Origin of the sequence: Streptomyces sp. NPDC048331 (genome assembly GCF_043201215.1) — a bacterium.
Classification (GTDB): domain Bacteria; phylum Actinomycetota; class Actinomycetes; order Streptomycetales; family Streptomycetaceae; genus Streptomyces.
Genome location: NZ_JBICYT010000007.1, coordinates 20702 through 249470, shown reverse-complemented (window position 1 = coordinate 249470; position 228769 = coordinate 20702). Strand labels below are relative to the sequence as shown.

The 228769-nt window shown below is 71.9% G+C and carries 197 protein-coding genes, 14 tRNA genes, 1 other RNA gene, 4 pseudogenes and 1 riboswitch (1 of these 217 only partly in view); of the genes and pseudogenes, 100 read left to right on the top strand and 116 right to left on the bottom strand.

Translation table 11 applies throughout. The features are described from left to right. The 3 genes from ACGFYY_RS14120 to ACGFYY_RS14110 all read right to left on the bottom strand — a co-directional run. Positions 1-228 carry the 5' portion of a DUF4193 domain-containing protein gene (locus ACGFYY_RS14120; protein WP_030008769.1) on the bottom strand. The gene continues 69 nt to the left of window position 1, outside the view, so the window shows 228 of its 297 coding nt (coding positions 1-228); its start codon is at positions 226-228; its stop codon lies off the left edge, out of view. A 381-nt stretch (positions 229-609) separates the two neighbouring features. Next, on the bottom strand, positions 610-1857 hold the full coding sequence (locus ACGFYY_RS14115) for a sensor histidine kinase (RefSeq protein ID WP_393709279.1): 1248 nt from the start codon (positions 1855-1857) through the stop codon (positions 610-612). A 5-nt stretch (positions 1858-1862) separates the two neighbouring features. Next, a complete protein-coding gene (locus tag ACGFYY_RS14110) occupies positions 1863-2516 on the bottom strand; it encodes a response regulator transcription factor (RefSeq protein ID WP_030008767.1) in 654 nt (217 codons plus the stop codon). A gap of 243 nt (positions 2517-2759) precedes the next feature. On the opposite strand from ACGFYY_RS14110, the gene ACGFYY_RS14105 reads away from it, so the two are divergent. Beyond that, positions 2760-2939: a hypothetical protein gene (locus ACGFYY_RS14105; protein ID WP_030765877.1), complete on the top strand. Its 180-nt coding sequence runs from the start codon at positions 2760-2762 to the stop codon at positions 2937-2939. A 150-nt stretch (positions 2940-3089) separates the two neighbouring features. Here ACGFYY_RS14105 and ACGFYY_RS14100 read toward each other — a convergent pair whose 3' ends face one another. Together ACGFYY_RS14100 and ACGFYY_RS14095 are read right to left on the bottom strand one after the other, a co-directional pair. Then, entirely contained in the window at positions 3090-3893 is an 804-nt protein-coding gene (locus ACGFYY_RS14100) for an inositol monophosphatase family protein (RefSeq protein ID WP_393709250.1), read from the bottom strand. A gap of 11 nt (positions 3894-3904) precedes the next feature. Further along, positions 3905-5059, bottom strand: a complete 1155-nt coding sequence (locus ACGFYY_RS14095) for a ferrochelatase (RefSeq protein WP_393709248.1) — start codon at positions 5057-5059, stop codon at positions 3905-3907. A 174-nt stretch (positions 5060-5233) separates the two neighbouring features. Between ACGFYY_RS14095 and ACGFYY_RS14090 the strand changes: the two genes are divergently transcribed. After that, entirely contained in the window at positions 5234-6490 is a 1257-nt protein-coding gene (locus ACGFYY_RS14090) for an MFS transporter (protein ID WP_365264244.1), read from the top strand. Beyond that, positions 6438-7769 (top strand): D-arabinono-1,4-lactone oxidase, encoded by a 1332-nt coding sequence (locus ACGFYY_RS14085; RefSeq protein WP_365264241.1) that lies wholly within the window; start codon positions 6438-6440, stop codon positions 7767-7769. Before ACGFYY_RS14090 ends, ACGFYY_RS14085 begins: the two co-directional genes overlap by 53 nt. Before the next feature lie 12 nt (positions 7770-7781). Here the strand turns inward: ACGFYY_RS14085 and ACGFYY_RS14080 are convergent, their stop codons facing one another. Continuing rightward, the gene (locus tag ACGFYY_RS14080) at positions 7782-8600 is read right to left on the bottom strand and encodes a hypothetical protein (RefSeq protein ID WP_393709246.1); all 819 of its coding nucleotides are present in this window, start codon (positions 8598-8600) and stop codon (positions 7782-7784) included. A gap of 522 nt (positions 8601-9122) precedes the next feature. Here ACGFYY_RS14080 and sepH point away from each other — a divergent pair. Beyond that, the gene (gene sepH / locus ACGFYY_RS14075) at positions 9123-10151 is read left to right on the top strand and encodes a septation protein SepH (RefSeq protein ID WP_365264237.1); all 1029 of its coding nucleotides are present in this window, start codon (positions 9123-9125) and stop codon (positions 10149-10151) included. A 59-nt stretch (positions 10152-10210) separates the two neighbouring features. On the opposite strand, the gene ACGFYY_RS14070 is transcribed toward sepH, so the two are convergent. Continuing rightward, positions 10211-11056, bottom strand: a complete 846-nt coding sequence (locus ACGFYY_RS14070; RefSeq protein WP_393709243.1) for a sulfurtransferase — start codon at positions 11054-11056, stop codon at positions 10211-10213. A 176-nt stretch (positions 11057-11232) separates the two neighbouring features. Between ACGFYY_RS14070 and ACGFYY_RS14065 the strand changes: the two genes are divergently transcribed. Further along, positions 11233-12018, top strand: coding sequence for a VOC family protein (locus ACGFYY_RS14065; RefSeq protein ID WP_393709241.1), 786 nt, complete (start codon positions 11233-11235; stop codon positions 12016-12018). A gap of 2 nt (positions 12019-12020) precedes the next feature. Here ACGFYY_RS14065 and ACGFYY_RS14060 read toward each other — a convergent pair whose 3' ends face one another. Further along, positions 12021-13280: an MFS transporter gene (locus ACGFYY_RS14060; RefSeq protein WP_393709239.1), complete on the bottom strand. Its 1260-nt coding sequence runs from the start codon at positions 13278-13280 to the stop codon at positions 12021-12023. 160 nt (positions 13281-13440) lie between these two features. Between ACGFYY_RS14060 and ACGFYY_RS14055 the strand changes: the two genes are divergently transcribed. From ACGFYY_RS14055 to ACGFYY_RS14030, 6 genes are read left to right on the top strand one after another with little or no spacing between them, the layout of a single operon-like run. Next, positions 13441-14475 carry an ABC transporter substrate-binding protein gene (locus ACGFYY_RS14055; protein ID WP_393709237.1) on the top strand — a complete coding sequence of 345 codons (1035 nt, stop codon included), beginning with the start codon at positions 13441-13443 and terminating at the stop codon, positions 14473-14475. Further along, positions 14465-15592, top strand: a complete 1128-nt coding sequence (locus ACGFYY_RS14050; RefSeq protein WP_393709235.1) for a FecCD family ABC transporter permease — start codon at positions 14465-14467, stop codon at positions 15590-15592. Before ACGFYY_RS14055 ends, ACGFYY_RS14050 begins: the two co-directional genes overlap by 11 nt. After that, positions 15589-16425 carry an ABC transporter ATP-binding protein gene (locus ACGFYY_RS14045; RefSeq protein ID WP_393709232.1) on the top strand — a complete coding sequence of 279 codons (837 nt, stop codon included), beginning with the start codon at positions 15589-15591 and terminating at the stop codon, positions 16423-16425. Before ACGFYY_RS14050 ends, ACGFYY_RS14045 begins: the two co-directional genes overlap by 4 nt. After that, complete coding sequence (locus ACGFYY_RS14040; RefSeq protein WP_393709230.1) at positions 16422-17255, top strand: Rossmann-like domain-containing protein; 834 nt, start codon at positions 16422-16424, stop codon at positions 17253-17255. The genes ACGFYY_RS14045 and ACGFYY_RS14040 overlap by 4 nt, the downstream gene beginning before the upstream one ends. After that, complete coding sequence (locus ACGFYY_RS14035; RefSeq protein ID WP_393709228.1) at positions 17252-18274, top strand: GHMP kinase; 1023 nt, start codon at positions 17252-17254, stop codon at positions 18272-18274. The genes ACGFYY_RS14040 and ACGFYY_RS14035 overlap by 4 nt, the downstream gene beginning before the upstream one ends. Further along, positions 18195-19265 (top strand): pyridoxal-phosphate dependent enzyme, encoded by a 1071-nt coding sequence (locus ACGFYY_RS14030; protein WP_393709226.1) that lies wholly within the window; start codon positions 18195-18197, stop codon positions 19263-19265. The genes ACGFYY_RS14035 and ACGFYY_RS14030 overlap by 80 nt, the downstream gene beginning before the upstream one ends. Here ACGFYY_RS14030 and ACGFYY_RS14025 read toward each other — a convergent pair. Beyond that, positions 19220-20197 carry a GlxA family transcriptional regulator gene (locus ACGFYY_RS14025; RefSeq protein WP_393709223.1) on the bottom strand — a complete coding sequence of 326 codons (978 nt, stop codon included), beginning with the start codon at positions 20195-20197 and terminating at the stop codon, positions 19220-19222. The genes ACGFYY_RS14030 and ACGFYY_RS14025 overlap by 46 nt on opposite strands. A 235-nt stretch (positions 20198-20432) precedes the next feature. Between ACGFYY_RS14025 and ACGFYY_RS14020 the strand changes: the two genes are divergently transcribed. Together ACGFYY_RS14020 and ACGFYY_RS14015 are read left to right on the top strand one after the other, a co-directional pair. Continuing rightward, the gene (locus ACGFYY_RS14020; RefSeq protein WP_393709221.1) at positions 20433-20912 is read left to right on the top strand and encodes a hypothetical protein; all 480 of its coding nucleotides are present in this window, start codon (positions 20433-20435) and stop codon (positions 20910-20912) included. 1 nt (position 20913) lies between these two features. Beyond that, positions 20914-21258, top strand: a complete 345-nt coding sequence (locus ACGFYY_RS14015; protein ID WP_393709219.1) for a DUF3817 domain-containing protein — start codon at positions 20914-20916, stop codon at positions 21256-21258. Here ACGFYY_RS14015 and ACGFYY_RS14010 read toward each other — a convergent pair. The 5 genes from ACGFYY_RS14010 to ACGFYY_RS13990 form a co-directional block, all read right to left on the bottom strand. Continuing rightward, positions 21215-22324 (bottom strand): M20 family metallopeptidase, encoded by a 1110-nt coding sequence (locus ACGFYY_RS14010; RefSeq protein ID WP_393709217.1) that lies wholly within the window; start codon positions 22322-22324, stop codon positions 21215-21217. The genes ACGFYY_RS14015 and ACGFYY_RS14010 overlap by 44 nt on opposite strands. 74 nt (positions 22325-22398) lie before the next feature. Then, positions 22399-23049, bottom strand: coding sequence for a thymidine kinase (locus tag ACGFYY_RS14005; protein WP_365264202.1), 651 nt, complete (start codon positions 23047-23049; stop codon positions 22399-22401). An 81-nt stretch (positions 23050-23130) separates the two neighbouring features. Beyond that, on the bottom strand, positions 23131-24333 hold the full coding sequence (locus tag ACGFYY_RS14000) for an alkaline phosphatase family protein (RefSeq protein WP_393709215.1): 1203 nt from the start codon (positions 24331-24333) through the stop codon (positions 23131-23133). Continuing rightward, on the bottom strand, positions 24333-24932 hold the full coding sequence (locus tag ACGFYY_RS13995) for a DUF5998 family protein (protein WP_030009684.1): 600 nt from the start codon (positions 24930-24932) through the stop codon (positions 24333-24335). The genes ACGFYY_RS14000 and ACGFYY_RS13995 overlap by 1 nt, the downstream gene beginning before the upstream one ends. A 50-nt stretch (positions 24933-24982) precedes the next feature. Beyond that, the gene (locus ACGFYY_RS13990) at positions 24983-27766 is read right to left on the bottom strand and encodes a GNAT family N-acetyltransferase (protein ID WP_393709212.1); all 2784 of its coding nucleotides are present in this window, start codon (positions 27764-27766) and stop codon (positions 24983-24985) included. Between the two features lie 183 nt (positions 27767-27949). Between ACGFYY_RS13990 and ACGFYY_RS13985 the strand changes: the two genes are divergently transcribed. Next, on the top strand, positions 27950-28231 hold the full coding sequence (locus ACGFYY_RS13985) for an HPr family phosphocarrier protein (RefSeq protein WP_030012489.1): 282 nt from the start codon (positions 27950-27952) through the stop codon (positions 28229-28231). 315 nt (positions 28232-28546) lie between these two features. On the opposite strand, the gene ACGFYY_RS13980 is transcribed toward ACGFYY_RS13985, so the two are convergent. From ACGFYY_RS13980 to ACGFYY_RS13965, 4 genes are all read right to left on the bottom strand, one after another. Next, entirely contained in the window at positions 28547-29224 is a 678-nt protein-coding gene (locus ACGFYY_RS13980) for a GntR family transcriptional regulator (RefSeq protein ID WP_393709209.1), read from the bottom strand. A gap of 193 nt (positions 29225-29417) precedes the next feature. Further along, positions 29418-30221, bottom strand: coding sequence for a M23 family metallopeptidase (locus tag ACGFYY_RS13975; RefSeq protein WP_393709207.1), 804 nt, complete (start codon positions 30219-30221; stop codon positions 29418-29420). A gap of 12 nt (positions 30222-30233) precedes the next feature. Then, positions 30234-30393, bottom strand: a riboswitch (cyclic di-AMP (ydaO/yuaA leader). Between the two features lie 216 nt (positions 30394-30609). Further along, the gene (locus tag ACGFYY_RS13970) at positions 30610-31977 is read right to left on the bottom strand and encodes a pitrilysin family protein (RefSeq protein WP_365264392.1); all 1368 of its coding nucleotides are present in this window, start codon (positions 31975-31977) and stop codon (positions 30610-30612) included. A 20-nt stretch (positions 31978-31997) separates the two neighbouring features. Further along, a complete protein-coding gene (locus ACGFYY_RS13965) occupies positions 31998-33359 on the bottom strand; it encodes a M16 family metallopeptidase (protein ID WP_393709205.1) in 1362 nt (453 codons plus the stop codon). A 305-nt stretch (positions 33360-33664) separates the two neighbouring features. Here ACGFYY_RS13965 and ACGFYY_RS13960 point away from each other — a divergent pair, with 305 nt between their 5' ends. Next, positions 33665-36121, top strand: coding sequence for a DNA topoisomerase (ATP-hydrolyzing) subunit A (locus tag ACGFYY_RS13960; RefSeq protein ID WP_393709203.1), 2457 nt, complete (start codon positions 33665-33667; stop codon positions 36119-36121). A gap of 99 nt (positions 36122-36220) precedes the next feature. Further along, a complete protein-coding gene (locus ACGFYY_RS13955; RefSeq protein WP_393709201.1) occupies positions 36221-38290 on the top strand; it encodes a restriction endonuclease in 2070 nt (689 codons plus the stop codon). A 108-nt stretch (positions 38291-38398) separates the two neighbouring features. Here the strand turns inward: ACGFYY_RS13955 and ACGFYY_RS13950 are convergent, their stop codons facing one another. After that, positions 38399-39502 (bottom strand): CobW family GTP-binding protein, encoded by a 1104-nt coding sequence (locus ACGFYY_RS13950; protein WP_393709199.1) that lies wholly within the window; start codon positions 39500-39502, stop codon positions 38399-38401. A 24-nt stretch (positions 39503-39526) separates the two neighbouring features. Then, positions 39527-40693, bottom strand: coding sequence for a citrate synthase (locus ACGFYY_RS13945; protein ID WP_393709197.1), 1167 nt, complete (start codon positions 40691-40693; stop codon positions 39527-39529). 64 nt (positions 40694-40757) lie between these two features. Between ACGFYY_RS13945 and ACGFYY_RS13940 the strand changes: the two genes are divergently transcribed. The 4 genes and pseudogenes from ACGFYY_RS13940 to ACGFYY_RS13925 all read left to right on the top strand — a co-directional run bounded on the left by ACGFYY_RS13940 (position 40758) and on the right by ACGFYY_RS13925 (position 44569). Next, positions 40758-42017 (top strand): citrate synthase, encoded by a 1260-nt coding sequence (locus ACGFYY_RS13940; RefSeq protein WP_365264179.1) that lies wholly within the window; start codon positions 40758-40760, stop codon positions 42015-42017. Positions 42018-42074: 57 nt separating this feature from the next. Next, a pseudogene (locus ACGFYY_RS13935) lies at positions 42075-42182 on the top strand (cupin); the annotation flags it as partial. 72 nt (positions 42183-42254) lie between these two features. Further along, a complete protein-coding gene (locus ACGFYY_RS13930) occupies positions 42255-43871 on the top strand; it encodes an ATP-binding protein (RefSeq protein ID WP_393709194.1) in 1617 nt (538 codons plus the stop codon). Continuing rightward, positions 43868-44569, top strand: a complete 702-nt coding sequence (locus tag ACGFYY_RS13925) for a response regulator (RefSeq protein ID WP_393709192.1) — start codon at positions 43868-43870, stop codon at positions 44567-44569. Before ACGFYY_RS13930 ends, ACGFYY_RS13925 begins: the two co-directional genes overlap by 4 nt. A gap of 35 nt (positions 44570-44604) precedes the next feature. Here the strand turns inward: ACGFYY_RS13925 and ACGFYY_RS13920 are convergent, their stop codons facing one another. The 3 genes from ACGFYY_RS13920 to ACGFYY_RS13910 all read right to left on the bottom strand — a co-directional run bounded on the left by ACGFYY_RS13920 (position 44605) and on the right by ACGFYY_RS13910 (position 48978). After that, positions 44605-46197 carry a cation acetate symporter gene (locus ACGFYY_RS13920; protein WP_393709190.1) on the bottom strand — a complete coding sequence of 531 codons (1593 nt, stop codon included), beginning with the start codon at positions 46195-46197 and terminating at the stop codon, positions 44605-44607. Beyond that, positions 46194-46682 (bottom strand): DUF485 domain-containing protein, encoded by a 489-nt coding sequence (locus tag ACGFYY_RS13915; RefSeq protein ID WP_393709188.1) that lies wholly within the window; start codon positions 46680-46682, stop codon positions 46194-46196. The genes ACGFYY_RS13920 and ACGFYY_RS13915 overlap by 4 nt, the downstream gene beginning before the upstream one ends. 175 nt (positions 46683-46857) lie before the next feature. Continuing rightward, entirely contained in the window at positions 46858-48978 is a 2121-nt protein-coding gene (locus tag ACGFYY_RS13910) for a DNA topoisomerase IV subunit B (RefSeq protein WP_365264165.1), read from the bottom strand. A 448-nt stretch (positions 48979-49426) separates the two neighbouring features. Here ACGFYY_RS13910 and ACGFYY_RS13905 point away from each other — a divergent pair, with 448 nt between their 5' ends. Next, a complete protein-coding gene (locus ACGFYY_RS13905) occupies positions 49427-49660 on the top strand; it encodes a hypothetical protein (RefSeq protein ID WP_030028922.1) in 234 nt (77 codons plus the stop codon). A gap of 110 nt (positions 49661-49770) precedes the next feature. On the opposite strand, the gene ACGFYY_RS13900 is transcribed toward ACGFYY_RS13905, so the two are convergent. The 7 genes from ACGFYY_RS13900 to ACGFYY_RS13870 form a co-directional block, all read right to left on the bottom strand. Beyond that, positions 49771-50697 (bottom strand): serine protease, encoded by a 927-nt coding sequence (locus tag ACGFYY_RS13900; RefSeq protein WP_365264161.1) that lies wholly within the window; start codon positions 50695-50697, stop codon positions 49771-49773. Positions 50698-50851: 154 nt separating this feature from the next. Further along, positions 50852-52435, bottom strand: coding sequence for an RNA polymerase sigma factor (locus ACGFYY_RS13895; RefSeq protein ID WP_393709185.1), 1584 nt, complete (start codon positions 52433-52435; stop codon positions 50852-50854). 379 nt (positions 52436-52814) lie between these two features. Next, positions 52815-53702, bottom strand: a complete 888-nt coding sequence (locus tag ACGFYY_RS13890) for a FadR/GntR family transcriptional regulator (RefSeq protein WP_314248682.1) — start codon at positions 53700-53702, stop codon at positions 52815-52817. A 191-nt stretch (positions 53703-53893) separates the two neighbouring features. Next, complete coding sequence (locus ACGFYY_RS13885; protein ID WP_393709183.1) at positions 53894-55708, bottom strand: ATP-binding cassette domain-containing protein; 1815 nt, start codon at positions 55706-55708, stop codon at positions 53894-53896. 181 nt (positions 55709-55889) lie between these two features. Further along, positions 55890-56636, bottom strand: coding sequence for an NUDIX domain-containing protein (locus tag ACGFYY_RS13880; protein WP_365264152.1), 747 nt, complete (start codon positions 56634-56636; stop codon positions 55890-55892). Positions 56637-56753: 117 nt separating this feature from the next. Further along, positions 56754-58742 (bottom strand): glycogen debranching N-terminal domain-containing protein, encoded by a 1989-nt coding sequence (locus tag ACGFYY_RS13875; protein WP_393709180.1) that lies wholly within the window; start codon positions 58740-58742, stop codon positions 56754-56756. 212 nt (positions 58743-58954) lie between these two features. Beyond that, positions 58955-60217 (bottom strand): DUF4192 domain-containing protein, encoded by a 1263-nt coding sequence (locus ACGFYY_RS13870; protein ID WP_365272297.1) that lies wholly within the window; start codon positions 60215-60217, stop codon positions 58955-58957. Between the two features lie 130 nt (positions 60218-60347). Between ACGFYY_RS13870 and ACGFYY_RS13865 the strand changes: the two genes are divergently transcribed. Beyond that, positions 60348-62507 (top strand): RecQ family ATP-dependent DNA helicase, encoded by a 2160-nt coding sequence (locus ACGFYY_RS13865; RefSeq protein WP_365272300.1) that lies wholly within the window; start codon positions 60348-60350, stop codon positions 62505-62507. A gap of 214 nt (positions 62508-62721) precedes the next feature. Then, complete coding sequence (locus tag ACGFYY_RS13860) at positions 62722-63351, top strand: hypothetical protein (RefSeq protein ID WP_365272303.1); 630 nt, start codon at positions 62722-62724, stop codon at positions 63349-63351. Between the two features lie 245 nt (positions 63352-63596). Here ACGFYY_RS13860 and ACGFYY_RS13855 read toward each other — a convergent pair whose 3' ends face one another. The 3 genes from ACGFYY_RS13855 to ACGFYY_RS13845 form a co-directional block, all read right to left on the bottom strand. After that, positions 63597-64229 carry a hypothetical protein gene (locus ACGFYY_RS13855; RefSeq protein ID WP_393709177.1) on the bottom strand — a complete coding sequence of 211 codons (633 nt, stop codon included), beginning with the start codon at positions 64227-64229 and terminating at the stop codon, positions 63597-63599. Between the two features lie 59 nt (positions 64230-64288). After that, entirely contained in the window at positions 64289-64999 is a 711-nt protein-coding gene (locus ACGFYY_RS13850) for a ribonuclease HII (RefSeq protein WP_393709175.1), read from the bottom strand. A gap of 115 nt (positions 65000-65114) precedes the next feature. Beyond that, entirely contained in the window at positions 65115-65717 is a 603-nt protein-coding gene (locus tag ACGFYY_RS13845; protein ID WP_393709173.1) for a TetR/AcrR family transcriptional regulator, read from the bottom strand. Positions 65718-65858: 141 nt separating this feature from the next. On the opposite strand from ACGFYY_RS13845, the gene ACGFYY_RS13840 reads away from it, so the two are divergent. After that, positions 65859-67412: an MFS transporter gene (locus tag ACGFYY_RS13840; RefSeq protein WP_393709171.1), complete on the top strand. Its 1554-nt coding sequence runs from the start codon at positions 65859-65861 to the stop codon at positions 67410-67412. 93 nt (positions 67413-67505) lie between these two features. Here the strand turns inward: ACGFYY_RS13840 and ACGFYY_RS13835 are convergent, their stop codons facing one another. From ACGFYY_RS13835 to ACGFYY_RS13815, 5 genes are all read right to left on the bottom strand, one after another. Beyond that, positions 67506-69215, bottom strand: coding sequence for a DUF4153 domain-containing protein (locus tag ACGFYY_RS13835; protein WP_393709169.1), 1710 nt, complete (start codon positions 69213-69215; stop codon positions 67506-67508). Between the two features lie 255 nt (positions 69216-69470). Continuing rightward, entirely contained in the window at positions 69471-70388 is a 918-nt protein-coding gene (locus ACGFYY_RS13830) for an ADP-ribosylglycohydrolase family protein (RefSeq protein WP_365272317.1), read from the bottom strand. 11 nt (positions 70389-70399) lie between these two features. Continuing rightward, positions 70400-71059: a histidine phosphatase family protein gene (locus ACGFYY_RS13825; protein ID WP_365272320.1), complete on the bottom strand. Its 660-nt coding sequence runs from the start codon at positions 71057-71059 to the stop codon at positions 70400-70402. Between the two features lie 74 nt (positions 71060-71133). Next, positions 71134-71739 carry a YdbC family protein gene (locus tag ACGFYY_RS13820; protein WP_030713338.1) on the bottom strand — a complete coding sequence of 202 codons (606 nt, stop codon included), beginning with the start codon at positions 71737-71739 and terminating at the stop codon, positions 71134-71136. A 32-nt stretch (positions 71740-71771) separates the two neighbouring features. Beyond that, the gene (locus ACGFYY_RS13815) at positions 71772-72611 is read right to left on the bottom strand and encodes an arylamine N-acetyltransferase (protein WP_393709165.1); all 840 of its coding nucleotides are present in this window, start codon (positions 72609-72611) and stop codon (positions 71772-71774) included. Positions 72612-72705: 94 nt separating this feature from the next. Here ACGFYY_RS13815 and ACGFYY_RS13810 point away from each other — a divergent pair. Then, positions 72706-73666 (top strand): annotated as a pseudogene (locus ACGFYY_RS13810) (DUF1152 domain-containing protein). Positions 73667-73920: 254 nt separating this feature from the next. Here ACGFYY_RS13810 and ACGFYY_RS13805 read toward each other — a convergent pair. Both ACGFYY_RS13805 and nrdR read right to left on the bottom strand, forming a co-directional pair. Continuing rightward, positions 73921-76809 carry a vitamin B12-dependent ribonucleotide reductase gene (locus ACGFYY_RS13805; protein WP_393709163.1) on the bottom strand — a complete coding sequence of 963 codons (2889 nt, stop codon included), beginning with the start codon at positions 76807-76809 and terminating at the stop codon, positions 73921-73923. 145 nt (positions 76810-76954) lie between these two features. Continuing rightward, positions 76955-77467: a transcriptional regulator NrdR gene (nrdR, locus tag ACGFYY_RS13800; protein WP_365272338.1), complete on the bottom strand. Its 513-nt coding sequence runs from the start codon at positions 77465-77467 to the stop codon at positions 76955-76957. A 469-nt stretch (positions 77468-77936) separates the two neighbouring features. Between nrdR and lexA the strand changes: the two genes are divergently transcribed. Then, complete coding sequence (gene lexA / locus ACGFYY_RS13795) at positions 77937-78731, top strand: transcriptional repressor LexA (protein WP_052871803.1); 795 nt, start codon at positions 77937-77939, stop codon at positions 78729-78731. A gap of 81 nt (positions 78732-78812) precedes the next feature. Here the strand turns inward: lexA and ACGFYY_RS13790 are convergent, their stop codons facing one another. From ACGFYY_RS13790 to ACGFYY_RS13770, 5 genes are all read right to left on the bottom strand, one after another. Then, entirely contained in the window at positions 78813-80783 is a 1971-nt protein-coding gene (locus tag ACGFYY_RS13790; RefSeq protein WP_033217429.1) for an ATP-dependent DNA helicase, read from the bottom strand. 52 nt (positions 80784-80835) lie between these two features. Further along, positions 80836-82728: an IucA/IucC family protein gene (locus ACGFYY_RS13785; RefSeq protein ID WP_393709159.1), complete on the bottom strand. Its 1893-nt coding sequence runs from the start codon at positions 82726-82728 to the stop codon at positions 80836-80838. Between the two features lie 99 nt (positions 82729-82827). Beyond that, complete coding sequence (locus tag ACGFYY_RS13780) at positions 82828-83541, bottom strand: GNAT family N-acetyltransferase (RefSeq protein WP_393709157.1); 714 nt, start codon at positions 83539-83541, stop codon at positions 82828-82830. A gap of 32 nt (positions 83542-83573) precedes the next feature. Further along, positions 83574-85538, bottom strand: coding sequence for an IucA/IucC family protein (locus ACGFYY_RS13775; protein WP_393709277.1), 1965 nt, complete (start codon positions 85536-85538; stop codon positions 83574-83576). Positions 85539-85868: 330 nt separating this feature from the next. Then, complete coding sequence (locus ACGFYY_RS13770) at positions 85869-87344, bottom strand: diaminobutyrate--2-oxoglutarate transaminase family protein (protein WP_393709155.1); 1476 nt, start codon at positions 87342-87344, stop codon at positions 85869-85871. A gap of 190 nt (positions 87345-87534) precedes the next feature. Between ACGFYY_RS13770 and ACGFYY_RS13765 the strand changes: the two genes are divergently transcribed. Further along, the gene (locus ACGFYY_RS13765; protein WP_365272349.1) at positions 87535-88704 is read left to right on the top strand and encodes a hypothetical protein; all 1170 of its coding nucleotides are present in this window, start codon (positions 87535-87537) and stop codon (positions 88702-88704) included. 142 nt (positions 88705-88846) lie between these two features. Here the strand turns inward: ACGFYY_RS13765 and hflX are convergent, their stop codons facing one another. From hflX to miaA, 6 genes are all read right to left on the bottom strand, one after another. After that, the gene (gene hflX, locus ACGFYY_RS13760) at positions 88847-90352 is read right to left on the bottom strand and encodes a GTPase HflX (RefSeq protein ID WP_393709152.1); all 1506 of its coding nucleotides are present in this window, start codon (positions 90350-90352) and stop codon (positions 88847-88849) included. Positions 90353-90542: 190 nt separating this feature from the next. Further along, complete coding sequence (locus ACGFYY_RS13755) at positions 90543-92003, bottom strand: M1 family metallopeptidase (RefSeq protein WP_393709150.1); 1461 nt, start codon at positions 92001-92003, stop codon at positions 90543-90545. Positions 92004-92254: 251 nt separating this feature from the next. Beyond that, positions 92255-94339, bottom strand: a complete 2085-nt coding sequence (locus ACGFYY_RS13750; protein ID WP_365272357.1) for an HD domain-containing protein — start codon at positions 94337-94339, stop codon at positions 92255-92257. A gap of 140 nt (positions 94340-94479) precedes the next feature. Further along, complete coding sequence (gene dapF / locus ACGFYY_RS13745) at positions 94480-95355, bottom strand: diaminopimelate epimerase (protein WP_393709147.1); 876 nt, start codon at positions 95353-95355, stop codon at positions 94480-94482. A gap of 85 nt (positions 95356-95440) precedes the next feature. After that, a complete protein-coding gene (locus tag ACGFYY_RS13740) occupies positions 95441-95968 on the bottom strand; it encodes a hypothetical protein (RefSeq protein ID WP_393709145.1) in 528 nt (175 codons plus the stop codon). Positions 95969-96094: 126 nt separating this feature from the next. Further along, on the bottom strand, positions 96095-97033 hold the full coding sequence (gene miaA / locus ACGFYY_RS13735; protein ID WP_365272362.1) for a tRNA (adenosine(37)-N6)-dimethylallyltransferase MiaA: 939 nt from the start codon (positions 97031-97033) through the stop codon (positions 96095-96097). A gap of 217 nt (positions 97034-97250) precedes the next feature. Here miaA and ACGFYY_RS13730 point away from each other — a divergent pair, with 217 nt between their 5' ends. Next, positions 97251-97418 carry a gliding motility protein gene (locus ACGFYY_RS13730; RefSeq protein ID WP_393709143.1) on the top strand — a complete coding sequence of 56 codons (168 nt, stop codon included), beginning with the start codon at positions 97251-97253 and terminating at the stop codon, positions 97416-97418. A gap of 23 nt (positions 97419-97441) precedes the next feature. Continuing rightward, positions 97442-97687: an antitoxin gene (locus ACGFYY_RS13725; protein WP_365272367.1), complete on the top strand. Its 246-nt coding sequence runs from the start codon at positions 97442-97444 to the stop codon at positions 97685-97687. Between the two features lie 221 nt (positions 97688-97908). On the opposite strand, the gene ACGFYY_RS13720 is transcribed toward ACGFYY_RS13725, so the two are convergent. The 3 genes from ACGFYY_RS13720 to ACGFYY_RS13710 all read right to left on the bottom strand — a co-directional run bounded on the left by ACGFYY_RS13720 (position 97909) and on the right by ACGFYY_RS13710 (position 103497). Next, the gene (locus tag ACGFYY_RS13720) at positions 97909-100926 is read right to left on the bottom strand and encodes a tetratricopeptide repeat protein (protein WP_393709140.1); all 3018 of its coding nucleotides are present in this window, start codon (positions 100924-100926) and stop codon (positions 97909-97911) included. Beyond that, positions 100923-102824 (bottom strand): HSP90 family protein, encoded by a 1902-nt coding sequence (locus ACGFYY_RS13715; RefSeq protein WP_393709138.1) that lies wholly within the window; start codon positions 102822-102824, stop codon positions 100923-100925. The genes ACGFYY_RS13720 and ACGFYY_RS13715 overlap by 4 nt, the downstream gene beginning before the upstream one ends. Positions 102825-102957: 133 nt before the next feature. After that, positions 102958-103497: an RNA 2'-phosphotransferase gene (locus tag ACGFYY_RS13710; protein WP_393709136.1), complete on the bottom strand. Its 540-nt coding sequence runs from the start codon at positions 103495-103497 to the stop codon at positions 102958-102960. A gap of 143 nt (positions 103498-103640) precedes the next feature. Here ACGFYY_RS13710 and ACGFYY_RS13705 point away from each other — a divergent pair, with 143 nt between their 5' ends. After that, positions 103641-104456, top strand: a complete 816-nt coding sequence (locus ACGFYY_RS13705) for an aquaporin (RefSeq protein ID WP_393709134.1) — start codon at positions 103641-103643, stop codon at positions 104454-104456. A gap of 197 nt (positions 104457-104653) precedes the next feature. On the opposite strand, the gene ACGFYY_RS13700 is transcribed toward ACGFYY_RS13705, so the two are convergent. From ACGFYY_RS13700 to ACGFYY_RS13685, 4 genes and pseudogenes are all read right to left on the bottom strand, one after another. After that, the gene (locus ACGFYY_RS13700; protein ID WP_393709132.1) at positions 104654-105568 is read right to left on the bottom strand and encodes a MerR family transcriptional regulator; all 915 of its coding nucleotides are present in this window, start codon (positions 105566-105568) and stop codon (positions 104654-104656) included. A gap of 10 nt (positions 105569-105578) precedes the next feature. Further along, positions 105579-105791: pseudogene (locus tag ACGFYY_RS13695) on the bottom strand (metal-dependent hydrolase); the annotation flags it as partial. 83 nt (positions 105792-105874) lie between these two features. Then, on the bottom strand, positions 105875-107665 hold the full coding sequence (locus ACGFYY_RS13690) for an SDR family oxidoreductase (RefSeq protein ID WP_393709130.1): 1791 nt from the start codon (positions 107663-107665) through the stop codon (positions 105875-105877). Continuing rightward, entirely contained in the window at positions 107662-108555 is an 894-nt protein-coding gene (locus ACGFYY_RS13685) for a M24 family metallopeptidase (protein ID WP_393709128.1), read from the bottom strand. Before ACGFYY_RS13685 ends, ACGFYY_RS13690 begins: the two co-directional genes overlap by 4 nt. A gap of 217 nt (positions 108556-108772) precedes the next feature. Between ACGFYY_RS13685 and ACGFYY_RS13680 the strand changes: the two genes are divergently transcribed. From ACGFYY_RS13680 to ACGFYY_RS13660, 5 genes are all read left to right on the top strand, one after another. Then, complete coding sequence (locus ACGFYY_RS13680; protein ID WP_365264872.1) at positions 108773-109762, top strand: ABC transporter ATP-binding protein; 990 nt, start codon at positions 108773-108775, stop codon at positions 109760-109762. Next, a complete protein-coding gene (locus ACGFYY_RS13675; RefSeq protein WP_030755524.1) occupies positions 109752-110639 on the top strand; it encodes an ABC transporter permease in 888 nt (295 codons plus the stop codon). Before ACGFYY_RS13680 ends, ACGFYY_RS13675 begins: the two co-directional genes overlap by 11 nt. Continuing rightward, positions 110636-111547: an ABC transporter ATP-binding protein gene (locus tag ACGFYY_RS13670; protein WP_365264875.1), complete on the top strand. Its 912-nt coding sequence runs from the start codon at positions 110636-110638 to the stop codon at positions 111545-111547. The genes ACGFYY_RS13675 and ACGFYY_RS13670 overlap by 4 nt, the downstream gene beginning before the upstream one ends. A gap of 15 nt (positions 111548-111562) precedes the next feature. Continuing rightward, a complete protein-coding gene (locus tag ACGFYY_RS13665; protein WP_365264877.1) occupies positions 111563-112282 on the top strand; it encodes an ABC transporter permease in 720 nt (239 codons plus the stop codon). An 83-nt stretch (positions 112283-112365) separates the two neighbouring features. Beyond that, positions 112366-113001 carry a rhomboid-like protein gene (locus tag ACGFYY_RS13660; protein WP_393709123.1) on the top strand — a complete coding sequence of 212 codons (636 nt, stop codon included), beginning with the start codon at positions 112366-112368 and terminating at the stop codon, positions 112999-113001. A gap of 19 nt (positions 113002-113020) precedes the next feature. Here ACGFYY_RS13660 and ACGFYY_RS13655 read toward each other — a convergent pair whose 3' ends face one another. Both ACGFYY_RS13655 and ACGFYY_RS13650 read right to left on the bottom strand, forming a co-directional pair. Next, positions 113021-113686: a response regulator gene (locus ACGFYY_RS13655; protein ID WP_393709121.1), complete on the bottom strand. Its 666-nt coding sequence runs from the start codon at positions 113684-113686 to the stop codon at positions 113021-113023. A gap of 10 nt (positions 113687-113696) precedes the next feature. Further along, entirely contained in the window at positions 113697-114689 is a 993-nt protein-coding gene (locus tag ACGFYY_RS13650) for a sensor histidine kinase (protein ID WP_393709119.1), read from the bottom strand. A gap of 161 nt (positions 114690-114850) precedes the next feature. Here ACGFYY_RS13650 and ACGFYY_RS13645 point away from each other — a divergent pair, with 161 nt between their 5' ends. Further along, positions 114851-115408 carry a hypothetical protein gene (locus tag ACGFYY_RS13645; protein WP_393709117.1) on the top strand — a complete coding sequence of 186 codons (558 nt, stop codon included), beginning with the start codon at positions 114851-114853 and terminating at the stop codon, positions 115406-115408. Between the two features lie 139 nt (positions 115409-115547). On the opposite strand, the gene ACGFYY_RS13640 is transcribed toward ACGFYY_RS13645, so the two are convergent. The 9 genes from ACGFYY_RS13640 to ACGFYY_RS13600 all read right to left on the bottom strand — a co-directional run bounded on the left by ACGFYY_RS13640 (position 115548) and on the right by ACGFYY_RS13600 (position 125394). Then, entirely contained in the window at positions 115548-116363 is an 816-nt protein-coding gene (locus ACGFYY_RS13640) for an HAD family hydrolase (RefSeq protein WP_393709115.1), read from the bottom strand. Continuing rightward, positions 116360-117637: a serine--tRNA ligase gene (serS, locus tag ACGFYY_RS13635; protein ID WP_365264888.1), complete on the bottom strand. Its 1278-nt coding sequence runs from the start codon at positions 117635-117637 to the stop codon at positions 116360-116362. The genes ACGFYY_RS13640 and serS overlap by 4 nt, the downstream gene beginning before the upstream one ends. A gap of 527 nt (positions 117638-118164) precedes the next feature. Beyond that, a complete protein-coding gene (gene pheA, locus ACGFYY_RS13630; protein WP_109779336.1) occupies positions 118165-119100 on the bottom strand; it encodes a prephenate dehydratase in 936 nt (311 codons plus the stop codon). Between the two features lie 42 nt (positions 119101-119142). Beyond that, entirely contained in the window at positions 119143-120420 is a 1278-nt protein-coding gene (gene efeB / locus ACGFYY_RS13625) for an iron uptake transporter deferrochelatase/peroxidase subunit (RefSeq protein WP_393709112.1), read from the bottom strand. 5 nt (positions 120421-120425) lie between these two features. Beyond that, positions 120426-122498 carry a copper resistance protein CopC gene (locus ACGFYY_RS13620; RefSeq protein WP_393709110.1) on the bottom strand — a complete coding sequence of 691 codons (2073 nt, stop codon included), beginning with the start codon at positions 122496-122498 and terminating at the stop codon, positions 120426-120428. 20 nt (positions 122499-122518) lie between these two features. After that, on the bottom strand, positions 122519-122998 hold the full coding sequence (locus ACGFYY_RS13615) for a copper chaperone PCu(A)C (protein WP_365264896.1): 480 nt from the start codon (positions 122996-122998) through the stop codon (positions 122519-122521). Further along, positions 122995-123648 carry an SCO family protein gene (locus tag ACGFYY_RS13610; RefSeq protein WP_393709107.1) on the bottom strand — a complete coding sequence of 218 codons (654 nt, stop codon included), beginning with the start codon at positions 123646-123648 and terminating at the stop codon, positions 122995-122997. Before ACGFYY_RS13610 ends, ACGFYY_RS13615 begins: the two co-directional genes overlap by 4 nt. A 69-nt stretch (positions 123649-123717) precedes the next feature. Continuing rightward, entirely contained in the window at positions 123718-124443 is a 726-nt protein-coding gene (locus ACGFYY_RS13605) for a YcnI family protein (protein ID WP_393709105.1), read from the bottom strand. 108 nt (positions 124444-124551) lie between these two features. Beyond that, positions 124552-125394, bottom strand: a complete 843-nt coding sequence (locus tag ACGFYY_RS13600) for a hypothetical protein (RefSeq protein ID WP_393709103.1) — start codon at positions 125392-125394, stop codon at positions 124552-124554. 210 nt (positions 125395-125604) lie between these two features. On the opposite strand from ACGFYY_RS13600, the gene ACGFYY_RS13595 reads away from it, so the two are divergent. After that, the gene (locus tag ACGFYY_RS13595) at positions 125605-126048 is read left to right on the top strand and encodes an ATP-binding protein (protein ID WP_365264904.1); all 444 of its coding nucleotides are present in this window, start codon (positions 125605-125607) and stop codon (positions 126046-126048) included. A 96-nt stretch (positions 126049-126144) separates the two neighbouring features. On the opposite strand, the gene ACGFYY_RS13590 is transcribed toward ACGFYY_RS13595, so the two are convergent. Continuing rightward, the gene (locus tag ACGFYY_RS13590) at positions 126145-127611 is read right to left on the bottom strand and encodes an aminopeptidase P family protein (RefSeq protein ID WP_393709101.1); all 1467 of its coding nucleotides are present in this window, start codon (positions 127609-127611) and stop codon (positions 126145-126147) included. A gap of 119 nt (positions 127612-127730) precedes the next feature. Then, positions 127731-129287 (bottom strand): PP2C family protein-serine/threonine phosphatase, encoded by a 1557-nt coding sequence (locus ACGFYY_RS13585; RefSeq protein ID WP_393709099.1) that lies wholly within the window; start codon positions 129285-129287, stop codon positions 127731-127733. A gap of 396 nt (positions 129288-129683) precedes the next feature. Here ACGFYY_RS13585 and ACGFYY_RS13580 point away from each other — a divergent pair, with 396 nt between their 5' ends. Together ACGFYY_RS13580 and ACGFYY_RS13575 are read left to right on the top strand one after the other, a co-directional pair. After that, positions 129684-130481, top strand: a complete 798-nt coding sequence (locus tag ACGFYY_RS13580; RefSeq protein WP_393709097.1) for a bifunctional DNA primase/polymerase — start codon at positions 129684-129686, stop codon at positions 130479-130481. 109 nt (positions 130482-130590) lie between these two features. Next, positions 130591-131163: a hypothetical protein gene (locus ACGFYY_RS13575; RefSeq protein ID WP_393709095.1), complete on the top strand. Its 573-nt coding sequence runs from the start codon at positions 130591-130593 to the stop codon at positions 131161-131163. Positions 131164-131343: 180 nt separating this feature from the next. Here ACGFYY_RS13575 and ACGFYY_RS13570 read toward each other — a convergent pair whose 3' ends face one another. The 3 genes and pseudogenes from ACGFYY_RS13570 to ACGFYY_RS13560 form a co-directional block, all read right to left on the bottom strand. Further along, the gene (locus ACGFYY_RS13570; RefSeq protein ID WP_266483653.1) at positions 131344-132318 is read right to left on the bottom strand and encodes a DUF5926 family protein; all 975 of its coding nucleotides are present in this window, start codon (positions 132316-132318) and stop codon (positions 131344-131346) included. Between the two features lie 201 nt (positions 132319-132519). Beyond that, positions 132520-133106: pseudogene (locus ACGFYY_RS13565) on the bottom strand (ATP-binding protein). A 110-nt stretch (positions 133107-133216) separates the two neighbouring features. Next, positions 133217-134005: a glycerophosphodiester phosphodiesterase gene (locus ACGFYY_RS13560; RefSeq protein ID WP_393709275.1), complete on the bottom strand. Its 789-nt coding sequence runs from the start codon at positions 134003-134005 to the stop codon at positions 133217-133219. A gap of 240 nt (positions 134006-134245) precedes the next feature. Between ACGFYY_RS13560 and ACGFYY_RS13555 the strand changes: the two genes are divergently transcribed. The 15 genes from ACGFYY_RS13555 to ACGFYY_RS13485 all read left to right on the top strand — a co-directional run bounded on the left by ACGFYY_RS13555 (position 134246) and on the right by ACGFYY_RS13485 (position 149190). Then, positions 134246-135718: a trypsin-like peptidase domain-containing protein gene (locus tag ACGFYY_RS13555; protein WP_393709093.1), complete on the top strand. Its 1473-nt coding sequence runs from the start codon at positions 134246-134248 to the stop codon at positions 135716-135718. A gap of 100 nt (positions 135719-135818) precedes the next feature. Next, positions 135819-136724: a LysR family transcriptional regulator gene (locus tag ACGFYY_RS13550; protein WP_030755598.1), complete on the top strand. Its 906-nt coding sequence runs from the start codon at positions 135819-135821 to the stop codon at positions 136722-136724. Positions 136725-136803: 79 nt separating this feature from the next. Continuing rightward, on the top strand, positions 136804-137352 hold the full coding sequence (locus tag ACGFYY_RS13545) for a cysteine dioxygenase family protein (protein ID WP_365264917.1): 549 nt from the start codon (positions 136804-136806) through the stop codon (positions 137350-137352). Continuing rightward, on the top strand, positions 137352-138398 hold the full coding sequence (locus ACGFYY_RS13540; protein ID WP_393709090.1) for a YeiH family protein: 1047 nt from the start codon (positions 137352-137354) through the stop codon (positions 138396-138398). Before ACGFYY_RS13545 ends, ACGFYY_RS13540 begins: the two co-directional genes overlap by 1 nt. A 267-nt stretch (positions 138399-138665) precedes the next feature. Next, positions 138666-139613 carry a trypsin-like serine peptidase gene (locus ACGFYY_RS13535; RefSeq protein ID WP_393709088.1) on the top strand — a complete coding sequence of 316 codons (948 nt, stop codon included), beginning with the start codon at positions 138666-138668 and terminating at the stop codon, positions 139611-139613. A gap of 49 nt (positions 139614-139662) precedes the next feature. After that, positions 139663-139747, top strand: a tRNA-Ser gene (locus tag ACGFYY_RS13530). Between the two features lie 565 nt (positions 139748-140312). After that, positions 140313-140750, top strand: a complete 438-nt coding sequence (locus ACGFYY_RS13525; RefSeq protein ID WP_393709086.1) for a DUF6344 domain-containing protein — start codon at positions 140313-140315, stop codon at positions 140748-140750. A 654-nt stretch (positions 140751-141404) separates the two neighbouring features. Further along, complete coding sequence (locus tag ACGFYY_RS13520; protein WP_393709083.1) at positions 141405-141716, top strand: hypothetical protein; 312 nt, start codon at positions 141405-141407, stop codon at positions 141714-141716. A 165-nt stretch (positions 141717-141881) separates the two neighbouring features. Further along, positions 141882-143033, top strand: a complete 1152-nt coding sequence (locus ACGFYY_RS13515; RefSeq protein ID WP_393709081.1) for an acyl-CoA dehydrogenase family protein — start codon at positions 141882-141884, stop codon at positions 143031-143033. Further along, the gene (locus tag ACGFYY_RS13510; RefSeq protein ID WP_393709079.1) at positions 143030-144034 is read left to right on the top strand and encodes a bifunctional MaoC family dehydratase N-terminal/OB-fold nucleic acid binding domain-containing protein; all 1005 of its coding nucleotides are present in this window, start codon (positions 143030-143032) and stop codon (positions 144032-144034) included. Before ACGFYY_RS13515 ends, ACGFYY_RS13510 begins: the two co-directional genes overlap by 4 nt. Further along, the gene (locus ACGFYY_RS13505) at positions 144034-145128 is read left to right on the top strand and encodes an acyl-CoA dehydrogenase family protein (RefSeq protein ID WP_393709077.1); all 1095 of its coding nucleotides are present in this window, start codon (positions 144034-144036) and stop codon (positions 145126-145128) included. The genes ACGFYY_RS13510 and ACGFYY_RS13505 overlap by 1 nt, the downstream gene beginning before the upstream one ends. Continuing rightward, positions 145125-145547 (top strand): MaoC/PaaZ C-terminal domain-containing protein, encoded by a 423-nt coding sequence (locus tag ACGFYY_RS13500; RefSeq protein WP_393709075.1) that lies wholly within the window; start codon positions 145125-145127, stop codon positions 145545-145547. Before ACGFYY_RS13505 ends, ACGFYY_RS13500 begins: the two co-directional genes overlap by 4 nt. Next, positions 145544-146710 carry a lipid-transfer protein gene (locus ACGFYY_RS13495; RefSeq protein ID WP_393709073.1) on the top strand — a complete coding sequence of 389 codons (1167 nt, stop codon included), beginning with the start codon at positions 145544-145546 and terminating at the stop codon, positions 146708-146710. The genes ACGFYY_RS13500 and ACGFYY_RS13495 overlap by 4 nt, the downstream gene beginning before the upstream one ends. Before the next feature lie 134 nt (positions 146711-146844). Then, entirely contained in the window at positions 146845-147378 is a 534-nt protein-coding gene (locus ACGFYY_RS13490; protein WP_365264939.1) for a SigE family RNA polymerase sigma factor, read from the top strand. A 162-nt stretch (positions 147379-147540) separates the two neighbouring features. Beyond that, positions 147541-149190 carry a long-chain fatty acid--CoA ligase gene (locus tag ACGFYY_RS13485; protein ID WP_393709071.1) on the top strand — a complete coding sequence of 550 codons (1650 nt, stop codon included), beginning with the start codon at positions 147541-147543 and terminating at the stop codon, positions 149188-149190. A 10-nt stretch (positions 149191-149200) separates the two neighbouring features. Here ACGFYY_RS13485 and ACGFYY_RS13480 read toward each other — a convergent pair whose 3' ends face one another. The 3 genes from ACGFYY_RS13480 to ACGFYY_RS13470 all read right to left on the bottom strand — a co-directional run bounded on the left by ACGFYY_RS13480 (position 149201) and on the right by ACGFYY_RS13470 (position 153668). After that, positions 149201-149776 carry an antibiotic biosynthesis monooxygenase gene (locus ACGFYY_RS13480; protein ID WP_365264943.1) on the bottom strand — a complete coding sequence of 192 codons (576 nt, stop codon included), beginning with the start codon at positions 149774-149776 and terminating at the stop codon, positions 149201-149203. A gap of 13 nt (positions 149777-149789) precedes the next feature. Next, entirely contained in the window at positions 149790-153122 is a 3333-nt protein-coding gene (locus tag ACGFYY_RS13475; protein WP_393709068.1) for a PAS domain-containing protein, read from the bottom strand. Positions 153123-153242: 120 nt separating this feature from the next. Beyond that, complete coding sequence (locus ACGFYY_RS13470) at positions 153243-153668, bottom strand: SSI family serine proteinase inhibitor (protein ID WP_365273448.1); 426 nt, start codon at positions 153666-153668, stop codon at positions 153243-153245. A 185-nt stretch (positions 153669-153853) separates the two neighbouring features. Here ACGFYY_RS13470 and ACGFYY_RS13465 point away from each other — a divergent pair. The 3 genes from ACGFYY_RS13465 to ACGFYY_RS13455 all read left to right on the top strand — a co-directional run bounded on the left by ACGFYY_RS13465 (position 153854) and on the right by ACGFYY_RS13455 (position 154810). Further along, positions 153854-153944 (top strand) — tRNA-Ser (locus ACGFYY_RS13465). Positions 153945-154163: 219 nt separating this feature from the next. Continuing rightward, positions 154164-154236 (top strand) — tRNA-Arg (locus ACGFYY_RS13460). A gap of 208 nt (positions 154237-154444) precedes the next feature. Further along, positions 154445-154810 (top strand): PH domain-containing protein, encoded by a 366-nt coding sequence (locus ACGFYY_RS13455; protein WP_030762749.1) that lies wholly within the window; start codon positions 154445-154447, stop codon positions 154808-154810. Between the two features lie 12 nt (positions 154811-154822). On the opposite strand, the gene ACGFYY_RS13450 is transcribed toward ACGFYY_RS13455, so the two are convergent. Further along, positions 154823-155734: an SMP-30/gluconolactonase/LRE family protein gene (locus ACGFYY_RS13450; RefSeq protein ID WP_393709065.1), complete on the bottom strand. Its 912-nt coding sequence runs from the start codon at positions 155732-155734 to the stop codon at positions 154823-154825. Between the two features lie 107 nt (positions 155735-155841). Here ACGFYY_RS13450 and ACGFYY_RS13445 point away from each other — a divergent pair, with 107 nt between their 5' ends. The 8 genes from ACGFYY_RS13445 (at position 155842) to ACGFYY_RS13410 (ending at position 164551) form a co-directional block, all read left to right on the top strand. Then, positions 155842-156276 (top strand): Lrp/AsnC family transcriptional regulator, encoded by a 435-nt coding sequence (locus tag ACGFYY_RS13445; RefSeq protein WP_393709062.1) that lies wholly within the window; start codon positions 155842-155844, stop codon positions 156274-156276. Beyond that, positions 156273-157166, top strand: a complete 894-nt coding sequence (locus ACGFYY_RS13440) for a DUF2797 domain-containing protein (protein ID WP_393709060.1) — start codon at positions 156273-156275, stop codon at positions 157164-157166. Before ACGFYY_RS13445 ends, ACGFYY_RS13440 begins: the two co-directional genes overlap by 4 nt. Before the next feature lie 138 nt (positions 157167-157304). Beyond that, on the top strand, positions 157305-157643 hold the full coding sequence (locus ACGFYY_RS13435; RefSeq protein ID WP_365273458.1) for an antibiotic biosynthesis monooxygenase: 339 nt from the start codon (positions 157305-157307) through the stop codon (positions 157641-157643). Continuing rightward, the gene (locus ACGFYY_RS13430; protein WP_393709057.1) at positions 157621-158508 is read left to right on the top strand and encodes an amidohydrolase family protein; all 888 of its coding nucleotides are present in this window, start codon (positions 157621-157623) and stop codon (positions 158506-158508) included. Before ACGFYY_RS13435 ends, ACGFYY_RS13430 begins: the two co-directional genes overlap by 23 nt. A gap of 155 nt (positions 158509-158663) precedes the next feature. After that, on the top strand, positions 158664-159458 hold the full coding sequence (locus ACGFYY_RS13425; protein ID WP_393709055.1) for a response regulator transcription factor: 795 nt from the start codon (positions 158664-158666) through the stop codon (positions 159456-159458). After that, positions 159458-161005, top strand: coding sequence for a sensor histidine kinase (locus ACGFYY_RS13420; protein ID WP_393709052.1), 1548 nt, complete (start codon positions 159458-159460; stop codon positions 161003-161005). Before ACGFYY_RS13425 ends, ACGFYY_RS13420 begins: the two co-directional genes overlap by 1 nt. A gap of 25 nt (positions 161006-161030) precedes the next feature. Next, on the top strand, positions 161031-162305 hold the full coding sequence (locus tag ACGFYY_RS13415; RefSeq protein WP_393709050.1) for a glycosyltransferase: 1275 nt from the start codon (positions 161031-161033) through the stop codon (positions 162303-162305). Then, positions 162302-164551: an ArnT family glycosyltransferase gene (locus ACGFYY_RS13410; RefSeq protein ID WP_393709048.1), complete on the top strand. Its 2250-nt coding sequence runs from the start codon at positions 162302-162304 to the stop codon at positions 164549-164551. Before ACGFYY_RS13415 ends, ACGFYY_RS13410 begins: the two co-directional genes overlap by 4 nt. 198 nt (positions 164552-164749) lie before the next feature. Here ACGFYY_RS13410 and ACGFYY_RS13405 read toward each other — a convergent pair whose 3' ends face one another. From ACGFYY_RS13405 to ACGFYY_RS13395, 3 genes are all read right to left on the bottom strand, one after another. Further along, complete coding sequence (locus ACGFYY_RS13405; RefSeq protein ID WP_393709046.1) at positions 164750-164896, bottom strand: hypothetical protein; 147 nt, start codon at positions 164894-164896, stop codon at positions 164750-164752. A gap of 110 nt (positions 164897-165006) precedes the next feature. Beyond that, complete coding sequence (locus ACGFYY_RS13400) at positions 165007-166617, bottom strand: MDR family MFS transporter (RefSeq protein ID WP_393709044.1); 1611 nt, start codon at positions 166615-166617, stop codon at positions 165007-165009. 103 nt (positions 166618-166720) lie between these two features. Then, the gene (locus tag ACGFYY_RS13395) at positions 166721-167113 is read right to left on the bottom strand and encodes a MarR family winged helix-turn-helix transcriptional regulator (protein WP_393709273.1); all 393 of its coding nucleotides are present in this window, start codon (positions 167111-167113) and stop codon (positions 166721-166723) included. Positions 167114-167331: 218 nt separating this feature from the next. Here ACGFYY_RS13395 and ACGFYY_RS13390 point away from each other — a divergent pair, with 218 nt between their 5' ends. Next, positions 167332-167571 (top strand): hypothetical protein, encoded by a 240-nt coding sequence (locus ACGFYY_RS13390; protein ID WP_393709042.1) that lies wholly within the window; start codon positions 167332-167334, stop codon positions 167569-167571. Positions 167572-167599: 28 nt separating this feature from the next. Here ACGFYY_RS13390 and ACGFYY_RS13385 read toward each other — a convergent pair whose 3' ends face one another. From ACGFYY_RS13385 to ACGFYY_RS13340, 10 genes are all read right to left on the bottom strand, one after another. Further along, complete coding sequence (locus tag ACGFYY_RS13385) at positions 167600-168406, bottom strand: hypothetical protein (protein WP_393709040.1); 807 nt, start codon at positions 168404-168406, stop codon at positions 167600-167602. A gap of 50 nt (positions 168407-168456) precedes the next feature. Next, entirely contained in the window at positions 168457-169308 is an 852-nt protein-coding gene (locus ACGFYY_RS13380; RefSeq protein ID WP_030768885.1) for an RNA polymerase sigma factor SigF, read from the bottom strand. 230 nt (positions 169309-169538) lie between these two features. Continuing rightward, positions 169539-170501 (bottom strand): RNA polymerase sigma factor SigF, encoded by a 963-nt coding sequence (locus ACGFYY_RS13375; RefSeq protein WP_393709038.1) that lies wholly within the window; start codon positions 170499-170501, stop codon positions 169539-169541. 231 nt (positions 170502-170732) lie between these two features. Then, positions 170733-170894 (bottom strand): hypothetical protein, encoded by a 162-nt coding sequence (locus ACGFYY_RS13370; protein WP_167745563.1) that lies wholly within the window; start codon positions 170892-170894, stop codon positions 170733-170735. Positions 170895-171429: 535 nt separating this feature from the next. After that, positions 171430-171753, bottom strand: coding sequence for a hypothetical protein (locus tag ACGFYY_RS13365; RefSeq protein WP_365273481.1), 324 nt, complete (start codon positions 171751-171753; stop codon positions 171430-171432). A 162-nt stretch (positions 171754-171915) separates the two neighbouring features. Then, positions 171916-172000: transfer RNA gene (locus tag ACGFYY_RS13360), tRNA-Ser, on the bottom strand. 131 nt (positions 172001-172131) lie between these two features. After that, complete coding sequence (tadA, locus tag ACGFYY_RS13355; RefSeq protein WP_365273522.1) at positions 172132-172560, bottom strand: tRNA adenosine(34) deaminase TadA; 429 nt, start codon at positions 172558-172560, stop codon at positions 172132-172134. 50 nt (positions 172561-172610) lie between these two features. Beyond that, complete coding sequence (locus tag ACGFYY_RS13350) at positions 172611-173159, bottom strand: hypothetical protein (protein WP_365273483.1); 549 nt, start codon at positions 173157-173159, stop codon at positions 172611-172613. A gap of 364 nt (positions 173160-173523) precedes the next feature. After that, a complete protein-coding gene (locus ACGFYY_RS13345; RefSeq protein ID WP_030010606.1) occupies positions 173524-173703 on the bottom strand; it encodes a hypothetical protein in 180 nt (59 codons plus the stop codon). An 82-nt stretch (positions 173704-173785) separates the two neighbouring features. Next, a complete protein-coding gene (locus tag ACGFYY_RS13340) occupies positions 173786-174763 on the bottom strand; it encodes a universal stress protein (RefSeq protein ID WP_393709035.1) in 978 nt (325 codons plus the stop codon). A 163-nt stretch (positions 174764-174926) separates the two neighbouring features. Between ACGFYY_RS13340 and upp the strand changes: the two genes are divergently transcribed. After that, positions 174927-175562 (top strand): uracil phosphoribosyltransferase, encoded by a 636-nt coding sequence (upp, locus tag ACGFYY_RS13335; protein WP_150258134.1) that lies wholly within the window; start codon positions 174927-174929, stop codon positions 175560-175562. An 85-nt stretch (positions 175563-175647) separates the two neighbouring features. On the opposite strand, the gene ACGFYY_RS13330 is transcribed toward upp, so the two are convergent. Beyond that, entirely contained in the window at positions 175648-176319 is a 672-nt protein-coding gene (locus tag ACGFYY_RS13330; protein ID WP_365273489.1) for a LytR C-terminal domain-containing protein, read from the bottom strand. Positions 176320-176412: 93 nt separating this feature from the next. Next, complete coding sequence (locus tag ACGFYY_RS13325; RefSeq protein WP_030768867.1) at positions 176413-176709, bottom strand: type II toxin-antitoxin system VapB family antitoxin; 297 nt, start codon at positions 176707-176709, stop codon at positions 176413-176415. Between the two features lie 88 nt (positions 176710-176797). Between ACGFYY_RS13325 and ACGFYY_RS13320 the strand changes: the two genes are divergently transcribed. Both ACGFYY_RS13320 and opcA read left to right on the top strand, forming a co-directional pair. Next, positions 176798-178504: a helicase HerA-like domain-containing protein gene (locus ACGFYY_RS13320; protein ID WP_393709031.1), complete on the top strand. Its 1707-nt coding sequence runs from the start codon at positions 176798-176800 to the stop codon at positions 178502-178504. Between the two features lie 21 nt (positions 178505-178525). After that, positions 178526-179458: a glucose-6-phosphate dehydrogenase assembly protein OpcA gene (gene opcA / locus ACGFYY_RS13315; RefSeq protein ID WP_365273495.1), complete on the top strand. Its 933-nt coding sequence runs from the start codon at positions 178526-178528 to the stop codon at positions 179456-179458. On the opposite strand, the gene ACGFYY_RS13310 is transcribed toward opcA, so the two are convergent. Beyond that, the gene (locus ACGFYY_RS13310; RefSeq protein WP_365273497.1) at positions 179407-179880 is read right to left on the bottom strand and encodes a cupin domain-containing protein; all 474 of its coding nucleotides are present in this window, start codon (positions 179878-179880) and stop codon (positions 179407-179409) included. The genes opcA and ACGFYY_RS13310 overlap by 52 nt on opposite strands. A 132-nt stretch (positions 179881-180012) precedes the next feature. Then, positions 180013-180615: an HhH-GPD-type base excision DNA repair protein gene (locus tag ACGFYY_RS13305; protein WP_393709028.1), complete on the bottom strand. Its 603-nt coding sequence runs from the start codon at positions 180613-180615 to the stop codon at positions 180013-180015. Between the two features lie 123 nt (positions 180616-180738). On the opposite strand from ACGFYY_RS13305, the gene ACGFYY_RS13300 reads away from it, so the two are divergent. The 3 genes from ACGFYY_RS13300 (at position 180739) to ACGFYY_RS13290 (ending at position 182981) form a co-directional block, all read left to right on the top strand. Next, a complete protein-coding gene (locus ACGFYY_RS13300; protein WP_365273502.1) occupies positions 180739-181551 on the top strand; it encodes a VOC family protein in 813 nt (270 codons plus the stop codon). A gap of 359 nt (positions 181552-181910) precedes the next feature. Then, entirely contained in the window at positions 181911-182510 is a 600-nt protein-coding gene (locus ACGFYY_RS13295) for a hypothetical protein (RefSeq protein ID WP_393709026.1), read from the top strand. A 123-nt stretch (positions 182511-182633) separates the two neighbouring features. Continuing rightward, positions 182634-182981 (top strand): DoxX family protein, encoded by a 348-nt coding sequence (locus ACGFYY_RS13290; RefSeq protein WP_375938325.1) that lies wholly within the window; start codon positions 182634-182636, stop codon positions 182979-182981. A gap of 52 nt (positions 182982-183033) precedes the next feature. Here the strand turns inward: ACGFYY_RS13290 and ACGFYY_RS13285 are convergent, their stop codons facing one another. Both ACGFYY_RS13285 and ACGFYY_RS13280 read right to left on the bottom strand, forming a co-directional pair. Next, positions 183034-183813, bottom strand: a complete 780-nt coding sequence (locus tag ACGFYY_RS13285) for an ATP-grasp domain-containing protein (protein ID WP_393709023.1) — start codon at positions 183811-183813, stop codon at positions 183034-183036. Positions 183814-183911: 98 nt separating this feature from the next. Further along, positions 183912-183999: transfer RNA gene (locus ACGFYY_RS13280), tRNA-Ser, on the bottom strand. Positions 184000-184106: 107 nt separating this feature from the next. Here ACGFYY_RS13280 and ffs point away from each other — a divergent pair. The 6 genes from ffs to ACGFYY_RS13250 all read left to right on the top strand — a co-directional run bounded on the left by ffs (position 184107) and on the right by ACGFYY_RS13250 (position 192745). Then, positions 184107-184205: signal recognition particle sRNA small type (gene ffs, locus ACGFYY_RS13275), an RNA gene on the top strand. Between the two features lie 77 nt (positions 184206-184282). After that, a complete protein-coding gene (locus ACGFYY_RS13270; protein WP_393709021.1) occupies positions 184283-186487 on the top strand; it encodes a DNA polymerase III subunit gamma and tau in 2205 nt (734 codons plus the stop codon). A gap of 60 nt (positions 186488-186547) precedes the next feature. Then, positions 186548-187801 (top strand): phosphoribosylamine--glycine ligase, encoded by a 1254-nt coding sequence (gene purD / locus ACGFYY_RS13265; RefSeq protein ID WP_365265927.1) that lies wholly within the window; start codon positions 186548-186550, stop codon positions 187799-187801. 309 nt (positions 187802-188110) lie between these two features. Continuing rightward, positions 188111-189928: a hypothetical protein gene (locus ACGFYY_RS13260; protein WP_393709270.1), complete on the top strand. Its 1818-nt coding sequence runs from the start codon at positions 188111-188113 to the stop codon at positions 189926-189928. Positions 189929-190164: 236 nt separating this feature from the next. Beyond that, on the top strand, positions 190165-191652 hold the full coding sequence (locus ACGFYY_RS13255; RefSeq protein ID WP_365265929.1) for a N,N-dimethylformamidase beta subunit family domain-containing protein: 1488 nt from the start codon (positions 190165-190167) through the stop codon (positions 191650-191652). Positions 191653-191839: 187 nt separating this feature from the next. Beyond that, entirely contained in the window at positions 191840-192745 is a 906-nt protein-coding gene (locus ACGFYY_RS13250) for a phosphoribosylaminoimidazolesuccinocarboxamide synthase (protein ID WP_365265931.1), read from the top strand. A 49-nt stretch (positions 192746-192794) separates the two neighbouring features. On the opposite strand, the gene ACGFYY_RS13245 is transcribed toward ACGFYY_RS13250, so the two are convergent. From ACGFYY_RS13245 to ACGFYY_RS13210, 8 genes are all read right to left on the bottom strand, one after another. Then, positions 192795-192867 (bottom strand) — tRNA-Gly (locus ACGFYY_RS13245). 24 nt (positions 192868-192891) lie between these two features. Then, entirely contained in the window at positions 192892-193503 is a 612-nt protein-coding gene (locus tag ACGFYY_RS13240) for a response regulator transcription factor (protein ID WP_365265933.1), read from the bottom strand. Next, a complete protein-coding gene (locus ACGFYY_RS13235) occupies positions 193500-194741 on the bottom strand; it encodes a sensor histidine kinase (RefSeq protein ID WP_393709268.1) in 1242 nt (413 codons plus the stop codon). The genes ACGFYY_RS13240 and ACGFYY_RS13235 overlap by 4 nt, the downstream gene beginning before the upstream one ends. A 31-nt stretch (positions 194742-194772) precedes the next feature. Continuing rightward, positions 194773-195537 (bottom strand): ABC transporter permease, encoded by a 765-nt coding sequence (locus ACGFYY_RS13230; RefSeq protein WP_393709017.1) that lies wholly within the window; start codon positions 195535-195537, stop codon positions 194773-194775. After that, positions 195534-196487 carry an ABC transporter ATP-binding protein gene (locus ACGFYY_RS13225; protein WP_393709015.1) on the bottom strand — a complete coding sequence of 318 codons (954 nt, stop codon included), beginning with the start codon at positions 196485-196487 and terminating at the stop codon, positions 195534-195536. Before ACGFYY_RS13225 ends, ACGFYY_RS13230 begins: the two co-directional genes overlap by 4 nt. 195 nt (positions 196488-196682) lie before the next feature. Then, positions 196683-196755 (bottom strand) — tRNA-Gly (locus ACGFYY_RS13220). A gap of 74 nt (positions 196756-196829) precedes the next feature. Next, positions 196830-196901: transfer RNA gene (locus tag ACGFYY_RS13215), tRNA-Gly, on the bottom strand. Between the two features lie 88 nt (positions 196902-196989). Then, positions 196990-197307 (bottom strand): Lsr2 family protein, encoded by a 318-nt coding sequence (locus ACGFYY_RS13210; RefSeq protein WP_033223404.1) that lies wholly within the window; start codon positions 197305-197307, stop codon positions 196990-196992. Positions 197308-197633: 326 nt separating this feature from the next. Here ACGFYY_RS13210 and purS point away from each other — a divergent pair, with 326 nt between their 5' ends. From purS to ACGFYY_RS13185, 5 genes are all read left to right on the top strand, one after another. Then, entirely contained in the window at positions 197634-197879 is a 246-nt protein-coding gene (gene purS, locus ACGFYY_RS13205; protein WP_030009438.1) for a phosphoribosylformylglycinamidine synthase subunit PurS, read from the top strand. A gap of 2 nt (positions 197880-197881) precedes the next feature. Next, entirely contained in the window at positions 197882-198562 is a 681-nt protein-coding gene (purQ, locus tag ACGFYY_RS13200; RefSeq protein WP_030768819.1) for a phosphoribosylformylglycinamidine synthase subunit PurQ, read from the top strand. Next, entirely contained in the window at positions 198559-200808 is a 2250-nt protein-coding gene (gene purL / locus ACGFYY_RS13195; RefSeq protein WP_365265940.1) for a phosphoribosylformylglycinamidine synthase subunit PurL, read from the top strand. Before purQ ends, purL begins: the two co-directional genes overlap by 4 nt. 168 nt (positions 200809-200976) lie before the next feature. Further along, positions 200977-201768 (top strand): sterol carrier family protein, encoded by a 792-nt coding sequence (locus ACGFYY_RS13190; protein ID WP_393709011.1) that lies wholly within the window; start codon positions 200977-200979, stop codon positions 201766-201768. A gap of 50 nt (positions 201769-201818) precedes the next feature. Further along, complete coding sequence (locus ACGFYY_RS13185; protein WP_393709009.1) at positions 201819-202625, top strand: META domain-containing protein; 807 nt, start codon at positions 201819-201821, stop codon at positions 202623-202625. A 12-nt stretch (positions 202626-202637) separates the two neighbouring features. On the opposite strand, the gene ACGFYY_RS13180 is transcribed toward ACGFYY_RS13185, so the two are convergent. Both ACGFYY_RS13180 and ACGFYY_RS13175 read right to left on the bottom strand, forming a co-directional pair. Beyond that, entirely contained in the window at positions 202638-204071 is a 1434-nt protein-coding gene (locus tag ACGFYY_RS13180; RefSeq protein ID WP_393709007.1) for a sulfatase-like hydrolase/transferase, read from the bottom strand. 116 nt (positions 204072-204187) lie between these two features. Next, a complete protein-coding gene (locus tag ACGFYY_RS13175) occupies positions 204188-204283 on the bottom strand; it encodes a putative leader peptide (protein ID WP_324617183.1) in 96 nt (31 codons plus the stop codon). A 149-nt stretch (positions 204284-204432) separates the two neighbouring features. On the opposite strand from ACGFYY_RS13175, the gene purF reads away from it, so the two are divergent. Both purF and purM read left to right on the top strand, forming a co-directional pair. Beyond that, on the top strand, positions 204433-205950 hold the full coding sequence (gene purF, locus ACGFYY_RS13170) for an amidophosphoribosyltransferase (protein ID WP_030726287.1): 1518 nt from the start codon (positions 204433-204435) through the stop codon (positions 205948-205950). Positions 205951-206041: 91 nt separating this feature from the next. Beyond that, the gene (purM, locus tag ACGFYY_RS13165) at positions 206042-207112 is read left to right on the top strand and encodes a phosphoribosylformylglycinamidine cyclo-ligase (RefSeq protein WP_033223414.1); all 1071 of its coding nucleotides are present in this window, start codon (positions 206042-206044) and stop codon (positions 207110-207112) included. A gap of 78 nt (positions 207113-207190) precedes the next feature. On the opposite strand, the gene ACGFYY_RS13160 is transcribed toward purM, so the two are convergent. Together ACGFYY_RS13160 and ACGFYY_RS13155 are read right to left on the bottom strand one after the other, a co-directional pair. After that, positions 207191-207454, bottom strand: a complete 264-nt coding sequence (locus ACGFYY_RS13160; protein ID WP_030009392.1) for a DUF3073 domain-containing protein — start codon at positions 207452-207454, stop codon at positions 207191-207193. Between the two features lie 289 nt (positions 207455-207743). Next, positions 207744-208838, bottom strand: coding sequence for a Glu/Leu/Phe/Val dehydrogenase dimerization domain-containing protein (locus ACGFYY_RS13155; RefSeq protein ID WP_365265949.1), 1095 nt, complete (start codon positions 208836-208838; stop codon positions 207744-207746). Between the two features lie 193 nt (positions 208839-209031). On the opposite strand from ACGFYY_RS13155, the gene ACGFYY_RS13150 reads away from it, so the two are divergent. Next, on the top strand, positions 209032-209886 hold the full coding sequence (locus ACGFYY_RS13150) for a hypothetical protein (RefSeq protein WP_365265951.1): 855 nt from the start codon (positions 209032-209034) through the stop codon (positions 209884-209886). Between the two features lie 567 nt (positions 209887-210453). Continuing rightward, positions 210454-210660 carry a developmental transcriptional regulator BldC gene (gene bldC / locus ACGFYY_RS13145; protein WP_003949541.1) on the top strand — a complete coding sequence of 69 codons (207 nt, stop codon included), beginning with the start codon at positions 210454-210456 and terminating at the stop codon, positions 210658-210660. Between the two features lie 600 nt (positions 210661-211260). Here bldC and ACGFYY_RS13140 read toward each other — a convergent pair. Together ACGFYY_RS13140 and hrpA are read right to left on the bottom strand one after the other, a co-directional pair. After that, positions 211261-211334, bottom strand: a tRNA-Asp gene (locus ACGFYY_RS13140). Positions 211335-211415: 81 nt separating this feature from the next. Then, positions 211416-215339 carry an ATP-dependent RNA helicase HrpA gene (hrpA, locus tag ACGFYY_RS13135; RefSeq protein WP_393709002.1) on the bottom strand — a complete coding sequence of 1308 codons (3924 nt, stop codon included), beginning with the start codon at positions 215337-215339 and terminating at the stop codon, positions 211416-211418. A gap of 111 nt (positions 215340-215450) precedes the next feature. On the opposite strand from hrpA, the gene ACGFYY_RS13130 reads away from it, so the two are divergent. Genes ACGFYY_RS13130 through ACGFYY_RS13120 form a run of 3 tightly spaced genes read left to right on the top strand, consistent with a single transcriptional unit; the run spans position 215451 to position 217497 of the window. Continuing rightward, the gene (locus tag ACGFYY_RS13130; protein WP_393709000.1) at positions 215451-215834 is read left to right on the top strand and encodes a hypothetical protein; all 384 of its coding nucleotides are present in this window, start codon (positions 215451-215453) and stop codon (positions 215832-215834) included. Positions 215835-215887: 53 nt separating this feature from the next. Continuing rightward, complete coding sequence (locus tag ACGFYY_RS13125; protein WP_393708998.1) at positions 215888-216637, top strand: DsbA family protein; 750 nt, start codon at positions 215888-215890, stop codon at positions 216635-216637. Beyond that, positions 216634-217497, top strand: a complete 864-nt coding sequence (locus tag ACGFYY_RS13120) for a cytochrome c biogenesis CcdA family protein (protein ID WP_393708996.1) — start codon at positions 216634-216636, stop codon at positions 217495-217497. The genes ACGFYY_RS13125 and ACGFYY_RS13120 overlap by 4 nt, the downstream gene beginning before the upstream one ends. 38 nt (positions 217498-217535) lie before the next feature. On the opposite strand, the gene ACGFYY_RS13115 is transcribed toward ACGFYY_RS13120, so the two are convergent. From ACGFYY_RS13115 to ACGFYY_RS13105, 3 genes are all read right to left on the bottom strand, one after another. Beyond that, a tRNA-Phe gene (locus tag ACGFYY_RS13115) sits at positions 217536-217612 on the bottom strand. Positions 217613-217634: 22 nt separating this feature from the next. After that, positions 217635-217708: transfer RNA gene (locus ACGFYY_RS13110), tRNA-Asp, on the bottom strand. Between the two features lie 39 nt (positions 217709-217747). Then, a tRNA-Glu gene (locus tag ACGFYY_RS13105) sits at positions 217748-217820 on the bottom strand. A 103-nt stretch (positions 217821-217923) separates the two neighbouring features. Here ACGFYY_RS13105 and ACGFYY_RS13100 point away from each other — a divergent pair. From ACGFYY_RS13100 to ACGFYY_RS13055, 10 genes are all read left to right on the top strand, one after another. Continuing rightward, a complete protein-coding gene (locus ACGFYY_RS13100) occupies positions 217924-218274 on the top strand; it encodes a metallopeptidase family protein (RefSeq protein ID WP_393708994.1) in 351 nt (116 codons plus the stop codon). An 89-nt stretch (positions 218275-218363) separates the two neighbouring features. After that, entirely contained in the window at positions 218364-218828 is a 465-nt protein-coding gene (locus ACGFYY_RS13095) for a CrcB family protein (RefSeq protein WP_393708992.1), read from the top strand. Further along, positions 218825-219217, top strand: a complete 393-nt coding sequence (locus ACGFYY_RS13090; protein WP_393708990.1) for a fluoride efflux transporter FluC — start codon at positions 218825-218827, stop codon at positions 219215-219217. Before ACGFYY_RS13095 ends, ACGFYY_RS13090 begins: the two co-directional genes overlap by 4 nt. A 123-nt stretch (positions 219218-219340) precedes the next feature. Further along, the gene (locus ACGFYY_RS13085) at positions 219341-219871 is read left to right on the top strand and encodes a hypothetical protein (RefSeq protein WP_365265965.1); all 531 of its coding nucleotides are present in this window, start codon (positions 219341-219343) and stop codon (positions 219869-219871) included. 278 nt (positions 219872-220149) lie between these two features. Further along, on the top strand, positions 220150-222465 hold the full coding sequence (locus ACGFYY_RS13080) for a DEAD/DEAH box helicase (protein WP_393708988.1): 2316 nt from the start codon (positions 220150-220152) through the stop codon (positions 222463-222465). Positions 222466-222683: 218 nt separating this feature from the next. After that, positions 222684-222756 (top strand) — tRNA-Lys (locus ACGFYY_RS13075). Positions 222757-222988: 232 nt separating this feature from the next. Next, positions 222989-223510: a GNAT family N-acetyltransferase gene (locus tag ACGFYY_RS13070; protein WP_393708986.1), complete on the top strand. Its 522-nt coding sequence runs from the start codon at positions 222989-222991 to the stop codon at positions 223508-223510. 141 nt (positions 223511-223651) lie between these two features. Beyond that, positions 223652-223725, top strand: a tRNA-Met gene (locus ACGFYY_RS13065). 205 nt (positions 223726-223930) lie between these two features. Then, positions 223931-225115 carry a PP2C family protein-serine/threonine phosphatase gene (locus ACGFYY_RS13060; protein ID WP_393708983.1) on the top strand — a complete coding sequence of 395 codons (1185 nt, stop codon included), beginning with the start codon at positions 223931-223933 and terminating at the stop codon, positions 225113-225115. A 302-nt stretch (positions 225116-225417) separates the two neighbouring features. Next, a complete protein-coding gene (locus ACGFYY_RS13055; RefSeq protein ID WP_393708981.1) occupies positions 225418-226455 on the top strand; it encodes a M23 family metallopeptidase in 1038 nt (345 codons plus the stop codon). On the opposite strand, the gene ACGFYY_RS13050 is transcribed toward ACGFYY_RS13055, so the two are convergent. Continuing rightward, complete coding sequence (locus tag ACGFYY_RS13050) at positions 226374-227786, bottom strand: PrsW family intramembrane metalloprotease (RefSeq protein WP_393708978.1); 1413 nt, start codon at positions 227784-227786, stop codon at positions 226374-226376. The genes ACGFYY_RS13055 and ACGFYY_RS13050 overlap by 82 nt on opposite strands. Before the next feature lie 43 nt (positions 227787-227829). Continuing rightward, the gene (gene trmB / locus ACGFYY_RS13045; protein ID WP_365266045.1) at positions 227830-228576 is read right to left on the bottom strand and encodes a tRNA (guanosine(46)-N7)-methyltransferase TrmB; all 747 of its coding nucleotides are present in this window, start codon (positions 228574-228576) and stop codon (positions 227830-227832) included. Between the last annotated feature and the right edge of the window lie 193 nt (positions 228577-228769).

The window sequence follows — 228769 nt, the reverse complement described above, 5'->3', positions numbered from 1 at the left end:
GAAGCAGCTCATGCAGGTGAACTCGTCGGCCTGCTTGGGCAGGACCCGGACGGCCAGCTCCTCGTTGGAGAGGTCCGCGCCGGGAAGCTCCATGCTCTCGACAGAGTCGAATTCGTCCATGTCCGCGGACGAGGTCGACTTCTCGTTGCGCCGAGCCTTCAGCTCTTCGATGCTGTCGTTGTCGACGTCATCGTCGGTCTTGCGCGGGGTGTCGTAGTCCGTTGCCATTGTTCGCTCTCCCCCTCTGGGTGTTAGCGGTGTCTCAGCGCACGTAACGCACGAGAGGCCGGACTTGTGCCCGACCTGAGGCGGAGATTTTGCCTCACATCAAGGTCTGTTACTCAATCGACACCCAGCCGCCCGCCCGAAGGACGATTGGCTGGGATGACGAGCGGGACCGTACACGGTCCGAGGGCCGTCATGCACAAACGCCACCCCGTGTATTTCCCGCCATCCAAGGGGCCGGAAACCCGGACTTCCCGGGCTTTCCGGCCGCACCGGGGTCACTGAACGCACATGGCCCGACACCGACCACTGTGATCGATCACACAGGATCAGTTGTTTTCACAAGGCAAGTATTCAGCCAAAAGCGAACACGGGGCTGGGGTCTCACAAAGGAAGAGTGACACGCATCACGAGGCCACCGCCTTCCCGAGGCATCGCCTGGATCCTGCCGCCGTGTGCGCGCGCCACGGAGCGCGCGATCGACAGACCCAGTCCGACACCCTTGTCGCTGCCCGTGCGCTCCGTACGCAGCCGCCTGAAGGGCTCGAAGAGGTTGTCCACCTCGTACGCGGGAACAACGGGACCCGTGTTCGATACCAGGAGGACCGCCTGATCGTGCTGGGCCTCGGTCACGACCTCCACCCAGCCGTCCTCCGGCATGTTGTACCGGACGGCGTTCTGCACAAGGTTGAGGGCGATCCGCTCCAGCAGCACCCCGTTGCCCTGTACGACGGCCGGCGCGCGCTCGCCGCGGATCTCCACGCCCTTCGCCTCGGCCTCGCCCCGCACCTGGTCGACGGCGCGCGAGGCGACCTCCGCCAGGTCCACGGGTTTGCGCTCGACGATCTGGTTCTCGCTGCGGGCCAGCAGCAGCAGACCCTCGACCAGCTGCTCGCTGCGCTCGTTGGTGGCGAGCAGGGTCTTCCCGAGCTGCTGGAGCTCGATCGGCGCCCCCGGATCGGAGAGGTGCACCTCCAGCAGGGTCCGGTTGATCGCGAGCGGGGTCCGTAGCTCGTGCGAGGCGTTCGCGACGAACCGCTGCTGGGCCGTGAAGGCCCGTTCCAGCCGGTCGAGCATGTCGTCGAAGGTGTCGGCAAGCTCCTTGAGCTCGTCGTCCGGCCCGTCCAGCTCGATCCGCCGGGTCAGGTCGGAGCCCACGACCCGCCGCGCGGTGCGGGTGATCTTGCCGAGCGGTGAGAGCACCCGACCGGCCATCGCGTAGCCGAAGGCGAACGCGATGATGCTCAGGCCCAGAAGGGCCATCAGCGACCGGCTCAGCAGGTCGTCCAGGGCGTGCCGGCGCTGTTCCAGGACGCACTGGTTGATCGCCGCGGTGAACTGGTCGAACGGCTGGTTCGTACCGCTCACGCCGGAGCAGGTGGTGCTGGTGACCTCGATGTTCTGACCGCGCACGATCGTGAACGGGATCGCGTTGCCCTGGCGCAGGGCCTGCGCCGCCAGCAGGTAGATGATCGACAACAGCAGGATCCCGGCGATCAGGAACATGCCGCCGTACAGCAGCGTGAGGCGTATCCGGATGGTCGGCCGCAGCCACGGGAAGGGACCCTCGGGCTGGCCGGGGTCCCATGTCGGTTTCGGTGGCGCGGCCGGTGGCGCCGGGGTGGTTGCCACGCGCATCAGATCCGGTATCCGGAACCAGGCACGGTCACGATGACGGGCGGCTCACCCAGCTTGCGGCGCAGGGTCATCACGGTCACCCGCACGACGTTGGTGAAGGGGTCGGTGTTCTCGTCCCAGGCCTTCTCCAGCAACTGCTCGGCCGAGACGACGGTCCCCTCGCTGCGCATGAGCACCTCCAGCACCGCGAACTCCTTGGGCGCCAGCTGAACCTCCTTGCCCTCCCGGAACACCTCCCGCCGGTTCGGGTCCAGCTTGATGCCGGCCCGCTCCAGCACGGGCGGCAGCGCCACCGTGGTGCGCCGCCCGAGCGCCCGCACGCGGGCGGTCAGCTCGGTGAAGGCGAAGGGCTTGGGCAGGTAGTCGTCCGCGCCGAGCTCCAGGCCCTCCACCCGGTCGCTGACGTCGCCGGAGGCGGTCAGCATCAGCACGCGGGTGGGCATGCCGAGCTCCACGATCTTCCGGCACACGTCGTCACCGTGCACGAGCGGGAGGTCCCGGTCGAGCACGACCACGTCGTAGTCGTTCACGCCGACCCGCTCCAGGGCGGCGGCGCCGTCGTACACGACGTCCACGGCCATGGCCTCCCGGCGTAGTCCGGTGGCCACCGCATCGGCGAGCAGCTGCTCGTCCTCGACGACGAGTACGCGCACGTCGTTTCCTTCCTCCGAGCCCAGAAGGGCACACGTGTATTGCGTCGCCCATCCTGCACGTTTCGGCCGTAAACCGGCTGTAAGGCGGCTCGTGGAGGGGCTGACGGGGCGGAAGTGAGGATTCACCGGCCTGACGAGGTTTCTGTGCCCGGAGCGCAGGGGAGGACGAGATCACACCCCATCCACTCCCTGACGGCGGACAGCCACGCCGCCGCCGACCCACGAAGAGGGGGCGAACCCACCATGGACGCATTCACCGCGGGTCTCCTGCAGCGCATCAGGAACACGCAGTCGGACCTCAGGCACGCCCGCGAGACGGGCGACGACTTCCTCGCGGAAGTGGAACTGGCGGAGCTGGAGGATCTCCAGCGCCTGGCCGCCGAGCACGGCGTTCCTGTCACGGCCGCCGTACCGGCCTGCTGATCCCCCGATCGGCCGGCCCGTCGTACCCGCACGACCCCCGCACGACCCTGCACGACTCTGCACGAACTCAGCTTCTGCACGACCTCTGCACGGCCTCTGCACGACGTGGACCCCGGACGCCCCAGTGGGCGGCCGGGGTCCACGTGCTTGTCAGTCGTGCCAGGCGCCGTACTCCTCCAGCAGCGGCTGCAGCGAGGCGAACACGGCCGGGGTGGAGGCCAAGGTCAACTCGCCCGAGGCCGGCTCGCCGGGACGGCCCCCGGTCATGGCTCCGGCCTCGCGGGCGATCAGGTCACCGGCGGCCAGGTCCCACGGGTTCAGTCCGCGCTCGTAGTACCCGTCCAACCGGCCGGCGGCCACGTCGCACAGGTCGAGCGCAGCCGACCCGCCCCGCCGGATGTCCCGCACCAGCGGGATGATCCGCGCCACGACCTCGGCCTGGTGGGCCCGCCGGGTCTGCACGTACGCGAAGCCGGTCCCGAGCAGCGCCTGGTCCAGCGGCGCCGCCGGCCGGCAGGCGAGGGGCGTCGTACCCAGCCACGCGCCGCCGCCGAGGACCGCGTGGTAGGTCTCCCCGCGCATCGGGGCCTCCACGACGCCCACCACGGTCTCACCGCCGTACTCGGCCGCGATGGACACACCCCAGCTCGGGAGTCCGTAGAGGTAGTTCACGGTGCCGTCCAGGGGGTCGACGATCCAGCGCACCCCGCTGGTCCCCGGGGTGTCCGCGCCTTCCTCGCCCAGCAGGCCGTCCTCGGGCCGCCGCTCGGCGAGGATGCCGGTGATCAGCTTCTCCGCCGCGATGTCCATCTCGGTCACCACGTCGATGGGACTGGTCTTCGTCGCCGCCACCGCCAGGTCCGCCGGGCGGCCGTCGCGCAGCAGAGCTCCGGCCTGCCGGGCGGCCTCCAGGCCCACGTCCAGCAGTTCGGCCTTCAGCTCGTCAGAGATCACGGTCCCACTTCCTACGCGTACGGACTGTCCACGCCCGCGGCCGCCGGCCGGGGGCCCCGCGCCGGGCAGCAGCCCACCGCGCACAGATCATGACTCTGCCCCAGCGTGCCGACCCAGCACTCCGCGGCCGGCTCCCCGCGCTCCTTGGCGGCCCGCTCCAGCACCAGCTCCCGCACCGCCCCGGCGAAGCGCGGATCGGCGCCGACCGTCGCGGACCGGCGCACGGGCAGGCCCAGCTCGGCCGCCTTCGCGGTGGCCTCGGTGTCCAGGTCGTACAGGACTTCCATGTGGTCGGAGACGAAGCCGATGGGCACCATGACGACGGCGGGCGCACCGGCGGTGTGCAGGGCCTCCAGGTGGTCGCAGATGTCCGGCTCCAGCCACGGGATGTGCGGGGCGCCGCTGCGGGACTGGTAGACGAGCTCCCAGGTGTGAGCGACGCCGGTGCGCGCGGCGACCGCGTCCGCGATCACCTGGGCGACGTCGAGGTGCTGCTTGACGTACGCCCCGCCCTCGCCGCCCTCGGTGTGGTCCTCCACGGGTCCGGAGGTGTCCGCCGCGGCGGTCGGGATGGAGTGGGTGGTGAAGGCGAGGTGCGCGCCGGAGCGCACCTCCTCGGGCAGCTCTGCGAGCGAGGCCAGCACCCCGTCGATCATGGGCTCCACGAAGCCGGGGTGGTTGAAGTAGTGCCGCAGCTTGTCGACCCGCGGCAGCTCCACGCCCTCCTCGGCGAGCGTGGCGAGCGCGTCGGCGAGGTTCTCGCGGTACTGGCGGCAGCCCGAGTACGAGGCGTACGCGCTGGTCGCGAGCACGGCGATGCGGCGGCGCCCGTCGGCGGCCATCTCCCGCACGACGTCGGTCAGGTACGGGGCCCAGTTCCGGTTCCCCCAGTAGACCGGCAGGTCCAGCCCGTGCCCGGCGAAGTCCTTGCGCAGCGCGTCCAGCAACTCGCGGTTCTGCCCGTTGATCGGGCTGACCCCGCCGAACCCGAAGTAGTGCTGTCCGACCTCCTTGAGCCGCTCGCGCGGGATACCGCGCCCGCGCGTGACGTTCTCCAGGAAGGGCACGACGTCGTCGGGTCCCTCGGGGCCGCCGAAGGACAGCAGCAGGAGGGCGTCGTAAGGGGCGGCGGAGCCGCCGTCGGGGGCACGGAGCTGGTCTGACATGCCTCGAATCCTGCCACCCGGCGCCCGCGCCCGGGCAACGGACCCGGCCCGTCCCACACCTCGGACAACAGGTAAGGTCACCCTAACTTCCTGTCGGTATTTTCCCCATGCGGGCGCCTTGTCGGCAGACGTAATCTGTGTGAGCCGACCACGTCCCTTACGGAGGGCACCACCTTGCCCAGTCCCTACCGCGCGATATTCGCGACCCCCGGCACCAAGGGGTTCACAGCAGCCGGCCTGCTGGGCCGGATGCCGCTGTCCATGGTGGGCATCGGTGTCCTCACGATGATCACCGAGTTGGGCGGCAGCTACGCCCTCGCGGGCGGCATCACCGCCACCATCGCCCTGTCCGCCGCGGCCATCGGTCCCCAGGTGTCCCGGCTGGTCGACCAGCACGGACAGCGGCGGGTGCTGCGCCCGGCCACCCTCGTCGCGGCCGCCGCGGTGACCGGACTGCTGATCGCCGCGGCGAACGGCTGGCCGAGTTGGACCCTCTTCCCCTTCGCCGTCGTCGCCGGATGCGTGCCCAGCGTCGGATCGATGGTCCGGGCCCGCTGGACGGCCCTGTTCCGCGACACCCCCCAACTGCACACGGCCTACTCGTTCGAGTCCATCGTCGACGAGCTCTGCTTCATCGTCGGCCCGCCGCTGGCCGCGACGCTCTCGGCCGGCTGGTTCCCCGAGGCCGGCCCGGTGGTGGCCCTCGTCTGCCTGCTGACGGGCGTGTGGTGGCTGACGGCGCTGACCGCCACGGAGCCGAAACCGCATCCGCACGAGGAGCACACCGACCGGTCCTCAGCACTGAACTCCCCCGGCCTCCAGGTCCTGGTGGCGACCTTCGTCGCGACCGGCGCGATCTTCGGCTCCGTGGACGTGGCCACCCTGGCCTTCGCCGCGGAGCACGGCAACAAGTCCCTCGGTGGGGTGTTCCTGGCGGTCTGGGCGTTCGGATCGTGCCTCGCGGGCATCGTGTTCGGACTGCTGCACTTCAAAGGCAAGGCCGAACCTCGCTGGGTGCTGGGCATCAGTGCGATGGCCGTGAGTATGATCCCCCTCCTACTGGCCGGGAACTTGCCGTTTCTGGCCGTGGCGCTCTTCGTCTCGGGCCTCGCCATCGCTCCCACGATGATCACCACGATGGCCCTGATCGAGGCGCACGTGCCACACGCGAAGCTGACCGAGGGCATGACCTGGATCAGCACCGGCCTCGCGGTCGGAATCGCGCTCGGGTCCTCCGTGACCGGCTGGGTCGTCGACGCGGCCGGCGCGCGGACCGGGTACGTCGTCTCCGTCTCGGCGGGGGTGGCCGCGGCGGCGGTGGCGTTCGCGGGATACCGCCGGCTGACGAGGCCGGCGCAAGGGGAGGTGCCAGCAATCGATGGGGACGGCGACAGCAGGGCAGGGCAGCAGGGAACGGACCGCGTGGCATAACTGGGCGGGCAACGTCACCGCCACACCGGCCCGCACGGTGACCCCGGCCTCGGTCGGGGAGCTGCAGGAGACGGTCCGCCGGGCCGCCGAGGACGGGCTACGGGTGAAGGCGGTCGGCACCGGCCACTCCTTCACCGCGGCCGCGGCGACCGACGGGGTGCTCGTCCGCCCACAGGCCCTGGCCGGGATCCGGTCGATCGACCGGGCCGCCGGGACCGTCACGGTGGCGGCGGGCACGGTCCTCAAGGACCTCAACACGGCCCTCGCCCGGGAGGGCCTGTCGCTCACCAACATGGGCGACATCATGGAACAGACGGTCTCGGGCGCCACCAGCACCGGCACCCACGGCACCGGCCGCGACTCGGCCTCCATCGCCGCCCAGATCCGCGGCCTGGAACTGGTCACCGCCGACGGCCGACTGCTGACCTGCTCCGAGAAGGAGAACCCCGAGGTCTTCGCCGCGGCCCGGCTGGGCATCGGCGCGCTCGGCATCGTCACCGCGATCACCTTCGCGGTGGAGCCGATCTTCTTCCTGACCGCCCGGGAGGAGCCGATGGGCTTCGAGCGGGTGACGGCGGAGTTCGAGGAACACTTCGCGGAGAACGAGCACTTCGAGTTCTACTGGTTCCCGCACACCGGCAACTGCAACACCAAGCGGAACAACCGTAGCCAGGGCCCCGCCGCCCCGCCCGGGCCGGTGAGCGCCTGGATCGAGGACGAGTTGCTGTCCAACGGCCTCTTCCAGGCCGTCAACTCGCTCGGCCGCGCGGTCCCGGCGACCATCCCCTCCATCGCCCGCGTGGCGAGCCGCGCCCTGTCGGCGCGCACCTACACGGACATCCCGTACAAGGTGTTCACCAGTCCGCGCCGGGTGCGCTTCGTGGAGATGGAGTACGCCCTCCCGCGGGGGCAGGTGGTCGAGGCGCTGCGGGAGCTGCGGGCGATGGTCGACCGCTCGGGTCTGCGGATCAGCTTCCCCGTGGAGGTGCGGACGGCCCCGGCGGACGACATCACGCTGTCGACGGCCTCCGGGCGCGAAACGGCGTACATCGCGGTGCACATGTACAAGAGCACCCCGTACCACGCCTACTTCACGGCGGCCGAGGCCATCTTCACCGCGCACGGCGGGCGTCCGCACTGGGGCAAGGTGCACACGCGGGACGCCGGGTACTTCGCGGAGGCCTACCCGCGCTTCGGCGAGTTCCTCGCCTTGCGCGACCGCCTCGACCCCGACCGGGTCTTCGGCAACGACTATCTGCGGCGCGTCCTGGGGGACTGAGCCGGTCCGGTGTCAGGGCGCGCTCCGCCGCGCGGCCGGACCCGACGCGTCCGAGCCGGGCGTCGGGGCCGGCGGCGTGGGGGTCGGGGACGAACTCGGGGCCTGCTTCGACGGGGTGGCGGCGGGCGTCGGGCCCGTGGAGGCAGTGGGGCTGCCGGAGTCGGAGGGGTGCGGTCCCGGGCTCGGGCTCCGGCCGCCGGACGAGGGTGAGGGGCTCGGGGAGGTTCCCGGCCCGGGTGTGCGCCCGTCCTTCCGGCCGCCGCCCTTCTCCTCGCCGCCCTTCTCCTCGCCGCCCGACTCCTGAGGGGGCGGCGTCGGCCGGTCCTGGCTCGCCTTGCGGGTGCCGCCGGAGAAGAGCGTGCCGCCGCCGTCGCTGACGGAGGTGCCGGCCATGGCCTCGTAGGTGCCGAGTCCGCCGATGGCGATGGCGAAGGCCGCGCCGGAGGCGACCGCGGTCCGCTTCCAGCCCCGCACCCGCGTCCCGTGCACGGTGGCCTCGCCGAACTCCTCGCCGACGGCCCCGGTGGTCGGGGTGTCCGCCGCCTTCGACTCCTCGCGGGGCGGGGGTACCCGACGGTCCCCGGGCCGGGCGCCTGCGCGGAGCCGGTCGCCGGTGCGTCGGAAGAGGTGCTGGATGACCGGTCCGCCTGCGGTGGCGACGACGCTGACCACGCCGGCCCCGAGGATGGTCCCGTAGACCCCCAGCTTCGAGGCGAGCAGGGCCGCCGCGACGGTGGCGAGGGAGGAACCGGCGACCTGGGCCGCGCTCAGATCGAGCTTCTTCTCCAGCTCGTCCTCGGCGTCCCGCGTCGCTTCCTGACCCATCGCCATACCCGGTGTGTCCTGCCTCTCGCGCTTCTCCTCTTTCAGGAGTTACCGACCGCTGAGCGAAGCAGATAGTTCCGTTTCTGGTGATGATGTGAAGCAAGACACCAGAAAACGGACCACGGGTGCAGGTCGGACTTGATCGAGGGCAGGCCAACTCCCGCCGTCCGAGGAAAGTTCGGCGGCGCGGCGGTCCACCCAGGTGGCCCGAATGGAGTACTGTGGCGAGCCCTGGGGCCGTCCTTCCTTTCGGATGTCCGGACTCGGGAGAGGGGGCCGACGGATGGAACACGGCACTCAAAGACCGGTGATGCCGCGGTATTGCACGGGCGCCTGCTGCGCACAGTAACCGTTCGGTCACTGTGCGTGCCCAACAGGTAACCGTGCCATAACGGCGATCAAGGGCGCATGCCCGACACGCCGGTTTAACTCGGCAAGGTTGTGGCAGGCTGCACCCGGGCAGGCCACACTCGACTAGCGGAAGCAGCGACGCACGTGACGTCGGCAGGCACCACCCGGGAGGTCCCCATGCCCGAACTGCGTGTCGTGGCCGTCTCCAATGACGGCACACGACTGGTGCTCAAGGCTGCGGACAGCACGGAGTACACGCTTCCGATCGACGAGCGGCTCCGAGCCGCCGTCCGCAACGATCGCGCGCGTCTGAACCAGATCGAGATCGAGGTGGAGAGCCACCTCCGCCCCCGCGACATCCAGGCCCGCATACGGGCCGGTGCCTCCGCGGAGGAGGTCGCTCAACTCGCCGGCATCCCCGTCGACCGCGTACGCCGCTTCGAGGGCCCCGTGCTCGCCGAGCGCGCGTTCATGGCCGAGCGGGCCCGCAAGACCCCCGTGCGCCGTCCCGGAGAGAACACCGGCCCGCAGCTCGGCGAGGCCGTGCAGGAACGTCTGAGCCTGCGCGGGGCCGAGAAGGAATCCGTCCAGTGGGACTCGTGGCGCCGCGACGACGGCACCTGGGAGGTCCTGCTCGTCTACCGCGTCGCGAGCGAGCCGCACTCGGCGAGCTGGACCTACGACCCGCCGCGTCGGCTGGTCGTGGCCGTGGACGACGAGGCCCGCTCCCTGATCGGCGAGTCGGAGGACCTGCCGGCGGCGCCGGAACCGAGCTTCCCGTTCGTGCCGAGGATCGCGCGACTGCCGCGCGACCGGCCGCTGGACCGCGCCCTGGACCGACAGCTGGAGCGGATCGAGCCCCGACCCGCGCCCGTACCGGAACCGGAGGAGGAGCGGGACACCCTCACCAGCCTGCTGGAGGCGGTCCCGAGCTTCCGCGGCGACATGGTGGTCCCGGACCGCACCGAGACCCCGGACGACACCGAACCGGAGGCGGAGGAGCCGCCGGCCCCCGCCGCCTCGGCGGGCGCGGGCGCCGCGTACGCCGACGTCCTGATGCCGCGCACGGTGGCGGGCCACCGGGACCGTCTGACGGGTACCACCGACCGGCAGGCCGAGGCCGACGGGGTCCGCCCCGGACGCCGGGCGGCGGTACCGAGCTGGGACGAGATCGTCTTCGGCACCCGCCGCAAGAAGCAGGAGTAGGGCAACAGCAGGAGCAGGGACGAACGCCGCCGCCGGGTCGGACCCTGCGGCGGCTCGGCCTATTGCGGGTCCGGGCCCGTGGCCACCGGCCGGGCCGGGTCACCGGACCACTCGGACCAACTGCCGGCGTAGAGGTCGGACTCGATGCCGGCCACCTCCAGGGCCAGCACCTCGTGCGCTCCGGAGACCCCCGAGCCGCAGTACACGCCCACCTCGGCCCCCTCGGCCACGCCGAGCGCCGCGAACCGGGCGCGCAGCACGTCCGCCGGCAGGAAGCGCCCGTCCGGACCGACATTTTCCGTGGTCGGGGCCGACAGCGCGCCCGGGATGTGCCCGCCGACCGGGTCGATCGGTTCGACCTCGCCCCGGTAGCGCTCCCCCGCGCGGGCGTCCAGGAGTACGCCCGCACGCGCGCGCAGGGCCGCCGCGTCGGCGTCCAGCAGTCCGACCGCTCCCGGAGTTGGCTTGAAATCACCCTCGGCGGGAGTCACCCGATCGGCCGTCACCGCACCTCCGGCCGCCGTCCAGGCGGCCAAGCCGCCATCGAGGACCCGCACGTTCGGGTGACCCGTCCAGCGCAGCAGCCACCACGCGCGGGCCGCCGCCCAACCCAGTCCGCCGTCGTATACGACGACGGGCCCGTCCGCCGGAACCCCCGCCCGGCGCATCGCCTCCCCGAACGCCTCCGGGTCCGGCAGCGGGTGACGACCGCCCGCCCCGGGCGGACCTGCCAGTTCACGGTCGAGGTCGACGTACACCGCTCCGGGCAGGTGTCCTGCCTCGTAGGCGGGCCGCTGGTCGGGGCCGCCGAGCTGCCAGCGGACGTCCAACAGCACCGGCGGGCGGGGGCCCGCCAGCTCGTTCCTCAGTTCGGCGGCGGTGAGGATCACAGATGTCGCAGTCATGCCGGCCATCTTCCTCCCCGCCCGCCGGCGGCGTCACACGGCCGTCATCGGCGGGCCGCACCGATCCGGTCAACTCCGCGCCGGCCCGCATTTATGCGGCCCGGTCGGGGCGCGCCGAGCCGCCGGGAGTGGAAGCATCAGCACCGGTAAGCGCCACGACGGAGGAGACGGCTGACATGACCGAGGCAGCGGAACCAACCCGGCGCACGCCCGGTACCCCGTGCTGGGTGAGCCTCATGGTGCACGGCCTCGGGACCACCGAGGACTTCTACGCCGACCTGTTCGGCTGGGAGTACGAGCCCGGACCCGAGCAGCTCGGCCCGTACGTCCGCGCGGTGCTGGACGGCCACGAGGTGGCGGGGATCGGCGAGATGCCGCCGGACCGGCATCTTCCGGTGGCCTGGACGACGTACCTCGCCACGGACGACGCCGACGCGACCGCCGAGTCGGTCCGCGCCTGCGGCGGCACGGTCGCGGTGGGTCCGCTGGACGCCGGTATCGCGGGGCGGGTGGCGATCTGTTCCGACCCGTTGGGGGCGATCTTCGGACTGTGGCAGGCGCAGAGCCGCATGGGCACCCGGCCGTACCACGGGCCGGGCACCCCCGTGTGGAACGAGTTGGTCACCCAGGACACCTCGACGGTCGGGAAGTTCTACGAGCACGTCTTCGGCCACGAAGCGCAGACGCACGCCACGGCCTCCGACGACTTCGACTACCAGACCCTGCAGCTGGAGGGGCGCCCGGTGGCCGCCGTGCACGGTGTCGGTCGCTCGCTGCCGCACGACCGGGGGCCGCACTGGATGGCGTACTTCGAGGTGGAGGACACCGACGCGGCGGCCGACCGGGTCGTCGAGCTCGGTGGACGCGTCGTCGACCCGCCCCACGAGGGCCCGCGCGGGCGGCAGGCCACGGTCGCGGACCCGGAGGGCGCGGTCTTCGCCCTGGTGCGCTCGCGGCGCTGAACTCAGCGCGCCCTCGGCTCCGGGCTCCGCCCGAAGTGTCGGGCGGTGGGTGCGAGGGCGGCCGCGGCGGGTACGAGGAAGCAGACCGCGGCGCACGCGGCGAGGACCGGGGTGACGCCGAAGGCGCCGATGGCCGGGGCGATGAGGGCGAGGCCCACCGGGGCGAGGCCGTAGGACAGGAGGAAGTCCAGCGAGGAGACGCGGGCGAGCTTGTCCGGGGCGACCTCGCGCTGGACGGCCGTGAACCAGGGCACGTTGAACAGCTCGATCCCGATGCCCGCCACGACGTAGGCGGCGATCACCACGGCCGGATGGACGGGCAGCATCAGGCTCAGCGGCGCGAAGCCGTAGAGGGCCAGGCCGGCGAAGGCGCTCCAGCCCTGGGAGCGGGGCCGCCGGCGGGCGGTGACCAGGGCCCCGGCGAGCGCGCCCACGGTGTAGGCGGTCATGGCCGCGGCCATGACCCACCCGGTGCCGTAGCGGTCGCGGCTGATGAGGGGCAGGGCGACGCCGGTGGCGGAGTAGCCGAGCGCGATCACGGTGGTCAGGGCGCCGAGTCCGGCGAGGAACCAGGGGTGGCGGCGGGCCTCGCGTATGCCGTCGACGAACTCGGCGCGGAGGGAGGCGCGCGGTGCGGGGGCCGCCGACCCTGCGACCGGGGCGCCGCGGCCCGGCAGGAGGGCGGCGACCAGCCAGAGCAGGCCGATCCCGAGCAGCAGCGTCCCCACGTCGACGAACGCCGCGAGCAGCGCCGTCAGGCTGGGGGCCGCCAGGGTGGAGGTCCGGACCGCCATGGTCATGGCGGCATTGGCCTGCTGCCTGCGGTCGGCGACGACGACCTCGGCGGTGAGCGCCTGGAAGGCGGGGCGGCAGGCCCCCTGACCCGCGCCCGCGAGGGCGGCGGCCAGGGTCATCAGCAGGAGCGAGCGGCCGAGTCCGAAAGCCAGGAGCGGGGCGGCGGCCGCGGCCGCGAGGGCGGACCAGAGCACGACGGCCCGGCGCGAGTGACGGTCGGCCAGCACCCCGCCGACGGCGACGGCGGCGAGGAAGCCGGCGGTGCGGGCCGCGAGGAGCAGACCCAGGCCGGCCGCGCCGAGTTCCCGGTGCAGGACGGCGAGGCCGAGGACGAAGGGCAGGGCCCAGGTCGCGAGTCCGGAGGCGGTGGTGCCCGCCCACAGGCGCACGAAGGCACTGTCGCGCAGGACGGAACGGGCGGGCGGCGGGCCGGTCTTGGGTGTCGCGGGCACGGGTGTGGTCGCCACGGTGGAGTGCTCCTCACGCATCGGCAGGTGGCGGGTCGCGGTTCGGTGAACCTCGACCCGGGGGTGTTAATGAAAACGATAACCATTACAGTACCCTTCGAAGGCGGCGCCTCCGCCCGCTGCCCGACCACACCCACGCCCCTCCCAGACCGGAGAACCCATGCGCCACCGCGCCCGGATCGGCCTCCCCCTCGCCCTCGCCCTCACCCTGGCTCTCGCCACCACGGGCTGCTCGACCCCCATCGGCGACCGCGCGCCGAAGCGTGAACCCACCGCCCGGACAGCGGCCTTCGACAGTTGCGGGCGGCAACTCGCCTTCGACCGGCCCCCGCGACGCGCCGTCACCCTGGACCAGACCTCGACCGAGACCCTGCTGGAACTGGGGCTCCAGGACCGGATGGCCGGGACCGCCAACCTCAAGACGAAGATCCCCGCGCGGTACCAGGAGGCCTACGCCAAGGTCCCGGTCATCGCCCCCAAGATCGCCACTGGAGAGCAACTACGTGCGGCCACACCCGACTTCGTGGTGGCGGGCTCCACCGACCTCTACACGAAGGATCGCGCCGGCAGCCGTGAGGAGCTGGCCGCCCTGGGGGTTCCCACCTTCGTCAGCGCGGTGGACTGCCCGCAGCACAGCGAGCCCGGAAAGAGCCCCTTCGAACTGCTTTTCTCCGACTACGAGCAGCTCGGCAAGGTCTTCGGTGGCGAGGAGCGGGCCGGCCTGCTCGCCCAGGAGCAGCGGGCCGCCGTCGCCGAGGCGGCCGAGAAGGCCCGTGGGGCCACCACCCGGGACGGAAGGCAGCCCACCGTCGTCTACCTCTACTCGGTCTTCAACGGCCTGCCTTACGTGGCGGGCGGGACCGGTCTGCCCGGTGAGATGAGCCGGATCGTCGGCGCGAAGAACGCCTTCGACGACGTGGCCGAGGACTGGCCGGAGGTCTCCTGGGAGGAAGTCGCCAGGCGGAACCCGGACTTCATCGTGATCGGCGATCTGAGCGAGCGCGGCAGGCCCGGCGACAGCGCCGCCGAGAAGCACGCGGCGATGGCCGGGGACCCGGTGGTCTCGAAGCTGGCGGCGGTCCGCGAGAACAGGATCATCGAGGTGCCGGGGATCGAACTCGACCCCTCCGTACGCTCCGTGCACGCCCTGGGGCTGCTGGCGGCGGGGATGAAGGACCTCGGGTATGTCCGCTGACCCGGGGACCGTGGACCTGCTGCTTCCCGCCGCCCGCGAGCACCGGGTGAGCATGCCGTCTCCTGGGTCCGGGCAGTCCGAGCGGTCCCGGCGCTCCGGCGGGGCGGCCCGGGCGGGTCTGTTCCTCGCCGGGGTGCTCGTCCTGGTCGCCTCGGTGGCGGCGGGCACCCGTATCGGCAGCGCGGAGGTGGGATGGTCCGACCTCGGCCGGGTGCTCGGGGCCCGACTGGGCCTGGCCGTCGAACCGCTGCCGCCGCTGCTGGACTCGCTCGTCTGGGACCTGCGCCTGCCACGGGTGCTGATGGCGGCCCTGGTCGGCGCCTCGCTCGCGGTGTGCGGCACCGTGCTGCAGGCCGTCACCCGCAACGCGCTGGCCGACCCGTACCTGCTCGGCGTCTCCTCGGGCGCCTCGACCGGGGCCGTCACCGTGGCCGTCCTGCCGCTGTCCGGACCGGCCGCCGGAGCCCTCGGGATCACCGGCGGCGCCCTCGTCGGGGCTCTGCTCTCCTTCGGCCTGCTGGTGGCACTGCTGCACCGGACGGGCCTGGACTCGGGCCGCATCGTCCTGACCGGTGTGGTCGTCGGACAGCTCTTCACCGCCCTGACCTCGCTCGTGCTGATGGCCTCGGCCGACGCCGACACCACGCGGGCCCTCACCCACTGGCTGCTGGGCTCGATGGCCCCGGCCCGTTGGGACGCCGTCATGGTCTGCGCGATCGTCACGCCGCTGGGGCTCGTCGCCGCCCGGCTGTGCGCGAACTCCCTCGACGGCCTCGCGTTCGGCGCGGACACCGCCGCCTCGCTGGGGATCGGCGTACGGCGCACCCGGATGCTGCTGCTGGTGGTGACGGCCGTGCTGACCTCGGTGGCGGTGGCCACCGTGGGCGCCATCGGGTTCGTCGGGCTGATCGTCCCGCACGGGGTACGCCTGCTCGTCGGTCCGCTGCACCGGGTGCTCCTCCCCCACGCGGCGCTCGCGGGCGCGGTGTTCCTGGTGTGGACCGACGCCCTGGCACGGGCCGCCTTCGCGCCGCGCGAGATACCGGTCGGCGTGATCACCGCGCTGCTCGGCGTCCCGCTGTTCCTCCTCGTCCTGCGCAGGAGGGGTGAGTTGTGAGGATCACCGCCGAAGGACTGAACTGGTCGGTCTCGGGCAGGCCCGTCGTCCGCGGGGTCGACCTGGACATCGAGCCGGGCGAGACGGTCGGACTGCTCGGCCCCAACGGCTCGGGCAAGTCCTCGCTGCTGCGCTGCCTGGCCGGCCTGCGCGTGCCCGACGCGGGCACGGTGCGCTACGACGGCCGGTCGATCCGGGACTGGGGCGCACGCCGGATCGCCCGCCGGGTCGCCTTCGTGGAGCAGGACTCCGGGTTCGACTCCGACCTGAGCGTCGCCGACGTCGTGGGGCTGGGGCGGACCCCGTTCCGCGACCGGTGGCACGGCCCGGACTGCACCGACCGGGCGGTCGGCGCCGCCGCGCTGGACCGCGTAGGCCTCACCGCGCTCGCCGGGCGCTCCTGGAAGGGCCTGTCGGGCGGCGAACGCCGACGTGCCCACATCGCCCGCGCGTTCGCCCAGCAACCGTACGGCCTGCTCCTCGACGAACCCACCAACCACCTGGACGTCAAGCACCAGTGGGAGCTCATGGACCTGCTCGCCGGCACCGGGCAGACGGTCCTGGTCGCCCTGCACGACCTCACCCTGGCCGTCCGCCACTGCGACCGGCTGCTGCTCATGCACCGGGGCCGGCTGATCGCCTCCGGCGCGCCCGCCACCGTCCTCACGGCCGAGCACCTGGCCCGGATCTTCGAGGTCGACGCCGAGCTGGCCACCGACGCCCAGGGGCGGCTCTCGGTGTCCTACCGCGGACCTCTCCACGCCACCTCGCCCTCGCCCTCACCCTCACTCTTGCCCGCACCCGCACCCGCACTCCGACAAGGAACCTCATGACGAGCCTCCCGACCGCCGTGCCCGCACCGACCGTCGACGCCCTGATCACGGCCGTACTGGCCGGTGAACACGGCCCCTCGCCCAGCGACCTCGTGGCGACCAGCGTGTTCTGGATCCACCACGGCACCCGACTGGCCGGCGGCGCCACCACCTACCTCAACCAGTACGTCCTGGTGCGCCTCGGTGGCGCCTTCGGCGGCTGCGCCTTCGAGGCCGGTGAGATCGACCCCGCGATCTGCCGCGACGCCTCGGGCTCCCGACTCGACGTCCTGCTGCGCGAGGCTCCACGCCCGCTGCGGATCGCCGCCCTCGACGCCTACCTGGCCGGGCAGCTCCCGCACCGCGACGCCGGGGCCGAGCCGATCACCCTCCCCGCCGGCACCCCCGAGGTACGCGCCCTGGCCCGCGACGCGGCCGTCGCCGGGCTGCTGGACATCGACGCGGGCGCCCGGGTCGGGCTCATCGGCGTGGTGAACCCGCTGGTCGCCGCGATCCGCGAGCGGGGCGGCGTACCGCTGCCCTGCGACTTCAACCTCGAAGCCACCCAGTGGGGCGATCCCGTCACGACCGACATGCACGAGGTGCTGGAACGCTCGGATGCCGTGGTCGCCACCGGGATGACCCTCGGCAACGGCTCCTTCGACACCGTCCTCGACCGCTGCCGCGCCCGGGGCGTACCGCTGATCGTCTACGCGCAGAGCGGCAGCGCGGTGGCCCGGGCCTTTCTCGGCTCCGGGGTGACCGCGCTGTCCGCCGAGCCCTTCCCCTTCTCCCAGTTCAGCGCCGACCCGACGACCCTGTACCGCTACCGGACGGCGGGGCGGGCGTGAGCGGCGGCGGCGTTCACCGCGGTACCGGCCGGGCCCCCTGCCACCACGGCGAGCTCCTCCAAGGCGTCTTCCGCGACGCCACCGGGCGCCGGTGCGCCGGCCTGGTCACCCTGCCGATGACCGGGATGGGCAGCCGGGCGGCGTTCACCCGACGTCCCGGCACCCCGCCGGAGCAGCTCACCGTCCGACCGGGCGACCGTACGAAGGCCGCCCGCGCGGCGGCCCTCGCCGTCGAGGAATGCGCGTCGAGGCGCCGGGAGCCGCCCTGCGGAGGGGAGTTGCGGATCACCGGCGACATCCCGGTGGGCCTCGGCATGGGCAGCTCCACCAGCGATGTCATCGCCGTCGTCCGCGCGGTCGCGGACTCCTACGGGGTGCGCTTGGCCCCCGACACCGTCGCCCGGCTGGCGGTGCGCGCCGAACTGGCCTGCGACCCGCTGATGCTCGACGCCCGCCCGGTGCTCTTCGCCCAGCGCGAGGGGCGGGTGCTGGAGGTCCTCGGCCCCCGCCTGCCGCCGCTGGTCGTCGTGGGCTGCGTCCTGGGCGGGGGCGCGCCCGTGGAGACCCTCGCGCTGCCGGTCCCCGCGTACGACGAGAGTGACGTGCGCGCCTTCGAGCGGTTGCGCACCTTGCTGCGGCGGGCCGTGGCCACGGGTGACGCGGCCCTGCTGGGTCAGGTCGCGAGCGCCGGCGCCCGCCGGGGTCAACAGCTGCTGTGCCACCCGGAGTTCGACACGCTCACCGACATCGGACGGCGGCTCGGGGCCCTGGGCGTCCAGATCGCACACAGCGGTGCGGTGGCCGGTCTGCTCCTCGATCCGACGGCCCCGGGCCTGCGCGACCGGATCCGCGGCTGCGTACGGGCCCTGGACAGCAGCGGCATCCCCGCGACCCGCGTCTTCACGACCTTCCCTTCCGTCCCCACCAAGGAGTTCCCGAGTGGACCAGCACATCGCGGAGGCCATCGGCCGGCCCGACCTGATACGCCTCGACGACCGGCTCGTCTGCCTGCGCTTTGAGACCATGAAGGTCGTCTCGGCCCTCGCCGCGGTCCGCCACCTGCTCGACACGGGGGTGGTCCGGCCCGGGGACACCTTGCTGGACAGCTCCAGCGGGATCTACGCCTACGCCCTCGCGCTGGCCTGCCACCGCCACGGCATGCGCTGTCACATCGTCGGTTCGACGACCGTCGACGGCACGCTGTGCGCCCAACTGGCCGTGCTCGGGGCGACGCTGGAGCGGATGGAGCCCTGCGACGACCTGAAGCTGGACCAGAAGCGGCGGGTCGAGCGCATCCACGAGATCCTCGCGGAGCACCCGGAGTACCACTGGATGCGGCAGTACCACGACGACATCCACTACCTGGGCTACCGGGCGGTGGCGGAGCGGATCCGGCGGTCGTTGGGCCGGGGCGACGGCGGGGGTGGCGGTGGCGGCCTGACCCTGGTCGGCGGGGTCGGCTCGGGCGCCTCCACCGGGGCCCTGGCCCGCTATCTGCGGGAGGACCTCCCCGATGTCGAACTCGTCGGCGTGCAGCCCTTCGGCAGTGTCACCTTCGGGGCCGAGCACGTCGCCGATCCCGAGATCATCATCGCCGGCATCGGCAGTTCCATCCCGTTCGGGAACGTCGGCCACGCGTCGTACGACACGCTCCACTGGATCTCCTTCGACGCCGCGCTGGCCGGCAGCGTCGACCTGCTGCGGCGCCACGCGGTGTTCGCCGGCCTGTCCACCGGGGCCGGCTACCTCGCCGCCCGCTGGGAACGGTCCCGGGCCCCGGAACGTACGGTCCTCTTCATCGCCGCCGACACCGGCCACCGGTACGTGGACAGCGTGTACGCCCGCCACCGCGAGGCGGCCGCCCTCGCGTCCCTGACCCCGCGCCAGGTCACGGACCGGGCCGAACTGGCGCTTCCCTGGTCCCGGATGCGCTGGAACCGGACTCCGGGCGTACGGCCGGCCGATCATCCGTTCCGCGCCGGACGGGAGGAATCGACGGCCTGTGCCTGAAAGGTGCGCCGGTATGCGTGCGGGCTGGTGCCGGTGAGACGCTTGAAGCGCTCCCGGAACGCGGTGGGGGAACCGAACCCGACCTGTGCCGCGATCCGTTCGACGGGATGCGCGGTGGTCTCCAGCAGGTACTGCGCCTGTCGGACCCGGGCCCGGTGCAGCCACTGCAACGGCGAACTGCCGGTCTGTTCGCGAAAGCGCCGGTTGAGGGTACGTACGCTCATGCCGCCCTGGGCGGCGACCTCGTCGAGGGTGAGGTCGCGGCGGGCGTTGTCCTCCATCCATCGCAGGAGCGGCTCCAGCACCGATCCCCGCGGGGCGGGCGGCCGGTCGTGGACGATGAACTGGGCCTGCCCACCGTCGCGTTCCAGCGGCATGACGGAGAGGCGGGCGGCGTCCGCGGCCACCGCCGAGCCGAGGTCGCGCCGGATCATGTGTAGGCACAGGTCCAGCCCTGCGGCGGCGCCGGCCGAGGTGAGCAGCTGTCCGTTGTCGACGTAGAGCACTCCCGGATCCACCTCGAGGGCGGGGTGGAGTGCGGCGAGCAGTTCGGCGGCCGACCAGTGGGTGGTGGCGCGCAGACCGTCGAGGAGTCCGGTGGCGGCCAGTACGAAGGCGCCCACGCAGATGGAGGCGAGCCTGGTCCCCCGGGCTGCGGCCTGCCGCAGCGCGTCGAGGACCTCCTCGGGTACGGGCGCCGCGGGGTCGGCCACTCCCGGCACGATGATCGTGTCCGCCGCTGCCAGCTCCGTCAGCGGCCACGGCGCGCGCAGCACGAACGCCCCGGCATCGACCTCCTCGGCGGGCGCGCAGACGCGCACCTGGTAGGCCGGACGACCGTCGGGCAGCCGGGTCCGCGCGAACACCTCGATCGGGGTGGACAGGTCGAACGGAATCACACCGTCCAGGGCGAGCACGACCACGGTATGCATGGCCCGACCCTAACCGGACGCGGCACCGGCCCCACACCCGAGCATCGGCGCAGGCATCGGTTCCCGCAGGTCAGAGCTACCGGACTGCCGCAGATCGCAGTTGGCCACAATCCGTTGGGGGCCGGCATTCCAGCCACTTCCGCCGACCGCGCGCCACGCCTAGCGTCGGTGTCCTCGGCGCCGCCTCCGGTCGGCACTCCGAAGCCCGCCCGCTCCTGACCATCTGGATCATCCCGTGACGAAATTCCTGCTCGCCGTGCACGTCCTGGCGGCGGTCATCACCATCGGCCCGGTCACCGTCGCCGCCAGTATGTTCCCCCCGACGGCCCGCCGCGCCCTGGCCGAACCCGGCGACGCGGCGACCCTCGCCGAGGCCCGTACGCTGCACCGCATCTGCCGGGTCTACGCCGTGATCGCTGTCGCGGTACCGGTGTTCGGTCTGGCGACCGCCGACAGCCTCCACGTGCTGAGCAGCCCCTGGCTGATCACCTCGATCGTGCTGACCGCGGCGGCCGCGGCCGTGCTCGGCATCCTGATACTCCCCCGGCAGTCCGCGACGCTGACCGTCCTCGGCGGCGCCGTCGACCCGGGAGGGGTCGCGACCGCCCGGCAAGCGGTGGGTCGACTGGGCATGCACACCGGACTGTTCAACCTGCTGTGGGCGACGGTCACCGTTCTGATGATCGTCCGTCCCGGATCCACCACGGGAGCCTGAGATGCACCGCCCCAGCCGCCTCCTGCGGACCGCCGCCGTCCTGGAACTCGGCACCGTGGCCGTCCTGTTGAGCAACCTCGTCACGCTTCACCTGGAAGCCGTCGCCTCGGCCGTCGGCCCGCTGCACGGCTGCGCCTACCTGATCGTCCTCATCGCCACCGCCCGCGAGCCGCACGCGGACCGCACGACCCGCGCGCTGTCGGCCGTCCCGGGCGTCGGAGGTCTCCTCGCCCGACGCCGTTTGACCGCGGCCCACCGGTCGGCGGAAAGCGACGGACCGGATCACCGGCCGGCGTCCGTGTTCAGGAGGTTCGGCCGTCGCGGATCGCGTTCACCAGTCCGGTGACGAGATCCGCCCGCTCCGCCATCGCGTCGACCACCAGGTACTCGTGGTCGGCGTGCGCACCGCCGCCGACCGCTCCCAGGCCGTCGAGCGTCGGCACCCCCAACGCGGCGGTGAAATTGCCGTCGCTGCCGCCGCCGACCGCCTTGCCCTCGATGCCCGGCATCAGTCGCCGCGCCATCTCGAACAACTCCGCCGACGCCGACTCGGGCATCGGGGGCCGGGCCACGCCGCCTCGGACCACGATCTCCGCCTCGTCCAGGTGCGGAGCCAGTGCCGCCATCGCCGACTCGACGCGCTGCGTCTCCCGGGCGGACTCGACCCGGACGTCGACCAGCACCGTCGCCCGCGCCGGCACGACGTTGTCCGAGGTTCCCGCCGAGGCCACGGTCGGCGTCACCGTCGTCCCGATCTCCGGCCGGCCCAGCGCCACGATGTCCAGCACCTGGTACGCCGCCTCGACCAACGCGTTCACCCCGGCCTCGGGCTCCAGCCCCGCGTGCGACGCCCGCCCCTTGATGAGCACCTCGAACGTGCCGCACCCCTTGCGCCCCGTCTTCAGGCCGCCACCGTCGGCCGCGCCCTCGAACACGAGGACCGCGCCGCAGGCGATGGCCCGCTCCTCGATCAGGGCCCTGGAGGAGCCGGACCCGACCTCCTCGTCCGCGGTCACCAGAACCTCCACCCCCGACAGGTCGTCCAGCGCCGCCAGACCGTGGATCGCCTGGACGAGACCACCGAGCATGTCGAAGACCCCGGGACCCGTCGCGCGGCCGCCCTCCACCCGGAAGGGGCGGCGCGCGAGCGTGCCCAGCGGGAAGACCGTGTCGTGGTGACCGAGGATCAGCACCCGGGGATCGCCGCCGCCCGACCAGTGCACGTGCGGCCCGGCCTGGCCCTCCACCAGAACGGCCTGCCCACCCAGCCGACTTTCGATGACCGACGCCACCGCGCGGGCCGACGCGTCCAGCGCATCGAGGTCACGCGACGGGGACTCGACCTCGACGAGCGTCCGTAGGTCCGCAAGCATGGCGTCGACACTCACAGCAGTGCTCTGGTACATCCTCATGCCCTCAAGATACGGGGCACCCCCGACAGGCCCTGGAAGCCCGGAATCCGGATCTTCCACGCCGCAGCGGGCCTTCAGGCGTGGTTGACCGGGAGGACGTCCGGGGAGAGGGTGCCGGCTCGGGCCGCGGCCGAGGTCATGCGGCGGCGGTGGTGGCGGCGGCACAGGACCTCGTAGCCGATCTCCTCCGCCGGGCGGTTCACGTCGCCGACGACCACTTGGGCGCCCTCCACCACCATCTCCCCGCCGACCGTACGGGCGTTGTGCGTCGCGCGGGCTCCGCACCAGCACAGGGCCTCGACCTGGAGCTGCTCCAGGCGGTCCGCCAGCTCGATCAGCCGCTGCGAGCCGGGGAAGAGCTTCGTGCGGAAGTCGGTCGTGATGCCGAAGGCGAAGACGTCCATGTCGAGGTCGTCGACGATGCGGGCGAGCTGGTCGATCTGCTCAGGGGCCAGGAACTGGGCCTCGTCCACGATCACGTAGTCGGCCTTGCCGCCCTGGGAGAGCTGAGCCACCAGGTAGGCGTAAAGGTCCATGCCCTCCGGCGCCTCGATCGCCTCCGTCACCAGGCCGAGCCGGGAGGACAGCTTGCCCTCCCCCGCCCGGTCGTCCCGCGTGAAGATCACGCCCTGAAGGCCCCGCGCGTCGCGGTTGTGGGCGATCTGGAGCGCCAACGTGCTCTTTCCGCAGTCCATCGTTCCGGAGAAGAACACCAGCTCGGGCATGGGAAGTACGGACCTTTCGGGTCGTGGGCAGGTGGTGGGACCGTGGGTCCGGGGTGGGGCGCGAGGGCGAGGGTGCGAGGGTCAGGTGCGGATTTCGAGCAGCGGGACGAGCTGCTCCGCCGCGGTCATGGAGCCGTGCATTCCGGCGAGGGCGGACTCGTTCGGCTCGTTGCGCGAGGCGGTGATCGCGACGTCGGCCTGGGCGGCCGCCACCACGTCGCCGATGCGCCCGAGCACGCGCTCGTCGCACTCCCCCGGCGTACCGAACCAGCCCAGTTCCAGGGCCTCTTCGCGGCCCGCGACCCAGAACCGGTCGCCGAGCACCTCGCGCCACACGGTCAGTACGTCGGCCTGCGCGCCCGGCACCGCGTACACGTGCCGGGCCCGCCCCTCGCCGCCGAGCAGGGCGACGCCGGCGCTCAGCTCCCAGTCCTCGTCGAAGTCGATCCGGGAGTCCTCGTCGAAGGGGACGTCCACCATGCCGTGGTCCGCGGTCACGTACAGGGCCGTGCGGGGCGGCAGCTGCTCGGCGAGCCGCTGGACGAGCCGGTCCACGTACATCAGCTGGCCGCGCCAGGCGTCGGAGTCCACGCCGTGCCGGTGACCGGCCCCGTCGAGCTCGCTGTAGTACGTGTAGACGAGCGAGCGGTCACCGGCCGCGAGCCGCTCGGCCGCCAGGTCCATCCGTTCCTCGCCGGTCATCCGACCGAGGAAGGTGCCGCCGCTCAGCGCGATCTTGGTGAGCGGGGTGGTCTGGAAGGCGGGCGAGGACACCTGGGCGGTCGCCACCCCGGCCTTGTCGGCCTGCTGGAAGACGGTCGGGTACGGCTGCCAGGGCTTCGGCGGGGTCCACGGATGCCAGCGGAGCTGGTTCATCAGTTCACCGGTGGCGGGGTTGCGGACGGCGTAGCCGGGCAGGCCGTGGCGGGCCGGCGGCAGGCCGGTGCCCACGGAGGCGAGCGAGGTGGCGGTGGTCGCCGGGAAGCCCGCGGTGATCGGGCGGCCGGTGCCGCCGCGCGAGCTGCCGAGCAGGGAGGTGAGGTACGGGGCCTCGTCCGGGTGGGCCTTGATCTGCTCCCAGCCCATGCCGTCGACCAGGAACACGCAGTTCCGGTCGGTCGGGGTCAGTTCGGGGATCGCGGCGGTGAAACCGGGGACGCCCTGGCCGGCCACGAGCGTGGGCAGCAGGTCGGCGAGCGACCCGACGCCGTACTCCGGGACGGGGGCGCCCGCCAGGTCCAGCAGCTCCGGCTCGGGCCACTCCTGTGCCGCGGAGTACGCCATCAGCGGGCGGGGGTGGAGGACGTGGCTGCTGTTGCCTCACTGAGTGCCTGCGCGAACACCAGGGTCTGGCGCACCGCCTCCGGGCCGTCGCCGGCCTCGCTGACCCGCAGGCTGAGGTCGTCGGCGGTGGAGTTGCCGGTGTAGCCGTGGTCGGAGTCGCAGTTCGGGTCGCCGCAGGCGGCCGGCTCCAGGTCGATCCGGGAGACCGCGCCCCAGCCGATGGTCAGGACGACCTCGCGGGGCAGGGTGCCCGGGGTGTAGGACTCCGGGTTGGCGACGACGCGGCTGAGCACCACGGAGGAGATGCTGGACAGCTTGACCGACTCGGTGGAGGTGGTCGCGTACGGGGAGGGGGACCCGGCGTCGGCGGCCTGCTCGTCGGTGTGGCTGACGATGAAGCGGTTGCCTGTCAGGACGAGCACGGTGACGTGCCGGCGCACCTCGTTGGAGTCGAAGGTCGTCTCCTGGTGGACCAGGTACGACGAGATCGGCTCGCCGCCCACCGCGGCCTCCACGGCCTCGGCCACGAGGGCCGGGTAGTAGCCGCTGCGCTCGATCGCCGTGCGCAGCCCCTGGGTCGTCGTACCGGATTTCGCCATGAGGTCCATCCTAAGGCCCGTCCGGGGCCCTCAGGCCGCGCCGTACCCGGTCAGTAACTGGGGAGGGTCCGCGGGCCGAGATCGCCGCGGGCCGGCGGGTGGGCGACACGGACGGTGGCGCTGAGCACGGACACGCCCTCGGCGGCGACCACGACGGGCTCCAGCGAGACGCCGATCACCTCCGGATGGTCGTCCACGAGGCGGGACAGCCGCAGCAGCAGTTCCTCCAGGGCGGGGGTGTCCACGGGGTCGCTGCCCCGCCAGCCGAACAGGAGGGGCGCCGTCCGGATGGACCGGATCAGTCCGGCGGCGTCCCGGTCGGTGGCCGGGACCAGCCGGTGCGCGGTGTCGCCGAGCAGCTCGGAGGCGACGCCGGCGAGCCCGAAGGAGAGGACGGCGCCCGCGGCGGGGTCGATGACGGACCGGACGACGGTGTCGACCCCGCGCGGCACCATGGCCTGCACCACGGGCTGGAGCTCGGCCGGCTTGCCCAGGGCGTCGGTGAGCTCCTCGTACGAGCGCCGCAGCTCGGGCTCGTTCGTGAGGTCGAGGCGTACGCCGCCCAGGTCCGCGCGGTGGCGCAGGTGCGGGGCGGTGGTCTTGAGCGCCACCGGGTAGCCCAGCACCCCGGCGGCGCGGACCGCCGCGTCGGCGCTCGGAGCGGGCAGGGTGGGCAGGACGCGGATCCCGTAGCCCGCGAGCAGTTCACGGGCGTCCCAGTCGGTCAGGGTCGCCGCGGCGCCGGGCTCGACGTCGGCCAGCAGCCGGGCCAGCCGGTCGGCGGTCCCGGCCTCGTCGATGTCCTCGTACTCGGGGACCCGCCCGTCGTCCTCGGCGGCGGCCCGGCGCCACTGCCCGTACCGAACGGCTTCGGCGACGGCCTTGACCGCGCGTTCGGCGGCGGGGTAGCTGGGGATGCTGTCCGCGGACAGCGGCTCGGCCGGCGCCTGGGGAGCCTGGTCCGCGGCGGGGCTCCAGTTCCGGGACGACGCGGTGTACGGGACGCCGCGCACCGCGGACAGGGCCAGGGCGAGCTCGCCGAGCTCGACGTGGACCACCGCGACGGGCTTGCCCGGGGACGCCGCCACCGCTTCGCGCAGGGCGCCGGCCAGGTCGTCGGCCGGCGCGTCCTCGCTCACCCACGGGATGGCCGTGACCACCACGGCGTCGCAGTCCTCGGAGCGGAGCGCGTCGGTCAGGGCGGCGCGGAAGTCCGCCGGCGTCGCCGCCGTCGTCAGGTCGAGCGGCGGCAGGGGGCGCAGGCCCTGGGTGAGGCAGGCGTCGTAGGTGAGGATCCCGAGGGATTCGGAGTTGCCGAGGATCGCGATGCGGGGCCCGGCCGGCAGTGGCTGCGCCGCCAGCAGGAGGCCGACGTCCACCAGCTCGGTGACCGTGTCGACGCGGATGACGCCGGCCTGGCGGAGGAGAGCGGAGACGGTGGCCTCCGGCAGCCGGGTGTCGGGGACGACGTGCCCGGCCGGGCTGTGCCGGCCGCCCTTGGCGACGACCACCGGCTTGACGGCCGCCGTGCGGCGGGCGAGGCGGGTGAACTTCCTCGGGTTGCCGAGGGTTTCGAGGTAGAGCAGGGCGACGTCGGTCGCCTCGTCGTCGTACCAGTACTGGAGGATGTCGTTCCCGGACACGTCGGCGCGATTGCCGGCCGAGACGAAGGAGGACAGGCCCTCGCCGCGCCGGAGCAGCGCGGAGAGCAGGGCGATGCCGATCGCCCCGGACTGTGTGAACAGGCCGATCCGGCCGCGCGTCGGCATCGGTGCGGGGGTGAGGGAGGCGTTGAGTTCCACCTCGGGCGCGGTGTTGATCACCCCGTAGGCGTTCGGCCCGATCAACCGCATCCCGTACGAGCGCACCTGCCGCACCAGTTCGCGCTGGCGGGCGAGTCCGGCCGGGCCGCTCTCCCCGTATCCGGCGGACAGGACGACGAGCCCCTGCACCCCGTGCTCGCCGCAGGCCGCCACCGCGTCGGGGACCCGGTCGGCGGGGACCGCGATCACCGCGAGGTCGACCGGGGCGCCGATGGCCTCGATGGTCGGGTAGGCCCGCACGCCGTCGAGGAGGTCGCGGGTGACGGCCTCGTTGACCGCGTAGAGGTGGCCGTGGAAGCCGCTGTCGCGCAGGTTGCGCAGTGCGGCGGCGCCCACGCCCCCGCCGGAGCGGCTGACTCCGACGACGGCCACCGAACCGGGGGCCAACAGTCGCTGCACCGAGTGGGCCTCGGCGCGCTGTTCGCGGGCGCGCTGCACGGCGAGGGACTCGGCGGTGGGTTCGAGGTCGAGGGTGAGGCGCACGGAGCCGTCCTCGAAGCTGCGCTTCTGCTGGTAGCCGGCGTCCGTGAAGACTTTGATCATCTTGGTGTTGGCGGGCAGCACCTCGGCGGCGAACCGCCGGATACCGCGCTCCCTGGCCACCGCGCCGATGTGTTCCAGCAGCGTGGAGGCGACCCCGCGGCCCTGGTGGGCGTCCTGGACGAGGAAGGCGACCTCGGCCTCGTCGGCGGGTCCGGAGGCGGGCCGACCGGCGGCGTCGATGCGGTCGTAGCGGACGGTGGCGATGAACTCCCCGCCGATGGTCGCGGCGAGGCCGACCCGGTCCACGTAGTCGTGGTGCGTGAAGCGGCGCACGTCGCGGTCGGAGAGCCGGGGGTAAGGGGCGAAGAAGCGGTAGTACTTCGACTCGTCCGAGACCTGCTCGTAGAAGCTGACGAGCCGGCCCGCGTCCTCGGTGGTGATGGGCCTGATCCGGGCGGTGCCGCCGTCGCGCAGGACGACATCGGCTTCCCAGTGGGCCGGGTACGAGGGGTCCGACTCGATGGTCATGTGCCTACCTTACGGCCGGATCAGGCCGTGGAGCGCTCGCGCGGCGCCGAGGCAGGACGGGACGAATCAGGGCAAGCTGGGGGAGGTCGAGCGGCGGAAAATTCTGGCCTCGGGTAGGTCCGAGCATTCCGGACGCCGTGAGAGACTGGTCTAGACAACCGTAAGAACCTGAAGGGCATCACCATGGCAGAGCGCCGCGTCAACGTCGGGTGGGCCGAGGGCCTGCACGCTCGTCCCGCCTCGATCTTCGTCCGTGCGACGACCGCTTCCGGCGTCCCGGTGACCATCGCGAAGTCCGGCGGCGACCCCGTCAACGCCGCCTCCATGCTGGCGGTCCTGGGCCTGGGCGCCCAGGGCGGCGAGGAGATCGTCCTCGCCTCCGAGGCCGAGGGTGCGGACGCCGCGCTCGACCGCCTCGCGAAGCTGGTCGCCGAGGGTCTCGAGGAGCTCCCCGAGACCGTCTGACCCTTCGGGTTCGACCTCACGCGCGAAGCCGCGGCCCCCGATCCGGGAGCCGCGGCTTCGTCGTTCCGCGAACCCGGCCCCCACCGGGCGGCGGGTACGCGCGGGGACCGGCCGGCGGCCGCCGTTCCCTGCCGGGCGTTTTGCGGGAAACGGACACGGAGAAATTCCGCCCGACGGGAAAAGGCCCCTGATCGGGTGCGGCGCACACCGAATTCAGCCCCGTAGGAATTCCGCGCAGGGAATTTACCCGACATGGAACCGATAGGCTGTCGCGCAACGAATCCATGCGATCCCAACCTTTGTATACGGCTCCTGTTAATGCCGGCCGCCCGACATGTTTACGGCAGGTTGCGAAGTGCTCACCGCCGGGCGGAGCCGCAGCCGGTGCGCCCCCGCCGCCCGGTCGGCGTGGATCGCGGTCAGCGCCCGCGCCCGTTCGGCGTCGCCGCGCGCCACCGCGTCCACGACCGCACCGTGCTCCGCCCAGGACTCCACGGGCCGGGCCGGCGCGTCCACCACGTACATCCACGCGATCTTGTGCCGCATCTGCGTGAGCAGCGCGATCAGCCCCGGGCTGCCGGAGGCCTGGGCGAGCGTCTCGTGGAACCATCCGCCCAGGGACCGCAGATCCTCCCCCTGGCCCCGCCTGGCCCGTTCCTGCCCCAGCCTGACCAGTCCGCGCAGCACCTTGAGGTGTGCGTCGGTGCGCCGTCGGGCGGCTCGCGCGGCGGCCAGCGGCTCCAGGAGCATCCGCAGCTCCAGCAGGTCCGCGGCCTCCTGCTCGGTCGGCTCGGCCACGCACGCCCCAGCATGGCGCCGCGTGGTCACGAACCCCTCCGACTCCAGGGTCCGCAGGGCCTCGCGCACCGGGACGCGTGACACGCCGTACCGGCGGGCCAGCACCTCCTCGGTCAGCCGGCCGCCCGGCTCGAACACCCCGGAGACGATGTCGTCGCGGATCGCCGTGCATACCGCGTGCGCAGGAATACGCAAGACCGAACCTCCGCCTATTTCCGACTGCAGCGTCATTGCACGCACATGCGCGTGCTGCGACCCTATTGCAACACACGATAATTTCCGAGAGCGGCCGGAAATACGAAACATTTGCACGAAGGCGCAAAAACAAAGACCCCGACTCGGAGAGCCGGGGTCTTCGGTGAAGCGGCGCGAGGCGCGGGGCGTGAGGTCAGAGACCGACGCCGTGCGAGCGGAGGTACGAGATCGGGTCGATGTCCGAGCCGTACTGCGAGCCCGTGCGGGCCTCGAAGTGCAGGTGCGGGCCGCTGGAGTTGCCGGTGGAGCCCGACAGACCGATCTGCTGGCCCGGGGTGACCTGCTGGCCGACGGAGACGTTCAGCGAGGACAGGTGCCCGTACTGGGTGTAGGTGCCGTCGTTGTGCTTGATGACGACGTTGTTGCCGTACGCGCCACCCCAGCCGGCCTCGACGACGGTACCCAGGCCCACCGCGTGGACCGAGGTGCCGGAGGCGGCGTGGAAGTCGATGCCCGTGTGGCTGCCGGAGGACCACATGCCGCCGCCCGCGTGGTACTGCGTGCTGACGTACGAGCCGTCCACCGGGGCGACGAAGGTGTTGAGGCGCTTGCGCTCCTCCTCGCGGGCGGCGCGCTCGGCGGCCTCGCGCTCGGCCTTCGCCTTGGCCTCGGCCATGCGCTTGGCCTCGGCGGCCCGCTGCTTCGCGTCGGCCTCGGCCTGCGCCTTGACGGCGTCCTGCTCGGCGACGCGGTGCTGGGACTCGGCCTGGTCGGCGATGTCACCCGCAAGGTCCTCGGCGACGACGACGGCACCGAGGCCGTTGTCCTGGCCGATGGTGCTGCTGTGGTTGTCCGCGGCGAAGGCCGGGGCGGCGAGGGAGCCGACGACACCCGTGGTGGCGATCGCGGCGATACCGGCGTAACCGGCGGTCTTCTTGCTCAGACGGCTGGAGCCACGGTGCTTACCGGTACCAGCGGGACGACTGCCAAACGCCATGAAGGGTTTGATCCTTTCCTTCCTTCTCGCCTACCGGGTTAGCTGACGGGTTCGGAGCAGGAAGGTCTCCTACGGGCCTCCTCTTGCGAGGGGGTCCGATTCACCCCAGGGACTCATGTGGGTCCCCGGCTCCCCAGGCTCGCGCCTGACGGGGACTCGGCGATCGCTGTCCGGTGCCGCGGGTGCGGCGGGCACAACTGACGAACAGCACGGCCGACGCTAGGCGGATCATCAGTCAATCGCCAAACAGACACGGCTTTTTGTTGCGTACGCCACACCGCATACAAGCAACCTCACCACTAAACGGACAAAAGGGGTTCTGGTGACAAGTCACCAGAACCCCTTGCCGAAAGCCTCGGCCGGCCCTCAAGGGGCCGTCACCCGACCGTCAGTTGGAGACGACCGAGACCTCGCCGATCCCAAGGGCCCGTACGGGCTCCTCGATGACCGCCGCGTCGCCCACCAGGACGGTGACCAGCCGGTCCGCGGGGAAGGCCTGAACGACCGCCGTGGTCGCCTCCACGGTGCCCGTCGCGGCGAGCTGGGCGTACAACTGCGCCTGGTAGTCGTCCGGCAGTTCCTGCTCGACCTGGTCGGCGAGGGTGCCCGCGACCGAGGCGGCCGTCTCGAACTTCAGCGGGGCCACGCCCACCAAGTTCTGCACGGCGACATCGCGTTCGGCGTCGGTCAGACCGCCCTCGGCGAGGGTGCGCAGCACCTTCCAGAGGTCCTCCAGCGCCGGTCCGGTGTTCGGGGTGTCCACCGAGCCGCTGATGGCGAGCATGGAGGCGCCCTTGCCGTCGGCGGTGGAGCGCAGCACCTGGCCGAAGGCGCGCACGCCGTAGGTGTACCCCTTCTCCTCGCGCAGCACCTTGTCCAGGCGCGAGGTGAGGGTGCCGCCGAGGCAGTACGTGCCCAGCACCTGGGCCGCCCACACCCGGTCGTGACGGTCCGCCCCGATCCGGCCGATCAGCAGCTGCGTCTGGACCGCACCGGGCCGGTCCACGATGACCACGCGGCCGGTGTCGTCGGCGGTCACCGGCGGCACCGGGCGGGCGGCGGCGGTGTTGCCCGTCCAGGCACCCAGGGTGTCCGCGAGCACGGCGTCCAGGTCGATGCCGGTCAGGTCGCCGACGACCACCGCGGTGGCGGTGGCGGGGCGTACGTGGGCCTCGTAGAAGGCGCGTACCGCGGCGGAGTCGATCCGGGCGACGGTCTCCTCGGTGCCCTGGCGCGGCCGGGACATCCGCAGGTCGGCCGGGAAGAGCTCCTTGGAGAGCTGCTTGGCCGCGCGGCGCTGCGGGTTGGCGAGCTCGTGCGGGATCTCGTCGAGCCGGTTGCGCACCAGCCGGTCGACCTCGGCGTCGGCGAAGGCCGGGGCGCGCAGCGCCTCGGCGAGCAGGCCGAGCGCCTTGGGCAGCCGGGAGGCCGGCACCTCCAGCGAGACCCGCAGGCCCGGGTGGTCGGCGTGCGCGTCCAAGGTGGCGCCGCAGCGCTCCAGCTCGGCCGCGAACTCCTCGGCCGAGTGCTTGTCGGTGCCCTCGGAGAAGGCCCGCGCCATGATGGTCGCCACGCCGTCCAGGCCCTCGGGCTCGGCGTCCAGCGGGGCGGCGAGGTTGACCTCGACCGCGACGACCTGCTGGCCCGGCCGGTGGCAGCGCAGCAGGGTCAGCCCGTTGGACAGCTGCCCGCGGTCGGGGGCCGGGAAGGCCCACGGCTGCGGCTCGCCGGCCTGCGGCTGCGGGTGGAAGGTCATCGTGACGGCTGCCGTGTCGCTCACTGCTCCGCCCCCTCGTTCTCGTCGGAGCCCTCGGACTCGTCGTGCTGGTCGGACCCGTCGGCCGCGAGCGGCTCGTAGACGAGCACCGCGCGGTTGTCCGGGCGCAGGCGGGCCGCGGCCACGGCCTGCACCTCCTCGGCGGTGACGTCCAGGACGCGCTGGACGGCGGTCAGCGCCAGCTGCGGGTCGCCGAACAGCACCGCGAAGCGGCACAGTTCGTCGGCGCGGCCGGCGACCGTGCTCAGCCGGTCCAGCCACTCGCGTTCCAGCTGCGCCTGGGCGCGCTCCATCTCCTCGGCCGTCGGGCCCTCGGCGGCGAACCGCGCGAGCTCCTCGTCCACGGCCGCCTCGATGGCGGGGATCTCGACCCCGCTGGAGGTCTTGACGTCCAGCCAACCCAGGGAGGGCGCCCCGGCCAGGCGCAGCATGCCGAAGCCGGCCGCGACGGCGCTCTGGTCGCGGCGTACCAGCCGGTTGTGCAGCAGCGAGGACTCGCCGCCGCCCAGGATGGTCAGCGCCACGTCGGCGGCGTCGCACTCTCGGGTGCCGTCGTGCGGCAGCCGGTAGGCGGCCATCAGCGCACGCGCCGGGACCTCCTCGACGATCTCCTCGCGCAGCTGCTCCCCGATGATGTCGGGCAGCGAGCCGTCGCGGGGCGGCTGCTTGCCGTCGTGCGCGGGGATGGTGCCGAAGTACTTCTCGACCCAGGCGAGCGTCTTCTCGGGGTCGATGTCCCCGACGACCGACAGCACCGCGTTGTTGGGCGCGTAGTACGTGCGGAAGAAGGTACGCGCGTCCTCGAGGGAGGCGGCGTCCAGGTCGGCCATGGAGCCGATCGGGGTGTGGTGGTACGGGTGGCCCTCGGGGTAGGCCAGGGCGGTGAGCCGCTCGAAGGCCGTGCCGTACGGGACGTTGTCGTAGCGCTGGCGGCGCTCGTTCTTGACGACGTCGCGCTGGTTCTCCATGGACTCGTCGTCCAGGGCGGCCAGCAGGGACCCCATCCGGTCCGCCTCCAGCCAGAGCGCGAGCTCCAGCTGATGCGTCGGCATCGTCTCGAAGTAGTTGGTGCGCTCGAAGCTGGTGGTGCCGTTGAGGGAACCGCCGGCGCCCTGGACCAGTTCGAAGTGCCCGTTGCCGGGTACGCTCGCCGACCCCTGGAACATCAGGTGCTCGAAGAGGTGAGCCAGGCCGGTGCGTCCCTTGACTTCATGGCGCGAGCCGACGTCGTACCAGAGGCAGACCGCGGCGACCGGGGTCAGGTGGTCCTCGGAGAGCACCACGCGCAGGCCGTTGGCCAGCCGGTGCTCGGTCGCTGTCAGGCCGCCGGAGCCGGCCTGGGCTGTGGCCGTGTGACCCATGGGCATGTGGTCCCTTCGATCGCGATGCAGAGATTTCTTATCGACCTGCCACTGTATGCAAGCGCGCCGACCGCCGGATAAGTTCCCGGGTCACTCCCGCGCACTCCGTCCGGGGGACCCCCGGGGTCGGAGTCGGCGTTGTCGGTGCGTCGGGCCACAATGGTCCGCGTCGTACCCTCGCCGGACACCACAAGACCGCCGGACCCAGTCAGACCCAGTCAGACCCCGTCAGACCCCGTCAGACCCGACGAGACACCCCACCCGACAGCCAGCACACCCCATTTTGGTTAAGGAGCCGCGCAGCGATGGCCCGCCGCAGCACGAAGACCCCGCCGCCGGAGGATTTCGAGGAGAAGATCCTCGACATCGACGTCGTCGACGAAATGCAGGGCTCCTTCCTCGAGTACGCGTACTCGGTGATCTACTCCCGCGCCCTGCCCGACGCCCGGGACGGCATGAAGCCGGTGCACCGGCGCATCGTCTACCAGATGAACGAGATGGGCCTGCGGCCCGACCGCGGCTACGTGAAGTGCGCCCGTGTCGTCGGCGAGGTCATGGGCAAGCTCCACCCGCACGGTGACGCGTCGATCTACGACGCCCTCGTGCGCATGGCCCAGCCCTTCTCCATGCGGCTGCCGCTGGTCGACGGCCACGGCAACTTCGGCTCGCTCGGCAACGACGACCCGCCGGCCGCGATGCGCTACACCGAGTGCAAGATGGCCGACGCCACGTCGCTGATGACGGAGTCGATCGACGAGGACACCGTCGACTTCACCGCCAACTACGACGGTCAGGAGCGGGAGCCCGTCGCCCTGCCCGCCGCCTACCCGAACCTGTTGGTCAACGGCGCGTCCGGCATCGCCGTCGGCATGGCCACCAACATGCCCCCGCACAACCTCGGCGAGGTCATCGCGGCCGCCCGCCATCTGATCCGGTACCCGCAGGCGGACCTGGAGGCGCTGATGCGCTTCGTGCCGGGCCCCGACCTGCCCACCGGCGGCCGGATCGTCGGGCTCTCGGGCATCAAAGACGCCTACGAGAACGGCCGCGGCACCTTCAAGATCCGCGCGACGGTGGCCGTGGAGGACGTGACGGCGCGCCGCAAGGGCCTGGTCGTCACCGAACTGCCCTTCACGGTCGGCCCCGAGAAGGTCATCGCGAAGATCAAGGACCTGGTCGGCTCGAAGAAGCTCCAGGGCATCGCCGACGTCAAGGACCTCACCGACCGCTCGCACGGCCTGCGCCTGGTCATCGAGATCAAGAACGGCTTCCACCCGGAGGCCGTCCTGGAGCAGCTCTACAAGCTGACGCCGATGGAGGAGTCCTTCGGCATCAACAACGTGGCGCTGGTGGACGGGCAGCCCCTGACGCTGGGCCTCAAGGAGCTGCTGGAGGTCTATCTCGACCACCGCTTCGAGGTCGTCCGGCGGCGCAGCGAGTTCCGCCGCACCAAGCGCCGCGACCGGCTGCACCTGGTCGAGGGCCTGCTGGTGGCGCTCCTCGACATCGACGAGGTCATCCGGCTCATCCGGGACAGTGACAACTCGGCGCAGGCCAAGTCCCGGCTGATGGAGCGGTTCTCGCTGAGCGAGATCCAGACCCAGTACATCCTGGACACCCCGCTGCGCCGGCTGACCCGCTTCGACCGGATCGAGCTGGAGTCCGAGCGCGACCGGCTGACCGGCGAGATCGACGAGCTGACCGGGATCCTGGAGTCGGACAGCGAGCTGCGCAAGCTGGTCTCCGCGGAACTGGCGGCTGTCGCGAAGAAGTTCGGCACCGAGCGCCGTACGGTGCTGCTGGAGTCCGCGGGCACCGCGGTGGCGGCCGTTCCGCTGGAGGTCGCGGACGACCCGTGCCGGGTCCTGCTGTCCTCGACTGGCCTGCTGGCGCGTACCGCGAACGGCGAGGCGCTGCCGGAGGAGGAGGGCGGCGCCCGTGCCAAGCACGACCTGATCGTCTCGCAGGTCGCGGCGACGGCCCGGGCCGATGTCGGCGCGGTCACCTCGTACGGTCGGCTGCTGCGGCTGTCGGTGATCGACCTGCCGCAGCTGCCGGACACGCACGCCGCGCCGAACCTGGCGGGCGGCGCCCCGGTCTCGGAATTCCTCTCCGGGCTGGAGGCGGACGAGAGGGTGGTCTGCCTGACCTCGTTGGACGAGTCCTCGCAGGGGCTCGCGCTGGGCACCGAGCAGGGCGTGGTCAAGCGCGTCGTGCCGGACTACCCGGCGAACAAGGACGAGCTGGAGGTCATCACCCTCAAGGAGGGCGACCGGATCGTCGGCGCGGTCGAGCTGCGCACGGGTGAGGAGGACCTGGTCTTCATCACCGACGACGCCCAGCTGCTGCGCTACCCGGCGGGTCAGGTCCGCCCGCAGGGCCGACCGGCGGGCGGTATGGCGGGCATCAAGCTCGCCGACAACGCCAAGGTGATCCACTTCTCGGCCGTGGACCCGGCGCGGGACGCCGTGGTCTTCACGGTCGCGGGCTCGCACGGCACCCTGGACGACTCGGTGACCTCCGGGAAGCTGACCCCGTTCGACCAGTACCCGCGCAAGGGCCGCGCCACGGGTGGTGTGCGCTGCCAGCGGTTCCTGAAGGGCGAGGACGTCCTGGTCCTGGCCTGGGCGGGCGGTTCCCCCGTCCGCGCGGCGGCGGCGAACGGCACGCCGGCCGCACTGCCGGCCGTGGACCCGCGCCGGGACGGCTCCGGGACCGCGCTGCCGTCGGCGGTCGCGGCGCTGGCGGGGACCGCGCTGTAGGGCGCGGGAGGACATTCGGGTGGTACGACCGGGGGGACGTACCACCCGAATGCCGACTAGTGTTTTCCCCGTGGACGCGGTGGGGGGAGAACGCAGCTGATGAGCCGTCGAGCGGGCAGCGGACTGATCGGGAACTGGGCGGAGGCACAGCGCCGGCAGCAGCAGACGCAGCTGGTCCAGCAGCGGGAGGCCGAGCGTCGGCAGCGGGCCCACGAACGGGACGCGAACCGCAGCCACCGGCAGTACCGCGAGGCCGAGGCCCTGCGGCGCACCGCGCAGTTCGACGCCGAGGTCGAAGCCCTCAAGGGCCTGCTGGCGGCGGGTTGCCGGGCACCGGCGTTCCGGATATCCGCCCTGGCCCGGCCCGACGGGCTGCAGCCCTTCGACCCCGGAGCCCTGGCGCACCCCGTACCGATGCCCCGCATCGAGGACTTCCAGCGGCAGAGCAGCGGCTGGACGCTGGGCTCGAACCACCGCGCGCAGGCGGAGCGGGAGGCACACGCCCGCTACACCCAGGCCTGGCAGGCCGCGAACGCCGCCGAAGCGCAGCGCAGGCGGCAACTGGCCTCGTACCGCCAGCAGTACGACCGGTGGGCGGCGGAGCAGATGGCGGGGGCACTGGCGCACAACGGCGGGCTCGCGGAGCTGGCCGACGCGCTGCGCGCGGGTGACGCCGAGGCGGCGGTGGAGTACTTCTCGGCCGCCCTGTACGCCTCGACGGCCTGGCCCGAGGCACTGCCGAGGCAGGTGACGGCGGCGTACGACCCGGCCGCGCGCCAGCTGGTGCTGGACTGGGAGCTACCCGGATACGCGGTGGTCCCGGAGGCCCGGGCGGTGCAGTACCTGCCGAGCACGGACCAGGACAGGGTGAAGCCCCGCCCGGTCACCGAACGACGGGCCCTGTACCGGGACCTGCTGGCCCAGTGCCTGCTGCTGGTGGTGCGCGAGCTGTACGCGGCGGACGAGTACGACGTACTGGACTCGGTCGTGGTCAACGGCTTCGTGGACTGCCACGATCCGGCGACCGGTCAGGAGGCGCGGTTCGTGCTCGCCACGGTGCCGGCGGCGCGCAGCGCCTTCACCGGACTGCGGCTGGAGCAGGTCAGCGCCGTGGACTGTCTGGTCTCGGGGCTGGGCGGGCTGCTGTCGACACGACCCGACCAGCTGGCGCCGGTACGCCCGGGGCGCCGGCCCGACGAGGTCGGCGGGGATGTCGTCAGCCACGGCGGACACGTGGGCGACACGGACGAGGACGAGCCGGATCTCTTCGCGATGGACCCGATCGCCTTCGAGAACCTGGTCGCCGAGCTGTTCCGGGCGATGGGCATGGAGGCGGTGACCACGCAGCGGTCGGGTGACGGCGGGGTGGACGTGGAGGCGGTGGACCCGGCGCCGATCCGGGGCGGGCGGATCGTGGTGCAGGTCAAGCGCTACCGGAACACGGTGCCACCGACGGCCGTGCGTGATCTGTACGGCACGGTCCAGGACAAGGGGGCGAACAAGGGGGTGCTGGTCACCACCGCGTCCTTCGGGCCCGGGTCGTACACCTTCGCCAACGGCAAGCCGCTGGAGTTGGTTCCCGGGGCGGACCTGGTCGAGCTGCTCCACCAGTACGGACTGCGCGGCCGGCTCGGCGGTGGCGCCCCGGCCCCGGCCCGGCGGGCGGCCGATCCGACGCCCCCGGCCGACCACAACGTGCTGGGCTTGTCCTGGTCGGGTTCCGTCGCCCTCGACGTGTGCGCGCTGGTCTGCACGGGCAACCGGGTGCTGAGCGAGGAACACTTCGTCTTCTTCAACAACCCGCGCACCCCTGACGGTTCGGTACGGGCCCGCGCGCACGCGGCCCCCGACAAGGCGGCGCTGGAGGTCTCCTTCGACGCTCTGCCGTCGCAGGCCGACCGGCTGGTCCTCGTGGCCGCGATCGACCCGGAGGTCGATCCTCACGCCGACCTCGCCGGGTTCACCGACGCCCATATCCGGCTGCTGTCCGCCGGCGGTGAGGAACTGGGCCGGCTGGACGTCTCCGACGGGCGCGCCGGCGAGACCGCCTTGGTCCTCGGTTCGTTCCGGCACCGCGCCAACGGCGACTGGGACTTCGTGATCGGTGGCAAGGGCTACCGCGGCGGTCTGGAGGACCTGCTGGGCGAGTTCGGCGTCGAGGTCGCCTGAGGGAGCCTGTCGATCAGGGTGGCAGCCCCGCCACGGTGTCCTGTCCGCGAGGCCCCGGCGGCCGGGTGGGGCCCGCGGCCCCTCGGGGCGGGTCCGGTGTCCGGGCCCTCAGCCCTCGTCCGAGGGGGCGGGCTCGGCCTCCGGTTCCGTCCCGGGCTCGGGCTCGGGCCTGGCCACGTAGCGCAGAACGCACCACATGCTCTCGGGGCCCGCCTCGTGCGGGGCCGGTTCTCGACAGGCCTCCAGCTCGCGCAGCAGCCCGGGTCCGTCGGTGCCGGAGCCGATCAGGACCAGCCGGCTCACGCGCGCTTCGCCCCGCCCCCAGGGCCTCGGGGCGAAGCGGAGGAAGCGGCCGACCGCGTGGACCTCGTAGCACTCCTCGTGCCCGGGGACGCCGAAGTGGACGAAGCCCTTGATCCGGTAGAGCCCGGCCGGGCGCCGGTCGAGGAAGTCGATGAACCGGCGCGGGGACAGGGCCTGCTCGGTGGTGAACTCCGTGCTTTCGTAGGCGGCGTGCGCGTGACCGCAGCGGTCGTGGCCGCGGTCGTGGCCGTCGGCCTCCGCGAGCAGGTCCTCGAAGGAGAGCTGTCCTCGGGTCTCGGTCCAGGGCCTGCGGTCGAAGAGCAGTTCCGGGTCGATCCGCCCGTGGTCGGCGCCCACGACCGGGGTGCCCGGGGCACAGAGCACGGCGAGTTCCCGCTCGATCCGGGCCCGTTCGACCGCGTCCACCCGGTCGGTCTTGTTGAGTACCACCAGGTCCGCGACGGCGAGGTGGCGTTCGGTCTCCGGATGCCTGGCCCGGGTCGCGTCGAATTCGGCGGCGTCCACGACCTCCACCATGCCGCCGTACCGGATGTCCGGGTTCTCGCTGGCCATGAGCATCCGGATCATCTCCTGGGGCTCGGCCAGCCCGCTCGCCTCGATGACGATCACGTCGATGCGGTGGACGGGGGCGGAGAGCTTCTCCAGATAGGCGTCGAGTTCGCTGCCGTCGACGGCGCAGCACAGGCAGCCGCCGCCGAGGGAGACCATCGAGTCCCCCACCTGGCCGGCCACCGACATCGCGTCGACCTCGATCGATCCGAAGTCGTTGACGACCACCCCGATACGGGTGCCCCCGCGACCGGCGAGGAGGTGGTTCAGCACGGTGGTCTTGCCGGATCCGAGGAAACCGGCGAGGACGACGACGGGGATGGGCTGCCTGCTGTTCACCCGGTCGATCGTAGCCGGCCTCCGTCAGCGCAGGGGCGGCACGGGGTGAGGCGGGGTGGGGCCGGTGTACCGGGCGGCCGGACGGATGATCTTCGAATCGGTGGCCTGTTCGAGGATGTTCGCGCTCCAGCCGACCACGCGGGCCGCGCAGAAGGTGGGCGTGAACATCTCGCGCGGGAGGCCGCAGAGCTCCATGACCACGCCCGCGTAGAACTCCACATTGGTGTGCAGTTCCCGGCCCGGCTTGAGTTCGGCGAGGATCTCCTCGACCTGGCGCTCGACCTCGACGGCGAAGTCCACGAGGGGGCCGCCGAACTGGAGGGCGATCTCGCGCAACATGCGGGACCTGGGGTCCTCGGTGCGGTAGACGGGGTGACCGAACCCCATGATCCGGTCCCCCGCCAGGACCCGTTCACGGATCCACGGCCCGATCCGGTCCACGGTCCCGATGGCGTCGAGGGTGTCCAGGGCTCGGCTGGGGGCTCCGCCGTGCAAGGGGCCGGAGAGTGCGCCGATCGCCCCGGTCAGGCAGGCGGCGACGTCGGCGCCGGTGGAGGCGATCACCCGGGCGGTGAAGGTCGAGGCGTTGAAGCCGTGGTCCACGGTGGATATCAGGTACCGCTCGACCGCGCGGGCCCGGACCGGGTCGGGTTCCCGGCCGGTCAGCATGTAGAGGTAGTTGGCGGCGTACGGGAGGTCGTCCCGCGGCTCCACCGGTTCCAGGCCCTGCCCCAGCCGGTGCAGGGCGGTCAGCAGGGTCGGTACGGCGGCGCAGGCGGCCAGCGCGTCGGCGGTCCGGCGGTCGGGGTCGAGGTCGTAGACCGGGCGGAAGCCGGCGCAGGCCCCGAGCAGCGAGAGCGCGGTGCGCAGCCCGGCCAGGGGGCCGGAGAGCCGGGTGGCCCGGGCCAGGGCGGGCAGGGCGTCCCACACCTCCGCGGGCAGTCGGCGCAGGGGTGCGACCTCGGCGGCGAAGGCGGCGCGCGCGGCGGCGTCGGCCGGGAGCGTGCCGCGGAACATCAAGTGCCACACGTCCTCGAAGGTGCGGGCGGCGGCGAGCTCGACGGCCGAGTACTGGCGGTAGTGGTAGAAGCCCTCCCGGCCCCGGACGTCGCCCAGACCGGTTTCGGTGACCACGACTCCCGCGAGGCCGCGGGGTACTTCCAGGGTGGTGTTCATGGATCGACCATCCATGATGGATTCAATCGCTGTCAATATTGATTAATCAACATAACTGTCCATCTGTAGGGTGGGCGTCATGAGCGACCAGACGGACGGCGGGCGCAGGCTCACCACGCAGGAGGCGGCCCGCGCACTCGGGGTGAAACCGGCGACGGTGTACGCGTACGTCAGCCGGGGCCAGCTCACGAGCCGCCGCGATCCCGCCGGGCGGGGCAGCAGCTTCGACGCCGCCGAGGTCGAGGCGCTGGCCCGGCGCAGCCGGCGCGAGGCCGCGGCTCCCAGCGGGGAACTCTCGGTCCGCACGGCGCTCACCCTCATCGAGCCCGACCGGTACTGGTTCCGCGGCGTGGACGCCGTGGAGCTGGCCTCCCGGTACCGCTACGAGGAGGTCGCCGAGTGGCTGTGGACGGGCACCCTCACGCCCGGGACCCGGTTCACGCCGCCCCCACAGGCCCTGGAGGCGGCCCGGCGGGCGGTCGCCGCGCTACCGGAACACGGAGGCCCCATCGACCGGTTGCGGGTGGCGGTAGCCGCCGCCGCGGTGGCGGATCCGCTGCGCTTCGACCTGTCCGAGGAGGCGGTGCTCGGCTCCGCGCGCGCCCTGATCCCCACCCTGGTCGGCGCGCTCCCCGCGGCGGGTCCGGCCCGCTGGTCCGGGGACGGCAGGATCGCCCGGCAGTTGTGGTCGCGGCTGACGGCGCGGGAGCCGGACCCAGACGCGCTGGCCGTGCTCGACCTCGCGCTGGCCCTGCTGGTCGACCACGACCTGGCCGCCTCGACCCTGGCCGTACGGGTGGCCGCCTCCGCGCGGGCCCATCCGTACGCGGCGGTGTCCGCCGGGCTCGGCGCCCTGGAGGGCCCCCTGCACGGCGCGGCCGGACGGCTCGCGCACCGGATGCTGGTGGAGGTGCTGGACCAGGGCGGGGCCGCGCCGGTGGTGGCGGAGTACCTGCGGGCGGGACGCCGGGTTCCCGGACTCGGCCACCGGCTGTACCGGGGAGAGGACCCGCGGGCGCGAGCGCTCTTCGCGCGGCTGGAAGGACTGGAGCAGGCCGGTCCGGCGTTGGGCGCGGCGCGCGAGGTGGCCGCGGTGATGGCCCGGCAGGGCGGTCTGCACGCCAACGTGGACCTGGCACTGGCGGTGCTGACGGTCTCGTGCGGAATGCCGGCGGAGGCCGGGGAGACCGTCTTCGCAGTGGCCCGTACGGCGGGCTGGATGGCGCACGCACTGGAGGAGTACCAGGAGCGGCCGCTGCGGATGCGGCCGAGCGGGCACTACCACGGACCCCGCCCGCCCCAGCCACTTCCGCTGCCCCGGCCGCTGCCGCCGCCGTGACGGGCCGGGCCCACCCGGGCTCCGGCCCCGGACATGTGGGGAGCCGGCGCCCGACGCCAGCGGATCGCCTACGGGAAGGTGCCGCCGGAATCCCTGCTGGAGGTCCGGGAACTCTACGACACCCACTTCACCCGCAGTGACGCCTGGAACACGGTCCGGGCATGACACAAGTGGGGTACCCGACAAGTCGGGCGTAAGCATTCCGCTTGCACCGGAGCCGACCTAACGTTGCTGCCCATGCGGTTCCCCCTCGTGAGCGCTCGACGCCTCGGGCTGCCCAGACGGGCCGTCTCCCAGATCCTGCTGACCCAGCTGGCCATCGCCGCCGGGGTCGCCGTACTGGCGACCGGACTGTTCCTGGCGCCACTCAGCGCCCAGCTCGACGACCAGGCCATGCGGCGCGCCTTGGCCATCGCGCAGAGCGCCGCGGCCGACCCCGCGCTGGCCGCCGGGGTCCTGTCCTCCGGGGCCTCGGCCGACAGCCCCGTGCAGTCCTCGGCCGAGCGGATCCGCCGCGCCACCGGAGCCGAGTACGTGGTCGTGCTCGACCTGGACGGCATCCGCCGCTCGCACCCGAGCGCCGACCGGATCGGGCTACCCGTCTCCACCGACCCGAGCGACGCCCTGGCGGGACGCGAGGTCATGGAGATCGACGAGGGCACCCTGGGCCGCTCCGCCCGCGGCAAGGTTCCGCTCCTCGCCGCCGACGGCGAGATCATCGGCGCCGTCTCGGTCGGCATCGCCTACGACAGCGTCCGCGACCGCCTCCTCGGCGCGATCCCCGGTCTGCTCGCCTACGCCGGCGGCGCCCTGGCGGCCGGGGCCCTCGCGGCGTACCTGCTCTCCCGCCGAATCCAGCGGCAGACCCGCGATCTGGCCTTCTCCGACATCGCCGGCCTGCTCGCCGAGCGCGAGGCCATGCTGCACTCCATCCGCGAGGGCGTGATCGCCCTGGCCCCCGACGGCAGGGTCCGGCTGGTCAACGACGAGGCCGCCCGCCTGCTGGGCCTCCCGCCGGACGCCGCCGACGGTTGCGCGGGGCGCCCGCTGGAGGTCGTACTGGGCGCGGGCCGCACCGCCGACGTCCTGTCGGGCCGCGTCACCGGCCGGGACCTGCTCACCGTCCAGGGCCCCCGCGTGCTGGTGGCCAACCGGATGCCCACCGAGGACGGCGGCGCCGTCGCCACCCTGCGCGACCGCACCGAGCTGGAGCACCTGAGCCGCGAGCTCGACTCCACCCGGGGCCTGATCGATGCGCTGCGCGCCCAGGACCACGAGCACGCCAACCGCCTCCACACCCTCCTCGGCCTGCTGGAGCTCGGCCTGCACGAGGAGGCGGTGGAGTTCGTGACCGAGGTCGCCGGCGTGCACCGCACGACCGCCGAACAGGTCACCGAAAAGGTCCACGACCCACGGCTGGCCGCCCTTCTGGTGGGCAAGGCGACCGTCGCCGCCGAACGCGGCGTCCCTCTGCGTCTGGCAGGCACCAGCCTGCTCCCCGACCGCCTGGTCGACCCCGGCGGTCTCGTCACGATCCTCGGCAACCTCGTGGACAACGCCCTGGACGCGGCCGCCGGTTCGGCGACGCCCTTGGTCGAGGTGGAGCTGCGCGCGGAGGGCCGTACCGCCGTGCTGCGGGTGCGCGACAGCGGCCCCGGGGTGCCCGCCGCACGCCGCGAGGAGATCTTCACGGAGGGCTGGTCCACCAAGCAGCCCAAGGCCCACCGCGAGCGCGGGCTGGGCCTCGCCCTCGTTCGCCGCCTCGCGGAGCGGCAGGGCGGCAGTGCCCGGGCCGGTGAAGCAGCGGACGGAGGGGCGGAATTCTCCGTCGTACTCCCGGAGGCCCTGCGGTGAACGAGACCCCGATCCACGTATTGGTCGTCGACGACGACGTGCGTGTTGCCCTGATCAACGCGGCGTACGTGGCGAAGGTTCCCGGTTTCTCGGTGAAGGCGCGGGCCCATTCGGCCGCCGAGGCCCTGGAGTTCCTCACCTCGCAGCCCGTGGACCTCGTCCTCCTGGACCACTACCTCCCCGACGAGAACGGCCTGGACCTGGTCCGGCGCCTACGACAGCTCGGGCACCGCACCGATGTGATCATGGTCACCGCCGCCCGCGATCTCGCCACCGTGCAGGCCGCCATGCGCCTCGGCGCCCTGCAGTACCTGGTCAAACCCTTCACCTTCGCCGGACTGCGCAGCCGTCTGGAGGCCTACGGGGCCCTGCGCCGCACCCTGGACACGGGCGGCGAGGCCGAACAGGCCGAGGTCGACCGGATCTTCGGTGCCCTCGCCGCCGCGGGAACCCCGAACGAGCTCCCCAAGGGCCACTCCGCCAGCACCGCGGAGCTCGTCCGTCAGGTGCTGCGGTCGGCCGAAGGCCCCTTGTCCACCCAGCAGATCGCCGACCGTGCGGGCATCAGCCGACAAACCGCGCAGCGCTACGTCAAACTCCTCGAACGCACCGCCCGGGTCAGTCTCGCCCTGCGCTACGGCGAGACCGGCCGCCCGGAGCACCGCTACACCTGGCTCCCGTCGGAGGGACCGGCCTGACGGACCCGGCTGCCCGACCGAGCTGTCCGGCCCGCTCAGACCGCACCGGCGCCGGTCAGGGCGCGGACCTCCGTCTCCGCGTGCTTCGCCTCGTCCGCCTCCTCGCCCGAGGTGACGGTGCCCAGCCAGCCCGCCAGGAAGCCCAGGGGGATCGAGACGATCCCCGGGTTCTGGAGCGGGAAGTACTGGAAGTCCACCCCGGGGAAAAGGGATTCGGGGCTGCCCGACACCACCGGCGAGACGAGCACCAGCAGCACGGCCGGAATCAGACCGCCGTAGACCGACCAGACGGCTCCGCGCGTGGTGAAGCCGCGCCAGAACAACGAGTACAGCAGCACCGGCAGATTGGCCGAGGCCGCCACCGCGAAGGCCAACCCCACCAGGAAGGCCACGTTGAGGTCCTGGGCGAGCAGTCCGAGGGCGATCGCGACCGCGCCGATGCCGACGGCCGCGACCCGGGCCACCGCGACCTCGCTGCGCTGACGGGCGTGCCGGCGCTTGAGGGAGGCGTACAGGTCGTGCGCCACGGATGCCGAGGAGGCCAAGGTGATACCGGCCACCACCGCCAGGATGGTGGCGAAGGCGATCGCGGCGACGAAGGCGAACAGCACCGCGCCCCCGGTGGTACCGGCGCCCCCGCCGAGGAAGGCCGCCAGCAGCGGAACGGCCGTGTTGCCCGAGGCGTTGGACGCCCGCACCTCGTCCGGTCCCACCAGCGCGGCCGCACCGAAGCCGAGCACGATGGTCATCAGGTAGAAGCCGCCGATCAGCCCGATCGCCCACACCACCGACCGGCGCGCCGAGCGCGCGGTGGGCACGGTGTAGAACCGCGACAGGATGTGCGGAAGCCCGGCCGTCCCGAGGACCAGCGCGAGACCGAGGCTCATGAAGTCGACGCGGGCGGTCCAGTCCCCGCCGTACTTGAGGCCGGGGCTCAGGAACGCCCGGCCGTGCCCGCTGCGATCGGCGGCGCTGCTGAGCAACTGGTCGAAGTTCCCGTGGAAGCGCAGCAGCACGAGCACGGTCAGGGTGATCGCGCCGCCCATCAGCAGCACGGCCTTCACGATCTGGATCCAGGTGGTGGCCCGCATCCCGCCGAAGGATACGTAGACCACCATCAGCGCGCCCACCCCCACCACGGTGAGGGTCCGGGCGACGGCGCCCGTGTTCCCCAGCAGCAGGCCGACCAGGCTGCCCGCGCCGACCATCTGTGCGATGAGGTAGAGGACGGACACCACGACCGAGGAGGTCCCGGCCGCGATCCGCACCGGTCGCTCGCTCATCCGGGCGGCGACCACGTCGGCGAGGGTGAAGCGCCCGCAGTTGCGGACCAGTTCGGCGACGAGGAAGAGCACCACGAGCCAGGCCACGAGGAAGCCCACCGAGTACAGCAGGCCGTCGTAGCCGAAGAGGGCGATCAGACCGGAGATGCCGAGGAAGGAGGCGGCGGACATGTAGTCGCCCGCGATGGCGAAACCGTTCTCCATCGGGGAGAACAGTCGTCCGCCGGCATAGAACTCCTCGGCCGACCCGTGCCGGTTCCGGCTGACCCAGGTGGTGATGCCGAGGGTCACGGCGATGAAGACGCTGAACAGGATCAGCGCGAGGGTCTGGTGCTCGGTGGTCACCGGCCGGCCCTCCTCGCCCGGGTCCGGTCCTGGCCACGCTCCTGCTCGAAGACGGTCCAGCGCAGATCGAGCGCGGCCCGGTCCCGGCGCAACCGCGCGTGCCGCGCGTACGCCCAGGTCAGCAGGAAGGTGCTGAGGAACTGGCCGAGCCCCGCCAGCATGGCCACGTTGACCGCGCCCACCACGGGCCGGGCCATGAGGCCGGGCGCGGCGGTGGCGGCGACCACATAGGCGACGTACCAGAGGAAGAACCCGGCGGTGGCGGGGACGACGAACCTGCGGTAGCGGGTGCGCACCTCCTGGAAGGCGGCGCTGCGCTGCACTTCGAGGTAGATGTCGGATGCGCCGGGCGCGGGACGTCCGCCACCGGGGACCGGGGTCGGCCGGGACGTTTCCTCACCCTCGCCCCACCCGACGGCCAGCGCGTCGTACCAGGGGTCGTCCAGCCGGATCGTTCCGGTATCACGACCTTCGTGCTTGTCCACCGAACACTCCTTGTCCGCCGCCGCATTGGCCGCGTGCCCACAAGGATGTGCGGAATGGGCGCTTTCCGGACTGGTGTACCGGCGCACTTCACTCCAACAGGTGATGGAGTGATGAGCGCCGGTATGCCGTGGCGCCTGTGGTGTCGGGTGCCGCCGCACTGCGGCGGCACCCGGATCAGGCGTCGATGCGGGAGCGGTCCAGGGTCGCCGCGGAGCTCGTGATGAACTCCTTGCGCGGAGCCACCTCGTTGCCCATGAGCAGGTCGAAGACCTGCTCGGCCGAGTCCAGGTCGCCGATGTTGATCCGGCGCAGGGTGCGGTGGCGGGGGTCCATGGTGGTCTCCGCCAGCTGGTCCGCGTCCATCTCGCCGAGACCCTTGTAGCGCTGGATCGAGTCCTTGTACCGGATGTTCTTGCGCTGGTACTCCAGCAGGGTCTGGCGCAGCTCGTTGTCCGAGTACGTGTACACGTACTTGTCCTGGCCCTTCTTCGGCTGGACCAGCTCGATCCGGTGCAGCGGGGGCACGGCCGCGAAGACCCGGCCGGCCTCGACCATCGGTCGCATGTACCGCTGGAAGAGCGTGAGCAGCAGGCAACGGATGTGCGCGCCGTCGACGTCGGCGTCGACGAGCAGCACGATCTTGCCGTACCGGGCGGCGTCGATGTCGAAGGTCCGGCCCGATCCGGCTCCTATGACCTGGATGATCGCTCCGCACTCGGCGTTCTTGAGCATGTCCGAGATCGAGGACTTCTGAACGTTGAGGATCTTGCCGCGGATCGGCAGGAGCGCCTGGAACTCCGAGTTCCGGGCGAGCTTCGCGGTGCCCAGGGCGGAGTCGCCCTCGACGATGAAGAGCTCGCTGCGGTCCACGTCGTCGCTGCGGCAGTCGGCCAGCTTCGCGGGGAGCGAGGAGGTCTCCAGCGCGGTCTTGCGGCGCTGCGCCTCCTTGTGCTGACGGGCCGCGATCCGGGTCCTGGCAGCCGCGACGATCTTCTCCATCACGGCGCGGGCCTGCTGCTTGTCGTCGCGCTTGGTGGAGGTCAGGAAGGCCTTGAGCTCCTTGGCGACCACGGCGGCGACGATCCGGGTGGCCGCGGAGGTGCCGAGCACCTCCTTGGTCTGGCCCTCGAACTGCGGCTCGGCGAGGCGGACGGTGACGACGGCCGTCATGCCCTCCATCGCGTCGTCCTTGACCACGTCGTCCTCGGCGACGCGCAGCAGCTTGGCCGAGCGCAGCACCTCGTTCACGGTCTTGGCGACCGAGCGCTCGAAGCCGGAGACGTGGGTGCCGCCCTTGGGGGTGGCGATGATGTTCACGAAGGACTTGACGTTGGTCTCGTACCCCGTGCCCCAGCGCAGGGCGATGTCCACGCCGAGCTCGCGGGTGACCTCGGTGGGCGTCATGTGGCCGCGGTCGTCGAGGACCGGGACGGTCTCCTTGAAGGTACCCGTGCCGGTCAGGCGCAGGACGTCGCAGACGGCCTTGTCCTGGGCCAGGTACTCGCAGAATTCGCTGATGCCGCCGTCGAAGCGGAAGGTCTCCTCGGTCTTGCCGGCTCCGTCGATGCCGCGCTCGTCGCGAACGACCAGGGTCAGGCCGGGGACGAGGAAGGCGGTCTGGCGGGCGCGCTGGTAGAGCGTCTCCAGGTTGAGGCGGGCGTCCTTGAGGAAGATCTGCCGGTCGGCCCAGTAGCGGATCCGGGTGCCGGTCTTCCCCTTGGCGACGCGCTTGGCCTTGCGGAGGCCGTTGGCCGGGTCGAACGGGCTCTCGGCGCCCTGCTCGGTGAACATTCCCGGCACGCCGCGGCGGAAGCTGATGGCGTGGGTCGCGCTGTTGCGGTCGACCTCGACGTCGAGGCGGGCGGAGAGGGCGTTGACCACGGAGGCGCCGACGCCGTGCAGACCGCCGGAGGCCGCGTACGAGCCACCGCCGAACTTGCCGCCTGCGTGCAGCTTGGTCATGACGACCTCGACGCCGGACAGGCCGGTCTTGGGCTCGACGTCCACGGGGATACCGCGGCCGTTGTCCCGGACCTCGACGGAGGCGTCCTCGTGGAGGATCACCTCGATGTGATCACAGTAGCCGCCCAGGGCCTCGTCGACGGAGTTGTCGATGATCTCCCACAGGCAGTGCATGAGGCCCCGGCTGTCGGTGGAGCCGATATACATGCCGGGGCGCTTGCGGACGGCCTCCAGCCCTTCGAGGACGAGCAGGTGCCGCGCGGTGTAGTTGGAACCGTCCCGGTCTGCTCCGGACAGCAGCGCGCTGGAAGGCACGGACGTGTCGGCGGTCACGCAGTTCGCTCCTCGCTGAATTTCTTTTCTGGCCCGGTCGGGCGCAGGGGTGGCTCGGGTGCCGCTCGAAGGGTACCGAGGCCAGGTAGAGCCGATGCAACGCCACCCTCGCCCTTTCTGCAGCCTAGTCCAGATCCGCACGAGTGTTCGATCCCCCGCGCGGGTGAAGGAAACATCACGTTCCCTTCCGCGCATGAACCATTTAGGGTTCGGGCACGTCCTCATGAACAACCTGGCACTCTCGCCGGGGGAGGATGGAACTGCAACAAGCGCACGACTGACAACGCGAAACCGTAAAGCAACGCAATACGGCTCCTTCGCCGCCAACCGGCAACAGCCGGCCAGCTTCGGAAGGAAGTTTCGAGGAAAAGCCGCGAGCGGGAACGTTTTCGGCCTGGTTGGATGTTGACCCTGGTACGACAGCTCGTCGAGCTAGAGAAGAGGCGACGTGACTACTGTTCTGACACCCGCGACCCCGCTGACGGCCGCTGACCGATGCGACCGTTGCGGCGCCCAGGCATATCTGCGCGTCGTCCTGCTGAGCGGCGGTGAACTGCTCTTCTGTGCCCACCACGGGCGCAAGTTCGAGCCGGAACTCAAGAAGATCGCCGCGGAAATACAGGATGAGACCGAGCGGCTCACGTCCGCTCCGGCTGCCCATGCCGAACCCGAGGACCGCTGACACAAGGCCTGCACCTCGCATCCGACGAGCCAGGACCGGCTAGGCCGGTCGACGGGCGGCACCCCTGAGACCCAGGGGTGCCGCCCGTCCTCACATCCGCGACCCGGTGGCTACGGCGTGCGATGCCCCTGTACGGGCCCTGCGTACGGCCCGGAGGCCCCGCGGACGTCCCGCCGGATGTCCCGTACCTTCGCGGGCTGCGCGCCCGTCTCGGGGGCCAGCACGAAGTCGACCAACGGTGCGACACGCGTGTAGACCCCGGGGCTGTCGGCGCGGCCGCAGCCCCGGCCCCACGAGACCAGGCCGATGAGCCGCCCCTGCGCCACCAGCGGCCCGCCGCTGTCGCCCTGGCAGGCGTCCTTGCCCCCGCCGCTGTCTCCCGCGCAGACCATGGACTCCGCGCGGTACCGGCCGTCCGCGTCCCCGGGGTAGGCGCGCTCGCAGACCGTGTCCGCCAGCACCGTCACCGCCGCGGCACGCAGCCCGTACGCGTAGTCACCGAAACCGCTCGTGTCGCCCCAGCCGTACACCGCGGCGCCGGTCCCGGCCGCGTAGGCGGAGTGCCCGGCCCCGGCCATGGGCAGCACGTGGTCCGCCGGCACCGACTCGGCGAGCTCCAGAACGGCGAGGTCCCCGGCGTTGCTCACCGGGTCGTAGGCCGGGTTCACCCGCGCCCCGCGCACCGCGATCTCGCGGCCGTCGGCCGCCCGGAGCTCCGTACGTCCGGCGATCACCCGGAAGTCCGCCACGGATTCGACCGGGCCGCCCAGCACCTGGCTGCCGAGACAGTGCGCGGCCGTCAGCACCCTGGTCGGGGAGACGACCACGCCTCCGCAGAACTGCCCGCCCCGCGTACCCCCGAACCGGTCACGGCTGGCGAGGGCGACGACCCAGGGGCTGTCGGCCACCTTCACCGGCTTCCCGCCGATCACCACGCTGTCCGCGGCCGCCTGCGGCACCTGGGCGAACGGCGCCGCGGCCGCTCCCGCCGCCAGGGTCAGCGCTCCCGCCAGAGCACGGGCAAAGGGACGACGCATGAGGCCTCCTGACTCCGAGTGTGCATGACTCCACCCAGAGTGGGTCGCCCGGTGGCCGAGCGCACCCGCGCGGCCACCGTCGCCCTGTCCTCACCATCGGCTTTCGGCGGCGGCCGGCGCCGCCGAAAGCCGACCGATCCCGATCAGTCCCGGATCAGTCCAGGTAGTCGCGCAGCACCTGGGAGCGGGACGGGTGCCGGAGCTTCGACATCGTCTTGGACTCGATCTGGCGGATCCGCTCACGGGTGACCCCGTAGACCTTGCCGATCTCGTCCAGGGTCTTGGGCTGGCCGTCCGTGAGGCCGAAGCGCATCGAGACCACGCCGGCTTCGCGCTCACTCAGGGTGTCGAGCACCGAGTGCAGCTGCTCCTGCAGCAGCGTGAAGCTCACGGCATCGGCCGGGACGACCGCCTCGGAGTCCTCGATGAGGTCACCGAACTCGCTGTCGCCGTCCTCGCCGAGCGGCGTGTGGAGGGAGATCGGCTCGCGGCCGTACTTCTGGACCTCGATGACCTTCTCGGGGGTCATGTCGAGTTCCTTGGCCAGCTCCTCCGGGGTGGGCTCGCGGCCCAGGTCCTGGAGCATCTGACGCTGGACACGGGCGAGCTTGTTGATGACCTCGACCATGTGCACCGGGATACGGATGGTGCGTGCCTGGTCGGCCATGGCGCGCGTGATCGCCTGGCGGATCCACCACGTCGCATAGGTCGAGAACTTGTAGCCCTTGGTGTAGTCGAACTTCTCGACCGCGCGGATCAGACCCAGGTTGCCCTCCTGGATCAGGTCCAGGAAGAGCATGCCGCGGCCGGTGTAGCGCTTGGCGAGGGAGACCACGAGGCGGAGGTTGGCCTCCAGCAGGTGGTTCTTGGCGCGGCGGCCGTCCTCGGCGATGATCTCCAGCTCGCGCTTGAGCTTGGGCGCCAGCTTGTCGGAGTTCGCCAGCTTGTCCTCGGCGAACAGACCCGCCTCGATGCGCTTGGCGAGCTCCACCTCCTGCTCGGCGTTGAGGAGGGGGACCTTGCCGATCTGCTTGAGGTAGTCCTTGACGGGGTCGGCGGTGGCTCCCGCGACCACGACCTGCTGGGCGGGGGCGTCGTCCTCGTCGTCGGAGATGACGAAGCCCTTGTTCTCCCCGCCCTCCTCCTCTTCCTCGGCCTCGCCCTTGGCGGCGTCGGGACCCTCGTCGGGGGTCTCGTCCTCGCCCGCCTCGTCCGCGTCCTTCTTGGCGGCGGTCTTCTTCGCCGCCGTCTTCTTGGCCGCGGTCTTCTTGGCCGGCGCGGCCTTCTTCGCCGCCGTCTTCTTCGCCGCCGTCTTCTTGGCGGCGGGCTCCGTTCCGGGCTCTCCCGCGAGCGCGTCCACGGTCTCCGGATCCGCCGCCCCGGCTTCCGGGACCGCGGTGGCTGCGGGCTGCGCTGCCGTCGTCCTGGCCGCCGTCTTCTTGACGGTCTCGGTGGCCGTCCGCTTGGCAGGGCTCTTGGCTGCGACGCTCTTGCGGGTGGCGCGCTTGGGCGACTCCGCGGCACTGACCATCAGCGTCACACCCTCTTCCTCGAGGATCTGGTTGAGGCTGCGCAGAACATTCTTCCACTGGGTCGCAGGAATCTGGTCAGCCTCGAAGGCCCGACGCACGTCATCGCCGGCGATCTGCCCCTCGGCCTTGCCCCGCTCGATGAGCGCCATCACAGACTCGGAATCGGCGATCTCCGGCGGGAGCGTACGGGATGTGCTGGCCGACACGAACAACCTCTCGGAACGATGGGAACGGCTTCCGACCCCGGGCCTGGTGGTGCTGGACCGGAGCCGACGACCACCGACCGGGGATGGGCCGGCGGCGCGGGCAGGGGCCGGGGAGCTGCACAGCACCCCCAAGGGCTGCTGTCTTCCCTCCGTCGGCCATCACCTCTTACGTCATCGCGTGACCTCGCAGAGCGTTACGCCCAATCTTCGTGGCCCGAGTCACACCCCGTACTCAGGAGTGCCGCTCCTGTGGTCGAACCCGGCGTGTCGCAGAGGCCGAACCACCACGAAACGGGGCCTCACGCCGGTGTCGCCGGACCCGACCGGGCCCGGCGACATGTTCTGCACCTCCGCGCCCCGCGCCCCGCGCGTCCGCCCGTCAGTGCTCGCGCGGGGCGGGGACCACGCGCTCGACCTCCGGATGAACCGTCAAGAGCTGACGCATGGCGTTCTCGGCACCCGTCGCGTCACCCGCGGCCAGGGCCTCGACCATCCGCGCGTGGTGCGCGACGCAGGTCTCGCTGGGGCGGTCGCAGGCGGTGATCGGGCTCCCGGAGACCTGGAGGGCGGCGGAGACGATGCCCGAGAGGTGTTCCAGCATGCGGTTTCCGGCGACCTGGATGAGGAGCGCGTGGAACTCGTTGTCGGCGCGCGCGAAGGTGATCGCGTCGCCCTGACCGAGGGCGTGGCCCATGATCTCGACCATGTCCGCGAGGCGCTGCTGGATGTCCGGGCGGCCGTGGCCGGCGGCGAGGCGGGCGGCGAGCGGCTCGATGGTCCAGCGGAGCTCACCGAGCTCGCGGCGCTGGTCGTCGCGCTGCGGGCCGAAGGCGCGCCATTCGATGATGTCGGGGTCGAGCAGGTTCCAGTCGGCGACGGGACGGACCCGGGTGCCGACGTTGGGGCGGGCGCTGACGAGGCCCTTGGCCTCCAGGACCCGCAGCGATTCGCGGACCACCGTGCGGGAGACCTCGAAACGCTGGCCGATCTCCTCGGGGACGAGCGGACGGTCCGCACCGAGGTCACCGGAAACGATCATCTGGCCGAGCTGCTGGACGAGTTGGCCGTGCAGTCCGCGTCCGCGGCTGCCTGCCGCTCGGCGGCCCACGCGGCTCAACTCGACATCGGCGCCGTCCCAGTGGGGTGCTCCGACGCGGTCGGACCCGGGGGTCTCCGCGTAGGGGTAGCGGTCGAGTTCGCCCGGGCCGGCGAGGCCGGAGTCGGCGTGGCGGGCGGCGGTCATCATGGTGTGCGCAAGGGTACTCACGAATCCTTTGTCGGCCGTGCCTCCATGACCCTTGAGGTCTTTGGTGAAAAGCACACGAAAGGGTGATCGGTGCCACCTACGCAATTGACGACTTATCGTAAAGAATCGGGCCTTTTGCGGGGAGTTGCGGTCCGCTTGACGTGACACGGACCGCATCGGTCCCCTCCGCGACTTCTCCCGAACCGGAACGATCACCAACGGACCCGGCTGCGCAGTCCGGTGAACCCATAGGCGCACAACAGGACCATCAGCGACAACACCAGCGCGGTCCCCACGGGTTGGGCCATCACCCGGAGGGCACCCACCAGCAGGCGGTCGACCTCCGGCGGCCACTGCCCCCAGGTCAGGCCGCGCAGCCGGGCCGCCAGCCCGGTCGACGGGTACGCGGACGAGCCCTCCAGCGCCTTGCGCACCAGCGGAACCACCATCACCGGTACGGCGAGCACCGCGGCCAGTCCCGCGGTCGCGGACCGGAAGACGCCGGAGGCCAGCACTCCGGCCCAGGCACAGCCGATGAGCAGCCCGGCCCAACTCGCGGCCGGGGAAAGCCACTCCACCGGCGTGCGCAGCGGGGCGCTGTCGAAGACCAGCGCGAGGGCGGCGGCGTCGGCGGCCACCGTCAGGGCGCCCAGCAGCAGGGCGAGGGCTGCGCAGGTGCCCAGCTTGGCGGTGAGGAGTCCCATCCGGCGGGGCACGGTGCCCCGGTCGGCGGCGAGTGCGGGGTAGCGGTACTCCTCACCGAAGGCCAGCGCGCCGAGCAGTCCCGCGCCCAGGGCGGCGGGCGGCAGCGGCAGCAGTTCGGGCCAGGCGGCGAGCAGCCGGTTCTGCGGGGTCTGCCCGGCCCGGGCCAGGACCAAGGCGGTGAGGACGGAGACGGTGACGACCAGCGCGGCGGTGAGAACGGGGGTGGCGGTCCCGAAGACCCGGAGCAATTCGTAACGCAGGGGCCGCAGCGGGCCGCCCACGCGGCGCACGGTCGAGGCCGGGCGCCCGGAGCGGATCTGCCGGGGGTGCTCGCCGGGAGACTCGGCGGCTGTTTCGGCGGCGGTCTCGGCGGCGGTCTCCGTACGGGCCGCGCCGGGTTCCGGCGGGGTTCCGGCAGCGGTGCGCGCGGCCGGGACCGCAGGTGAAGCTCCGGCGTCGCCCGTCTCGTCGGCGAGCTGATGGACGAGCACGCCGTGCCGGAACGCCGCTTCGCCCACCTCGGCGCAGTTGCTGCCGTACACCGAGAGGCGGCTGCCGCTCTCCGCGACGATCTCCACCGCCCGCCGGGCGGCCCGGGCCTCACGGCCCAGCACGTCGGCCAGTCGGGCCGCGTGCGGGGTGCGCACGGCGACCCTCGGCCGCAGCCGGGTCCGGGCGAACTCGGCCGCGTCCTGGTCGGCGACGAGCCGGCCCGCGTCGATGCTGACGACGCGGTCGGCGCTCCGGGCGGCCTCCTTGGCGTCGTCGGTGGTGAAGAGCACCGCTCCGCCGAGGGAGGCGTGGCCGCGCAGCAGGCCGTGCAGCCAGGCGCGTTCGCGTGGGGAGAGTCCGGCACCCGGCTCGTCGAGCAGCAGGGTGCACGGATCGGCGAGCAGGGCCGAGGCCAGTGCGACCCGGCGTTCCATGCCGAGCGACAGCGAGCCGAGCCGCTGGTCCCGCAGTCCCGCGATGCCGACGACCTCCAGCATCGCGTCGGCCCGGGAGGCGGGCACCCCCGCGGCGGCACAGAGCATCCGCAGCTGGTTGCGGACGGTCCGCGCGGGGTTGCCGGGAACGTCGCCCAGGAGCACTCCGACCTCACGGCCGGGGTGCGGGATCCGGTGCAGCGCACGGCCGCGGAAGTAGGTGACGCCGCGGCCCGGTTCGAGTTCGAGCATGAGCCGCAGTGCGGTGGTCTTGCCCGAACCCGGCTCGCCGAGCAGGGCGGTCACATGCCCTGGGCGGGCCTCGAAGGTGAGGTCGTCCACGAGGGGCGGGGCGTCGGGGCGGGGCTTGCTGGTGAGTCCGATGGCCTGGAGCATCGCTTCTCTCGCGGGGGGTGAGACCGCTCAGCGGCAGGATGGGTACCCCAAGCAAGATAACGCGATATGTCCGATATTCAGCGCAACCGGTCCGATGGGATGCCGATACTGCCACCCCGGGCCCCTGCCGGACGGCGGGTCCGGCCCCGGCCCCGGCGCGGGTGCCTCGTACGCCGCGGTGTCAGACTTCCGGACGCAGCATCGGCGGGTTGAGCAGAGTGGCCCCGCCCGCCCGGAACAGCTGGGCCGGACGCCCACCCTGACGGGTCGTCGTACCTCCGGCAGGTACCAGGAATCCGGGGGTACCGGTGACCTTGCGGTGGAAATTGCGCGGGTCGAGGGACACTCCCCAGACCGCCTCGTAGACCCGGCGCAGCTCTCCGACGGTGAACTCCGGCGGGCAGAAGGCCGTGGCCAGCGAGGAGTACTCGATCTTCGAGCGGGCCCGCTCCACACCGTCGGCGAGGATCCGGGCGTGGTCGAAGGCGAGTCCCGTGGCGTCCTCGTCACTGCCGGCCAGCACCTCGTCGACCGGAGCCCAGCGCGCGCTGTTCGCATCGCCCCCGGCCCGGGGCGCAGGCAGGTCCGGAGCCAGCACCAGGTGCGCCACGCTGACGACGCGCATCCGCGGATCCCGCTTCGGATCGCCGTAGGTGGCCAGCTGTTCGAGGTGTGCCCCGTTGCCCGCGCCGGGTAGGGCGGGGTCGTGGGCGCAGAGGCCGGTCTCCTCGGAGAGTTCCCTGGCGGCGGCCCCCGCCAGGTCCTCGTCCCCGCGGACGAAACCTCCGGGCAGCGCCCAGCGGCCCTGGAACGGCTGCTCACCTCTCCGGACCACCAGCGCGCAGAGCGCGTGGCGCCGCACGGTGAGCACGACCAGGTCGACGGTGACGGCGAAGGGCGGATAGGCCGACGGGTCGTAGGGCGACATGCCGCGATCATAGTCGTCTGCCTGACGATAAACAGCGCTTTGGTGACCTTGAAGACAGCGCCCCGGAGGCGGGGGCCTTCGATCGGGCGGACGGCCCGGCCGGAACGGGGTGCGTGCTCAGCCACCCAACTGGAGCGCATCGGCCGCCTCCTCCACCATGCCGAGGCCGAGCCGGCTGATCCGGACGGCGAAGGGCTCCCCCGCGATCCGGAGCCCCGAGAATCTGAGCCCGCCCAGCGGGGCTCCGGACAGGGGTGCGAGGGCGACCGTGCCCATGGGGGCGTCGGGGCGGATTCCGGCGAGGGCGGTCAGCGCGTGGATCCCGGCCGCCGCGGCCACGGCGGCCGGGCGGCAGGCCGCCGGGTGCGGTACGGGGGCGCTGCCCGTGGTGCGCTGCTCGGCCCCGAACATCTCCGGAAGCCGGTAGCCGAAGGCCTCCGCCGCGTCCAGCAGGCCACCGAGCAGGCCCGCGGCCTCCTTCTCGAAACCTGCCTGGGCCAGGCCGGCCACGGCCACCGCGCTCTCGTACGCCCGCACGGCGCCCGAGCGGTGGCCGAACGGGTTGTATCCCGGCTCTTTGAACGCCATGCTCCGCAGCCCCCATCCGGAGTCCATGGCGGGGGCTCCGAGCAGTCGGGCGAGCTGCTCGGCCCGGGTGCGGTCCAAGAGCCCGGGCGCGAGCCGACCGCCACCGAGCAGTCCGGTGTCGAGCAGGTGGGCGGCGGCCCCCGTCAGCCGTGGCAACGGCCTTCCGTCGGGGTGGAGGGCCGAGGCGGGGCGGCCGCCGTCCGGACCGTCGATCCAGAACCCGGCCCGGAACCGCTCCCGCAGCCCGGCCGCCCGATCCCGCCACTCCTCGGCTCCGGGCCGCCCGCACGCGGCGAGCAGGTCGGCGCCGAGCACGGCGGCCCGATGGGCGTGGGCCTGGGTCTCGCAGCGACGCGGACCCGGGTCGGGGTCGGCAAGGAAGCCGTCCTCCCCCAGGGCGCCCCGCAGCCACTGCAGGCACCGTTCGGCGGCCGGGAGCAGCCGGGCCACCTCCTCCTCCGGCATGCCCCAGAGCCGGGCCTCGGCCAGCACCACGGGGAAGGCCAGGGTCGCCTCGGTGCCCGTGCAGCCCGGTGGAAGCTGCGCGCCCGCTCCGCGCAGCGGGCCCGGGATCTTCCCGAGGTCCGGCCCCGGACCCTCGGTCTGGGTGCGGGCGAGGATGCGCAAGGTGGCTGCGGCAAGACCGGTCCCGAGGGGCAGCGCCATCCGTGCGGCCCACAGCGACTCCGCCGGGGCCAGGCCCAGCCGCCAGGGCGCTCCCGCCGCGGCGAAGGCGTCGCCCGGCCCCTCGGGGTCGCGCAGGAGCAGCGCACCCAGATCCTCGACGCTGGTCCGGAACCATGCCTCGGCTCTCGGATCGTCCCCTTCGGCCCGGGCGTCGGCCAGCGGGTTCGCCACCTGCCCGGCCGGCGCCCGACCCACCCGGTGCTGCGTGGTCCGCAGCTCGATGGTGCGGGCTTCGCCGGGAGCCAGGTCCAGCTGCCAGCGCAGCAGCCCCGCCGAGGCCAGCGCGTCGTCCGGCGGTGGCTCGGCGGCGGTCACGGCCTGGGCCTCGCCGGTGCTCCAGCGCAGCCCGGCGGCGTGCACCCCGGCGGGCAGCTCCGGCCCGGCCCGACCGGCGGCCACGGCGGCCAGCTCCGCCAGGTCGGTGCCGAGCAGCACCTCCACGGGCAGGCGCACCGGCCGGGCCGTGAAACTGCGCAGGGTGATCCGCTCGGTGCCGTCCGCCTGCCGGACCCGTTCCACACCGATGTCGGGGTCGGGGCCGGGCTCGGCTCCGGTGCGCACGGTCGCGGTGAAGACGGCCCGATCGGCGGCGAGGCTGCGCCCCTGCACGGCGACCGGGTCCCGGCCGCCGACTCGCAGCACGCAGCGGGAGAGCAGCCGGCGCCCGGAGCGGTAGATCCCGTCGATCCCCTGCCCGGTCAGTTGGCCGTGCTCCGGTGAAATGGCCAGACAGGGCGCGGAGACGCAGATGACGGCATCGTGCACGGGCGGCAGTTCGGATCTGCGCGCGGCGGGCACGCCGGGTGGGCGGGGAGGTGCGGGGTGAGACATGTGTCGCCTTGTCTGCGCTCCGGTCGGTTCGGCTGGGCGGCGGCGCGGCCGGACCCCCACCACCCCACAGCTGAACGCCCCCGACCCCGCCCGGGTCACGGTCGGGGGCGCCGTCCGGGCGTGCCCGGCGTCGCGCCCACGGCGCCGGCCCAGGCCCAGGGCGTACCGGAGCAGGCGTACCGGGCCGCCGGAGGAGGTGGACCGGTGCGCGCTCACTGTTCGCTCCCCGCGGTACGGCGCGTTCCACGTCGGGTGGCGCGGTCCCGTCGGCCGGGAGGGCGGGTACCGGCGGAGGGGCGCCCGCGCCGGGGCTCCCGGCGGCGCCGCTCCTCCCGCAGGCACTGCCGCAGCCCTTCGGGGTCGATCCCTTCGTTGCAGGCGTGGTGGAGCAGCTGGGCGAAGCGGTACTCGGCGTCGGCCCGCAGGGCCAGGCCGAAGGCGATCCGGGCGGTCGGCTCGTCGCCCGTGGACCACGAGACCCAGCCGGCGAGGGTGAGCGGGGCGGCCGCGTGCTCGCCGTAGGCGCCGACGCAGCGCCGGGCCAGGGCCCGCCACAGCCGCAGGGCCGGAGCCGCCTCCTCGTCCTCCATCCATTCCGCGGCGACGTCGCGGATCTCGCGGTCCTGGAGGCCGAGGATCAGTGCGGCGGCCTCGTCGTGGCCGAGCAGCGCGTCGTCCCAGTCGTCGGCGTGGGCGCCGCCTTCGACGGGCGGGGCCAGTGTCATGCGCCGCATCAGGGTCCTGGCCAGGGCGATGGTCTCCGTACCGACCTCCTCGCGGGTGGCCCCGTCGAGGATCCTGGGCATCAGGGCGGCGGCGGCCCGGTCCAGAGCCTGTTCCGCCTCCTCGGCCACGGCACCGCGCAGCGGTGCCAACCTGCTCTCGATCTCCTTGAGGGAGCCCCTGACCTGGAGTCCGGCGAAGGTGGCCGTGGCGGCCAGCACCGAGGTACCGACGGCGGCCAGCCTGCTGCCCTCAGCAGGGCAGCACCGCTCGTCGGGGCACACGTAGGACCAGAACCGCCCCTCCGACAGGCACATGGCCTCCAGCACGGGCACGTCCAGTGCGCCGCAGGCCAGCCGGATCCGCTGGGCGAGGGGGCGCAGCCGGGTCATCACCCGCCGCCCGCTCTCCTCCCCGGTCGGTTCCTGGCAGAGGTAGACGACGATGCCGTCCGGCTTGCCGCCGCGTCGTTCGCTGCCCCTGATCAGGCACTCGGCGACCTGTCGGGCGGTGTCCTCCCATTCCGCGGGCGAGCTGGGGATACCGACGCGGAGGCGACCGCCGAAGCGTCCGCCTTCGCCGTGCACGGCGACCATGACGAGGGAGTCACTCGGGTGGAAGCCGAGCATGTAGGGCAGCGCGTCGGCCAGTTCGGCCGGGCTGCGCAGGGTGATCTGGGGTCCGGTGGCAGCTCCGGCCGGGCTGATGGAGGGCCGGTCGGACGGGGTGCGTGCTTCGTGGTTGTTCGTCATGCCACGAAGGTCCCGCGCATGATCCGATCCCGAAAGCCCTGTGGATAACTCCCGCCCGCTCCTGTCGCCGCCGTCCACAGGCTCGGAGCGGCATTGGCGCGATGTCGGAGGCATCGGGTTGCATGGGGGCATGAACGCAGACCTGAGGTCCTCGGCCGACTCCGTACTAGCCCGCCTCGTGGGCGACCCCACGGGCGCCGCCAGGCTGCGTGAGGACCAGTGGCTGGCGATCGAGGCCCTCGTGGCGCACAAGCGGCGGGCGCTGGTGGTGCAGCGCACGGGCTGGGGCAAGTCCGCGGTGTACTTCGTCGCCACCTCCCTACTGCGGGCGAACGGCGCCGGCCCCACCGTGATCGTCTCCCCGCTCCTCGCGTTGATGCGCAATCAGGTCGAGGCCGCGGCCCGGGCCGGGATCCACGCCCGGACCATCAACTCCGCCAACCCGGAGGAGTGGGAGGGCATCCAGGCCGAGGTGGCGGCGGGTGAGGTCGATGTCCTGCTGGTGAGTCCGGAACGGCTCAACAACCCTGATTTCCGCGACCAGGTCCTCCCCAAGCTCTCCGCCGCCACCGGCCTGCTCGTGGTCGACGAGGCGCACTGCATCTCCGACTGGGGTCACGACTTCCGCCCCGACTACCGGCGCCTGCGCACCATGCTGGCCGACCTGCCGCCAGGGGTCCCGGTGCTCGCCACGACCGCGACGGCCAATGCCCGCGTGACCGCCGACGTCGCCGAACAGCTCGGCACCGGGGCCGGTACGGACGCCCTGGTGCTGCGCGGACCGCTGGACCGCGAGAGTCTGAGTCTGGCCGTGCTGACCCTGCCCGACGCGGCGCACCGGCTGGCCTGGCTCGCCGACCACCTCGGTGAGCTGCCCGGCTCCGGGATCATCTACACGCTGACGGTGGCGGCCGCCGAGGAGGTCACCGCCTACCTACGCCACCGCGGGCACACCGTGTCCTCGTACACCGGAAAGACGGAGAACGCCGACCGCCAGCAGGCCGAGGACGACCTTCAGGCGAACCGGGTCAAGGCGTTGGTGGCGACCTCCGCCCTCGGGATGGGCTTCGACAAGCCCGACCTCGGCTTCGTGGTGCACCTGGGGTCGCCCTCCTCCCCCATCGCCTACTACCAGCAGGTCGGCCGCGCCGGCCGTGGTGTGGAGCACGCGGAGGTCCTGCTGCTCCCCGGCCGGGAGGACGAGGCGATCTGGCAGTACTTCGCCTCGGTGGCCTTCCCGCCGGAGGAGCAGGTGCGCCGCACACTCGACGTCCTGGCGCAGGCCGGCCGACCGCTGTCGCTGCCGGCCATGGAGCCGCTGGTCGATCTGCGCCGCACCCGGCTGGAGACCATGCTCAAAGTGCTCGACGTCGACGGCGCCGTGCACCGGGTCAAGGGCGGCTGGACCTCGACGGGCGAGCCCTGGGTCTACGACGCCGAGCGCTACGCGTGGGTCGCCCGCCAGCGGGCGACGGAGCAGCAGGCCATGCGCGACTACGCCGCGGCCACCGGGTGTCGGATGGAGTTCCTGCGCCGTCAGCTCGACGACGAGGAGGCGGCGCCGTGCGGCCGCTGCGACAACTGCGCCGGGGCCCGGTTCACGGCGGAGGTCTCCGGCACCGCGCTGGACACCGCCCGCGGTGAACTCGGCCGACCGGGCGTGGAGCTGGAGCCGCGCAAGATGTGGCCGACCGGGCTCGCGGCCGTCGGGGTCGACCTCAAGGGGCGCATCCCCGCCGGGGAGCAGGCCTCGACGGGCCGGGCGCTGGGTCGGCTGTCCGACATCGGGTGGGGCAACCGGCTGCGCCCGATGCTGGCCCCGCAGGCTCCGGACCAGCAGGTTCCGGACGACGTCGCGCAGGCCGTGGTCGCGGTGCTCGCCGACTGGGCCCGGGGCCCGGGCGGCTGGGCCTCGGGCGCTCCGGACGCGCCGGCCCGGCCGGCGGGCGTGGTCGCCCTGCCCTCGCGCAGCCACCCCCAGCTGATCGGTTCGCTGGCCGCGCGGATCGCGGAGATCGGGCGGATGCCGTTGTTGGGCACGCTCGCCTACACGGACCAGGCACCGGAGTTCGGGTCGGTGTCCTCGAACAGCGCGCAGCGGGTACGAGGGCTCCACCAGGCCCTCACCGTGCCCCCGGCGCTCGCGGACGCGCTCGCGCGGTCCGCGGGGCCGGTGCTGCTCGTGGACGACCGTACGGAAAGCGGGTGGACCATCGCGGTGGCCGCCCGGCTGCTGCGGCAAGCAGGCGCGAAAGAGGTGTTCCCGCTGGTGCTGGCGCTTCAGGGCTAGCCGAATGCGTCATCTTCGGCGTGGCGGGGCAAGGATATGAACGGCATACCGGCGAATTCCGGTCGGCGGCGTCAATTGCTCGTTGCCGCATGCTCGGAAGCCACGCGAGAATTGGGGTGCTCCCGCTCGGCTCCTCGGCACCCTCCTGGGCCGTGCTGCGGCGCGCCCTGACTCCACCGTGCCCGTTCGCGGGCGTGTACCCGAAGGGAGGACCGTGACCTTCGGATTCGCGCCGCCCCCGACCACGTCCCTGGCGACAGCCACCGGCGGCTCCAGCCGGCACGGCAGACTGCTGGAACCCTCGGAATGGACGGCGGCGGGCATTCCACTGCTCCGCAATCCGCGCGAGGTCGTCAGCGGGCTGCACTCCCGGCACAGCCCCGTTCCCTCCACCGCCGTCATCGCCGTCCTCGGCCCGGAGGAGCAGCTCGTCGCGAGCGCCTCCTTCGTGCAGCGCTCGACCTCGGCCGACGGCTGGGAGTACCGCAACGCCCTGCTGTCCCGGCTGCGCCGGGTCCTCCCGCACGACCTGCGGCGGCGGACCCCGGTACGGACGGCCGTGCTGCTCTACTGCCGTGAGGGCGACGAGCGTTGGACCGAGGAGGACGGGGCGTGGATGTGGGGGCTGCGCGATGCCTGCACCTTGCACGGCCTGCGCTGCGGCGCGTACATCACGCTCACCCACGGAGGCTGGCAGGTGCTCGGTGAGGGCCGTGGGGGTCGGCGCCCGAGCTCCGACTCACGGCCGCAGCGCCTGGGCGACACCGTCGCCGAGTTCTCGCCGCTCGCCCTGCACACCGGGGGCGGCGCGGTCGAGGCCCTGCGGCGGACCGCCGCGCGCTGACCTCGTACGACCCACGCGTAAAAGCCACACGTAGAGCCCACGACCAGAACCCGGCCGCGTGCGACTGTCGCCCCGCGGGCATGCCTCACGGCCGTACACCCGGGAAGGGCGTACGGCGGGTCAGGCACCGGGATCAGGCGTCGGGCGGCGGCCCGACTCGGGGCCCGATCCAGGCCCCGGCGCGGGCTTCAGCGGGGCCGGCCCAAGGCCCGCCCCGCCCCTCGCCCGTGCCGGGGTACAGGGCGTCAGACGCCCGCACCCAGCAAGGAGTTGATCTGCTGCGGGTCACCGCACACGATCAGCAGCGCACCCGCCCGGGTGAGCGCGACCGGCAGGGCACCCGCGATGGTGTCGACCGCTCCGCCGTTGGCCGCGAAGACCACGACGGGACGGCTGGCGGCGCGCTGGACCTGCGCCGCGTCCGCGTAGAAGACGTCGTCCCCGGCGTCGTGCAGGGCCCAGTACGCGGCCTCGCCGAAGGACAGCTCGTGAGCGGCCCACGGGTGCGGGTCGCCACTGGTGAGCACCAGGATGTCGCCGGGCGCGCGCCCGGTGTCGAGCAGCAGGTCGACGGCCTCTTCGGCCGCGTCCAGCGCGCCCTCGGCGGAGGCCGGGATCAGCTGGATCTGCGGCACCGCCGCGGAGACGGACGGTGTGGTGGGGGCTGCGGGAACGGGTCCGGAGGTGGCCTGCGGCGCACGCTGTGCGGGCGGTGCGGGCCGGGCGGGACCGGGGCGGCCGGGCCGCGGTACGGCGGCGGGACGCGGACCAGGTACGGGGCGGGGGGTCTGCGCGGTGCGGCTCGCGGCCGGCGTGACGCGGGGACCCTGGGCACTCTCGTGAATCTGAGGCTCCTCGATGGCGGGGGTGAGAGGCATGAGTTGATATCTATCAAACACCGGTACGAAACGTACCGGTCGGTGGCACAGACGTGCGATCAGAAATCGAAGCCGAGTTGGCCTCCGTTTTCCAGCTCCATCGACTCCTCGCTGCGACGCACCTTCTTGAGGTGGCGCCACCGGGGCAGCGCGTCGAGGTACGACCACGAGAGTCGGTGGTAGGGGGTGGGCCCCAGTTCCTCCAGGGCGGCCCGGTGTACCGGCGACGGGTACCCGGCGTTGGCGGCGAAGGCGAAGTCCGCGATTCCACTGCCCTGTTCCCCGAGCTCGGCCATCATGCGGTCGCGGCGGACCTTGGCGATGACCGAGGCAGCGGCGACGGCGACGCAGGACTGGTCGCCCTTGATCACCGTACGGACCCGCCAGGGCGGGCCGAGGTAGTCGTGCTTACCGTCGAGTATCACCGCGTCGGGCCGCACCGGCAGCGCCTCCAGTGCGCGCTCCCCCGCCAGTCGGAGGGCGGCCGTCATCCCCAGTTCGTCGATCTCCTCGGGCGAGGAGTGCCCGAGCGCGTACGCGGTGACCCAGCCCTCCAGGACGTCGAGCAGGGCGTCGCGCCTCTTCGGGGTGAGCAATTTGGAGTCGGTGAGCCCGGCGGGCGGCCGGCGCAGGCCGGTGATCGCCGCACACACGGTGACGGGTCCGGCCCAGGCCCCTCGTCCGACTTCGTCGACCCCGGCGATGACCTTGGCGCCGGTGGTTGCACGGAGGGAGCGTTCGACGGTGTGGGTGGGTGCTTCGTACGGCATGGCGCCAGCAAGGTTACGCCGCCCCGAGCCGACTGCACACCCCCGCCCCGGTCCGACCCGCCCGCGATCGGGCGCGGACCCCGCTCCACGCGCCCCGCGCCGCCCCCGCCGCGTCTCACACCCTGAGCAACGGCACCATGACCTCGTCGATCAGCGCCGCGATGTCCGCATCCTCCCATTCGCTTCCGCACACCTTGGCGCGGTACATCAGCATGGCCGGAATGACATCCACGACAAACGGACCGGTCGCATCCGGCCGCACATCACCCCGCCCGATTCCGCGCTCCACAAGCTCCCTGATCAGGCGCTGGGCAGGCTCGTGCAGACCGGACCAGATGACTCCATGAAACCGATCCGCATGCATGTGATCGCATTCGTGAAGCACCGACCGCAAGGCCTGACCGGCGCGCGAGTGCATGACGTCGCGGGTACCCACACACAGCCGATAGAGGTCGTCACGGATCGAACCGCAGTCGGGAATGTCACCGATCCGCGGCAGGCCGCTCCGCAGCGCGTCGGCCACCAGGTCCGCCTTCGACGGCCAACGACGATAGAGCGCGGCCTTACCGGTGTGCGCGCCGGACGCGACGCCCTCCATGGTGAGCGCGTTCCAGCCGACCGTGCTCAGCTGCTCCAACGCGGCGTCGAGAATCGCCCGTTCGAGCTCAGGACCTCGCCTGCGCCCGGGCGACGCCGCCGACCAGCGTGAACCCACCATCTCCCCCACCTCCGACCGGCCTGCGCGTTCGGCGCACATATTTTCAGCCTTAGTGAACGCTTGCGTTCACTAAGGCGCGGCTCCTACCGTGGACCCGCAGTGAACGAATGCGTTCACTATTTCACTTTGGGGGGATCCTCAGTGACAAGCTCTCAACTCGACACACCCCGGATACCGGGGGCGGCACGGCGGGAGGGGCGCCCCGGAGTGGCGCTCGCCGTCATCGCCGCGTGCCAGCTCATGGTCGTCCTCGACGCGACGATCGTGAACATCGCGCTCCCACACATCCAGAGCGCCCTCGACTTCAGCACCACCGACCTCTCGTGGGTGCTCAGTGCGTACACCCTCACCTTCGGCGGCCTGCTGCTGCTCGGCGGCCGGGCGGGCGACATCCTGGGTCGTCGCCGTGTGTTCCTGGCCGGCATCCTGCTCTTCACGCTGGCCTCCCTCCTCGGCGGCTTCGCCCAGGAGCCCTGGCAGCTGCTCGCGGCCCGTGCACTGCAGGGGGTCGGCGGCGCGATCGCCTCGCCCACCTCGCTCGCCCTGATCACCACGACCTTCCCCGAAGGCCCCGAACGGAACCGGGCGTTCGGGGTGTTCGCCGCCGTCTCCGCGGGCGGCGGCGCGATCGGTCTCCTGGCCGGCGGCATGCTGACGGAGTGGCTCGACTGGCGCTGGGTCCTCTTCGTCAACGTGCCGATCGGCGTGCTGATCGCGGTCCTCACCCCGCTCTACATCACCGAGTCCGAGCGCCACCCCGGCCGCTTCGACATCGCCGGAGCCCTGACCTCCACCGGCGGCATGGCCTCGCTCGTGTACGGATTCATCAGCGCCGCCGAGAAGGGCTGGCGCGACCCGATCACCCTCGGCTCGTTCGCCGCGGCCATGGTGCTGCTGGCGCTCTTCGTCGTCATCGAGTCACAGGCCCGCGAGCCGATCATCCCGCTGCGCATGTTCGCCGATCGCAACCGCACCGGCACCTACGTGATCATGCTGGGCCTCGCCGCCGCGATGTTCGGCATGTTCTTCTTCATCGTCCAGTTCGTGCAGAACGTGCTGGGTTTCTCCCCGATCCGATCCGGACTGGGCTTCCTGCCCGTGACGGCCGCCATCATCACCTCCGCCGGCCTCGCTCAGCGCTTCCTTCCGCGCTTCGGGCCGAAGCCCTTCATGGTCGCCGGGTCCGCGCTGACCGGAACCGGGCTGGCCTGGCTGACCTTCATCCGGACCGACAGCTCCTACCTCTCCGGCGTGCTCGGGCCGATGCTGCTGTTCGGCTTCGGCATGGGCCTCAACTTCGTGACCCTCACCCTCACCGCCGTCTCCGGCGTGGCCCCGAAGGAGGCGGGCGCGGCGTCCGGGCTGCTCAACGCCAGCCAGCAGGTGGGCGGCTCGCTCGGGCTGTCCATCCTGGTCACCGTCTTCGGCACGGCCAGTCGTGACGAGGCCACGAAGCAGGCCCCGGCCTTCATGGCCCAAGCGGACCCCGAGCAGATCGCCGCCTTCAAGGAGACCGGCTTCCTGCCCGACCCCTGGGGTGACCTCGTTCTCACCCACGGCATCTCCACCGCCTTCTACGCCGCCGTCGCCATGGCGGGCCTGGCCCTGGCCACCGCCCTGCTGGTGATCCGGGTACGCAAGAGCGACCTGGAGGCCCTGGCCGGAGCCGCCGCGAAGGCCGGTCCGGCCGCCTGAGCGAGCCCGTCCGTACGAAGCGGGGGTCGGGCACGGGAGACGTTCCCCGCGCCCGACCCCGTACGCGCCCTCCCGGGAACTCCGCCGCTCGGCCTAGTACTCGACGCGGCTGCCGAAGGAGCCCAGGCGCGAGCAGACCTCGTACGAGGCGGTCACCGGACGCTCACGCAGGATCTGCCGGGCCCGGTACTCGCCCCAGCTCATCGCGTACCAAGGGACGTCCCCGGCCTTGGCCAGCTCGTCGTTGATCCCGCGCAGGGCGCAGGACCGCTGCGGCTCCGGCAGCCGGTCCAGACCGGGAACGGCGTCCGCCGACAGGGACTGGAAGTAGGCGAGGTCGATCTTCGTGTTCTCCTCGAAGCGGGCCACGTTGCGCTCGGCGACCATCCCGTCCGGGGAGAGCAGGCCGAAGGCCAGGACCGCCGCGGCCACGCTGCCCGCGAACGCGCGCGCCGGCCAACGTCCACCGAACAATCCGGCCGCCATGATCAGTACGATGACCAGCCCGAGCCACAGCTCCATCGCGGCCACCGACACACGCAGCCTGGTCAGCCCGTACGCCTCCACGTAGAGGTCCATCCGGCGCAGCGCGGAGGCGACGACGACCAGCGTCAGTGCGCACAGCACACCGAGGACGATCCGGACGAAGCGGCGGTCGCCCGCTCTGGAGCGGGGGGCCCAGCGCAGGGCGAGCGCGATCACGGCGAGGGTGAGCAGGGTGGCCCAGAGCAGTTGCCAGAAGCCCTGTTGGGCGTACTCGGCGTAGGTCAGGCCGGTGCTCTTCAGGACTTTGTCGTAGCCGCCGAACAGGACGGTCAGCTGGACGGCGTTGAAGCCGGCGAAGAGCAGGTTCAGCACGACGAGCGGGAGGGCCCATTCGACTCGGGAACGCGGCTTGCCCGGGGCCACCTTGATCCGGTCCCAGCGCAGCGGGGCGGCGGCCGTACGGGCCGCGGCGAGCGCGAGGACCGCGCCGAGGAGGAAGAGCATGAACCGGACCGGTCCGTCCTCGACGGACACGTCCGGCGTCAGATCGCCCAGCAGATCGGCGAAGGCCGCGTCGGCGGAGGCGAACAGCGCGCCGAAGAGCAGCAGCAGGACGGCGGCCACCACGGCCGCCTTGGCGACGGGTAGCCAGCGGTCCTTGTTGCCCCCGCCACGGGAGCGCAGGCCGGTCAGCAGCCAGGCGACCCCGGACACGGCGGCGTCGAGGAAGCCGAGCGGGCTGAGCAGGACGCCGGGCCAGGTGCGGCTGCCGTGCAGGGCCAGCGCGCCGAGCAGGACGGCGGACAGGATCGCCAGCGTGGCCGGCCAGGCGGAGTCACGCAGGGCGGGGACGACGAGCAGGGCGATGCAGCCGATCACCCAGGCCACGGTCCAGGGGCGGGCGCGGCGCCCGGCCTCGCGGGCGGCGACGTAGGCCGCGACGACGGCGGGCACCACCGCGAGCAGCAGACCGGGGCCCATGCCGTCGCCGAGCAGCAGCGCGGTGGCGAGTCCGGAGACGAGGACGGCGACGAGGGTGGCGGTCCGGATGGGGGCGGCCTCGGCGGGGCGCACCCGCATGGCCCAGGAGGGCGGGGCCGAGCGCTGCTGCACGTGCCAGGGGTTCGGGGGCGCCGCACCGAACTGCCCGCCCGGGGGTGGGCCGGCCGCGCCGGTGTGTCTGCCACCGGCCGGGTTCGGCCTCGCGGGCGGATCTCCGGCCGGGTTCGGCTTCGCCGGCGCATCCCCGGCCACGGTCGGTGCGTCGACCGCGTCCTCGGTCCGGGCTTCGTCCGCCCCGCCGGTGTTCTCTGACATCAGGTTCCCTCCCCTGTCGGCCGCCCCGGAGTTCACGGTGGTGCGGCGATGCGGACAGGGTAGGCCGGGGGGATGCAGTTTTGAACAGGATCAAAAGAGTCCTGTGGCAGGACCGTGACAATCGGAGCGGGTTGTTTCACGCGCGCCGGACGTGGGCGGACGCGCGAACGCGGCCGAGGCGTTGAGACGCCGAAAAGTTGAGAAGTGAGACGCCGCCAACTCTCCCGGGCGGCCCGGCGGATCGGGCCGCGGGTGTCAGCCCGCCGCGACCTCCGGCAGCCAGGCCGGCAGCGCTTCGGTACGTGCCAGCCACGTGGCGGGCGGTACGGCGTCCCCCCGCGCGCCCAGCACCCCGCCGACGATCGCGCAGGTCGTGTCGACGTCCCCGCCCACCTGCGCGGTGGTCCAGAACGCCTTCTCGTAGTCGTCCAGCGCCCGCGCCGCCGACCACAGGGCGAACGGCACCGTGTCGTGCGCGCTCGTGCGCCGCCCGCAGCCCAGGACCGCCGCGACCGTGGTCGCGTCGCCGTAGTCCAGCATGTCCCGCGCGCGCCGCAGCCCGGCGCCCACCGCGCTGCGCGGTACCAGTGCGATCACCCCGTCCAGCAGGTCGGACGCCTTCGGCGGGGAGTCGGTGCTCGCGGCGATGGCCGCCGCCGCGGCGACCGCCATCGCCCCGCACACGGCCTCGCGGTGCTGGTGGGTGGTGTAGGCGGAGATCTCCGCCTGGTGGGTGGCCTGCTCCGGGTCGTCGGCGTACCAGGCACCCAGCGGCGCGATCCGCATGGCGGCGCCGTTGCCCCACGAGCCCTGCCCGTTGAACAGTTCGGCGGCCAGCGTGCGCCAGTCCTGCCCTTCCCGCACAAGTCGCAGCATCCGGTTCACCGCCGGCCCGTAACCACGGTCGAAGTCGTGGTGGTGGGCGAAGGAACTCGCGAGCGCGTCCTGCTCGATCCGCCCGTGCTCGGCCAGCACGGCCACCACCGAGCAGGCCATCTCGGTGTCGTCGGTCCACTGCCACGCCTCGGCGCCGGTGGGCAGCTCGCGCCGCTTGAGGAGCGGGTAGTTCACGGGGACGAAGTACTGGGAGCCGAGGGCGTCACCCAGCGCCAGCCCTCGGAGGCTGGCCATGGCGCGCGCGTAGCGCCGTTCGGGAGTGGAATCAGGCGTCATCGCGGGCCACTCTAGCCGTCCAGGTCATAAGGCTCGGGTGTGGTCCACCGCTCAAACGGGCGGTCCATCCGGTACCGACCGTCCGGTCCGATCAGGAGCACCCTGAATTCACCGTTGCCCGGATTGGACAGGGCCTCGAATTCGGCCACGGACCAATGGAACCAGCGCATGCAGAACAGCCGCATCGTCAGCCCGTGCGTCACCAGCAGCACGTTCTCGGGATGATCGGGGGCCTCGAAGCTGCGGTAGAGACTTTCCAGGAAGGACCCGACCCTGTCGTACACATCGGCCCCGGACTCGCCCTGCGCGAACCGGTAGAAGAAGTGCCCGTACGCGTCCCGGTACGCCTTCTGCAGGCGTACGTCGTTCCGGTCCTGCCAGTTCCCCCAGTCCTGTTCGCGCAGGCGCGGCTCCTCGCGCATCCGCACCCGCGTCGGGTCCAGCCGGAGCTCGCGGAACGTCTGGAGGGTGCGGCGGTACGGGGAGACGTAGGCGCTGATCGTCTCGCCGCCGAAGAGCTCGCGCAGCCGGGCACCGGCCGCCGATGCCTGCTCCCGTCCGGTCGGGGTCAGGCGCAGCGCGTGATCGGGCTCCCGCTCGTACACGGAGTCGTCGGCGTTCCCCTCCGATTCCCCGTGTCGGACAAGGACGATGCGCCGTGGTCGAACCATCCCACGACCCTATTCGGCCCCCGGGCGCCCGGCCGACCGGGCACGCCGATCGGACGACGGCGGTCATCGTACGGTCACACCGTCCAGGAGGGTTCGAGGTCGACGACATCGCCGGTGAGGGCCTCGACATCGGCCTGGATCTGGGCGCGCAGGGAGAGCCGCTCGACCCGCTCCTGCCGGTACTTGCCGTGTTCGGCGGCGGCGTGCCACATCGAGAGGACGAGGAACTCCCGGCCCGGGGCCTCCCCGAAGAGGCCCCGGATCATGCCGGGCGAGCCCGCCATCGCCGGATTCCACACCTTCTCCTGCATCAGGGCGAAGTGGTCGACCCGCCCCTCCCTGACCCGGGTGTGTGCGACCCGTACGACGTCGGCATCGGTGAAGCGCGGCTCGAAGCCGGTCTTCACGTCGAAGCGGTGGTCGAAGAGGGTGACCCGCAGATCGGTGTAGGTGCCGTTCTGGGAGGCGGCCAGCCGGTCGTGCGAACGGGCCATGAAGGAGTCGTAGAAGGACCGGCTCTCCCAGAACGCGAAGACATGCGCGACCCCCTGCCGGCCCCGGCTCCAGCCGCCGCCCTGCCCCCGGAATCCCGGCTCGCCCGGCAGCCCCGCCCATTTTCGCTGCCCGCGCTCGAACCCGCGTCGGTCCGTCACCGTGCAGCGAATCCACTTGACCAGCACGGCGCCATCGTACGGGCCGGGCGGGGCCCCGGTCAGTCCTCGGCGCGGTGGATCCGCACCAGTTCCGCCGCGTCCCGATCGGGCAGCCGAAGACCGAACTTCCGATCGAGCACGGCGAGCAACTCGTCCGGGCCGATGACCTCCTGCTCGACAAGACCGTCGGGGTGCAGTCGGGTGAGTTCCCGCCCGACGAGCGCCTGGCGGACGCCGTCGCCCGGGTACTGGACGATCAGCCGCCCGGCGAAGGAGGAGGCGGGGTGGGTGGAGCTGTAGTGGTTGAGCACGACGTAGTCGGCGGGGTGGTACTGCTGCGGGGAGAAGGCGTACAGGTCCCGCCAGGCGTCGCCGCGCAGCAGGCACAGCACGAGGACGCCGCCCTCCTCCTCGCGGACGCGGTACGTCCACTCGCCCTGCCGCACCTCGGCACCGGGACGTCCCAGAGGCACCGGCTCCCGAGGACCCTGGAAGCCGAACCCGGCGTCGCACAGCCATGGTTCACCCGCGACGGTGACGACGAGGACGGCGTGTGTCACGGCGAGCACGGAGTCGCCGCGGGTCCGGTTGCGGGCGCCGCGCCCGGAGACCTCGAAGCCGATCCGCTCCAGGGCGGCGGCCAGCAGCGAGTTCTGCTCGTAGCAGTAGCCGCCGCGGCGAGCGTGCACGAGCTTGTCCTCGATCGACTCGAGGTCCAGCGCGACGGGGCGGCCGAACAGGACGTCGAGACTCTCGAAGGCTATGGCGGCGGTGTGGGCGCGGTGCACTGCGTACAACGTGTCGAGGTCCGGGCGGAGTTCCCCGCGCCTCCCCCGTTCCCCCTGATATCCGATCCGCTCCAGATACGCGTCCAGGTCCAGCTCGTCACCGCTCCACATGGCTGACCATCTCCCCGCTCCCCCGCCTCGCCGGCCGTCGCCCGCCGTGAAATACGCGGGCGCGCCGTCCTACGCGCCCCGCACAATGATCACCATGACGGCACTGCACTCCAATCCCGCTTTTCGACCGCCTCGCCGACGCCGAAAGCATCCTGGTCACGGGTGCGGGCGGCGGCTTCGACATCTACGCCGGCCTCCCCGTCGCCCTGTCCCTGATGCACCAGGGCAAGCGGGTCCAGCTGGCGAACCTCTCCTTCAGCATGCTCGCCGGACTGCCCGACGAGGCGTGGGTGGCCCCCGACCTCGCAGCCGTCACCCCCGACTCCGCGCCCCACCTGTCCTACTTCCCCGAGCGGACCTTGGCCCAGTGGTTGGCCATCCACGGCTACCCGGCCACCGTGTACGCCTACCACCAGACCGGGGTGCAGCCGTTGCGCGCCGCCTACCGCGAACTGGTCGACCTCCACGGCATCGACGCGATCGTCCTGGTCGACGGCGGCACGGACATCCTGATGCGGGGTGACGAAGCGGGCCTCGGAACCCCCGAGGAGGACCTCACCAGCGTGGCGGCACTGGCCGCCCTGGACGACGTACCGGAACGCCTCGTCGTGTCGGTGGGCTTCGGCGTGGACGCGTACCACGGGGTCAGTCACGGCCTGGTACTGGAGAACATCGCGGCGCTGGAGCGCGCCGGCGCCTACCTCGGGGCGTTCTCCATACCGCGCGCCACCAGGGAGGGCGCGCTCTTCCTGGACGCGGTGGCCCACGCCCAGGACCGGACGCCGGAGCGTCCCAGCATCGTGAACGGCTCGATCGCCGCGGCCGTCCGGGGCTCCTTCGGCGACGTGCAGTTCACCAGCCGCACGCGGGGCAGCGAGCTGTTCGTGAACCCGCTGATGTCCCTGTGCTTCGCCTTCGACCTGCCGGGCCTGGCCGCGCGCTGCCTCTACCTGGACCGCATCGAGGACACCCACCTGATGCGCCAGGTCCATTCCCAGATCGCCGAGTTCCGCGAGGAACTGGTCACCCGGCCCGCGCGGCGCATCCCCCACTGACGCGCCCGCTCACGGGCACCTCCCCGCGCCGACGGCTCGTTGCGACCGTGCCCGGGAGTGCTGGACAAGCTACGCGCCCACCTCGCCCACCTCGATCGGCGGGCGGACGAGTTGGCGCAGGCCCGCCTGACCCTGCGGGGGGCCATCGCGGCGGCCGAACACACCGAGTAGTCGGCGAAACGCCGGATGGGGTGTCCGCGTCACCGCGAACACCCCACCCGCACGGTCGGCTCACGCCCGACCGGGCGTCATGATCAGCTGCAACCGCTCGTCGAGCCGCAGCCCTCGCAGATGTAGCAGGAGCCGGCGCGCTGCATCTTCGTACCGCAGGAGAAGCAGAGCGGGGCGTCGGCGGAGACGCCGAGCTGCATCTCGACCAGTTCGGCGTTGCTGTGCGCCGTCTTCGGGGCCGGGACGGAGGGGGCCACGACCGGCTTCGGGGCGGAGGGGACCGCGGCCAGCGGGGCCGCCTGCATCAGGGACTCGGTGTCCAGCTCGTCCTCGAGCGGCTCGTAGGAGCCGGTGTCCAGGTGACGCTGGCGCTCCTCGGCGGTGTGGATGCCGAGGGCCGAACGGGTCTCGAAGGGCAGGAAGTCCAGCGCCAGGCGGCGGAAGATGTAGTCGACGATCGACTGCGCCATCCGCACGTCCGGGTCGTCCGTCATGCCGGCCGGCTCGAAGCGCATGTTCGTGAACTTCGAGACGTACGTCTCCAGCGGCACGCCGTACTGCAGACCGACCGAGACGGCGATCGAGAAGGCGTCCATCATGCCCGCGAGGGTCGAGCCCTGCTTGGACATCTTCAGGAAGACCTCGCCCAGGCCGTCGTCCGGGTAGGAGTTCGCCGTCATGTAGCCCTCGGCGCCACCGACCGTGAAGGAGGTGGTGATGCCCGGGCGGCCCTTGGGGAGGCGCTTGCGGACGGGACGGTACTCGATGACCTTCTCGACGGTGGCGCGGATGGTCTCCTCCACCTTGGCGGTGACCTCCTCCTTCTCCTGCTCCTTCTTCTTGGCGGAGAGGGGCTGGCCGACCTTGCAGTTGTCGCGGTAGATCGCGAGCGCCTTGACGCCCATCTTCCACGCCTCGAAGTAGATCTCCTCGATCTCCTCGACGGTCGCCGTCTCCGGCATGTTGACCGTCTTCGAGATCGCGCCGGAGATCCAGGGCTGGATCGCGGCCATCATGCGGACGTGGCCCATCGCGGAGATGGAACGCTCGCCCATGGCGCAGTCGAACACCGAGTAGTGCTCGGCCTTCAGGCCCGGGGCGTCGACGACCACACCGTGCTCGGCGATGTGCGAGACGATCGCCTCGATCTGCTCCTCCTGGTAACCCAGGCGGCGCAGGGCCTGCGGGACGGTGCCGTTGACGATCTGCATCGAGCCGCCGCCGACGAGCTTCTTGAACTTGACCAGGGCCAGGTCCGGCTCGACACCGGTGGTGTCGCAGGACATCGCGAGACCGATGGTGCCGGTCGGCGCGAGGACGGAGGCCTGGGAGTTGCGGAAGCCGTTCTTCTCGCCGAGGCGCAGGACGTCCTGCCAGGCCTCGGTGGCCGCGGCCCAGATGCTGTTGTCCAGGTCCTCGGTGCGCGGCGCGACGGCGTTGGCGTCGGCGTGCTGCTTCATGACGCGCTTGTGGGACTCGGCGTTGCGGGCGTAGCCGTCGTACGGGCCGACGACGGCGGCCAGCTCGGCGGAGCGCTTGTACGCGGTACCGGTCATCAGCGAGGTGATCGACGCGGCGAGGGTGCGGCCGCCGTCGGAGTCGTACGCGTGGCCGGTGGCCATCAGCAGGGCGCCGAGGTTGGCGTAGCCGATGCCCAACTGGCGGAAGGCGCGGGTGTTGTCGCCGATCTTCTGCGTCGGGAAGTCCGCGAAGCAGATGGAGATGTCCATCGCGGTGATGACCAGCTCGACGACCTTGGCGAAGCGCTCGGCGTCGAAGGACTGGTTGCCCTTGCCGTCGTCGTTCAGGAACTTCATCAGGTTGAGCGAGGCGAGGTTGCAGGACGTGTTGTCCAGGTGCATGTACTCGCTGCACGGGTTGGACGCGGTGATGCGGCCGGACTCGGGGCAGGTGTGCCAGTTGTTGATCACACCGTCGTACTGGATGCCCGGGTCGGCGCAGGCCCACGCGGCCTCGGCGAGCTTGCGGAAGAGCGCCTTGGCATCGACCTTCTCGATGACCTCACCGGTCATACGGGCCCGCAGACCGAACTGGGTGCCGTTCTCGACGGCCGTCATGAACTCGTCGTTCACGCGGACGGAGTTGTTGGCGTTCTGGTACTGGACGGACGTGATGTCGTCGCCGCCCAGGTCCATGTCGAAGCCCGCGTCGCGCAGGGCGCGGATCTTCTCCTCCTCCTTCACCTTGGTCTCGATGAAGGCCTCGACGTCCGGGTGGTCCACGTCCAGGACGACCATCTTGGCCGCGCGGCGGGTGGCGCCACCGGACTTGATCGTTCCGGCGGACGCGTCGGCGCCGCGCATGAAGGAGACCGGACCGGAGGCGTTGCCGCCGGAGGAGAGGAGCTCCTTGGAGGAGCGGATGCGGGAGAGGTTCAGGCCGGCACCGGAGCCGCCCTTGAAGATCATGCCCTCTTCCTTGTACCAGTCGAGGATCGACTCCATGGAGTCGTCGACGGCCAGGATGAAGCAGGCGGAGACCTGCTGCGGCTGGGGCGTACCGACGTTGAACCACACCGGGGAGTTGAAGCTGAAGATCTGGTGGAGCAGGGCGTACGTCAGCTCGTGCTCGAAGATCTCCGCGTCGGCGGGCGAGGAGAAGTAGTCGAAGTCCTCGCCGGCCTTCGTGTACGTCTTCACGATCCGGTCGATCAGCTGCTTGAGACCGGTCTCGCGTTGCGGGGTGCCGACCGCGCCGCGGAAGTACTTGCTGGTGACGATGTTGACCGCGTTCACCGACCAGAAGTCGGGGAACTCCACGCCACGCTGCTCGAAGTTGACCGAGCCGTCGCGCCAGTTGGTCATGACGACGTCACGGCGCTCCCAGCTCACCTCGTCGTAAGGGTGCACGCCCGGGGTGGTGTGGATGCGCTCGATACGCAGGCCGCCCTTGGCAGCCTTGGTCCCCTTGGCGCGGGAACCACGTGCCGAGCCGCTCGCCGTCTCTGTCATGCCGCTTCCTCCCATATGCGGGCAAAAACGCCCTAAAGTGCCATCGATATTCCACGGCACGATGCTGTGTCTTGTATCTACGTCTCTTCGCCTGGCCGACCGGCCGTGTACACGACGCGTGAGCGCCGCGACCCGGGGGGTCCGATCAGTCGGCGGCGGAGGCGGGCACGGGGACCTGGCCGGTCCTCCCGAGCTCGCACTCTTCAGGATGAGACCGCGGAACGCGGAGTTCCGCGATGGCGGTCTCGAAGTCTTCAAGGGTGTCGAAAGCTTTGTAAACGGAAGCGAACCGCAGGTACGCGACCAGGTCGAGTTCCTGCAACGGGCCGAGTATGGCCAGACCCACGTCGTGGGTGGTCAGCTCGGCACTCCCGGTGGCGCGCAGCGCCTCCTCGACCCGCTGGCCGAGCTTGGCGAGGGCGTCCTCGGTGACCGGCCGCCCCTGGCACGCCTTACGCACGCCGGAGATGACCTTGGTACGGCTGAAAGGTTCCGTGACCCCGCTGCGCTTGATCACCATCAGCGAGGCCGTCTCCACCGTCGTGAAGCGACGGGAGCAGTCGGGGCACTGACGGCGCCGGCGGATCGACGTGCCGTCGTCCGTGGTGCGACTGTCGACGACGCGGCTGTCGGGGTGCCTGCAGAAGGGGCAGTGCATGGTTCCCTCACCCTCCCTTGTGGCACGACCGAATCACCTCACGGAGCCCCTGAACGACGGAGGCGGACTCCGTCGGGGGCTCGTGAAGCAGCCACCAGCATATGCGATGCCGAGGGTCTCGGAAGACCCGAGGACCACAACCTCTGGGCGGCAGCGCTCATCCAACCACTAGATCTTGGGTTGTGGCGGATTTACGGGGCTCTGCGTGTCGCGGCGTCCGATGGGCGGACACGAGGCCTCCCGGTGCCACACTGGGCACAGGCCCGGAAGGTGGCGATCCGACCGGGAAGGGTACCGTAAGCGGCGGATGTCGAGCCGAACCCGCGTTCGGCGAACCGATCGTCCATACACCTCTTGAAATGCCCACGCGGGACGATCTGCGATTTTTCACTCGAACGTGTGTTTGGCGCAACCTTTCGAAAGCTACTACCGTTGTCCAGCTAGGGAGAACATTTCGAGAGGGGCCGACGTGACCACCACCGCAGACAGTGCCGCCATCACTGCCCAGAACCGCTCCCAGAGCCGACTCGAGCCGGTGCATGCCATGAACGACGCAAACCTGAACCCGGAGGCGGAGCCCGTCGTACGCCCCGCACGCTCGCTGCCAGGTCGACCTCCAGGCATCCGCGCCGACAGCTCCGGGCTCACGGACCGGCAGCGGAGGGTCATCGAGGTCATTCGCGACTCCGTGCAGCGTCGGGGATACCCGCCGTCGATGCGGGAGATCGGCCAGGCGGTCGGCCTGTCCAGCACCTCGTCGGTGGCCCACCAGCTGATGGCCCTGGAGCGCAAGGGCTTCCTGCGTCGTGACCCGCACCGCCCGCGGGCCTACGAGGTACGCGGCTCCGACCAGCCCAGCTCGCAGCCCACCGACACCACCGGCAAGCCCGCCGCCTCCTACGTTCCCCTGGTCGGGCGGATCGCGGCCGGCGGACCGATCCTCGCCGAGGAGTCGGTCGAGGACGTCTTCCCGCTCCCCCGCCAGCTGGTCGGCGACGGCGAACTCTTCGTCCTCAAGGTCGTCGGCGACTCGATGATCGAGGCCGCCATCTGTGACGGCGACTGGGTCACGGTACGTCGCCAGCCGGTCGCGGAGAACGGCGACATCGTCGCCGCGATGCTCGACGGCGAGGCCACGGTCAAGCGCTTCAAGCGCGAGGACGGCCATGTCTGGCTCCTCCCGCACAACGCCGCCTACCAGCCGATTCCCGGCGACGAGGCGACCATCCTCGGCAAGGTCGTCGCGGTACTGCGTCGGGTCTGACCCCGGCGCCCTCATTCAGCCCCCGGAACCCACTGCGCCGGTTCCGGGGGTTGTTCATGCCCGGAACCGGCGGGGACGGCCCTACTTTCCGTCGGCCTTGGCGGTCGCGTCGATCGCCGCCAAGGAACGTCGCGCCTGATTGCGGTCCGTGGTGTACCAGAAGTCGGGCAGGGTGGCCCGCAGGAAGCTCCCGTACCGGGCCGTCGCCAGCCGGGGGTCCAGGACCGCGACCACACCCCGGTCACCCGAGGCCCGTACGAGACGGCCCGCGCCCTGAGCCATGAGCAGCGCGGCGTGCGTGGCCGCGACGGCCATGAAGCCGTTTCCGCCGTGCTCCTCGACCGATTTCTGGCGGGCGCTCATCAGCGGGTCGTCGGGGCGCGGGAAGGGGATCCGGTCCATGACCACGAGCTGGCAGCTGGGGCCGGGCACATCCACGCCCTGCCAGAGCGAGAGCGTCCCGAACAGGCAGGTCTTCGGGTCGGCGGCGAAGGACTTGATCAGTTCGCCGAGCGTTTCCTCGCCCTGGAGCAGGATCGGGTTGTCCAGCCGGCCGCGCAGCTCCTCGGCGGCCGCCTTCGCGCCCCGCATCGAGGAGAAGAGACCGAGGGTGCGGCCACCGGCCGCCTCGATCAGCTCGGCGAGTTCGTCCATCATGTCGCCGCGGGTTCCCTCGCGGCCCGGCGTGGCCAGGTGCTTGGCGACATAGAGGATGCCCTGCTTGGGATAGTCGAAGGGCGAGCCGACGTCGAGGCCGCGCCAGACGGGTACGTCGTCGCCTTCGACCCCCTCGGCGGACAGGCCCAGGGAGGCCGCGACCCCGTTGAAGTCGCCACCCAGCTTGAGGGTGGCGGAGGTCAGGACCACGGAGCGGTCCTCGAACAGCTTCTCGCGCAGCAGGCCGGACACCGACAGGGGGGCGACCCGGAGGGTGGCGCCGAAGCGGTCGTGGCGCTCGTACCAGACGACGTCGTACTCGGAGCCGTTGGTGATCCGCTCCGCCACCCCGTGGATGCTCTCCACGGCGGCCAGCGCCTGCTTGCGTACCGCGTCCTCGTCGTGGACGGACTTGTCCCTGGTCGCCCCGATCGCCGAGATCACATTGCGCGCGGAGTCCCGCAGGGACATCAGCGCGTAGCCGAGGTCTTCCGGGATCTGCTCCAGCCGGCCGGGGAGCGCCAGCTCCATGACCCGCTCGAAGGTTTCGGAGGCGGTCTGCAGGGCGTCCGCGGTCTTCTCGTCGACCAGCTTGGCGGCACGCTTCACGGCCCGGTTGACCTGGCCCGGGGTGAGCTCGCCGGTGGCGACCCCGGTCACCCGGGAGACCAGCTCGTGGGCCTCGTCCACGATCAGCACCTCGTGCTGCGGCAGCACGGGCGCGCCCTCGATGGCGTCGATGGCCAGCAGGGCGTGGTTGGTGACGACCACGTCCGCCAGCTTGGCCCGCTCACGGGCCGCCTCGGCGAAGCACTCGGCGCCGTACGCGCACTTCGTCGCGCCCAGGCACTCGCGGGAGGAGACGGAGATCTGCGACCAGGCCTTGTCCGAGACGCCCGGGGTCAGGTCGTCGCGGTCGCCGGTCTCGGTCTCGTCCGCCCAGTCGCGCATGCGCAGCAGGTCCTGGCCGAGCTTGCTGGTGGGCGCGGCCGCCTCGAACTGGTCGAAGAGACCGTCCTCCTCGTCCTGCGGAGCGCCCTCGTGCAGGCGGTGCAGGCAGAGGTAGTTCGACCGGCCCTTGAGCATGGCGAACTGCGGGCGACGGCGCAGCTGCGGGTGCAGTGCCTCCACCGTCCGTGGCAGATCGCGCTCGACGAGCTGCCGCTGGAGGGCGAGTGTCGCCGTGGCGACGACCACGCGCTCGCCGTGGGCGAGGGCCGGCACCAGGTAGCCGAGGGACTTACCGGTGCCGGTACCGGCCTGGATCAGGCGGTGGGAGTTGTCGTCGATCGCTTCGGCGACGGCTTCGGCCATGGCCACCTGGCCGGGGCGCTCCGTGCCGCCGACGGCGGAGACGGCGGCGTGCAGCAGGTCGGGGAGGGAGGGCTTCGTCATAGCACTGCCAACCCTACGGGGCCGCACCGACAGCGGGTGCACCGGCGAGCAATCATGGCCGGTACAGGGGGTTGGGCACGGTGCCGTGCTGCACGGCGTGCGGGCGGTCGGGGCGGTCCCGGTATCCGTCCTCGTAGAGCCGGTTCCGGTTGAGGCAGAGCCGTCCGATGCGTTCGCCGAGCAGGTCGAAGAGCTCGTAGCGGTCCTTGAGCTCCGGGAAGCGGGCCTGGTGGCGCAGGATCTCCGCCCGTACAAGGGACCAGAACTCGCTCTCCGGAACGCCGAGACCGTCCTCGCACAGGGCCGAGAGGTAGCGGAAGACGCCGACGAACAGCCCCGAGTGGATGAACTGGGGCAGGAAGTCCGCGGGCTCGGTGAGGAGCACCGCCCGGACCTCGTCGGGTAGGGACTCCAGCTCGGGAAGCGGTTCGTCGGTGATGTTGACGTCGTCCACGAAGTCCTTGACTGCGAGCCGGACGGGGACGTCCTGCTCATCGAAGATCACGATGGTGTTCTCGCCGTGCGGGGAGAAGACGGTGCCGTAGCGGTAGAGGAAGTGGAGCAGTGGGGGCAGCAGGGCGGCGAAGAGGCGTTGCAGCCAGACGGCGGGGGTCACTCCGGACCGGGCGACCAGCTCGGCGGTGAAGGACCGGCCGCGCGGGTCGGTGTGGAGGAGGGAGGCGAGCGAGCGGGCACGCTCGCCCGGCGCCAGCAGGCCGGTGAGGGGCTCGCGCCAGATCGCGCCGAGGAGCTCCTTGTACTGGTACGGGACCTCGGGGAGCGCGTCGTACACGGGGTGGCGGACGGTGACGGAGGCGACCTCCCCGAGCAGGACGACCCGGCACTCGTCACGGAGGAAGGGGTCTCCGTCGCGGAGGGAGTGGATCCAGGCGGTGACGGCGGGGGCCGCGAGCGCGAGGTCGGACGGCAGTCCGCGCCAGACCATGGTGTTGAAGACGGAGAGCGGGAGCTTGACGCTGTGCCGGTCGGGGCGACTGAGGTTGAGGAACGTGCGGACGGACTGCTGAGGGAGGCGCACGTCGGGGTCGGCGGGGAGCGGCACCAGGGCGCCGGAGGCGAGCGCCGGGGCGAAGAGGGGCAGGACGACCTCGTCCCACTGCCAGGGGTGGACCGGCAGGTAGAGGTAGTGGAGCGGGTCGAGGCCCCGGTCGCGCAGGCATCGGTCGAAGGTGGCCCGGGTGACGGGGCCGAGCTCGGCGGTGTAGAGGCGGGCGGGGTCCTCCAGGCCGCCGGTCCCTCGGTAGGCGGCGAGCGAGGTGTGGGCGGCGAGCCACGGCAACCGTTGGCCGGTACGGGCCTCGGGGGCCCAGGCCGCGGTGTCGGCGGCGGAAAGTCCGATGCGGCCCTTGTTGGGGACGAGCCAGGGGTGACCGGTCTGGTGACCTTCGAGGGCGGCGTAGTCGAGGTCGGCGAGGACGTCGGCGGTGAGTGCGGTGTGGTCGAGCCGGGCGTCGGCGGTGAGGGTGGCGCTGAGCTCGCGGACGAGGTGACCGAGGGTGGGCCCGTCAAGACCGAGGAGGGTACGGGCCCGGACGAGGAAGACGTACGGGTCCCCGAAGGCGGTCGGGCTCCCGAGGTCGCCGGGCACGGTCGGTGCGGGCGGTGAGGTCGGTGCGGGCGCCGGCGGGGTGAGGGTGATCGTGTCCGGGGTGACGTGCCAGCTGCCGTACGAGCGGCGGCGGGCACGGAAGCCGAGGCTGCTGCCGTCGTCGAGGAGCAGGGTCCAGGCGTCGCCCGCGGCGGCCGGTGCGGGAACGGGGCGGATGATCTCCTCGTATGCGAATTCGCCGAGCATCTTGGCGAGCAGCCGACGTGAGGCGAAGTCCCAGGTCGCGCGGTTGAGTTCGGGCGGCGTGCAGGGATGCTGGGGCGACGGTGGCACGGCGGGTTCGGCCGCGTCGGGGGCTGCGGGAGAGTTCGGCACGGGACTCCTCGAAGGTCGGGAACTTTGCTTCGTCACGCAGAGTTATCGAAGGGAGAGGTGCGAAGCTGCCGACGACGGTCGGGTTCTGCGGGGCGGCACTCAGAGGAGATTGCGCAGCACCCGCTCCCGGATCATCAGGGCGGCCCGCTTCTCGGGAAGGTCGATTTCCGCGGAGCAGCGGAAGCCGGAGCTCAGGAAGGCCGATACGGAGGGGGTGTTGCGGATGTCCGGTTCCGCGACGACGCGTGTGCAGCGGGGGCGGTTGCCGAGGACCAGGTCGGCGACGGCGCGCAGCAGAGCTGTTCCGAGTCCGCGGCCGCGGTTCGTGCCGTCTCCGATGAGCAGGTGGATACCCGTGTCGTGGGGGCGCGCCGGGTAGTGCCCGGAGAGCGGGTCGAGGTCGGCCCGGTAGATCTCCCAGTAACTCATCGGTGTGCCGTCGAGGAGGCCGAGGCAGGGGATGCTGCTGCCGTCGCCGTCGAGCTGGGCCCGTAGGTGGGCGGCGGTGATCGCGGCGGGGCCTGCGAGTTCCCAGTAGGCGGCCACTTCGGGGTCGTTCATCCAGCTGGTGAGGAGCTCGAGGTCACGACCGGGCCGCACGGGTTCGAGGCGGAAGGCTCCGGCGGGTGTGGTGACGCTGCCCCAGATGGCGGGGGAATCGAGCAGGTCGGCCTCGGCGAGCAGGGGCAACAGGTCCACGTCGAGGCGTTGTTCGCGCATGGCGCCGGTGACGTCGACGAAGTCGTTGGCGGAACGGGTGTCGTGTGCGGATCCGGCAGCCGGAGCTACGGCCGGGATGTCGGTGGAGGGCATCGGGAGCTCTTCTCCGCGTCGGCGCCGACGCGTCAATCGTGAAGGGGGTTGGTGATGGTGACGTAGACGGACTGGGTGTCGACGGGGCCGACCAGCTCGTCGAGTCCGCCCAGGCGGGTGAGCAGATTCGCCTTGCAGCGCAGGGTGGGCGAGTCGAGCAGCCGTGCGGGGAGCGGGCCGAGGCCCACGGCCTTGGCGAGGAAGCGGCGGAAGGCGGCGAGGAGAACGCGTTCGTCCGCGAGCCGCTGGGATCCGAAGGCGCCGATGAGGCCGAGCACGTTGTTGATGCCGAGGTAGTAGGCGAAGCGTTCGTCGGTGACGGCGTCGGAGACGAAGGTGTCGCTGGCGCTTCCGATGCCGGGGAGCCGGTGCTCCAGTTCCGCGCGGCGGGATTCGCGGAAGTAGTAGCCCTGGTTGTCGCGGTAGCGGCCGCCGATCGGCCAGCCGGCCGGGTCGAGGAGCACCAGGGTGTTCTGCTGGTGCGCTTCGAGGGCGATGCCGGCGAGCGCGTCGAAGGCGAGGACCGGCAGGACCACGTGGTCGAGGTAGCGCAGGAACCACTCGGCGGCGACGGCGGAGGTCGTGTGGCCGGTGGCGGTGGCGAGACCGGTGACGAGTTCGGCGAGGCGCGAACTCATCGTGTTCCGGCCGGGCCACGGACGGGGGGCGGTGAGTGCGGCGATGCACACGGGGTCGTCGCCCGAACGGAAGGGGTTGTGGCGCAGCAGGGCGTCGAGTCCGGGCACGGGGGTTCCGTCCGGGGCGTCGACGGCGACCCAGGCGGGGTCGCGGACGATGTCGAAGGCGGGGTGGGAGGCCTGCCACTGCTCGGCGAGGCCGGTGCGGAGCAGCCGGTGCACCTCGACGCCGCGGTGGAGTTCCTTGCGGAGGTTCTCGCGGCGGGAGTTGGTGATGCGCAGGCCCAGGGAGAGCTTGAGCATCGCGGGGGCACCCGGGCGGTGGACCGTGCGGACGGAGGAGGTGGGGTACCAGGGCTCGCCGTGCGGGCCCAGGTCATGCAGGAGTCCGGCGTCGCGCAGAGCGGAGACGGCGGGGCGCTGGAGCAGGTCGCGGGCCTGCCAGGGGTGCAGGGGAAGGGGGGTGGTGCCGTGGGGCAGCGGGAGTCCGGGGGCGAGCCGGCCGAGGAGCTGTGGGGCGGAGACGGGGCGGCCGCTCTCGGTCCAGGCCGATTCGCTCGCGAGGGCGGCGGGTTCGACCGCGAACCAGTGCAGGGGGAAGGAGCCGTGGAGTTCGGGTGAGTAGCGGCGTGCCTCGGCCTCGGAGAGTCCTTCGCGGCTCTTCGGGTCCGGCTGGAGGGGGTGGCCGAGCAGGAGCGCCTGTTCGGCGGTGAGGAAGCGGTCCCCGTCGACGGGGGCCGGGGCGGTGGGGCGTTCCCGCCGGTCGGCGATGAATGCGGCGGTACGGCGGACCGAGTCGGCGACGCGGCCGACGAGGTCGGCGGCGCCTCGGCCACCGCTCGTGCCCTCACGGGCGATGAGTGCGGCGAGGGTGACGGCGTCGAGGGAGGGGGCGGCGGCGGTGGTGCCTTCGAGGCGGACCGCACCGAATCGGTGCCAGCCGGCGTGGGACCAGTGACGGACGGGGACGAGCAGGGCGGTTCCGGAGGCGGGAAGGGGGATGCGCAGAGGAGTTCCGGCGGGGCCGTCGGGGCGGCGGAGACCGGATTCGCGGACCCAGCAGCGGAGCAGGTTCTCGACCGCCGCCGCCTCGGCGGCGACGGCCGGGTCGGGGTGGTCGAGGAGATCGGGCAGGGTGGTCGGCTCCAGCCGGAGGGGGCTCGTCCACCTGGTGCGGGGCCGGGGTGGTGTGCCGTCCTTCTGCCGCGGCACCGTGGCCGTCGCCCCGTCTGCGGTGGCGGCCCCGGACCCGGTGGTGGCGGCCGCGGCCACGACCGGGGGGACCGGATCCGGTGTGCCGGATGCGCCCGCCGGGCCCTGCTGCGGGCGCTCGGCCGTGGCCGCGTCCCGGTGGGGCAGCGCGGCAGCCGGGGGCGGGGTGGGCGTGTCCTCGGCGGACACGACCCGGGCAGACGGCCCTCCGGCCGGACCCGAATCCTGCGCCTCGGGTGCGTCCGGCACATCGGGCACGTCGGGTAGGGGTGTCGGGGCCGGCGGCGCCGCGGGTTCCCTGAGCTGCGCCGCGGTGTCGGACGGCGACGACGGCCGTCCCGGGGCGGTGGCCTCGGGAGCCGGTTGCGCCTGGGCCGGTCCCGGCGTCGGGGCGAGCCGGTCGGGCGACGCCGGCTGCGTCTCCGTGACGGGGGTCGACTGGTGCGGGTCTGGCATCGCGGGTCCTCGGGGTGCGGGTCAGTGGGTCCGACGGGCGGCGGCCGGGATGGCGTCGGCCAGGCGGTCGAGGACCGCCGCGGCCTGCTCGTCGGTCAGGGTCAGCGGGGGAAGGAGGCGGACCACGGCGCCGTGGCGCCCGCCGAGCTCGACGATCAGGCCGCGGTCCAGGCACTCCTGGCGGACGGCGGCGGCGAGGGCCGGTGCGGCGGCCCCGGTGTCGGGGTCGACGAGTTCGACGCCGATCATCAGGCCCCGGCCCCGTACCTCACCGATGCAGGGATGGGCGCGGGCCAGGCCGTGCAAGGCCGCCAGCATCCGCTCCCCCAGGGCGGCGGCGCGTTCGGCGAGCCGGTTCTCCCGGACGAAGGCGAGCGTGGCGGCACCGGCGGCCATGGCGAGCTGGTTGCCGCGGAAGGTGCCCGCGTGCGCGCCGGGGGCCCACGTGTCCAGGCCGGCCCGGTACACGATCACCGCGAGCGGCAGGCTCCCGCCGATCGCCTTGGAGAGGACCATGACGTCGGGCACCACCCCGGCGTGGTCGACTCCCCAGAAGGCACCGGTCCGGCCCACGCCCGTCTGCACCTCGTCGGCGATCAGCGGGATCCCCCGCGCCGCGGTGATCTCGCGCATCCGGCGCAGCCAGTCGTCCGGCGCGGGGATCACCCCGCCCTCGCCCTGCACGGGTTCGACGATCATTCCGGCGGGGGCGGGCACCCCACCCTTCGGGTCGTCCAGCAGGTTCTCCGTCCAACGCGCGGAGAGTTCGGCGCCCTCGGGGCCGCCGACGCCGAACGGGCAGCGGAGGTCCTGCGGATAGGGCAGCCGGGTCACCCGCACCCCGGGGGCGCCTCCGGAGGCGTCCAAGGCCCCGGCGGTCATGCCGTGGTAGGCGCCGGTGAAGGCGAGCAGCCCGGAGCGTCCGGTGGCGGTGCGCACCAGTTTGAGGGCGGCCTCGACGGCGTCCGTGCCGGCCGGCCCGCAGAACTGGATACGGGCGTCGGCGGCCAGCGCGGGCGGCAGGTTGGCGAACAGCTCCGTGGTGAAGGCGTCCTTGACCGGGGTCGCGAGGTCCAACACGTGCAGCGGGGCCCCGGAGTCGAGGACGCCCCGGATGGCTTCGAGCACCACCGGGTGGTTGTGCCCGAGGGCGAGCGAACCGGCGCCGGAGAGGCAGTCGAGGTAACGCCGCCCGTCGGCGCCCTCGATGGTCAGTCCGCGGGCCCGCACCGGGACGATGGGCAGCGAGCGCGCGTACGTCCGGGCGGCGGACTCCCGCTGCGCCTGCCTGCGCAGGATGCCCTCCGAGGGGACCGGAGCCCCCGGCCCACCACGTACGTCCGAACCATCCGATCCGTCCGGGTTCGCCCCTCGACTTCCCTGTGGCGGCACTTGAGGCGGAATCTCCGTCGCGGCTCCCGCTGCGGCCGGCTCGGTGACAGCCACGAGTGTCGGTCCTCCCGCACTGATTGCTCTTCCGGATTGCGTCTCGAACATGAACGCTGCTCCCCCATCCCCCGTACGTACCAACGACGGTGACGGCGAGGGATCACGGGTTGACTCAAGATCCTTGTCCTGTAAGGGGAAGAACCTCAGGAACCGCGGCCCCGGCCTAGGTCGTCCTGGGCCACAGCGGCATAGTGGGGGCCTGCACTCCACTCCTCGAACTCCCAGGGGGACGAACGACATGCGATCGAACCGACCGGTCACCGCGATCCTGTGCGCGGCCACGCTCGCGCTGACCGCGGGTGCCTGCGGCCCCGGCGACGGGGAGGCCGGCGGCGACGCCAAGCCGACCGTGGCGGCGAGCCTGCCGGGCCAGGACGGGATAAAGATCCCCGACCAGCTCAAGGACAAGCTCAAGGAGCACGGTATCGACCTGGAGAAGTGGAAGGGGGGTGAGTGGAAGAACTGGAAGCGGGAGGATTGGCTCCGCGAGGCGGGCGACTACATCAACCCGGTCATCGAGGGCCTGTGGGACCCGGACCGCATGCGTGACGCCGAGCAGCCGCAGCGCCCGGCCGTCGACCCCGACGCGGGCAAGGACCAGGGCGTCACCGACCCGACCCCGGTACCGGTGGCGGCCAAGCAGGCCAACCCGCCCTACCACACCAGCGTTCCGGCGGCGGGCAAGGTGTTCTTCGACGGCCCCGAGGGCTCGATGGTCTGCTCGGCGACCGTGATCAAGGACCCGGCCCACCCCGGCAAGTCGAACATGGTCTGGACCGCGGGCCACTGCGTGCACGCGGGCAAGGCCGGCGGCTGGTACCGCAACATCGCCTTCGTCCCGTCCTACAACAACGCGGGCAAGCAGGCGGCGCAGCTCAAGGGCGCGCCCCGCGAGCAGGTGGCCCCGTTCGGCGTCTGGTGGAGCGACTGGGCGCAGACCTCCGACCAGTGGATCGCGGGCGGCGGTCCGACCGGTGGCGCGGGTGCCCCGTACGACTTCGCGGTGCTGCACGTGACGCCCGAGAAGGGCAGCACCAAGTCCCTGGAGGAAGTGGTCGGTTCGGCGCTCCCGGTGGAGTTCAACGCGCAGGCCGTGCCGAAGGTCGGGAGCGTCACGGCGACGGGCTACCCGGCGGCGGCTCCCTTCGACGGCCAGCGCGCCTTCCAGTGCACGGACCGGCCGGGTCGGCTGTCCCTGAACGCGAACGACCCGGTGATGTACCGCATCGGCTGCACCATGACCGGCGGTTCCTCCGGTGGCGGCTGGGTGTCGGCGGGCTCCGACGGCAAGCCGGCGCTGGTGTCGAACACCTCGATCGGCCCGGCCAAGGCGGGCTGGCTGGCCGGGCCCCGGCTGGGTCCGGAGGCGAAGGGCATCTTCGACGCCGTCAGCCGCAAGTTCAAGTAGTTCGAGGAGTCCGACCGGTCCCAGTGGCGTGACCGAACGGCTGAGGCCCCCCTGCAGCGCAGGGGGGCCTCAGCCGTCAAGCAGTCACGCAACTAAGCAGTCACTCAGTCACGCCATCAAACCGTCACGCCGTCCGGCACGCTCAGTGCTTCGCGAGCGCGTACGGCGCCAGGTCCGCCGCCAGTTCGTGGTGGACCCGCGCCTTGAGCAGGGTGCCGTCCGGGGTGTGCTCCTCGGAGATCACCTCGCCCTCGGCGTGCGCCTTGGCGACCAGCGAGCCGTGCGTGTACGGCACCATGGCCTCCACCTCGACCTCGGGCCGCGGCAGCTCGGAGTCGATGAGCGCGAGGAGTTCCTCGATGCCCAGACCCGTCCGGGCCGAGACGGCGATGGAGTGCCGCTCGATCCTCAGCAGCCGCTGCAGCACGAGCGGATCCGCGGCGTCCGCCTTGTTGATCACGACGATCTCGGGCACGTTCACCGCGCCGACCTCGCGGATCACCTCGCGCACCGCCGCCAGCTGCTCCTCCGGTGCCGGGTGCGAACCGTCCACGATGTGCAGGATCAGGTCGGAGTCCCCGACCTCCTCCATCGTGGAGCGGAAGGCCTCGACCAGGTGGTGGGGCAGGTGCCGGACGAAGCCGACGGTGTCGGCCAGGGTGTAGACCCGGCCGCTCGGCGTCTCGGCCCGGCGCACGGTCGGGTCGAGGGTGGCGAACAGCGCGTTCTCCACCAGTACGCCCGCGCCCGTGAGGCGGTTGAGCAGCGAGGACTTGCCCGCGTTGGTGTAACCGGCGATGGCGACCGAGGGCACCTTGTTGCGGCGCCGTTCCTGCCGCTTGATGTCACGGCCGGTCTTCATGTCCGCGATCTCCCGGCGCATCTTCGCCATCTTCTCGCGGATCCGTCGACGGTCGGTCTCGATCTTGGTCTCACCGGGACCTCGGGTCGCCATGCCGCCACCGCCGCCGCCACCCATCTGGCGGGACAGCGAGGCACCCCAGCCACGCAGGCGCGGCAGCATGTACTGCATCTGCGCGAGCGCGACCTGCGCCTTGCCCTCTCGGGACTTGGCGTGCTGGGCGAAGATGTCGAGGATCAGCGCGGTCCGGTCGACCACCTTGACCTTGACGACGTCTTCGAGGGCGATGAGCTGGCCGGGGCTGAGCTCACCGTCGCACACGACGGTGTCGGCGCCGCTCTCCATGACGATGTCACGCAGCTCGCGCGCCTTGCCCGAACCGATGAAGGTCGCCGGGTCCGGCTTGTCACGGCGCTGAATCACACCGTCGAGTACGAGGGCACCCGCCGTCTCGGCGAGGGCGGCGAGCTCCGCGAGGGAGTTCTCGGCGTCGATCACCGTGCCGGAGGTCCAGACGCCGACCAGCACGACGCGCTCCAGGCGCAGCTGTCGGTACTCGACCTCGGTGACGTCTTCGAGCTCGGTGGAGAGGCCCGCCACGCGACGCAGGGCCGCGCGCTCCGAGCGTTCGAACTGCTCGCCGTCCCGGTCTCCGTCGATCTCGTGGCTCCAGGCGACGTCCTCTTCCATCAGGGCATCGGCCCGAAGGCTCTCGGTGAAGCTCTGCGGGTCCCGCGCATCCTGTGCGTCCCGCGCGTCCTGGGAAGGGGAAGAAGAGGAGGTCATTGGATCCTAACGTCGATTCGAATAGCAGTGTCACGTTAACTGTCACGTCCAACGTGTCACACCGCCGGGGGATTCCCCGCGTGGCCCCGTCGATGGTGACATGCCCGTTCCTCACCGGTCACACCCTTTTTTCGGGAGCTCCCGTCGGCCGCGGGCCCGCCGGCGGCCCCGGAGGCGGGCGCGGCGGGACTCAGGACGCCTTGCCGGGCGCCGCGGCCGCCTTGCCGCTCCACTCCGGGTGCCCGGGCATCGGCGGGGTCGTGGTCCCGTACAGCCAGGGCTCCAGGAAGGCCGTCAGGTCGCGACCCGCCTCCTGCGAGGCCAGACGGACGAAGTCGGCCGTCCCCGCGATCCCGTCCCGGTTCTCCGCCACCCAGCGCCGCTCGATCCGGTCGAAGGCCTGGGCGCCGATCTCCTGCCGCAGGGCGTACAGGATCAGCGCGGACCCGTCGTAGACCACCGGACGGAACAGCCCGATCTTCTCTCCGGGCGGGGCGGCCTTGGGGGCGGCCGGCGGGCCGCCCGCCGCCCGCCACTGGTCGGAGCGCTGGTACGCCTCGCGCATGCGCCGCTCCAGGGAGTACTTGCCGAGGCCGTCCGCGTACAGGGCCTCGTACCAGGTGGCGTGTCCCTCGTTGAGCCAGAGGTCGGACCAGGTCCGCGGGGTGACGCTGTCGCCGAACCACTGGTGGGCGAGTTCGTGGACCATCACGGACTCCACGTACCAGTCGGGGTAGCCCTCACCCGCGAACAGGTTGCTCTCGAAGAGCGAGAGGGTCTGCGTCTCCAGCTCGAATCCGGTCGTGGCCCGCGCGATCAGCACCCCGTAGTTCTCGAAGGGGTAGCGGCCGACCCGCTCCTCCATCCACGCGATGTGGCCCGCGGTCTTCTTCAGCCAGGGATCCAGGCGCTCCCGGTCCTGGGCGGGGACCACGTCGCGCAGCGGCAGCCCGTGCGGTCCGGTGCCGTGCACGACCGCGGATCGGCCGACCGAGACCTGGGCCAGCTCGGTGGCCATCGGGTGCCGGGTCCGGTAGGTCCAGGTCGTCGTGGGGCCGAGCCGTACGGCGGGGGCCACCGACTCCCCGTTGGCGACGGCCGTGAGCCCGGCCGGAGCGGTGATCCGGAAGGTGAAGATCGCCTTGTCCGCGGGGTGGTCGTTGCAGGGGAAGACGCGGTGGGCGGCGTCCGCCTGGTTGGCCATGGCCAGGCCGTCCTCCGTGGGCACCCAGCCGCCGTCCCCGCGGCCGCGCGGATCGCTGGTGTGCCGGATGGTGATGCGCAGGGGCATCCGCTCCGCCACCGGTCGCGCGGGGGTGAGCACGAGGTCCTCCCCCGCGCTCTCGAACCGCGCCGGCTCCCCGTTGACCTCGGCGGACGCCACCTTGCCGTGGGTGAAGTCCAGGTTGATGCGCTCCAGCCGCTCCAGGGCGCGGGCGTCGATGACGGTGACCGCGTCGAGTGGGGTCACGTTGTCCTTGTACGCGAAGGACAGGTCGTACGAGAGCACGTCGTACCCGGGGTTCCCGAGCTCCGGGAAGAGCCGGTCGCCGATGCCCTGGGGCATCGGCGGGGGCAGGACGGCGGCGACGAGGGTGAGGGAGGCCGCGGCGAGCAGGGCGGCGCGCAGGCGCGGGGAGGAGAGCTGCATCCACCACCGCTTACCAGCGCCCGCCGCACGGCCGCGAACGGCGCGCGACGGGTCCACCCGAACGGGGCCTTCCGGAGCCGTCCCGGCCTACGTCCGCACCCGGTGGGCCTCGCACGGACGTCGAGCGGGAGTCAGGCGGACTTCGAGCGGACTTCGAGCGGACTTCGAGCGAGCTTCAGGCAGGAGTCGGGCGTGCCGGCGGACGGGAGTCGGGCCGGCATCGCCGTCGGCACGCCCCTCGCGCCCGGCGGCTACACCCGGCTGACGTCGTACACGCCCGGCACGTCCCGCATCGCCCGCATCAGTGCGGGCAGCCCGGCCGCGTCGGGCAGCTGCAGGGTGTAGCTGTGCCGGACCCGCTGCTCGACCGGCGGTTCCACGGTCGCGGAGACCACCTCGACCCCTTCGCGGGCGATGGCCTCGGTCAGATCGGCCAGCAGATGCGGGCGGCCGAACGATTCAGCGCGCAGGGTGACCCGACAGTCCGCCGTGGCCCGCCAGTGCACGGCGACGGAGGTACGCCCCACGGCACGCATCTGCGCCACCGCCGCGCAGTGGATGCGGTGCACGGTGACGGCTCCGCCGCGGACCAGGAAGCCGGCGACGGCGTCCGGCGGCACCGGGGTGCAGCACCCGGCGAGTCGCACGGTGGCGTCCGGGAGGTCGGCGACGGCGTTGCCCCCGCCGCCGCGGGCTCCGACCACCGACAGCGGCGCCCGGGCGGCCGAGGTCGTGGCCATGGCCCGGTCGGGGTGGGCTTCGAGCCAGCTGCTGATGGCGATCCGGGCCGTGGGGGTGCGCGCGTGGTCCAGCCACTCGACGGCGGGTCCGGAGGAGGCGTCCTGCGCGAGCAGGAGTTGGACGGTGTCCCCGTCGGACAGCGAGGAGGACAGGGAGGTGAGGCGCCCGTTGACCCGGGCGCCGATACAGCCGTGGGCCGCCGCGCCGTGCTGCGCGTAGGCGGCGTCGATGCAGCTGGCGCCGGCCGGCAGGCCCAGCGTCCCGCCGTCGGCCCGGAACACGGTGATCTCCCGATCCTGGGCCAACTCCGCCCGGAGCACGGTCCAGAAGGTGTCGGGGTCGGGCGCGGACTGCTGCCAGTCGAGGAGCCGGGACAGCCAGCCGGGCCGCGTGGGGTCCACGCGCTCCTCGTCCGGGTCGGTGGCGGCGGTGTCGGGCGTCGCGGTGGCGTACGGGTTGCCGAGGGCGACCACGCCGGCCTCGGCGACGCGGTGCATCTGCCGGGTCCGCACGATGACCTCGGCCACGTAGCCCTCGGGCGTGGCGACGGCGGTGTGCAGCGACTGGTAGAGGTTGAACTTGGGGGTGGCGATGAAGTCCTTGAACTCCGAGATGACCGGGGTGAAGCAGGTGTGCAGCTCGCCGAGCACGGCGTAGCAGTCGGCGTTCTCGCCGACGAGGACGAGGATGCGGCCGAAGTCGGAACCACGTAGCTCGCCGCGGGTACGGGCGATGCGGTGCACGGAGACGAAGTGTCGGGGCCGGACCTGCACTTCGGCGGTGATGCCGGCCTCGCGCAGGACGCCGCGTACGGAGTCGGCGATGGCGGGCAGCGGGTCACGTTCCCCGGCGTGGGCGGCGATGAGCGCGCGGGTGCTCTCGTACTCCTCGGGGTGCAGGATCGCGAAGACGAGGTCTTCCAGCTCGGTCTTGAGTGCCTGGACGCCGAGTCGCTCGGCCAGCGGGATGAGGACGTCGCGGGTGACCTTGGCGATGCGGGCCTGCTTCTCGGGGCGCATCACGCCCAGAGTGCGCATGTTGTGCAGCCGGTCGGCGAGTTTGATGGACATGACGCGGACGTCGTTGCCGGTGGCGACGAGCATCTTGCGGAAGGTCTCGGGTTCGGCGGCGGCGCCGTAGTCGATCTTCTCCACCTTGGTGACGCCGTCGACGATGAAGCACACCTCGTCGCCGAACTCCGCCCGGACCTGATCGAGGGTCACGTCCGTGTCCTCGACGGTGTCGTGGAGCAGAGAGGCCGTCAAGGTGGTGGTTTCGGCGCCCAGTTCGGCGAGGATCAGGGTGACGGCGAGCGGATGTGTGATGTACGGCTCACCACTTTTTCGCATCTGGCCGCGGTGCGAGGTCTCCGCGAGGAGATACGCGCGGCGCAGAATGGACAAATCGGCGTCCGGATGGTGGGCCCGATGCGCCTCGGCCACATGGCCGATGGCGTCCGGAAGTCGGTCTCGCGATGTCGGCCCGAGCAGGGCCGCACGCCCGAGGCGGCGCAGATCGAGCCTGGTCCGCCCCCGTCTGCGGAGCTCAGGGCGCGCTTCGGGGTGTGCTTCGGGGTTCGTGGCCTCTGCACTCATGGGCACCTCCGGCGGCTTCGACCGGCGGTGGTGGGCATGGGTGGAGCCCTCAGGGCCGGTGCCTGATGTTACCGACCCCACCACGTGGCGCAGTCCACCTCTCGCTCAGCGTGAAACGGATCACCCATTAGAGGGAAGCTTCAGCCGAAAGCCGTTTCGGTGAGCCAGGCGCTGTCGAACTCCCCCGCGGCCACGATCACGGCCGGTCCGGTCATGTCGATCCGCCCGTCGGGGTGTTCGGTGATGACCAGGGTTCCGCCGGGGAGGTCGACGGTGTAGGCGACCGCGTCGCCGGTGACGGCCGGGTCCGCGCCGTCGCGGCGGATGGCGGCCACGGCGACGGCGCAGGCGCCGGTGCCGCAGGAGCGGGTCTCGCCGGAGCCGCGCTCGTGGACGCGCATGGCGACGTGCCGGGGGCCGCGGTCGACGACGAACTCGACGTTGACCCCCGCGGGGTAGGCCGACGCCGGGCTGAAGGCGGGAGCGGTGAAGAGGTTCCCGGCGTCGTCGAGGCTCTCGACGAAGGCCACCGCGTGCGGGTTGCCCATGTTCACGTTGCGCGCGGGCCAGCTCCGGTCCTCGACGCCGACCGTGACCTCGCCGGCGGGCAGCTCGGCGCGGCCCATGGAGACGGTGACGTCGCCCGCCTTGTCGAGGTGCACGCGCTTGACGCCGCCGCGGGTGGCGACGGCGAGGTCGCCGGGCTCGACATGCCCGGCGTACTGGAGGTAGCGGGCGAAGACGCGCACGCCGTTGCCGCACATCTCGGCGATGGAGCCGTCGCTGTTGCGGTAGTCCATGAACCACTCCGCCTCGTCGGCCAGGCGCGCGGCCTCGGGGTGCGCGGCGGACCGGACGACGTGCAGGACGCCGTCCGCGCCGATCCCGGCGCGCCGGTCGCACAACTTCGCGACGGCGGACGCGGGCAGCTCGATGGCGTTGTCCGGGTCCGGAACGATCACGAAGTCGTTCTCGGTGCCGTGGCCCTTGAGGAAGGAGAGGGTGGTCTGCGTCACCCGCCCATGGTACCGAGCCGCAGCTCAGAGGTGCCGGACCGTCCGAGGGACGGAATCGACGAGGGCGGCACCGGCCGGGGGGCGGTCAGCGGAGCCGGGCGACCCGGTACACCGCGAGACCTACGACGGCCAGCGCGACGACGGCGTACAGCGCGGCCATGCGCCAGTCGGGGCGGCGACCGCTCCCTCGGGCCGGGAGACCGGGCCACGTGTAGCCGACCCGTCGGGCGGCCATCATTCCCCAGCCTCCGGCGCAGCAGCTGATCAGGAACCCGAGCATGGCGACCACCGCACCGCCGTCTCCGAACTCGAAGGCGAGCGGGAAGGCGAACATCAGCGAACCGGTGGCGGCGAGCATCGCGATGGGGGCGATCTGCCACAGGCGCAGACGGCGCTGCGGGCGCAGCTCGACCTCGAACTCGGGTCCGGCCGCGGCCTCCGCCTCGGCGGAGTCCGGGGCGTCCGGGCCGTCCGGGGTCAGTCGCGCCGGATCGGCGGGCAGCCCGAGCCCCGTGGGCCCGTCCGTTCCGTCCGTCCCGTCCAGAAGCATCGGATCCGCTTCCCTTTGGGTGTCGTCCCGCCCGGTGTCGCGAGGGCCGGCCTCCATCGCCACGCGCCCTCCCCACTCGGACTCAGTACGCCGCCGTTCATCGCAGGTGATCGCACCCGCTGGAGTTTGATGATGGCACGCCCCCGGCCCCGCTACTGGCGCGTGAGGCGTCCCGATGCCATCACGTGATCAGGCTGTGACCGCTCGTTCGACCAACGACTGCGCGAGTCCGGGGAGTTCCCCACGGTCGGCGGCGGCTCCGCTGAGCCAGTGCACGCGCGGATCCCGGCGGAACCAGGAGTCCTGACGGCGGGCGAACCGCTTGGTCGCCCGGACCGTCTCGGCCCGGGCCTCGTCCTCGGTGCACTCGCCGGCGAGCGCGGCCAGGACCTGCTGGTAGCCCAGGGCCCTGGAGGCGGTGATTCCGTCGCGCAGCCCACGGGCTTCCAGCGCGCGGACCTCGTCCACCAGCCCGTCCTCCCACATCCGGTCGACCCGCAGTGCGATCCGCTCGTCGAGCTCCGGGCGGGCCACGTCGACGCCGATCTGCACGGTGTCGTAGACGGACTCGTGGCCGGGCAGGTTGGCGGTGAAGGGGCGGCCGGTGATCTCGATCACCTCGAGGGCGCGGACGATGCGGCGGCCGTTGCTGGGCAGGATCGCCTGCGCGGCGGCCGGGTCGGCGGCGGCGAGCCGGGCGTGCAGGGCGCCGGAGCCTCGGAGGGTGACCTCCTCCTCCAGGCGGGCGCGGACCTCGGGGTCGGTACCGGGGAACTCCATGACGTCGAGGGCGCCCCGGACGTACAGGCCGGATCCGCCGACGAGGACGGGGGTGCGGCCCTCGGCGAGCAGTTTGTCGATCTCCACGCGGGCCAGCCGCTGGTAGTCGGCGACGTTGGCGGTGTCGGTGACGTCCCAGATGTCGAGGAGGTGGTGCGGGACACCGCCGCGCTCCTCCGTCGTCAGCTTGGCGGTGCCGATGTCCATCCCCCGGTACAGCTGCATGGAGTCGGCGTTGACGACTTCGCCGTCGAATCGGCGGGCCAGGGCTACGCCCAGGTCGGACTTTCCTGCCGCGGTAGGACCTACGACGGCGATGACCCGCGGAGCGGGGGCTGCTTTCCTCACGGCCCCAGTCTCGCAAACCTCACGGCATGTACCCGATCGAGTTACGTGACGGGGTGGGGGCGGGGTCGTTGCCCTGGCGAGGTTCCGGCCGGAGATACGCCCTGCGTACGCCCGGCGCAGGCCGGTCCGGTCGACGCGGAACTTCACTCACACGAGTAACGTTACGGGAGTAGACATGGGCGTTTTTGATCGGTTTTTTCGTCGTAAGAGCGATGTCGTGACCGAGGAGGTCGCGGCGGTGGACCTGGCGGCGGAGTCCGGTGCGGCCGAGGAGGCCGAGCCGGTTGCCGAGAAGTCTCCGGAGGCGGGAGTCGTGGAGATTCCGAAGCAGCCGGCGGCCCCGGTGGCCGCGGACAGCGAGACCGGTGAGGGCGCCCGCACGTAGTGACCGCCGACGGAAGGTGACCCATGGGCCTGTTGGACAATCTGAAGGCCAAGCTCGGTCCGGCGAAGGACAAGGTCGGCGACCTGGCCCAGCAGCACGAGGGCCGGATCGGCGAGAGTCTCGACAAGGTGGCCAAGGCCGTGGACTCCAAGACCAAGGGCAAGTACAGCGGGCAGATCACGAGCGGAACGGGCAAGGCGAAGGACGCTCTGGGGAAGATCGCGCACAAGGACACGCCCGGCGGTCCGACGCCGCCGACCGCTTCCTGACGCGGTCCGCGAAAAGGGGCGGGGGGGGGGGGGGGCGCCGCCCCCCCCCCCCCCCCGGCCCGGGCCCCCGGCCCCCCCCCCCCCCCCCCCCCCGCGCCCCCCCCCCCCGCCCGCGCCCCCCCCCCCCCCCCCCCGCCCCCCGGCCCCCCCCCCCCCGCCGGCGGCCCCCCCCCCCCCCCCCCCCCCCCCCCCCCCCCCCCCCCCCCCCGGGACCCGTACCGCTAGTCCCCGTCGTTCAACTGCGCGAGCAGGCGCTCCGCAGCCGGCAGGAGCCAGTCCGGCAGGTCGCCCTCGGGCAGCGCCCGGGCCTCGTCGATCAGCGCGGAGACGCGGTCGGAGCCCGCGTCCGCGTCGCCCCGCTCCTGCTCGGTCCAGGCCGCGTTGTTCAGGCTCTGGAACCGGTCCCGCAGATGGTCGGGGCCGAGCTCGGCGTAGACCCGGGCGGACCGGTCCCACAGCTCGATCTCCTCCAGACGCAGCGCGTCGACCTCCGCGGGACTCAGCGGGGTCGCCCGCTCCGCCTCGGCCTCACCCTCGGTGTCCTCGTCCTCCTCGTCGTCGTCCTCGTCCTCCTGGGACCGGCCATTCGCATGGACGTGTCGGTCGAGCACCTGCGCCAGTTGGTGCCAGGTCTGGGCGAGTTCGGACCGCAGCCCGGGGGCTCCGGGATCCGCCGCCAAGGCCGCCTCCAGCACCTCGACGGCCTCCTCCATCCGCTTCCGCGCTCCCGCCACCGTGGCGACGGTGACCTCCTCGCGCAGCCCCAGCCAGGCCAGCGAACGCAGGATCCGCACCTCGGCGACCGGGACCTCGCCCGTCAGCCGGTGCAGCTCCAGGGCCCGCTCGTAGGCGGCGGCCGCTTCCACGGCCATTCCCGCGTCATTCAGGGCGTCGGCGGCCGAATGCGCGAGGCCCGCCTGCGGACGGGGATCCTCCCAGTCCTTGGTGACCTCCGCCGCCAGCAGGTACTGCTCCGCCGCCGGCCGGAGTTCGTTCAGCCGCCGCAGCAGATCGCCCAGGAACTCCCGTACGGAGACCTCCTGCTGGTCGCCGTGCTCCAGCAGGTCGACCAACGCCGACTGCAGGATCTCCGCCGCCTCGGCGCTGCGTCCGTCGCCCGCGTACGCCCGGGCCAGCAGCAGGCGGGCATGGGCCCCGCCGTCGGCCGTGAGCCCCGCCTGGTCGAACCAGTGGGCTCCGGCCAGCGCGTGCTCCGCGCTCTCGCCGGCCGCGTCGCCCCGCTGCAGCAGGATGTCCGCGAGCGCCAGCCGTACGACGCCCTGCGTCTCGGCGTCGGTCACCTCCGCGGCATGCTCCAGCGCGGTGCGCGCCGCGACCTCGGCCTCCTCCTGCCGCTCCAGCGTCATCAGCACCCCGGCCCGCAGCACCAGCGGGTCCACGGCCTGCCACGGCCGACCCGCCAGGACCGCCCGTGCGGCGGACGCCGCGAGCAGCGGCACGGCTCGTTCCGGGTCGCCCTGTGTCAGCGCCACCCGGCCCAGCATCTCCTCGGCCTCCGCCACCAGATCCGCCGCGGTGCCCTCATGGGCGGCGACGAAGTCGGTCAGTTCGGCGGCCAGTACCCCGTGGTGGTCGTGGTGGTCGTCCGCGTCGGGTGCCTCCACCGAGCGCAGGTACGACTCCATCCGGATCGCCGACAGTTCCGCGAGCGCGATGCGCCGGGCCCGCAGCGGTTCGGCCGCGTCCAGCGCCTCGGCGGACCGCAGGGCGGCGCGCAGCAGGGCCCGGACCTCCGCCGGCGCGGCTCCGGACTGCGCTGCCACACCGGCCAGCCGCAGTTCCGCGAGCGCCACCCGCTCGGCGAGGCCGAGCGCCCGGTAGTTCTCCCGGACCGCGCTCAGCAGCTCCGGCGCCTCCTTGTCGCCGCGCCGACCGGCGGCCAGGGCCTGCTGGTCCGCGAGGTCGGCGCGGACCAGCGGATCGACCTCCGGCTGCGCGTCCAGCCGTACCGCCACCTCGGCCCACAGTGCGTCCGTGCCCGGATGGCCCATGTCCCGGGCGCGGCGGGCCCGCTCCACCAGGTCGGTGAAGGCGGCGGCCGTCAGGGCCGGCCCGGATCCGGGGGCAGCGGGACCGGGAGCGGGGGCCGGGGCCGTCTGCGGCAGCGCCGCACTGCGGACCCCCAGCGGCAGCGCGGCGAGCAGCGGTTCCCGGTCCACCTGTGCGTGGAAGCGTTCCGAGACCCGGGTGGTGCCGTTGCGCGCGTCGAACTGCCGGGTGATGTCCAGGCAGCCCGCGTAGAGCACCTCGTACAGCTCGTCGACGTTTCGCGGGGTGCCTTCGTAGGGCACGGCCGGGGTCCGCCCATGGCCCAGTTCCCGCAGGCGGCGCAGCAGCACGAGGATGGCGCCGTGGAAGGCCAGCCGGTCGTCGAGGTTGGCGAGCGGAGCCACATGGGCGGCGTGTTCGGCGAGGATCTCCAGGCCGCGGGATTCGTTGCCGGTGAGGGCGCAGAACTCGATGTGCTTGCCGACCGAGGGCAGCAGGCTCTCGTTGCCGCGGGCCATGCGGTAGCCGCGCAGGTGGTGGGAGCGCGCCTCGTCGGCCCGGCCGAGCCGCAGCAGCGGCAGCAGTGAGGTGGCGAGCAGCCGGTGGGGCTCCTCGGCGCAGGTCAGGTCACCGTCGAGGACGGGCTTCCACAGCTCCAGGGCCTCGGCGTCGTTGCCGTGCAGGACGGCGTACTGGCCCTGACCGTTGAGTTCACAGGCCCGGCAGTCGCTCATGTCGTCCCGCTCGGCGGCGAGCCAGCGCCGGAAGGCCCGCTCGGCGCGCTCGTCCTCGCCGATCGCGTCGGCGAGCCACAGCTCGGCCTCGCGTACGGGCCGCTCGCTGTAGCCGGCGATCCGGTAGCGGCGATCCATCTCGTCCAGCCAGCCGGTGGCCGACTCCAGCGGAATCCCGGGGGAGTCGGAGATGGCCGAGGCCACCCACTTGAACTGCCAGAACAGCGAGTGCGCGTCCCAGTGGGAGAAGGCCCCCGGGTCCTTGTCGTACTCCTGGAGCAGCCGGGCGAAGGGGACCAGCATCCTGGACGACTCGGAGCTGTAGAGATAGGCGTTGATCAGGTTGTCCAGTGCCTCGCGGAACAGGGCCTGGTCACCGCTCGTCTCGGCCGCGCCGGCCAAGGCCTCGGCGTGGGCGTTGCGCGCGGCGCCGTTCGGCGATTCGCGGTTCTCCGCCAGACCCCGCACGATCTCCTCGCGCGTCAGCGTCGTCACTTCTGGTCCTCCTGGGCATCGCGGGCATCGGTGGAGTGGGTCGCCCACTCCAGGAGGCCGAGGAACGCCCGGTTGAGCAGGGTGGAGTCGGCCGGGCGCAGCGGCCGCTGGGACATCAGCAGGGCCTGCCCGTAGAGCGATTCGACGGCCGTACCGGTCAGTGCCTCGTCGGGCAGCGCGGCGATTCGGCGGATGAGCGGGTTGTTGTGGTTGAGGACCAGACGGGCGCGGGGTGCGGAGCCGCGCAGCGCGCCGAGGATGCCGCTCCACAGGGAATCGGCGCTCTCCAGCGCGGCGGTGCGGTCGCGCTCCTGGCGGGCCTGCCGGTCGTCGAGGTACAGCGCGGGCACGGAGACGGGCTGGAAGGCGCGCAGCACCACGTCACAGCCCTGCGCTTCCAGTCGGGCGCGCGCGGTGGCCAGGAACGGGGCGAGCGCCAGTTCGGTCGCGGTCGGCACCGGGTCGAGCCGCTCGGTGACGGCCCCGGCATCGAGCTCGGTGACCTTCAGCTCCGGCCTCACGGCGGGCAGCAGGGCCAGCAGGTCCGCGTCGTAGGTGTATCCGGCGTTGATGACGCCGAGCCCGTGGGCCGCGGCGATCGGTGCGATCTGCCGGAACTCCTCGACGGTGCGGGTGAAGTGGATGTCCGTGTGGGCGGCCGCGAACTCCTGGAGGCTCATCGAGCCGTCGCTGGTCTCGAACGGCAGCCACGGCAGCATCAGCCCGAGCAGTTCGGGGTCGTGCCGGGCCATGGACTTCACACCGAGGTGGTGGACCTGCAGGAAGGCGGCCAGGCGGTCCGGATCGCTCGCCGCGAGCTCGGCCAGCCAGCCGCGGACGCGCGCGCCGAGAGCGTCCCGTACGGCGGCAAGGGTCTCGTCGTCGTACAGGTTCTCGCGGGAGGCGGTGGGCCGCAGGGTGTCCGTGTCCAGGACGGCGCGGACGAAGAACGCCCAGTCGGGCAGCAGGTTGTCGGCCCGGTCGGTCAGCAGCATGCCCTTGAGGTGGACGCGGTGTCCGGCGCGGTGGGCGGGGCTGGTGGGTTCGGGCAGGACGTACGCCACTCCGCGGACGCCGGCGACCGGGAGGTCGAGGTCGATGCTGTCGAGCGGGGTGAAACCGAAGAGCTGCGCGCAGTGGCCGGCGAGGGCGACGCGACGGGCGGTCGGGGTGGGGAAGGAGCGGTCCCACACGGCGGGCCGGTCGGTGACGGGGCGCGGCTCGCCGCCCTCGCCGTCGTCGAAGGTGATGTCGTACGGCAGCAGGGACCCGTAGTCGCGGGCCAGTTCCTCGACCTTGGCCGGGACGGCCCATTCCGCGGCGCCCGGGCGGGCCTCCAGTACGACGGTGGTGCCGGGCTCCGGCCTTTCCTCGTGCGGCAGTTCGCGGACGGTGTACGAACCGTCGTCCGTGGCCAGCCATTCGACGGGCGCGGCTCGGGGGTCGCGGGCGGAGCGGGTGACGACCCGGATCTGGCGGGCCACGACGAAGCACGCGAGCAGACCGATGCCGAACTGGCCGAGGAAGCCCTGGCGGGTCGCCTCCAGGTCCTGTTCGTCGAGATCGGCGCCGTCGCCACCGCGCTTGGAGCTACGGCCGATGGTGGCGAGGAGGGAGTGGGCCTCGGCGGCGGTCAGGCCGATGCCGCTGTCCTCGATGGTCACACGGCCGCCGGACGCCGAGAGGCGGATACGGACCTCCGCCGCCGGGTCGAGGGCGTGGCGCGCGGTGATCGCGTCCACCGCGTTCTGCAGGAGCTCGCGGACGTAGACGCGCGGGCTGGAGTACAGGTGGTGGGAGAGGAGGTCCACCAGGCCGCGCAGATCGACCTGGAAGCTGTGGGGCGTGGACGAGGGTGTGGACGGGGGCGTGGACGGGGGCGTGGACGTGGACGTCATAGGGCGTCACCTCGCGTGCATACAGGGATGGTTCGGTGATCGCGAGGTCCCCCCTCACTGATCCCGGAGTGGTTCACACATTAGGGGGATGGTCGGACAATCTCTGCGTGAATTCCGGTGCCCTGACCCGGATCTACTGGAAGCGCAGGAACTGCGGCGGTACGGCGTCCACCAGCCACACCCCGTTGGCGCTGATCCGGAAGACGTGCCCGGCCGCACGCATCGCCCCGGCGTCCACACCGAGCACGACGGGCCTGCCGCGGCGTGCGCCGACCCGGGTGGCGGTCTCCCGGTCGGGGGACAGGTGCACATGGTGGCGGGCCATCGGGCGCAGGCCCTCGGCGCGGATCGGCTCCAGGGCGGCGGCGACGGTGCCGTGGTAGAGGTACGCGGGCGGTTCGGCCTCCGGAAGATCCAGGTCCACGGCGACGGTGTGCCCCTGACTGGCCCGGATCCGGGTGCCCTCGACGGCGAACCGCCGCTTGTCGTTGGCGACGACGACGTGGTCGAGCTCGGCCCGGCTGACGGGGAAGCCGTGCGCGGCGGCCGCGCGCAGCAGGTCGTCGATCTCCACCCAGCCGTGGGGATCGAGCACCAGTCCGATGCGTTCCGGCTGGTGTCGCAGGTGTTTCGAGACGTACTTCGACACCTTCACGGTGCGTCTTTCATCCATGGCCCCAGCGTGCCCCGTCCGACCGCCTCGGGGCAGGGATTTTTCGGGGACGACCGGTGGTGACAGCTGGTGGACACCCTCTATCGCTCTTCCAAGATGCGGAATATATTTTCCATTGCCACTTCTGTTCAGAGGGAGAAACCATGACAGCCCAACCCTCACTGTCACGCCGTGCCGCCGCTGAGCTGGTCGGCACCGCCGGCCTGCTCGTGGTCGTGATCGGCTCCGGGCTCAAGGCCGCCGAGCTCAGCCGCGACACCGGTGTCGCCCTCATCGCCAACTCGTTCGCCTCGGCGATCGGCCTCGGGCTGATCATCACGATCTTCGGGCCGCTGTCCGGCGCCCACCTCAACCCGGTGGTCACCCTCACCTCCTGGTGGTCCAGGCGGATCGGCGGGGAGGGGCTGGGCGGCCGCGAGGCGCTCGTCTACACCGCGGCCCAGAGCGCGGGAGCCATCGGTGGAGCACTTGTCGCGGAGGTCATGTTCGGTCGGACCCCGGGCACCTTCGCCACCCAGGTGCGCGACGGTGGGCACCTGCTCATCGGTGAGGTGGTCGCCACCGCCGGTCTGGTGCTCCTGATCCAGGGACTCGGCCGGACCGGGCGCCCCAGGTTCGTTCCGCCGGCGGTCGCCGCGTACATCGCGGCCGCGATCTGGTTCACCTCCTCCGGCTCCTTCGCCAATCCGGCGGGCACCATCGGGCGCAGCTTCACCGACTCCTTCACCGGCATAGCCCCCGAGTCGCTGCCCGGATTCGTCGGCGCCCAGCTGGTCGGCGGGATCCTCGGCCTGGCCCTGGCCGCCCTCCTGTACGGGACCGGGTCGAGGTCCGTCACCCCCTCCGGAACCGGCTCCGGGCCCAGGTCCAGGTTCGGGGGCCGGTTCGGACGGAGCGTGAAGCCGGCTCCGGTGGACGGAGCGAGCCCCACCAAGGCGACGTACGAGACCGTCGGGTGAGACGGCAACTCAGTTGCCCACAGGAAAAGGGGACTTGTCCACAGCCGTTTGGGTGGGTTTTGACGACAAACGCGTGATCCGCCCTGTGGAACCTGTGGAATCTGTGGATCGGGCTTGACCGGGTGTGACCGAGCCCCGCACCGCGACCGCTCGCCCGGGCGTCACCGCTCGCCCGGGCGTCGCCGCTCGCCGCGGCGTCACCGCTCGCCGCGGCGCGCCAGATCGTTCATCGTCCGGGCCTGGAGCTCCCGCTCCGTCGCGGCCCGGACGAACTCCGCGACATGATCGGCGCCCACCAGATCCTGCACCGCCCGCACCGTCCCGGCCGGCAGCGCCACCGGCGAGGGTCCCGTCGGCCCCAGGGTGCCGGCCGACCCCAGGTGCCGCTGGAGGTGCCGGGTCGCGAAGAGCCGCATGGCCCGCGCCAGCTCCGCGTCCACCGTCTGCTGGGCCAGTGGCCGCAGCCGCCGCACCATCGTCGCCGCCTCCGCCGCGTCCGCGTCCGTGGGCGGCACCTGTCCGAGGTAGCGCGCGAAGACGTGCTCGGTGGTGAACTCCAGGAACCGCGAGGCGATGTGCTCCACCTGTCCCCGCAGTTCCCGCAGGTGCCCGGTGATCGCCGGTAGCGGTACCCCGGCCGCGTACAGCTCGGCGGCCACCGCCAGCTCCTGCGGGGAGGGCACCAGGAACTGGTCCGGGCGCCCCGGGATCCGCTCCAGCACCCCGAGCTCGCACGCCTCGTCCACGGCCTCGTCGTCCGGGCGGCCGCCGAACCGCTGGTTCAGATCCTCCCGGCTGATCCGGGCCGCCTCCTCGTCGGTCCACGGCCCGTGCACCTCGGCGACCAGCCCGAGCACGCCGCCCAGCCCGCGCCCCGCGTCCCAGGCCTCCAGCAGCTCCTTGATGGAGGCCAGGGTGTAGCCACGGTCCAGAAGGTCCGCGATCTGGCGCAGCCGCGCCAGATGCGTGTCCCGGTAGACGTTGGAACGGCCCCGCCGCTCCGGTTTCGGCAGCAGGCCACGGTCCTGGTACGCCCGGATCGTGCGCACCGTCGCCCCGCTGTGGTGTGCCAGATCCTCGATCCGGTACTCGGCTACCGCCTGATCGGACAATCCCGGCTCCCTACGACATCGCGGCTCGGCCGACCGCGCCCGCCGCGGCCCGGGCGGCGGGTGAGGCCGCGAGGTACTCGACCGCCCTGCGCAGCGAGCCCTCCTGCGAGGGATGGTACGACCGCCGGATGGAGCGGGGTATGGCCGTGCCGGGCTCTCTCCACGGAGGCGGCGGGCCCTTGACCACCGCGCGGTCGTGCGCGCCGAGCGAGTGGCGCGGCGGGCCGCCGCGGTCGAACGTCATCCGGCACGGGCCGATCGGGTGCCGGTCGAGGTCGATCCGGTCCCAGGACCCGCTCACCACGCTCACAACTTCGGCTCCAGCCTCGCGATGCGTCGCAGGGCGCGCGGGGCGAAGCGGGACATCCACAGGGCGCCCTTGGACTCGGGGGTCACCGGTACGACGGCCTCGTTGCGCACCACCGCCCGCAGGATCGCGTCGGCGACCTTCTCCGGCGGGAAGTTGCGCAGCCCGTACAGCCGTGAGGAGCGTTCTTGGCGGCGCTTCTCCTCGGCCTCGTCCACCCCGGCGAAGCGCGAGGTCGCGGTGATGTTGGTGTTGACGATGCCCGGACAGATCGCGGAGACGCCGATCGACTTCGAGGCCAGTTCGGCGCGCAGGCACTCGGAGAGCATCAGCACCGCGGCCTTCGAGGTGCTGTAGGCGGGCAGGGTCCTGGAAGGCAGGTAGGCGGCGGCGGAGGCGGTGTTGACGATGTGTCCGCCCTGGCCGCGCTCGGCCATCTGCTTCCCGAAGATCCGGCAGCCGTGGATGACACCCCACAGATTGACGTCCAGGACCTTCTTCCAGTCCTCGGCGGTGGTGTCGAGGAAGGCGCCGGACAGGCCGATCCCGGCGTTGTTGATCAGGACGTCGACGATTCCGTACTCGGCGGCGACCTTGGCCGCGAGCTTCTCCATCGCCTGTTCGTCGCTGACGTCCACGCACTCGGCCCAGGCTGCGGGGGCGCCGACGAGGCGGGCCATGTCGGCCGTGCGCACCGCGCCTTCCGCGTCGCGGTCGACGGCGACCACCCGGGCCCCGGCCTCGGCGAAGGCGAAGGCGGTGGCCCGGCCGATGCCGCTGGCCGCGCCGGTGACCAGGACCAGTTGGCCCGCGAAGCGGTCGGCGTACCTGCCGGGGGCCTTCCGTTCCGGCGCCCGCGTGGCGGGCTCCTCCCGGTCGTCGACGAACTCGGTGATCCAGGCGGCCAGCTGGTCGGGCCGGGTCCGGGGCACCCAGTGCTTGGCGGGCAGGGTCCGGCGCACCAGGTCCGGGGCCCACCGCTCCAGGCCGTCGTAGAGCCGCTCGGACAGGAAGGCGTCCCCGGTCGGGGTGATCAGCTGCACCGGTACGTGGGCGTACGCGTCGGGGCGCGGCCGGCGCAGTCGCGGCCGTACGTTGTCGCGGTAGAGCCAGGCACCGTGCGCCGCGTCCGAAGGCAGCGAGGCCGTCGGATAGGAGCCGGCCGGAACCTTCTCGACGCGCTGGAGCATCGCGGGCCACCGCTTGCCGAGCGGCCCGCGCCAGGCGAGTTCCGGCAGCACGGGGGTGTGCAGCATGTAGACGTACCAGGACTTGGCGCCCTGGCCGAGGAGCTGCGCCGCCGCTCGCGGGGTGGGCCGCGCCATCCGCTTCTTGATCCAGTGTCCGAAGTGGTCGAGGGACGGCCCCGACATCGAGGTGAAGGAGGCGATCCGGCCCTCGGTGCGGGCGACCGTCGCGAACTCCCAGCCCTGTACGGAGCCCCAGTCGTGGCCGACCAGGTGCACGGGCCGGTCCGGGCTGACCGCGTCCGCCACCGCCAGGAAGTCGTCGGTCAGCTTCTCCAGGGTGAAGCCGCCGCGCAGCGGCTGCGGTGCGGTGGAGCGCCCGTGGCCGCGTACGTCGTAGAGCACCACGTGGAAGCGGGTCGCGAGCCGCTCGGCGACCTCCGACCAGACCTCCTTGCTGTCCGGGTAGCCGTGCACCAGCACCACCGTCGGCCGGCCCGTCTCACCGAGCTCGACGACGCACAGCTCCACCCCCCCGGTGCTCACCCGGCGCTCACGCGCACCCGTCAGGCCCACCGCTGCCGCTCCATCCATGTCGCTCATGCTGCCTTCTCCTCGGCCCAGCGCCGCACGTGCGGCAGATCGTCGTCCAGCCAGAACGCGCTCTCCTCGGGGTCCTGGGAGTCGGTGACGACCAAGATCTCCTCGAACTTCGCGCCGGTACCCCGGAATCCGAGGTGGGGTTCCACCGCCCACAGGCCGGGCTGCGGCGGGTGGTCGGAGAAGTGGTACGGGCTCCACAGCGGGGACCAGCCCTCGCGGTGGCCGTGCAGGGCGTCACCGACCAGTCCCTTGAGGGACTGGGTGCCGAAGCCGAAAGCGGTCGGTGACCAGCGCCGCTCCTTGACGCGGTCGATCTTGTGCGCGATCACGCCGAAGGGATAGGCCCGGTGTCGGTTGGCGTACCCCTGCCGGGTCATCAGCCGTTCGACGTTCTCGTAGATCTCGCGGAGCGAGCGACCGTCGCGCACCTGCTCCAGGATCAGCGTGCGGTGCGCCTGGAGATCGGACATGAGCCGGTCCTGCACCGGATTGAGCCCGAGGCTGCCCGAATAGCCGATGTCGGCCGCGTACCCCTTGTGGACCGGCGCCATGTCGAGGATGAACGGCATCCCCGGCTCCAGCTTCCGGTCGGTCGGGAAGAACTGGAGCGGGATCTTGAAGTTCGCGAAGGCGGTGCGGTCCCCGAACCAGGCGAACGGCAGGTGGAACCAGTCCCGCACCCCGCGCTCCCGCAGCCACTCGCGCTGCATTCGCGCGGCCTCGCGCTCGGTCACCCCGGGCCGCAGCTGCGCGGCGACGGCCTCGGCGCATTCGTACGCCAGGCGCTGCACCTCTCTGAAGCCGCTCAGGTCGGCGGAGCGCCGTCCGGAGAGCTGTCCGGAGAGCCGTCCGGAGAGTCGCGCGGTGCGTTGCTTGGTGTCCCCAGCCATCTCAGCCCGTCCATCCGTGTAGCCGTACGCGCCCGTAAGTTGACACTGATGAATGTGACAATGACCGGAGATCACGTCAAGGGTCGTGCACGGACCTGTGGACAAAGTTGTCGGGTCCACATCAGCCTCCAGTACGGGTGTGTACGCCTGAAGGCTGAGGCGGGATCCAACTCCAGGTCTGACGTTTCGCGAGAGCTACGCCACTAACGTCGAACCCGTGACTGTCATCGCGACCGAAAGCCTGAGCAAGCGGTACCCCCGAGTGACCGCCCTCGACCGGCTCTCCCTGGACATCGGGCCTGGTGTGACCGGCCTCGTGGGTGCCAACGGAGCCGGCAAGTCCACGCTGATCAAGATTCTGCTGGGACTGTCCCCCGCCACCGAGGGCAGCGCCGCCGTGCTCGGCCTCGACGTCCACACGCATGGCAGCGCCATCCGTGAACGCGTCGGCTACATGCCCGAGCACGACTGCCTGCCACCCGACGTCTCGGCCACCGAGTTCGTCGTCCACATGGCGCGCATGTCCGGGCTGCCGCCGACCGCGGCCCGCGAGCGCACCGCCGACACCCTGCGCCACGTCGGACTGTACGAGGAGCGCTACCGCCCCATCGGCGGCTACTCCACCGGCATGAAGCAGCGCGTCAAGCTCGCCCAAGCCCTCGTCCACGACCCCCAGCTGGTGCTCCTCGACGAGCCGACCAACGGCCTGGACCCGGTCGGCCGCGACGAGATGCTCGGCCTGATCCGCCGGATCTACACCGACTTCGGCATCTCAGTCCTGGTCACCTCCCACCTCCTCGGTGAGCTGGAGCGGACCTGCGACCACGTGGTCGTCGTCGACGGCGGCAAGCTGCTGCGTTCCAGTTCCACCAGCGACTTCACCCAGATCACCACGACCCTCGCGGTCGAGGTCACCGACTCCGACACCCACCCGGACGGCGCCGCCGCCCTGCGCAAGGCGCTCACCGAGGCCGGGGTCACCCTGCACGTCGGCGAGGAGCAGGGCCTGCCCGGGGCCGGTCACATCCTCCTCGTCGAGGCCACCGGCGAGGAGACGTACGACACCGTCCGCGACACCGTCGCCGACCTGGGCATCGGCCTGGTCCGCATGGAGCAGCGCCGTCACCACATCGCGGAGGTCTTCCGCGACAACGACCAGCCCTCGCCCACCGTCCAGCAGAAGGGAGCCGGTTCCGATGGCGCCTGACACCTCGACCCAGATCCACAACATCGGCTACCGGTCCTACGACGGACCCCGGCTCGGCCGCGCCTACGCCCGCAAGTCGCTGTTCTCGCAGTCCCTGCGCGGTGCCTACGGACTCGGCCGCTCCGCCAAGTCCAAGGTCCTCCCGATGCTTCTCTTCGCGGTGATGTGCGTACCCGCGCTGATCATCGTCGCGGTCGCCATCGCGGTACCCGGCTCCACCGACCTGCCGATCAAGTACACGACGTACGCGTTGACCACCCAGGTGATCATCGGCCTCTTCCTGGCGTCGCAGGCCCCGCAGTCGGTCTCGCGCGACCTGCGCTTCAAGACGGTGCCGCTCTACTTCTCGCGGCCCATCGAACGCGTCGACTACGTGGTGGCCAAGTACGCGGCCATGGCCTCGGCCCTGTTCATCCTCACCGCGACCCCGCTGTTGATCATGTGGATCGGCTCGCTCCTCGCGAAGTTCGACTTCGCCCATCAGACCAAGGGATTCGGGCAGGGACTCGTGTCGGTTCTGCTGCTGTCGCTGCTCTTCGCGGGCCTCGGCCTGGTCATGGCCGCGCTCACCCCGCGTCGCGGGTTCGGCGTCGCCGCGATCATCGCGGTGCTGCTGATCCCGTTCGGCGCGGTGACCGCGGTCCAGGGGATCTCCTACAGCACCGGGAACACCGGGGCCATCGAGTGGATGGGCCTGTTCTCCCCGATCACCCTCATCGACGGCGTACAGACCGCGTTCCTGAACGCGACCTCCGCCTTCCCCGGCGGCGAGGGCCCCTCGGCCGGTGTCGGCGTGGTCTACCTGCTCGTCGCCCTCGGCCTCATCGTCGGCTCCTACGCCGCCCTGATGGCCCGCTACCGGAAGGCCGGGCTGTGACCACCATCGACATCGACCACACCTCCCGCTGGTTCGGGAACGTCGTAGCCGTCAACGACGTGACCATGACCATCGGCCCCGGTGTCACCGGCCTCCTGGGCCCCAACGGTGCCGGGAAATCCACCCTCATCAACATGATGGGCGGGTTCCTCGCTCCCTCCACGGGCACCGTCACCCTCGACGGCGCGCCGATCTGGCAGAACGAGCAGGTCTACAAGCAGATCGGTGTCGTGCCCGAGCGCGAGGCCATGTACGACTTCCTCACGGGCCGGGAGTTCGTGGTCGCCAATGCCGAACTCCACGGCCTGGACGACGCGGCCGCCCAGCGGGCGCTCGCCACCGTCGAGATGGAGTACGCCCAGGACCGCAAGATCTCCACGTACTCCAAGGGCATGCGCCAGCGCGTGAAGATGGCCTCGGCCCTCGTCCACGACCCGGCCGTGCTGCTCCTCGACGAGCCGTTCAACGGCATGGACCCGCGCCAGCGCATGCAGCTCATGGACCTGCTGCGGCGCATGGGCGACTCGGGACGCACCGTCCTGTTCTCCTCCCACATCCTGGAGGAGGTCGAGCAGCTCGCCTCGCACATCGAGGTGGTCGTGGCCGGCCGGCACGCCGCCTCCGGCGACTTCCGCAAGATCCGCCGCCTGATGACGGACCGTCCGCACCGGTACCTCATCCGCTCCTCCGACGACCGGGCCCTCGCCGCGGCCCTGATCGCGGATCCCTCCACCGCCGGCATCGAGGTCGACCTCAAGGAAGGCGCGCTGCGCATCCAGGCCGTCGACTTCGGCCGCTTCACCGAGCTGCTGCCCCGCGTGGCCCGGGAACACGGCATCCGGCTGCTGACGGTCTCGCCCTCCGACGAGTCCCTCGAGTCGGTCTTCTCCTACCTCGTCGCGGCCTGAAAGGAGCTGGCACCCATGTACGAACCCACCGTTGCCCGGCTCACCTACCGGGCCCTGCTCGGCCGACGCCGCGCGCTGATCCTCCTGGCGCTGCCCGCGCTGCTGATCGTCATCGCCCTCGTCGTCCGTGCCTTCGTCGGCGTGGACGACAAGGTCGCGGCCGACCTCCTCGGCGGCTTCGCCCTCGCGACCATGGTCCCGCTGATCGGCGTCATCGCCGGCACCGGAGCCATCGGCCCCGAGATCGACGACGGCTCCATCGTCTACCTGCTCGCCAAGCCGGTGAAGCGCCCGAAGATCATCATGACCAAGCTGATCGTGGCGATCGCCGTCACGATGGTCTTCTCCGCGATCCCCACCCTGATCGCCGGATACATCCTCAACGGCAACGGCCAGCAGATCGCCGTCGCCTACACGATCGCCGCCCTCGTGGCCTCGATCGCCTACAGCGCGCTGTTCCTGCTGCTCGGCACCGTCAGCCGGCACGCGGTCGTCTTCGGACTGGTCTACGCCCTGATCTGGGAGTCGCTCTTCGGCAGCCTGGTCTCCGGGGCCAAGACGCTCAGTGTCCAGCAGTGGGCCCTGTCCGTCGCGGAGAAGGTCGCCGGGAACGGGTACGTCGACGCCACCGTCGGTCTGCCCACCGCCGTGATCCTGCTCTGCGCGGTCACCGTGAGCGCCACCGTCTACGCGGGCCAGAAGCTGCGCCGCCTCACCCTGGCGGGCGAGGAGTAGGTCCCACCGCAGCGCTTTCGAACCTGTGCCCCGCCCGGCCCACCGGCCAGGCGGGGCACAGGTTCGCGCGGCATCATCGGTGCATGGTCGCGCACACCGAGCCGGAGCCGTCCAGGCCGCTGCGGTCCTGGATACGCTCCTCGCCCGGAACGCACATCTGGCTTCTGATCATCGCCGTCACCAGCGTCATCGTCGCGGTCGCACCCGACCGCGTCGACAGCGTCCTGCTCCACCGCAACAGCAGCAACATCAACCAGCTCGTCAAGTACCCCGTCCGGGCGCTCGTCAGCAGTGCCTTCTGGATCGCGAACCCGGCCTCGCTCGCCCTCTACGCCGTGCTCTTCGAGGTGTTCCACGCCCCCGTCGAACGCTGGCTCGGCACCCTGCGCTGGCTCCTGATCGTCGCGACCGCCCATATCGTCGCCACGCTGGTCAGCCAGAAGATCCTCCTGACGGCCATCCAGGACCACCGGGCCCCGCACAGCATGACCCACGTCGTCGACATCGGCGTCAGCTACGGGCTCGCGGCCTCCATCGGCGTCCTCACCTACCGGCTCCGCAGCCCCTGGAGATGGCTCTACCTGGCCGGAGCGGTCGCCTTCTTCGGGATGCCCCTGGTCACCGGCGGCACCTTCACGGACCTCGGCCACGCCATCGCGCTCTCCGTCGGCCTGCTCTCCTGGCCGCTGACCCGCAACGTCGTTTCACGTGAAACATGAGCGGGACGCGGGACCGCCCTCACGGGATGTCGTGGGGGTCCGCGTGTGAATCCGGCGTGGCGACGCCGTGCTCCCATGCCCAGGCGGCGATTCCCACCCGGTTCCGGACCCCCAGCTTGGCCTGGACGTTCGCGATGTGGGTCTTGGCCGTCCCCGCGCTGATGAACAGCTCGGCGCCGATCTCGGCGTTGGTGAACCCCCGCGCCACCAGACGCACGATCTCCACCTCCCGCTCCGTCAGCGGATGCGTCGCGGGACGGGCGACCGGACCCGCCTGCGCCAGGCGGCTCAGCAGCCGCACCGTGATCTGCGGACTGATCAGGGTGTCCCCCGCCATCGCCGCCCGGACCCCCTCGATCAGCAGCGTCGGCCCGGACCGCTTCAGCAGAAAGCCGCAGGCGCCGTTGCGCAGCGCGGTGTGCACGTACTCGTCCAGGTCGAAGGTGGTCACCACCACCACCCGTGTCCGCGGCGCCAGCAGCCGGGTCACCTCCAGCCCGTCGAGCCGCGGCATCCGGATGTCCGCGAGCACCACATCGGGCCGCAGTTCTCGGGCCAGCGCCACCGCACTCTCCCCGTCCGCGGCCTCCCCCACCACGGTCATGTCCGGCTGTGAGTCCAGGATCAACCGGAAACCGCTGCGGATGTCATCTTGGTCGTCGGCTATCAGGATGCGTGTGGTCACGTCGCCATGATCACCCGAGGGTGCGTCCCTGGGCCGGGAAAACAGCGCGAACCCGCCACCCTCCGTCGGCGCTCGCGCCGGCCCGCAGTGTCCCGCCCGCCGCCTCCACCCTGCCGCGCAGACCGGCCAGCCCCGTTCCGCTCCGCCGCCGCACCGGTCCCCGCAGTCCGCCCGCGCCCCGGGCCGGTGCGGAGTTGGCCACGCTCAGCTCGATGCCATCCGCGACCCGGTGCAGGCGCACCCGTACGATCGCCGCCCCGGGCGCGTGCCGGCGTACGTTCGTCAAGGCCTCCACGGCCACCCGGTACGCGGTGGTGTCCGCCTCCCGCGACAAGTCCCGGACCGCCGTGGGATCGGCGTCCAGTACACCGCCCTCGAACCGCTCCACCAGTCCGGGCAGCTCCGAGGTCCCCGGGACCGAGGCGGACCGCACGCCGGCCGCCTCGCGCAGCGCGTGCACCGTTCGGTCCATCGAGGCGAGCGCGCCGAGCCCCGCCGCCTCGATCCGCTCCAGCGCCCGGACCGCCTGCTCGGGGTCCTGGTCCGCCACGAACCTGGCTGCCTGGGCCTGCACCACGATGGCGCTCACGTCGTGCGCCACGAAGTCGTGCAGGTCCCGGGCCAGTTCCAGCTGCTGGTCCCGTCGGCCGTCCCGGACGGCCCGGCGCATCCGGCTCGCCTGACGGCGCAGGTGTCCCCCGGCCGCCAGGGCCCCGAGCGCGGGCACCGCCCAGAACGCCGCCGCCCCGCAGATCTCCAGCCACGACGCCGTCCCCCACATCAGAGGTACCGGCCACAGCGCGACGGCCGCCACGCCCAGCGACGCCGCGGCGGCCCCCGGACGCGCCGGAGACCAGCGCGCCACCAGAGCCAGCAGCGGCAGCAGGAGACCGGACCAGAGCAGTGCCCACCCCGCCGGTACCCCCAGGAACGCGGCGAAGAGGCCGCCGGCCGACCCGGCAGCCAGCAACGGGGCATAGAACGCACGCGTGTTCACGGTCATGGGGCGACCCTACGAGCGCTGACGGGGGCGGAGCATCTGCCGTTCGGCAGAGCCGGCCCCCGCGCCGCCACCACGGGCCTGCTGATCGGTCGATGGTCCCGGCAGGCCGGCCCGACCAGGCTTGAGTCATCACCGACCGCCTCACGAAAAGGACTTGGACGATGGCCACGCTCACTGCCGCCCCCGCCTCGCCGAGCGCCCCGACCGCCCCGACCGCCCCCGCTGTCAGCCGGCCGATCCGCTGGGCCGCACACGCGGCCGCCCTCACCCTCGCCCCGAGCGGTCTGTGGAGGCTGGCCATCGCGGTCGGCATACCCGTCGGCTGGGGCGTCGGCAGCGGACTGGAAGCCGAGCTCTTCCCGGGCAAGTGGTCCTTCTACCTGGTGGCCCTCAGTCTCTTCGCCGAAGGCCTCGGCCTCCTCACCCTCGGCCTCGTGCAGCGCTGGGGCGAGGTGGTGCCGAGCTGGATCCCCTGGCTGCGCGGTCGCCGGATCCCGCCCCTCGCGGCCGTCGTACCGGCTGTTCTCGGAGCCGTCGCCGTCACCCTGGTCACCGTCTCGGCCTCCTTCCACTGGAGCACGAGCATGGAGGCACCGGGAGCGCCCACGGGAGCCGGCTGGTGGCTCATGACCCTCTGCTACGCCCCGCTGGTGCTCTGGGGGCCGCTCCTCGGGGTCGTCACCGTCGCCTACTGGCGCCGCCGTCGGCTGCACGGCTGATGCGCGGAAATTCGCTGGTAAGGGACCTGCGCCCGGTGCAGAGTGAGTGGTGCGGGGAGCAACAAAAGGTCCGGGGCAGCCACTTCGAGCGCGCCTTGCGGCGCGGGCTGTCCCGGACCTCTCTTCTCCGTCGTGCGCGTTACGCGGCGCCCAGCAGACGCTCCAGCACCACCGCGATGCCGTCCTCGTCGTTGGAGGTCGTCACCTCGTCGGCCACGGCCTTGAGCTCGGCATGGGCATGGGCCATCGCCACTCCGTGCGCGGCCCAGCCGAACATCGGGATGTCGTTCGGCATGTCACCGAAGGCGATCGTCTCCGCCGCCTTCACCTTCAGCCGGCGCGCGGCCAGCGACAGGCCCGTGGCCTTGGTCAGACCCAACGGCAGGATCTCGACTATGCCGGGACCCGCCATGACGATGTCGACCAGGCTGCCCACCGTTTCCCGGGCCACCTTGACGAGCGCGTCGTCGTCCAGCTCCGGGTGCTGGATGTAGAGCTTGTTCAGCGGAGCCGTCCAGAGCGCCTTGGCATCCTCCAGGTAGCGGGCCGGGAGGCCGCCTTCCTGCACCTGGTACCCGGGCCCGAACAGGACCTCGCCGTCCACCCCGTCCCGGCTCGCGGCCAGGGCCAGCGGGCCGATCTCGGCCTCCAGCTTCGACAGCGCCAGACCGGCCAGCTGCCGGTCCAGCGTCACCGAGGTCAGCAGTCGGTGCGCACCCGCGTCGTAGACCTGCGCGCCCTGCCCGCACACGGCGATCCCCTTGTAGCCGAGATCGTCCAGTACGTGCCGGGTCCAGGGCACGGCCCGACCGGTGACGACGATGTGCGCCGCGCCCGCTGCGGTGGCCGCGACGAGCGCTTCACGGGTGCGTTCCGAGACGGTGTCGTCGCTACGCAGCAGCGTGCCGTCGAGATCGGTCGCGACGAGCTTGTACGGGAACGGGGCCGGGCTCACTTGGCGATCGGCTCCAGGACCTCGCGGCCGCCGAGGTAGGGGCGGAGCACCTGCGGCACTCGTACCGAACCGTCGGGCTGCTGGTGGTTCTCGAGGATCGCGACGATCGTGCGCGGCACGGCGCACAGCGTGCCGTTCAGCGTGGACAGCGGCTGGGTCTTCTTGCCGTCGCGGTAGCGGATCGACAGGCGACGGGCCTGGAAGCTGTCGCAGTTCGAGGCCGAGGTCAGCTCGCGGTACTTGCCCTGGGTGGGGATCCACGCCTCGCAGTCGAACTTGCGCGAGGCGGAGGCTCCGAGGTCACCGGTGGCGACGTCGATCACCTGGAACGGCAGCTCCAGCCCGGTCAGCCACTGCTTCTCCCATTCCAGGAGCCGCTGGTGCTCGGCCTCGGCCTCCTCCGGCGCGACGTAGGAGAACATCTCGACCTTGTCGAACTGGTGGACGCGGAAGATGCCGCGGGTGTCCTTGCCGTACGTGCCGGCCTCGCGGCGGAAGCACGGGGAGAAGCCGGCGTACCGCAGCGGCAGCTTCTCGGCGTCGATGATCTCGTCCATGTGGTACGCGGCGAGGGGGACCTCGGAGGTGCCGACCAGGTAGTAGTCGTCCTTCTCCAGGTGGTACACGTTCTCGGCGGCCTGGCCGAGGAAGCCGGTGCCCTCCATGGCGCGCGGGCGGACCAGGGCGGGGGTCAGCATGGGGATGAAGCCGGCCTCGGTGGCCTGCGCGATGGCCGCGTTGACCAGCGCCAGCTCCAGGAGGGCGCCCACACCGGTCAGGTAGTAGAAGCGCGAGCCCGACACCTTGGCGCCGCGCTCGACGTCGATGGCACCCAGCAGCTCGCCGAGTTCCAGGTGGTCCTTGGGCTCGAAGCCCTCGGCGGCGAAATCACGGATGGTGCCGTGCGTCTCCAGGACGGTGAAGTCCTCTTCGCCGCCGACCGGAACGTCCTCGTGAACGATGTTGCCGAGCTGGAGGAGAAGGCGCTTGGCGGCTTCGTCGGCCTCGTTCTGCTCGGCCTCGGCGCCCTTGACGTCCTGCTTGAGCTGCTCGGCCTTCTTCAGCAGCTCCGCCCGCTCCTCCGGAGAGGCCTTCGGAATGAGCTTGCCGAGCGACTTCTGCTCATTGCGCAGTTCGTCGAAGCGCATGCCGGAGGACCTGCGGCGCTCGTCGGCGGAGAGCAGCGCGTCGACGAGTTCGACGTCCTCTCCACGGGCGCGCTGCGAGGCGCGGACACGGTCAGGGTCTTCACGGAGCAGCCGGAGGTCAATCACCCCTCCAGGCTACCGGGCCGGGCTTCCTGGGATCACACCGATATCACGCTGCGTGTCGCTATGTCCTAATTGCGGCGAATGGATAAGTCTCGCCGGCTGACCGGAAGTGGCCCTTCTCGAAGCGTCAATAAAAGCGGCCCATTCCCTGAAAAGGGGCAGAATGCCGACGGTCGGACGCGCCCTGAGCAGGGGCCGGAGGGGCTTCTTGTCCACAGGAATTGCCGTGATCCGCAGCTTATCCACAGGCTGTGCGCTGCCTCTGTGGACACAGGAATAGATCATTCCTGATCGGTGGGTGGTCGAGACGAATCAAGGTTCAAACCACCCTCACACACTCATTCGGGTGGGAATGCCTCGCCCCAAAGAGTTGATCGGTGATGCGGAGGTGACACCGTTCACCTGCCGCTCCCCAGAGCGAAACCTGAGCCACCCGGGCGATTTGTCGACCTTGTCGCGCCGTTCTGTCGACTTGTCCCCAGGTCCCCATCTCTGCCTGTGGATAACTCTGTGGACAGTGGACGGCGGTGCTACGCCCGCCCGTCGAGGCAACGCCCCAGCCAGTCGGAGGCGGCCGTGAAGTCACCGTCCGAGGTCCCGTGCCGAGGAGCCCGGACATCACTCTGAGCGACACCGGCGCGCGGGTAGGAACCGAGGAAGCGGACCTGGGGGCAGGTCCGTTTGAGGCCCATCAGCGCCTCGCTGACCCGTCGGTCGGAGATGTGGCCCTCGGCGTCGACGGCGAAGCAGTAGTTGCCGATGCCCTGTCCGGTCGGACGGGACTGGATCAGCATCAGGTTCACCCCACGGACCGCGAACTCCTGAAGGAGCTCCAGCAGCGCACCGGGGTGGTCGTCGCCGAGCCACAGCACGACGGAGGTCTTGTCCGCGCCGGTCGGTGCGGCCGGCCGGGCGGGGCGTCCGACCAGGACGAACCGGGTCTCGGCGTTCTCCGCGTCGTGGATCTCGGTCACCAGCGGAACGAGCCCGTAGGTGGCGGCGGCGAACTCACCCGCGAAGGCGGCGTCGAAGCGGCCCTCTTGGACCAGCCGGGCGCCGTCGGCGTTCGAGGCGGCCGACTCCCACACCGCGTCGGGCAGGTTCGCCCGCAGCCAGTTCCGCACCTGCGGCTGGGCGACCGGGTGCCCGGTGACGGTCTTGACGTCCGACAGGGCGGTGCCGGGCCGCACGAGCAGCGCGAAGGTGATGGGAAGCAGCACCTCGCGGTAGATCATCAGCGGTTCGCCCGAGGCCAGCTCGTCGAGGGTGGCGGTGACTCCGCCCTCCACCGAGTTCTCGATCGGGACGAGGGCAGCGGCCGCCTCACCGTTGCGCACGGCGTCCAGGGCGGCCGGGACCGACACCATCGGGACGAGTTCGCGGGTCGCGGCTTCCGGCAGGGTGCGCAGGGCGGCCTCGGTGAAGGTGCCCTCGGGACCGAGATACGTGAAGCGGGTGGCTGACATGCGATCAGCCTAATGCCGGGGTGCCGCCCGCCGGATCGCTGTTCATCCTTCGAGCAGCCGCTGCCCCACGTACTCGCCGCTGCGGGGGCCGGGCGGAACCGCGTACAGGCCGCTGGACTCGTGCCGGATGAACTGCGACAGCGCGTCGCCGCGGTCGAGCTTGCGCTGAACGGGTACGAATCCGCGCAGCGGATCGGCCTGCCAGCAGACGAAGAGGAGCCCGGCGTCGGGAGCGCCGTCGGGACCGATCCCGTCGTGGAAGGAGAAGGGCCGCCGCAGCATGGCGGCCCCGCCGTTCTGCTCGGGGGCGGAGATCCGGGCGTGCGCGTTGGCCGGGATGACGGGCTTCCCGTCGGCTCCGAGCTTGTCGAGCGCCATCTCAGTGGTCTCGCCGCCGCCGGTCAGAGGGGCGCCCGTGGCCTTCGTACGCCCGATGACCTGCTCCTGCTGCGCGAGGGACTGCTTGTCCCAGTCGTCGAGGAGCATCCGGATGCGGCGGACGACGGCGTACGAGCCTCCGGCCATCCAGGCGTGCTCGGCGGGGCCGGGGCCGCTCCCGGGCACGAAGATCCGCTTGTCGAAGTCGGGCTCCGAGCGCTTCGGGTTGCCGGTGCCGTCGATCTGGCCCATCAGGTTGCGGGCGGTCATCGGGGTGCCGGTGGCGCCGGGAGACCGGTTGAAGCCGTTCATCTGCCAGCGGACGCGGGCGGCCTCCCCGGCGTCCTTCTGCAGGGCGCGCAGCGCGTGGAAGGCGACGAGGCCGTCGTCGGCGCCGATCTGGACCCACAGGTCGCCGTTGCTGCGCTGGGCGTCCAGCCGGTCCGAGGAGAAGTCCGGCAGCGGGTCGAGGGCCGCCGGACGGCGTGCGGTCAGGCCGGTGCGCTCGAAGAAGGAGTGGCCGAAGCCGAAGGTGACGGTGAGGGAGGACGGTCCCGCGTCCAGCGCGATCCCGCTGTCCGAGGTCGAGGCGGGCTCGCCCGCCATCAGCCGCCGGGCGGTGTCGGACCAGCGTCGCAGCAGCGCGGCGGCCTCCGTACGGCTCGCCCCGGCGGTGAGGTCGAAGGCGACGAGATGCCCCTTGGCCTGCAGCGGGGTGGTGATGCCGGCCTGGTGGTCTCCGTCGAAGGCGACCTGGGTGGCCCCGAGGGAGGCCAGACTGCCGGCCGCTCCGTGGGCGGAGCCGCTCCCGGAGCCGTCCAGTGCGGAGTTCGCCAGGGCGCCGACGGTGCCGCCGAGGGCGATCCCGACGGCGCCCGCGGCACCGACGGTACCCAGCAGCCTGCGTCGGGAGATCTCGATGTCGGGGTTGGTCTCGGTCACGCTGGTCAGCCGATCTTCACAGTCTTCTGGACGGTGGTCTGGTCGATGTCGGAGGTGCGGACGGTCACGTCGATGCGCCATTCACCCGCGAGCGGCAGTTGGACGCCGGAAGCGGTCCAGTGTCCGGGGGCGGCCCTCTCGGGGACGAGCGGCAGGGGGCCGATGTCCTTGGCGGGGAGGGTGAAGGCGACCTTGACCTCGGGGAGGTCGAAGGGGGTGCCGTCGGCGGATTCGGACCACAGGTGCAGGGTGTTCGCGCCGACCCGTCCCGGGTCGAGTTCGAGTCGGACGGACCCCCTGCCGTTCGGGCCGCCGGTGTCGAAAGGCAGGGTGATCTTGACGGCGCGGTCGGGTACGGCGGTGGTGGTGGAAGCGCGGCCCGCTTCCTGTTCCACGGTCCGTCCGGGCTCGGTGCCGGTGAGCACGGTGGTGACGGCCAGCAGGATCACGGCGATGGCCGCTTCGGCGAGGACGGAGCGGCGCAGGCCGGCGCGCTCCGGGTCGGCGTTTCGAACCCGCTTCTCCCGCGCGCTTTCGCGTGCGGCCCGCTGCCGGGCGAGCTGGGCGGCCCGCTTCGGGTCCGTGGGGACGGCCACGGGCTCTGTTTCACGTGAAACACCGGAGGAGCTTTCGGAGACGGCACCCGGCGCGGTTTCACGTGAAACATCATCGGCGGTCGGCCCCACGGCCACCCGGGCCGCTACGGCGACCTCGTCGTCCGTGGAGGCCTCGGCGAGCCGTGCGGTCCACTTGCGGGACACGTAGGCGATGCCGAGGAGAACGGCGACCAGGCCGACCTTCAGGAGCAGCAACTGCCCGTAGTCGGTGCCGGTGAGGGCGGACCAGCTGCCGAGCTGGCGCCAGGACTGGTAGACGCCGGTGACGGCGAGTACCAGGACGCTGACGAACGCGACCCGGGAGAAGCGCCGGACGGCAGCGCGCTCGATCTTGGGGACCTTGTGCAGGGCGACGAGCAGCGCGGCGAGACCGCCGAGCCACGTGGCGACGGCCATCAGGTGCAGGATGTCCGCGGGCATGGCGATACCGGGCTGGACACCGGTGGAGGCGTGCTCGGAGAGGGCCCACGTAGCGGCGATACCGCCGGCCACGACGGCTCCGCCTATGGCCAACCCGAAGGTGAGATCGCTGGTGTCGTCCGGCCTGTCGATCTCATCGGCCTCGGCGGACCCGTCGGCCTGGTCGGACCCGTCGGCCTGGTCGGCCCCGTCGGACTCATCGGGTCCGGAGCCGGCCACACGGCGTGCGTAGACACCGAAGAGGACCGCGACGAACAGGGCGGCAGCCCCCAGCAGGAGAAGCCTGGAGACGAGCGAGGCCCCGGTCTTGGTCTGCAGGACGGCCCGGAGCCCGTCGAGGTCGAACACGTCGGAGAAGTTCCCGGACCCGGTGTACGGGGTCCGCAGCACCAGCATGGCGAGGGTGGCCGCGGTCAGGGTGACCCAGGCGCGCACGACGAGCTTCTGGAGCGGTCGTTCGGCGGCGCCCCGGCGCCAGCACAGCAGGATGAAGGCGGCGCCGCCCACAAGGACGGTGAACCCGGCGTAGGCGGCGTAGCGGGCGATCCCGTAGGCGATGCCGACGGGGCCGCCGCCGGCCCGCGTGGTGGGCAGGGAGACATCGGTGGCCGAAGGTGCGCCGATGGAGAAGGTGAAGGCGCCGGAGATCGGATGGCTGTCGGCCGAGACGGCCTGCCAGGCGACGGTGTAGGTGCCGTTCGGCAGTCCGGCGTGCAGGGCGGTGCCGTAGCGGACGATGCTCCCGCTGCACATGTCGCGCAGCTCGCCGGTGTCCACGCGTTTGCCCTGGGGGTCCAGGACGCGGATCGAGTCGTCGCCCATGGCGACCTGCTCCGAGAAGGAGAGAGTGACCTGGGCGGGCGCCGTGGCGACCACCGCCCCGTCCTTGGGGTCGCTCGCGGTGAGTGCGGCGTGCGCCGTGGCCGGTGAGGCCGCGGTGAACAGGGCTGCCAGCAGGGCCGCGAGGACCAGCGCGAGCCGCGGCAGGAATGCCGTGGCACGGACGCGGGCCGTGGAGGGGGCGGGGACGGTGGCCGTCATGGCGTGAGCTCCTCGGTCCGTCAGTGGTGGTTGCCGGATGTGGCCGCCGGAGCCTGGGCGTTGTACGTCCGGTCCTTCACGTCCAGCTCGACCTTGACCGGACCGGCCTTCTCGAAGCGGAGCTCGACGCTGACCTTGTCGCCGACCTTGGGAGTGCTCTTGAGGCCCATGAACATGATGTGGTTGCCGCCGCGCTCCAGCCGGAGCTCGCCGTTCGCCGGCACGTCCATCGACTGGACCTGCTGCATCTTCTGGTCCTTGGTCTCGTGGATCTGAAGATCGTCGGAGAGCGAGGAGGTGGCGCCGGTGAGCTTGTCGGCGGTCTCGGAGCCGTTCTTGATGACCAGGAACCCGCCGGCCATCTTGTCGTTCACGGGTTCGGGCATGAAGGCGCCGCTGACGGTCATCTTCGGCTCGGCCTCGCCCGCGCAGCCGGATATGGCGAGCAGTGCCGTCAGGGAGAGGGCGGCGGCGAGGGAGCGGGTGGTGCGGGCGTTCACGGGTTCTCCCCCTTGATCAGCTTCGGCAGGTCCTTGGTGTAGTCGTCGACGGTGGTGCCCTCGCCGTAGAGGACGTAACCCTCGTCGGTCTTGGGCGAGAACGCGATGACCTGGGCGCCGTGCATGGAGACGACGTCGCCGTCGGCGTCCTTCGTCGCGGGGTCGATGCCGATGCCGAGCGTGCGCGCGGCGGCCTGGATGGTGGCGAAGTCCCCGGTGAGTCCGACGAAGGACGGGTCCTGCGACTTGAGCCACGCGGCGAGGGACTCGGGAGTGTCCCGCTCGGGGTCGGTGGTGACGAAGACGACCCGGAGGTTGTCCTGGTCGGCCTTGGGGAGCGCCTTCTTGGCGACCGCGATGTTGCTCATCGTCAGCGGGCACACGTCGGGGCAGTTGGTGTAGCCGAAGTAGATCAGCGTGGGCTTGCCCTTGGTCTGCTCACGCAGGTTCCACGGCTTGCCGGTGGTGTCCGTGAGGACGAGCTCCGGCTTGGTGAAGGGGCGGTCCAGGAGGGTCGCGGCCTTGTCGGTGCTCTGACCGCCGGAGATCTGGGTGACCCCGCCGGGCTTGGCGGACTCACCGCCGCAGGCGGTCAGGGTGAGTACGGCCGCCGCGAGCAGCGCGGCGACCGTCACACGTGTGGTGCGCATGAAGAAATGTCCCTGGGATCGGGGGTGCTACGGACGTTTCGGAACGACGGCGCCGATGGGCGCGGCAGGTCAGGCGGAGCGGCGGCGCGAGGCGATGCCGAAGGCGACACCGCCGAGCCCGACGACGATGCCGGCGATGCCGAGGACGCGCGCGGTGGTGTCGGAGCCGTGTTCGGCGGTGGCTTTGGCGTGGCCGTGTTCGGCGTCCTTGTCGGCGTTCTTCGGCTCGTCGGCCTTCGCACCGCTGTCGTGGTGGTCGTCGCCCTTGGGGGCGGTCAGCTTCAGGACGGGCGCGGGGGTCTGCGGCTCCGCGGCGCCGTCCTTGGCCTCCTCGATCCAGCGGACGATCTCGCCGTTGTCGTACGTCTGGATGGACTTGAAGACCATCTGGTCGACGTTCTCGGGCAGCTTGCCCACGGAGAGCGGGAACTGCTGGAACTTGCCGGGCTCGATCTTGCCGCCGGACCAGGTCACCTTGGTGACGGCCTTGGTGATCTGCTTGCCGTGCACGGTGAGCGGCTTGTCGAGGTCGCTCGTCTCGACCTTCACGGTCCAGCCGGGAACGTCCTGCGGCATGACGGAGCTGAGCGGCTGGTCGATCGGGAAGTTGACCTCCAGCTGGGTGGTCGACGCGTTGTCCCGCTCGTTGGGGACCTTGAAGTTGATCGTCGCGTAGCCGCCCTTGGCCGCCTCACCGGCGGGCTGCACGCCGACGTGGGCGAAGGCGGGGCCGGAGAGGACGAGGACGGCACCGGCGGCGATGGCGGCGGCGATGGAGACGCGAGAGGTCTTCATGACAGGAACACTCCACGGAAGCGGTGGTGGCGGTTGCTCCGGGCACGGGCGCGCACGGAGTTCGCGGCACCGGTGTCCCGCCGGGTGTCCGGGAAGGAGGGTGCCGCGTCAGGCTGCGAGGGCGAGTGCCATGGGTGGGCCGCGCCGGATCACCGTGTGCTGCAGTGCTTCCCGCCCCGTGTGGCGGGCGGGGTCGGACCCGGTCCGCAGGCCCTGCGGGGTACGGGGGGCCGCGCTCGGGAGCCCGGCGCCGAGGGCGCGTACGAGGACGAGGGCGGCGCGCAGCGGACGTATCGGAGCGGCTCCGGCGGAGCGACGGGACAGCTCGACCAGCCGGAAGAGCGCGGCGTCTCCGCGACCGAGCAGCCAGCCCGCGGCGAGCGCGGCCAGCAGGTGGCCCGCCAGCATGGCCGGGCTGAACAGGCCGGTCGCGGGGGCCATGGTGACGGCCTGGGCCACGTGCGCGTGCGCTTCGTGTCCCTGTGCCACGACCTGCCCGGTCTGAGCGGCCTGTGCCGTCTGCTCGGCCAGGGCGGCCGGGTTCAGGCCCGCGGCTTCCAGGATCTGCCGGGCGTCGGCCGCGCTGAGCGGTACGGAGTTGCCCCCGCAGACCAGCCGTGCGGCGAGCTCGGCGAGCGAGGCGTCGGCGGTGCCCGCCGGTGCCTGCGCGGCCGCGGCGCTGTGCTGGCCGAGGCCGAACATCGCGTGCAGGCCGAGTTGTCCCGCGGCGAGCGAGGCGGCGATGCCCGGCAGCGTGCGCCGACGGCCGGCGAGCGCGGCGGCGACCGCGAAGACGGCGACGAAGCCGAAGCACAGGGACCACCAGGGCACGGTGGCGCAGGACGCCAGGGCGTGCCCGATCGCGGACAGCACGACACAGACCGCGGTGAACACCGCGGCCCGGATCAGTCGGAGGCCGGCTCCGGCATGCGTCGCGTGGGGGTCGGACATGGCCGGGCCATCATCGCACTGGACCCGGGCCCCTCATACGGCAGGTCCGGAAGGTCCGCATGAGTCCTGTGTGCGAGGCGCGTTCGGGACCGCCGGGTGCGGCCGTATACACCGCTCCCCGGGAGAGCCGCATCGGCCGGACGGGCGTATTGAGGTGTCGGACGGTCGCAGAGCGCTTACGCCCCCTCGCGGGCGGCAATACGTAACCGTATGAGCATCTGGTGGTCTCTCCACTTGAGGCGCGAAGCCGCGAGCGTGCCGCTCGCCCGGCGGCTGCTGCTGGGGACGATGGAGACCGCGGGGGTGGACCCTGACATCTCCTTCGAACTCTCGGTGGCACTGAGCGAGGCGTGTGCGAACGCGGTGGAGCACGGCGGAGGTGGCGAAATCCCGGACGATACCGAGGCGTACCACGTCACGGCCTATCTGGACGGGGATTGCTGCCGCATCGAGGTGACCGATTCCGGTCCGGGGTTCCCGCCCGCGACGGTGGCCCGCCGCAGACCCTCCCTGGCCGAACACGGCCGGGGCCTGCACCTGATCGCCGAACTCGCCGACCACGTCCGCTTCCGCAACCGGCCGGGCCGCGGTGCGGTGGTGAGCTTCGACAAGATGCTGAAGTGGCGCGACGACGCGCTCCTGAAGGTGTCGTAGACGTCGTGGATGCCGTAGGTGTCCCGGGTGTCCTGGGAACGCCGATGGGCGGGACCCGTGGAGGAGTCCCGCCCATCGGTGCGCGACGCGCGGGCGTCAGCCCTTCAGGCGCGCCATCCAGGCCTCGACGTCGGTCGAGGTGCGGGGCAGACCCGCGGAGAGGTTCCTGTTGCCGTCCTCGGTGACGAGGATGTCGTCCTCGATCCGGACGCCGATCCCGCGGTACTCCTCGGGCACGGTCAGGTCGTCGGCCTGGAAGTACAGACCGGGCTCGACGGTGAGGCACATGCCCGGCTCCAGGGTGCCTTCGACATACGCCTCGGTGCGCGCGGCGGCGCAGTCGTGGACGTCCATGCCGAGCATGTGGCCGGTGCCGTGCAGGGTCCAGCGGCGCTGCAGGCCCAGCTCTAGGACCCGCTCGACCGGGCCCTCCAGCAGGCCCCACTCGACGAGCTTCTCGGCCAGCACGTGCTGGGAGGCGTCGTGGAAGTCGCGGAACTTCGCACCCGGCTTCACCGCGGCGATGCCGGCTTCCTGGGACTCGTAGACCGCGTCGTAGATCTTGCGCTGGATGTCGGTGTACGTGCCGTTGATCGGCAGGGTGCGCGTGACATCGGCGGTGTAGAGGGAGTGGGTCTCCACGCCGGCGTCGAGCAGCAGCAGGTCACCGGAGCGGACGTCGCCGTCGTTGCGGACCCAGTGCAGGGTGCACGCGTGCGGGCCGGCGGCGCAGATGGAGCCGTAACCGATGTCGTTGCCCTCGACGCGGGCACGCAGGAAGAAGGTGCCCTCGATGTAGCGCTCGGAGGTGGCCTCCGCCTTGTCGAGGACCTTCACGACGTCCTCGAAGCCGCGGACGGTGGAGTCGACGGCCTTCTGCAGTTCGCCGATCTCGAACGTGTCCTTCACTGCGCGGGCCTCGGAGAGGTAGACGCGCAGTTCCTCGTCGCGCTCCTTGGTCACCTTGTCGGTGAGGGCGGACTCGATCACCGAGTCGTGCCCGCGCACCGCGCGGACGGGACCCTCGGCCTCGGTGAGGGCCTCGGCCAGCTCGCGGACGTCCTTCGCGGGGATGCCCAGGAGCTGCTCGGCCTCGGTGAGGGAGTGGCGGCGGCCGACCCACAGCTCGCCCTGGCCGGACAGCCAGAACTCGCCGTTCTCGCGGTCGGAGCGCGGCAGCAGGTAGATGGTGGCGGTGTGCCCGGCCGGCCCGCTGGGCTCCATGACCAGGACGCCGTTCTCGGTCTGGTCGCCGGTGAGGTACGCGTACTCGGTCGAGGCCCGGAAGGGGTACTCGGTGTCGTTCGAGCGGGTCTTCAGGCGGCCCGCGGGGACGACGAGACGCTCACCGGGGAAGCGCCGGGACAGCGCGTCGCGGCGGGCGAGGGTGTGCGTGGCCTGGGCGATGGGCTCCAGCCCGTGCAACTCGGTGTCGGCCCAGCCACTGCGCATGTTCTCGGCGAGCTCGTCGCTGACGCCCGGGTACAGACCGTTCTTGCGCTGCTTGTGCGTCTTCTTGGGCTGCTCTTCTTCCGGGGTCTCCGGGGTGAGCTCGTCAGCCACGTCTTCTCCTCAGCTACGACGGTACGGACCTGGGTGTGGACCGCATCCATCGTATGCGTGTGCGGAAGAGAGCTGTTCCGAATCGTGCCGTCCGTCACGATTCGGAACAGCTCCGGGTCTCATTCGAACCGGGCCGCGAGCAACACGATGTCCTCGGGTGCGTCGGTCGGGTTCCCCCCGGGCAGCACGGTCCGCAGGATGTGCTCGCACAGGGCGGCCGGATCCTCGCGGACGCTGCGGGGAGCCCCCGCGGCCGCGGCGTGCAGCCGGGCGTAGGCCCGGTCCATCGGGTCGCCCGTGTGGTGCAGCAGCCCGTCGGTGTAGAGAAGCACCGTTTCTCCGGGTGCGGGTTCGATCTCCACGCTCGGCGCCTCCCAGCAGGACAGCATGCCCAGGGGCGCGGAGAGCGAGGTCTCCACGTACTCGGTGCGGTGCTCGCCGATCAGCAGGGGCGGGGTGTGCCCGGCACCGGCCAGGATGATCTTGCTGCCCTGGCCGGTGGATTGCGGCCCCCCGGCAGGCTCGCAGTAGGCGAAGAGCGCGGTGGCGGAGCGGGCGGGCTCGGTGAGGCGCAGCAACAGTTCCAGGTCGGACAGGACCGCTACCGGGTCCTCGCCCTCCATGACGGCGTAGGCCCGCAGCGAGGCGCGCAGCCGCCCCATCGCGGCGACGGCGCTCGGCCCGGAGCCGGTGACGGAGCCGACGGCCAGGCCCAGGGCACCCTCGGGCAGCGGCAGGGCGTCGTACCAGTCACCCCCGCCGAGCGGCCCGGTGTGGTGGCGGGCCGCGAGCTGTACCCCGGGGATCCGGGGGAGCCGGCTCGGCAGCAGTTCCTCGGCGACGGTGGCCAGGTGCGAGCGGGAGCGCTCCACCTCCAGCATCCGGGCCAGGTGCTCGGCGGCGTGCCGCACGTACAGCCCGACGAGGTCGCGCCGGCGGTCGTTCGGCTCGGCCTGCTCGTCGTAGAGCCAGACGGCCGCGCCGAGTCGGCCGGTGGCCTCGGCGGTGAGGGGGAGCGAGTAGCTGGCGGCGTAGCCGAGTCGGGCGGCGACCTCACGGTGGCGGGGGTCCACGGGGGCGGCGAAACCCCCGGTTCCGGGGGGTGCGCCCGGCTCGGGGAGGAACTCGGAGCCGCCCTGGGCGTCGGGCAGGCCGTCGAGGATCCGGCCGTAGGAGGTGGCGCTGCGCGGCACGGTCTCGATGTGGCCGAGCTCCGCGTGGCCGAGCCCGAGGCCGATCGTGCTGGTCGGGCCGAGTCCGTCGGAGGGCTCCAGGACGATCAGCCCGCGGCGGGCGCCGACGAGCGTGGCTCCTGCGCGCAGGAACTCGCGCAGCGAGGTGTCGAGATCAGCGGTGCGAGCGAGGCGTTCGGTGAGCTCGTGGAGGGTGGTGAGGTCCGAGACCATGCCCGCCAGCCGGTCCTGGATGACACTGCCCGGGCCGCCGGGCGCAGGGGCCGGTGCGGGGGTGGTCCGGGCGGGCGTGGGCGCCGCAGTGTGCGGCGACGCCGTTACTGCTGGATCGATTCCAGCCACTTTCGGCAGATGCGGGGCGCTCATGGCGTCCGCCTTTCCACCTGGTGCGATTCGCCAAATAGCATCGCAAACCCCCAGATCGTGCTGCGCCGCCATCAAGGAATCCACATCTACACGCACACATGGATGCATGTCCAGCATTGCCCAGGTGGGAATCCTGGTGTCCGTGGGGCCGCAACTCACGGTCGAGCCAAGGCTAGAACTTGGCCGGAAAAAGCGGGAAGCAGTCGGTTTTTGCGATCGACTGAGCGGGCTCCGCGGGGCCTCGGGTACGTACTCGGTGATGCACGCGGCCAGTTGGCGCCGCCGGGAACCACTCGGCGCGGTCTGTCGTCCTTAGCGGCGGCCGCCGGTGTCGGTGGCCGGCGCGGGTCGCGCTCCACCCCCGCGGGACGTTTGATGGACCTGTAAGAAACTGCACGAACCGTGTGAACCTGCTTCTGGCGGACAGTGACGCGAAACCTGTACGTGTGGTGAGACACCGGTTACATGGTGTGATGTGGCCCCTCGGCGTTCAACGGAAAGGAACGAGCGCACATGCGCGAGATCCTCGGAAGGCGTCTCCAGCGGCTCCGCGATCGCTTTCAATTCCTGCGCCCCGACCCGGCACGGAGCGACGGCTCGTCCGATCTCCTCGACGCGGCGCTCGTCTGCGCCGGCACCTGGAACTGGCCCGTCCTGCCCGGCGTAGGCCGTTCCGGCTCCGACGGCACGCGATGTGCGTGCCCCGACCCCGACTGCGCCGTCCCCGGCGCGCACCCCTTCGACCCCGGCCTGCTCGCCGCCACCACCGACCCCCGGATGGTGACCTGGTGGTGGACCAACCGGCCCACCGCCCCCGTCCTGATGGCCACCGGCGGGACCGCCCCGTGCGCGGTGAGCCTGCCGGCCGGCGCGGCCGCGCGCGCCCTCGTACGACTGGACGCGCAGGGCATGCGGCTCGGTCCGGTGGTTGCCACGCCCACGCGCTGGGCGTTGCTGGTGGAGCCCTACTCCCTGGAGCGGCTCGGCGAAATCCTGTACGCGAAGGACCATGTGCCCTCCTCCCTGCGCTTCCACGGTGAGGGCGGCTACCTGTTGCTGCCGCCCTCCGCCGCGTCCAGCGGTGGCCAGGTGCGTTGGGAACGGGAGCCGCGCGCGCAGTCGACGGCGCGGCAGCCGCGGGCACGTTCGACGCGGGCCAGGGCGGATGCGCGGGCGCACGCACAGGTACGCGCGCAGGCATCGCAGCCATCGGAGGGAAAGCTCTGGCTGCCTGAGATCGAGGCGGTCGTGGACGCTCTGGTCGAGGCCAGCAGCGGTGCGCCCGGTGGCGGCAGCAGGCTCGCGTACTGACCTGCCGGGCCTGTGAGGATCACTCGTACGGGTGCCAGCAGGACGCGTTTCCAAGGGAATTGGGCGCGGGGATCTCCGTGCCCCATTCCCGCCTCGCTATGTTCGGCGAATGAATCTCCGCCTGATCGGTATCGGCGCCGGTGTGTTGATCATCTTGTCGCTCCCGCTCGCCGGCGCGATCGCCGGGCCGGACTTTGCCGGTCAGGACGACGGGAAAGGCGGCGGCCTGTTCTCGGCGCTCGGCCTTTCCGACTCCTCCCGTACGTCCTCGGCCGCGCCCGCGCGTTCGACGCCGACGGCCGACCCGCAGCAGCCCGGGCCGGCCGAGCAACCCCGTACGGATTCCCGCTGCGGCCCCGAGTTGTCCTCGCCGCACGGAGTGGAGGCGCAAACCTGTGTGTTGGCCGGTGAAGGTCAGACGTGGGGCCGGAGTTACTACCGGAATACAAGTGGTCGCGCTGTGGACGCGGTGCTGACGGTGATGGGTCCGGCCGGACGTACGGTCCAGATCCGGTGCGCGGTGGGCGCGGGGGACGAACCGGGTTTGTGCGAGACGCCGAAGGAGGCTTCGGCAGGCGACCCGGAGAGTTACTCGGCTGTAGCGGAATTTGCAGTTCCGGATGATGAAGGGGAACTGCTCTTGAGGTCCGGGAGCAACTCACCGGCGCCGGGTGATCGTTGATCGGACCCGGAAAATCAAGGGCCCGGTCGCTGGCGACGGGGGATGCACCAGCGACCGGGCTACAAGAACGGTAACAAGAGATCGCCTGTACGCAAATTCGATCTCCGATATTCAGACACCGATTTGCAGACGATTAGCGGGAGTTGTGACTCCGGTCACCGGCTCCGCGCGGGCGTTCCGTCAGCTGAGCGTCACCTGGCGGTTGGTGAGTCCGCCGCGCGCCCGACGCTCCTCCGTGGTCAGCGGGGCGTCCGTGGCCAGAGCCCCGGCCAGCCGCTCGGCGAACTCCGCAGCGGGCTTCTCGACGTCGTCGGCCGTGACCCCGGTGGGCAGGTCCCAGACCGGGACCATCAGGCCGTGGGCGCGGAAGGAGCCGACGAGCTTCGTGCCCTCGCCGAGTGAGGACGTGCCGGCCGCGTGCAGTCGCGCGAGGGCGTCGAGCAGCTTCTCCTCGGGGTGCGGCATGACCCACCGCAGGTGGTTCTTGTCCGGCGTTTCGCACCAGTAGGCAGCGTCCACGCCGGTCAGCTTGACGGTGGGAATGGCGGCCGCGTTGGCGCGCTCCAGCGAGGCGGCGATCTCGGGCGAGGCGTTCTGGGCGTTCTCGGATTCCGGAATCCAGAATTCGAAGCCGGTGTGCACAACCGGCTCGAAACCGCCGTCGGCGTCCAGGAGATCCTGAAGTCGGGGACCCTCGGCGGGAACCCGACGGGCGGCGACCGGCGTACCGGGCTCCGCCACGAGGGCACGCTCCAGGGTGTCGGCCATGTCGCGGCCGAGGTCCCCGGAGGACGAGTCGTTCTGCAGGCCGAGGAGGACGGACCCGTCCTCGCGGCGCAGCGCCGGCCACGCCATGGGCAGTACGGTCACCAGGGTGACGGAGGGGACGCCCTCGGGCAGACCACCCTTGAGGGACAGCGGGACGGTGGCGGCGGGCACCAGCTCGCGCAGCGCGACCCAGTCGCACTCGCCCGGCAGTCCTTCGAAGGGGCGCCGCACGTGCTCGGTGACGGCGTGCGCGGCGGCTGCGCCGTGGCAGGCCTTGTAGCGGCGGCCGGATCCGCAGGGACAGGGCTCGCGGGCGCCCACGACGGGGATCTCACCGTTGTTGAGCTGCGGCTTTGCAGTCTTGGCTGCGGGGCGCTTCTTGGCCATCGTGCGTGTCTCCCGGTTGCGGCGGTACGGCGTCGTGTCTGGGCGCGAGCCTAGCCGTTCGTACCGCCGGAACCGGTTGGGTGCGGCCGGGAGCACGGTCGGCGTGCGCTCCCGGACGGCCGCCTGTGCGGATGACCGGTACTACTGTGCTGCTGTCGTGCTGTTGGTCGGTCGTGTTCGTCGGCGATCGCGGATCCCGGTTCAGGGATCGAGGTCGTCGAATGCCGTGCTGAAGTCGATCGCCGGGGGCGCAACGCGCGTAGCGAAATCGTCGTGCCGGGGCCCACAGGCAACGATCACCCACACGGTGACCTCACCCGCCGCTCCGTCCCGGACACCCCAGTCCTGGGCCAGGGCGCTGATGATGTTCAGCCCCCGACCGCCCCGTGCGGTGACCGAGGGCGTGGCAGGAACCGGGCGGGTGGGCCCGCCTCCGTCCGTGACCTCGACCGTCAGTCGACCCGCTCTGTCGACGCGCCATGCGGCGCGTATCTCCCCGTCCCCGACCTCCCGAGCACCGAGCGGCCTGCCGTGTCGGCAGGCGTTGCTGAGCAGTTCGGAAAGGATCAGTACGGCATCGTCCACGACCGATTCGGGCACCCCGCTGATACGCAGTTGCTCGCGCATCCGGTGTCTTGCCTCGCCCACGCCCGCAGGACCATGGCGTACGTCCATGCACGACGACGTGGGCACTTCTTGTGCCACCATCAACGCCACCCCCGGAACCTCCTTAGCCCCACGCATGGTCTGGATGCCCCAATGGCCTGGACCGGAAACCGCCGAAGCAGCCCGAAGCGGGCCCCTCTGACGCATTCATGTCGACCGAATGCGGAGCGGATGCGCCGGTGCACACCCTGTAACGAACGGGTCGGAGGTGGCAGGTGTGTAAATGGGGGTTTCAGCGCCCGAGTTGGGACAGAACCTGGCGAGGTCTGTTCGTGATGATTGCTTCCACGCCCAGATCAGCGCAGAGCTGAACGTCTTCGGGTTCGTTCACGGTCCAGACGTGTACGGAGTGACCCGCGCCCTGGAGCTTGTGGATGAAGGCGGGGTGATTGCGCACGATCCGCATCCCCGGGCCGGCGATCGTCACGCCGGCCGGCAGCCGCCCGTCTCGCATCCGGGGCGAGATGAACTGCATCAGGTACACCGTCGGGATCGTCGGCGCGGCCGCCCGGACCCGGTGCAGGGAGCGTGCGGAGAAGCTCATGACCCGCACCGGGTGCGGACCCTCGGCCGGTGGGGTGTCCAGGCCGAAGCGCTCGAGGAGGGCGAGGAGGCGCTCCTCCACCTGTCCGGCCCAGCGGGTCGGATGCTTCGTCTCGATCGCGAGCTGCACCGGCCGTCCGGCGTCGGAGACCAGCTCCAGCAGGCGCTCCAGCGTGAGGACGGAGGTGCGCTCGGGGTCCGCGTCCCAGTCGGGGGACTCCTCGAGGTCCTTCCAGGAGCCGAAGTCGAGGGCGGCGAGATCGGCCAGCTCCAGGGCGGAGACGGCGCCGCGGCCGTTCGAGGTGCGGTTCACCCGGCGGTCGTGGACCAGCACCAGATGGCCGTCCGCGGTCAGCCGGACATCGCATTCGAGGCCGTCGGCGCCGTCCTCGATGGCCTTGCGGTAGGCGGCCAGGGTGTGCTCGGGGGCATCCTCCGAGGCGCCGCGGTGGGCGACTACCTGGATGGTGCGCGGCATTGCGTGGGTCACCGGGTCATGGTGCCACCGAGATGCCCCCGGGCGTCGGGACGGACCCCGAGAGTGCATCCGTAATGTCGGATATAAAGAATGGGGAGAGATGCACAGGTCCGGCTTACAGTGCTCTGACGGGTCATGGGAAAGGCTTTGCCCAGGAACTTGTGCGGCACGTCGAACGTTCAGTCGGACCGATATCGCCAGAGAATTTTCTGAAGCCGTGTGTGACGAGGAGAGAGCGCTGTGAGCAACGAGAACGAGGGCACCGCGGCCCCGACACCCCCCGCGGCCCCGTCCGTACCCCCTGCTCCGGCCTCCGAGACGCAGGATGCGGCCCCCGCTGCCCCCGCGCCCGCCGTCGGCGAGCCGGTGACCCAGCAGCTGCCGCCGACTCCGGCGCCCGGCACCGACCCCACCCAGCAGATCCCGCCCGTACAGGCGCCCCCCGCCTACGGTCAGGCTCCCGCCCCGGCCGCGCACGGGGCCGAGGGCTGGCCGCCTCCGCCGCCCACGGTGCCGGCGTACGGCGCGGGCGGCGGCCACGGCGGCGGCGCCTGGGGCGCTCCCCTGACCGCCGACGGCCACCCCGCGCCCAAGCCGAAGGGCAAGGGCGGCCTGGTCGCGGGCGTTCTCGTGGCGGCCCTCCTCGCGGGCGGCATCGGCGGTGGGGTCGGATACTGGGCCGCCCAGCGCAGCGACGACGGCACCGGCTCCACCACGATCAGCGCCGCGAACACACCCAAGGACCTCAAGCGCGAAGCCGGCTCGATCGCCGGTCTGGCCGCCGGGGCCCTGCCCAGCGTGGTCACCATCGAGGCCTCGGCCGGCGACGGCGAGGGCGGCACCGGCACCGGGTTCGTCTACGACCAGCAGGGCCACATCCTCACCAACAACCACGTCGTGGCCTCCGCCGCGAACGGCGGCAAGCTCTTCGCGATCTTCTCCGACGGCAAGCGGTACGACGCCGAGGTCGTGGGCCGCGCCCAGGGCTACGACGTCGCCGTCCTCAAGCTGAAGACCCCGCCGGCCGGCCTCAAGCCGCTGCCGCTGGGCGACTCCGACAAGGTCGCGGTCGGCGACTCGACCATCGCGATCGGCGCCCCCTTCGGCCTGTCCAACACGGTCACCACCGGCATCGTGAGCGCCAAGAACCGCCCGGTCGCCTCCGGGGACGGCTCCGGCGGCAAGAACTCGTACATGAGCGCCCTCCAGACGGACGCCTCGATCAACCCCGGCAACTCGGGCGGCCCGCTGCTCGACGGACGCGGCGCGGTCATCGGCATCAACTCCGCGATCCAGTCGGCGGGCAACGGCGGCTTCGGCGGCGGCCAGGCCGGTTCCATCGGCCTCGGCTTCGCCATCCCGATCAACCAGGCGAAGAACGTCGCCGAATCGCTGATCAAGACGGGCAAGCCGGTCTACCCGGTGATCTCGGTCTCGGTCGACCTCCAGGCCAAGTCCGAGGGCGCCAAGATCTCCGAGCAGGGCGCGGCCGCCAACGAGCTCGTCGACCCGAACGGCCCCGCCGGCAAGGCGGGCCTCAAGCCCGGCGACATCATCACCGAGTTCGGCGGCAAGCCGGTCGACAGCGGCCCGACCCTGATCAGCATGATCTGGACGTACAAGCCCGGCGACACCGTCAAGCTGACCTACCTGCGCGGCGGTAAGCCGACCACGGTCGACATCACGCTCGGCTCGCGGGTCGGCGACAAGTAGCAGCACCCGAGCACCACCGGTCGCGGCGGCGACCCGATGAGGAGGGGCCGTAGGCGGGAATCCGCCTACGGCCCCTCCAACGTCCGCTTATGCTTCGCTGGTGTTCGATTCTCGGCACATACGGACCTTTCACGCGGTGGTCGCCTCCGGGTCGTACTCGGCCGCCGCCCGCGTGCTGGGCTACACCCAGCCCGCCATCACCCAGCAGATGAAGGCGCTCGAACGCGCCGTCGGCACCCCGCTGTTCACGCGCGTGGGGCGCAAGATGCAGCTCACCGAGGCCGGGGAGTCCCTCTCCCGGCACGCCGAGACCATCCTCGGCAACCTCTCCGCCGCCGAGGCCCAGCTGAGGGCGTACGCCCGGCTGCGCACCGGACGGGTCAGACTGTGCGGCTTCCCCAGCGCCAATGTCACCCTCGTCCCCGAGGCCCTGAGCGGCCTGGCCAAGGACCATCCGGGCATACAGGTGGAACTGCTGGAGGGCGAGCCCCCGGAATCGCTGCGCCGACTGGAGCGCGGGGAGTGCGACATCACCCTGGCCTTCACCTATCCCGGGCTGCACGAGGAGATCCCGGAGGAGGTCGCCGAGGTCAGGCTGATGGAGGACCAGCTGACGGTGCTGCTCCCGACCGGGCACCCGCTGGCCCGCCGCCGCGCCGTGCACCTGGCCGACCTCGCCGAGGAACGGTGGATCGCGGGCTGCCCGCGCTGCCGGGCGAACTTGCTGCACGAATGCGCGGAACTGGGGTTCGTCCCCGACATCCGCTTCGCCACCGACGACAACCTGGTCGTGCAGAGCCTGGTCGCACAAGGACTGGGCGTGGCGATGATGCCGGCCCTGGTGCTGCCCTCCCTCTCGCTGAGTCGGGTCTGCGGGCGTGCCCTCCAGCCCGCCGCGCGCCGGCACATCGCCGCGTACGTCTACCGCGACCATCTGCGGATCCCGGCGACGGCCGTGGTGCTCGACGCGTTGAAACAGGTGGCGGCGAATCGGGTCGGCTGCTGACCGATCCATAAGCAGTGCTTGGGATTTCAGGTCATAACTGTCGTTGGACGTGATGGAACGTCGGCAGCACGCTGCCGATATGACCACCACCACGCCGGCCCGCACCACCACGAGGATGGCCGCCCTCGTCAGTGAGATCCGCACCGTCGTGGAGCGGGGGCTTGCCCCCGACCTCACCGCGTACCTGGTGGGCGAACGGCTCGCCCCGCACCTGGGCGCGCCCGACCTGCTGACCCCGGCGCAGCGGGAAGGCGACCCGGAGCGCTACCGGCAGCACATCCTGCACGCCGAGTCGGACGGCAGCTTCTCCGTGGTCGCACTGGTGTGGCTGCCCGGGCAGGAGACCTGCATCCATGACCACGTGTCCTGGTGCGTGGCCGGGGTGCACGAGGGTGAGGAGAGCGAACGCCGCTTCCGGCTCGCTCCGGGCGCCGGCCCCGCCCGGCTGGTGGCCACCGAGGACGTGGTCAACGCCCAGGGCGATGTCTGCGGGTTCGCTCCGCCCGGTGACATCCACAAGGTGCGCAACTCCTGTACGACCAAGGCGATATCGGTGCACGTGTACGGCGCCGACGTCTCCCGGCTGGGCACCAGCATCCGTCGCGTCTACACGCTCCCCGTCGACTGATGGCCCTCCTCCACCGCCCTCAGGGCACGTCGGTGCGGCCTGTTTCACGTGAAACACCCACTCCGTGGACCGGGTTGGCGATGGCCGCCGGCGGCGCGCTGACGGCCTGGTGCGTCCACCGCCTCGTGCCCGCCGTGCCGATGCTGACCGCGTCGGTGCTGCTGGGCATCGCGGTGGCGCATCTGCCGGGCCTACGGACGTTCGTACGCGCGGCCGCGCGCCCGGGTCTCTCCCTGGCCGGCCGCCGGCTGATGCGGATGGGCATCGTCCTGCTGGGCCTCGGCCTGGGGCTGGACCAGGTGCTTCGGTTGGGCTGGGCCACGGTGGCCATGGTGATCGGCGTGGTCGCGGCCACCTTCCTCGGCACGCTCTGGCTGGGTCGTCGCCTGGGACTCCCCGGAGACCAGCCGCTGTTGATCGCCACCGGGTACTCGATATGCGGCGCTTCGGCGATCGGTGCGGTGAGCGAGGTGTCCGGGAGCGACGAGGAGGACGTGGCCGCCTCGGTGGCGCTGGTCACTCTCTGCGGGACGCTCGCCATTGGGGTACTCCCGCTTCTCCAAGGGCCGTTGGGGCTCTCCGACCCCGCCTTCGGGCGGTGGGTCGGCGCCGGGGTCCACGATGTCGGCCAGGTCGTGGCCACCGCGCAGACCGCGGGCCCCGCCGCCCTGGGCGAGGCGGTCCTGGTCAAGCTGATGCGGGTGGCGCTGCTCGCCCCGTTGGTGGCGGCCGTGGCCTTCTCGGTACGGGCCCGGCGCCGCGGGGTGCGTACCGCCTCGGGCCGCAGGCCGGCGCCGGTGCCGCTGTTCGTGCTCGGGTTCCTGGCCGCGGCCGCGCTGCGCGCCACCGGGGTCCTGCCCGACGTAGCGCTGGAATGGGCGCGCACCGCCCAGGAGGCCCTGCTGGCGGCGGCCTTGTTCGGTCTGGGGAGCGCGGTGCACCTGCCGACGCTGGCCCGGACCGGAGGGCGGGCCGCGGCTCTGGGGCTCGGGGCGTGGGTGGTGGTGGCGGGAGTCTCGTACGCGGGCGTGATGCTCACGATCTGACGCCGTAGGCGGCCCCACAATGGCGCAACGGCGAGGAGTTGGCCATTTCCTGGCCGGAACCGACCGAACGTTCCGACTGCCTCCTGACATTGCGAGGCGCCCGTGCCACTCTGCCCCCGGTAATCCGCTCGACGCACGACGCACGACGCTCGACGCACGACGCTCGACGTTCCATGAACCGCGCACAGCCGATCCGCACCGACCGCTCTTCACCCCCACCCTGCCCGGCTTCGTCACCCGGCCCGGGCACGGCAGAAGGAGTCATGCGTGAATCGTCATCGCACGGCCTTGTCCGTCCTGCTCGCGGCCGGCGCCCTGGTCGCGGGCGCCCTCACGGCGGCCGGCCCCTCGATCGCCGCGGATGCCCCCGCGTCCTTCCGGCAGCAGCCCACCCAAGGCTTCTGGACCGCCGAGCGGATGCGCGCAGCCGTCCCGCTCGACGTCACCGCGGTCCCCGGAGCGTCCCGTACCCCGGTCGCCACATCGGCGACCCCCACGACCGTCGCCCCGACGGCGGCCGCGTCCCCCACGGCGTTCCCGCAGGCGGGAGGCGCCTGGACGACCGGCGGCGCGGTGGTGAAGACCTCGGGCCGCGTCTTCTTCACGATGGGCGAGCGGACCGCATCCTGCTCCGGTGACTCGGTCGCCAGCGCCAACGGCAGCACGGTCATCACGGCCGGCCACTGCGTGAAGTACCAGGGCGCCTGGCACACGAACTGGGTCTTCGTCCCCGCCTACAACAACGGCTCCGCGCCCTACGGGCAGTGGTCGGCCACGAAGACCTTCGCCACCGACCAGTGGGCCGCGAGCGAGGACATGAACATGGACGTCGGCCTCGCCGTCGTCGCCCCGCTGAACGGGCAGACCCTCAGCCAGGCCGTAGGGGCCCAGGGGATCGCCTTCAACGGCGGCTACAACAAGAAGATGTACTCCTTCGGCTTCCCCGCGGCGGCCCCGTACGACGGCACCAAGCTGGTCTACTGCAGCGGCAACACCGGCAAGGACTTCCTGCTGACCAAGGACCACAGCCTGGGCTGCAACATGACCGGCGGCTCCAGCGGCGGCCCCTGGTTCCAGGACTTCAACGAGGCCACGGGCCTGGGCACCCAGGTCTCGGTGAACAGCTTCGGCTACGTCTTCCTCCCGAACCGGATGTACGGCCCGTACTTCGGCAACGAGGTGAAGGCGGCCTACGACAAGGCCCAGGCCTCCTGACCCGACCCGCTCCCGCCACCCCCACGTGGCCGGTACTCTGTACCGGCCAGGTGGGTTGCCCGAGCGGCCTAAGGGAACGGTCTTGAAAACCGTCGTGGCGCGAGTCACCGTGGGTTCAAATCCCACACCCACCGCAGTGGGAACGGCCCCTGACCAGGCACTACGGTCGGGGGCCGTTTCCATGTCGGGCGCCCGTCGAACACCGTCGCGGCGGTTCTGCGGTTTCGCACCGGAATGACTGCCGACGGGGATGCCGCTCGATATCGCCAGGTCTGATCGGGCTGCCTCATACAGCACGTTGCGTGTCTCGAAACCGGATCCCCTGTTCTCGCTTCCCTCCATCTCGTTCAACGCGTCGACCGTATCCATTCCTTGGTCGCGTGCCCGCCTGGCAGTCATGGCGGCCCTGCCGCGTGCACGGCCGTACTCCGCCGGGGCAAGGCGGGCTGGGCGATTTCCCGGCTTGCCGGTCCGTCAGGGGCGTGCTGAAGGAAATGTGCAGGTCAGGCCAGGTGTGGGTGCGGGTTTTCCGTGGGTTCCGGGGAGCGAGGTGTGAGGGCCGAGCCACGGGGTTGGGCCTTCCGAGTGGTGTTTGTCGGAAGATCGGCGCGCGTCGTGGGGAGGACACGGTTGCGACCACATCATGACGAATGTATTCAGATCCGCCCGTCCGAACATCGTGAATCGAGGCACCTCGTCATGACTCACCGCAGCATCCTCACGTCGATCTGGACCTCCGTCCTCGCCGTCCTGATGGCCGTTCTCTCCGGCTTCGGTTTCGCAGTGAAGTCGGCTCCGGCCGCCGCCTCCGCCCCCGCCGCCGAGGGCACCGCCGGCACCGAGGCCACCGTCGTGCGCCGGCCGGCCGTCGCGGCCCGACGGAGCTGGCGGGCGATGATGCGGGGCGGCTCGCTGCCGCCGACCATCAAGCAGCGGATCCGCGCCGAGGCGCACGGCAAGACCCCGTCCGTACGACGTTCCACCACCGCCGCGGCCATGGGCGCCGGAACCGGAACCACCTCCCGCACGCTGACCTCGGCCGCGGTGTCCGCCGCGGTACCCACACCCGCCGCCTCGCACACAGTGCCCGCCGCCGCCACCGGTGCCGCCCGGGACGGGCTCGCGCTCGCCGCGTAGGCCGGTGGTCCCGCAGTCCCGCAGTCCCGCAGTGGTAGGTCTCAGTAGGTCCCAGTAGGTCCCAGTAGGTTCCAGTGGGTCTCTGACGTGCAGTCCATGAGAGTGAAGAGCAGTCGCAGGGTCCGGTTCGCAGGCGTACGCGCCGCCGCCGGACAAGAGGAACGGCGAGAGCAGCAGGAAGCCCGGTAACTGGCGCTGGAGCCCGGTCGGTCCTGACCGTGGATCGCGCTACGAGGGTGCCCCAGGGCGGGGCACGGATGGATCACCCCGGCTCACGCCGGGGCGCGTAGGGGCGCGCAGGGGGCGTGAAGCTTGGCATTGCAGGGCCGCAGGCCCGGGAGACGGTGGGGTTCCCGGACGGCGCGGCCCTTTTCGGCATGTTCGGGACAGGCGGTCTGGCGGAACGCTTCATCCCTTGTACGACGCGGGGTTCAGCCGCCTCCAGGGTGCTGACCTGGGGCTTCGAGGGCGCGAATGAGGTTTATCCGATGTTGGTCATACTTGCGGGGGAATCGGGCGCTCCGGGGTGGTTCGCCGGGGATTCGGTGGGCAACTCTGGTCTCGCGACGTCGTCACCACACGGAACGAACCAACAAGGCGGTCGGCCAACTGCCTTGGAGTAAGTCCCACTTCGGTTTTCTGGAGGATAAAGACATGGCAAGCATCCGTACCGCCCGCGTCATGGCCGCCGTCGCCGCTCTCCCCCTCGCCGCCGCTCTCTTCGGCGGAGTGGCCGTGGCCGACAACGGCGCCTTCGCGAACGACGGATCGAGTGCGAGCGTGGCCGGCATCGTCGGCAGCGGTGTGGGAGGCAACAACAACGGCAACTCGTCCACCTCGCAGCAGGTGGCCACGGGGGCCGGCGCCTCCAATCAGAGCAACAGCGCCCAGGTGAACGGTTCGGCCCTCACCGCGATCGATCAGTCCAACTCGACCGTCGCGGTCAACTTCGTCCCCTGGTGGTAGCCGCGACCTGAGCCGCTCCGATTCCTGAGGGCGTCCGTGCGACCGGACCGGCTGGGGTCCGGTAGTGCGGGCGCCCTCGCGCATGCCGTTCCGACCTTGACATCACAGGTGAATCTGACGGACAGTCAGGTTCCCTCGATGATGTGATGCCGGGAGGCCCGCGCCGTGCACCTCGCCCCGACCGAAGGCCAGTTGCGGCTCCGCGCCGAACTGCGCGCGTACTTCCAGGACCTGCTGCCGGACGGCCTCCCCGATGATCCGGTCCGCCGGCGCGAGCTCCTGCGCCGGGTAGGCGCCGACGGACTCCTCGGTCTCGGCTGGCCCGTCGAGTACGGCGGCCAGGGCCGCGGCGCCGACGAGCAGTTCGTCTTCTTCGACGAGGCCTACCGGGCCGGTGCCCCCGTCTCCATGGTCACGCTCAACACCGTCGGCCCGACCCTGATGAAGTACGGGACCCAGGAGCAGAAGGACTACTTCCTCCCCCGGATCCTCGCGGGCGACATCGTCTTCGCCATCGGCTACTCGGAACCCGAGGCCGGCACCGATCTCGCCGCGCTGCGCACCCGCGCCGTCCGCGAGGGATCCGACTGGCTGATCGACGGGCAGAAGGTCTTCACCTCCAACGCCCAGAACGCGGACTGGATCTGGCTCGCCTGCCGCACCGACCCCGAGGCCCCCAAGCACAAGGGCATCTCGATCATCCTGGTGCCCACCGAGACGGCGGGCTTCTCCTGGACGCCGATCGACACCGTGGGCGGGCTCACCACCACGGCCACGTACTACGACGGAGTTCGGGTGCCCGCGGGCCATCTGGTCGGCCCCGAGCACGGGGGCTGGGGGCTGATCACCAACCAGCTCAACCACGAGCGCGTCGCCCTCGCCGCCATCGGCATGCAGGCCGAGGACTTCTACGCGTACGCGCTCGACCACGCCCGCACCCCCGACCCGGTCACGGGCGACCGGTCCGCCGACCTCCCCTGGGTGCAGTCCCGGCTCGCCGAGGCGCACGCGCGCCTGGCCGCCGTACGCCTTCTCAACTGGCGCCTCGTCCAAGACGTGGGCAGTGGCGCCCTGGCCCCCGGCGACGCCAGCGGGGTGAAGTTCCTCGGCACCGAGTCCACCGTCGAGGTGTACCGGATGTGCCAGGAGGTGGTGGGCGAGGAGGCACTGATCCGCGGACCCGAGGCCTTCGCGGGTGGCGAGCTCGAACGGATGAACCGGGCCGCCCAGATCAACACGTTCGGCGGCGGGGTCAGCGAGGTCCAGCGGGAGATCGTCGCCATGATGCGGCTCGGCATGAAGGGAAGGAAGCGATGACGGCCGACGCGGATGCGGAGGTGCACGACGTGGACGCCGGCACGGCTGCTGAGACGGCTGCCGGCCCGGCTGCGACAGAGCTCGCGGCCGCGGCCGAGGAGGCAGCCGCCCGGTTCCACACGCTGCTGGCGGCCTTCGAGGGCCTGCCGGCAGCCACCGCAGGCCGCGGCAAGGACCTGGTCAACGAGCCGATGATCCGACACTGGTGCGAGGCGATGGGCGATGCCAACCCCGCCTACGCCGGGCCCGACGCCATCGCGCCCCCCACCATGCTCCAGGCCTGGACGATGGGCGGCCTCTCCGGCCACGCGGACCGCTCCTCCGCCTACGACGACCTCCTCGCGCTCCTCGACGGCGCCGGCTTCACCTCCGTGGTCGCCACCGACTGCGAGCAGGAGTACCACCGTCCCCTGCGCCCCGGCGCCGCGATCACCTTCGACGCCGTCATCGAGACCGTGTCGCCCCGCAAGACGACCAAGCTGGGCACCGGCCACTTCGTGACCACCCGCATGGATGTCCAGGCCGACGGGGAGCTCGCCGGCACCCACCGCTTCCGCATCCTCAAGTACGCGCCCGCCGCCCGGCCGGTGCGGCGCCCACCGGCGCAGCGCCCCCGCCCGGTGATCAACCGCGACAACCAGGGGTTCTGGGACGGGGTGCGCGATCACAAACTGCTGATCCAGCGCTGCACGTCCTGCGCCGCCCTGCGCTTCCCGTGGCTCCCCGGCTGCAACGCCTGCGCGAGCCCCGACTGGGACACGGTCGAGGCCTGCGGGGCCGGCACGGTGTTCAGCTACGTCGTCATGCACCACCCGCCCTTCCCGGCCTTCGACCCGCCCTACGCGGTCGCGCTCGTCGAGCTCGCCGAGGGAGTCCGGATCGTCAGCAACATCACGGGCGTGCCCTACGACAAGGTGCGCATCGGCCTCCCCGTCCAGCTGGAGTTCTTGCGCGTCGACGACGACCTCGAACTCCCCGTCTTCAGAGGGAACGAGGGCTGATGGACTTCCACCCCACGGAGGAGCAGACCGCCGCGGCCGGTCTCGCCGCCCGGATCTTCTCCGATCTCGCCACCCACGAACGCCTCGCCGAGGCCGGCACCGGCAGTGACGCCGAGCTGTGGAAGGCCCTCACCACGGCCGGACTGACCGCTGCGGTCGAGGAGCTCGGCCTGCTCGGCCTGGTCCTGCTGCTGGAGGAACAGGGCCGCACCACCGCGCAGGTCCCGTACGCCGCCACCTGCGCGTACGGGATCCTCCCCGTGGCCGCGCACGGCAGCCCCGAGCAGCGCGCCCGGCTGCTGCCCGCCCTCGGCACGGGCGAGGCGGTGGCCACCGGAGCCTTCCCGGCGCGCCGCCGGATCACCGCCGACGGCGGCCGGCTCACCGGGTCCGCCCCCGCCGTGCCGTGGCTGCGCGACGCCACGCACGTACTGGTCCCGGACGCGGACCGGGCACTGTGGCTCGTACGGACCGACGCGCCCGGCGTGCGGACCTCACCGGTGGAGACCACCGCCCCCTGGTCGGCGGGTCGGCTGACACTGACCGCCGCCGAGGGGGAACGCCTCGGATCCGAGGGCGCGTACGAGGACACACTGGCCGCCGCCCGCACCGCCTTCGCCGGACTCCAGGCGGGTGTCTGCGCGGGCTCCCTGGCCCGCGCGGTGGAGTACACCTCCACCCGTGAGCAGTTCGGCAGGCCGCTCTCCACCAACCAGGCGGTCATGCTGCGCGCGGCCGACGCCTACATGGACACCGAGGCGATCCGGGTCACCACCTACGAGGCGGCGTGGCGCATCGACCAGGGCCTTGCGGCACACGAGCACGCGCTGACGGCCGCCTGGTGGGCCTCGGAGGCGGGCAAGCGGGTCGTGCACGCGGGCCAGCACCTGCACGGCGGCATGGGCGCCGACCTCGACCACCCCGTCCACCGGCACTTCCTGTGGGGCCGCCAGCTGGACGCCTACCTGGGCTGCGGCAGCGAGCTGCTGGCCGAGCTGGGGGCCTCGATCGCGGCGTCCCCCGCCATCGCTTCGACATCCGCCGCGTCATCCGCCGCGACATCCGCTCCGACAGCCGAGGGAGAGCAGGCATGAGGGTCGGCGACACGTTGCCGCCGCTGGAGATACCGGTCACCCGCACGCTGATCGTCGCGGGCGCGGTCGCCTCCCGTGACTACCAGGACGTGCACCATGACGCGGCGCTCGCGCAGGAGAAGGGCTCCCCGGACGTCTTCATGAACATCCTGACCACGAACGGCCTGGTCGGGCGGTACATCACCGACCACCTCGGGCCGCTCGCCGTCCTGCGCAAGGTGGCCATCCGCCTCGGTGCCCCCAACTACCCGGGCGACACGATGACCCTCACCGGTACCGTCACCGCCGTCTCGGGGATCTCGGGGACCGAAGTGCCCGCGACCGCCGCCGCCCGGACCCTCGTCGAGATCCGGGTCGTGGGCGCCAACGGCATCGGCCATCACGTCACGGGCACGGTCACCGCGGAGGTGCCGGCATGAGCGTCCGCACCCGCGACGCACTCGGCGGCCGCGCCGCCATCGTCGGCATCGGAGCGACCGAGTTCTCCAAGGACTCCGGCCGCAGTGAGCTCAAGCTCGCCGTCGAGGCCGTGCACGCGGCCCTCGACGACGCCGGCCTCACCCCCGCCGACGTCGACGGCATGGTCACCTTCACGATGGACACCAGCCCGGAGATCACCGTCGCCCAGGCGGCCGGCATCGGGGACCTGTCCTTCTTCTCCCGGATCCACTACGGCGGCGGCGCGGCCTGCGCCACCGTCCAGCAGGCCGCCCTGGCCGTCGCCACCGGGGTCGCGGAGGTCGTCGTCTGCTACCGCGCCTTCAACGAGCGCTCCGGGCGCCGCTTCGGGTCCGGGGTCCAGCAGCGGGAGCCCTCCGCCGAGGGCGCGGCGCTCGGCTGGTCACTGCCCTGGGGCCTGCTGACCCCCGCGTCCTGGGTGGCCATGACCGCCCAGCGCTACCTTCACACCTACAACCTCACCCCCGAAGCCTTCGGACAGGTAGCGGTCACCGACCGCCGGCACGCCGCGAACAACCCCGCCGCGTACTTCCACGGCAAGCCCATCACCCTCGCCGACCACGCCGCCTCACGCTGGATCGTGGAACCGCTGCGGCTGCTCGACTGCTGCCAGGAGACGGACGGCGGCCAGGCCCTCGTCGTCACCACGACCGAGCGAGCCCGGGACCTGCGGCACGCGCCCGCCGTGATCACCGCGGCCGCGCAGGGCGCCGGGCGTCGCCAGGAGGGCATGACCTCCTTCTACCGCGACGACCTCACCGGGCTGCCGGAGATGGACGTGGTCGCCCGCCAGCTGTGGCGGACCAGTGGGCTGCGGCCCTCGGACATCGACGTCGGCATCCTCTACGACCACTTCACCCCCTTCGTCCTGATGCAGCTGGAGGAGTTCGGTTTCTGCGCGCCGGGTGAGGCGGCGGATTTCGTGGCCGCGGACGCGCTGCCGCTCAACACCCACGGCGGCCAGCTCGGAGAGGCGTACCTGCACGGGATGAACGGCATCGCCGAGGCCGTCCGTCAGCTGCGCGGCACCTCCGTCAACCAGGTCGCGGGGGCGGCGCACGCACTCGTCACGGCCGGCACCGGGGTCCCGACCTCCGGTCTCATCCTCGGCGTCGACGGCTGAGAACCGGGACCCGCGGCCCCCGCCCCCTCCACCTTCAGGCGGTGGGGACGGCCCTGTTCCTACAACCTGAGGTGGATCCAGCATCGGCACCTGCGGCCGATCCCACGGCGGGCGGGCGCTCCTAGCGTGGAGACATGACCACGCCTGTGTGCCCGCTCGCCTCGAATCCGACGCCGTACCCGTCGTTCTCGGCGTACGTCCGGACCCGCGGCACGGTCCTGATGCGCACCGCGCGCTCCCTCACCGCCAACCCGTGCGATGCGGAGGACCTGCTCCAGACGGCCCTCGCGAAGACGTACGTGGCCTGGGACCGGATCGAGGACCACCGCGCGCTGGACGGCTACGTCCGGCGGACCCTCGTCAACACCCGTACCTCCCAGTGGCGCAAGCGCAAGGTCGACGAGTTCGTATGCGACGAGCTCCCGGAGGCCGAGGCGGTTTCCACCTGCGACCCCGCCGAGGCGCAGGCCCTGCGCGACGCGATGTGGCGCGCGGTGACCCGGCTGCCCGACCGGCAGCGGGCCATGGTCGTCCTGCGGTACTACGAGGATCTGAGCGAGGTGCAGACGGCCGAGCTGCTCGGGGTCTCGGTCGGCACCGTGAAGAGCGCGGTCTCCCGCGCGCTGGGCAAGCTCCGCGAGGACCCGGAGCTCATGCCGGTCCGGTGAGGCGAAGGCTGTTTCACGTGAAACCTGAGGACGTCCGGGGATGTTTCACGTGAAACACGCCCTGGTTTCTACTCCCGGGTAGTGACATGCCGACCGGTACGTGCGCAGAATCGGCAGCATCCGTAGCCGCCGCAGCGCCGCAGCGCTCACCGGGAGGACGCTTTGCTCAGCACCATGCAGGACGTACCGCTCCTCGTCACCCGCATACTTCGACACGGGATGACGATCCATGGGAAGTCCCAGGTCACGACCTGGACCGGGGAGGCTGCGCCGCACCGCCGAAGCTTTGCCGAGATCGGCAACCGCGCCACCCGTCTCGCCGGCGCGCTGCGCGACGAGCTCGGAGTGCAGCAGGACGAGCGGGTCGCCACCCTCATGTGGAACAACGCCGAGCATGTCGAGGCGTACTTCGCGATCCCCTCCATGGGCGCGGTCCTGCACACCCTCAACCTGAGGCTTCCCCCTGAGCAGCTGGTCTTCATCGTCAACCACGCCGCCGACCGGGTGGTGCTGGTCAACGGCACGCTGCTGCCCCTGCTCGCACCGCTGCTGCCGCACCTGCCGACCGTCGAGCACGTGGTGGTCAGCGGAATCGGCGACCGGTCCGTGCTCGAAGGCTTGAACGTGCGCGTGCACGAGTACGAGGAGCTCCTCGCGGGCAGCTCCGACAGCTACGACTGGCCTGAACTGGACGAGCGCCAGGCCGCCGCGATGTGCTACACCTCCGGCACCACCGGGGACCCCAAGGGCGTCGTCTACTCCCACCGCTCGCTCTACCTGCACTCGATGCAGGTCAACATGACCGAGTCGATGGGGCTGACCGACCGGGACACCACCCTCGTCGTGGTCCCGCAGTTCCATGTGAACGCCTGGGGGTTGCCGCACGCCACCTTCATGACCGGTATCAACATGCTGATGCCGGACCGGTTCCTGCAGCCCGCCCCGCTCGCCGAGATGATCGAGCGGGAGAAGCCCTCGCACGCCGCGGCCGTCCCCACCATCTGGCAGGGCCTGCTGGCCGAGGTCACCGCCAACCCGCGCGACCTGACGTCGATGAAGCAGGTCACCATCGGTGGCGCGGCCTGTCCGCCCTCCCTGATGGAGGCGTACGACAAGCTCGGCGTCCGCGTCTGTCACGCCTGGGGCATGACCGAGACCTCACCTCTGGGCACGATGGCGCACCCGCCGGCCGGCCTGACCGCCGAGGAGGAGTGGCCCTATCGGATCACCCAGGGCCGCTTCCCGGCGGGCGTCGAGGCCCGGCTGATCGGCCCCGCGGGCGACCTCCTGCCCTGGGACGGGGAGTCGGCGGGCGAGCTGGAGGTGCGCGGCAACTGGATCGCGAGCTCCTACTACGGCGGCGCGTCCGGCGAACCCTTCCGGCCCGAGGACAAGTTCAGCGCCGACGGCTGGCTCAAGACCGGCGACGTCGGTGTGATCAGCGCCGACGGCTTCCTCACGCTCACCGACCGCGCCAAGGACGTCATCAAGTCCGGCGGAGAGTGGATTTCCAGCGTGGACCTGGAGAACGCGCTGATGGCGCACCCCGAGGTCGCCGAGGCCGCGGTCGTTGCGGTCCCCGACGAGAAGTGGGGAGAGCGCCCGCTGGCCACGGTCGTCCTCAAGGAGGGCGCGACCGTGAACTACACGGATCTGCGCGAGTTCCTCGCCCGGACCGTCGCCAAGTGGCAGCTGCCGGAGCGCTGGACGTTCATCGAGGCGGTACCGAAGACCAGTGTCGGCAAGTTCGACAAGAAGGTGATCCGCAAGCAGTACGCGGACGGCGCACTGGACGTCACCAAGCTCGACTGACGATCACGGTCTAACCCCGCGTGAGCCATGGCCGCAGCAGCCTGCTGACCGCGGGCATGGCCACGTAGGTCATCAGCGTGCTGAACACGAGGGCGAAGGCGGCCGTCCGCAGCACGAAGTGCAGATCCACCAGGTACGGCCCGAGCACCGCGTTGCCGACCAGCGAGATCGGGAAGATGGCCAGCCCCGAGCTGATCACCATCTTCCACCGCGGCGGCGCGGGCCGGGTCGTACCCGGCTTGGCGAACCAGGTCTCCATGCCGTGCAGTTCCCGGCGGGCTATCTCCGTGTGGTGGTGGCCGAGGCAGTTGGAGAACCACTCCGCCCGCTCCGGCGAGTCCTGCCAGCGCTCGAAGGCGGCCTGATTGCGGAAGCGGTGGACCAGGAACCACGGCCCGCCCTCCGTCGCCGGACGGAAGAGCCCGTACCCCAGGTGGTCGGGGAAGCCCGCGGCCGTTTCCAGGATGCCGTGGGCCCAGGCCTCGAAGGTCTCCTCGTGGCCTGGCTCCACCTGCCGCGCGATGAGCAGATTCACCTCCCCGTTGTCGGCGGGGACGGTGTGCTCGCTCGTGTTGATGATGGCCATCGGCCCAGGATTACTAGTTGGTGCCGATCTTGGCGAGCAGGTCCACGATGCGGCCCTGGACGTCCGCCGTGGTGGCCCGCTCCGCGAGGAAGAGGACGCTCTCGCCGGACGCGAGGCGCGGCAGTTCGGCCGGGTCGATGCCGGTCGCCGTGTAGACGACCAGAGGGGTGCGGTTCAGCTGCCCGTTCGCGCGCAGCCAGTCCACGATCCCGGCCCGCCGACGACGCACCTGCATCAGGTCCATGACCACCAGGTTGGGCCGCATCCGCGTCGCCAGCTCCACGGCGTCGGTGTCGGCGCCCGCTCGCGCGACCTGCATGCCGCGCCGTTCCAGCGCGGCGGTCAGCGCGGTCGCGATCTCGTCGTGCTCCTCGATCAGCAGCACCCGGGAAGGGTGCTGTTCGCTGTCACGCGGCGCCAGAGCCTTCAGCAGCACGGCCGGATCGGCGCCGTACGCCGCCTCGCGGGTGGCGTGCCCCAGCCCGGCCGTGACCAGTACGGGAACCTCCGCGGCCACCGCGGCCTGACGCAGGGACTGCAGAGCCGTCCGGGTGATCGGCCCGGTCAGCGGGTCGACGAACAGCGCGGCGGGGAACGCGGCGATCTGCGCGTCCACCTCCTCGCGGGAGTGCACGATCACCGGCCGGTAGCCGCGGTCGCTCAGTGCCTGCTGCGTCTGCACATCGGGCGCGGGCCACACCAGGAGCCGGCGCGGGTTGTCCAGGGGCTCCGGCGGCAGCTCGTCGTCCACGGGCTGCGGCACGGGCCGGTTGACCACCTCGACGGCGCCGCCCGGGCCGTCCAGCGGCTCGGGGCCCTCGTCGGAGCCCGCCTCGGGCGCCTCTATCACGAAGGCCCGGCCCTGCGGTGCGGGCTCGGCGAGCCGGCGACGGCGGCCGGAGCCGGAAGCCCCACCGGAACCGGAGGCCGGGCCGGCGCCGCCCGGGTCGACGGAGATGCCCTGGCCGAGGGTGCCGAGGGCGCGCACGCTGATCGGCTGCGCGGCCTGGCCCTCCGCCGGGGTGTCCTGCGGCCGACGCGCACCGGGGACCGCGACCTGGCCGGAGGGCTCGTCGCCCTCGGCAGCGGTACGGGTCGCCGGAGCCGGCGGCCATGCCGGGGCGCCACCGGCCAGCGCGCGGCGCCGGCCGGTCGGATTCTCGGCGGAATCCTCGGGCTGCGCGCCAGTGGCAGCGGCGGCGGCCTCGGGCTCGGGTTCGGCACCGGGGGTCCCCAGCACCCGGCGGCCCCGCCGCCCGGCCGGAGCGTCCGCGTCGGTACCCGCCGCGGGGGGAGCCGGCGTCGGGCCGGCGGGCAGCGCGAAGCCACCCTCGGGGGCGATGGGCCGCGCGGGAGCGGGAGTCGGCGCGAGCCCGGTCGCGGGGACCGGGCCGCCGGGCTGCGCCGGACCGGCCGGCCCCAGCGCCCGGCGCCGCCCGGCGGGATGCTCGGTCACCGGAACCGGGGGCACCGCGGGTACGGGCGGGAGGGCGGGCATGGCGGTGCCCTGCGGGGGCACCGGCCGCCCGGGGCCGTCGTGCCCGCCCGGGCCTTCGGCCTCGCCGCTGCCGTCACCGGCCCGGCCGCGCCTGCGGCCGGTGCCGAGCCCTGCCGGGTTCACCGGGGACTGCGCGAGTTCGGGGCCCGTCTCGGGAGCGTCCGCGGCCTCACCCGCGCGCCTCCGTCCGGAGGACAGCGCCAACGCGCCACCCCCCTGCGCGGCCTGTGCGGCCGCGGGGGCGGGCGGTTCGTCGTCCAGGAAGGCGTCCACCCCGCGCCGGGCACGCCGGCCGCCGGAGACCTTGCCGGGAGCCGCGCCCCCGGCCGTCCCCGCGCCGTCCGTGGTCGGACCGGTCGGAGGCTCCTCCGGCGGATCCGGCAGGACCACCGTTCCGGCACCCGAGCCGAGCGGGAGCTCCAGCACGTACGCCCCACCGGGCGCACCCGGGACCTCGACCGTCTGGAGGACGCCGCCGTGCGCGGCCACGATCCCGCGCACGATCGGCTCGTGGACCGGGTTCCCGCCCTCGTACGGCCCGCGCACCTCGATCCGTACGACGTCGCCGCGCTGCGCGGCGGCCACCACGATCGTCGAGTCGCTGTAGCCGCTGCCCTGGCGGGTCTTGCCGGTGGCGTCCACCCCGGCCACGTCCGCGACCAGGTGGGCGAGCGCGGTCGCGATCCGGTCCGCGTCCACCTCGGCCTCGATGGTCGGCGCGTGGACGGCGAACTGCGCGCGGCCCGGACCGATCAGCTCGACGGCCCCGTCGACGCCCGCCGTGACGACGGTGTTGATCAGGACGTTCTTCTTCGTGAGGCGGTCCCTGCCGGTGTCCAGGCGCTGGTAGCCGAGGACGTTGTCCACCAGCGTGGTCATCCGCGAGTACCCGGCGGCCAGGTGGTGCAGCAGCTGGTTGGCCTCCGGCCACAGCTGTCCGGCGTCGTCGGCGGCGAGCGTCGCCAGCTCACCGCGCAGCTCGTCCAGCGGGCCCCGCAGCGATTCGCCGAGGACGGCCATCAGCTGGGCGTGCCGCGCGGCGAGGGCGTCGTAGGGCCGCCGGTCGGTGAAGGTCATGACGGCGCCGACGAGCTGCTCCCCGTCCCGGACGGGAGAGGTGGTCAGGTCGACGGCGACGGGCTGTCCGGCCTTGTTCCACAGCACCTGCCCGCGGACGCGGTGCTTGCGGCCGCTGCGCAGGGTGTCGGCGAGCGGGGACTCCTCGAAGGGGAAGGGGGAGCCGTCGGCGCGGGAGTGCTGGACGAGGCCGTGCAGTTCGCGGTTGCCGAGGTCGGTGGCGCGGTAGCCGAGGATCTGGGCGGCGGCCGGGTTGACCAGCACCACCCGTCCGTCGGTGTCGGTGCCGACGACGCCCTCGGCGGCGGCGCGCAGGATCATCTCGGTCTGCCGCTGCGAGCGGGCCAGCTCGGCCTCGGTGTCCACGGTCTGCGAGAGATCGCGGACCACGAGCATCAGCAGCTCGTCACCCGTGTACGCGGGTTGCGGCTCCCGGTAGGCGTCGCGTCCGTCGAGATGCGCGCTGGTGACCTCGACGGGGAACTCGGAGCCGTCGGTACGGCGCGCGGTCATCCGTTTGGGTTTGGCGCGGCCGCCGTCGTCCTCGCCGGGCCGGCGCATGGAGCCGGGGATCAGCTTGGAGTCGAACTCGGGCAGGAGGTCGAGCACGCCCCGCCCGACGAGCCCGGTGCCGGGGCTCTCCATGACCTCGAGCGCGATCGAATTGGCGTTGACGACCGTGCCGTTGGCGTTGACGAGCAACAGCGCGTCCGGAAGAGCGTCGAGTATTGCTGCGAGGCGAGCAGCGCCTCGGGATGGCCTGCTGCTCACGACGAGCTTCCTCCCTGACCAACAACTACCGGCAAGTCACGGGAGGAGTCTAAGGCCACAGGCCCGCGATGGGGTGGCCGATGTGTGGTGGATACCGCCCATCCCGCGCATCCTCCCAGGTCAGGAACGCCCACTCGGAAGCAGAGGTTCCAACTCGTCCCAGCGCCGGATCTCGCATCCGTCGGTCCGCCGGAACGTGGCGTTCACCTTGTGGCCGTTCCAGGTTCCGGTGATCCGGGCGGTGGCGGGGCCCCCGTGCTGCATGGTGCAGATCTGCCGCTTGGAGACGGGGGCGAAGGGGTCCTTCCCCTCCCTGGCGAACTGGTCCAGCCGCGCGCAGGCCCCCTCCGCCTCCGGGTGGTCGCCCCCGACCGGACCGCATTCGAGCCGGTACTCCCGGTCCAGGTGCCGGTTCCCGGTGTCGGCCATGGCGATGGTGAGGCGGTCGGGTGTCGCCAGCAGCCGGCCCAACGGGAGCGGCGGCAGTGGCCCGGCCACCGCGGCGGCCAGGGCGGAGGTGACGGCGAAGGCGGCGAGACGCAGCATGGGGCACTCCAGGTCGTCCGTACGTCGTACGCCTGCCCAACGACGAGGACCCGCCGACGTTGCGTGCCGCGCTGCTTTAAGGCTTTGCCCTCCGCCCGTCCCGCCTAGTACCGTGGGAGCGGATTGGTGAGGGGCCCTGCGCCTGTGTCATCATCTGCACGCACCTTCGTACGCGAGGGTGTGCTGGAGGCGTCGCCTAGTCCGGTCTATGGCGCCGCACTGCTAATGCGGTTTGGGGCTTACACCCCATCGAGGGTTCAAATCCCTCCGCCTCCGCACCTCATCGAAGCCCCGGTCCTGACGGACCGGGGCTTCGATGCGTTCCGGGGCGATCCGGCCCGCTCCACACCTTTGCGCGAAGCCATCCGGATGATCTCCATCCAGCTCGTTTCCGCAGGTCAGAAGCGGTTTGGGTAATGGATTTCGCGTCCCGGCGAGGTCCATGTATTGTTGTTCTCGCAAGGCCAACGGGGCGCAAAACCCCGAGAAGCCCAAGCACTCGTAGCTTAACGGATAGAGCATCTGACTACGGATCAGAAGGTTGCAGGTTCGAATCCTGCCGAGTGCACAGCAGGACAGAGGCTCCAGGAGAAATCCTGGGGCCTCTGTCGTATGTCCTCACGGCCCCGTGTCTCCTCCTTGAAGGGGAGGGATCCCCCGGAGGATGTCAGGGGCGGGATGGCTCTGGCGGGGGACGCGGACGACGGGGCGGCGTCGGTACGGTTTTTGAAGATCGTCCGAGGTTGGACGTCCGAAGCCGGAAACCGGGGGAACTCATGGGACTGTTCGGGAACGCTCACACGGTCGACCCCGTGTCGGCACAGCGCGACTACGCACGGCTGCTGGGGCAGGGGGAGCAGGTGCATGCCGCGTACCTGCTGATCCGGGACACGATCCTCTTCACCGATCGGCGGCTGGTGCTCGTCGACAAGCAGGGGCTCACGGGGAAGAAGGTGGAGTACCACTCCGTCCCGTACCGGAGCATCACGCACTTCTCCGTCGAGACGGCCGGGCACTTCGATCTCGACGCCGAGCTCAAGATATGGATATCCGGCAGCTCGACGCCGATCGAGAAGACCTTCACCAAGGGTGTCGACATCTACGAGGTGCAGGCGATCCTGACCCAGTTCGTCGCCCGGTAGGCGGCCGGGCCCTCAGAGGACCCGGGGCAGCCCGGTCACCGACATCACCAGGGAGTAGAGGGAGGTGGTGGCGGTGATGAAGAGGCGGTTGTTCTTGGCGCCGCCGAAGGCGATGTTCGAGACCGGCTCAGGGACGCGCAGGCGGCCGATCAAGGTGCCGTCCGCGGCGTAGCACCGGACACCGTCCTCCATCGCGGCCGCCCACAGCCGGCCCTCGTCGTCGAAGCGGATGTTGTCGACGCCGGGGCAGGTGGTGAAGACGCGGTCGTCGGTGAGGGTGCCCGCGTCGGTGACCTTGAAGGCGCGGATGTGGCCGGCGCGGGTGTCCGCGGCGTACAGCTCGCTCTCGTCGGAGGAGAAGACCAGGCCGTTGGGGCCGAGGAAGCCGTCGGCGACCATCCGGACCTCTCCCGTCGAGGGGTCGGCCCGGTAGAGGTTGCAGGCGCCGATCTCGCCGACGGCGCGGTGGCCCTCGTAGTCGTTGGTGATGCCGAAGTCCGGGTCGGAGAACCAGATGGAGCCGTCCGAGCGGACGACCGCGTCGTTCGGGCTGTTGAGGCGCTTGCCGTCGAAGCGGTCGGCGATGACGGTGAGGGTGCCGTCCGGTTCGGTGCGGGTGACGCGCCGGTTGCCCTGCTCACAGGTGATCAGACGGCCTTCGCGGTCGAGGGTGTTGCCGTTGGAGTGGCCGGCCGGGGAGCGGAAGACGGAGACCGCGCCGGTCGCCTCGTCCCAGCGGAGCATCCGGTCGTTGGGGATGTCGCTCCACACCAGCTGCCTCCAGGCGGGCAGGTAGAGCGGGCCCTCCGCCCAGCGGCAGTCGTCGTAGAGGCGATCCAGCCGGGCGTCACCGTTGGCGCAGCGGCCGGTCCGGAAGCGTTCATCCAGAATCTCGTACAAGGTGAGGTCGGCTATGGCAGACATGATTCCCCCTGGAAGAGTCCTACCGAATTTTGTTCGGCCTGATGGTGAGATTGCAGGATCAGGTACCGTCTTCGCAAGGGTCGACAGGCCCATGAGAGGAAGATTGCGTGGACGACATCGACCGTGCGCTCGTCCTGCGCCTGCAGCAGGACGCCGGCCAGTCGTACGCCGCTCTCGGCACGGCCGTCGGGCTCTCGGCGGGGGCCACCCACGAGCGGGTACGGAAACTGCGCGAGCGCGGGGTGATCCGGCGGACCACCGTGGAAGTCGACCCGGCGGCCGTCGGCAGCGGCGTCCTGGCCTACGTGATGGTCGACTCCAACGCCTGGATGGGCGAGTCCGGTGCCGACTTCGCCGCGATCCCCGAGATCCAGGAGGCGCACATCATCGCGGGCAGTGCCTCGGTACTGGTCAAGGTGCGTACGGCCTCGACCGAGCAGTTGCAGGACGTCCTGCGCCGCCTCTACGCCATCGACGGCGTCAGCGGTACGCACGCCACCGTCGTCCTGGACACCTTCTTCGAGCGGCCGCTCCCGCTGTGACGTGGCGGTGCACCGGGATCCGGTGGAAGGACGGCCGCCCCGCCATCGGGTGGTACGGGGAGGGGCGCGGCGAGCGGGTGAGCGAGCTCGCGTACGGGCAGCGGATCGCCTTCGCCGCAGGCGGGGAGCGGCACTGCCTCGGCGTGTGGCGGGCCGGGAAGCGCACTCCCTGCCCCACCGCGGACACCGTTCCGGGCCGCGCCGGGAACGCCCAGTGCCCCGAGTGCGCCCGCCTCGACCGGTCGTTCTCCGTGGCGGCCGACACCAACGTCGCCGATCCGCGCACCTATCGGGTCTACCTGGCATGGTTCGGGCCCGGCATGGTCAAGGTCGGGATCACCGCCGAGGAGCGTGGTTCGGCCCGGCTGCTGGAGCAGGGGGCCGTGGCATGGACCTGGCTCGGGCGTGGTCCGCTGATGGCCACCCGGCGCACCGAGGAGTTGCTGCGGGCGGCGCTCGGGGTGCCCGACCGGATCGCGTACGCCCGTAAGCGCGGCGTGCGGGCCCACCTGCCGGCGGCGCCCGATCGGGCCCGGGAGGTCGCCGAGCTGCACGCCCGGGCGGCGGCGCTCGCCGGATGGCCGGAGTCGCTGGAGCGTCTGGAGTGCGAAGTGGCCGACCACGCCGGGGCGTTCGGGCTGGACGCCCTGGCGGGCCTGTCGGGGCCGGGACGGGTGCTCACCGAGATGGTGTCCGGCGGGTCCGTCGTGGGACGGCTGGTGGGAGCGGCCGGTCCCGATCTGCACCTCGCGGACGGACTCGTGGTGGACACCCGGCTGCTGGCCGGCTGGGAGCTCGTCCCTTCCGGGGACGAGGCCGCGACCTCGGTCCCGACGGCGCAGATCCCGTCCGTCTCCGGGGCGTCCGCCGAGCAGGGCGGACTGTTCTGACCGCGTAGGCAGGTGGCGCGGAGTGCGGCGCGAGCACGAATCGGCTCGTGGCGGCCATGGTCAAAACTTGGATCCCTTTGTCCTTCCGGGGCCGATTCCGGTGGACAGGCCAGGGGCGCTCCGCCGAGGGTGTTCGACATGACCATCCAGCCGGTACAGGCCTTCGAACCCCCTTATGTCATGGCCGTTTTCAGCAACACCCGCACCGCCGACGACAGCGGATACCCCGAGACCCTCGCGCGGATGAAGGAGATCGTCCGGACGAACCCGGGCTACCTCGGCTACGAGAGCGCGCGGACGCCGGGAGGCCTCGGCATCACCGTCGCCTACTTCCGCGACCACGAGTCCCTCACCCTGTGGCGCACGGACATGGAGCACCAGGCGGCCATGAACCAGGGCCGCTCCGACTGGTACGAGAGCTACACCCTGCACGTCGGAACGGTCGAGCGGAGCCATGGCTTTGTCCGCAACGGCTGAGGCGGCCCGCGCCTTCCGGGAGCGGCTCGGGCTGCCGGGACTGGTGGACGTGCACACCCACTTCATGCCCGAGCGGGTCCTCGACAAGGTGTGGGACTACTTCGACGCGGTCGGCCCGCTGACCGGCGTCGAGTGGCCCATCACCTACCGGCACGAGGAGGAGCGGCGGGTGGCGCTCCTGCGGGAGTTCGGGGTCCGGGCCTTCACCGCCATGCTCTACCCGCACAAACCGGCGATGGCCGCCTGGCTCAACGCGTGGTCCGCCGACTTTGCCGCCCGCACCCCCGACTGCCTGCACACCGCGACGTTCTTCCCGGAGGAGGGCGTGAGCGCGTACGTCCGCCAAGCCGTCGAGGCCGGGGCGCGGATCTTCAAGTCGCACCTCCAGGTCGGCGGCTACGACCCGAACGACGACCGGCTCGACCCTGTCTGGGGGCTGCTCGCCGAGGCCGGCCTGCCGATCGTGATCCATTGCGCCTCCGGCCCCGTCCCGGGCAAGCACACCGGCCCCGAGCCGATCGCCCGGCTGCTGGCCCGCCACCCGAGGCTGCCTCTGGTCATCGCCCACATGGGCATGCCCGAGTACGCCGATTTCCTCGACCTCGCCGACCGGTACGCCGAGGTGCGCCTGGACACCACCATGGCCTTCACCGACTTCTCCGAGCGGATGTGCGGCTTCCCGCCCGGAGATCTGGGACGTCTGGCGGACCTCGGTGACCGGATCCTCCTCGGCACCGACTTCCCGAACATCCCCTACCCCTACGAGCACCAGCTCGTCGCGCTCGAACGGCTCGGCCTCGGCGACGACTGGCTGCGGGCGGTCTGCCACGACAACGGTGCCCGGTTGTTCCGCCTCGACGGCTGAGGGCTGAGGGCTGAGGGCTGACGGCCGGCTCCGGACGCCGGGCTCCGGTGTCCGGACCCGGTGTCCTGTCCTGCCTCCCTCCCCGGGTTCCTTTCTCAGGAAATTCACAGGAAGGCACAAGAACGCTCTCAGAGGCGCCGGACAGCCTCTTCGGTATGACTGCGACGACCACCTCCCATGCGTCCACGTCCACCCACCACCCCACGGCCCTGGTGCGCCCCGACGGTGGGCCCTGCCGGGTACTCGTCGTCGACGACGAGGCCTCGCTCTCCGAGCTGCTCTCCATGGCCCTGCGCTACGAGGGCTGCGAGGTCCGTAGTGCCGCCGACGGGGCGGGCGCGGTGCGGGCGGCGCGGGAGTTCCGGCCCGACGTGGTCGTCCTCGACATCATGCTTCCCGACATGGACGGCCTGGCCGTCCTCGGGCGGCTGCGCCGGGAGATCCCCCAGGTCCCCGTGCTGTTCCTGACCGCCAAGGACTCGCTGGAGGACCGGATCGCGGGCCTCACGGCGGGCGGCGACGACTACGTCACCAAGCCCTTCAGCCTGGAGGAGGTCGTGGCCCGGCTGCGTGGCCTCGTCCGGCGCTCCGGGGCGGCGCAGGCCGCCCGCGGCGGTTCGGTGCTGGCCGTCGGCGATCTGCGGCTGGACGAGGACAGCCACGAGGTGGTGCGGGGCAACCGGGAGATCCACCTGACCGCCACCGAGTTCGAGCTGCTGCGCTACCTGATGCGCAACCCGCGTCGCGTGCTGAGCAAGGCGCAGATCCTGGACCGGGTGTGGTCCTACGACTTCGGCGGCCAGGCCAATGTGGTCGAGCTCTACATCTCCTACCTGCGCAGGAAGCTGGAAAGCGGCCTCGGTATGCCGGCGATGATCCACACCCGGCGGGGCGCCGGATACCTGATCAAGCCGGCCGAGCCGGCCGAGCCGGCCAAGACGGTCGGCTAGTGGCCCTGCGCACGAAACGGCGGCCGCGCGGACGCCGGCCCTGGTCGCTGCGCACCCGGCTCGTCGTCTCGGCGGTCGCCCTGATCGCCGTGGTGGGCGCGGCCATCGGGACGGTCACCACCGTCGCCCTGCGCTCGTACCTGGTCACCGAGCTCGACGACCAGCTGAGGACCGCGGTGAGGATGGCCGTCCGGGCACCCGGCGGGAAACCGGCCCGGGAGAACAGCGCCGACTTCGTCATGGCGCCGGGCAGCCCGCTGGACGCCGCAGGGATCCGTTTCGATCCCGCCGGGACCGTGCTCAGGACCGCCCGTAACGCCCGCGGCGACGGATGGTCGGCCGAACAGGCGCCGCCGCTCACCGAGGCCCAGGGCAAGGCCCTCGCCGAGGCCGCCCAGGCCGCCCGCACGGCCGCGCGGGGCGAGCCCGGCCCGGTGGACACGGAGCTTCCGGGCCTCGGTAGCTATCGGGTGCGGATCGCTCCCGACGGGAGCCTCGCCCTCGCCTTCCCGCTGGGCGACGTCGACTCCACCGTGCGCACCCTGGTCGGGGTGGAGCTGTGCGTCACCCTGGCCGGGCTGATCGCGGCCTCCCTCGCCGGGCAGGCCCTGGTCGGAGTCGCCCTGCGCCCGCTGCGCCGGGTGGCGGCCACCGCCACGCGGGTCTCCGAACTCCCCCTGCACAAGGGCGAGCCCGCCCTGCACGAGCGGGTCCCGGACGCCGAGGCCGACCCCCGCACCGAAGTGGGCCAGGTCGGCGCGGCCCTCAACCGGATGCTGGGCCACGTCTCCTCCGCCCTCACCGCCCGCCAGCAGAGCGAGATGCGGGTCCGGCAGTTCGTCGCCGACGCCAGCCACGAGCTGCGCACCCCGCTGGCCTCCATCCGCGGTTACGCCGAACTGACCCGCCGGGGGCGCGAGGAGCCCGGCCCCGACACCCGGCACGCCCTCGGCCGGATCGAGTCCGAGGCCACCCGGATGACCGGCCTGGTCGAGGACCTCCTGCTGCTGGCCCGGCTCGACGCCGGTCGCCCGCTCTCCACCGGCGACGTCGACACCGACCTGGCTCCGCTCGTCGTCGACGCCGTCAGCGACGCCCGGGCCGCGGGCCCCGAGCACCACTGGCGTCTGAGCCTGCCCGAGGAGCCGGCCCCGGTCCGGGCCGACCCGGCGCGAATCCATCAGGTGCTGGTGAACCTGCTGGCCAACGCCCGTACGCACACCCCTCCGGGCACGACCGTCACCGCGCGTGTTTCACGTGAAACATCCGCCGTCCGGCTGCGGATCGAGGACGACGGGCCCGGGATCGCCCCCGAGCTGCTCCCCCGGGTCTTCGAGCGCTTCGCCCGCGGTGACGCGTCCCGCTCCCGCGTGGCCGGCTCCACCGGACTCGGCCTGGCCATCGTCCAGGCCGTGGTCACGGCGCACGGCGGGCGGGTAGAGGTACGGAGCGAGCCCGGACGGACCTGCTTCGAGGTCCTGCTGCCCCACGCGCGGCCGGACCGGCCGGACTCACAGGCAGGGCACAGGCTCGGCACACAGCGGTGACAGGGCGCCCCGCGAGTGTCGGACCATGCGAACCGACACCTCTCCCGGGGCCCTTCCGGCAAGGGCGCCCCTCGCGCTCGTGCCCGGCGAGCCCGTCCTCGACGTGGTGATCCCCGTCTTCAACGAGGAGAAGGACCTCGGCCCGTGCGTCCGCAGACTGCACGAGCACCTCACCCGGACCTTCCCCTACCCCTTCCGGATCACGGTCGCCGACAACGCGAGCACCGACCGCACCCCCGAGGTCGCGCGCGGGCTCGCCGCCGCACTGGACGGCGTACGCAGCACCCGCCTGGAGGAGAAGGGCCGGGGCAGGGCCCTGCGCGAGGTGTGGTCCGGTTCCGACGCCCCCGTCCTCGCCTATATGGACGTGGACCTCTCCACCGACCTCAACGCCCTGCTTCCGCTGGTCGCACCGCTGATCTCCGGCCACTCCGACCTCGCCATCGGCACCCGCCTGGCCCGGTCCTCACGGGTGGTGCGCGGCGCGAAGCGGGAGTTCATCTCGCGCGCCTACAACCTCCTCCTGCGGTCCTCCCTCGCCGCCCGGTTCAGCGACGCGCAGTGCGGCTTCAAGGCGATCCGGCGCGAGGTCGCCGAGCGGCTGCTGCCGCTGGTGGAGGACACGGGTTGGTTCTTCGACACCGAACTGCTCGTGCTCGCCGAACGCGCCGGGCTGCGGATCCACGAGGTTCCGGTCGACTGGGTCGACGACCCCGACTCCACCGTCCACATCGTCCGGACCGCCACCGAGGACCTCAAGGGCGTCTGGCGCGTGGGCCGGGCACTGGCGGTCGGCGCGCTGCCACTGGACCGACTCGCCCGCCCCTTCGGCGACGATCCGCGCGACCGCGCGGCACTGCCCGGAGTGGAGGGCGGACTCGCGCGCCAACTGCTCGGCTTCTGCGCCGTCGGCGCGCTGTCCACCGTGCTCTACCTGCTCCTCTACTCCGCCTTCCGCGCCGGGACCGGTCCGCAGTTCGCCAACGGCGCCGCGCTGCTGCTCTCCGCGGTCGCCAATACCGCCGCCAACCGCCGGCTCACCTTCGGGGTGCGCGGCCGGGACCGGGCCGTACGCCACCAGGCCCAGGGCCTCGTGGTGTTCGGCATCGGGCTGGCCCTCACCAGCGGCTCCCTCGCCGCCCTCGGGGCGGCCACCGCGGATCCCGCGCACAGCACCGAACTGGCCGTGCTGATCACCGCCAACCTCGCGGCCACCGTGCTGCGCTTCCTGCTCTTCCGCGCCTGGGTCTTCCCCGAGCGGCGCGACACTCCCGTGAACGTGAAGGACGACATCCGATGACCACGGCAGCACCCTCGCTCTTCCCGGTCCCCGAGGCCCGTGCCGGCACCGGCAGCCACGCGGTCGACCGTCCCCGCTGGGAACTTCCCTCCCTGGCCGGACTGCTGATCGTCACCGCCGCCCTGCTCCTGTGGGACCTCGGCTCCTCCGGCTACGCCAACTCCTTCTACTCGGCCGCCGTGCAGGCGGGCAGCGAGAGCTGGAAGGCCTTCTTCTTCGGCTCCTCCGACGCCGGGAACTCCATCACCGTCGACAAGCCCCCGGCGTCCTTGTGGCCGATGATGCTGTCCGTCCGGCTCTTCGGGCTCGGCGCGTGGCAGATCCTCGTACCTCAGGCCCTGATGGGCGTGGCGACCACCGGTGTCCTGTACGCGGCCGTACGCCGCCAGTTCGGTCCCGGGGCCGGTCTGCTGAGCGGCGCCGCCTTCGCGCTGACGCCGGTCGCCGCGCTGATGTTCCGCTTCAACAACCCTGACGCGCTGCTGACCCTGCTGCTGACCGTCACCGTGTACTGCGTACTGCGCGCCCTGGACGGGGCCCGCACCAAGTGGCTGGTCTGGGCCGGGGTGGCGGTCGGCTTCGCCTTCCTCACCAAGACCCTGCAGGCCTTCGTCATCCTGCCGCCGCTGGCCCTGCTGTACGCCGTCTGCGCGCCCACCCCGCTGCGCAAGCGGCTCGGCCAGCTGCTGCTGGCGGGGATCGCGATGGTGGTCGCCGGCGGCTGGTGGGTCGCGATCGTCGAACTGTGGCCGGCCTCTTCCCGCCCGTACATCGGCGGCTCGCAGAACAACTCCTTCCTGGAACTGACCCTCGGCTACAACGGCCTGGGCAGGATCAACGGCAATGAGACCGGCAGCGTGGGCGGTGGCGGCCGGGGCGGCGCCGGCGGAGGCGATGGCGGAGGCTGGGGAGAGACCGGCATAGACCGGCTCTTCGCGGGCAACATCGGCGGGCAGATCGCCTGGCTGCTGCCGGCGGCCCTGGTGCTGCTGGTGGCCGGCCTGGTGATCACCTGGCGGGCCCGCCGGGCCACCGACTCGCTGGAGGGCATGGCCCGGGCGGCCTTCCTGGCCTGGGGCGGCTCGATGCTGATCACGGCGGTCGTCTTCAGCTACATGCAGGGCATCTTCCACGAGTACTACACCGTGGCCCTGGCGCCCTTCGTGGCCGCGCTGATCGGCATGGGCACCGCTGTGCTGTGGGAGGAGCGGGGCGGCAAGGCCGCCGCGATCACCCTGTCAGGCACGCTCGCCCTGACGGCGGTCTGGTCGTTCGTGCTGCTCGGCCGAGCCACGGGCTATCTGCCGTGGCTGCGCTGGGCGGTGCTGGTGGGCGGGCTGCTCGCCGCGGCGGCGTTGCCGTTCGCCGCGCGGGCCGGGCGCCGGGTGCTCCAGGCCACGGCGGCGCTGGGCGTGGCGGCGGCGCTGGCCGGGCCGTTCGCCTACTGCCTGACCACGGTGAGCACCGCGCACACCGGCTCCATCGTGACGGCCGGACCGGCGGTGGCGGGCGGCCGGGGCGGACCCGGCGGGATGATGGGCGGCCCCGGCGGCCCCGGCGGCCCCGGCGGCCCCGGGGAGATGCTCCAGGGCGGCTCGGGCGGGCAGCAGAACGGTGGCCGGCCGGGCGCGGGTCAGCAGGGCGGCTTCCCGCCGCAGGGCGCGCCGACGCAGGGCCAGGGCGGCCAGGGAGGCCGGGGTGCGCAGGCCGGGCAGGGCGGGATGCCGCAGGGCCAGGGCGGAATGCCGCAGGGCTTCGCCGGCCAGGGCGGACGCGGTGGCGAGCGGTTCGGCGGTGGCCAGGGCGGTCCGGGCGGCCTGCTGAACGGCGCCCGGGTGAGTGCCGAGGCCAAGACGGCCCTCACCACCGACGCCGACACGTACACGTGGGCGGCGGCCGCCATCGGCTCCCAGAACGCGGCGAGCTACCAACTGGCCTCCGGCGTGCCCGTCATGCCGATCGGCGGCTTCAACGGAAGCGATCCCTCGCCGACCCTGGAGCAGTTCCAGGAGTACGTACGGGACGGGAAAATCCACTGGTTCATCGGCCAGGGCACGAGCACCGACGAGGCCGGTGCCGCCGAGGGCGGCTTGGGCGGCATGGGCGGTGGCGGCGGCCAGGGCGGCGGGCGCGGTGGCCCGGGCGGCGGAACGAGCTCGGACATCGAGACCTGGATCAAGGCCAACTTCAAGGCGACCACGGTCGGCGGAGCCACCTTCTACGACCTGACGGCCCCGACGAGCTGACCCGGTCTCACGGAAGCGGGCGCCGCGCCTGATCGGGCCGGACCGGTGGACTCCCACCGGTCCGGCCCGATCGCGAGCGGTGGGACATTCCTGGGCCGTCTCTTCCGGATCTTGCCTGGGCGAACCGCAACCGCCACCCGAGCCGTCGGACAGCGGCGGCGCGGCTTGGCCGGGGCGGCTGAAGGCGCCGGCCCGCGGCTACCGGCGGGCCACCCGTGGCCGGCCCCGCTCACCGCCGCGTACCCGAACATCGGCCAGCAGGCGCGGGCCTTCGACGCCGCCCTCCAGCGGCTGCTGGACGCCGCACGCACCGGCGCCCACCTGGCCGTCTCGCAGTTCCTGCACGTCTGCGGGGGGACGGTTCGGTGGGCACCGGAGGGCGAGTTCTGCGTCGCGCTCGACATCCTGATCGCGGGCATCGAGGCCAGGGCCCAGGCTCCGGCCCAGGCTCAGGCTCAGGCCTTGGCGGCCGTCTCGGCGGGGGCCGGCTCGTTCGACGCCGCCGGGGCGTGGGCCGCCGGCTTCGACTTCAGGGCGACCTCCTTGATGAACACCACCAGGACCAGTCCGAGCAGCGCGAACGGGGCGGCGTAGAGGAAGACGTCGCCGACGCCGTGCCCGTACGCGGACTCGATGACCTCGCGGAACGGCGCGGGCAGCTTGTCGAGGTCGGGGATCCCGCCCCCGGCGGTGCCGCCGTGACCGAGGGCCGCGGCCTTCGGGCCGAGGGCGGCGAGGCCGTCCTGGACGTACTGCGTGACCCGGTGGGCCATGACCGCGCCCAGTGCGGAGACGCCCATGGCGCCGCCGAGGGAGCGGAAGAAGGTGACGACCGAGCTGGCCGCGCCCAGGTCCTCGGGGGCCACCTGGTTCTGTGTGGCGAGGACCAGGTTCTGCATCATCATGCCGAGACCGAGGCCGGTCAGCGCCATGTAGATCGCGATGTGCCAGTACGGGGTGTCGTGGCGCAGGGTGCCCAGCATCCCCAGGCCGGCCGTCAGCAGGACGCCGCCGGAGACGAGCCAGGCCTTCCACCTACCGGTCTTGGTGATCACCTGACCGGAAACCGTGGAGGAGACGAAGAGGCCGGCGATCATCGGAATCGTGAGGATTCCGGACATCGTCGGGGACTCACCGCGGGCCAACTGGAAGAACTGGCTGAAAAACACGGTCCCCGAGAACATCGCGATGCCCACGAACAGGGAGGCGGCCGAAGCCAGGCTGATGGTCTTGTTGCGGAACAGCCGCAGCGGGATGATCGGGTCGCTCGCGCGGGACTCGACGAGGACGAACAGCAGGCCGAGCAGCACCGCGCCGCCCGTCATCGCCCAGGTCTGCCAGGAGATCCACTCGTAGGAGTCGCCGGCCTGCGTGACCCAGATCAGCAGCAGCGAGACGGCGCCGCTGATCAGGAAGGCGCCCAGCCAGTCGACCTTGACGTCGCGGCGTACGACCGGGAGGTGCAGGGTCCGCTGGAGCACGATCAGCGCGATGATCGCGAACGGCACGCCGACGTAGAAGCACCAGCGCCAGCCCAGCCACTCGGTGTCGGTGATGACACCGCCCAGCAGCGGGCCGCCGACGGTGGCGACGGCGAAGACCGCGCCCAGATAGCCGCTGTACCGGCCGCGCTCGCGCGGGGAGATCATCGCGGCCATCACGATCTGCGCCAGGGCGGAGAGGCCGCCGACGCCGATGCCCTGGACCACACGGCAGGCGATCAGCGTGCCCGTGTTCTGGGACAGGCCCGCGACCACGGAGCCGAGGACGTAGATCACGAGGGATATCTGGACGAGCAGCTTCTTACTGAAGAGGTCGGACAGCTTGCCCCACAGCGGCGTGGCGGCCGTCATCGACAGCAGGGCGGCGGTGACCACCCAGGTGTACGAGGACTGGGTGCCGCCGAGGTCGCTGATGATCTGGGGGAGGGCGTTGGAGACGATCGTGGACGACAGGATCGCCACGAACATGCCGAGCATCAGCCCGGACAGCGCCTTCATGATCTGCGGGTGGGTCATCGTCACGGGAGGGGCCGCGGACATGGCCCCGGACGTGGCCGCGGACATGGCCCCGGACGTGGCCGCGGATGCGGATGCGGATGTGGGTGTGCGTGTGGACGTGGGCGGGTGGTCGGTCGTCGTCTCCGACTGGGCCATGTCTTTCCTTTGTCTAGAAGCTCGATCGGAGTCGGGCCAGCAGGGTGTTCAGTACGTCGATGTCCTGGGGGGACCAGTCGAGGAGGGCTCTCTCCAGCGAGGCCGTGTAACGGGCGCCGAGATCGGCGAGGAGCGCCCGGCCGGCCGGGGTGAGCCGCAGGATCCGGCAGCGCCCGTCGCCCGGGTCGGTTTCGCGCTCGATCCAGCCGCGCTCGGCGACGTGCGTGACGTGCCGGCTGGTCACCGAGATGTCGACTCCCATGAACTCGGTCAGCCGGCTCAGCCGCATCTCCCCGTGTCGGTCGAGCAGGGTGAGGACGGCGGCGGCGCCGGGCGGGCACTCCGGAGGCAGGCTGCGGGCGAGCTCGCGCTTGACCGCGCCGATTCCGGTGAGCTGACGGGCCAGCTCCGCGTACGGAGCGGGCGGTGTCGGCTGCGGGGGTGGCGTGAGCTGCGCGAGCGGCGCGGGCTGCGGGGTCGGAGCTGTCTGCGCGATCGTCACCGGGTTCCCCATCCGTCATCTCGTTGCTTGAGGCAACCATAGAAGCGCATGGTTGCTACAGGCAAATGAATCTGGGGGGTGGGGCGGTAAAGGAATCGGAAAACCGGCTAGGGTCCTGCTCCATGGCTGACAACCACAACTCACAGGTCCCCGAGGGCAACTATGACCCCGCGGGCAGCACGCAGATGTTCAAGGCGTTCGTCGAGGAGGCCGCCCCGACCCGCCCGGCGGGTCCCGGAGCCCGTCAGCAGCGCCGCGCGGAGCAGCAGCGGTCCGGGTCCTCGAACTCGGCGCTGATGGTGGGGCTCGCCCTCGCCCTGGTCCTCGTGATCGGCGTGGCCGCCTGGATGATCATGACGTGACGGCTCCCGGGCGAGGCGCTCGGGCGTCTCAGCTCCAGGTCGCGGTGACCTGCCGGGTGTCCACGTGCATGCCCAGCGGCACCCGCCAGGACTCCACGCACACCGTGTAGGTCTGCGCCTTCGAAGCCCCACCGGCCAGCGGCACCGGCAGGGGTTGGCTCGTGGTGATCGTGGCCCAGTCGATGCCCAGGGCCCCGATGATGTGCGTCGCGAAGCTGACCGTGCCCGCACGGGCCGCGGTGGTTCCGGTGTTGGTGAAGGTCACGGTGACCCGCTCGCACCAGCGGTCGGTCGCGGCCGACCGGACCGGCGTGGACAGCGTCAGCCGGGCCGGTGTGGCCGGCGGCGCCGGCGGTGTCGTGCCGGGCTTGCCGGGCGGGCTCGTCGGCGTGCCCGGGCCGCCCGGCGGGGTCGGTGAGGTCGGAGTGCCGGGCGCCGACGGCGTGCCGGGTGTGCCGGGGGACGGTGGGGTTCGGCCCGGCCCCGGCGGGGTGCCGGGGGCGCCCATGGAGCCACCGGGGTCGGTGGTCGTGGCTCCGCCCGGGGCGGAGCCACCTGTGGTCCCGGATCCTGCGGGGCCGGTCGACGTACGGGAGGTCGTGGCGGACTGCCCGGCTCCGCCCGCCACGTCCTGGCCGCCGAGCTGTTGGAACTCCACCTGCCCCCGCGGCGCCACGTTCTCCCCCGCACCCCGTTCGGGGCCCGGGGCCGCGGCGCCCACGGCGACAAAGCCGTCCCGCGCCGGGCCGCCGCAGCCGGTGAGGCCGGCGGCGGCCGTGCAGCACAGGGCGAGCAGGGTGGTGGTGGCGGCGGTCGCCCGCGCTCCCTTTCGCATCGCGCCAGTGTTCCTGACGGTCAGTCAATTGGGAAGCGCGAGGCGCCGGATCACTCGCCGATGAGGCCTACGCGCAGTTGCGCGAGGGTGCGGGTCAACAGCCGGGAGACGTGCATCTGGGAGATGCCGACCTCCTCGCCGATCTGCGACTGCGTCATGTTCGCGAAGAAGCGCAGCATGATGATCTGCCGTTCCCGGGGCGGGAGTTTGGCGAGCAGCGGCTTCAGGGACTCGCGGTACTCGACGCCCTCCAGCGCGGTGTCCTCGTAGCCGAGGCGGTCCGCGAGGGAGCCCTCGCCGCCCTCGTCCTCGGGGGAGGGCGAGTCGAGCGAGGAGGCGGTGTAGGCGTTGCCCACGGCGAGGCCGTCGACGACGTCCTCCTCCGAGACCCCGAGCACGGCGGCGAGTTCCGGCACGGTCGGCGAGCGGTCCAGCTTCTGGGCGAGCTCGTCGCTGGCCTTGGTCAGCGCCAGGCGCAGCTCCTGGAGCCGGCGCGGGACGCGGACGGACCAGGAGGTGTCCCGAAAGAATCGTTTGATCTCGCCCACGACGGTCGGCATCGCGAACGTCGGGAACTCGACGCCGCGCTCGCAGTCGAAGCGGTCGATCGCCTTGATCAGGCCGATGGTGCCGACCTGGACGATGTCTTCCATCGGCTCGTTGCGGCTGCGGAATCGGGCGGCCGCGTAGCGCACCAGAGGCAGGTTCAGCTCGATCAGGGTGTCGCGTACGTACGCCCGTTCGGGGCTGTCCGCATCCAGGGCGGCAAGTCGCTGGAAGAGGGAGCGGGAGAGGGTCCGGGTGTCGATGGCTTCCGAGCGGTCGGACGCTACAGGTGCTGTGGGCGCAGGAGCGCTCTTGACGAGCGTGAGCACCTTGGAGCTGCCCTGGTCTACGGACATGCCACCCCCTTGAGGTCGCGGACGGTCGCGTACTGCGCGCCCGTCGGAGGAACGCAGCCTCCACCTGAATACCGGAGGCGGGGCTGCGGCAAACGCGGTTCACGCAGAATGTCACATGTCGGCAACGCGCTGTAGCGCCATGTCGACATATATCTCCAGCGACAGAGCAGGTCGGAGGGTGATCAGCCCGATCTGTCGGGAAACATGCGAATGATCTCCACTCGTTCCGGTTACGCCTCGATCCTGTTTGCGGATCTCAGACGGGCGAAGCTCCGGGCGAGGAGTCGGGAGACGTGCATCTGGGAGACGCCGAGCTCCACACTGATCTGCGACTGCGTCAGATTGTTGTAGTACCGCAGGAGCAGGATCCGTTGCTCGCGCTCGGGCAGTTGTACGAGGAGATGGCGGACGAGGTCGCGGTGCTCGACCCCGGCCAGCTCCGGGTCCTCGTAGCCGAGGCGGTCCAGCAGCCCGGGCATGCCGTCGCCCTCCTGGGCGGCCTCCAGTGAGGTCGCGTGGTAGCTGCGGCCGGCCTCGATGCAGGACAGCACCTCGTCCTCGGTGATGCGCAGCCGTTCGGCGATCTCGGCGGTGGTCGGGGTGCGGCCGTGGAGGGTCGTGAGGTCCTCGGTGGCGGCGTTGACCTGGACCCACAGCTCGTGGAGGCGGCGCGGTACGTGGACGGTGCGGACGTTGTCGCGGAAGTACCGCTTGATCTCGCCCACGACGGTCGGCATCGCGAAGGTCGGGAACTGCACGCCCCGGTCCGGGTCGAAGCGGTCGATGGCGTTGATCAGGCCGATGGTGCCGACCTGGACCACGTCCTCCATCGGCTCGTTGCGGCTGCGGAAGCGAGCGGCCGCGTACCGGACGAGCGGGAGGTTGGCCTCGATGAGGGCCCCGCGCACCCGGCTGTGCTCGCCGGTGCCCGGTTCCAGGCCCTTCAGCTGGCCGAAGAGGACCTGGGTGAGGGCTCGGGTGTCCGCGCCCCTGCTCGGGGGCCTCGGCGCGACCGGGGGCTCCTCGGGCGGCTCCTGGCGGGGCTCCGGGCGGGGTTCCGGGCCGGGCTCCCGGCGAGGCTCCCGGCCGGGCTCCGGGCGGTGTTCCCGGCGCGGCTCCGGGCGCGGCTCCGGGCGGTGTTCCCGCTGGGGATCCGGCTGGGGCGGTACCTGGGGGTCCTGCTGGGGTGGCACCTGAGGCGTAGTACTGGCCGGCACGGTCACGCCACCCCTTCAGTCAACTCTCATCCATCAAAAGCGGTCATAGCATCACAAGAGATGTGCACTGTGTGCAAGCACCGTATAGCGCCGTGTTGACGGCAAGTTGGGCATATCAGGGCAATGCGCCCAGTATTAGGTATACAAAAAGCCCCCCACCCGTCGGAGTGGGGGGCCGGAAGTCCGGGAACCGCTTCAGCGTACGGGTCAGCGCACCAGTTCGGTCATGAACTCGCCGATGCCCGAGGCGGCATCCGATATCCCCTGGAAGCCTATTTCCACGATCTCGGCCGCTCTCTTCGGCTGGGTGATGATCACGAAGAGGGCGAACACGGTGAGGGCACCCGTGATGAGCTTCTTGGTGTCCACGTGCGGGCGGCCTCCCCAACCGGTCCGAGCAAGTCGGGTGAGTCTAACCGGTCAAGATGGGGCACTCACCTGTCCTTTAAGGACCAAGGACCCGGTGTTCCGGGCCCTTTGCCGTGACGGGGGCGGTCGCGGTGGCCACAGGATGGGGGGAGCCCACCGGTTCTGGCAGGAAACCGGTGGGTGAGGGACAGGGCCTCACTGCGGGGTCCGGGCCGCGAGCTTCCCCCTGAGCGCGGCGCGGACCGGCGGGTCCGTCCGCGTCGGGGGAAGTGGCTTGTCCCCTGATGCCGCTTCCCCCGTCCCACCGTCGAAGGTCCCGACTCCGGTCGGGGCCTTCTTCGCGTCGCCCCCGCGGTCTCGGGGGCCTGCGGGGGCGTACGGGGCGCTCGGGCGGGCCGGGGGCGCACTCGGGGCGTACGAGAGGCGTGCGGAAGGCGCCGGGGGCGCCGAAGAGGCGTACGGAGCCGGCTCGGGCGCCGGTGGCCACCCCGGGCCGCTGCTCCGGACATCTGCTCCAGACCGCTGCTCGAGACCGCTACTCCAGGCCGCCGGCCAGGTCCGTGAGGGGCTGTACGGGCGCGATGACGGGGGCCAGCTGGTTCGGCAGCTCCATCAGGGCGTTGAGCTGGTTCGCGCCGGCGCTGAGCTGCGACCCGATCTCCTGGACGGACGTGGGCTGGGCCCCGGCGGGCATCCCCGGGGCGGCCGCCGGCAGGTCCGGGAGGGTGAGGGGGGAGACCGGGGCGGCCGAGGCGGCGGGTGCGGCGAGGCCCGCGGCGGCCCCCGCGAGGGCGAGGGCGGCGAGCATGCGCTGGGTCTTGGTCATGCCGTGACAACGGCCGAGCGGGCGGGCGGTCACGCGGGTGTCCTCCGGAGAGCCGATCGGAGTTGCCGGACGGTCCCGTCGGGGAGTTGTTGGGGAGTCGTCGGGGAGTCGTCGGACGGAGTGACCGGAGCGGTCGGCACGGACCGGGATACGCCGAGAGCCCCGACCCTTGCGGGGCGGGGCTCTCGATCGAAGCGGTAGTGGAGGGATTTGAACCCCCGATGGGTTGCCCCATACTCGCTTTCGAGGCGAGCTCCTTCGGCCACTCGGACACACTACCGAGATGGATCCTAGCCTAAGGAACCCCATCCTCTGAAATCGGTGCGTCCAGGGGCGTCGCGGCGGTCGTACGCAGGCCTTTTGCGGGCTCCGAGGTCAGCCGTCGGCTCGGAGGTCGGCTCAGCCGTCGGCTCAGAGGTCGCGGAAGAAGTCCGTCAGCTGTCGTGCGCACTCCTCGCCGAGGACACCGCGGATCACCTCGGGACGGTGATTGAGCCTGCGGTCCCGTACGAGGTCCCACAGCGACCCGGCGGCGCCGGCCTTCTCGTCGTCCGCGCCGTAGACGACCCGGGCGACCCGAGACTGGACGAGCGCCCCCGCGCACATGACGCACGGCTCCAGGGTCACCACGAGGGTGCACCCCGGAAGGCGCCATTCCCCCAGCTCGGCGGCCGCCCGGCGCAGTGCCACCACCTCGGCGTGCGCGGTGGGGTCGCCGGTCGCCTCGCGTTCGTTGTACCCGGTGGCGAGGATCCGCCCGTCCGGGCCCAGTACGACGGCGCCGACCGGCACATCGCCGGCCGACACCGCCCGGGCGGCCTCCTGGAGCGCCAGGCGCATGGAGTCCCGCCACGGGTCCCGTACGGGATCGTCGGGGTTCGTAGGGAGCACTAGCGGACGGCCTCCAGGACCTCGGTGGCGCCGAGGGAGTCGGCGATCTCCGAGAGGGCGTCCCCGTCCAGGTTCATCAATTGTTTGTTGGTCACCCCGAGATCGTCCAACAGCCCGGGGTCACCGAGCGGACCGGCCGGTACCGGTTCCGCACCGGTCCCGCCCACCTCGTCCTCGTCGGCGTCTTCGTCCGTGAACGCGGCGACGGCATCCTCCTCGCCGTCCTCGGTCCCGTCCAGGTCCAGGTCGTCGAGTTCGTCGTCCTCCTCGTCGCTGCCCAGCAGCTCTTTGGTCAGCATCGAGCCGTAGGAGCTGCGGGCGGCCGCGGAGGCGTTCGATACGAAGTACCGCGGGTCCTCCTCGCCGTCCACGCGGACGACGCCGAACCAGGCGTCCTCCTGCTCGATGAGGGCGACCACCGTGTCGTCGTCGACAGCGGCGGACCGGGCGAGATCGATCAGATCACTGAGGGACTCGACGTCGTCGAGTTCCATGTCGCTCGCTTCCCACCCGTCTTCGGTGCGCGCGAGCAGTGCGGCGAAATACACCGTGACTCTCCCACTGGTCTTAGGCGTGCCGGTTGGAGGTCCCCCCGGCCGGAGGTTGGGGCACAGCGGCCGTGCTGCTCGCCGTCCGTACCCCGCCCAATCGGCATCGTGGCAGAAACAGCGGCTTTGCGAGAGGTCTTCCGCGCTTGCGTCGTGCCGCGCCGTGCACCGGCGGGGGCCGCGCGGGGTTGCGGCGCGGGGGCGGCGGGGCCGTGGGGAGGGCTGTGGGGCGCGTGGTGCGGCTCGGCCGTGTCGCGGCGTGCCGGAGTCCGGATCGCCTCGACGTGTCGGAGCGGGACCACCCGCCTGCCGGGCCCGGGGCGTCGGCGGAGTACGGGAGGACGGACGGCCGGAACGTTCCGGATCACCAGCGGAAGGTGCGCATGCGCATCTGCTGGCGCATACGGGCCGCTCGGGCGCGCCGGGGCTGGACACGATCGCGCAGCTCGCGCGCCTCCATCAGGTCGCGCAGGAACTGCGCGCGGCGTGCTCGACGCTGCGCCGCGGTCTCCGGCACATCGTCCTTCGGCTGCCTGTCGGGCATCGGCCACCACCTGGCTGGTCGGTCGTCCCCCCTTGCACCCACCTTCCCCCGGACAGTGCGTTTGATGCCACCCCGTCGCAGGTCAGACGTCGTCCTTGAGGGTCGGGACCACGGCCACCGGTCCGTGCGCGTGGTGGAGCACCGCATGGGCCACCGAACCGATCGCCAGCGACATGGCGGTGCGCCGCGGGTGGTGGCGGCCCACCACGACCAGCGCCGCCGCCCGGGAGGCGATGACCAGCCGGCCCGCCGGGTCCCCGGGCACCGCGGCCTGCTCGACCGGGACGTCCGGAAACCGCTCCCGCAGCGGCGCGAGCCGCTGCGTCTGGGAGCGCAGCATCTCCCGTTCGGCCGGTACGCCGTCCCCCTCGTCGGCCAGCCCCTCCGGCGGGATCACCGCGAAGGGGCTGTCCATCACCAGGGTCGGCGAGGGCGGGATGGCGTACGCGGAGACCACCTGGACGGTGGTCCCCCGCACGGCGGCCTCGGTGAAGGCGAAGGTCAGTACGTCGTCGGGCGTCTCGGCGGCGTGCAGCCCGAGCACCACCCGCCCGGCGGACTGCTCGGCGTCGTCGTCGGGCGGGGCGCCGCGCTCCGCGTGCGGGACCACGACCACCGGGCAGGCGGCCGAGCTCGCCACGGCCCGACTGTTCGAGCCGAGCAGCAGGCTGGCGAAGCCGCCGCGGCCCCGGGAGCCCATCACCAGCATCCGGGCCTCGGAGCCGATGACCCGGAGCGCCTCGGGTACGGAGCCTTCCAGGGCCTCGTACGTGACCCCCTCGGGGAGCCCGGAGTCGGTGCCGCTGCTGCTGCTGCTGCTGCCGCCGACGACGCCGAGCAGGGACCGGACCCAGTCACGGACGGGGTCGGCGAATTCCCGCGGCTCGGAGGCGTCGTGCAGCGAGGCCCGGCGTCCGGCGTACAACTGGGCGTGGTCGGGCAGTACATGGGCGACCAGCAGCCCGGTGTCGTGCCGGACGGCCTCCTTCCGTGCCCACTCCAGGGCTCTGAGGCTGTGTTCCGAACCGTCGACGGCCGCGATCACCGGTGCGTTGCTCATCCGTCCAGCCTGCTGGGCGTCCGCGCGGGTCGCATCCGCAAGGAAGCGGCGGGCGCGGCCGCCCTTCGGACGCGAAGGAGTCGTGTCAGCGCGTAGCCTTTTGGGTGCAGGTCGCGTCGTGCGACCGTTTTTGCAGGTCGCAGGCTGAGTTTTGGAGGATGTTGTGCGTTTGCAGGTCGTCGATCACCCCTTGGTGGCGCACAAACTCACCACCCTGCGCGACAAGCGCACCGACTCGGCCACCTTCCGGCGGCTCGCCGACGAGCTGGTGACGCTGCTCGCCTACGAGGCCACCCGGGACGTGCGCACGGAGCAGGCCGACATCGAGACGCCGGTCGCCCCGACCACGGGTGTGAAGCTCTCGTCCCCCCGCCCGCTGATCGTCCCGATCCTGCGGGCGGGCCTGGGCATGCTGGACGGCATGGTGCGGCTGCTGCCGACCGCCGAGGTGGGCTTCATGGGCATGGTCCGCAACGAGGAGACCCTGGAGGCCTCCACGTACGCGACGCGCATGCCGGAGGACCTCTCGGGCCGCCAGGTCTACGTGGTCGACCCGATGCTCGCCACCGGCGGCACGCTGGTCGCGGCGATCCAGGAGCTGATCAAGCGCGGCGCCGACGACGTCACGGCCGTGGTGCTGCTGGCCGCGCCCGAGGGCGTCGAGATCATGGAGCGCGAACTGGCGGGCACGCCGGTGACGGTGGTGACGGCCGCGGTGGACGAGCGGCTCAACGAGCACGGCTACATCGTGCCGGGCCTGGGTGACGCGGGCGACCGCATGTACGGCTCGGCGGAGTAGGCGGCGTAGGTGGCCCAGGTGGCCCAGGTGGCCCAGGTGGCGTAGGCCTACGGCGGTCCGGCACGCCGTACGGCGTGCCGGCGCGTCAGCAGTTCTTGGGCGCGGGCAGGGGGTTGGCCAGCAGGGCCAGCGCCTTGTCCGCGTCCTCCTTCGTACTCAGCTCCGTGAAGGCGTCGCCCAGGATCAGGTCGACGTCCGCGGTCTCGCGGGTGTCGGTCTGCTGGGTGGTGCCGGCGAGCTGTGTGCCGAGTACGGAGAAGACGGCCTTGTCGGTCGTGGGGGAGCCCAGCAGTATCCCCGTGCCGGGGACCTTCTTGTCGAAGGTGGCCGGGGCGTTGCCCACGTTGCCGATCACGAAGCCGCGTTTGGCGAGCTCGTCGCCGACGGCCTTGGCCAGACCCGCGCGCGGAGTCGCGTTGTAGACGTTGACCGTGATCTCCCCTGGCGGGGGGAGCACGACGGCCGGTTTCGCGGCGGCCGAGGCGGTGGGGGCGGCGCCGGGGCCGCTCTTGGCGGCGGTACCGGGAGGCGTCGTCGGGCAGTCCTTGGCCCCCGCAGCCGTGTTCCGCTTCGGGCTGTCGCCCTGGAACACGTCGATGAGCTGCAGGGCCCCGTAGCCGACCAGGGCCAGCGCAAGGATCGAGCCGAGCACGGCGAGGACGATCCGGGTACGGCTCCGCTTACGACTCATACGGGGGTAGGCGGCTCCCGTTACGCGGTACTTTCCGCCCATGCCGGGGGGAGTGAGCATGCTCATGGGCGCAGCGTAGTGCGACCCGGTGTCGATGCCTACTAAATGATCTGCTGATAGGTCAATGGTGACCCGAAAGGCGCAATCCAGACGAACCCGTCAGTCCATTTCGAGGACCCGCGCGTGCAGCACCTGGCGCTGCTGCAGGGCCGCGCGCACGGCGCGGTGCAGCCCGTCCTCCAGGTAGAGGTCGCCCTGCCACTTCACGACGTGGGCGAACAGGTCGCCGTAGAAGGTGGAGTCCTCGGCGAGCAGCGTTTCGAGGTCGAGCTGGCCCTTGGTCGTCACGAGCTGGTCCAGTCGGACCGGGCGCGGCGCGACGTCCGCCCACTGCCGGGTGGTTTCCCTGCCGTGGTCGGGATAAGGCTTTCCGCTTCCGATGCGCTTGAAGATCACACGGAAAGCCTACCGGGCCGGTGCGTGCGGGCGCAGCCTCGTGACGGTGGTGCAAAAGTGGCGAACAGCGCTATTTGGGGAGTGAAGCATGAGCGAGAGCACCGACCCCGCCCTTCCCGAGGTCCGGCCGGGCCCGGCGGGAGGACCGGCGGGAGGACCGGCGGGAGGACCGGCGGAAGGACCGGCGGAAGGACCGGCGGGAGGTTCGGCGGAAGGACCGGCGGGAGGACCGGCCGCGGAGATCGCCGCCGGCTACGCGTTCACCGGACCGGCGCTCGACCTCGGGGCCCTCCTCTGGGACGGCGCCTGCCTGCCCGACCGTCAGATCCGCATCCCCTTGGCGATGCTCAACCGCCACGGACTGGTCGCCGGAGCCACCGGAACGGGCAAGACCAAGACGCTCCAGCTCATCGCCGAACAGCTGTCCGCGGGCGGCGTCCCGGTCTTCCTCGCGGACATCAAGGGCGACATCTCGGGGATCTCGGCGCCCGGGACGCCGGGCGGGAGGATCGACGAACGGGCTCGGGACGTGGCCCAGGCGTGGGAGCCCTCCGGCTTCCCCTGCGCGTTCTACTCGCTCGGCGGGATCGGACCCGGGATCCCGCTCCGGTCCACGGTCACCAGCTTCGGCCCGGTGCTGATGTCGAAGGTGCTCCAGCTCAACCAGACGCAGGAGCAGTCCCTCGGCCTGATCTTCCACTACGCCGACACCAAGGGCCTGGAGCTGATCGACCTCAAGGACCTGCGCGCGGTCGTCGCCTTCCTCGTGTCCGACGAGGGCAAACCCGAACTCAAGGGGATCGGCGGACTGTCCACCGTGACCGCCGGGGTGATCCTGCGGGCGCTCACCGCCTTCGAGCAGCAGGGCGCCTCGGAGTTCTTCGGCGAGCCCGAGTTCGACACGAGCGAGTTCCTGCGGACGGCCGCCGACGGGCGCGGACTGGTCTCCGTACTGGAACTCCCGGCTGTCCAGGACAAGCCGCAGCTCTTCTCCACCTTCCTGATGTGGCTGCTGGCCGACCTCTACAACGACCTGCCGGAGGTCGGTGACCTGGACAAGCCCAAGCTCGTCTTCTTCTTCGACGAGGCGCACCTGCTCTTCGACGGGGCCTCGAAGGCCTTCCTCGCGGCCATCACCCGAACGGTCCGGCTCATCCGCTCCAAGGGCATCGGCGTCTTCTTCGTGACGCAGACCCCCAAGGACGTCCCGGCGGACGTCCTCGCCCAGCTCGGCAACCGGGTGCAGCACGCGCTCCGCGCCTTCACCCCCGACGACGCCAAGGCGCTGAAGGCGACCGTGAAGACCTTCCCCCGCTCCGCGTACGACCTGGAGGAGCTGCTGACCGGGTTGGGGACCGGCGAGGCGGTCATCACGGTGCTCAGCGAGCAGGGCGCCCCCACCCCGGTCGCGGCGACCCGGCTGCGCGCCCCGCAGTCGCTGATGGGTCCGATCGCGGCGGCCGACCTGGAGCGGGCCGTGAAGGCCTCGCCGCTGTGGTCGCGCTACGCGGAGCCCGTCGACCGCGAATCGGCGTACGAGAAGATCACCGCCGAACAGGCCGCCGCCGAGGCGCGGGCGGAGGCGGCCGCGGCCGCCGCCGAGGCCGAGAAGGAGGCCGTGGCGGCGGAGAAGGAGGCCGCGCGGGCCGCGCGCGGCGCCCCGAAGCCGGATCCCTCGCTCGCCGAGCAGGTGGTGGGGAGCGGGCTGTTCCGCTCTCTGGCCCGGTCGATCGGGACCCAGCTGGGAAGGGAGATCTCCCGCTCCATCTTCGGGACCGCGCGCAAGCGGCGGTGACGCGGTGACAGACTCTGGCCCATGCGGACCGAACTCACCGACACCACGTCCAGCAAGGTCAACCGGGCCCTGCTCGAAGCCCGCCGGGCGATAGGCAGCCCGACCATGGGGCTGGTGCTGACCCTTGTCCTCGCCACCGACGAGGAGAACGCCTACGACGCCGTACGGGCGGCCTCCGAGGCCTCGCGTGAACACCCCTGCCGCATCATCGCGGTGATCCGGCGGACCTCCCGCGGCCCGCACAAGCTCCGCGCGAACCGAGTCGACGCCGAACTGCGGGTCGGTTCGGACGCCGGGACCGGCGAGATCGTGCTGCTGCGCCTGCACGGGGCGCTGACCGAGCAGGCCGGCTCGGTCGTCCTGCCGCTGCTCCTGCCGGACGCGCCCGTGGTGGCCTGGTGGCCGGCCGACGCGCCCACCGAGTTGGCGCGGGACCCGCTGGGCGCGCTCGCGCAGCGCCGGATCACGGACGCGGCCGCCGCCTTCGACCCGGTCGCCGTGCTCGACGAGCGGGCCGCCGGCTACCAGCCCGGCGACACGGACCTGGCCTGGACCCGGCTCACGCCGTGGCGCTCGCTGCTGGCCGCGGCCCTGGACCAGAAGCCGCTGCCGGTGACCGGCGCGGCGGTGGAGAGCGAGCCGGACAACGCGAGCGCGGAGCTCCTGGCGCGCTGGCTGGAGGACCGGCTGGGGGTGCCGGTGGACCGGGTGGCGAGCGAGGGCCCGGTGATCACCGGGGTCAGCCTGCGGACCACGGGCGGGGAGATCCGGGTGGACCGCCCCGCGGGCGTGCTGGCCACCTTGAGCCTGCCGGGGAGCCCCGACCGCAAGGTGGCCCTGAAGATCCGCAGCGGCGCGGAACTGATCGCGGAGGAACTGCGCCGCCTCGACGCGGACGTGGTCTACGGCTCCGCGCTGCGGCGGCGGCCGCTCCAGACGGGGCTCTCCGCGTAGTGGTTGTCGTAGGTCGCCGAGCTGTCCTTGATGTCCTGCACGGTGGCCTCGCCCGCGTTGACCCGACCGAGGAGCCGGTAGTAGTCGAAGCGGCCCATGCCGGGGGTGAAGCCGACGAAGACGGCGGCGGTGTGGCCGGCGGCGGGGGCGAAGGCGTGCTTGACGCCCGGCGGGACGGCGATGAAGTCGCCGGCGTCCAGGGTGTGGATCTCGTCGTCGACGAGGATGTCGAGCCGACCCGCGGTGACGTGGAAGAACTCGGTGGCCTTGGTGTGGAAGTGGACGGGGGCGCCCGCCGCACCCTCGTCGAAGGTGGCGGTGTTGCAGGTGAGCTCGGCGGTGTCGGTGAGCAGGGTGATGAGGCTGCCGGGGCCGTCGTAGATGGCTTCGGCGGTGGCGGCGCGGGTCGCGATCTCTGTCATGTCCACCAATCTACGATCTTGAGCGACCGGAATCAGGGGTCAATTGCAGGTCGGAACGGCCGGTCAATTCTGACCCGGTCCGCAGCCTGACCCCGTACGGGATCCCGGCAGCCGGGACCCCGGTAGCCGGGATCAGGAGCCGCCGGCGGCCTTGGCGGCCTTCGCGGCGGCCTTCATCTCCTGCTTGTGCGCCCGCACCTTGGCCAGGGACTCCGGGCCCGTGATGTCGGCCGCCGAGCGGTAGACGTTCGCCGGGCCGTACCCACCCGCCGCCTCCCGCCAGCCCGTCGGGCGCACACCGAACCGCTTGCCCAGCAGGGCGAGGAAGATCTGCGCCTTCTGCTCCCCGAAGCCCGGCAGCGCCTTGAGGCGCTTCAGCAGCTCCTGGCCCGTCGTGGCGTCGGCCCAGACCGCCTCCGCGTTCCCGTCGTAGTGCTCCACGAGGTACGCGCACAGCTGCTGGACCCGCGTCGCCATCGACCCCGGATACCGGTGGACGGCGGGCTTCTCGGAGAGCAGCGCGGCGAACGCCTCCGGGTCGTACGCGGCGATGGTGTGCGCGTCGAGGTCGTCGGAGCCGAGCCGCCGGGCGATCGTCCAGGGCCCCGAGAACGCCCACTCCATCGGCACCTGTTGGTCCAGCAGCATTCCGACCAGCGCGGCGAGCGGGCTCCGGCCGAGCAGCGCGTCGGCCTCCGGCTGCTGGGCCAGTCGGATGGTGATGTCCTTGTCCATGGCTCCAGCGTCCCGCCTGGGCGCGCTCCCCGCGCGGTCGCCGCACCGCGCGCCTAGCGTGAGTACGGCCGTCTACGACGACCGGTACGAGACGACAGGTACGAGACGAGGAGTCGATCGATCATGTCTGAGTTCTCCGAAGGCGCTCCGTGCTGGGTGGACGCCATGTTCGCCGACGTGGAAGGGGCCAAGACCTTCTACGCGGACGTGCTGGGTTGGACCTTCGGCGAGGCGAGCAGCGAGTACGGCAACTACACGCAGGCCTACTCCGACGGCAAGGCCGTCGCCGCCGTGGTCCCGCCGATGCCGGGAGCCGACGCCCCGTCCCAGTGGTGTCTGTACCTCGCCTCGCCCGACGCGGCCGCCACCGCCGAGAAGGTGACGGCGAACGGCGGCGAGGTGCTGATGGGCCCCATGCAGGTGGGCACCTTCGGCACGATGCTGATCGCGAAGGAGCCGAGCGGCGCGGTCTTCGGCGTCTGGCAGCCCGGCGAGCACAAGGGCTTCGAGAAGATGGGCGAGGCGGGCTCGTACGCGTGGGCGGAGGTCTTCACCCGCGACCCGGCCAAGGCGGACGGGTTCCTGCCGAAGGTCTTCCCGTACGGCGCCCAGCAGATGGACCCGGGCGACGACCCCGAGATGGCCGACATGGACTTCAAGGTCTTCAGCGTCGGCGGCGGCGGGAACCCGGTGCTGGGCCGGATGAAGATGGACGAGGACTTCCCGCCGGACCTGCCGCCGTACATCCAGGTCTACTTCGGGGTGCCGGACTGCGACGAGGCGGTGGCGAAGACCCAGAAGCACGGCGGGAAGCTGCACTTCGGCCCGATGGACAGCCCGTTCGGCCGGTTCGCGGCGGTCACGGACCCGCAGGGCGCCGCCTTCGCGGTGATCGACATGTCGACAACGGTGGGTGAGATGCCGAGCTTCGGCTGACCGGCCCCCCGCCCCCGCCCCCCCCCCTGCCCCTGCCCCCCCCCCGGGGGGGGGGGGGGGGCGGGGGGGGGGCGCGCGGGGGCCCCCCCCCCCCCCCCCCCCCCCCCCCCCCCCCCCCCCCCCCCCGGGGGGCCCCCCCGGGGGGGGCCCCACGGCAGACTGCCGCACACACGGTTCCATCTGCGCGGGGGCGGATTCACATGAGACACGGGACGATCGCGGCTGCCGCGGGATGCGCCCTGGCGATCCTCACCACGGCCGGGTGCGGTCTGCCGCCCGCGCCGGACCTGTCGCCGGGGCCCTCACCGCACGGGAGCTCGGCCCAGCCGTCGCCGGCGCCGTCGTGGACACCGTCGCCCGTGCCGTCATCGTCGGCACCTTCGCCGGCGCCCTCCGAGCCGCCGCGGGCGTCCGGGCCTGCCGAGCCGGTCGGGGACGCGAAGGTCACGGCCGCCGACGGTCCTCTGCTGGAGGCCGTCCGTAGGGACACCGCCCCGGACGTCCGGGTTCCGGAGGACGGGTCGGTCCTCGTAGTCCACCGCGAACCGGCGGGCGACACGGGCGAGCTCGCCTGGATGCCGGACGACCGGAACTACTGCCTGGCCGTGGTCCGCGAGGCCCGCGCGAGCACCACCTGCAACCCCCTGCCGAAGTCCTGGGCGCGCATCGGGATCCGGCTGGTGACCGAGGCCGCCGTCTACCCCGGCCGGACCACGGTCTACTTCGCCGTCGTGGACGGCGGCCATGCCCCGTACGCGTACACCGGGCCCGGTCCGCACCGACCGGACATGGGCCCGGTCCGCGAGGCCACGGCCGCCTTCGCCTCGGGTCGGACACTGAGCCTGCTCACGTACGAACGCCCCGTCCCCGTGGCCTCACCGGGCGACCGGGAGATCTGCGCCGCGGACAACGCCGTCTGCTTCCCCGCCCTCGACGTGTACGTCCCCGGCAGCCCCTGAGCGCGGACGAAGTTTTTTCGCGCCGCCTGTCACATCGGTGCGGCGGGGCGGGTCAGAGGAGTGAAGCAGGCGGGAGACAGACCGGAGCGAGTCCGCACCGGCGCCCGCCCGAGGGGAGCTCGGATGTCCACCACCGCTGTTGTCTTCGCCCTGGTCGGCGCGTTCATGGTCGGATTCTCGGCGGCCTCGATGTTCCTCGGCGCGAAGTGGGTAGTGGAGCCGCTGGTCGAGTACGGGGTTCCGCGCTCGTGGTGGACCCTGCTCGCCACCGCGAAGGCGGCCGGCGCGGTGGGCCTGGCGGTGGGCGTCTTCGTCCCGGCGATCGGCGTCGCGGCGGCGATCGGGGTCGCCCTGTACTTCGCGGGAGCCGTGATCACGGTGCTCCGGGCGAAGTCCTACGCCCACGTGGCCTTCCCGGTGATCTACGCGGCCCCTGCGGTCGTGGCCCTGGCCCTCGGCTTCAACGGCTGAGGCGTGCCGGGTGGTGCCGGGTGGCGCCTGCCGCCTGCCATGCCGCCTGCCGCTACGGGGTCACGAACGGCAGGTCGGCCGCGCGGACGCGGTGGAGCGGCCCGGCCGCGCGCAGCACCACGTCCAGGACGGTCTCGGGCCGGGCGGCGTAACTGTTCGAGAACCACGGCATGTTGGCCTCGACCACGGCGAACCGGCCCGTCGCGCCGATGAGGCCGACGTCGACGGTGACGGCGCTGGGCAGGTCCGGGCCCGTCGCGGCGAGCAGCGCGGCCGCGAAGCCGCGTACGTCCGCCCCGCGCCCGTCCTCGTCGAGCGGGGCGGGGTCCAGGCGGCCGTGGACGGCGTACCGGCTGCCGGCGGCGATCTCCCCGTCGAGCAGGAACAACCGGTACTCGGCGGCGAAGTCCACCACCTCCGAGACCAGTACGGGGGTGGCGGCGGGCAGGGACCGCGGCAGCGGCGAGCCGGGCCCGTACACGGCGGGCGGGAAGGACTTCTCGCGCGGCGGCTTCACGAACGCCGGCCGCCCGGATCCGGTCAGCTCCCGCGCCGCCCGGCCCAGGGTGGTCAGCTCGATCCGGCGGCCCGTGAACCGCTCGGGCAGCCGCGTGAGCCAGTGGTCGGGCGGCTCCAACAGCCCCAGCCCGAGGGTCCCGGACACCCGCGCGGCGGCGTGCGGACCACCGCACCAGTGCACGGCCCGGCCGGCGAGTTCGCCGAAGCCGGGGCCGAGGGCCCGGACGGCCATCCCCCGGCGGGCGGCGGCCTCCGCGAGCAACCCGGCCGTGGCGGTCGGCCGGGCGGGTATCAGAAACACCTCGTCCGTCATCCGGCCATGATGTCGCGGGCGCCGGGGATCGGCCGGCGAACGTAGAAAGGCCCCGCTGCAAGCAGCGGGGCCTTTCTACAACGTGCCCGGTGAGGCACTGGCGGAGGATACGAGATTCGAACTCGTGAGGGGTTGCCCCCAACACGCTTTCCAAGCGTGCGCCCTAGGCCACTAGGCGAATCCTCCGCCGCAAACAATACAAGACGTTGAGGGGTGCTCGCGAACGTGATCGTCGAGCGGAGGGCGGGTGAGGGTCCGGCTCGATTCCGGGGGCTTCCATCCGCTAGGGTGGGGCCAGCCCCTCACGTGGCGCTATCTCACCGAACTCCCCCAGGGCCGGAAGGCAGCAAGGGTAAGTGGGCTCTGGCGGGTGCGTGGGGGGCGCTTTGCGTTTCCGGGCGCCGCCCAGGGCGGCCCTCGGGGCTGCGGCGGGCCGCTGATGTCGGTGGGCCCGGATAACCTCGTATACGTGTCGTCCCTTGCGCTGTACCGCCGCTACCGCCCCGAGTCGTTCGCCGAGGTCATCGGGCAGGAGCATGTCACTGCCCCGCTGATGCAGGCCCTGCGGAACAACCGGGTCAATCACGCGTACCTGTTCAGCGGGCCGCGCGGCTGCGGAAAGACGACCAGCGCGCGCATCCTCGCCCGGTGCCTCAACTGTGAGCAGGGTCCCACCCCCACCCCCTGCGGGGAGTGCCAGTCCTGTCGCGACCTGGCCAGGAACGGACCGGGGTCCATCGACGTCATCGAGATCGACGCCGCTTCGCACGGTGGTGTCGACGACGCCCGTGACCTGCGCGAGAAGGCCTTCTTCGGGCCGGCGTCCAGCCGCTACAAGATCTACATCATCGACGAGGCCCACATGGTCACCTCGGCGGGCTTCAACGCCCTGCTGAAGGTGGTCGAGGAGCCGCCGGAGCACCTCAAGTTCATCTTCGCCACCACGGAGCCGGAGAAGGTGATCGGGACCATCCGGTCCAGGACGCACCACTACCCCTTCCGGCTCGTGCCGCCCGGCACCCTGCGCGACTACCTGGGCGAGGTCTGCGGGCGAGAGGGCGCCAAGGTCGAGGACGGTGTGCTGCCGCTGGTCGTGCGCGCCGGGGCCGGTTCCGTGCGTGACTCGATGTCCGTCATGGACCAGCTGCTCGCCGGCGCCGCCGACGACGGTGTGACGTATGCCATGGCCACCTCTCTGCTCGGCTACACCGACGGTTCGCTGCTCGACTCCGTCGTGGACGCCTTCGCCTCCGGGGACGGGGCGGCCGCGTTCGAGGTCGTCGACCGGGTCGTCGAAGGCGGGAACGACCCGCGCCGGTTCGTCGCGGACCTGCTGGAGCGGCTGCGCGACCTGGTGATCCTGGCCGCCGTGCCGGACGCCGGGGAGAAGGGGCTGATCGACGCCCCCGCCGACGTCGTGGAGCGGATGCAGGCCCAGGCGTCCGTGTTCGGGGCCGCCGAGCTGTCGCGCGCCGCCGATCTGGTCAACGCCGGGCTCACCGAGATGCGCGGCGCGACCTCGCCCCGGCTGCAGCTGGAGCTGATCTGCGCCCGGGTGCTGCTGCCCGCCGCCTTCGACGACGAGCGGTCCCTCCAGGCCCGGCTCGACCGGCTGGAGCGCAGCGGTCCGCCCGCCGCCGCGGCCTTCGCCGCGCCGCCGGCCGCCGCGCCCGCCATGGGCTACGTACCCGGGCCCGAGGCGCACGCCATGGCGCCCGCCGGTCCCGGTGGAGGTGCGGCCGCCGCGCGCGCCGCCGTTCCCGCGACCGCCCACGCCCAGGCTCCGGCTCCGGTGCAGGCTCCCGAGCCGGTTCCGGCCACTCCCGCCGCGCCGGCCGCCGCGCCCGTCCCGGCCCCGGCCGCTCCCGCCCCCGGAGCCTGGCCCGGCGCCGCGCAGCCCGGGAGCGGTGCTCCCGGTGCCTGGCCGGGAGCCGCCGCCCCCGCGCCGGCCACCGCGGCTCCCGCCGCGGGTGCCTGGCCCTCCGCGGCCGCGTCGGCCCCGGCTCCCGCCGCCGCGCCCGCAGCCCCGGCCGCCACCCCCGCCCCGGCCGCCGCGGCTCCTTCCCCCGGCATGGCCGCCGGAGCCGGGCAGGTGCAGGCGATGTGGCCCGGCGTGCTGGAGGCCGTCAAGAACCGCCGCCGCTTCACCTGGATCCTGCTCAGCCAGAACGCCCAGGTCACCGGCTTCGACGGGACCACCCTCCAGCTGGGCTTCCCCAATGTCGGAGCCCGCGACAACTTCGCCAGCAGCGGCAGCGAGGACGTGCTCAAGGCGGTCCTGGCCGAGCAGTTCCAGGTCAACTGGAAGATCGAGGCCGTCATCGGCGGCGGCTCCCCGGCTCCGGTCCAGACCGCCTCGTACGGTTCCTCGTACGGGGCCCCGGCCGCTCCCGCCCCCGCCTACAACCCGCCGCCCCCGGCCCAGCAGCAGCCGCCGGCCGCCGCCCCGCAGGCCCCGCCCGCCCAGCAGTACACGCCGCAGCAGCCGCAGCAGCCCCAGCACTCGGCTCCCGCTCCGCAGCCCCCCGTACAGCAGGCGCCCCCGCCGGTGGCCCCGGAGGACGACTTCGCCGAGGAGGACGATCCCGACCTCGTCGACAGCGCCCTGACCGGACACGACCTGATCGTGCGCGAGCTCGGAGCCACCGTTGTGGAGGAATACACGAATGAGTAGCCGGTCCTGATTGGGTGGCCGCACGAAGCCGAGCCCGCCGTCCCGGCTAGGCTGAGCAGCGTGAAGGTCCTCGTCATCGGCGGCGGCGCCCGCGAACATGCCCTGTGCCGCTCTCTGTCCCTCGACCCCGCCGTGTCCGCCCTGTACTGCGCTCCCGGCAACGCCGGCATCGCCGACGTGGCCACACTGCGTCAGGTCGACGCCCTAGACGGTGCTGCCGTCGCGACTCTCGCCACCGAACTCGCCGCCGACCTGGTCGTCGTCGGCCCGGAGGCCCCCCTGGTCGCCGGCGTCGCCGACGCCGTGCGCGCCGCCGGGATCCCCGTCTTCGGCCCGTCCGCCGAGGCGGCCCGGCTCGAAGGCTCCAAGGCCTTCGCGAAGGACGTGATGGCCGCGGCCGGGGTCCCGACCGCGCGCAGCTACGTCTGCACCACCCCCGAGGAGGTGGACGAGGCCCTCGACGCCTTCGGCGCCCCGTACGTCGTCAAGGACGACGGCCTCGCCGCCGGCAAGGGCGTCGTGGTCACCGACGACCTGGCCGTCGCCCGCGCGCACGCGCTCGCCTGCGACCGGGTGGTCATCGAGGAGTACCTCGACGGCCCCGAGGTCTCCCTCTTCGCCATCACCGACGGCGTCACCGTGGTCCCGCTCCAGCCGGCGCAGGACTTCAAGCGCGCCCTGGACGGCGACGCGGGCCCCAACACCGGCGGCATGGGCGCGTACTCCCCGCTGCCCTGGGCCGACCCCAAGCTGGTCGACGAGGTCATGGAGCTGGTCCTCCAGCCGACCGTCGACGAGCTCCGCCGCCGCGGCACCCCCTTCTCCGGTCTGCTCTACGCGGGCCTCGCGATCACCGGTCGCGGTACCCGGGTCATCGAGTTCAACGCCCGCTTCGGCGATCCCGAGACCCAGGTCGTGCTGGCCCGGCTGCGCACCCCGCTGGCCGGTGTCCTGCTGAACGCCGCCAACGGCACCCTGGAATCGCTGCCCCCGCTCGTCTGGCGCGACGACGCCGCCGTCACGGTGGTCATCGCTTCCCACAACTACCCGGAGACCCCGCGCACCGGCGACCCGATCGAGGGCCTGCTCGAGGTGGCCGCCGAGGACGAGCCCGATGCCTACGTGCTGCACGCCGGGACCCGCCGCGAGGGCAACACGGTGGTCAGTGCGGGCGGCCGCGTGCTGTCGGTGACGGCGACCGGTTCCGACCTGGCGCAGGCACGAGCGAAGGCGTATAAGGCGGTGTCACGCATCCGTCTCGACGGCTCGCAGCACCGTACGGACATCGCGGCCAAGGCGGCCCAGGGCCGCTGAGCAGCGGCTCCGCAGACCCGCGGGCCTGGTGCGCACCTCGTGCGCCCGGGCCCGCGGGCGTGTCCGCGTGCGACTGCATCCGGCCGCGTTCGAACGCACCCACCTTTACCCAAAGCCATTCCATCGGGTGATCGTCACCCGGTCTGCCTGACGCCCGCGCGTGCCCCAACTAGGGTGCGATGCCAAGCATTCCGGCACTTGGCCCACCGGCATTGCGATGTCAGTGGCGGGTGTCACAGTGGGGGAGTGAGCAACGTCGCCGCAGGGCAGAGGGGGTGAGGTCCGGCCGTGTCCGGAACCGGTTCGATCATGGAAGCGAGCGTGCCGTCCGCGCGTTCCCGCGCTCTGGCCGTGCTGCGCGTGCGCAGCAGGGCCTCGGCCGTCGCGCTGCTGCCCGCCGCCCTCGCGGTGGTCCTGGTGGCCGCCCGGGCGACGGGCCGGCTGGCCGGTGATCCCTGGCCCACGGTGACCCTCGTCGTGTGCGTGGTCGCCGCGATCGTGCTGCTCGTCGGCGGCGCCTTCGCCGCGGTGGTGCTGCGGGCGAGCCCCGCCGTGACGCCGACCGTGCCGCTCTCGGAGGCCGCCGCGCCCGATCTCTACCGGCTGGTGCGGGACCTGGCCGACCGGATGGACGTGCCGCCGCCCTCCGCGATAGCCCTGACGCCGGACTGCGACAGCTGGCTGGAGGACCGCAGTCACGCGGCCCACCGCCGTGGCGCCGCCCGCGTCCTCGGCGCGGGGCACGGGCCCGTCGGGCCGGAGTCCGAGCCGGGCGCGGCCCCGGTGCTGGTGATCGGCTCGCCCTTCCTGTGGTGGATGCGGGTCGCGGAGCTGCGGGCGGTCCTCGCGCCCGTCGTCGCCGGTACGGGCCCGTCGGCGCACCCGGACATAGCCGACGCGCGCGGCTTCGTACGGGGCCTGGACGCGGCCGTGGACGTGGGCGGTCGGCGCGGTCTCGGCTGGATCGCCGCCCCGGCCCGGCTGCTGCTGCGACTGTGCCGGACGGACGCCGCCGAGATGGAGCGCGGGGTGGCCGCGGCCGCCTCGGAGCGTGCACAGGGTGTGGACTACGGCCTGCGCATCGTCGCCCAGGAGCAGGTCGGCCTCGCCTACGCGGGCTGGGACCGGCTGCTGACCCGGGTCGCGCTGCCCGCGTGGCGGATGGGCCGCTGGCCGGCGCACCTCGACGCCGGGGTGGTCTCCGCGCTGACCGAGCTGTCCCGACGGGACCGGCTGGCCGAGGGGTTCACCTCGCGGCTGGGCGAGCGCCCCGCCTGCGACCTGCTGGAGCAGCCCGGGCTGATCGACGAGGCGGCCTCGCTGCTGGCCGCGCGGCTCTTCCACGGAGGTCCGGCCGAGGCCGGGCCGGACTGGTCACCGGTGGACTGGTCGGCGTATCCGGAGGAGGTCGTGGACCGCAAGTGGCGGACGGAGGCGGCCCGCCTGCACGCCGCGCTGGACGCCCTCGCCGTCCCGGCGGGACTGCCCGCGAGCCCTTCCGCCCCGGCATCCCCCGGATCCCCCGGATCCCCCGGATCCCCCGCGTCTCCCGTGTCCCCCGCATCGGCGCCCGCGGCGTCCCCCGCCGCACGGCCCGGCTCCCAGGGCTCCTCGGGAGCGGGGGCGACCGGATCGGCCGGCCCCGCCACGTTGGCGGCCGCCGACCCTCCCTCCCCCACCACGGACGCGTTCGCCGGGCCCACCCTGGAGCGGGTGCTGGGCTACCTCACGGACCTCGGCGGCGACGGCGCGGCCGGCGAGGCGCTGGCCGGCCGGATCACCGGTGACCTGGCCCGCGAGGAGCGGGCGGCCGGACCGGCCGCCGGGGCCGGGAAGGCACGCGGCGCGGACACCGTCCCGCTGTTCCCGCTCCAGCCGCCGCGCAGCGGCCGGGACCTGCTGGCCGACCACGTCACGGCGATGGTGTGCTGCGCGGCCGTGGACTCGGCCGGGGCCACCCCCGGGCTGGACTGGCTCGACGGGCCGGTCCTGCTGGTGGGCGGCGACCGCCGCTCCGACCTGGCGCCGCGCGTGCTGTGCCTGGTCGAGGAGGGGAACCCGGAGCCGCTGCGCGACTGGCTCTCGGCCCTGGGCGTCCGCCCGGAGAAGCCGGTCCGCCTGGTCTGAGGCGGGCCGAGGCGCCCCGGGAGGGCTACAACTCGTACGGACATCCGGACGTAGATGTTCCGTTCCCGTCAATTCGCGACGAACAGTGACGGGCTGCGTGCGTTATGTGATGTGCTGGGACCGGTCGCGGTCGACTGTTCCGGCGCGGGTGCCGAAAGGCACCCCTCGGCTCGGTGCAGGAGCCGCGCACGGAGGCGATGTACGCCCGTTCGGGGGGTCGAGGGAGGGGAGCGGTCATGGGTGCGGACCAGATCCGACGTTGGGAGTCAGGCGCGCTCGCGCACGCGGTGTCCGACCCCTTCGGTCAGGGCCCCCTGCCCTGGTTCCGGGGCAGTGAGCTCTACTTCGACGACACCGGCCACGTCGTGCCCTGGTACGTGGACCCGGCCGCCGCGGCCGCCGGCACCGGCCAGATCCCCCGCGCCCGCGGCAACGGCGGCCCCCGCACCGCCGACGACGTGCACCGGCAGATCAAGGGCTTCGCCTCCACCGGCGGGGTGGCCCCCGGCGAGGCCATCGACTTCCACATCACCGTCGATCCGCCCCAGCAGTTCTCCGTCGACGTCTACCGGATCGGCCACTACGGCGGCGACGGGGCCTCCAAGATCACCACCAGCCCGCGGCTGTCCGGCATCGTGCAGCCGGCCCCGCTCGCCGCCGACCGGACCGTCTCCTGTCACCACTGGTGGCTTTCCTGGCGACTCCAGGTCCCCTCGTACTGGAGCGTCGGCGCGTACGTCGCCGTGCTCACCACCGCCGACGGCTACCGCTCCCACATCCCCTTCACGGTCCGCGACGATCACCCCGCCGACCTCCTGCTCCTGCTCCCCGACATCACCTGGCAGGCCTACAACCTCTATCCGGAGGACGGCCGCAGCGGCGCCAGCCTCTACCACGCCTGGGACGAGCAGGGCCGCCTGCTGGGCGAGCAGGACGCCGCCGTCACCGTGTCCTTCGACCGCCCCTACGCGGGCGCGGGCCTGCCCCTGCACGTGGGCCACGCCTACGACTTCATCCGCTGGGCCGAGCGCTACGGCTACGACATCGCCTACGCCGACACCCGCGACCTGCACGCCGGTCGCGTCGACCCCACCCGCTACCGCGGCCTGGTCTTCCCCGGCCACGACGAGTACTGGTCGGCTCCCATGCGCCGCACCGTCGAACGCGCCCGCCGGCACGGCACCTCGCTCGTCTTCCTCTCCGCCAACACCATGTACTGGCAGGTCGAGCTCGGCCCGTCCCCCTCCGGGGTCGACGACCGGCTCCTCACCTGCCGAAAACGGCGCGGCCCGGGCCGCCCCAGCCTGTGGCGCGAGGTCGACCGTCCCGAGCAGCAGCTCCTCGGCATCCAGTACGCGGGCCGGGTCCCCGAGCCCGCGCCCCTGATCGTGCGCAACGCCACGCACTGGCTGTGGGACGCCACCGGCGCGGGCGAGAACGACGAGCTGCCCGGCCTGGTCGCGGGTGAGGCCGACCGCTACTTCCCCCGCACCCAGCTCCCCGAGCACCAGGACCGGATCCTGCTGGCGCACTCCCCGTACCTCGACGGCGAGGGCCACCGCCGCCACCAGGAGACCTCTCTCTACCGGGCACCCAGCGGGGCCCTGGTCTTCGCCTCCGGCACCTTCGCCTGGTCCCCGGCCCTCGACCGCCCCGGCCACGTCGACGAGCGGGTGCAGCGGGCCACGGCCAATCTCCTCGACCGGATCTGCAAGCACGACTGAACCCGCGACCGAACCGCACCCGCGACCGAACCGGCGACCGAACCGGCGACCGAACCGGCGACCGAACCCGCGACGGAGCCCGCGACCTGGCCCACGACCGACCCGCAGGGCGGACCCCTGTCCGCGGAGGGGGGCGCCGGTGCGCGAGAATCGAGGTGCGCTTCATACAGAACTACAGGGAGACCCCGTGTCCGGATTCGTCGAAAAGCCCGAGCCGGTTCAGGTGCCGGGCCTCGTCCACCTCCACACCGGCAAGGTGCGCGACCTCTACCGTGACGAGGACGGCCGTCTCGTCATGGTCGCCAGCGACCGCATGTCCGCCTTCGACTGGGTGCTGCCCACCGAGATCCCGGACAAGGGCCGCGTCCTGACCCAGCTCTCCCTGTGGTGGTTCGACCAGCTCGCGGACCTCGTCCCGAACCACGTCATCTCCACCGACCTGCCCGCCGGCGCCCCCGCCGACTGGGCCGGCCGCACCCTGATCTGCCGCAACCTCGACATGGTCCCGGTGGAGTGCGTGGCCCGCGGCTACCTCGCCGGCTCCGGCCTGGTCGAGTACGACCGGACCCGCACGGTCTGCGGGCTCGCCCTCCCCGAGGGGCTCGTGAACGGCTCCGAGCTGCCCGCCCCGATCTTCACCCCGGCCGCCAAGGCCGCCGTCGGCGAGCACGACGAGAACGTCTCCTACGAGGAGGTCGCGCGCACCGCCGGCGCCGAGACGGCGGCGCTGCTGCGCCAGACCACCCTCGCCGTCTACAGCCGTGCCCGGGACATCGCCCGCGAGCGCGGGATCATCCTGGCCGACACCAAGTTCGAGTTCGGTTTCGACCCGAAGGACGGCACCCTGGTCGCCGCCGACGAGGTGCTGACCCCCGACTCCTCCCGCTTCTGGCCGGCGGACCAGTGGGAGCCGGGCCGCTCGCAGCCCTCCTTCGACAAGCAGTACGTCCGCGACTGGCTGTCCTCCCCGGCCTCCGGCTGGGACCGCGACGGCGAGCTTCCGCCGCCGGCCCTCCCGGCCGAGGTCGTCGCCCGGACCAGCGCCAAGTACATCGAGGCCTTCGAGCGCCTCACCGGCCAGTCCTGGTCGTAGGAACGAGAGAAGCCCCCCGGTCGAGGACCGGGGGGCTTCTTCGTCACAGAGCGGACAACGCGACTCGAACGCGCGACATCCACCTTGGCAAGGTGGTGCTCTACCAACTGAGCTATGTCCGCAGGTGCGCCGTAACGCGAGAACTACTATACCCAACCTCGCTCGCGTGCGAGACGCACTGCCGTGTGCCGGTTCTCCGCACCCAGCTTCGTCGCCGCCGAGGACAGGTAGTTCCGGACCGTCCCCTGCGACAGCGAGGCCCGCTCCGCGATCTCGGCGATCGGTGCCCCGTCCGCCGCGAGTTCGAGCACCTCGGCCTCCCGCGCGGTCAGCGGGGAGTCCCCCGCGCTGATCGCGTCGGCCGCCAACTCCGGGTCCACGTAGCGACCTCCGGCGTGCACGGTCCGGATCAGTTCGGCCAGCCGCTGCGCCGAGACGGTCTTCGGGGCGAAGGCCCGCACGCCCGCCGCCAGGGCCCGCTTCAGGTGCCCGGGGCGCCCATGACTGGTCACGATCATGGTCTTGCAGTCGGGCAGTTCGACCCGCAGGGTTGTGGCGACACTCACACCGTCGGCCCCCGGCATCTGCAGGTCCAGCACCGCCACGTCCGGCCGGTGGGCCCGCGCCATCGCCAGTGCCTCGGGGCCCGAGGCCGCCTCCGCGACGACGAGCAGGTCGTCCTCCAGCGCGAGCAGCGCCGCCAACGCGCCCCGGATCAGATGCTCGTCGTCGGCGAGCAGTACGCGTACGGGGCTCACGCCCGCACCTCCAGTTCTTGCAGTCGTCGGTCCGGGATCCGCGCCAGCAGCCGGAACCGGCCGTCGCCGACCGGCCCCGCCTGCAACGTCCCGTCCAGGGCCGCGAGCCGTTCCCGCAGCCCGGCCAGCCCCGATCCGGGCGGTCCGGTCGGGGTCTCGGGAGCCCCGTCGTTCTCCACCACCAGGGTCACGGAGCCCGTCTCCGCGGCGGTCAGCCTGATCAGGCAGCGGTGCGCGTCCCCGTGCCGCAGGACGTTCGTCGTCGCCTCGCGGACCACCCAGCCGAGGGCCGACTGGACCTCGGCGGGCAGTTCCGTGGCGCGCCCGGCCAGGACGTCCACGCGGCAGTCCATGCCGGCGGCGCTGAGCACCCCGCGCGCGCCCTCCAGTTCCACCGAGAGGTCCGCCTCCCGGTAGCCCCGCACCACGTCCCGTACCTCCCGCTGGGACTCCTGGGCGATCCGCTGCACCTCGATCATCTGCTCCACCGCCTCCGGTCGTTCGCGCCGGGCCAGCTGTATCGCCAGCTCGCTCTTGAGCGCGATCACCGCCAGGTTGCGGCCCATCACGTCGTGCAGGTCACGGCCGAACCGCAGCCGTTCCTCCGCCACCGCGAGGCGCGCCTGCACCTCGCGCGAGTGGTCCAGCTCGTAGACCGTCCTCAGCAGCCACGCCGAGAAACCGCAGGTGGCGCCGAAGAACAGGCTGCCCAGCAGGACGCCCACGCAGTACCCCAGCGCCGTGGCGGCCGGCGTGCCCAGGGCGAGTACGGCCAGCCCCGTCATGACCGCTGCCGTCGGGGGGATGAACAGCATCCTCTTGACCGACCGCAGGCACAGCACCAGCGATCCGGAGGCGAACCAGGTCAGCCCCGCCACCAGCGTCGGCGCCACCGCCTCTTCGGAGATGTGCCCGGTCGCCCGGAGGCCGAGCACGGCCAGGGTGCACACGGCCGTCGCCACGGTCGACGCCACCGCGAGCCGGGTGGGGCGTTCACGCCGGCCCACCACCCAGTGCAGTGCCCGGGAGTTGAGCACCCCGCACAGCACCGCGTGGCCGCACACCATGAGCAGCAGCGCGAGGGGCAGCAGGACCGAGGGCCGGCTGCCGGGGACGGTGGCGGCCACGGGCATCAGCCCGAAGGACACGATCTCCAGGAGGACGAAGAGATGGAACGACCCCCGCGTGTAGAGCTCGACCTTCCCCGCACTGCTGCGGTTCTTCCACCATCCCGTCATCTTCGACACGGTTCCCGTCCCCCGACTCGCACTACCGGCGCGGTTCCCAGCGGAACCACCTCCGAACAGAAAACACGGTGATCACGATCCAGGCCAATGTGTTCAGCCCCGCGCCCAGCAGGTCCCCGCCCGCCGAACCGCCGCTCCACCCGGCCCGCACGAGGTCCATCACCCCGCTCAGCGGCAGCAGTTCGCACAGCGACGCCGCCAGGTCCGGCAGCGAGTCGGTCGGGGCGAACAGCCCGGAGCCGAGCACGGTCGCCAGGAACAGCGGCAGCGTGGTGAGGCCCGCGGTCTCCACGGTGCGGGTGAACGAGCTGGTCAGCGCGGACATCCCGGCCAGCAGCACGATGCCCGCCAGCACGGCCACCACGAGCAGCAGCGGATTCCGCGGCATGCGCGCGTCCAGCACGGCCGCCCCGGCCACGGTGAGGACGGTGATCTGCGCGAAGGCCAGGACGGCGGCCGGCAGCGCGGTGCCGGCGAGGATCTCCAGGTCGGTCGCCTCGCCGGTACGCAGCCGCTTGAGGACGAGCTCCTCGCGCCGGGCGACGTAGGCGGAGACCAGGTTCATGTGGACGACGAGGATCAGCACCATGCCGATCCCGCCGGTCAGGGTGGCCTCGCCCACGGCCTCGGCGCCGTCGGCCCCGCTCAGCGAGGAGCGCAGGATGAAGACCATCAGCAGGGGCATCAGGACGGCCAGGGTGAGCGCCGCCCGGTTGCGCACCAGCAGGGTGAGCTCCGAGCGGCCGAGCGCGGTGATCCGGCCCGGGTTCAGGGTGAGCGTGTTCATCGGGTCCCCGCCTTCGTGTCCTCGGTGTCCTCGGTGCGGCCGCCGGCGGTGCGGCGGTTCTCCGCGATCTCCAGGAAGGCCTCCTCCAGGGAGGCGGACCGGGCGTCGAGCCCGATCAGTTCCACGCCGTGCTCCCGGGCCCAGTCCAGCAGTTCGGCCAGGTCGGCCTGGAGGTGTTCGGTACGGATCTCCACGCGCCGCCCGTAGGCCGCCGCGCGTAGCGCGAGCGGCAGCCGGGCCGCCGGCACCTCGGCCGGCAGGGTGAAGCGGATCCGGGCCGGCCGGGTGGCGGTCACCTCGGCCGGGGTGCCGGAGAGGACGAGTTCCCCCTCGTGGAGGATGGCGAGGCGGTCCGCGAGTTCCTCGGCCTCCTCCAGGTAGTGCGTGGTCAGCAGCACCGTGGTGCCCTGGTCGCGCAGCTCCCGGACGAGCGCCCAGGTGTCCCGGCGCCCCTCCGGGTCCATGCCGGTGGTCGGCTCGTCCAGGAAGAGCACCTCGGGCCGGCCGAGCAGGGCCAGCGCCAGGTCGAGGCGCCGCCGTTCGCCGCCGGACAGCTGCTTGACGCGTACGGAGGACCGCGCGGCCAGGCCGACCAGTTCCAGCACCTCCGCCACGGGGCGGGCGCCGCTGGTGACCCCGCCCCACATCCGGACGGTCTCGGTCACCGTCAGGTCGGAGGGGAAACCGCCCTCCTGGAGCATGACGCCGGTGCGTGGGCGGACCTCGGCCCGCCGCGCGTAAGGATCGAGACCGAAGACGCGCACCCGGCCCTCGCTCGGCGCGGCCAGTCCCTCCAGCAGTTCGACGGTGGAGGTCTTGCCCGCGCCGTTGGTGCCGAGCAGCGCGAAGATCTCGCCCCGGGCCACGGAGAGGGAGACGCCCCGAACGGCCTCGAACCCTCCTGTGTAGGCGCGGCGCAGGCCCTCGGCTTCGATCACGGTGTCAGTCATGATCCAAGGTTCGCGGCGCCGGTGCCGGGTCGGCAGTGCGCGCTGTCACCGCCCCCGATGACATTTGTCAGGGCCGGGCACATCGTGTCGACGTCGGAATCGGAGTCGGAGTCGGAGCCGGATCCGGATCCGGATCCGGCTCCGGGGAACACGAAGAAGGCCCCGATCGCAATGATCGGGGCCTTCTTCATACAGAGCGGACGACGCGACTCGAACGCGCGACATCCACCTTGGCAAGGTGGTGCTCTACCAACTGAGCTACGTCCGCAAGTGCTGCATTGCCCGGAGGCGATGCGTGCATCACTCTACCCGATCCACGACAGTGGTCCGGAAGTGATGCAGAGCGGGTGACAGGGATCGCACACTGCGCCTTCCCTCTGGAAGAGGGATGTTCTGCTACTGAACTACACCCGCACGACCTCGGAGGCTTTGACCTGCGGTCTGGCCCCTCGGCGTGATCCACACACTAGCCGACAGATGGGGGTGGATGGCAAATCGACCCTCAGTGGGCCGCGTTGTAGGCCTCGTAGATCTTCTTCGGGATGCGGCCGCGCGGCGGCACCTCGAACTGGTTCGAGCGGGCCCAGGCGCGGACGACCGCCGGGTCGGGGGCGACGGCGGTGTGCTTGAAGACCTTCCCCGAGCGTGACTGGCGACGGCCGGCGGCGACGAAGGGGGCCAGCCCCTTCCGCAGTTTCTTTGCGTTCGCCACATTGAGGTCGATCTCGTAGGACTTTCCGTCCAGAGCGAACACGACCGTCTCCGCCGCTTCTCCGCCATCGATGTCGTCGGAGAGCGTGACCACTACGCGCTGCGCCACGGATATCGGTCCCTTCGTGCGACGTCGCCACCTGCTGACGTGCGGTGATGTCGCCTGTGTGGATGTTTCGGGGCAATGCAACTTTCATCCGGAATCCGGAGTGATTCCTTTGTACCTCGATTCCCATTGCATTGCGAAGCCCAGTTAATTCTCTCCGCGTGTCCCGCCGCAATGCCGGGCGCGTGGTTTTCCGGCGGATTTTGCGAAGCGTTGGTGAAGCCGAAACGACGTGGTGATCAAGGCCCCGGGATATCTACCCGCGTAGAAATTTCAGCCGGGTACGCTGATGGAACCGCCTTCGCACCAACCACACACGGGAGTGCCCGATGGCACGCGTCGTAGTCGACGTCATGCTCAAGCCGGAGATCCTCGACCCCCAGGGCCAGGCGGTGCAGCGTGCACTGCCGCGCCTGGGCTTCGAGGGGATCGCCGACGTCCGCCAGGGGAAGCGCTTCGAGCTCGAGGTGGAGGGACCGGTCGACCAGGCCGCCCTCGACCGCATCCACAAGATGGCCGAAACGTTCCTCGCCAACACCGTCATCGAAGACTTCACCGTGAAGGTCGAGGCCTGACGGTGACCACTCGCATCGGAGTCGTCACGTTCCCCGGAACGCTCGACGACCGTGACTCGCTGCGCGCCGTCCGCCTCGCGGGGGCCGAGCCGGTCTCGCTGTGGCACCGCGACAAGGACCTGCACCAGGTCGACGCGGTCGTCCTCGCGGGCGGCTTCTCCTACGGGGACTACCTGCGCGCCGGAGCCATCTCCCGCTTCTCGCCGGTGATGGAGACCATCATCGAGCAGGCCAAGGGCGGCATGCCCGTCCTGGGCATCTGCAACGGCTTCCAGGTCCTCACCGAGGCCCACCTGCTGCCGGGGGCGATGCTCCGGAACAACCACCTGCACTTCATCTGCCGCGACCAGAAGCTGCGGGTGGAGAACGCGGAGACCGCGTGGACCGGCGACTACACCGCCGGCCAGGAGATCTCCGTACCGCTCAAGAACATGGACGGCCGCTACACCGCCGACGAGCGCACGCTCGACGAACTGGAGGCCGAAGGTCGAGTGGCCTTCCGCTACCTGGACGGCAACCCGAACGGTTCGCTGCGCGACATCGCCGGCATCACCAACGCCGCGGGCAACGTCGTCGGCCTCATGCCGCACCCCGAGCACGCGGTCGAGCCGCTGATCGGGACGGGCCGCACCGACGGCCTCCCGTTCTTCACCTCGGTCCTGAAGAAGCTGGTCAGCGCATGAGCCTCGACACCGTCAAGAACGCCACCGAAACCCCGGACGCCTCCCAGCCCTGGAAGGAACTCGGCCTCAAGGAGGACGAGTACGCCCGGATCCGGGAGATCCTCGGCCGCCGCCCCACGGGCGCCGAGCTCGCCATGTACTCGGTCATGTGGTCCGAGCACTGCTCGTACAAGAGCAGCAAGGTCCACCTGAAGCAGTTCGGCGAGAAGGCCCCCCAGAACGACGCCATGCTCGTCGGCATCGGCGAGAACGCCGGCGTCGTCGACGTCGGCCAGGGTTACGCGGTCACCTTCAAGGTCGAGTCGCACAACCACCCGTCGTACATCGAGCCCTACCAGGGCGCGGCCACCGGCATCGGCGGCATCGTCCGCGACATCCTCGCGATGGGCGCCCGCCCGGTCGCGGTCGTGGACCCGCTGCGCTTCGGCGCCGCCGACCACCCCGACACCCGGCGCGTCCTGCCCGGCGTCGTCGCGGGCATCGGCGGCTACGGCAACTGCCTGGGCCTGCCCAACATCGGCGGTGAGGTCGTCTTCGACGCCTGCTACCAGGGCAACCCGCTGGTCAACGCCGGCTGCATCGGCGTGATGAAGCACGAGGACATCCACCTCGCCCAGGCCTCCGGCCCCGGCAACAAGGTCATCCTCTACGGCGCCCGCACGGGCGGCGACGGCATCGGCGGCGTCTCGGTCCTGGCGTCCGAGACCTTCGACGACACCAAGCCCACCAAGCGCCCCGCGGTGCAGGTCGGCGACCCCTTCCAGGAGAAGCTCCTCATCGAGTGCACCCTGGAGATCTTCAAGGAGAAGCTGGTCGCGGGCATCCAGGACCTCGGCGGCGCCGGGCTCTCCTGCGCCACCTCCGAGCTCGCCTCCGCCGGTTCCGGCGGCATGCGGGTCGAGCTGGACACCGTGCCGCTGCGCGACGCGACGCTCTCGCCCGAGGAAATCCTCATGAGCGAGTCGCAGGAGCGCATGTGCGCGATCGTCGAGCCGCAGCACGTCGACCGCTTCATGGAGATCTGCGAGAAGTGGGACGTCATCGCCACCGTCATCGGTGAGGTGACCGAGGGCGAGCGCCTGGAGATCTTCTGGCACGGCGAGCAGATCGTGGACGTGCCCCCGGGCACCGTCGCCCACGAGGGCCCCGTCTACAACCGCCCCTACGCGCGCCCCTCCTGGCAGGACGCGCTCCAGGCGGACGACGCCGGCAAGCTGCCGCGCCCGCAGACCTCCGAGGAGCTGCGCGCGCAGGTCCTGGCGCTGGTCTCCTCCCCGAACCAGGCGTCGAAGTCGTGGGTCACCGACCAGTACGACCGCTTCGTCCAGGGCAACACCGTCCTCTCGCAGCCCGAGGACGCGGGCATGGTCCGCATCGACGAGGAGTCCAACCTCGGCGTGGCCATGGCCACCGATGGCAACGGCCGCTTCGCCAAGCTCGACCCGTACACGGGCGCGCAGCTGGCGCTGGCGGAGTCGTACCGCAACGTGGCGGCGACCGGCGCCAAGCCGCTGGCCATCTCCGACTGCCTGAACTTCGGTTCCCCCGAGGACCCGGACGTCATGTGGCAGTTCGCCGAGGCCTGCCGCGGTCTGGCGGACGGCTGCCTGGAGCTGGGCACCCCGGTGACCGGCGGCAACGTCTCGCTCTACAACCAGACCGGTGACATCGCGATCCACCCGACCCCGGTCGTGGCGGTCCTCGGTGTGATCGACGACGTCAACCGCCGTACGCCGATGGCGTTCTCGGAGGCCGGCCAGCTGCTGTACCTGCTGGGCGACACGGCCGAGGAGTTCGGCGGTTCGGCCTGGTCCCAGGTGGTCCACGACCACCTCGGCGGCATGCCGCCGAAGGTCGACCTGGGTCGCGAGAAGCTGCTCGCCGAGATCCTCATCTCCGCCTCGCGCGACGGCATGATCGACGCCGCGCACGACCTGTCCGACGGCGGCGTGATCCAGGCGCTCACCGAGTCCTGCCTGCGCGGCGGCAACGGTGCCCGGATCGTGGTGCCCGAGGGCCTGGACGCCTTCACCTTCCTGTTCTCCGAGTCCGCGGGCCGCGCCGTCGTGGCCGTCCCGCGCAGCGAGGAGCTCCGGTTCACCGACATGTGCGGTGCGCGTGGCCTGCCGGTCACCCGCATCGGTGTCGTGGACGGCGAGGAGATCGAGATCCAGGGCGAGTTCACCCTCCCCCTGGCCGAGCTCCGCGAGGCCCACGAGACGACGATCCCGGCCCTGCTGGCCTGATCCGTCCCGAGCCGAGCCCCCGTCCGGTCCTCCGGACGGGGGCTCGGTCTTTCTCGGTCGTCACCCCCCGGGAGGGTTCGCCGCCCACCCCACCGTCCACGCCACCGACACCGCGCAGCGGCGCGGCCGCACCGGCCGGTGCCGCCGGCCCCCGAGTAGGGTCGGGGCATGCCGCCCCGAGGGAAGAAGCCGCGTACCTACGACCCCGCCCGCATCCGCACGGCCGTCACCACGCAGTTCGCGCATGTCTGCCGGGCTGTCGGTGAGTTGGGGCCCGAGCAGCTGGCACGTCCCAGCGGGCTCGGTGAGTGGAGCGTCGCCGAACTCGCCGGGCACATCGCCTGGATCGCCGATTCGCTGGCCGGGGGGCTGGCCCGGCCGCCGGCCGCCGTCGCCGAGCTGCCGGCGGTCGAGTGGCCCTTCGCCACGGCCTCCCTCGCCGGGAAGATCTCAGAGGCCGCCAGGGAGACCCTGACCGGGGCCCCGCTGCCCGAGCTGTACGACCGGGCGGCCGCCCGGATGGCGCAGGCGCTCGACGCGCACTCGGGCGACCGCGTGCTGGACCTGTGGATCGGGGACATGACCCTGGCCGACTTCCTGGTCACCCGGACCGTGGAACTGGTGGTCCACACCGACGACCTGAACCGGGCCGCCGGACTGGACATCCCGATCGACCGGCAGGCGCTGGCCGCGTGCACCCGGCTGCTCGCCGACGCCCTCGCCCTCAAGGCGCCGGGCGGTTCGGTCGAGGTCCGCGTCCCGCCGTTCGCGGTGGTCCAGTGCATCGAGGGCCCGCGGCACGCCCGCGGCACCCCGCCGAACGTCGTGGAGACCGACCCGCTGACCTGGATCCGGCTCGCGACCGGCCGTACGGAGTGGGCCGCGGCCCTGGACGAGGCGCACGTACGGGCCAGCGGCGAGCGGGCCGATCTGTCGGCGCTGCTGCCGCTGATGAGCTGAGGGGAACGACCATGGTGGAACCACTGCGGCGCCCGGTCCGTCCCAGGGACATGCCTACCTTCCGGCACGTCCCCGCCGCCGCGAGCCTGACCGTCGTCCTCGCGCTCGCCCTGGCCGGCTGCGGCCAGGGCGAGGCCGGCCACGGAGCCCGGCTGCCCGATCCCCAGGGTTCCTGGGCCGTCGAGTCCCTGACCACGGGCGGCCGCACCCTGCACGCGCCCGACAGCGCCCACCTCGACATCGGCCCGAACCAGGTCAAGGGCAACTACGGCTGCAACGGCTTCACGGCGGTGGCGGCCTTCGCCGGGACCTCCTCGGTGACCGTCACGCCCGGCGCCTCGACCACCATGGCCTGCGCGGACATGGAGTTCGAGACGGCCTTCGCCAAGCTGTTCCGGGGCAAGTTGACGATCGACCGGGGACCCGACCGGCTCACCCTGAAGACCGCCGACGGGAGCACCATCGCCATGACCTCGGCGCCCGCGCCCACCGACGCCCCGCTCACCACGACCGAGTGGACCGTGGAATCCCTGGTCAGCGGTGGGACCGCGGCTTCCCTGCCCGCCGAGGCGGCCGGGAAGGCGCGGTTCACCATCGCCCCGGACCTCGCCGTGAGCGGCACCCTCGGCTGCAACCGGTTCAGCGCCCAGGCCACCGTGGAGGGCTCCACGGTCACCTTCGGGCCGTTGACCTCGACCCGGATGGCCTGCGAGGGGCCGGCGGGCGAGGTCGAGCGGACGCTGACGGCGCTGTTCGGCAGCGGCCCGCTCACCGCGAAGGTCGAGGGCCGGACCCTCGGCCTCACGGCGCCCGACGGCAAGGGCCTGACCGCGAAGGCGGCCTCGGCCGCCGAGTGAGCGCGACCGCGGTCAGGCCGGGTACGGCAGGAGCCCGGCGTCCACCCGCTCCCAGGCCGCCCGCAGCCGCGCCAGCCGGTCCGGTTCCGCGGCGGCCCTGTCGGCCTGTTCGCGGACGTCCCCGGCGAGGTGGAACAGCTGGTCCCTGCCCGCCTTGCCGCGGTAGTACTTCCAGTCCCCGCGGCGCAGCGCCCGCTCGCCCCGGACCCGCCAGAACAGGTCCCGCTCGGCGACCTTCTCGCGGCGCAGCAGGTAGCCGGCCAGGCTCGCCCCGTCCAGCGGGTAGGCGGGGTGCGGGCGCGCCCCGGCGACCTCCAGCAGCGTCGCCGTCCAGTCCGGGCTGAACACCGGGACGTGGCTGACCTGGCCGCCGTCCAAGCGGGCGGGCCAGCGCGCGATGTTCGGCACCCGGATGCCGCCCTCCTGGAGGGAGGCCTTGTTGCCGGACAGCGGCCAGTTGTACGAGAACCGCTCGCCGCCGTTGTCGCTGGAGAAGACCACGAGGGTGTCCTCCTCCCGGCCGGAACGCTTCAGCGCCGCCAGCACCTTGCCGATCGAACGGTCGAGGTCCTCGACCATCTCCCGGTACTTGTCGACCGAGCCGCCGTCCTGGTGCCACAGGGCGCGCCCGTCGCCCGCCTCGATCCGCCGGACGATCTCGGCGCTCTGCTCCGTGTCCCCGTCGGCGATCCACGGCCAGTGCGGGGTGGTGAAGTTGAGGTTCAGCAGCCACGGCTTGCCGTGGTGGTCGCGGGAGACGTACTCGCTCGCCCGTTCGGTGATGATCCGCGTGTAGTAGCGCAGGTCCTGGTACGTGGCGTCGCCCTCGTAGAGGTCGTACTCGCCGCCCAGGCCCAGCTTGGAGTAGTACTCCAGGGCCCCGCCGAAGTTGCCGAAGAACTCGTCCCAGCCGGACTTCGTGGGGCTGTGGTCCGGCAGGTATCCGGCGTGCCACTTGCCGATCAGCGCGGTCGCGTACCCGGAGGCCTTCAGCAGCGAGGCCAGCGTGGGGTGGGTGGGGTCCAGGCCCACGGACCGGTCCGCGATCGGCTCGGCCAGTCCGCCCTCGGTGCGGCCCGGGTAGCGCCCGGTGTAGAGGCTGAACCGGGTCGGTGAGCAGGTCGCGGAGCCCGCGTAGGCGTCGGTGAACCGGACGCCCTGGCGGGCGAGGTGATCCAGGTTCGGGGTCTTGATGTGCGGGGAGCCGTACGAGGAGAGGTCGGCCCAGCCCAGGTCGTCGCCGAGGATGAACAGGATGTTCGGCCGGCGGGACGGCCGGGGCCGCGCGGCCCGGAACTCCGTCTCCCGCGGCGCGTTCGGCCCGTCCCCGGGGGTCGGGGCGGCGGCGGCCGGGGAGGCGGCCGTCCCCAGCGCGGCGGCGGCCGCGCTCACGCCGACCGCACCGCCGAAGGCGCGCCGGGACAGGTGGGGTTCGTACGAGGTCACAGGTACTCCGAGGCATGGCCCGCCGGCCCGCCCCGGGCGGCGCGGGACGGCGCGCGGCACGGCAGGGCGGGCTCGGACGGGGAGCAGGAAGGAAAAGAACGAAAAGCGGCGTGTGACTACGCAGAACAGCGACAGATGGCGCTCGCGACACGGACGAGGTCCACGTGTCGGCGCTCGACGAGGGTGACTGTCCGGTCACCGAGAGGCTGCATGGGGCGAGAGCCTGTACGAATGCCCATGTGGCTGTCAACAAGGGCATTCCGGATACCGAGACGGAATGGATCGGTCACCCTCTGTGCTGTGACATTTCCCGGCCGTCCCCAATTCGGACCAGTGGTCGATCTCGCCTACACTCGGAAGCGTGCCTCGTGGTGATGGACGACTCAACCACGACCTGCTCCCCGGCGAAAAGGGCCCCCAGGACGCTTGCGGCGTCTTCGGTGTCTGGGCTCCGGGTGAAGAGGTCGCCAAGCTCACCTACTTCGGACTGTATGCACTGCAGCACCGCGGACAAGAGTCCGCGGGAATCGCTGTGAGCAACGGTTCCCAGATCCTCGTCTTCAAGGACATGGGCCTCGTTTCCCAAGTCTTCGACGAAACCTCTCTCGGCTCGCTCCAAGGTCATATCGCGGTCGGTCACGCCCGCTATTCGACCACCGGGGCCTCCGTCTGGGAGAACGCCCAGCCGACCTTCCGTGCGACCGCCCACGGCTCCATTGCCCTGGGTCACAACGGCAACCTGGTGAACACCGCCGAGCTTGCCGAGATGGTCGCCGACCTCCCCCGTCAGGACGGCCGTGCCACCCAGGTGGCGGCCACGAACGACACCGACCTGGTCACCGCCCTGCTCGCCGGTCAGACCGACGACGAGGGCAAGCCCCTGACCATCGAGGAGTCGGCCGCCAAGGTCCTGCCTCAGGTCAAGGGCGCCTTCTCCCTCGTCTTCATGGACGAGGGCACCCTCTACACCGCCCGTGACCCGCAGGGCATCCGCCCGCTGGTCCTCGGCCGCCTGGAGCGCGGCTGGGTGGTCGCGAGCGAGACCGCCGCCCTCGACATCTGCGGCGCCAGCTTCGTCCGCGAGGTCGAGCCGGGCGAGCTCATCGCGATCGACGAGAACGGCCTTCGTACCTCGCGATTCGCGGAAGCGAAGCCCAAGGGCTGTGTCTTCGAGTACGTCTACCTGGCGCGCCCGGACACCGACATCGCCGGCCGGAACGTCTACCTCTCGCGTGTCGAGATGGGCCGACGCCTGGCCAAGGAAGCCCCGGTCGACGCCGACCTGGTGATAGCGACGCCGGAATCCGGCACGCCCGCCGCGGTCGGATACGCCGAGGCCAGCGGGATCCCGTACGGATCCGGCCTGGTCAAGAACGCCTACGTGGGCCGGACCTTCATCCAGCCCTCGCAGACGATCCGCCAGCTCGGCATCCGCCTCAAGCTCAACCCCCTCAAGGAAGTCATCCGGGGCAAGCGCCTGGTGGTCGTCGACGACTCGATCGTCCGCGGCAACACCCAGCGCGCCCTGGTCAAGATGCTCCGCGAGGCCGGCGCGGCCGAGGTCCACATCCGGATCTCCTCGCCGCCGGTGAAGTGGCCGTGCTTCTTCGGCATCGACTTCGCCACCCGGGCCGAGCTGATCGCCAACGGGATGACGGTCGACGAGATCGCCACCTCCATGGGCGCGGACTCGCTCTCCTACATCTCGCTCGACGCGATGATCGAGGCGACGACCATCCAGAAGCCCAACCTCTGCCGTGCCTGCTTCGACGGCGAGTACCCGATGGAGCTGCCCGACCCGCAGCTCCTGGGCAAGCAGCTCCTGGAGACCGAGCTGGCCGGCGGCACGGACGCCGCCGACGCGCTCCGTCGCCCGTAGCCCTGGCTCAACCTGCGCCGGGCCCTGTCTTTGAGGCTTCTCCCAGGGCCCGGCACCACACGCAGTAACGACACGAAAGCTCTCTCCTGTCATGACAGAGAAGACCACCGGTGCCAGCTACGCAGCCGCAGGCGTGGACATCGAAGCGGGCGACCGCGCCGTCGAGCTGATGAAGGAGTGGGTGAAGAAGACGCAGCGCCCCGAGGTCCTCGGTGGCCTCGGCGGCTTCGCCGGCCTCTTCGACGCCTCCGCCCTCAAGCGCTACGAGCGCCCGCTGCTCGCCTCGGCCACCGACGGCGTCGGCACCAAGGTGGACATCGCCCGCCAGCTCGGCGTGTACGACACCATCGGCCACGACCTGGTGGCGATGGTCATGGACGACATCGTCGTCTGCGGCGCCGAGCCGCTCTTCATGACCGACTACATCTGCGTCGGCAAGGTGCACCCCGAGCGTGTCGCGGCGATCGTCAAGGGCATCGCCGAGGGCTGTGTCCTCGCCGGCTGCGCCCTGGTGGGCGGCGAGACCGCCGAGCACCCCGGCCTGCTGGGGCCGGACGACTTCGACGTGGCCGGTGCCGGAACGGGTGTCGTCGAGTACGACCGCCTGCTCGGCGCGGATCGCATCCGTACGGGGGACGCCGTCATCGCGATGGCTTCGTCCGGCCTTCACTCGAACGGGTACTCGCTGGTCCGTCACGTCCTCTTCGAGCGCGCCAAGATGTCGCTGGAGAGCCACGTGGAGGAGCTCGGCCGCACCCTCGGCGAGGAGCTCCTGGAGCCCACGAAGATCTACTCGCTGGACTGCATGGCCCTCACCCGGACGGCCGAGGTGCACGCCTACTCGCACATCACCGGCGGTGGCCTCGCGGCGAACCTGGCCCGGGTGATCCCGGACCACCTGCACGCCACGGTCGACCGTTCGACCTGGGCCCCCGGCGCCATCTTCGACCTGGTCGGCAAGGCCGGTCAGGTGGAGCAGCTGGAGCTGGAGAAGACCCTGAACATGGGCGTCGGCATGATGGCCGTCGTTCCGCAGGAGTCGGTGGACGTGGCGCTGACCGCGCTGGCCGACCGGGGTGTCGACGCGTGGGTCGCGGGCGAGATCCTGGACCGCGGTGACCACACCGAGGGCGCGACCATGACCGGTTCCTACGCGAGCTGAGCAGCACTGAAACCCGGCCCGGGGCGATGCCCTGGACCGGGTTTCAGTCTTTGTCTGTCGTGCAGACGCCTCAGGGCGTCAAGCGCCGCGACGCTGTGACGACGGCCCGGACTCCTCGTCCTCGTCGTCGTCGTCCCTGTTGTAGAGGTCCGCGTACCGAGCGTACGGGTCGTCCTCGTCCAGTTCGTCGTCGTCTACCTCGACCGGCTCGCTGACAGGCAGCGGTTCTACGGTCGATGCGCCCAGCTCGTTGGCCAGACGCGAGAGGTCAGTCCCGCCGCTGCTGTACTTCAGCTGGCGGGCGACCTTCGTCTGCTTGGCCTTTGCCCGGCCGCGCCCCATGGCTCGACCCCCTCGGTGACGGGGCTCGACGGCCCCAGAGTCTGACACGCGTTCATGGTTCGGAGCGGGCTCTCCGTGGAGAGACCGTCCGTAGGGGTTTAACGGTACCTGCTTCCGCGGCCATACGGTACGCCGCCCGCATGACGCGCCCCGGTGCAGAACCAACAAGGCGCCCCGTCCTCGCTGGTCAGCTGCGATTTTAACCTTTTCCTGGCGGGCGACCCGCCGAAGTGCAGTGAGTTCCGTCTCGCCGCACCCCGGCGGGCGCACCCGGGAGCCCCGGAAGTGCCTAGACCGCGCGCGCGGCGCGGCCGTCGGCCATCCGCTGCTCGGCGATCCGGTCGGCCGCGGCGGCGGGCGGAATGCCATCGGCCTTCGCGCGAGCAAAGATCTCCAGCGTGGTGTCGAAGATCTTCGTGGCCTTGGCCTTGCAGCGGTCGAAGTCGAAGCCGCGCAGCTCGTCGGCGACCTGGATGACACCGCCCGCGTTGACCACGTAGTCGGGCGCGTAGAGGATCCCGCGGTCCGAGAGGTCCTTCTCGATGCCCGGGTGGGCGAGCTGGTTGTTCGCCGCGCCGCAGACGATCGTCGCGGTGAGCGCCGGGACGGTCTCGTCGTTCAGGGCGCCGCCGAGCGCGCAGGGGGCGTAGATGTCCAGGCCCTCGACGCGGATCAGCGCGTCCGTGTCGGCCACCGCGGTGACCTTGCCCGGGTGCTTGTCCAGGATCCGGCGTACGGACTCTTCCCGTACGTCCGTGATGACGACCTCGGCGCCGTCCTCCAGCAGGTGCTCGACCAGGTAGTGGCCGACCTTGCCGACACCGGCCACGCCGACCTTGCGGCCGCGCAGGGTCGGGTCGCCCCACAGGTGCTGGGCGCTGGCGCGCATGCCCTGGAAGACACCGAAGGCGGTGAGGACCGAGGAGTCGCCGGCGCCGCCGTTCTCGGGGGAGCGTCCGGTCGCCCAGCGGGTCTCGCGGGCCACGACGTCCATGTCGGCCACGTAGGTGCCGACGTCGCAGGCGGTCACGTAGCGGCCGCCGAGGGACTCCACGAACCGGCCGTAGGCCTGGAGGAGTTCCTCACTCTTGAGGACGTCCGGGTCGCCGATGATCACGGCCTTGCCGCCGCCGAGATCGAGACCGGCGAGGGCGTTCTTGTACGACATGCCGCGCGAGAGGTTCAGCGCGTCGAGGACGGCCTCCTCGTCGGAGGCGTACGCGTGGAAGCGCGTACCGCCGAGGGCGGGGCCCAGGGCGGTGGAGTGGATGGCGATGACGGCCTTCAGGCCGGTGGCGCGGTCCTGGCACAGCACGACTTGCTCGTGGCCACCCTGCTCCGAACGGAACAGGGTGTGCAGGACGCCGTCGGTCATTTCGGTCACGGTGGTGACTCCCATGGAAGAGATGCGGCGGAAAGACGCCCGCCCTGCGGGTGGGGGAGGGCGTGCTGGGAGCAGAGTAAGACCTGAGGGCCGCCCGTAGGTGACCTGTCCGAGGATCGAAACACTCCCGTGGTCCGAGGGCGCGCGGGCGCCCGGAGGTGAACCCTGCCCCGCGGAAGGGCAGTACGAGAGCGTGAGCGAATCCTCCGATCTCCCGCTGCCGTCGGCGCGCTCGGCGCCGACCGTCCCGTACGCCTCCTACCTGCGCGTCTACGAGCCCCTGGCGGCCTTCGCCGAGCCGGAGCGCACGCACTGGGCCGACTACGCCCGGCGCGGGGCGACCCCCACCGCCCAGGACGAACTGCGCCGGTCGCTGTCGGACTTGGTGCGGGTCCCGGTGGTGGGGGTGCCGGCCCACGAGAGCGGGGACGCCTTCACCGCGGTGGTCGACGGGGTGCTGCTGGTCTGCCCGTGGCGCACCCGGCTCCGTGGCTGGCTGGCGCTGCAGGAGCTCGTCGAGTGGTTCCCGCGCCCGGTGCTGGACGCCGCGCTCCCGCCGGGGGCACGTCTGCGGGCGGTCGAGGACTACGAGCGCTGGCGCGAACGGAACCCGGACGCGCGCCCGTGGATCCGCACGGGGGTGTGGCAGGTCCCGCTGCGCTGGTTCGTCCTGGTGGCGGACGAGGAGCGGGACCACGTGCCGGGCGAGCGGCTGCGTTACCGCACGCCGATGGTCCAGGCCCGGCGGCGGCTGGCCCGGGCGCTGCGGACCCTGCGTGACGCGGAGGGGTACGGGGCGCTCGCCGACGGCCTGGTGGAGGTGGGGAGCTGGCTGGAGGAGTTCCACCCGCGCTCGCTGGTCGAACTGGACTACGGCGGGTTGGTGCACGCGCTGCCGGCGGACCGCTTGGCGGCCGACCGCTCGGCCGGGGATCTCGCGGCGGGCATCGCGGCCCTGCGGGCCGGTGACACGGAGGGCGCGACCGAGGTCTACGAGGGGTTGGCGGAGCGGTGGCGGGCGGTCCGGGAGCGGCTTTTCGCGAATTAGGCTGAAAGGGGCCTATGTGGCTGGTTTCACCCGAGAGGGGGTCACGCGTATCGTCCGGTATCGGTCGATCGGTCAATAATGGCTGATCAGAGGCCTGATCATGGCATTTGGGACGTAGTGCCAGGACCTACGTCCCGATACGGGCCATTGGCCCAAGCGTGACGGACCGCACTAACTACACCCTTGCGCCCTTCCCCTACCCTCGTGCCAAAATAGGACAAGGAGTCCGGGGAGGGTTCCTTCCGCCCAACTAAGGGCGGAATGCTCGGCATTGCACTCTACGGGGGGTCTGACGACTCCTGATCGCTCTGTGACTGATCGTCACAGTGGGGTGACTGTCCGTTATGGGACGGTCCATCGGCTTCCGCCGCTGATGAACACCTCGGAGGGCAATTCCGTCGGTTTGGCCGTCGAGGCTGGACGGATGGTGTAGTTGTAGTGCCGAGGACAAGCCGTTCGTCCTATAACCGACTCGGCCCGCGTATGTCCATTTCGGGCAACGCGGGCCAAGGTGCAGAATTTAGAGGAAAGAACCGAGATGGTTCGGTTCTCCCGAGGAGGCCGCTCATGACCGCTCGCACCCCTGATGCCGAGCCGCTGCTGACCCCGGCTGAGGTTGCCACGATGTTCCGCGTGGACCCGAAGACGGTCACCCGCTGGGCCAAGGCTGGCAAGCTCACGTCCATCCGCACCCTGGGTGGACACCGCCGGTACCGCGAGGCCGAGGTTCGCGCACTGCTCGCGGGAATTCCGCAGCAGCGCAGCGAGGCCTGAGGTCGCGTCAACACCCCGCTTTAACGGGTTTATCGGGTCCCCCAATCCGATGAAACCCACATAGCTTCATACGGCCGGACCTGCCCCAACAGGACCGAGGTCGTTCGATCGCGCTGGACTCCGCCGGGTCCAGCGCGATCTTTTTATGCCCAGGTCAGGGGGGTCTCGATCGCGCGAGAGGGCGCCCGGCAGGGTGGGTGCCATTGCACATATTCTATCGAGAGGGCGTATGGGTGCGATAAAAGTATGAGTCCCAAAAACTCATGCGGTGACTCCCGTCACAGATGATCACTCTTGTATATCCGGTTATGCACCCCGTAAAGGGGACGCCCCTCACGAGCCACATCATGCGAACGGTGGATTCCGGGCCCAGGCCCACGGGCGGCCGTGTCTTCTCCGCCCCCGCGCGCGGGGCGTCCCGTAGGCCCCGGAGAGGGCGCGGGCGCGGCCCGGAGGTGTGCGCGGGCGACGCGGGCGCTCCACGAGCCCCGGACGCCCTCAGAGGTCTCAGGCGCCTCCCCGGGCCGACCCGTGCGGCGGAACACCCGCCAACGCGTCAGGGCCCGTATCCCCAGAGGGATACGGGCCCTGACGTTTCTGCGAACCTGACGGGACTTGAACCCGCGACCTCCACCTTGACAGGGTGGCGAGCTAACCAACTGCTCCACAGGTCCTTGATTTGCGGCCGCTCGGCGGCTGCGAATCAGACTGTACCGCAGCTCAGGGGGTGCAGTCGAACCGGAGCACGGAGCCGGTCACGGAGCCGCCGCGTCCACCGCCTTCACGATGCGCTTGTCGGAGATCGGGTACGCCGTTCCGAGCGCGTGCGCGAAGTAACTGACGCGCAGTTCCTCGATCATCCAGCGGATGTCGGTGACCGTGGACGGGACGGGTCGCCCCTTCGGCAACTGCTCCAGCAGCCAGGCGTACTCGTCCTGCATCTCGTGGACCTTCTCCATGCGCGTGGTGTCGCGCTGCACGCCCGTGGGCATCTGCTGGAGCCGTCGGTCCGCCGCCACCAGGTAGCGCATCAGGTCCGGCAGCCGGCGCAGCCCCGTGAGCGTCACGAACCCGGCCGGCACGAGGGCCGCCAGCTGCGTCTTGACGTCCTGGATGTTCGCGACCAGCGCCAGGCTGCTCGTGGCCTTCAGACGGCGCTCACAGGCCTGCCAGGCGGCCAGCACCTGCTGCACCTGGCTCACCGTGCGCACGGTCGTGTCCACCAGGTCGGCGCGGACGGCCTCGTAGAGCTTGCGGAAGCCCGCCTCGTCCCATGCCGGGCCACCGTGGTCGGCGATCAGCTTGTCGGTCGCCGCGGTCGCGCAGTCGTCGAAGAGCGCCTGGATGGAGCCGTGCGGATTCCGGGACAGGGCCAGCTTCTGCTGGTTGCTCAGGTGGTCCGAGGCGAACTTCGCCGGGTTCACCGGGATGTTCAGCAGGATCAGCCGCCGGGTGCCCAGCCACATCGCCCGCTGCTGTTCGGCCTCGGTGTCGAAGAGCCGGACGGAGACGGTCGTGCCGTCGTCCACCAGCGCCGGGTACGCCTTCACCGGCTGACCCGCGCGCCGGGTCTCGAAGACCTTCGTCAGCGCGCCGATCGTCCAGTCGGTCAGCCCGGTGCGCTCCACCGACTCCCCGCCCGCCCGCTCGGCGGTGGCCGCGGCGGCCTTGGAGAGGGCCTGGCGGGCCTTCGGCTTCAGCCGCAGCCGCAGGGCCTCCAGATCCTTGTCCTCGGCGAGGTTCTTGCGGCGCTCGTCGACGATCCGGAAGGTGATCTTCAGGTGGTCCGGGATCCGCCCGAGGTCGAAGTCCTCGGCCGAGACCGGGACCCCGACCATCCGCTGGAGCTCGCGGGCGAGGGTGACCGGCAGCGGCTCCCGCAGGGGCACCGCCGTGTCCAGGAAACGGCCGGCGTAGTTCGGCGCGGGTACGTAGTGCCGGCGGATCGGCTTCGGCAGCGAGCGGATCAGCTCGGTGACGACCTCCTCGCGCAGGCCCGGGATCTGCCAGTCGAAGCCCTCGTCCGTGACCTGGTTCAGCACCTGGAGCGGGATGTGGACGGTCACGCCGTCCGCGTCCGCGCCCGGCTCGAACTGGTAGGTCACCCGGAACTTCAGCTGTCCCTGCCGCCAGGAGTCCGGGTAGTCGGCCTTGGTGACCCCGGCCGCCTTCTCGGTCAGCAGCATCTCGCGCTCGAAGTCGAGGAGTTCCGGCTCCTCGCGCTTCTTGTGCTTCCACCACGAGTCGAAGTGCGCCCCGGAGACCACGTGGGCCGGGATCCGCTGGTCGTAGAAGTCGAAGAGCGTCTCGTCGTCGACCACGATGTCGCGGCGCCGGGCCCGGTTCTCCAGCTCCTCCACCTCGGTGAGGAGCTTGCGGTTGTCGGCGTAGAACTTGTGGTGGGTCCGCCAGTCGCCCTCGACGAGGGCGTTGCGGATGAACAGCTCGCGCGAGACCTCCGCGTCGATCCGGCCGTAGTTGATCTTCCGCTGGGCCACGATCGGTACGCCGTACAGCGTGACCTTCTCGTACGCCATCACGGCCGCCTGGTCCTTCTCCCAGTGCGGCTCGCTGTACGTGTGCTTGACCAGGTGCTGGGCCAGCGGCTCCACCCACTCGGGCTCCACCTTGGCGTTCACCCGGGCCCACAGCCGCGAGGTCTCCACCAGCTCGGCCGACATCACGAACTTGGGCTGCTTCTTGAAGAGCGAGGAGCCCGGGAAGATCGCGAACTTGGCCGACCGCGCGCCCAGGTACTCGTTCTTGTCCGTGTCCTTGAGCCCGATGTGCGACAGCAGACCGGCCAGCAGCGAGACGTGGACGACCTGCTCGGGGGCGTCGGCCTCGTTGACGTGGATGCCCATGCCCTTGGCGACCGTGCGCAGCTGGGAGTAGATGTCCTGCCACTCGCGGATCCGCAGGAAGTTGAGGTACTCCTGCTTGCACATCCGGCGGAACGAGGACGAGCCGCGCTCCTTCTGCTGCTCGCGCACGTAGCGCCACATGTTCAGGAACGAGAGGAAGTCGCTGGTCTCGTCCTTGAAGCGGGCGTGGTTCTGGTCGGCCTGGGTCTGCTTGTCCGAGGGCCGCTCGCGCGGGTCCTGGATGGACAGGGCCGCCGCGATGACCATGACCTCGCGGACGCAGTTGTTCTTGTCCGCCTCGATGACCATGCGGGCCAGCCGCGGGTCCACCGGGAGCTGGGAGAGCTGGCGGCCCATCTGCGTGAGCCGCCGCGTCGGATCCTTCTGGGCCGGGTCCAGCGCGCCGAGCTCCTGGAGCAGCTGCACGCCGTCGCGGATGTTGCGGTGGTCCGGCGGGTCGATGAAGGGGAACTTCTCGATCTCGCCGAGGCCGGCCGCGGTCATCTGGAGGATGACGGACGCCAGGTTCGTCCGCAGGATCTCGGCGTCGGTGAACTCGGGACGGGCGTCGAAGTCGTCCTCGGAGTACAGCCGGACGCAGATGCCGTCGCTGGTTCGACCGCAGCGGCCCTTGCGCTGGTTGGCGCTGGCCTGCGAGATCCGCTCGATCGGCAGGCGCTGAACCTTGGTGCGGTGGCTGTAGCGGGAGATCCGGGCCGTGCCCGGGTCGATCACGTACTTGATGCCGGGGACGGTCAGCGAGGTCTCGGCGACATTGGTCGCGAGGACGATCCGGCGCCCGGTGTGCTGCTGGAAGACGCGGTGCTGCTCGGCGTGCGAGAGACGTGCGTAGAGGGGGAGGACTTCCGTGAAGCGCAGGTTCCGTTTGTTCAGGGCGTCCGCGGTGTCGCGGATCTCCCGTTCGCCGGAGAGGAAGACCAGGATGTCGCCGGGGCCCTCGCCCTGGAGCTCGTCCACGGCCTCGCAGATCGCGGTGATCTGGTCGCGGTCGGCGTCCTCGGCGTCGTCCTCCAGGAGCGGCCGGTAGCGCACCTCCACGGGATACGTACGCCCGCTGACCTCGACGATCGGCGCGTCGCCGAAGTGGCGGGAGAAGCGCTCGGGGTCGATGGTGGCCGAGGTGATGACGACCTTGAGGTCGGGACGCTTCGGCAGCAGCGTGGCCAGATAGCCCAGCAGGAAGTCGATGTTCAGCGACCGCTCGTGGGCCTCGTCGATGATGATCGTGTCGTAGGCGCGCAGCTCGCGGTCCGTCTGGATCTCGGCGAGCAGGATGCCGTCCGTCATCAGCTTCACGAAGGTCGCGTCCTGGTCCACCTGATCGGTGAACCGGACCTTCCAGCCGACGGTCTGTCCGATCTCGGACCTCAGCTCCTCGGCGATCCGCTCCGCGACCGTGCGGGCGGCGATCCGGCGGGGCTGGGTGTGCCCGATCATGCCCCGGACGCCGCGGCCCAGCTCCATGCAGATCTTGGGGATCTGCGTGGTCTTGCCGGAACCGGTCTCGCCCGCGACGATCACGACCTGGTGGTCGCGTATCGCCTCGGCGATCTCGTCCTTCTTCTGGCTGACGGGCAGGTTTTCGGGATACGTGACCTCCGGCATCCGCGAGGCACGGCCGGCCAGACGCTCGGCGGCCTTGGTGGCCTCCGCGGCGATCTCGTCGAGCACGGCCTGCTTGGCCTCGGGCTTGCGGATACGGCGGGCGCCTTCGAGGCGGCGGCCGAGGCGGTGCGCGTCACGGAGGGAGATCTCACCGAGAAGCGTCTGCAGGGCGGCGAAGGAAGTAGACATACCTGATCGAGGATCTCACCTGGGCCCTCCGGGTGGCGAACGCATTTGTCGGGTGGACCCGTACCATTTCGGGACGAGTCCGTCGGCCGTACGTATGAGAGGCAGCCCACCTTGTCCCGCCCCCGCCTGTTCGGCTGCGCCGTGCTCGCGGTACTGGCGCTCCTCATGGGCTGTGTGACGGTCGCGGCGGCGGACACCCGGGTCGGCCCGCCCCGGGCCGGGGCGTCGGCCCAGGCCTCGCCCTCGGCCTCGGCGTGGTCGGGCGCGTCCGTGTCCACCGACACCGGTGGGCCCGCCTGTGCGCCGTCGGCCCCCGAGCGCGGCGGTACGCCCGCCGTCCCCGCGCGGGCCTGGGGCGAGCACGCCCAGGTCCCGCTCGGCCGGGCGGCGCCCGAGGTCGCCGGCCCGCCCGCGGCGGTGCCCGTACGAAGCCCCCTCCGCGGCCCCGACCGGCCGGCGCCCGATCGGCTGGAGCTGTGCGTGATGCGGGTCTAGAGGACCGGTCCCCCTCGGTCCCGTCCCACCACCCGCAGAACCGGAGCACACGCATGCCCTCGTCCAAGAAGTCCCCGACCGAGAAGTCCTCCACCAAGCCCCTGCTGATCTCCGCCGGGGTGGCCCTCGCCGCGATCACCCTCGGGCTCGTCTCCTGGCAGGCCACCGCCCCCGACGGGAGCGGCTCGGCGGGCTCCGGGTCCGGCTCGGGGGCCGTGGCCGCGCCCGGGACCGACCCGGCCGCCGAGCTCAAGGCGCTGGCCCGCCGCGAGTCCGGCGACAAGCTCGCCGTCGGCCGCGCCGACGCGCCCGTCGTGCTCATCGAGTACTCCGACTTCAAGTGCGGCTACTGCGGCAAGTTCGCCCGGGACACCGAGCCCGAGCTGGTGAAGAAGTACGTGGCGGACGGCACCCTGCGCATCGAGTGGCGCAACTTCCCGATCTTCGGCGCCGAGTCCGAGGCCGCCGCCAAGGCCGCCTGGGCGGCCGGGCAGCAGGACCGTTTCGACGCCTTCCACGCCGCGGCCTACGCCGCCGGCTCGAAGGAGAAGGGCTTCGCCGAGCCCCGGCTCGTCGAGCTGGCCCGGGAGGCCGGGGTCGGCGACCTGGAGCGCTTCAAGGCGGACCTGGCCGGCGAGCCCGCCGCGGCGGCTCTGCGGAAGGACCAGGAGGAGGGCTACCGCATCGGTGTCACCTCCACCCCGTCCTTCCTGCTGAACGGCAGGCCCATCGCCGGCGCCCAGCCGCTCGACACCTTCACGGCCGCCATCGCCAAGGCGAAGGCCGAGGCGGCGAAGCAGTGACCGACATCGGGTACCTGGCCGCCCTGCTGGGCGGCCTCCTCGCGCTGCTCAGCCCGTGCAGCGCGCTGCTCCTGCCGGCCTTCTTCGCGTACTCCATCGACTCCACCTCGCGGCTCCTGGCGCGCACCGGGATCTTCTACGCGGGCCTCGCGAGCACCCTGGTACCGCTGGGGGCGGCCGGCTCGTACGCCGGGCGGTTCTTCCACAGCAACCGCGACCAGCTGGTGCTGGCCGGCGGTTGGCTGATCATCGCGCTCGGCCTGGCCCAGATCCTGGGCCTCGGCTTCGCCCCGAGGCGGATCTCGGAGCTGTCGGGCCGGATCCGGCCGACCACCGCCCTGTCGGTGTACGCGCTCGGCGCGGTCTACGGGCTGGCCGGCTTCTGCGCCGGCCCGATCCTGGGCAGCGTGCTGACGGTCGCGGCGGTCAGCGGCAGCCCCGTCTACGGCGGCGTACTGCTCGCGGTCTACGCCCTGGGGATGGCCGTGCCGCTGTTCGTACTGGCCCTGCTGTGGGAGCGGTTCGACCTGGGCAGGCGGCGCTGGCTGCGCGGGCGGGCCCTGCGCGTCGGCCGCTTCGAGCTGCACACGACCTCGTTGCTGTCCGGGCTGTTCTTCATCACCCTGGGCGTGCTGTTCCTCGCCTACGACGGGGCGAGCGCGCTGCCGGGGCTGCTGGACGTGGACGACTCCTTCGCCGTCGAGCAGTGGGTCGGCTCGCTGGCGGACACCGTTCCGGACGGGGCGCTGCTCGGCCTGGTCGCCGCCGGTGCGGCGGCGGTCGGTGTCGTGCAGTGGCGGCGCCGGGAGCGGACGGCGGCAGCCGGGGCGGGAGAGGCAGAAGGAGCCGAGGGGGAGTAACCACAGAAGGCCCCGTCCGAGGGACGGGGCCTTCTTGATGGTGGCTGGGGCCGGGGTCGAACCGGCGACCTATCGCTTTTCAGGCGATCGCTCGTACCAACTGAGCTACCCAGCCACGAAACCGTTTCCGGCTTCAGCGATCCTGACGGGACTTGAACCCGCGACCTCCACCTTGACAGGGTGGCGAGCTAACCAACTGCTCCACAGGACCTTGCAGTGTGCGAGAACAAGTCTTGCACACGGTAATGCGTACCCCCAACGGGATTCGAACCCGTGCTACCGCCTTGAAAGGGCGGCGTCCTGGGCCACTAGACGATGAGGGCTAAAGGCCCGCCGGGCACTTCTCAGCGCGTCGGGGACGTGAGAAGCATATGGGATCCGGGGAGCTATCGCCAAAACGGTTTCCTCCGGAGCGACAATGGCCGGGTGCTGGAGATGACGCGCGAGGAGTTCGAAGAGCTCGTCGCAGAGGCCCTGGACCGGATTCCGCCGGAGCTGACGCGGCTGATGGACAACGTGGCGGTGTTCGTCGAGGACGAACCACCCGCGAACGACCCCGAGCTGCTCGGCCTGTACGAGGGAACTCCGCTGACGGACCGCGGTGAGTGGTACGCCGGGGTGCTCCCGGACCGGATCACCATCTACCGCAATCCCACGTTGCGCATGTGCGAGGACCGGGAGAGCGTGGTCGCGGAGACGGAGGTCACCGTGGTGCACGAGATCGCCCATCACTTCGGGATCGACGACGAGCGACTGCACGCGCTGGGATACGGGTGATCCCGCCGGATCAGGAGCCGGGCCGGGGTCAGGATTCTGCTCCTCGCCGGGGGCCGGTCCCCGGCGACGGGGCGGCGCGGCCGGCGGAGGTGATCGATCCGGACGTCGACCTGCGGGTACCCGCGCAGCGGGCCGAGCCGCAGGGCCGGGTGCTCGCGGCGGTGGCGGTGGGCGGCGCGGCCGGGGGCGCGGCGCGGTACGGGATCTCCCTGCTGTGGCCGGCCGGGCCCGGGGCCTTCCCGTGGGCGACCCTGTGGATCAACGCCTCCGGCAGCGCGCTGATCGGCGTACTCATGGTGCTCATCGGCGAGGGCGGCCGGACGGCGCCGCATCCGCTGCTGAGGCCCCTGGTCGGGGTCGGCGTGCTCGGCGGCTTCACCACCTTCTCCACCTACGCGGTGGACTTCTCGCGGCTCCTGGACGAGGGGGAGACCGGGACCGCCCTGGCCTACGGCGGGCTCACGGTGGTGGCGGCGCTCGGCGCGGTGTGGGCGGCGGCCTCGGCGACCCGGCTCGCGCTGCGCGGGCGTGGACCCGGAGGCACCCCACGGTGAACTGGCTGCTCGTGGTGGCGGGCGCGGCCGTCGGCGCCCCGTTGCGCTACCTGATGGACCGCGCGGTGCAGGCGCGGTCGGCCGGCCCGGACGGTGCGGACGGCCTCTTCCCCTGGGGCACCTTCGTGGTCAACGCGACGGCCTGCCTGGTGTTCGGGACGCTGGCCGGCGCGGCACTGGTGGGGGCCGCCTCCTCGCGGCTGCAGCTGCTGCTCGGGGCCGGGCTGTGCGGGGCGCTGAGCACGTACTCGACGTTCTCGTACGAGACGCTGCGGCTGGCCGAGCGCGGCCGGGGGTTCCTGGCCGCGGCGAACGTGGTGATGTCGGTGCTCGTCGGGCTGGGCGCGGTGCACCTCGGCTCGCAGGTGGCGCGGCAGCTCCTCGGCTGAGGTTCTTCCGCGAGGTTCGGGCCGGGGGTTCGGCCGAGGGCGTGTCCCTTGCGGGTCAAAGGGAGTTGGGAACATTGACCCGCTCATGCGGAAAGTTCACCCTCAGGCTCCGGAGGTGCCCCCGTGCGCCAGTTGTCCGCTTCCCTCCGACTGGCCGTCACCGCGCTCGCGGTCGCGGCGACGGCCGGCTGCATGAGTGTCGGTGAGGACGCGGCGAAGCCCGGGCCCGCCGCTTCGGGAGACCGCCGCAGCGGCGCCGAGGCGGGCGCGGGGACCGTCACGGGCCGGGGCTCCGGGGTCCACGGCAACGGGCACGGCACGAAGGACGGCACGGGGACCCAGGGTCGGCCCAAGGAGGACGGCAAGGCCTCCGGCGCGACCGGGGCCTCGCCGAGCGAGGGCGCGCCGAGCGGGCGGCCGGGAGTGCCCGCGCCGTCGGCCGGGCCGGGCGGCGGGGCGGGCGGGCAGGGTCCCCAGGAACCCGCCACGGGCGGTTCGGGCGGACCCGGCGGCCCGGGCGGTTCGGCCGGCGGGCAGCAGTCGGCCAGCCCGACCCCGGCGCCGCCGGCCACCACTCCCCCTGTGACGGAACCCACGTCCGCACCGCCGAGTCCGCAGCCGGAGCCGACCCTCGCGCCGGCCCCCGAGCTGTAGGCCCGACGGGCACCCGACCGGGTCCGACCGGGGTCGGTCCGGTGCCGACCTCCAGGGAGTCTTCGCAGGTCAGAGACCTTTCGGGGGGAGTGACTTGCCAGACCCCGGGGAGGGTGCGTATGGTTATAGATCGTTTGATCCCATTGCCCGGCGCCGAATCCGAAGAGCGCCGTGTGGCGCGTACTCTCCCTAGCCGTGGCTGACCGCATTGAGGCGGTCGATTTGCGATTCACGGAGTTTGGGCGCGTGCCGAGACTCCGGAAGGTTTCGCATTTCGCATGTCCATTTCCAGTTCTGACCGTTCCGTCATGCCCGAGAACGACACCAACGAGATCATCGACGCCGAGGCCCTTGTGGTCACCGAGGCGATCGAGGCCGCCGAGGCGGACGAGATCATCGAGGCTCTCGAGGCCGACGTGAACACCGACGGGTCCTTCGAGGACTCGACCACCGACTTCGACGACGCCGACGCGGACGCCGAGCCCTCGATCACCTTCGGCGACCTCGGTCTCCCCGAGGGTGTCGTGCGCAAGCTCGCCCAGAACGGCGTCACCAGCCCCTTCCCGATCCAGGCCGCGACCATCCCGGACGCCCTGGCCGGCAAGGACATCCTGGGCCGTGGCCGCACCGGCTCCGGCAAGACCCTCTCCTTCGGTCTGCCGACCCTGGCCCAGCTGGCCGGCGGTCACACCGACAAGAAGAAGCCCCGCGCCATCATCCTCACGCCGACCCGTGAGCTCGCGATGCAGGTCGCGGACGCGCTCCAGCCCTACGGCGACGTACTCGGCCTGAAGATGAAGGTCGTCTGCGGCGGTACCTCCATGAGCAACCAGATCTACGCTCTGGAGCGCGGTGTCGACATCCTCGTCGCCACCCCCGGCCGTCTGCGCGACATCATCAACCGTGGTGCCTGCTCCCTGGAGAACGTCCAGGTCGCGGTCCTCGACGAGGCCGACCAGATGGCCGACCTGGGCTTCCTGCCCGAGGTCACCGAGCTGCTCGACCAGATCCCCGGCGGCGGCCAGCGCATGCTCTTCTCCGCCACCATGGAGAACGAGATCGGCACCCTGGTCAAGCGCTACCTGTCCAACCCCGTCACGCACGAGGTCGACAGCGCGCAGGGCAACGTCACGACCATGACGCACCACGTCCTCGTCGTGAAGCCGAAGGACAAGGCGCCGGTCACGGCCGCCATCGCCGCCCGCAAGGGCCGCACCATCATCTTCGTCCGCACCCAGCTGGGCGCCGACCGCATCGCCGAGCAGCTCGTCGAGGCCGGCGTGAAGGCCGACGCGCTGCACGGCGGTATGACGCAGGGTGCCCGTACCCGCGTCCTCGCCGACTTCAAGGACGGCTACGTCAACGCGCTCGTCGCCACCGACGTCGCCGCCCGCGGTATCCACGTCGACGGCATCGACCTGGTCCTGAACGTGGACCCGGCCGGCGACCACAAGGACTACCTGCACCGCTCGGGCCGTACCGCCCGTGCCGGCAAGTCCGGTGTCGTGGTCTCCCTCGCGCTGCCGCACCAGCGTCGCCAGATCTTCCGCCTGATGGAGGACGCGGGCGTCGACGCCTCGCGTCACATCGTCCAGGGCGCCGGCGCCTTCGAGCCGGAGGTCGCCGAGATCACCGGTGCCCGTTCGCTGACCGAGGTCCAGGCCGACTCCGCGAACAACGCCGCCAAGCAGGCCGAGCGCGAGGTCGCCGAGCTCACCAAGCAGCTGGAGCGCCTGTCGCGCCGCGCCGTGGAGCTGCGCGAGGAGGCCGACCGCCTCGTCGCTCGTTCCGCCCGTGAGCGTGGCGAGGACCCGGAGGCCGCTGTCGCCGAGGTGGCCGAGGCCGCCGAGGCCGAGGTCGCGGCCGCTGCCGCCGCCGCTGCCGCCGAGCTGGCCGCGCAGGAGCGCCGCGAGGAGCAGCGCGCCCAGCGTGACGACCGTGGCAACTTCGAGCGTCGCGACAACCGCGGTGGCGACCGTGGTGGCTTCCGCCGCGACGACCGCGGTGACCGCGGCGGCCGTCCGTCCGGTGGCTTCAACCGTGACGACCGTGGTGGCGACCGTGGTGGCTTCCGCCGCGACGACCGTCCGTCGGGTGGCTTCCGTTCCGGTGGCGACCGTCCGTCCGGTGGTGGCTTCCGTCGTGACGACCGTCCGTCCGGTGGCTTCAACCGCGATGACCGTGGTGGCGACCGTGGTGGCTTCCGCCGCGACGACCGTCCGTCGGGTGGCTTCCGTTCCGGTGGCGACCGTCCGTCCGGTGGTGGCTTCCGTCGTGACGACCGTCCGTCCGGTGGCTTCAACCGTGACGACCGTGGTGGCGACCGTGGTGGCTTCCGTCGTGACGACCGTCCCTCCGGTGGCTTCAACCGTGACGACCGTTCCTCCGGTGGCTTCCGCTCCGGTGGCGGCGACCGTCCGTTCAACCGCGACCGTCGTGACGACCGTCCGTCCGGTGGCTTCCGCTCCGGCGGCGGCGACCGCCCGTACGGCCGCCGTGACGACCACCGTCCCTCGGGTGGTTCCGGCTCCGGTTCCACCGGCGGCTTCGGCGGCCGTCGTGACGACAAGCCGCGCTGGAAGCGCAACGGCTGATCGCGGCTGAGCTGAACCCCTGAGAAAGGGCCCGTACGACACCCAGGTGCCGTACGGGCCCTTTCCGCGTTCCCGGAAGCTGATGCTCCGTAACACCCCTTCGGAGGCCGGTCCCAGGCCTTCTGGAGCACCCCGGGGCCGCCGGCGACAGGCCGGTCGGCGGATACCCGATCGGCTGACCGGCGCGGTCCGGCTATGCTCTGGGGTGAGCACCTGGAGGGCCATTAGCTCAATTGGCAGAGCAGCGGACTTTTAATCCGTTGGTTGTCGGTTCGAGTCCGACATGGCCTACCGCTCGCGGGGACGGGGAGACATCCTCCGACCTGCTGCTGAGCGCCCCACCCGGCTTCGGTCGGGTGGGGCGCTCGGTCGTTCCCGGGGTTCGGCCCGCGGCCGCCGCGGCCGAACTCGCGGACCACGTCCGGGCGATGAGCAGCGGTCCTCCGCCGGGTGGACGCCGACGGCGTCGTCCTCCCGGAAATTCCCGTGACCCTGCCGGGTGGCGCGGGTAGCGTCGCCGACCATGACGCCTGTTCTGCGTACCGAGCGCCTGCTCCTCGCCCCGTACACCCCGGCGGACGAGGAAGCGTTCGTCGCCCTCTTCCAGGACACCCGGGTGTCGCGGTGGATGGGGGACGGTCCCTCCTCCGAGGACGAGGACCGGGCGCTCTTCGGCCGGGTCTTCTCGAAGGTCTACGCCGACAACCTCTTCGACGTGTGGGCCGTGCGCCGGGACGGCCGGCTGGTCGGGCACGCCGAGATCAAGCGCACCGACGAGGTCGAGGGCCACGAGGTCATCTACGCCCTGGCCCCCGAGGCCTGGGGAGCGGGCCTGGGGACCGAGATCGCCGAGGCGATCGTCGCGTACGGCTTCGACACGCTCGGTCTGACCGAGGTGCACGCCACCGTGGCCGATGCCAACACGGCCTCCCTGGTCCTGCTGGAGCGGATCGGCTTCACCCACGTCCGGGACGTACGGGAGGACGACGGGAGCACGACCCACGTGCTGACCCGGCGCCGGGATCCGGTCGCCCGAGGGCGGTAGGGCCGGGTTGTTCCACGCCGGTTCCTTGCCGGTTCCGTGCCGATATCAGGGCTTTGACCTGCGGCGATGTCCGTCGGCGGGGTGGGTGGCGGTCAATTGGTGAAGGGCCCTCCCCGGATGGCGTAGAGTTGTGTTCACCGACGCGGGGTGGAGCAGCTCGGTAGCTCGCTGGGCTCATAACCCAGAGGTCGCAGGTTCAAATCCTGTCCCCGCTACTCAGTACGAAGGCCCGGTTCCTCACCAGGAACCGGGCCTTCGTCGCGTTCCGGCCCCGCCGGCCCTCCTCCCGTGGCTTCTCCCGCCTCCTCACCCGTCCGGCCGCCGTCAGGTCGCCGTACGGACGCTCCTGCCGCGAGCCTTGAGGGGCGACCAGGCAGCGGGCCCGGACCCGTGTGACGGACCGGGCGGCGGGAGAGCGGCGTGGTGGGGCTGGGCCGGCAGGGCGAGGGCGCTGGGCGCGCGGGCGGGGGCGGCACCGGGAACGGTGTGACCCGTCGCGTGATCCGGCTGCTGCCGGGTGTGCTGATCGCCCTCGGGATGGTCTTCGACGTGCTGACCCCGCCCAGTTTCACCGGATCCCCGTTCTTCACCGCGGCCCCGCTGATCGCGGCCCCTCTCTTCACCCTCTGGGCCACGGCCCTGACGGGCGGCCTGGCCGTGTTCGCGGTGCTCGTGCTGCACATCCTCAACGGCACCAGTTGGAAGGTGGAGGCGCTGACCGAGCTGGTGACCGTACTGACCGTCGCCGGGCTGGCGCTCCTGATCAACCGGATGGTGCGGCGCAGCGGTGAGCGGCTCGCCTCGGCGCGCGGGATCGCCGAGGCGGCGCAGCGGGCGGTGCTGCCGAAGCCCGCCGAGCGCATCGGGGGGTTGCACGTCTCGGCCTGGTACGAGGCCGCGCAGGCGGACGCCTTCATCGGCGGCGATCTGTACGCGGTCCAGGAGACCCCGTACGGGGTGCGCCTCGCGGTGGGCGACGTACGGGGGAAGGGGCTGGGGGCGGTGGAGGCGGTCGCGGTGGTCCTCGGGGCGTTCCGGGAGGCGGCGGAGACCGAGCCCACACTGGAGGCGCTGGCTCAGCGGCTGGAGCGGGCGCTGGCCCGTGAGGGGGCCAGGCGCGACGGCCTGGACGCGGTGGAGGGGTTCACGACGTGCGTGCTCGGGGAGATCCCGCCCGGCGCGGGCGCGCTGCGGCTGCTCAACCGGGGCCACCCCGAGCCGCTGCTGCTGCACGGGGACGGGGAGCTGGCGGTCCTCGCCCCGACCGAGCCGGCCCTGCCGCTCGGCCTGGGTGAGCTGGGCGGCAGGCCGGACCTGGTGCAGGAGTGGGCCTTCCCGGCGGGGACCACCCTGCTGCTCTACACGGACGGGCTGACCGAGGCCCGGGACGGCGCGGGGGACTTCTACGATCCCGCGGCCCGGCTGCGCGGCCGGATCTTCCCCGGACCGCAGGCCCTGCTCAGTGCGCTCAGCAGCGATGTGCGCCGGCATACGGGGGGCGGGGCGACGGACGACATGGCGCTGCTGGCGGTGGGGCGGCCGGGGGAACGGGAGCCGGAGCGGCGGCGGACCGTGCCGGTGGTGCCGCGCGGCGACACGATGTGACGGTGGGTGATCGAATGACTGCTTTCCGCAAGGAGTTTGACGGGTCATCATTTCAGGCCTGTGGCTGAAGTGATAGGGGAGTCGCTTGATTTTTGACCTGGTTCGGATGCTTTTGCAGGAGAAAGGTGTGGCCAAAGCCAGTCGGTGTGTGGCCGATTGGTGGGAACGATCAAGCGGAGAAGCTTGGAATCACTCCCCCACGTCTATTACCTTTCGATAACGCAGCGCGGTCGTCCCAGCCGTCGCAAGAGACGGCACCGTGCGCGCGCGCGTCTCTGCGCGTCGATGAGGAGTGTGCCCCGGTGGCCTCCAACTTGCCTGCCCCTGAAGGCATCGAGATCCAGGAGCAGCCGCCCACCGCGGGTGCCTGGGGCGAGTGGAATCCCACCGAGGATTCGGTGCGCCCGGTCCGCGGCAAGCACCGGGTCGCCAAGCAACGCGGGGGACTTGCCCGCAGCTCCACCGTGCTCGGCGTCGGCGTCATCGCGGCGGTCGGCGCCGGCGGCATCGCCACCGCCCAGGACCGGCCCCAGGTCGCGATATCCCTGCCGGCCCTCCCCGACATGATGACCGGGAACAAGGCCCAGCAGGAGGACGGCGGTTCCGGATCGGCGGCCGCGGCGGGCGAGCGGACGGGAATCATCGCGCAGCAGTCCGCCCAGGGCGCGGACGCGGGCGAGGTGCTGCGCAACCGCATCCTCCAGCAGGCCGAGTCCCAGCAGGACGCCGCCGAGGCGAAGGCCCGGGCGGAGGCCGAGCAGGCCGCGCAGCAGGCGGCCGCGCAGGAGGCCAAGCAGAAGCTGGAGGAGGCCCGCCAGGCCGCCGAGGAGGCCGAGGCGAAGGCCAAGGAGGAAGTCGAGGCGAAGGCCAAGGAGGAGGCCGAGGCGAAGGCCGCGGAGGCGGCGGCCGCCAAGGCCGAGCAGGAGCGCCTCGCCAAGCCGACCGGCAGCTACTCCCTGCCCACCTCGGCCTACACCCTCACCTCGCACTACGGCGACTCCGGCTCCATGTGGTCCTCGGGTCACCACACCGGCCTCGACTTCGCGGCCCCGACCGGCACCCCGGCCAAGGCCGTGGCCGACGGGAAGATCACCTCGGCCGGCTGGTCCGGTGCGTACGGCTACCGGATCGTGCTGGAACTCCCGGACGGCACGGAGATCTGGTACTGCCACCTCTCCTCGATGTCGGTGACCTCCGGCACGGTCGGCGCCGGCGAGACCATCGGCCGCGTCGGCGCCACCGGCAACGTCACCGGACCTCATCTCCACCTGGAAGTACGCAAGGGCGGATCGACGCAGGACCCGTTGGCGTGGCTGAACTCCAAGGGCCTGAACGTCTGACCTCCGGGGTCCGACACCGGGTCCAGGGCCGGATCCGGGTCGCGGTCCGGCGCGCCGTGGCCGTGGCCGTGGTCCTGGGCGGGGCTCGTCCGGCGCGGTCCGGGTACGTCCGTCCGTGCGGCCGCCGGGTCCAGCGGGTCGAACCACGGCGGAATCAGCTCCTCCATGACCGCCGCCCGAGCCAGTGCGGGACCCGCCGTCGCCCGGGACCGCCAGAGCCGGTGCAGCAACTCCCGCTCCCGGCGGGCGAAGTCCCGCTCCCGTACGGGGCCACCGCGCCGCGCCCGGTGTCGTAGCAGGGCCAGGGCCGCCGCGTCCGCCTCGTAGCGGGCGACCGTGCGTCCGGCCGCCCGTCCCCCGCTGTGCCGGGCCAGGGCGCGGGCCAGCGAGCGGGCGGGCATCGAGGCCAGGGCCGGGACCTCGGCCCGACCGAGCCAGCCCGCGGCCGCGTACAGCGCGAGCTCACCCTCGACAGCCCGCAGCCGGTCACGCCTTATCCGCACCGCCAGCCACACCAGCAGCCCGAACAGCGGGACCATCACGCAGCTGTAGACCACGTAGAACCCGTGCTCCCCGAACTGCGAGGAACCGTTCCACAGCGCGTGCAGGCCCATGGCCAGGGCCAGGCCGAGCAGCGGCAGACAGATCCTGCGCGCACGGCGGGCGCTGACGGCGGCCACACCGAAGCCCAGCCCGGTGAGCACGGTGAACAGCGGGTGCGCGAACGGCGACAGCACTATCCGTACGAAGAAGGTCGCCGCCGTCACGGATTCCAGCGCGCCGCTGTGGTCGGCCAGGTCCTCCACGAAGGCGTTGCCCAGGTAGAGGATGTTCTCGGTGAAGGCGAACCCGGTGGCGGTGAAGCCGGCCACCACGAACCCGTCGGCGGGGCCGGTGAAATGGCGTCTTCGGAACGTGAACACCAGCAGCAGGGCGGCCGCTTTGGCGCTCTCCTCCACCACCGGGGCGATGGCCACCGAGCCGAGCTGATCGGCGGCGGAGGCGTCGGTGGTGGCCGCGGCTATCCACTCGGTGGCGAAGTTGTTGGCCAGTATCGCGATCAGGGCCGCCGTGCAGGCACCCCAGCCGAAGCAGAACAGCAGCTGCGACCAGGGCGCGGGCGCGGCCCGGCCCAGCCACCGGAAGGCCGCCATGAGCGGCGCGACCGGCAGCAGGGCCAGACCGAGACCGACGAAGAAGCCGGGGGTGCCGGTCTGTTCCCGCACGAGTTCGAGGATGGCGATCCCGGTCGCGCCGAGCAGGGCGAGGAGCACGCAGGTGCGGACCGTGCCGGACGGACGTGGGAGTACGAGTGGGAGCGCTCGGTACACACCATGACCCTAGCGAGCAGGTCTGACACGCGCGGTGACCTTGTCAGTTCTCCGTGCGACGGAAGAGCAAGTCGTGTACGAGGTGGCCCTTGTCGAGGCCTTGGCCCTCGAAGCGGGTCAGCGGTCGGAAGGCGGGGCGCGGGGAGAAACCGCCGTCGGGCTGCGTGTTCTCGAAGTCCGGGTGCGCGGTGAGCACTTCGAGCATCTGCTCGGCGTACGGCTCCCAGTCGGTCGCGCAGTGCAGTACGGCCCCGGGTGCCAGGCGGGTGGCGGCCAGCGTGAGGAACTCGGGCTGGATCAGCCGGCGCTTGTGGTGGCGGGCCTTGGGCCACGGGTCCGGGAAGTACACGCGCATCCCGGCCAGCGAGTCGGGCGGCAGCATCTCGCGGAGCAGGATGATCGCGTCGCCGTTGGCCACCCGGATGTTGGTCATCCCGCCGCGCTCGGCGAGGGCGAGCAGGTTGCCCTGGCCGGGGGTGTGCACGTCGGCGGCGAGGATCCCGGTGCCGGGGTCCTCGGCGGCCATCTGGGCGGTGGCCTCGCCCATGCCGAAGCCGATCTCCAGGACGACGGGGAGCCCGTCGAAGAGAGCGTCGAGGTCGATGACCTCGTGGCCGTCGATGTCCAGGCCCCAGGTGCCCCACAGGCGCTTCAGGGCCTCGCCCTGGCCGGTGGTGACCCGACTGCGCCGGGGCTGGAAGCTCCGGATCCGCCGCTCGTGGTGCGAGCCGGCCGGGTCCGGGGAGGGCCCGTCGGGGAAGCGGGGCTCGGTGCGCCACTTGGGCGGCACGTACGAGTTCGTCTCCGGCGCGGCGTCCGGGAGGCGGGGCGACTGGGGATTCAGGGACTCAGACACAATGCGCTGATTCTACGACGGGGGGTGGGGGGGGCCCCCCCCGGGCCGCCCCCGCCCCCCCCCAAATCAGGGAACGCCCCGCCCCGGGGGCGCCCCGCGCGGGGGGGGGTGTACCCCGCCCACCGGC

Bases quoted from the DNA above. Each gene is read 5' to 3' on its own strand.
- ACGFYY_RS13415 (WP_393709050.1), top strand. From the start codon at position 161,031: ATGCGAACCGACACCTCTCCCGGGGCCCTTCCGGCAAGGGCGCCCCTC.
- hrpA (WP_393709002.1), bottom strand. From the start codon at position 215,339: ATGTCTACTTCCTTCGCCGCCCTGCAGACGCTTCTCGGTGAGATCTCC.
- ACGFYY_RS13770 (WP_393709155.1), bottom strand. From the start codon at position 87,344: ATGTTCGAGACGCAATCCGGAAGAGCAATCAGTGCGGGAGGACCGACA.
- ACGFYY_RS13300 (WP_365273502.1), top strand. From the start codon at position 180,739: ATGTCTGAGTTCTCCGAAGGCGCTCCGTGCTGGGTGGACGCCATGTTC.
- ACGFYY_RS13225 (WP_393709015.1), bottom strand. From the start codon at position 196,487: ATGACTGACACCGTGATCGAAGCCGAGGGCCTGCGCCGCGCCTACACA.
- ACGFYY_RS13845 (WP_393709173.1), bottom strand. From the start codon at position 65,717: ATGGTGGGTTCACGCTGGTCGGCGGCGTCGCCCGGGCGCAGGCGAGGT.
- ACGFYY_RS13595 (WP_365264904.1), top strand. From the start codon at position 125,605: ATGAGCATCTGGTGGTCTCTCCACTTGAGGCGCGAAGCCGCGAGCGTG.
- ACGFYY_RS13125 (WP_393708998.1), top strand. From the start codon at position 215,888: ATGCCCTCGTCCAAGAAGTCCCCGACCGAGAAGTCCTCCACCAAGCCC.
- ACGFYY_RS13340 (WP_393709035.1), bottom strand. From the start codon at position 174,763: ATGAGCAACGCACCGGTGATCGCGGCCGTCGACGGTTCGGAACACAGC.
- ACGFYY_RS13345 (WP_030010606.1), bottom strand. From the start codon at position 173,703: ATGCCCGACAGGCAGCCGAAGGACGATGTGCCGGAGACCGCGGCGCAG.
- ACGFYY_RS13235 (WP_393709268.1), bottom strand. From the start codon at position 194,741: ATGACGGGATGGTGGAAGAACCGCAGCAGTGCGGGGAAGGTCGAGCTC.
- ACGFYY_RS13330 (WP_365273489.1), bottom strand. From the start codon at position 176,319: ATGAGCATGCTCACTCCCCCCGGCATGGGCGGAAAGTACCGCGTAACG.
- ACGFYY_RS13580 (WP_393709097.1), top strand. From the start codon at position 129,684: ATGCGCGAGATCCTCGGAAGGCGTCTCCAGCGGCTCCGCGATCGCTTT.
- ACGFYY_RS13865 (WP_365272300.1), top strand. From the start codon at position 60,348: ATGAACGCAGACCTGAGGTCCTCGGCCGACTCCGTACTAGCCCGCCTC.
- ACGFYY_RS13850 (WP_393709175.1), bottom strand. From the start codon at position 64,999: ATGCCGTACGAAGCACCCACCCACACCGTCGAACGCTCCCTCCGTGCA.
- ACGFYY_RS13960 (WP_393709203.1), top strand. From the start codon at position 33,665: ATGGCCCGCCGCAGCACGAAGACCCCGCCGCCGGAGGATTTCGAGGAG.
- bldC (WP_003949541.1), top strand. From the start codon at position 210,454: ATGACCGCTCGCACCCCTGATGCCGAGCCGCTGCTGACCCCGGCTGAG.
- ACGFYY_RS13545 (WP_365264917.1), top strand. From the start codon at position 136,804: ATGACCACCACCACGCCGGCCCGCACCACCACGAGGATGGCCGCCCTC.
- ACGFYY_RS13190 (WP_393709011.1), top strand. From the start codon at position 200,977: ATGCCGCCCCGAGGGAAGAAGCCGCGTACCTACGACCCCGCCCGCATC.
- ACGFYY_RS14085 (WP_365264241.1), top strand. From the start codon at position 6,438: ATGGGGACGGCGACAGCAGGGCAGGGCAGCAGGGAACGGACCGCGTGG.
- ACGFYY_RS13685 (WP_393709128.1), bottom strand. From the start codon at position 108,555: ATGGCTGGGGACACCAAGCAACGCACCGCGCGACTCTCCGGACGGCTC.
- ACGFYY_RS13285 (WP_393709023.1), bottom strand. From the start codon at position 183,813: ATGACGGACGAGGTGTTTCTGATACCCGCCCGGCCGACCGCCACGGCC.
- ACGFYY_RS14080 (WP_393709246.1), bottom strand. From the start codon at position 8,600: ATGGCGATGGGTCAGGAAGCGACGCGGGACGCCGAGGACGAGCTGGAG.
- ACGFYY_RS14025 (WP_393709223.1), bottom strand. From the start codon at position 20,197: ATGCATACCGTGGTCGTGCTCGCCCTGGACGGTGTGATTCCGTTCGAC.
- ACGFYY_RS13525 (WP_393709086.1), top strand. From the start codon at position 140,313: ATGACTCACCGCAGCATCCTCACGTCGATCTGGACCTCCGTCCTCGCC.
- ACGFYY_RS13160 (WP_030009392.1), bottom strand. From the start codon at position 207,454: ATGGGGCGCGGCCGGGCAAAGGCCAAGCAGACGAAGGTCGCCCGCCAG.
- ACGFYY_RS14015 (WP_393709219.1), top strand. From the start codon at position 20,914: ATGCACCGCCCCAGCCGCCTCCTGCGGACCGCCGCCGTCCTGGAACTC.
- ACGFYY_RS13765 (WP_365272349.1), top strand. From the start codon at position 87,535: ATGCGATCGAACCGACCGGTCACCGCGATCCTGTGCGCGGCCACGCTC.
- ACGFYY_RS13870 (WP_365272297.1), bottom strand. From the start codon at position 60,217: ATGACGAACAACCACGAAGCACGCACCCCGTCCGACCGGCCCTCCATC.
- sepH (WP_365264237.1), top strand. From the start codon at position 9,123: ATGCCCGAACTGCGTGTCGTGGCCGTCTCCAATGACGGCACACGACTG.
- ACGFYY_RS13815 (WP_393709165.1), bottom strand. From the start codon at position 72,611: ATGTGGAGCGGTGACGAGCTGGACCTGGACGCGTATCTGGAGCGGATC.
- ACGFYY_RS13490 (WP_365264939.1), top strand. From the start codon at position 146,845: ATGACCACGCCTGTGTGCCCGCTCGCCTCGAATCCGACGCCGTACCCG.
- ACGFYY_RS13505 (WP_393709077.1), top strand. From the start codon at position 144,034: ATGGACTTCCACCCCACGGAGGAGCAGACCGCCGCGGCCGGTCTCGCC.
- ACGFYY_RS13605 (WP_393709105.1), bottom strand. From the start codon at position 124,443: ATGAAGACCTCTCGCGTCTCCATCGCCGCCGCCATCGCCGCCGGTGCC.
- ACGFYY_RS13495 (WP_393709073.1), top strand. From the start codon at position 145,544: ATGAGCGTCCGCACCCGCGACGCACTCGGCGGCCGCGCCGCCATCGTC.
- nrdR (WP_365272338.1), bottom strand. From the start codon at position 77,467: ATGCACTGCCCCTTCTGCAGGCACCCCGACAGCCGCGTCGTCGACAGT.
- ACGFYY_RS13965 (WP_393709205.1), bottom strand. From the start codon at position 33,359: ATGGGTCACACGGCCACAGCCCAGGCCGGCTCCGGCGGCCTGACAGCG.
- ACGFYY_RS14000 (WP_393709215.1), bottom strand. From the start codon at position 24,333: ATGGCGTACTCCGCGGCACAGGAGTGGCCCGAGCCGGAGCTGCTGGAC.
- ACGFYY_RS13080 (WP_393708988.1), top strand. From the start codon at position 220,150: ATGTCCATTTCCAGTTCTGACCGTTCCGTCATGCCCGAGAACGACACC.
- ACGFYY_RS13650 (WP_393709119.1), bottom strand. From the start codon at position 114,689: ATGACCGTGAACACGCGTGCGTTCTATGCCCCGTTGCTGGCTGCCGGG.
- ACGFYY_RS14065 (WP_393709241.1), top strand. From the start codon at position 11,233: ATGACCGAGGCAGCGGAACCAACCCGGCGCACGCCCGGTACCCCGTGC.
- ACGFYY_RS14040 (WP_393709230.1), top strand. From the start codon at position 16,422: ATGACGAGCCTCCCGACCGCCGTGCCCGCACCGACCGTCGACGCCCTG.
- ACGFYY_RS13385 (WP_393709040.1), bottom strand. From the start codon at position 168,406: ATGCGAAAGGGAGCGCGGGCGACCGCCGCCACCACCACCCTGCTCGCC.
- ACGFYY_RS13970 (WP_365264392.1), bottom strand. From the start codon at position 31,977: ATGACCTTCCACCCGCAGCCGCAGGCCGGCGAGCCGCAGCCGTGGGCC.
- ACGFYY_RS13575 (WP_393709095.1), top strand. From the start codon at position 130,591: ATGAATCTCCGCCTGATCGGTATCGGCGCCGGTGTGTTGATCATCTTG.
- ACGFYY_RS13610 (WP_393709107.1), bottom strand. From the start codon at position 123,648: ATGCGCACCACACGTGTGACGGTCGCCGCGCTGCTCGCGGCGGCCGTA.
- ACGFYY_RS13255 (WP_365265929.1), top strand. From the start codon at position 190,165: ATGGGTGCGGACCAGATCCGACGTTGGGAGTCAGGCGCGCTCGCGCAC.
- ACGFYY_RS13570 (WP_266483653.1), bottom strand. From the start codon at position 132,318: ATGGCCAAGAAGCGCCCCGCAGCCAAGACTGCAAAGCCGCAGCTCAAC.
- ACGFYY_RS13305 (WP_393709028.1), bottom strand. From the start codon at position 180,615: ATGGACAAGGACATCACCATCCGACTGGCCCAGCAGCCGGAGGCCGAC.
- ACGFYY_RS13390 (WP_393709042.1), top strand. From the start codon at position 167,332: ATGGCTGACAACCACAACTCACAGGTCCCCGAGGGCAACTATGACCCC.
- ACGFYY_RS13585 (WP_393709099.1), bottom strand. From the start codon at position 129,287: ATGCTGGACATGCATCCATGTGTGCGTGTAGATGTGGATTCCTTGATG.
- ACGFYY_RS13175 (WP_324617183.1), bottom strand. From the start codon at position 204,283: ATGCAGCCTCTCGGTGACCGGACAGTCACCCTCGTCGAGCGCCGACAC.
- tadA (WP_365273522.1), bottom strand. From the start codon at position 172,560: ATGCGCCTGGCGCTCCAGGAGGCCGCCCGGGCGGTGTCGGCCGGCGAT.
- ACGFYY_RS13990 (WP_393709212.1), bottom strand. From the start codon at position 27,766: ATGACCATCGAGTCGGACCCCTCGTACCCGGCCCACTGGGAAGCCGAT.
- ACGFYY_RS13620 (WP_393709110.1), bottom strand. From the start codon at position 122,498: ATGACGGCCACCGTCCCCGCCCCCTCCACGGCCCGCGTCCGTGCCACG.
- ACGFYY_RS13725 (WP_365272367.1), top strand. From the start codon at position 97,442: ATGGGCCTGTTGGACAATCTGAAGGCCAAGCTCGGTCCGGCGAAGGAC.
- ACGFYY_RS13710 (WP_393709136.1), bottom strand. From the start codon at position 103,497: ATGGATGAAAGACGCACCGTGAAGGTGTCGAAGTACGTCTCGAAACAC.
- ACGFYY_RS14055 (WP_393709237.1), top strand. From the start codon at position 13,441: ATGCGCCACCGCGCCCGGATCGGCCTCCCCCTCGCCCTCGCCCTCACC.
- ACGFYY_RS13260 (WP_393709270.1), top strand. From the start codon at position 188,111: ATGGAAGCGAGCGTGCCGTCCGCGCGTTCCCGCGCTCTGGCCGTGCTG.
- ACGFYY_RS13805 (WP_393709163.1), bottom strand. From the start codon at position 76,809: ATGACAGAGACGGCGAGCGGCTCGGCACGTGGTTCCCGCGCCAAGGGG.
- ACGFYY_RS13985 (WP_030012489.1), top strand. From the start codon at position 27,950: ATGGCAGAGCGCCGCGTCAACGTCGGGTGGGCCGAGGGCCTGCACGCT.
- ACGFYY_RS13380 (WP_030768885.1), bottom strand. From the start codon at position 169,308: ATGTCCGTAGACCAGGGCAGCTCCAAGGTGCTCACGCTCGTCAAGAGC.
- ACGFYY_RS13645 (WP_393709117.1), top strand. From the start codon at position 114,851: ATGGCCACGCTCACTGCCGCCCCCGCCTCGCCGAGCGCCCCGACCGCC.
- ACGFYY_RS13945 (WP_393709197.1), bottom strand. From the start codon at position 40,693: ATGGATGGTCGATCCATGAACACCACCCTGGAAGTACCCCGCGGCCTC.
- ACGFYY_RS13320 (WP_393709031.1), top strand. From the start codon at position 176,798: ATGAGCGAGAGCACCGACCCCGCCCTTCCCGAGGTCCGGCCGGGCCCG.
- ACGFYY_RS13310 (WP_365273497.1), bottom strand. From the start codon at position 179,880: ATGACAGAGATCGCGACCCGCGCCGCCACCGCCGAAGCCATCTACGAC.
- ACGFYY_RS14050 (WP_393709235.1), top strand. From the start codon at position 14,465: ATGTCCGCTGACCCGGGGACCGTGGACCTGCTGCTTCCCGCCGCCCGC.
- hflX (WP_393709152.1), bottom strand. From the start codon at position 90,352: ATGACCTCCTCTTCTTCCCCTTCCCAGGACGCGCGGGACGCACAGGAT.
- ACGFYY_RS14005 (WP_365264202.1), bottom strand. From the start codon at position 23,049: ATGCCCGAGCTGGTGTTCTTCTCCGGAACGATGGACTGCGGAAAGAGC.
- ACGFYY_RS14095 (WP_393709248.1), bottom strand. From the start codon at position 5,059: ATGTCAGACCAGCTCCGTGCCCCCGACGGCGGCTCCGCCGCCCCTTAC.
- ACGFYY_RS14010 (WP_393709217.1), bottom strand. From the start codon at position 22,324: ATGAGGATGTACCAGAGCACTGCTGTGAGTGTCGACGCCATGCTTGCG.
- ACGFYY_RS13830 (WP_365272317.1), bottom strand. From the start codon at position 70,388: ATGACGCCTGATTCCACTCCCGAACGGCGCTACGCGCGCGCCATGGCC.
- ACGFYY_RS13900 (WP_365264161.1), bottom strand. From the start codon at position 50,697: ATGCGTCGTCCCTTTGCCCGTGCTCTGGCGGGAGCGCTGACCCTGGCG.
- ACGFYY_RS13500 (WP_393709075.1), top strand. From the start codon at position 145,125: ATGAGGGTCGGCGACACGTTGCCGCCGCTGGAGATACCGGTCACCCGC.
- ACGFYY_RS13750 (WP_365272357.1), bottom strand. From the start codon at position 94,339: ATGAGTGCAGAGGCCACGAACCCCGAAGCACACCCCGAAGCGCGCCCT.
- ACGFYY_RS13600 (WP_393709103.1), bottom strand. From the start codon at position 125,394: ATGTCCGACCCCCACGCGACGCATGCCGGAGCCGGCCTCCGACTGATC.
- ACGFYY_RS13410 (WP_393709048.1), top strand. From the start codon at position 162,302: ATGACCACGGCAGCACCCTCGCTCTTCCCGGTCCCCGAGGCCCGTGCC.
- ACGFYY_RS13400 (WP_393709044.1), bottom strand. From the start codon at position 166,617: ATGTCCGCGGCCACGTCCGGGGCCATGTCCGCGGCCCCTCCCGTGACG.
- ACGFYY_RS13070 (WP_393708986.1), top strand. From the start codon at position 222,989: ATGACGCCTGTTCTGCGTACCGAGCGCCTGCTCCTCGCCCCGTACACC.
- ACGFYY_RS13955 (WP_393709201.1), top strand. From the start codon at position 36,221: ATGAGCCGTCGAGCGGGCAGCGGACTGATCGGGAACTGGGCGGAGGCA.
- ACGFYY_RS14105 (WP_030765877.1), top strand. From the start codon at position 2,760: ATGGACGCATTCACCGCGGGTCTCCTGCAGCGCATCAGGAACACGCAG.
- ACGFYY_RS13470 (WP_365273448.1), bottom strand. From the start codon at position 153,668: ATGCTGCGTCTCGCCGCCTTCGCCGTCACCTCCGCCCTGGCCGCCGCG.
- ACGFYY_RS13690 (WP_393709130.1), bottom strand. From the start codon at position 107,665: ATGAGCGACATGGATGGAGCGGCAGCGGTGGGCCTGACGGGTGCGCGT.
- ACGFYY_RS13755 (WP_393709150.1), bottom strand. From the start codon at position 92,003: ATGCAGCTCTCCTCCCCGCGCCTGCGCGCCGCCCTGCTCGCCGCGGCC.
- ACGFYY_RS13855 (WP_393709177.1), bottom strand. From the start codon at position 64,229: ATGCCTCTCACCCCCGCCATCGAGGAGCCTCAGATTCACGAGAGTGCC.
- ACGFYY_RS13835 (WP_393709169.1), bottom strand. From the start codon at position 69,215: ATGTCAGAGAACACCGGCGGGGCGGACGAAGCCCGGACCGAGGACGCG.
- ACGFYY_RS13435 (WP_365273458.1), top strand. From the start codon at position 157,305: ATGACCATCCAGCCGGTACAGGCCTTCGAACCCCCTTATGTCATGGCC.
- ACGFYY_RS13450 (WP_393709065.1), bottom strand. From the start codon at position 155,734: ATGTCTGCCATAGCCGACCTCACCTTGTACGAGATTCTGGATGAACGC.
- purM (WP_033223414.1), top strand. From the start codon at position 206,042: ATGACAGAGAAGACCACCGGTGCCAGCTACGCAGCCGCAGGCGTGGAC.
- ACGFYY_RS13185 (WP_393709009.1), top strand. From the start codon at position 201,819: ATGCCTACCTTCCGGCACGTCCCCGCCGCCGCGAGCCTGACCGTCGTC.
- ACGFYY_RS13520 (WP_393709083.1), top strand. From the start codon at position 141,405: ATGGCAAGCATCCGTACCGCCCGCGTCATGGCCGCCGTCGCCGCTCTC.
- ACGFYY_RS13480 (WP_365264943.1), bottom strand. From the start codon at position 149,776: ATGGCCATCATCAACACGAGCGAGCACACCGTCCCCGCCGACAACGGG.
- ACGFYY_RS13430 (WP_393709057.1), top strand. From the start codon at position 157,621: ATGGCTTTGTCCGCAACGGCTGAGGCGGCCCGCGCCTTCCGGGAGCGG.
- ACGFYY_RS13825 (WP_365272320.1), bottom strand. From the start codon at position 71,059: ATGGTTCGACCACGGCGCATCGTCCTTGTCCGACACGGGGAATCGGAG.
- opcA (WP_365273495.1), top strand. From the start codon at position 178,526: ATGCGGACCGAACTCACCGACACCACGTCCAGCAAGGTCAACCGGGCC.
- ACGFYY_RS13425 (WP_393709055.1), top strand. From the start codon at position 158,664: ATGACTGCGACGACCACCTCCCATGCGTCCACGTCCACCCACCACCCC.
- ACGFYY_RS13975 (WP_393709207.1), bottom strand. From the start codon at position 30,221: ATGGCGTTTGGCAGTCGTCCCGCTGGTACCGGTAAGCACCGTGGCTCC.
- ACGFYY_RS13780 (WP_393709157.1), bottom strand. From the start codon at position 83,541: ATGCCCTCCACCGACATCCCGGCCGTAGCTCCGGCTGCCGGATCCGCA.
- ACGFYY_RS13875 (WP_393709180.1), bottom strand. From the start codon at position 58,742: ATGTCTCACCCCGCACCTCCCCGCCCACCCGGCGTGCCCGCCGCGCGC.
- pheA (WP_109779336.1), bottom strand. From the start codon at position 119,100: ATGTCAGCCACCCGCTTCACGTATCTCGGTCCCGAGGGCACCTTCACC.
- ACGFYY_RS13510 (WP_393709079.1), top strand. From the start codon at position 143,030: ATGACGGCCGACGCGGATGCGGAGGTGCACGACGTGGACGCCGGCACG.
- ACGFYY_RS13660 (WP_393709123.1), top strand. From the start codon at position 112,366: ATGGTCGCGCACACCGAGCCGGAGCCGTCCAGGCCGCTGCGGTCCTGG.
- ACGFYY_RS13665 (WP_365264877.1), top strand. From the start codon at position 111,563: ATGTACGAACCCACCGTTGCCCGGCTCACCTACCGGGCCCTGCTCGGC.
- ACGFYY_RS13790 (WP_033217429.1), bottom strand. From the start codon at position 80,783: ATGACGAAGCCCTCCCTCCCCGACCTGCTGCACGCCGCCGTCTCCGCC.
- purL (WP_365265940.1), top strand. From the start codon at position 198,559: ATGAGCCTCGACACCGTCAAGAACGCCACCGAAACCCCGGACGCCTCC.
- ACGFYY_RS13560 (WP_393709275.1), bottom strand. From the start codon at position 134,005: ATGCCGCGCACCATCCAGGTAGTCGCCCACCGCGGCGCCTCGGAGGAT.
- ACGFYY_RS13455 (WP_030762749.1), top strand. From the start codon at position 154,445: ATGGGACTGTTCGGGAACGCTCACACGGTCGACCCCGTGTCGGCACAG.
- ACGFYY_RS13675 (WP_030755524.1), top strand. From the start codon at position 109,752: ATGGCGCCTGACACCTCGACCCAGATCCACAACATCGGCTACCGGTCC.
- ACGFYY_RS13290 (WP_375938325.1), top strand. From the start codon at position 182,634: ATGTCCACCACCGCTGTTGTCTTCGCCCTGGTCGGCGCGTTCATGGTC.
- ACGFYY_RS13880 (WP_365264152.1), bottom strand. From the start codon at position 56,636: ATGTCGCCCTACGACCCGTCGGCCTATCCGCCCTTCGCCGTCACCGTC.
- ACGFYY_RS13715 (WP_393709138.1), bottom strand. From the start codon at position 102,824: ATGACGTCCACGTCCACGCCCCCGTCCACGCCCCCGTCCACACCCTCG.
- ACGFYY_RS13705 (WP_393709134.1), top strand. From the start codon at position 103,641: ATGACAGCCCAACCCTCACTGTCACGCCGTGCCGCCGCTGAGCTGGTC.
- ACGFYY_RS13540 (WP_393709090.1), top strand. From the start codon at position 137,352: ATGGCCCTCCTCCACCGCCCTCAGGGCACGTCGGTGCGGCCTGTTTCA.
- ACGFYY_RS14070 (WP_393709243.1), bottom strand. From the start codon at position 11,056: ATGACTGCGACATCTGTGATCCTCACCGCCGCCGAACTGAGGAACGAG.
- ACGFYY_RS13995 (WP_030009684.1), bottom strand. From the start codon at position 24,932: ATGGCGAAATCCGGTACGACGACCCAGGGGCTGCGCACGGCGATCGAG.
- purS (WP_030009438.1), top strand. From the start codon at position 197,634: ATGGCACGCGTCGTAGTCGACGTCATGCTCAAGCCGGAGATCCTCGAC.
- ACGFYY_RS13930 (WP_393709194.1), top strand. From the start codon at position 42,255: ATGCGGTTCCCCCTCGTGAGCGCTCGACGCCTCGGGCTGCCCAGACGG.
- ACGFYY_RS13940 (WP_365264179.1), top strand. From the start codon at position 40,758: ATGAGCGACCAGACGGACGGCGGGCGCAGGCTCACCACGCAGGAGGCG.
- ACGFYY_RS13230 (WP_393709017.1), bottom strand. From the start codon at position 195,537: ATGAACACGCTCACCCTGAACCCGGGCCGGATCACCGCGCTCGGCCGC.
- ACGFYY_RS13885 (WP_393709183.1), bottom strand. From the start codon at position 55,708: ATGCTCCAGGCCATCGGACTCACCAGCAAGCCCCGCCCCGACGCCCCG.